At 58.5% G+C, this 228,818-nt stretch carries 213 protein-coding genes, 6 tRNA genes, 1 pseudogene and 2 riboswitches (2 of these 222 only partly in view); of the genes and pseudogenes, 93 read left to right on the top strand and 127 right to left on the bottom strand.

The annotated features are described in order from the left end of the window. A protein-coding gene (gene gcvT, locus NAT23_RS02175; protein ID WP_251925048.1) for a glycine cleavage system aminomethyltransferase GcvT crosses the window boundary here: on the bottom strand, nucleotides 1-220 show its start. The gene continues 890 nt to the left of window position 1, outside the view; 220 of the gene's 1,110 nt are visible here — the first part of the coding sequence; its start codon is at nucleotides 218-220; its stop codon lies off the left edge, out of view. A gap of 71 nt (nucleotides 221-291) precedes the next feature. Beyond that, on the bottom strand, nucleotides 292-1,656 hold the full coding sequence (locus tag NAT23_RS02170; protein WP_251925046.1) for an alanine/glycine:cation symporter family protein: 1,365 nt from the start codon (nucleotides 1,654-1,656) through the stop codon (nucleotides 292-294). A 246-nt stretch (nucleotides 1,657-1,902) separates the two neighbouring features. Here NAT23_RS02170 and gcvH point away from each other — a divergent pair, with 246 nt between their 5' ends. Continuing rightward, complete coding sequence (gcvH, locus tag NAT23_RS02165) at nucleotides 1,903-2,295, top strand: glycine cleavage system protein GcvH (RefSeq protein WP_251925044.1); 393 nt, start codon at nucleotides 1,903-1,905, stop codon at nucleotides 2,293-2,295. A gap of 91 nt (nucleotides 2,296-2,386) precedes the next feature. Further along, nucleotides 2,387-5,263 carry an aminomethyl-transferring glycine dehydrogenase gene (gene gcvP, locus NAT23_RS02160; RefSeq protein WP_251925041.1) on the top strand — a complete coding sequence of 959 codons (2,877 nt, stop codon included), beginning with the start codon at nucleotides 2,387-2,389 and terminating at the stop codon, nucleotides 5,261-5,263. A gap of 169 nt (nucleotides 5,264-5,432) precedes the next feature. On the opposite strand, the gene NAT23_RS02155 is transcribed toward gcvP, so the two are convergent. Further along, the gene (locus tag NAT23_RS02155) at nucleotides 5,433-6,359 is read right to left on the bottom strand and encodes a LysR family transcriptional regulator (RefSeq protein ID WP_251925039.1); all 927 of its coding nucleotides are present in this window, start codon (nucleotides 6,357-6,359) and stop codon (nucleotides 5,433-5,435) included. Nucleotides 6,360-6,541: 182 nt separating this feature from the next. Here NAT23_RS02155 and NAT23_RS02150 point away from each other — a divergent pair, with 182 nt between their 5' ends. Then, on the top strand, nucleotides 6,542-6,847 hold the full coding sequence (locus tag NAT23_RS02150; RefSeq protein WP_251925037.1) for a hypothetical protein: 306 nt from the start codon (nucleotides 6,542-6,544) through the stop codon (nucleotides 6,845-6,847). Next, complete coding sequence (gene ppnN / locus NAT23_RS02145; protein WP_251925035.1) at nucleotides 6,844-8,205, top strand: nucleotide 5'-monophosphate nucleosidase PpnN; 1,362 nt, start codon at nucleotides 6,844-6,846, stop codon at nucleotides 8,203-8,205. Before NAT23_RS02150 ends, ppnN begins: the two co-directional genes overlap by 4 nt. Nucleotides 8,206-8,311: 106 nt before the next feature. Here the strand turns inward: ppnN and NAT23_RS02140 are convergent, their stop codons facing one another. The 14 genes from NAT23_RS02140 to galE all read right to left on the bottom strand — a co-directional run bounded on the left by NAT23_RS02140 (nucleotide 8,312) and on the right by galE (nucleotide 21,727). After that, nucleotides 8,312-8,704 carry a hypothetical protein gene (locus tag NAT23_RS02140; RefSeq protein ID WP_251925033.1) on the bottom strand — a complete coding sequence of 131 codons (393 nt, stop codon included), beginning with the start codon at nucleotides 8,702-8,704 and terminating at the stop codon, nucleotides 8,312-8,314. Beyond that, nucleotides 8,701-9,150, bottom strand: a complete 450-nt coding sequence (locus NAT23_RS02135) for a flavodoxin domain-containing protein (RefSeq protein WP_251925031.1) — start codon at nucleotides 9,148-9,150, stop codon at nucleotides 8,701-8,703. The genes NAT23_RS02140 and NAT23_RS02135 overlap by 4 nt, the downstream gene beginning before the upstream one ends. Before the next feature lie 71 nt (nucleotides 9,151-9,221). Further along, nucleotides 9,222-9,533 (bottom strand): integration host factor subunit alpha, encoded by a 312-nt coding sequence (gene ihfA, locus NAT23_RS02130; RefSeq protein WP_251925029.1) that lies wholly within the window; start codon nucleotides 9,531-9,533, stop codon nucleotides 9,222-9,224. A gap of 19 nt (nucleotides 9,534-9,552) precedes the next feature. Then, nucleotides 9,553-11,925, bottom strand: coding sequence for a phenylalanine--tRNA ligase subunit beta (pheT, locus tag NAT23_RS02125; protein WP_251925026.1), 2,373 nt, complete (start codon nucleotides 11,923-11,925; stop codon nucleotides 9,553-9,555). A 21-nt stretch (nucleotides 11,926-11,946) separates the two neighbouring features. Beyond that, entirely contained in the window at nucleotides 11,947-12,966 is a 1,020-nt protein-coding gene (pheS, locus tag NAT23_RS02120; protein ID WP_251589953.1) for a phenylalanine--tRNA ligase subunit alpha, read from the bottom strand. A gap of 136 nt (nucleotides 12,967-13,102) precedes the next feature. After that, nucleotides 13,103-13,459, bottom strand: coding sequence for a 50S ribosomal protein L20 (gene rplT, locus NAT23_RS02115; protein WP_251589952.1), 357 nt, complete (start codon nucleotides 13,457-13,459; stop codon nucleotides 13,103-13,105). 30 nt (nucleotides 13,460-13,489) lie between these two features. Continuing rightward, a complete protein-coding gene (gene rpmI, locus NAT23_RS02110; RefSeq protein ID WP_251589951.1) occupies nucleotides 13,490-13,684 on the bottom strand; it encodes a 50S ribosomal protein L35 in 195 nt (64 codons plus the stop codon). A 71-nt stretch (nucleotides 13,685-13,755) separates the two neighbouring features. Next, nucleotides 13,756-14,355, bottom strand: coding sequence for a translation initiation factor IF-3 (gene infC, locus NAT23_RS02105; RefSeq protein ID WP_285835988.1), 600 nt, complete (start codon nucleotides 14,353-14,355; stop codon nucleotides 13,756-13,758). After that, nucleotides 14,315-16,225, bottom strand: a complete 1,911-nt coding sequence (gene thrS / locus NAT23_RS02100; protein WP_251925024.1) for a threonine--tRNA ligase — start codon at nucleotides 16,223-16,225, stop codon at nucleotides 14,315-14,317. The genes infC and thrS overlap by 41 nt, the downstream gene beginning before the upstream one ends. A gap of 217 nt (nucleotides 16,226-16,442) precedes the next feature. Further along, nucleotides 16,443-17,342 carry an OmpA family protein gene (locus NAT23_RS02095; RefSeq protein ID WP_251589948.1) on the bottom strand — a complete coding sequence of 300 codons (900 nt, stop codon included), beginning with the start codon at nucleotides 17,340-17,342 and terminating at the stop codon, nucleotides 16,443-16,445. Nucleotides 17,343-17,626: 284 nt separating this feature from the next. Beyond that, nucleotides 17,627-18,115, bottom strand: a complete 489-nt coding sequence (locus NAT23_RS02090; RefSeq protein ID WP_251925022.1) for a DUF2489 domain-containing protein — start codon at nucleotides 18,113-18,115, stop codon at nucleotides 17,627-17,629. Continuing rightward, nucleotides 18,112-19,263: a glycosyltransferase family 4 protein gene (locus NAT23_RS02085; protein WP_251925020.1), complete on the bottom strand. Its 1,152-nt coding sequence runs from the start codon at nucleotides 19,261-19,263 to the stop codon at nucleotides 18,112-18,114. Before NAT23_RS02085 ends, NAT23_RS02090 begins: the two co-directional genes overlap by 4 nt. 11 nt (nucleotides 19,264-19,274) lie before the next feature. Next, on the bottom strand, nucleotides 19,275-20,621 hold the full coding sequence (locus tag NAT23_RS02080) for a UDP-glucose dehydrogenase family protein (RefSeq protein WP_251925018.1): 1,347 nt from the start codon (nucleotides 20,619-20,621) through the stop codon (nucleotides 19,275-19,277). Nucleotides 20,622-20,707: 86 nt separating this feature from the next. Further along, nucleotides 20,708-21,727 (bottom strand): UDP-glucose 4-epimerase GalE, encoded by a 1,020-nt coding sequence (gene galE / locus NAT23_RS02075; protein ID WP_251925015.1) that lies wholly within the window; start codon nucleotides 21,725-21,727, stop codon nucleotides 20,708-20,710. Between the two features lie 164 nt (nucleotides 21,728-21,891). Between galE and NAT23_RS02070 the strand changes: the two genes are divergently transcribed. Next, a complete protein-coding gene (locus NAT23_RS02070; RefSeq protein ID WP_251925013.1) occupies nucleotides 21,892-23,328 on the top strand; it encodes an SLC13 family permease in 1,437 nt (478 codons plus the stop codon). A gap of 87 nt (nucleotides 23,329-23,415) precedes the next feature. On the opposite strand, the gene NAT23_RS02065 is transcribed toward NAT23_RS02070, so the two are convergent. Together NAT23_RS02065 and NAT23_RS14725 are read right to left on the bottom strand one after the other, a co-directional pair. Further along, the gene (locus tag NAT23_RS02065; RefSeq protein WP_251925011.1) at nucleotides 23,416-24,669 is read right to left on the bottom strand and encodes an O-antigen ligase family protein; all 1,254 of its coding nucleotides are present in this window, start codon (nucleotides 24,667-24,669) and stop codon (nucleotides 23,416-23,418) included. 302 nt (nucleotides 24,670-24,971) lie between these two features. Beyond that, nucleotides 24,972-26,780 carry a methyl-accepting chemotaxis protein gene (locus NAT23_RS14725; protein WP_286009898.1) on the bottom strand — a complete coding sequence of 603 codons (1,809 nt, stop codon included), beginning with the start codon at nucleotides 26,778-26,780 and terminating at the stop codon, nucleotides 24,972-24,974. 215 nt (nucleotides 26,781-26,995) lie between these two features. Between NAT23_RS14725 and guaD the strand changes: the two genes are divergently transcribed. Continuing rightward, nucleotides 26,996-28,312, top strand: coding sequence for a guanine deaminase (guaD, locus tag NAT23_RS02050; RefSeq protein ID WP_251925009.1), 1,317 nt, complete (start codon nucleotides 26,996-26,998; stop codon nucleotides 28,310-28,312). A gap of 76 nt (nucleotides 28,313-28,388) precedes the next feature. Here the strand turns inward: guaD and NAT23_RS02045 are convergent, their stop codons facing one another. The 4 genes from NAT23_RS02045 to NAT23_RS02030 form a co-directional block, all read right to left on the bottom strand. Then, nucleotides 28,389-29,846, bottom strand: a complete 1,458-nt coding sequence (locus tag NAT23_RS02045) for an NAD-dependent succinate-semialdehyde dehydrogenase (protein ID WP_251925007.1) — start codon at nucleotides 29,844-29,846, stop codon at nucleotides 28,389-28,391. A 43-nt stretch (nucleotides 29,847-29,889) separates the two neighbouring features. Further along, nucleotides 29,890-30,447: a GTP cyclohydrolase I FolE gene (folE, locus tag NAT23_RS02040; protein WP_251925005.1), complete on the bottom strand. Its 558-nt coding sequence runs from the start codon at nucleotides 30,445-30,447 to the stop codon at nucleotides 29,890-29,892. A 99-nt stretch (nucleotides 30,448-30,546) separates the two neighbouring features. Further along, nucleotides 30,547-31,683, bottom strand: coding sequence for a murein transglycosylase domain-containing protein (locus NAT23_RS02035; RefSeq protein ID WP_251925002.1), 1,137 nt, complete (start codon nucleotides 31,681-31,683; stop codon nucleotides 30,547-30,549). 22 nt (nucleotides 31,684-31,705) lie between these two features. Next, nucleotides 31,706-32,680 carry a serine/threonine protein kinase gene (locus NAT23_RS02030; protein ID WP_251925000.1) on the bottom strand — a complete coding sequence of 325 codons (975 nt, stop codon included), beginning with the start codon at nucleotides 32,678-32,680 and terminating at the stop codon, nucleotides 31,706-31,708. 840 nt (nucleotides 32,681-33,520) lie between these two features. Here NAT23_RS02030 and NAT23_RS02025 point away from each other — a divergent pair. From NAT23_RS02025 to NAT23_RS02015, 3 genes are all read left to right on the top strand, one after another. After that, nucleotides 33,521-33,605, top strand: a tRNA-Leu gene (locus tag NAT23_RS02025). 533 nt (nucleotides 33,606-34,138) lie between these two features. Beyond that, nucleotides 34,139-34,576 carry a hypothetical protein gene (locus tag NAT23_RS02020; RefSeq protein WP_251924999.1) on the top strand — a complete coding sequence of 146 codons (438 nt, stop codon included), beginning with the start codon at nucleotides 34,139-34,141 and terminating at the stop codon, nucleotides 34,574-34,576. A 273-nt stretch (nucleotides 34,577-34,849) separates the two neighbouring features. Beyond that, entirely contained in the window at nucleotides 34,850-35,182 is a 333-nt protein-coding gene (locus tag NAT23_RS02015) for a hypothetical protein (protein ID WP_251924997.1), read from the top strand. 290 nt (nucleotides 35,183-35,472) lie between these two features. On the opposite strand, the gene flhC is transcribed toward NAT23_RS02015, so the two are convergent. From flhC to NAT23_RS01990, 5 genes are all read right to left on the bottom strand, one after another. Beyond that, entirely contained in the window at nucleotides 35,473-36,036 is a 564-nt protein-coding gene (gene flhC, locus NAT23_RS02010) for a flagellar transcriptional regulator FlhC (RefSeq protein WP_251589930.1), read from the bottom strand. Then, nucleotides 36,029-36,376, bottom strand: coding sequence for a flagellar transcriptional regulator FlhD (gene flhD / locus NAT23_RS02005; RefSeq protein WP_251589929.1), 348 nt, complete (start codon nucleotides 36,374-36,376; stop codon nucleotides 36,029-36,031). Before flhD ends, flhC begins: the two co-directional genes overlap by 8 nt. A 476-nt stretch (nucleotides 36,377-36,852) precedes the next feature. Beyond that, nucleotides 36,853-37,206: a hypothetical protein gene (locus NAT23_RS02000; RefSeq protein WP_251924995.1), complete on the bottom strand. Its 354-nt coding sequence runs from the start codon at nucleotides 37,204-37,206 to the stop codon at nucleotides 36,853-36,855. A gap of 192 nt (nucleotides 37,207-37,398) precedes the next feature. Next, nucleotides 37,399-39,105, bottom strand: coding sequence for a potassium/proton antiporter (locus tag NAT23_RS01995; RefSeq protein ID WP_251924993.1), 1,707 nt, complete (start codon nucleotides 39,103-39,105; stop codon nucleotides 37,399-37,401). A gap of 27 nt (nucleotides 39,106-39,132) precedes the next feature. Beyond that, nucleotides 39,133-39,999 (bottom strand): hypothetical protein, encoded by an 867-nt coding sequence (locus NAT23_RS01990; protein WP_251924991.1) that lies wholly within the window; start codon nucleotides 39,997-39,999, stop codon nucleotides 39,133-39,135. 46 nt (nucleotides 40,000-40,045) lie between these two features. Beyond that, nucleotides 40,046-40,146: riboswitch (TPP riboswitch) on the top strand. Between the two features lie 20 nt (nucleotides 40,147-40,166). Here NAT23_RS01990 and NAT23_RS01985 point away from each other — a divergent pair. The 5 genes from NAT23_RS01985 (at nucleotide 40,167) to NAT23_RS01965 (ending at nucleotide 44,692) form a co-directional block, all read left to right on the top strand. Continuing rightward, on the top strand, nucleotides 40,167-40,904 hold the full coding sequence (locus tag NAT23_RS01985; RefSeq protein WP_251924989.1) for an ABC transporter ATP-binding protein: 738 nt from the start codon (nucleotides 40,167-40,169) through the stop codon (nucleotides 40,902-40,904). After that, complete coding sequence (locus NAT23_RS01980) at nucleotides 40,901-41,668, top strand: ABC transporter permease (RefSeq protein ID WP_251924987.1); 768 nt, start codon at nucleotides 40,901-40,903, stop codon at nucleotides 41,666-41,668. Before NAT23_RS01985 ends, NAT23_RS01980 begins: the two co-directional genes overlap by 4 nt. Before the next feature lie 49 nt (nucleotides 41,669-41,717). Further along, on the top strand, nucleotides 41,718-42,770 hold the full coding sequence (locus NAT23_RS01975) for an ABC transporter substrate-binding protein (RefSeq protein ID WP_251924985.1): 1,053 nt from the start codon (nucleotides 41,718-41,720) through the stop codon (nucleotides 42,768-42,770). A 156-nt stretch (nucleotides 42,771-42,926) separates the two neighbouring features. Then, nucleotides 42,927-43,400: a manganese-binding transcriptional regulator MntR gene (gene mntR / locus NAT23_RS01970; RefSeq protein WP_433962192.1), complete on the top strand. Its 474-nt coding sequence runs from the start codon at nucleotides 42,927-42,929 to the stop codon at nucleotides 43,398-43,400. A 26-nt stretch (nucleotides 43,401-43,426) separates the two neighbouring features. After that, nucleotides 43,427-44,692 (top strand): GIY-YIG nuclease family protein, encoded by a 1,266-nt coding sequence (locus NAT23_RS01965; protein WP_251924981.1) that lies wholly within the window; start codon nucleotides 43,427-43,429, stop codon nucleotides 44,690-44,692. Nucleotides 44,693-44,755: 63 nt separating this feature from the next. On the opposite strand, the gene NAT23_RS01960 is transcribed toward NAT23_RS01965, so the two are convergent. The 3 genes from NAT23_RS01960 to NAT23_RS01950 are packed head-to-tail and all read right to left on the bottom strand — an operon-like array spanning nucleotide 44,756 to nucleotide 47,137. Continuing rightward, a complete protein-coding gene (locus NAT23_RS01960; RefSeq protein ID WP_251924979.1) occupies nucleotides 44,756-45,532 on the bottom strand; it encodes an alpha/beta fold hydrolase in 777 nt (258 codons plus the stop codon). 9 nt (nucleotides 45,533-45,541) lie between these two features. Next, on the bottom strand, nucleotides 45,542-46,453 hold the full coding sequence (locus tag NAT23_RS01955; RefSeq protein WP_251924977.1) for a LysR family transcriptional regulator: 912 nt from the start codon (nucleotides 46,451-46,453) through the stop codon (nucleotides 45,542-45,544). 30 nt (nucleotides 46,454-46,483) lie between these two features. Then, nucleotides 46,484-47,137 (bottom strand): queuosine precursor transporter, encoded by a 654-nt coding sequence (locus NAT23_RS01950; RefSeq protein ID WP_251924975.1) that lies wholly within the window; start codon nucleotides 47,135-47,137, stop codon nucleotides 46,484-46,486. Nucleotides 47,138-47,344: 207 nt separating this feature from the next. On the opposite strand from NAT23_RS01950, the gene NAT23_RS01945 reads away from it, so the two are divergent. Then, a complete protein-coding gene (locus NAT23_RS01945; protein ID WP_251589914.1) occupies nucleotides 47,345-47,659 on the top strand; it encodes an ArsR/SmtB family transcription factor in 315 nt (104 codons plus the stop codon). A 94-nt stretch (nucleotides 47,660-47,753) separates the two neighbouring features. Here NAT23_RS01945 and sohB read toward each other — a convergent pair whose 3' ends face one another. Further along, nucleotides 47,754-48,806 carry a protease SohB gene (gene sohB, locus NAT23_RS01940; RefSeq protein WP_286009897.1) on the bottom strand — a complete coding sequence of 351 codons (1,053 nt, stop codon included), beginning with the start codon at nucleotides 48,804-48,806 and terminating at the stop codon, nucleotides 47,754-47,756. Nucleotides 48,807-48,890: 84 nt separating this feature from the next. Here sohB and NAT23_RS01935 point away from each other — a divergent pair, with 84 nt between their 5' ends. After that, nucleotides 48,891-49,217: an SCP2 sterol-binding domain-containing protein gene (locus tag NAT23_RS01935; RefSeq protein WP_251924972.1), complete on the top strand. Its 327-nt coding sequence runs from the start codon at nucleotides 48,891-48,893 to the stop codon at nucleotides 49,215-49,217. A gap of 10 nt (nucleotides 49,218-49,227) precedes the next feature. Here the strand turns inward: NAT23_RS01935 and nudC are convergent, their stop codons facing one another. Genes nudC through NAT23_RS01915 form a run of 4 tightly spaced genes read right to left on the bottom strand, consistent with a single transcriptional unit; the run spans nucleotide 49,228 to nucleotide 52,088 of the window. Further along, nucleotides 49,228-49,992, bottom strand: coding sequence for an NAD(+) diphosphatase (nudC, locus tag NAT23_RS01930; protein ID WP_251924970.1), 765 nt, complete (start codon nucleotides 49,990-49,992; stop codon nucleotides 49,228-49,230). A 3-nt stretch (nucleotides 49,993-49,995) separates the two neighbouring features. Continuing rightward, a complete protein-coding gene (dnaQ, locus tag NAT23_RS01925) occupies nucleotides 49,996-50,763 on the bottom strand; it encodes a DNA polymerase III subunit epsilon (protein WP_251924961.1) in 768 nt (255 codons plus the stop codon). 39 nt (nucleotides 50,764-50,802) lie between these two features. Then, nucleotides 50,803-51,255 carry a ribonuclease HI gene (gene rnhA, locus NAT23_RS01920; protein ID WP_251924959.1) on the bottom strand — a complete coding sequence of 151 codons (453 nt, stop codon included), beginning with the start codon at nucleotides 51,253-51,255 and terminating at the stop codon, nucleotides 50,803-50,805. A gap of 38 nt (nucleotides 51,256-51,293) precedes the next feature. Then, nucleotides 51,294-52,088, bottom strand: a complete 795-nt coding sequence (locus tag NAT23_RS01915; RefSeq protein ID WP_251924958.1) for a class I SAM-dependent methyltransferase — start codon at nucleotides 52,086-52,088, stop codon at nucleotides 51,294-51,296. 81 nt (nucleotides 52,089-52,169) lie between these two features. Between NAT23_RS01915 and gloB the strand changes: the two genes are divergently transcribed. Together gloB and NAT23_RS01905 are read left to right on the top strand one after the other, a co-directional pair. Beyond that, nucleotides 52,170-52,937 (top strand): hydroxyacylglutathione hydrolase, encoded by a 768-nt coding sequence (gloB, locus tag NAT23_RS01910; protein WP_251924955.1) that lies wholly within the window; start codon nucleotides 52,170-52,172, stop codon nucleotides 52,935-52,937. A 20-nt stretch (nucleotides 52,938-52,957) separates the two neighbouring features. Next, the gene (locus tag NAT23_RS01905; protein WP_251924953.1) at nucleotides 52,958-54,265 is read left to right on the top strand and encodes a LysM peptidoglycan-binding domain-containing protein; all 1,308 of its coding nucleotides are present in this window, start codon (nucleotides 52,958-52,960) and stop codon (nucleotides 54,263-54,265) included. A gap of 105 nt (nucleotides 54,266-54,370) precedes the next feature. Here the strand turns inward: NAT23_RS01905 and NAT23_RS01900 are convergent, their stop codons facing one another. The 3 genes from NAT23_RS01900 to NAT23_RS01890 are packed head-to-tail and all read right to left on the bottom strand — an operon-like array spanning nucleotide 54,371 to nucleotide 56,297. Continuing rightward, complete coding sequence (locus NAT23_RS01900; RefSeq protein WP_251924951.1) at nucleotides 54,371-55,159, bottom strand: amidohydrolase; 789 nt, start codon at nucleotides 55,157-55,159, stop codon at nucleotides 54,371-54,373. A gap of 47 nt (nucleotides 55,160-55,206) precedes the next feature. Continuing rightward, on the bottom strand, nucleotides 55,207-55,932 hold the full coding sequence (locus NAT23_RS01895; protein WP_251924949.1) for an LrgB family protein: 726 nt from the start codon (nucleotides 55,930-55,932) through the stop codon (nucleotides 55,207-55,209). Then, nucleotides 55,929-56,297 carry a CidA/LrgA family protein gene (locus NAT23_RS01890; protein WP_251924948.1) on the bottom strand — a complete coding sequence of 123 codons (369 nt, stop codon included), beginning with the start codon at nucleotides 56,295-56,297 and terminating at the stop codon, nucleotides 55,929-55,931. Before NAT23_RS01890 ends, NAT23_RS01895 begins: the two co-directional genes overlap by 4 nt. Before the next feature lie 138 nt (nucleotides 56,298-56,435). Here NAT23_RS01890 and NAT23_RS01885 point away from each other — a divergent pair. Further along, nucleotides 56,436-56,512 (top strand) — tRNA-Pro (locus NAT23_RS01885). A 161-nt stretch (nucleotides 56,513-56,673) separates the two neighbouring features. On the opposite strand, the gene NAT23_RS01880 is transcribed toward NAT23_RS01885, so the two are convergent. From NAT23_RS01880 to NAT23_RS01810, 15 genes are all read right to left on the bottom strand, one after another. Beyond that, nucleotides 56,674-57,435, bottom strand: a complete 762-nt coding sequence (locus tag NAT23_RS01880) for an ABC transporter ATP-binding protein (RefSeq protein WP_251924946.1) — start codon at nucleotides 57,433-57,435, stop codon at nucleotides 56,674-56,676. 44 nt (nucleotides 57,436-57,479) lie between these two features. Next, nucleotides 57,480-58,508: a FecCD family ABC transporter permease gene (locus tag NAT23_RS01875; RefSeq protein WP_251926200.1), complete on the bottom strand. Its 1,029-nt coding sequence runs from the start codon at nucleotides 58,506-58,508 to the stop codon at nucleotides 57,480-57,482. Beyond that, nucleotides 58,508-59,545 carry an ABC transporter substrate-binding protein gene (locus NAT23_RS01870; protein WP_251924945.1) on the bottom strand — a complete coding sequence of 346 codons (1,038 nt, stop codon included), beginning with the start codon at nucleotides 59,543-59,545 and terminating at the stop codon, nucleotides 58,508-58,510. The genes NAT23_RS01875 and NAT23_RS01870 overlap by 1 nt, the downstream gene beginning before the upstream one ends. A 166-nt stretch (nucleotides 59,546-59,711) precedes the next feature. Continuing rightward, entirely contained in the window at nucleotides 59,712-60,686 is a 975-nt protein-coding gene (gene lipA, locus NAT23_RS01865) for a lipoyl synthase (protein WP_251924943.1), read from the bottom strand. Next, nucleotides 60,683-61,378, bottom strand: a complete 696-nt coding sequence (gene lipB, locus NAT23_RS01860; RefSeq protein WP_251924941.1) for a lipoyl(octanoyl) transferase LipB — start codon at nucleotides 61,376-61,378, stop codon at nucleotides 60,683-60,685. Before lipB ends, lipA begins: the two co-directional genes overlap by 4 nt. Further along, nucleotides 61,375-61,650 carry an HP0495 family protein gene (locus NAT23_RS01855; RefSeq protein WP_251924939.1) on the bottom strand — a complete coding sequence of 92 codons (276 nt, stop codon included), beginning with the start codon at nucleotides 61,648-61,650 and terminating at the stop codon, nucleotides 61,375-61,377. The genes lipB and NAT23_RS01855 overlap by 4 nt, the downstream gene beginning before the upstream one ends. 121 nt (nucleotides 61,651-61,771) lie before the next feature. Next, nucleotides 61,772-62,932 carry a D-alanyl-D-alanine carboxypeptidase family protein gene (locus NAT23_RS01850; protein WP_251924937.1) on the bottom strand — a complete coding sequence of 387 codons (1,161 nt, stop codon included), beginning with the start codon at nucleotides 62,930-62,932 and terminating at the stop codon, nucleotides 61,772-61,774. A 79-nt stretch (nucleotides 62,933-63,011) separates the two neighbouring features. Then, a complete protein-coding gene (locus NAT23_RS01845) occupies nucleotides 63,012-63,887 on the bottom strand; it encodes a septal ring lytic transglycosylase RlpA family protein (protein ID WP_251924935.1) in 876 nt (291 codons plus the stop codon). A 1-nt stretch (nucleotide 63,888) separates the two neighbouring features. Beyond that, entirely contained in the window at nucleotides 63,889-64,920 is a 1,032-nt protein-coding gene (gene mltB / locus NAT23_RS01840; protein WP_251924933.1) for a lytic murein transglycosylase B, read from the bottom strand. 16 nt (nucleotides 64,921-64,936) lie between these two features. Continuing rightward, the gene (rodA, locus tag NAT23_RS01835; RefSeq protein WP_251924931.1) at nucleotides 64,937-66,055 is read right to left on the bottom strand and encodes a rod shape-determining protein RodA; all 1,119 of its coding nucleotides are present in this window, start codon (nucleotides 66,053-66,055) and stop codon (nucleotides 64,937-64,939) included. An 8-nt stretch (nucleotides 66,056-66,063) separates the two neighbouring features. Then, nucleotides 66,064-67,968 carry a penicillin-binding protein 2 gene (mrdA, locus tag NAT23_RS01830; protein ID WP_251924928.1) on the bottom strand — a complete coding sequence of 635 codons (1,905 nt, stop codon included), beginning with the start codon at nucleotides 67,966-67,968 and terminating at the stop codon, nucleotides 66,064-66,066. A 23-nt stretch (nucleotides 67,969-67,991) separates the two neighbouring features. Then, on the bottom strand, nucleotides 67,992-68,459 hold the full coding sequence (gene rlmH / locus NAT23_RS01825; RefSeq protein WP_251924927.1) for a 23S rRNA (pseudouridine(1915)-N(3))-methyltransferase RlmH: 468 nt from the start codon (nucleotides 68,457-68,459) through the stop codon (nucleotides 67,992-67,994). Further along, the gene (rsfS, locus tag NAT23_RS01820; RefSeq protein ID WP_251589885.1) at nucleotides 68,456-68,815 is read right to left on the bottom strand and encodes a ribosome silencing factor; all 360 of its coding nucleotides are present in this window, start codon (nucleotides 68,813-68,815) and stop codon (nucleotides 68,456-68,458) included. Before rsfS ends, rlmH begins: the two co-directional genes overlap by 4 nt. A 65-nt stretch (nucleotides 68,816-68,880) precedes the next feature. Continuing rightward, a complete protein-coding gene (gene nadD / locus NAT23_RS01815; RefSeq protein WP_251924925.1) occupies nucleotides 68,881-69,501 on the bottom strand; it encodes a nicotinate-nucleotide adenylyltransferase in 621 nt (206 codons plus the stop codon). A 10-nt stretch (nucleotides 69,502-69,511) separates the two neighbouring features. Further along, on the bottom strand, nucleotides 69,512-70,789 hold the full coding sequence (locus NAT23_RS01810; RefSeq protein ID WP_251924922.1) for a glutamate-5-semialdehyde dehydrogenase: 1,278 nt from the start codon (nucleotides 70,787-70,789) through the stop codon (nucleotides 69,512-69,514). Between the two features lie 136 nt (nucleotides 70,790-70,925). Here NAT23_RS01810 and NAT23_RS01805 point away from each other — a divergent pair, with 136 nt between their 5' ends. Further along, complete coding sequence (locus tag NAT23_RS01805; protein WP_251924921.1) at nucleotides 70,926-72,335, top strand: bifunctional DedA family/phosphatase PAP2 family protein; 1,410 nt, start codon at nucleotides 70,926-70,928, stop codon at nucleotides 72,333-72,335. Nucleotides 72,336-72,361: 26 nt separating this feature from the next. On the opposite strand, the gene mpl is transcribed toward NAT23_RS01805, so the two are convergent. After that, complete coding sequence (mpl, locus tag NAT23_RS01800) at nucleotides 72,362-73,738, bottom strand: UDP-N-acetylmuramate:L-alanyl-gamma-D-glutamyl-meso-diaminopimelate ligase (protein ID WP_251924919.1); 1,377 nt, start codon at nucleotides 73,736-73,738, stop codon at nucleotides 72,362-72,364. A 174-nt stretch (nucleotides 73,739-73,912) separates the two neighbouring features. On the opposite strand from mpl, the gene NAT23_RS01795 reads away from it, so the two are divergent. After that, entirely contained in the window at nucleotides 73,913-75,172 is a 1,260-nt protein-coding gene (locus NAT23_RS01795; RefSeq protein ID WP_251924916.1) for a 6-phosphofructokinase, read from the top strand. A 33-nt stretch (nucleotides 75,173-75,205) separates the two neighbouring features. Here NAT23_RS01795 and NAT23_RS01790 read toward each other — a convergent pair whose 3' ends face one another. Continuing rightward, nucleotides 75,206-76,942, bottom strand: coding sequence for a bifunctional protein-serine/threonine kinase/phosphatase (locus tag NAT23_RS01790; RefSeq protein WP_251924914.1), 1,737 nt, complete (start codon nucleotides 76,940-76,942; stop codon nucleotides 75,206-75,208). A 204-nt stretch (nucleotides 76,943-77,146) separates the two neighbouring features. On the opposite strand from NAT23_RS01790, the gene ppa reads away from it, so the two are divergent. The 8 genes from ppa to purH all read left to right on the top strand — a co-directional run bounded on the left by ppa (nucleotide 77,147) and on the right by purH (nucleotide 85,784). Beyond that, on the top strand, nucleotides 77,147-77,683 hold the full coding sequence (gene ppa / locus NAT23_RS01785) for an inorganic diphosphatase (protein WP_251924912.1): 537 nt from the start codon (nucleotides 77,147-77,149) through the stop codon (nucleotides 77,681-77,683). Between the two features lie 134 nt (nucleotides 77,684-77,817). Next, nucleotides 77,818-79,743, top strand: a complete 1,926-nt coding sequence (gene dsbD / locus NAT23_RS01780; protein ID WP_251924910.1) for a protein-disulfide reductase DsbD — start codon at nucleotides 77,818-77,820, stop codon at nucleotides 79,741-79,743. A 209-nt stretch (nucleotides 79,744-79,952) separates the two neighbouring features. Beyond that, complete coding sequence (gene accB, locus NAT23_RS01775; RefSeq protein WP_251924908.1) at nucleotides 79,953-80,423, top strand: acetyl-CoA carboxylase biotin carboxyl carrier protein; 471 nt, start codon at nucleotides 79,953-79,955, stop codon at nucleotides 80,421-80,423. Nucleotides 80,424-80,441: 18 nt separating this feature from the next. Further along, the gene (gene accC / locus NAT23_RS01770) at nucleotides 80,442-81,785 is read left to right on the top strand and encodes an acetyl-CoA carboxylase biotin carboxylase subunit (protein ID WP_251924905.1); all 1,344 of its coding nucleotides are present in this window, start codon (nucleotides 80,442-80,444) and stop codon (nucleotides 81,783-81,785) included. A 70-nt stretch (nucleotides 81,786-81,855) separates the two neighbouring features. Next, complete coding sequence (gene prmA, locus NAT23_RS01765; RefSeq protein ID WP_251924902.1) at nucleotides 81,856-82,776, top strand: 50S ribosomal protein L11 methyltransferase; 921 nt, start codon at nucleotides 81,856-81,858, stop codon at nucleotides 82,774-82,776. A gap of 105 nt (nucleotides 82,777-82,881) precedes the next feature. Further along, nucleotides 82,882-83,880: a tRNA dihydrouridine synthase DusB gene (dusB, locus tag NAT23_RS01760; protein WP_251924900.1), complete on the top strand. Its 999-nt coding sequence runs from the start codon at nucleotides 82,882-82,884 to the stop codon at nucleotides 83,878-83,880. Nucleotides 83,881-83,891: 11 nt separating this feature from the next. After that, complete coding sequence (gene fis / locus NAT23_RS01755; protein ID WP_251926199.1) at nucleotides 83,892-84,167, top strand: DNA-binding transcriptional regulator Fis; 276 nt, start codon at nucleotides 83,892-83,894, stop codon at nucleotides 84,165-84,167. Between the two features lie 42 nt (nucleotides 84,168-84,209). Next, the gene (gene purH, locus NAT23_RS01750) at nucleotides 84,210-85,784 is read left to right on the top strand and encodes a bifunctional phosphoribosylaminoimidazolecarboxamide formyltransferase/IMP cyclohydrolase (protein ID WP_251924898.1); all 1,575 of its coding nucleotides are present in this window, start codon (nucleotides 84,210-84,212) and stop codon (nucleotides 85,782-85,784) included. 500 nt (nucleotides 85,785-86,284) lie between these two features. Here the strand turns inward: purH and NAT23_RS01745 are convergent, their stop codons facing one another. Both NAT23_RS01745 and NAT23_RS01740 read right to left on the bottom strand, forming a co-directional pair. Beyond that, nucleotides 86,285-87,349 (bottom strand): acyltransferase family protein, encoded by a 1,065-nt coding sequence (locus NAT23_RS01745; RefSeq protein WP_251924896.1) that lies wholly within the window; start codon nucleotides 87,347-87,349, stop codon nucleotides 86,285-86,287. A gap of 525 nt (nucleotides 87,350-87,874) precedes the next feature. Then, the gene (locus NAT23_RS01740; protein ID WP_251924894.1) at nucleotides 87,875-88,879 is read right to left on the bottom strand and encodes an adenosine deaminase; all 1,005 of its coding nucleotides are present in this window, start codon (nucleotides 88,877-88,879) and stop codon (nucleotides 87,875-87,877) included. Nucleotides 88,880-89,089: 210 nt separating this feature from the next. Between NAT23_RS01740 and NAT23_RS01735 the strand changes: the two genes are divergently transcribed. From NAT23_RS01735 to putP, 7 genes are all read left to right on the top strand, one after another. Then, a complete protein-coding gene (locus tag NAT23_RS01735; protein ID WP_251924892.1) occupies nucleotides 89,090-90,082 on the top strand; it encodes a Bug family tripartite tricarboxylate transporter substrate binding protein in 993 nt (330 codons plus the stop codon). Further along, on the top strand, nucleotides 90,082-90,525 hold the full coding sequence (locus NAT23_RS01730; RefSeq protein ID WP_251924890.1) for a tripartite tricarboxylate transporter TctB family protein: 444 nt from the start codon (nucleotides 90,082-90,084) through the stop codon (nucleotides 90,523-90,525). The genes NAT23_RS01735 and NAT23_RS01730 overlap by 1 nt, the downstream gene beginning before the upstream one ends. After that, entirely contained in the window at nucleotides 90,525-92,030 is a 1,506-nt protein-coding gene (locus NAT23_RS01725) for a tripartite tricarboxylate transporter permease (protein WP_251924888.1), read from the top strand. The genes NAT23_RS01730 and NAT23_RS01725 overlap by 1 nt, the downstream gene beginning before the upstream one ends. Nucleotides 92,031-92,257: 227 nt before the next feature. After that, nucleotides 92,258-92,629, top strand: coding sequence for a hypothetical protein (locus NAT23_RS01720; protein ID WP_251924886.1), 372 nt, complete (start codon nucleotides 92,258-92,260; stop codon nucleotides 92,627-92,629). A 29-nt stretch (nucleotides 92,630-92,658) separates the two neighbouring features. Beyond that, the gene (locus NAT23_RS01715) at nucleotides 92,659-93,429 is read left to right on the top strand and encodes an AraC family transcriptional regulator (protein ID WP_251924884.1); all 771 of its coding nucleotides are present in this window, start codon (nucleotides 92,659-92,661) and stop codon (nucleotides 93,427-93,429) included. A 185-nt stretch (nucleotides 93,430-93,614) separates the two neighbouring features. Further along, the gene (gene putA, locus NAT23_RS01710) at nucleotides 93,615-96,803 is read left to right on the top strand and encodes a bifunctional proline dehydrogenase/L-glutamate gamma-semialdehyde dehydrogenase PutA (protein ID WP_251924882.1); all 3,189 of its coding nucleotides are present in this window, start codon (nucleotides 93,615-93,617) and stop codon (nucleotides 96,801-96,803) included. Nucleotides 96,804-96,885: 82 nt separating this feature from the next. Continuing rightward, complete coding sequence (gene putP, locus NAT23_RS01705) at nucleotides 96,886-98,367, top strand: sodium/proline symporter PutP (RefSeq protein ID WP_251924880.1); 1,482 nt, start codon at nucleotides 96,886-96,888, stop codon at nucleotides 98,365-98,367. Between the two features lie 197 nt (nucleotides 98,368-98,564). Here putP and NAT23_RS01700 read toward each other — a convergent pair whose 3' ends face one another. After that, complete coding sequence (locus NAT23_RS01700; RefSeq protein WP_251589854.1) at nucleotides 98,565-98,840, bottom strand: hypothetical protein; 276 nt, start codon at nucleotides 98,838-98,840, stop codon at nucleotides 98,565-98,567. Nucleotides 98,841-98,890: 50 nt separating this feature from the next. Continuing rightward, a complete protein-coding gene (locus NAT23_RS01695; RefSeq protein WP_251589853.1) occupies nucleotides 98,891-99,541 on the bottom strand; it encodes an MBL fold metallo-hydrolase in 651 nt (216 codons plus the stop codon). Between the two features lie 247 nt (nucleotides 99,542-99,788). Here NAT23_RS01695 and NAT23_RS01690 point away from each other — a divergent pair, with 247 nt between their 5' ends. The 3 genes from NAT23_RS01690 (at nucleotide 99,789) to NAT23_RS01680 (ending at nucleotide 102,776) form a co-directional block, all read left to right on the top strand. Then, nucleotides 99,789-100,271 (top strand): FKBP-type peptidyl-prolyl cis-trans isomerase, encoded by a 483-nt coding sequence (locus NAT23_RS01690; protein ID WP_286009895.1) that lies wholly within the window; start codon nucleotides 99,789-99,791, stop codon nucleotides 100,269-100,271. 97 nt (nucleotides 100,272-100,368) lie between these two features. Next, the gene (locus NAT23_RS01685) at nucleotides 100,369-101,757 is read left to right on the top strand and encodes a YcjX family GTP-binding protein (RefSeq protein ID WP_251589851.1); all 1,389 of its coding nucleotides are present in this window, start codon (nucleotides 100,369-100,371) and stop codon (nucleotides 101,755-101,757) included. After that, entirely contained in the window at nucleotides 101,754-102,776 is a 1,023-nt protein-coding gene (locus NAT23_RS01680; RefSeq protein WP_251924878.1) for a YcjF family protein, read from the top strand. Before NAT23_RS01685 ends, NAT23_RS01680 begins: the two co-directional genes overlap by 4 nt. Before the next feature lie 43 nt (nucleotides 102,777-102,819). Here the strand turns inward: NAT23_RS01680 and NAT23_RS01675 are convergent, their stop codons facing one another. From NAT23_RS01675 to nagA, 5 genes are all read right to left on the bottom strand, one after another. Then, nucleotides 102,820-103,602: an ABC transporter ATP-binding protein gene (locus tag NAT23_RS01675; RefSeq protein ID WP_251924876.1), complete on the bottom strand. Its 783-nt coding sequence runs from the start codon at nucleotides 103,600-103,602 to the stop codon at nucleotides 102,820-102,822. After that, nucleotides 103,599-104,675, bottom strand: coding sequence for a FecCD family ABC transporter permease (locus NAT23_RS01670; protein ID WP_251924873.1), 1,077 nt, complete (start codon nucleotides 104,673-104,675; stop codon nucleotides 103,599-103,601). The genes NAT23_RS01675 and NAT23_RS01670 overlap by 4 nt, the downstream gene beginning before the upstream one ends. Before the next feature lie 220 nt (nucleotides 104,676-104,895). Continuing rightward, on the bottom strand, nucleotides 104,896-105,693 hold the full coding sequence (locus NAT23_RS01665; RefSeq protein WP_251924871.1) for a Cof-type HAD-IIB family hydrolase: 798 nt from the start codon (nucleotides 105,691-105,693) through the stop codon (nucleotides 104,896-104,898). Continuing rightward, entirely contained in the window at nucleotides 105,690-106,583 is an 894-nt protein-coding gene (locus NAT23_RS01660) for a glucosamine kinase nucleotide-binding domain-containing protein (protein ID WP_251924868.1), read from the bottom strand. The genes NAT23_RS01665 and NAT23_RS01660 overlap by 4 nt, the downstream gene beginning before the upstream one ends. Next, the gene (gene nagA / locus NAT23_RS01655) at nucleotides 106,576-107,718 is read right to left on the bottom strand and encodes an N-acetylglucosamine-6-phosphate deacetylase (RefSeq protein ID WP_251924866.1); all 1,143 of its coding nucleotides are present in this window, start codon (nucleotides 107,716-107,718) and stop codon (nucleotides 106,576-106,578) included. Before nagA ends, NAT23_RS01660 begins: the two co-directional genes overlap by 8 nt. A 159-nt stretch (nucleotides 107,719-107,877) precedes the next feature. Here nagA and NAT23_RS01650 point away from each other — a divergent pair, with 159 nt between their 5' ends. From NAT23_RS01650 to gpgF, 6 genes are all read left to right on the top strand, one after another. Next, a complete protein-coding gene (locus NAT23_RS01650) occupies nucleotides 107,878-108,912 on the top strand; it encodes a CobW family GTP-binding protein (RefSeq protein WP_251924864.1) in 1,035 nt (344 codons plus the stop codon). Nucleotides 108,913-108,983: 71 nt separating this feature from the next. Then, nucleotides 108,984-109,616 carry an SDR family oxidoreductase gene (locus tag NAT23_RS01645; RefSeq protein WP_251924862.1) on the top strand — a complete coding sequence of 211 codons (633 nt, stop codon included), beginning with the start codon at nucleotides 108,984-108,986 and terminating at the stop codon, nucleotides 109,614-109,616. 86 nt (nucleotides 109,617-109,702) lie between these two features. Next, nucleotides 109,703-111,664, top strand: a complete 1,962-nt coding sequence (locus NAT23_RS01640; protein WP_251924860.1) for an exoribonuclease II — start codon at nucleotides 109,703-109,705, stop codon at nucleotides 111,662-111,664. A 75-nt stretch (nucleotides 111,665-111,739) separates the two neighbouring features. Further along, nucleotides 111,740-112,867, top strand: coding sequence for an N-acetylglucosaminyl phosphatidylglycerol synthase (gene gpgS / locus NAT23_RS01635; RefSeq protein WP_251924858.1), 1,128 nt, complete (start codon nucleotides 111,740-111,742; stop codon nucleotides 112,865-112,867). Next, nucleotides 112,860-113,639, top strand: a complete 780-nt coding sequence (gpgD, locus tag NAT23_RS01630; protein ID WP_251924856.1) for an N-acetylglucosaminyl phosphatidylglycerol deacetylase — start codon at nucleotides 112,860-112,862, stop codon at nucleotides 113,637-113,639. Before gpgS ends, gpgD begins: the two co-directional genes overlap by 8 nt. A 38-nt stretch (nucleotides 113,640-113,677) precedes the next feature. Then, nucleotides 113,678-114,700: a glucosaminyl phosphatidylglycerol flippase gene (gene gpgF / locus NAT23_RS01625; protein WP_251924854.1), complete on the top strand. Its 1,023-nt coding sequence runs from the start codon at nucleotides 113,678-113,680 to the stop codon at nucleotides 114,698-114,700. Between the two features lie 60 nt (nucleotides 114,701-114,760). Here gpgF and NAT23_RS01620 read toward each other — a convergent pair whose 3' ends face one another. The 3 genes from NAT23_RS01620 to NAT23_RS01610 all read right to left on the bottom strand — a co-directional run bounded on the left by NAT23_RS01620 (nucleotide 114,761) and on the right by NAT23_RS01610 (nucleotide 117,231). Beyond that, nucleotides 114,761-114,937, bottom strand: a complete 177-nt coding sequence (locus tag NAT23_RS01620; RefSeq protein WP_251589832.1) for a hypothetical protein — start codon at nucleotides 114,935-114,937, stop codon at nucleotides 114,761-114,763. Between the two features lie 66 nt (nucleotides 114,938-115,003). After that, entirely contained in the window at nucleotides 115,004-116,497 is a 1,494-nt protein-coding gene (locus tag NAT23_RS01615; protein ID WP_251924852.1) for a glycine betaine ABC transporter substrate-binding protein, read from the bottom strand. Continuing rightward, complete coding sequence (locus NAT23_RS01610) at nucleotides 116,494-117,231, bottom strand: ATP-binding cassette domain-containing protein (protein WP_251924849.1); 738 nt, start codon at nucleotides 117,229-117,231, stop codon at nucleotides 116,494-116,496. The genes NAT23_RS01615 and NAT23_RS01610 overlap by 4 nt, the downstream gene beginning before the upstream one ends. A gap of 623 nt (nucleotides 117,232-117,854) precedes the next feature. Between NAT23_RS01610 and NAT23_RS01605 the strand changes: the two genes are divergently transcribed. From NAT23_RS01605 to astE, 8 genes are all read left to right on the top strand, one after another. Beyond that, nucleotides 117,855-120,134, top strand: a complete 2,280-nt coding sequence (locus tag NAT23_RS01605) for a putative bifunctional diguanylate cyclase/phosphodiesterase (protein ID WP_251924848.1) — start codon at nucleotides 117,855-117,857, stop codon at nucleotides 120,132-120,134. A gap of 52 nt (nucleotides 120,135-120,186) precedes the next feature. Beyond that, a riboswitch (FMN riboswitch) is annotated at nucleotides 120,187-120,334 on the top strand. 79 nt (nucleotides 120,335-120,413) lie between these two features. Next, nucleotides 120,414-120,890: a 6,7-dimethyl-8-ribityllumazine synthase gene (locus tag NAT23_RS01600; RefSeq protein WP_251924845.1), complete on the top strand. Its 477-nt coding sequence runs from the start codon at nucleotides 120,414-120,416 to the stop codon at nucleotides 120,888-120,890. Between the two features lie 33 nt (nucleotides 120,891-120,923). Beyond that, nucleotides 120,924-121,382: an Lrp/AsnC family transcriptional regulator gene (locus tag NAT23_RS01595; protein ID WP_251924842.1), complete on the top strand. Its 459-nt coding sequence runs from the start codon at nucleotides 120,924-120,926 to the stop codon at nucleotides 121,380-121,382. Nucleotides 121,383-121,610: 228 nt separating this feature from the next. Continuing rightward, nucleotides 121,611-122,597 carry an arginine N-succinyltransferase gene (locus NAT23_RS01590; RefSeq protein WP_251924840.1) on the top strand — a complete coding sequence of 329 codons (987 nt, stop codon included), beginning with the start codon at nucleotides 121,611-121,613 and terminating at the stop codon, nucleotides 122,595-122,597. Nucleotides 122,598-122,607: 10 nt separating this feature from the next. Then, the gene (gene astA, locus NAT23_RS01585; protein ID WP_251924839.1) at nucleotides 122,608-123,651 is read left to right on the top strand and encodes an arginine N-succinyltransferase; all 1,044 of its coding nucleotides are present in this window, start codon (nucleotides 122,608-122,610) and stop codon (nucleotides 123,649-123,651) included. Then, nucleotides 123,648-125,108, top strand: a complete 1,461-nt coding sequence (gene astD, locus NAT23_RS01580) for a succinylglutamate-semialdehyde dehydrogenase (RefSeq protein WP_251924836.1) — start codon at nucleotides 123,648-123,650, stop codon at nucleotides 125,106-125,108. The genes astA and astD overlap by 4 nt, the downstream gene beginning before the upstream one ends. Beyond that, nucleotides 125,105-126,457, top strand: coding sequence for an N-succinylarginine dihydrolase (gene astB / locus NAT23_RS01575; protein WP_251924834.1), 1,353 nt, complete (start codon nucleotides 125,105-125,107; stop codon nucleotides 126,455-126,457). The genes astD and astB overlap by 4 nt, the downstream gene beginning before the upstream one ends. A 16-nt stretch (nucleotides 126,458-126,473) precedes the next feature. Continuing rightward, complete coding sequence (gene astE, locus NAT23_RS01570) at nucleotides 126,474-127,514, top strand: succinylglutamate desuccinylase (RefSeq protein ID WP_251924832.1); 1,041 nt, start codon at nucleotides 126,474-126,476, stop codon at nucleotides 127,512-127,514. A 97-nt stretch (nucleotides 127,515-127,611) separates the two neighbouring features. Here the strand turns inward: astE and grxD are convergent, their stop codons facing one another. Beyond that, on the bottom strand, nucleotides 127,612-127,962 hold the full coding sequence (grxD, locus tag NAT23_RS01565) for a Grx4 family monothiol glutaredoxin (protein ID WP_251589818.1): 351 nt from the start codon (nucleotides 127,960-127,962) through the stop codon (nucleotides 127,612-127,614). A 281-nt stretch (nucleotides 127,963-128,243) separates the two neighbouring features. Here grxD and argF point away from each other — a divergent pair, with 281 nt between their 5' ends. After that, nucleotides 128,244-129,164: an ornithine carbamoyltransferase gene (gene argF / locus NAT23_RS01560; RefSeq protein ID WP_251924831.1), complete on the top strand. Its 921-nt coding sequence runs from the start codon at nucleotides 128,244-128,246 to the stop codon at nucleotides 129,162-129,164. A 145-nt stretch (nucleotides 129,165-129,309) separates the two neighbouring features. Here argF and NAT23_RS01555 read toward each other — a convergent pair. After that, nucleotides 129,310-129,385 (bottom strand) — tRNA-Ala (locus NAT23_RS01555). Between the two features lie 173 nt (nucleotides 129,386-129,558). Between NAT23_RS01555 and uvrC the strand changes: the two genes are divergently transcribed. The 6 genes from uvrC (at nucleotide 129,559) to NAT23_RS01525 (ending at nucleotide 133,676) form a co-directional block, all read left to right on the top strand. Next, the gene (gene uvrC / locus NAT23_RS01550; protein WP_251924828.1) at nucleotides 129,559-131,376 is read left to right on the top strand and encodes an excinuclease ABC subunit UvrC; all 1,818 of its coding nucleotides are present in this window, start codon (nucleotides 129,559-129,561) and stop codon (nucleotides 131,374-131,376) included. Nucleotides 131,377-131,451: 75 nt separating this feature from the next. Beyond that, on the top strand, nucleotides 131,452-132,000 hold the full coding sequence (gene pgsA, locus NAT23_RS01545; protein ID WP_251924826.1) for a CDP-diacylglycerol--glycerol-3-phosphate 3-phosphatidyltransferase: 549 nt from the start codon (nucleotides 131,452-131,454) through the stop codon (nucleotides 131,998-132,000). 84 nt (nucleotides 132,001-132,084) lie between these two features. After that, nucleotides 132,085-132,159: transfer RNA gene (locus NAT23_RS01540), tRNA-Gly, on the top strand. A gap of 8 nt (nucleotides 132,160-132,167) precedes the next feature. Beyond that, nucleotides 132,168-132,241: transfer RNA gene (locus NAT23_RS01535), tRNA-Cys, on the top strand. A gap of 23 nt (nucleotides 132,242-132,264) precedes the next feature. After that, nucleotides 132,265-132,351 (top strand) — tRNA-Leu (locus NAT23_RS01530). A gap of 347 nt (nucleotides 132,352-132,698) precedes the next feature. Next, nucleotides 132,699-133,676 (top strand): calcium/sodium antiporter, encoded by a 978-nt coding sequence (locus NAT23_RS01525; RefSeq protein WP_251924824.1) that lies wholly within the window; start codon nucleotides 132,699-132,701, stop codon nucleotides 133,674-133,676. 48 nt (nucleotides 133,677-133,724) lie between these two features. On the opposite strand, the gene NAT23_RS01520 is transcribed toward NAT23_RS01525, so the two are convergent. Continuing rightward, nucleotides 133,725-133,934: a hypothetical protein gene (locus NAT23_RS01520; protein WP_251924822.1), complete on the bottom strand. Its 210-nt coding sequence runs from the start codon at nucleotides 133,932-133,934 to the stop codon at nucleotides 133,725-133,727. A 257-nt stretch (nucleotides 133,935-134,191) separates the two neighbouring features. Continuing rightward, nucleotides 134,192-134,452, bottom strand: a complete 261-nt coding sequence (locus tag NAT23_RS01515) for a hypothetical protein (RefSeq protein ID WP_251924820.1) — start codon at nucleotides 134,450-134,452, stop codon at nucleotides 134,192-134,194. A 230-nt stretch (nucleotides 134,453-134,682) separates the two neighbouring features. On the opposite strand from NAT23_RS01515, the gene NAT23_RS01510 reads away from it, so the two are divergent. Together NAT23_RS01510 and NAT23_RS01505 are read left to right on the top strand one after the other, a co-directional pair. Next, nucleotides 134,683-135,585, top strand: a complete 903-nt coding sequence (locus tag NAT23_RS01510) for a S66 peptidase family protein (RefSeq protein WP_251924818.1) — start codon at nucleotides 134,683-134,685, stop codon at nucleotides 135,583-135,585. 1 nt (nucleotide 135,586) lies between these two features. After that, nucleotides 135,587-136,720: an FUSC family protein gene (locus NAT23_RS01505; protein WP_251924816.1), complete on the top strand. Its 1,134-nt coding sequence runs from the start codon at nucleotides 135,587-135,589 to the stop codon at nucleotides 136,718-136,720. Here the strand turns inward: NAT23_RS01505 and NAT23_RS01500 are convergent. Together NAT23_RS01500 and NAT23_RS01495 are read right to left on the bottom strand one after the other, a co-directional pair. Further along, nucleotides 136,711-137,043, bottom strand: coding sequence for a hypothetical protein (locus NAT23_RS01500; RefSeq protein ID WP_251924814.1), 333 nt, complete (start codon nucleotides 137,041-137,043; stop codon nucleotides 136,711-136,713). The genes NAT23_RS01505 and NAT23_RS01500 overlap by 10 nt on opposite strands. 10 nt (nucleotides 137,044-137,053) lie before the next feature. Then, nucleotides 137,054-137,329 (bottom strand): FAD assembly factor SdhE, encoded by a 276-nt coding sequence (locus tag NAT23_RS01495; RefSeq protein WP_433962186.1) that lies wholly within the window; start codon nucleotides 137,327-137,329, stop codon nucleotides 137,054-137,056. 199 nt (nucleotides 137,330-137,528) lie between these two features. Here NAT23_RS01495 and NAT23_RS01490 point away from each other — a divergent pair, with 199 nt between their 5' ends. The 3 genes from NAT23_RS01490 to lapB are packed head-to-tail and all read left to right on the top strand — an operon-like array spanning nucleotide 137,529 to nucleotide 139,369. Continuing rightward, nucleotides 137,529-137,825, top strand: coding sequence for an integration host factor subunit beta (locus NAT23_RS01490; protein ID WP_251589798.1), 297 nt, complete (start codon nucleotides 137,529-137,531; stop codon nucleotides 137,823-137,825). Between the two features lie 51 nt (nucleotides 137,826-137,876). Then, the gene (locus tag NAT23_RS01485; RefSeq protein WP_251924810.1) at nucleotides 137,877-138,182 is read left to right on the top strand and encodes a lipopolysaccharide assembly protein LapA domain-containing protein; all 306 of its coding nucleotides are present in this window, start codon (nucleotides 137,877-137,879) and stop codon (nucleotides 138,180-138,182) included. Nucleotides 138,183-138,184: 2 nt separating this feature from the next. Then, on the top strand, nucleotides 138,185-139,369 hold the full coding sequence (gene lapB / locus NAT23_RS01480; protein ID WP_251924808.1) for a lipopolysaccharide assembly protein LapB: 1,185 nt from the start codon (nucleotides 138,185-138,187) through the stop codon (nucleotides 139,367-139,369). A 38-nt stretch (nucleotides 139,370-139,407) separates the two neighbouring features. Here the strand turns inward: lapB and pyrF are convergent, their stop codons facing one another. Next, entirely contained in the window at nucleotides 139,408-140,097 is a 690-nt protein-coding gene (gene pyrF / locus NAT23_RS01475; RefSeq protein WP_251924807.1) for an orotidine-5'-phosphate decarboxylase, read from the bottom strand. Between the two features lie 185 nt (nucleotides 140,098-140,282). On the opposite strand from pyrF, the gene NAT23_RS01470 reads away from it, so the two are divergent. From NAT23_RS01470 to NAT23_RS01435, 8 genes are all read left to right on the top strand, one after another. Next, nucleotides 140,283-140,564 (top strand): ComEA family DNA-binding protein, encoded by a 282-nt coding sequence (locus tag NAT23_RS01470; RefSeq protein ID WP_350028298.1) that lies wholly within the window; start codon nucleotides 140,283-140,285, stop codon nucleotides 140,562-140,564. Nucleotides 140,565-140,714: 150 nt separating this feature from the next. After that, a complete protein-coding gene (locus NAT23_RS01465; RefSeq protein ID WP_251924804.1) occupies nucleotides 140,715-141,206 on the top strand; it encodes an FxsA family protein in 492 nt (163 codons plus the stop codon). Between the two features lie 159 nt (nucleotides 141,207-141,365). Next, on the top strand, nucleotides 141,366-141,659 hold the full coding sequence (locus NAT23_RS01460; RefSeq protein WP_251589793.1) for a co-chaperone GroES: 294 nt from the start codon (nucleotides 141,366-141,368) through the stop codon (nucleotides 141,657-141,659). A 51-nt stretch (nucleotides 141,660-141,710) separates the two neighbouring features. Beyond that, entirely contained in the window at nucleotides 141,711-143,357 is a 1,647-nt protein-coding gene (groL, locus tag NAT23_RS01455) for a chaperonin GroEL (RefSeq protein ID WP_350028311.1), read from the top strand. A gap of 120 nt (nucleotides 143,358-143,477) precedes the next feature. Further along, entirely contained in the window at nucleotides 143,478-144,215 is a 738-nt protein-coding gene (locus NAT23_RS01450) for an RNA methyltransferase (RefSeq protein ID WP_251924800.1), read from the top strand. Nucleotides 144,216-144,304: 89 nt separating this feature from the next. Then, nucleotides 144,305-146,026, top strand: coding sequence for an ABC transporter ATP-binding protein/permease (locus tag NAT23_RS01445; RefSeq protein ID WP_251924798.1), 1,722 nt, complete (start codon nucleotides 144,305-144,307; stop codon nucleotides 146,024-146,026). 104 nt (nucleotides 146,027-146,130) lie between these two features. Beyond that, nucleotides 146,131-147,834 carry a proline--tRNA ligase gene (locus NAT23_RS01440; RefSeq protein ID WP_251924797.1) on the top strand — a complete coding sequence of 568 codons (1,704 nt, stop codon included), beginning with the start codon at nucleotides 146,131-146,133 and terminating at the stop codon, nucleotides 147,832-147,834. Next, on the top strand, nucleotides 147,773-148,387 hold the full coding sequence (locus NAT23_RS01435) for a lytic transglycosylase domain-containing protein (RefSeq protein WP_251924789.1): 615 nt from the start codon (nucleotides 147,773-147,775) through the stop codon (nucleotides 148,385-148,387). The genes NAT23_RS01440 and NAT23_RS01435 overlap by 62 nt, the downstream gene beginning before the upstream one ends. 20 nt (nucleotides 148,388-148,407) lie before the next feature. On the opposite strand, the gene NAT23_RS01430 is transcribed toward NAT23_RS01435, so the two are convergent. After that, nucleotides 148,408-148,914: an FKBP-type peptidyl-prolyl cis-trans isomerase gene (locus NAT23_RS01430; protein WP_251924787.1), complete on the bottom strand. Its 507-nt coding sequence runs from the start codon at nucleotides 148,912-148,914 to the stop codon at nucleotides 148,408-148,410. A gap of 271 nt (nucleotides 148,915-149,185) precedes the next feature. Here NAT23_RS01430 and NAT23_RS01425 point away from each other — a divergent pair, with 271 nt between their 5' ends. From NAT23_RS01425 to NAT23_RS01380, 10 genes are all read left to right on the top strand, one after another. Continuing rightward, nucleotides 149,186-150,409 (top strand): AmpG family muropeptide MFS transporter, encoded by a 1,224-nt coding sequence (locus NAT23_RS01425; RefSeq protein WP_251924784.1) that lies wholly within the window; start codon nucleotides 149,186-149,188, stop codon nucleotides 150,407-150,409. A 98-nt stretch (nucleotides 150,410-150,507) separates the two neighbouring features. After that, nucleotides 150,508-150,879 carry an STAS domain-containing protein gene (locus NAT23_RS01420; protein WP_251924782.1) on the top strand — a complete coding sequence of 124 codons (372 nt, stop codon included), beginning with the start codon at nucleotides 150,508-150,510 and terminating at the stop codon, nucleotides 150,877-150,879. Next, a complete protein-coding gene (locus NAT23_RS01415; protein ID WP_251924779.1) occupies nucleotides 150,876-152,009 on the top strand; it encodes a polysaccharide biosynthesis/export family protein in 1,134 nt (377 codons plus the stop codon). Before NAT23_RS01420 ends, NAT23_RS01415 begins: the two co-directional genes overlap by 4 nt. Before the next feature lie 21 nt (nucleotides 152,010-152,030). After that, nucleotides 152,031-153,464 carry a GumC family protein gene (locus tag NAT23_RS01410; protein WP_251924777.1) on the top strand — a complete coding sequence of 478 codons (1,434 nt, stop codon included), beginning with the start codon at nucleotides 152,031-152,033 and terminating at the stop codon, nucleotides 153,462-153,464. Then, nucleotides 153,419-154,672, top strand: coding sequence for an O-antigen ligase domain-containing protein (locus NAT23_RS01405; RefSeq protein WP_251924775.1), 1,254 nt, complete (start codon nucleotides 153,419-153,421; stop codon nucleotides 154,670-154,672). The genes NAT23_RS01410 and NAT23_RS01405 overlap by 46 nt, the downstream gene beginning before the upstream one ends. Further along, nucleotides 154,669-155,877, top strand: a complete 1,209-nt coding sequence (locus tag NAT23_RS01400; RefSeq protein WP_251924773.1) for a glycosyltransferase family 4 protein — start codon at nucleotides 154,669-154,671, stop codon at nucleotides 155,875-155,877. The genes NAT23_RS01405 and NAT23_RS01400 overlap by 4 nt, the downstream gene beginning before the upstream one ends. Nucleotides 155,878-155,884: 7 nt before the next feature. Next, complete coding sequence (locus NAT23_RS01395; protein WP_251924771.1) at nucleotides 155,885-157,171, top strand: oligosaccharide flippase family protein; 1,287 nt, start codon at nucleotides 155,885-155,887, stop codon at nucleotides 157,169-157,171. After that, entirely contained in the window at nucleotides 157,168-158,196 is a 1,029-nt protein-coding gene (locus NAT23_RS01390) for a glycosyltransferase family 2 protein (protein WP_251924769.1), read from the top strand. Before NAT23_RS01395 ends, NAT23_RS01390 begins: the two co-directional genes overlap by 4 nt. Further along, the gene (locus NAT23_RS01385; RefSeq protein WP_251924766.1) at nucleotides 158,196-159,680 is read left to right on the top strand and encodes a WecB/TagA/CpsF family glycosyltransferase; all 1,485 of its coding nucleotides are present in this window, start codon (nucleotides 158,196-158,198) and stop codon (nucleotides 159,678-159,680) included. The genes NAT23_RS01390 and NAT23_RS01385 overlap by 1 nt, the downstream gene beginning before the upstream one ends. A gap of 11 nt (nucleotides 159,681-159,691) precedes the next feature. Next, the gene (locus NAT23_RS01380) at nucleotides 159,692-160,879 is read left to right on the top strand and encodes a glycosyltransferase family protein (RefSeq protein ID WP_251924764.1); all 1,188 of its coding nucleotides are present in this window, start codon (nucleotides 159,692-159,694) and stop codon (nucleotides 160,877-160,879) included. Here NAT23_RS01380 and NAT23_RS01375 read toward each other — a convergent pair. Next, nucleotides 160,876-162,693, bottom strand: a complete 1,818-nt coding sequence (locus NAT23_RS01375) for an SEC-C domain-containing protein (RefSeq protein WP_251924762.1) — start codon at nucleotides 162,691-162,693, stop codon at nucleotides 160,876-160,878. The two genes, NAT23_RS01380 and NAT23_RS01375, sit on opposite strands and share 4 nt — an antisense overlap. A gap of 169 nt (nucleotides 162,694-162,862) precedes the next feature. On the opposite strand from NAT23_RS01375, the gene NAT23_RS01370 reads away from it, so the two are divergent. Further along, complete coding sequence (locus tag NAT23_RS01370) at nucleotides 162,863-164,764, top strand: hypothetical protein (protein WP_251924760.1); 1,902 nt, start codon at nucleotides 162,863-162,865, stop codon at nucleotides 164,762-164,764. A gap of 149 nt (nucleotides 164,765-164,913) precedes the next feature. Then, entirely contained in the window at nucleotides 164,914-166,839 is a 1,926-nt protein-coding gene (locus tag NAT23_RS01365) for a DNA topoisomerase III (RefSeq protein ID WP_251924758.1), read from the top strand. Between the two features lie 78 nt (nucleotides 166,840-166,917). On the opposite strand, the gene NAT23_RS01360 is transcribed toward NAT23_RS01365, so the two are convergent. The 12 genes from NAT23_RS01360 to lepA all read right to left on the bottom strand — a co-directional run bounded on the left by NAT23_RS01360 (nucleotide 166,918) and on the right by lepA (nucleotide 181,813). After that, complete coding sequence (locus tag NAT23_RS01360; RefSeq protein WP_251589753.1) at nucleotides 166,918-167,547, bottom strand: superoxide dismutase; 630 nt, start codon at nucleotides 167,545-167,547, stop codon at nucleotides 166,918-166,920. Between the two features lie 173 nt (nucleotides 167,548-167,720). After that, complete coding sequence (gene ppc, locus NAT23_RS01355; protein ID WP_251924756.1) at nucleotides 167,721-170,372, bottom strand: phosphoenolpyruvate carboxylase; 2,652 nt, start codon at nucleotides 170,370-170,372, stop codon at nucleotides 167,721-167,723. Nucleotides 170,373-170,510: 138 nt separating this feature from the next. After that, nucleotides 170,511-171,332 (bottom strand): nucleoside triphosphate pyrophosphohydrolase, encoded by an 822-nt coding sequence (gene mazG, locus NAT23_RS01350; protein ID WP_251924754.1) that lies wholly within the window; start codon nucleotides 171,330-171,332, stop codon nucleotides 170,511-170,513. Continuing rightward, the gene (relA, locus tag NAT23_RS01345) at nucleotides 171,329-173,602 is read right to left on the bottom strand and encodes a GTP diphosphokinase (RefSeq protein ID WP_251924752.1); all 2,274 of its coding nucleotides are present in this window, start codon (nucleotides 173,600-173,602) and stop codon (nucleotides 171,329-171,331) included. Before relA ends, mazG begins: the two co-directional genes overlap by 4 nt. Nucleotides 173,603-173,675: 73 nt before the next feature. After that, nucleotides 173,676-175,040 (bottom strand): 23S rRNA (uracil(1939)-C(5))-methyltransferase RlmD, encoded by a 1,365-nt coding sequence (gene rlmD, locus NAT23_RS01340; protein WP_251924750.1) that lies wholly within the window; start codon nucleotides 175,038-175,040, stop codon nucleotides 173,676-173,678. A 3-nt stretch (nucleotides 175,041-175,043) separates the two neighbouring features. Further along, nucleotides 175,044-175,943, bottom strand: a complete 900-nt coding sequence (gene cysM, locus NAT23_RS01335) for a cysteine synthase CysM (RefSeq protein WP_251924748.1) — start codon at nucleotides 175,941-175,943, stop codon at nucleotides 175,044-175,046. Between the two features lie 50 nt (nucleotides 175,944-175,993). Further along, the gene (gene pdxJ, locus NAT23_RS01330) at nucleotides 175,994-176,800 is read right to left on the bottom strand and encodes a pyridoxine 5'-phosphate synthase (RefSeq protein WP_251924745.1); all 807 of its coding nucleotides are present in this window, start codon (nucleotides 176,798-176,800) and stop codon (nucleotides 175,994-175,996) included. Nucleotides 176,801-176,832: 32 nt separating this feature from the next. Next, a complete protein-coding gene (gene recO, locus NAT23_RS01325) occupies nucleotides 176,833-177,528 on the bottom strand; it encodes a DNA repair protein RecO (RefSeq protein WP_251924743.1) in 696 nt (231 codons plus the stop codon). 4 nt (nucleotides 177,529-177,532) lie between these two features. Then, complete coding sequence (gene era / locus NAT23_RS01320; protein WP_251924742.1) at nucleotides 177,533-178,459, bottom strand: GTPase Era; 927 nt, start codon at nucleotides 178,457-178,459, stop codon at nucleotides 177,533-177,535. Further along, complete coding sequence (rnc, locus tag NAT23_RS01315; protein ID WP_251924741.1) at nucleotides 178,456-179,151, bottom strand: ribonuclease III; 696 nt, start codon at nucleotides 179,149-179,151, stop codon at nucleotides 178,456-178,458. The genes era and rnc overlap by 4 nt, the downstream gene beginning before the upstream one ends. A 71-nt stretch (nucleotides 179,152-179,222) precedes the next feature. After that, a complete protein-coding gene (gene lepB / locus NAT23_RS01310) occupies nucleotides 179,223-179,981 on the bottom strand; it encodes a signal peptidase I (protein ID WP_251924740.1) in 759 nt (252 codons plus the stop codon). A gap of 14 nt (nucleotides 179,982-179,995) precedes the next feature. After that, on the bottom strand, nucleotides 179,996-181,813 hold the full coding sequence (lepA, locus tag NAT23_RS01305) for a translation elongation factor 4 (RefSeq protein WP_251924739.1): 1,818 nt from the start codon (nucleotides 181,811-181,813) through the stop codon (nucleotides 179,996-179,998). Between the two features lie 328 nt (nucleotides 181,814-182,141). Here lepA and NAT23_RS01300 point away from each other — a divergent pair, with 328 nt between their 5' ends. Beyond that, nucleotides 182,142-182,330, top strand: coding sequence for a hypothetical protein (locus NAT23_RS01300; RefSeq protein WP_251589730.1), 189 nt, complete (start codon nucleotides 182,142-182,144; stop codon nucleotides 182,328-182,330). A gap of 57 nt (nucleotides 182,331-182,387) precedes the next feature. Here NAT23_RS01300 and NAT23_RS01295 read toward each other — a convergent pair whose 3' ends face one another. The 3 genes from NAT23_RS01295 to rpoE all read right to left on the bottom strand — a co-directional run bounded on the left by NAT23_RS01295 (nucleotide 182,388) and on the right by rpoE (nucleotide 185,360). After that, nucleotides 182,388-183,809, bottom strand: a complete 1,422-nt coding sequence (locus NAT23_RS01295; RefSeq protein ID WP_251924738.1) for a DegQ family serine endoprotease — start codon at nucleotides 183,807-183,809, stop codon at nucleotides 182,388-182,390. Between the two features lie 188 nt (nucleotides 183,810-183,997). Beyond that, nucleotides 183,998-184,672 carry a sigma-E factor negative regulatory protein gene (locus tag NAT23_RS01290; RefSeq protein WP_251924737.1) on the bottom strand — a complete coding sequence of 225 codons (675 nt, stop codon included), beginning with the start codon at nucleotides 184,670-184,672 and terminating at the stop codon, nucleotides 183,998-184,000. A 94-nt stretch (nucleotides 184,673-184,766) separates the two neighbouring features. Next, on the bottom strand, nucleotides 184,767-185,360 hold the full coding sequence (gene rpoE / locus NAT23_RS01285; protein ID WP_251589725.1) for an RNA polymerase sigma factor RpoE: 594 nt from the start codon (nucleotides 185,358-185,360) through the stop codon (nucleotides 184,767-184,769). Between the two features lie 296 nt (nucleotides 185,361-185,656). On the opposite strand from rpoE, the gene NAT23_RS01280 reads away from it, so the two are divergent. Then, nucleotides 185,657-186,733, top strand: a complete 1,077-nt coding sequence (locus tag NAT23_RS01280; protein ID WP_251924736.1) for a 3-deoxy-7-phosphoheptulonate synthase — start codon at nucleotides 185,657-185,659, stop codon at nucleotides 186,731-186,733. 62 nt (nucleotides 186,734-186,795) lie between these two features. Here the strand turns inward: NAT23_RS01280 and dinG are convergent, their stop codons facing one another. After that, nucleotides 186,796-188,922, bottom strand: coding sequence for an ATP-dependent DNA helicase DinG (gene dinG / locus NAT23_RS01275; RefSeq protein WP_251924735.1), 2,127 nt, complete (start codon nucleotides 188,920-188,922; stop codon nucleotides 186,796-186,798). 1,035 nt (nucleotides 188,923-189,957) lie between these two features. After that, nucleotides 189,958-191,244, bottom strand: a pseudogene (locus tag NAT23_RS01270) (DEAD/DEAH box helicase); the annotation flags it as partial. Nucleotides 191,245-191,511: 267 nt separating this feature from the next. On the opposite strand from NAT23_RS01270, the gene NAT23_RS01265 reads away from it, so the two are divergent. Continuing rightward, the gene (locus NAT23_RS01265) at nucleotides 191,512-191,796 is read left to right on the top strand and encodes a hypothetical protein (protein WP_251924734.1); all 285 of its coding nucleotides are present in this window, start codon (nucleotides 191,512-191,514) and stop codon (nucleotides 191,794-191,796) included. A 2-nt stretch (nucleotides 191,797-191,798) separates the two neighbouring features. Beyond that, a complete protein-coding gene (gene xthA, locus NAT23_RS01260; protein WP_251924733.1) occupies nucleotides 191,799-192,635 on the top strand; it encodes an exodeoxyribonuclease III in 837 nt (278 codons plus the stop codon). A 30-nt stretch (nucleotides 192,636-192,665) separates the two neighbouring features. Here xthA and NAT23_RS01255 read toward each other — a convergent pair whose 3' ends face one another. The 8 genes from NAT23_RS01255 to NAT23_RS01220 form a co-directional block, all read right to left on the bottom strand. Then, on the bottom strand, nucleotides 192,666-193,877 hold the full coding sequence (locus tag NAT23_RS01255) for a tetratricopeptide repeat protein (RefSeq protein WP_251924732.1): 1,212 nt from the start codon (nucleotides 193,875-193,877) through the stop codon (nucleotides 192,666-192,668). Nucleotides 193,878-193,879: 2 nt separating this feature from the next. Continuing rightward, nucleotides 193,880-194,611: an energy transducer TonB gene (locus NAT23_RS01250; protein WP_251924731.1), complete on the bottom strand. Its 732-nt coding sequence runs from the start codon at nucleotides 194,609-194,611 to the stop codon at nucleotides 193,880-193,882. Next, nucleotides 194,608-195,018, bottom strand: coding sequence for an ExbD/TolR family protein (locus tag NAT23_RS01245; RefSeq protein WP_251924730.1), 411 nt, complete (start codon nucleotides 195,016-195,018; stop codon nucleotides 194,608-194,610). The genes NAT23_RS01250 and NAT23_RS01245 overlap by 4 nt, the downstream gene beginning before the upstream one ends. After that, the gene (locus tag NAT23_RS01240; RefSeq protein WP_251924729.1) at nucleotides 195,011-195,547 is read right to left on the bottom strand and encodes a MotA/TolQ/ExbB proton channel family protein; all 537 of its coding nucleotides are present in this window, start codon (nucleotides 195,545-195,547) and stop codon (nucleotides 195,011-195,013) included. The genes NAT23_RS01245 and NAT23_RS01240 overlap by 8 nt, the downstream gene beginning before the upstream one ends. Next, a complete protein-coding gene (locus NAT23_RS01235; protein ID WP_251924728.1) occupies nucleotides 195,531-196,886 on the bottom strand; it encodes a MotA/TolQ/ExbB proton channel family protein in 1,356 nt (451 codons plus the stop codon). The genes NAT23_RS01240 and NAT23_RS01235 overlap by 17 nt, the downstream gene beginning before the upstream one ends. Then, the gene (locus NAT23_RS01230) at nucleotides 196,883-197,725 is read right to left on the bottom strand and encodes a DUF3450 domain-containing protein (RefSeq protein WP_251924727.1); all 843 of its coding nucleotides are present in this window, start codon (nucleotides 197,723-197,725) and stop codon (nucleotides 196,883-196,885) included. Before NAT23_RS01230 ends, NAT23_RS01235 begins: the two co-directional genes overlap by 4 nt. Before the next feature lie 217 nt (nucleotides 197,726-197,942). After that, entirely contained in the window at nucleotides 197,943-198,869 is a 927-nt protein-coding gene (locus tag NAT23_RS01225; protein WP_251924726.1) for an electron transfer flavoprotein subunit alpha/FixB family protein, read from the bottom strand. Continuing rightward, the gene (locus NAT23_RS01220) at nucleotides 198,869-199,618 is read right to left on the bottom strand and encodes an electron transfer flavoprotein subunit beta/FixA family protein (protein WP_251924725.1); all 750 of its coding nucleotides are present in this window, start codon (nucleotides 199,616-199,618) and stop codon (nucleotides 198,869-198,871) included. The genes NAT23_RS01225 and NAT23_RS01220 overlap by 1 nt, the downstream gene beginning before the upstream one ends. Before the next feature lie 358 nt (nucleotides 199,619-199,976). On the opposite strand from NAT23_RS01220, the gene NAT23_RS01215 reads away from it, so the two are divergent. Continuing rightward, on the top strand, nucleotides 199,977-201,629 hold the full coding sequence (locus NAT23_RS01215) for an electron transfer flavoprotein-ubiquinone oxidoreductase (RefSeq protein ID WP_350028297.1): 1,653 nt from the start codon (nucleotides 199,977-199,979) through the stop codon (nucleotides 201,627-201,629). A gap of 24 nt (nucleotides 201,630-201,653) precedes the next feature. Here the strand turns inward: NAT23_RS01215 and NAT23_RS01210 are convergent, their stop codons facing one another. The 15 genes from NAT23_RS01210 to NAT23_RS01140 form a co-directional block, all read right to left on the bottom strand. After that, nucleotides 201,654-203,864: an ATP-dependent helicase gene (locus NAT23_RS01210; protein WP_251924724.1), complete on the bottom strand. Its 2,211-nt coding sequence runs from the start codon at nucleotides 203,862-203,864 to the stop codon at nucleotides 201,654-201,656. After that, nucleotides 203,861-204,400 (bottom strand): DUF1285 domain-containing protein, encoded by a 540-nt coding sequence (locus NAT23_RS01205; protein WP_251924723.1) that lies wholly within the window; start codon nucleotides 204,398-204,400, stop codon nucleotides 203,861-203,863. The genes NAT23_RS01210 and NAT23_RS01205 overlap by 4 nt, the downstream gene beginning before the upstream one ends. Before the next feature lie 11 nt (nucleotides 204,401-204,411). Then, the gene (locus NAT23_RS01200; protein ID WP_251924722.1) at nucleotides 204,412-205,287 is read right to left on the bottom strand and encodes a TatD family hydrolase; all 876 of its coding nucleotides are present in this window, start codon (nucleotides 205,285-205,287) and stop codon (nucleotides 204,412-204,414) included. A 90-nt stretch (nucleotides 205,288-205,377) separates the two neighbouring features. After that, nucleotides 205,378-205,716 (bottom strand): PilZ domain-containing protein, encoded by a 339-nt coding sequence (locus NAT23_RS01195; protein ID WP_251924721.1) that lies wholly within the window; start codon nucleotides 205,714-205,716, stop codon nucleotides 205,378-205,380. 30 nt (nucleotides 205,717-205,746) lie between these two features. Next, nucleotides 205,747-206,739: a DNA polymerase III subunit delta' gene (locus NAT23_RS01190; protein WP_251924720.1), complete on the bottom strand. Its 993-nt coding sequence runs from the start codon at nucleotides 206,737-206,739 to the stop codon at nucleotides 205,747-205,749. Continuing rightward, on the bottom strand, nucleotides 206,730-207,374 hold the full coding sequence (tmk, locus tag NAT23_RS01185) for a dTMP kinase (protein WP_251924719.1): 645 nt from the start codon (nucleotides 207,372-207,374) through the stop codon (nucleotides 206,730-206,732). The genes NAT23_RS01190 and tmk overlap by 10 nt, the downstream gene beginning before the upstream one ends. Before the next feature lie 13 nt (nucleotides 207,375-207,387). Continuing rightward, the gene (gene mltG, locus NAT23_RS01180) at nucleotides 207,388-208,392 is read right to left on the bottom strand and encodes an endolytic transglycosylase MltG (RefSeq protein WP_251924718.1); all 1,005 of its coding nucleotides are present in this window, start codon (nucleotides 208,390-208,392) and stop codon (nucleotides 207,388-207,390) included. Nucleotides 208,393-208,426: 34 nt separating this feature from the next. Beyond that, a complete protein-coding gene (pabC, locus tag NAT23_RS01175; RefSeq protein WP_251924717.1) occupies nucleotides 208,427-209,230 on the bottom strand; it encodes an aminodeoxychorismate lyase in 804 nt (267 codons plus the stop codon). A 2-nt stretch (nucleotides 209,231-209,232) separates the two neighbouring features. After that, nucleotides 209,233-210,465, bottom strand: coding sequence for a beta-ketoacyl-ACP synthase II (gene fabF, locus NAT23_RS01170; RefSeq protein WP_251924716.1), 1,233 nt, complete (start codon nucleotides 210,463-210,465; stop codon nucleotides 209,233-209,235). A 238-nt stretch (nucleotides 210,466-210,703) separates the two neighbouring features. Beyond that, nucleotides 210,704-210,937, bottom strand: a complete 234-nt coding sequence (gene acpP / locus NAT23_RS01165; RefSeq protein ID WP_250937436.1) for an acyl carrier protein — start codon at nucleotides 210,935-210,937, stop codon at nucleotides 210,704-210,706. A gap of 95 nt (nucleotides 210,938-211,032) precedes the next feature. Next, nucleotides 211,033-211,776, bottom strand: coding sequence for a 3-oxoacyl-ACP reductase FabG (gene fabG, locus NAT23_RS01160; protein WP_251589697.1), 744 nt, complete (start codon nucleotides 211,774-211,776; stop codon nucleotides 211,033-211,035). An 11-nt stretch (nucleotides 211,777-211,787) separates the two neighbouring features. Next, complete coding sequence (gene fabD / locus NAT23_RS01155; RefSeq protein WP_251924715.1) at nucleotides 211,788-212,744, bottom strand: ACP S-malonyltransferase; 957 nt, start codon at nucleotides 212,742-212,744, stop codon at nucleotides 211,788-211,790. 141 nt (nucleotides 212,745-212,885) lie between these two features. Continuing rightward, nucleotides 212,886-213,902, bottom strand: a complete 1,017-nt coding sequence (plsX, locus tag NAT23_RS01150; RefSeq protein WP_251924714.1) for a phosphate acyltransferase PlsX — start codon at nucleotides 213,900-213,902, stop codon at nucleotides 212,886-212,888. Nucleotides 213,903-213,925: 23 nt separating this feature from the next. Further along, entirely contained in the window at nucleotides 213,926-214,099 is a 174-nt protein-coding gene (gene rpmF, locus NAT23_RS01145; protein WP_251589694.1) for a 50S ribosomal protein L32, read from the bottom strand. Between the two features lie 27 nt (nucleotides 214,100-214,126). After that, nucleotides 214,127-214,417 carry a YceD family protein gene (locus tag NAT23_RS01140; RefSeq protein ID WP_251589693.1) on the bottom strand — a complete coding sequence of 97 codons (291 nt, stop codon included), beginning with the start codon at nucleotides 214,415-214,417 and terminating at the stop codon, nucleotides 214,127-214,129. Nucleotides 214,418-214,456: 39 nt separating this feature from the next. Between NAT23_RS01140 and NAT23_RS01135 the strand changes: the two genes are divergently transcribed. Together NAT23_RS01135 and NAT23_RS01130 are read left to right on the top strand one after the other, a co-directional pair. After that, nucleotides 214,457-214,651 carry a hypothetical protein gene (locus tag NAT23_RS01135; RefSeq protein WP_251924713.1) on the top strand — a complete coding sequence of 65 codons (195 nt, stop codon included), beginning with the start codon at nucleotides 214,457-214,459 and terminating at the stop codon, nucleotides 214,649-214,651. Nucleotides 214,652-214,759: 108 nt separating this feature from the next. After that, the gene (locus tag NAT23_RS01130; protein WP_286009893.1) at nucleotides 214,760-215,362 is read left to right on the top strand and encodes a Maf family protein; all 603 of its coding nucleotides are present in this window, start codon (nucleotides 214,760-214,762) and stop codon (nucleotides 215,360-215,362) included. Here NAT23_RS01130 and sppA read toward each other — a convergent pair. From sppA to NAT23_RS01115, 3 genes are read right to left on the bottom strand one after another with little or no spacing between them, the layout of a single operon-like run. Further along, nucleotides 215,347-216,435: a signal peptide peptidase SppA gene (sppA, locus tag NAT23_RS01125; protein ID WP_251924712.1), complete on the bottom strand. Its 1,089-nt coding sequence runs from the start codon at nucleotides 216,433-216,435 to the stop codon at nucleotides 215,347-215,349. The two genes, NAT23_RS01130 and sppA, sit on opposite strands and share 16 nt — an antisense overlap. A gap of 28 nt (nucleotides 216,436-216,463) precedes the next feature. Further along, nucleotides 216,464-217,123 (bottom strand): HAD-IA family hydrolase, encoded by a 660-nt coding sequence (locus tag NAT23_RS01120; RefSeq protein WP_251924711.1) that lies wholly within the window; start codon nucleotides 217,121-217,123, stop codon nucleotides 216,464-216,466. Between the two features lie 23 nt (nucleotides 217,124-217,146). After that, nucleotides 217,147-218,094 carry an RluA family pseudouridine synthase gene (locus NAT23_RS01115; protein WP_251924710.1) on the bottom strand — a complete coding sequence of 316 codons (948 nt, stop codon included), beginning with the start codon at nucleotides 218,092-218,094 and terminating at the stop codon, nucleotides 217,147-217,149. Nucleotides 218,095-218,726: 632 nt separating this feature from the next. Here NAT23_RS01115 and rne point away from each other — a divergent pair. Then, entirely contained in the window at nucleotides 218,727-221,744 is a 3,018-nt protein-coding gene (gene rne / locus NAT23_RS01110; RefSeq protein ID WP_251924709.1) for a ribonuclease E, read from the top strand. A 99-nt stretch (nucleotides 221,745-221,843) separates the two neighbouring features. Here the strand turns inward: rne and murB are convergent, their stop codons facing one another. The 7 genes from murB to NAT23_RS01075 form a co-directional block, all read right to left on the bottom strand. Beyond that, complete coding sequence (gene murB, locus NAT23_RS01105) at nucleotides 221,844-222,869, bottom strand: UDP-N-acetylmuramate dehydrogenase (RefSeq protein WP_251924708.1); 1,026 nt, start codon at nucleotides 222,867-222,869, stop codon at nucleotides 221,844-221,846. Further along, nucleotides 222,857-223,348, bottom strand: coding sequence for a low molecular weight protein-tyrosine-phosphatase (locus NAT23_RS01100; RefSeq protein ID WP_251924707.1), 492 nt, complete (start codon nucleotides 223,346-223,348; stop codon nucleotides 222,857-222,859). The genes murB and NAT23_RS01100 overlap by 13 nt, the downstream gene beginning before the upstream one ends. 1 nt (nucleotide 223,349) lies before the next feature. Then, complete coding sequence (gene kdsB, locus NAT23_RS01095; RefSeq protein WP_251924706.1) at nucleotides 223,350-224,114, bottom strand: 3-deoxy-manno-octulosonate cytidylyltransferase; 765 nt, start codon at nucleotides 224,112-224,114, stop codon at nucleotides 223,350-223,352. Continuing rightward, nucleotides 224,111-224,302, bottom strand: coding sequence for a Trm112 family protein (locus NAT23_RS01090; RefSeq protein ID WP_251589675.1), 192 nt, complete (start codon nucleotides 224,300-224,302; stop codon nucleotides 224,111-224,113). The genes kdsB and NAT23_RS01090 overlap by 4 nt, the downstream gene beginning before the upstream one ends. A 15-nt stretch (nucleotides 224,303-224,317) precedes the next feature. After that, nucleotides 224,318-225,301 (bottom strand): tetraacyldisaccharide 4'-kinase, encoded by a 984-nt coding sequence (lpxK, locus tag NAT23_RS01085; RefSeq protein ID WP_251924705.1) that lies wholly within the window; start codon nucleotides 225,299-225,301, stop codon nucleotides 224,318-224,320. A gap of 15 nt (nucleotides 225,302-225,316) precedes the next feature. Beyond that, complete coding sequence (gene msbA / locus NAT23_RS01080) at nucleotides 225,317-227,053, bottom strand: lipid A export permease/ATP-binding protein MsbA (RefSeq protein ID WP_251924704.1); 1,737 nt, start codon at nucleotides 227,051-227,053, stop codon at nucleotides 225,317-225,319. A 70-nt stretch (nucleotides 227,054-227,123) separates the two neighbouring features. Beyond that, nucleotides 227,124-228,818, bottom strand: partial view of a DNA internalization-related competence protein ComEC/Rec2 gene (locus NAT23_RS01075; protein WP_251924703.1) — the 3' portion only. Its footprint extends 600 nt past the window's final position; only the last 1,695 of its 2,295 coding nucleotides appear in the window; the start codon falls outside the window, past its right edge — the gene reads right to left on this strand; it ends in the stop codon at nucleotides 227,124-227,126.

Raw genomic sequence — 228,818 nt, 5'->3', positions numbered from 1 at the left:
ATACAAGCGTCTCGAGCGCCTCGGCGCAGCCCTCGCCGGTGAGCACGACCTGGCCCATGTGAGACACATCGAACACGCCACATGCGCTGCGAGTGTGCTCATGCTCGCGCTTAACCCCCATGGCGTACTGAACCGGCATTTCGTACCCGGCAAAATCGGTGAACTTTGCACCTGAGCGTGCGTGAAGCTCGTGAAGAGGCGTTTGGTGTAGGGAAGTCATCCAGATGTCCTTGAGCGTGAAAAGCCACCTGCCGAAACAGGTGGCGATTGAGTATCAGCCGCTGTTTTGAATCAGCCGTTATTCTTGAAGTAATCCCTGGTCAAGCGGAAGACGACCGGAGACAGCAACAGCAATGCAATCAGGTTGGGAATCGCCATCAAAGCATTGAAGGTGTCCGCCAGCAACCAGATGAAATCCAGGTGAGCCATGGCGCCGATGGGAAGTGCGATCACGAAAATGACCCGAAAAACGATGCAGGCGCGCTCCCCAAACAGATACTGGAAGCAGCGCTCTCCGTAATAGGACCACCCGAGAATCGTCGTGAACGCAAACACGGCAAGCGCCAGGGCAACGATGTAATCACCCGGCCCCGGGAGCGCGTGACGAAACGCCATCGAGGTCAGCGCCGCCCCGCTTTCACCGGTCAGCCATTGGCCAGAGGTAATGATCGCAAGGGCCGTGATGGTGCACACCACAATGGTGTCGATAAAGGTGCCAAGCATGGCCACCAGTCCCTGACGTACCGGGTCACGTGTCTTGGCCGCGGCGTGAGCGATCGGCGCGCTACCCAGACCGGCCTCGTTCGAGAATACGCCACGAGCCACCCCGAACCGGATCGCCTGAACGACCGCTGCCCCTGCAAACCCGCCGGCGGCAGAAATCGGGGTAAAGGCGTGAGAAATGATCAGACTAAGCGCCGGAATCACCTCGTTGGCGTTGATGACAAGAATCACCAGACCGGCCACGAAGTAGAACACCGCCATGAGCGGGACCAACCGACCGGCAACCGTCGAAATACGCTTGAGCCCGCCAAGAATCACCGCGCCGGCCAACACCATGATCACAAGCCCAGTCAGCCAGCTCGGAATACCGAACGACGCGTTCAACGCATCCGCCACGGAATTGGCCTGTACGGTATTGCCGATACCGAAAGACGCAATGGTTCCGAAAATGGCGAACAGAACCGCAAGCACCGGGGCCAGAGCAGACACGATCGGACCTGAATCCGCCAGCCCGTTCTTGATGTAATACATCGGTCCGCCCACGTAGTTGCCGTTACGGTCAGTCTCTCGAAACTTCACGGCGCAGACCGCCTCACTGTACTTGGTAGCCATCCCCACCAGCGCGGTTACCCACATCCAGAACACGGCGCCTGGCCCTCCAAGGGCGATCGCGGTGGCAACCCCTGCAATATTGCCGGTACCGATGGTCGCCGACAGCGACGTCATCAAGGCGTTGAACGGGGAAATTTCACCCTCATCGGAGGAATCGGCGCGCCCGCCCCATAAAAGCCTGATGCCCGTTCCGAGCTTTCGGACGGGCATCAGTTTAAGTCCCACCTGCAGGAAGATACCTACCCCCAAAAGAAGCAACAGCATCAATGGCCCCCATACCACGCCATTGATGGAATTTACGATTGCAGTGACCTGCTCCATGCCTGTCTCCTATTATTGTTGTCGGGGGAAATTCCCTCATGTCTTGCGTCACCGGATCAATCAATGCAGCCGGTGGACGCCTACTTTAGTTTATCCCCGCGTCGGGATAAAACGACGTGCTGGCGCGGTCAAGATCGCCATCGCGATTTACCTGCCGCGAACGGCGCACTCTATAGGCCCGACTTGTTGAATCAGGCATAATGCGCCGACTGCCCTTAAACGAACGACGACTTCACAGGAAAAACAATGAGCCAGATCCCTGAAAACCTCAAATACAGCGACAGCCACGAGTGGATCCTTGACCACAACGACGGCACGGTCACGCTCGGCATTACCGATCATGCTCAGGACGCGTTGGGTGATGTCGTCTTCGTCGAACTGCCGGAGCTTGGTCAGGCGCTGGTCTCGGGCGAAGAATTCGGTGTAATCGAGTCGGTCAAGGCCGCCTCCGATCTCTACGCCCCGCTTTCTGGTGAAGTCGTTGCCATCAATGAAAGCCTCGAGGACGCCCCTGAAAGCATCAACGAAAGCCCCTATGAGGATGCCTGGTTGATCAAGGTGCAGCTCGAAGACCCAAGCGAACTTGAAAAGCTTCTCGATGCAACGGCCTACCAGCAGCTGCTCGAGCAGGAAGGCTGACAGACATCTGCCCCGATCGCGCCACGGTGGTTTTTGAAGTGACCGTGGCGCATCCTTATCTCTTCGGTTTCCACCTGATACAGGCACCTGCATGACGTTCGACGCTCGCCCGCTTCAAGACCTCGTCCAATCCGATGCATTTCTGAGCCGGCACAACGGACCGGACACCAATGCCTTGACTCATATGCTTGGCGACATGGGGTGGGATACGGTCAACCACCTTATCGAGGCCACCATCCCGGCAGACATTCGCCTGGATAAACCGCTTTCGTTGGCGCCGCCGACCAGCGAGGCCGAAGCGCTGACGCGGCTGCGAGCCATCGCGTCGCAAAATACCGTAGCCACCTGCTATCTCGGCCAGGGGTACTACCCCACCCACACGCCGTCACCGATCCTGCGCAACGTGCTTGAAAACCCGGGCTGGTACACCGCCTACACGCCCTATCAGCCCGAGATATCCCAGGGCCGGCTGGAAGCGTTGCTCAATTTTCAGCAGATGATCATCGATCTGACCGGCATGCCGGTGGCAAATGCATCGCTGCTCGATGAGGGAACGGCCGCGGCCGAGGCCATGGCGCTTTGTCGTCGAGCCAATCGCAAGAACAAGAGCAACCGCTTCTTCATTGCAGACGACGTCTTCGCGCAAACGCGAGACGTGGTGGAAACCCGTGCCCATTACATGGGCATCGAGCTGGTCACGGGCCCGGCCGAAACGCTGGGCGAGTACGACGTCTTCGGAGCGCTGGTGCAGTATTGTGGCGAAAACGGGCACATTCATGAGCTTGCCCCGCTCATCGACACGGCCCATAACGGCAACGCCATGATGGCCGTTGCAGCCGACCCGCTGAGCCTTGCCCTTCTCGAAGCACCGGGCCAGTTCGGCGCCGACATCGTCTTTGGAAGCGCCCAGCGCTTTGGTGTCCCGATGGGGTATGGCGGCCCTCATGCCGCATTCTTTGCCGCAAGCGATGCGCTTAAACGCGCCATCCCCGGGCGGATCATTGGCGTCTCCAAGGACAGCCGCGACCAGGTGGCGCTGCGCATGGCCATGCAGACGCGCGAGCAGCACATCCGTCGAGAGAAAGCGACGTCCAACATCTGCACCGCCCAGGCACTGCTGGCCAATATGGCAAGCTTCTATGCGGTCTATCACGGCAAGGACGGGCTGATTACCATCGCCTCTCGCGTCCACCGCTTGACGACCCTCCTGGCACAGGCGCTGCGTGAGGCGGGCATCTTCCTTCGTAATGAGCGCTACTTCGATACGTTGACGCTCGATGATTACGCCCACGCTGAGCTCAAGACTCGGGCGGAAGAACTTGGCATCAACCTTCGCTATCGACCCGATGGCGGAGTCGGAATCAGCCTGAACGAAACCACCACGCTTGCAGATCTTGACCGCCTGTGTGAGGTACTGATTCCGAAAAACCTAGAGACGAGCTGGTCCTCGCTCGATCAACGCATTATCAAGCAAAACATCTCCGGCATTCCGGAATCGCTCGAGCGTACCTCTGATTTTCTGACACACACCGTGTTCACTCGCTATCGCAGCGAAACCGAGCTCATGCGTTACATGAAGCGGCTCGAGAACAAGGATCTCTCGTTGGTGCACTCGATGATCCCGCTCGGCTCCTGCACCATGAAACTGAACGCCGCCAGCGAAATGATTCCGATCAGCTGGCCTGAATTTGCCAACATGCACCCGTTCGCGCCGTCCGAGCAGACCCAAGGCTACGCAGCGCTGATCACCGAGCTTTCAGACTATCTTGCCGAGATCACCGGCTACGACAGTGTCTCGATGCAGCCCAACTCAGGCGCTCAGGGTGAATACGCCGGATTGATCGCCATTCGCGGCTATCAGAAGGCCAACGGTCAGGCACACAGAAACATCTGTTTGATTCCAAGCTCCGCCCACGGCACCAACCCGGCCTCTGCCACCATGGCCGATATGCAAGTGGTGGTCGTTGAGTGCGACAGCCAAGGCAACATCGATCTCGACGATCTCGCGTCCAAAGCGTCCAAGCACAGCGATAACCTCTCCGCCATCATGTTGACCTACCCGTCGACGCACGGTGTGTTCGAAGCAGGCGTACGCAAAGCCTGTGAGATCGTTCATGAGCACGGTGGACAGGTATACATCGACGGCGCCAACATGAACGCTCAGGTCGGCCTGTGTCGCCCTGGCGACTATGGCGGTGACGTCTCGCACTTGAATCTGCACAAGACCTTCTGTATTCCCCACGGCGGTGGCGGGCCGGGCATGGGCCCGATCGGCGTCAAGGCGCATCTGGCGGCGTATCTGCCTGGGCATCGCAGCACCAGCACCAATGACGTAACCGGTGCGGTCGCCTCAGCGCCGTTCGGCAGCGCCTCGATTCTGCCGATCTCATGGATGTACATCACCATGATGGGCGAAAAGGGCCTGACACGCGCCTCAGAGCTTGCCATTGTCAATGCCAACTACATCGCCCACCGGCTTTCATCGCACTACACGATTCTCTACAAGGGCACCCAGGGCAACGTTGCCCACGAATGCATTCTTGACCTTCGCCGTCTCAAGGCGGAAGCCGGCATCAGCGAGGAAGACATCGCCAAGCGGCTGATCGACTACGGCTTCCATGCACCGACCATGTCGTTCCCGGTGGCGGGTACGCTGATGGTCGAGCCAACTGAATCCGAGTCGCTCAAAGAGCTGGACCGCTTCTGTGATGCCATGATCGGCATTCGCAAGGAAATTGATCGTATCGCCTCAGGCGAATGGCCGGCCGAAGACAATCCGCTGGTCAACGCACCACACACACATCGAGACAGCCTGGCCGAATGGCAGCGCCCCTACAGCCTCACGACAGCGCTCTACCCGTCCGGCGACATCGACAGCAAGTACTGGCCAAGCGTCAATCGGGTCGACAATGTCCACGGTGACCGAAACCTGGTGTGCAGCTGTCCATCCATCGAGCACTATCGATAAAACACCATCGATAAGGGCCTCTGCTGCGGCTTACGAGCGGTGTATCGTGAGCCGCCATAAGAAACGCCCACCGAGCGCTCGGTGGGCGTTTCTTATGGCGCTTTTTATCGCTGCTTTACCTTATAAGGGGTGAAAGACGTAAACACGTCATGTCATGGCCTTTAACGCCTTACTCCTCGAGCACATCGGTCGAGGGCTCTTCGCTGTAGCCATAAAGTACGGTACGACGCTGCTCACGAAAGTCACTCAACAGCTGATCGTAGCGTTTGGCAAGCTCCGCGTCCTGACGCGTCACGATATAAAATGGCTCGTAGGCAGGCGTACTCAGAGGCACCTCGATCACCTGACGCTGCCAGGGTGAGGTCTCGAGCACGGCCCGCGAAACCACCGTAAATCCGAGCCCCCTGGCCACGGCGTCGAGTACAACCCCCACATCGTTGGTGTAGCCCTTGAGCGGGAAATGACTCATCGAACGAAATTCCCCACTGAAATTCGCTCTCAAAAGCTGGCTTGCGTTATTGATGCCGTCGGAATAGTTGATGAATCCGAGCGCCATCAGCTCACCCAGGCCGTTGCCTCGAAAATCGGCCGGTGCAACCAGACACAGCGGCTCATGATGCCAAAGCGTATAGGAAAGCTCCGAGCGTTTGATCGGGTCAGACACAAGTCCGAGGTCATAGCGCCCCGCCGCCACATCCTGGACGATGTCCTGGTTGAAGGCGAAGTTGTAATTGAAGGTCAGCCCACTGTGGACCTGCTGATAACCAAGCACGAAGGGGTAGAACATCAGCCCAATGCTTGATGGGCTCGCGATTCGACATTCACCGCTGTGCAGGGAATCATCGTCAAGCGAATGCCGGAAATGCTCATGCTCTGCAAAGAGCTTGATGGCGTAATCGTAGGCACGCCGGCCGGCGTCGGTCAGCGTGAACCGCCGCCCGTGCCGTCGAAGCAGGGTCTTGTCTAGGTAATTCTCGAGCTTTCGAATGTGCTGACTGACACCAGGCTGGGTCATCTCCAGCTTGCGTGCCGTATGCGTGAAGCTGCCGGTCTCGACCAGGGTGATAAAGGTCCGAAAATACTGGGCGTTAAACATGAGGGATAGAAAAACTCACTGGGACTTTGAAACGCGGTGGGGAAAACGCTGCAGCACGCGGCAAGGCTCAACATCGTGCGCGGGCGATAATACCAGAACCAAGTCGGTTGCGCAGCGCTGAGCGCGACCGGAAATCCGTGTTAGCATCCGGTCACGATTCAACCTACGAGATCTCTGAACTCATGCCGGATTTGTTCTTGAAACGCGGTGAAGCCATCAAGGCTCGCCTTTTGGAAATGGAAAGCCAGGCCAGTGAAGAGGACCTGTTTGAACTGGGCTACCTCATCCCTCAGGTCGAACTGGTGTTGGAGATGGCCGACTACGACCCGGCCGACGTTACCGCCGATGACTTCGACGCCACCTATGAGCACTGGTTGAGCATGGCGTTCGATCAGGACGCCATGAACGACGCCGACCGCGACCGCATCCACACACTTTGGGAAGACGCCCGTCAGACCGCTTCAGCCTTACAGGAAAGCCATCAATGACCGATACCGTTTCGACCATCATCTCCCCCGAAGGCAGCCTCGAGGTGCTGTCACAGCAGGAAGTGAACCGCCTGAGAGACACATCCACCGGCGGCGTTCATGACATCCTGCGTCGCTGCGCGCTGGCGATTCTGAACTACGGCGCCTTGACCGATGACAGCCGAAGTGTGCTGGAAACCTACCATGACTTCGACATCGAAGTACTTCAGCAGGATCGCGGCGTGCGCCTGAAGCTGACCAACGCCCCCGCGCATGCGTTTGTCGATGGCCGCATGATTCGAGGCATTCGCGAACTGCTTTCCTCGGTACTGCGTGACATCGTCTACGTCAGTAACGAAATTCAGGATCAGCCCAAATTCGACCTGAACTCCACAGACGGTGTGACCAACGCGGTGTTTCATATTCTACGAAACGCAGGCGTGCTCGCACCCTCAAACGACCCCAGCCTGGTCGTATGCTGGGGCGGCCACTCCATCGGGCGCGTCGAGTATGACTACAGCAAGTCGGTCGGCTACCACCTGGGGCTTCGGGATTTGGACATCTGCACCGGCTGTGGCCCGGGCGCTATGAAAGGCCCAATGAAAGGCGCAAACGTTGCGCACGCCAAGCAGCGTCGCAAACATGGGCGCTATCTTGGCATTTCGGAGCCCGGCATTATCGCGGCAGAATCGCCGAACCCGATCGTGAATCAGCTGATCATCATGCCGGACATCGAAAAGCGCCTCGAGGCGTTCGTTCGCATGGGCCACGGCATTATCGTCTTCCCGGGCGGCGTCGGTACTGCCGAAGAGATCCTTTATCTGCTTGGCATTTTGCTTGATCCCAAGAACAAGGACATTCCATTCCCGGTCATCTTTACCGGCCCGAGCAGCAGCGAGGAGTATTTCCGCAAGATCGATGATTTCATCACCTACACGCTCGGCGAAGAAGCTCGAAAACTCTACAAGATCATCATCGATGACCCGGCGGAAGTGGCACGCACCATGCGCGCAGGCGTTGATGACGTCACCGAGTTTCGACGCAACCAGCAGGACGCGTTCTACTTCAACTGGCGCTTGAGTATCCCGGAAGATTTTCAGGCCCCGTTCGAACCGACCCATGCGGCCATGGCCGCGCTCGCCCTGCACAAGGAACAGCCGACCCACGCACTCGCAGCGAACCTGCGGCGCGCCTTCTCAGGCATCGTTGCGGGCAATGTGAAGGAAAACGGGATTAGAGCCATTGAAGAACATGGCCCGTTCAAACTGAACGCTGAACCGGCACTGATGGCGCGACTCGATGAGCTGCTTACGTCCTTTGTCGAACAGGGTCGCATGAAGCTGCCCGGCAGCGAATACGTACCCTGCTACACCCTGTAGAACTTACGTTAAAGACGTCAAAAGGGCCTTGCCGCACACGGCAAGGCCCTTCTTTGAAGGTCGTTTTTAAAAAAAGAGCCTGCCTCACTCTCAAACACTTTTGCCCTTACGTCTCACGGCGCCGCTTTAAAAGACCGTAAATGATCTGTACCACCAATGCGATGATACCGGCCTTGGGCAACCAGGCAAGCGCGGTAGGCACATGATGGGTATCAAATAGTCCGGGCAGTAACCCAAGCGCTTCTCCCAAGAATCCTATGACGTAAATCACCAGAAAAAGTCCAACCCATCCCAAAAACCGGATCAGCACGTCACAGGGAGCAACCCGCTCCTTTTTCTGACGCAACAGCGCCGCAATCACTACTGCTATGGCCCCACCGCTAAGCAAAATCTCTCGCGTATCGTCGCGCAACCACCAGTAATACGGAATGGCTACCAGCATCGTTACCGCAAGCCCCCACATGGTCGAGAGCCTTGCGGCAGCGATATCGGTGTTCAAAGCATTTCGATCCATTGCTCGACCCAGGGCAAGGCCGCGTCGTCGGCCATGAAGGTTTCCATCGCATCGATTTCAAGACGTTCCCCCTGACGCCGAGCACCGCACTCGCTCAAAAGCGCATCAAGCGCGCGCCCGGCACCACAGAAGGTATCACCGTAGGAACTGTCTCCCAGCGCGATCATTCCGTAACGAAGGTTTGAAAGATCAGGGTGGCGATCGTTTAATGCCGCCGCAAACGGCACCAGCCCCCCCGGGTAATCCCCGCTGCCGGTGGTCGAGATACAAAACAGCGTAAGCTCGGCCGCCTTGGTCGTCACATCGTCAATTGAGGGCGACTCGAGGATGCTGACGTCGTAACCGGCCTGTTCGAATACAGGCTGAACCTGCTCGGCGACATCCAGGGCGCCGCCATACACCGTTGCAACCACGATATTCAAGGTTGGCACGATTTTTCTCCTACAACATGCATTCATGAAAAAGGCGCCAAAAGGCGCCTTTCACACAGAACAGGCATGGCTCATACCTGATCATCGTTATTGCCACTATAAGTTTCCACACGGCTTTTGAGCTTCTGGCCCGGACGAAAGGTCACCACTCGACGCGCCGAGATGGGAATTTCTTCCCCGGTCTTCGGGTTGCGCCCCGGTCGCTCGCTCTTGTCGCGCAGATCGAAGTTGCCGAACCCCGACAGCTTGACCTGTTCGTTTTCCCGCAGACACCCGCGAATTTCGTCGAAGAAGGATTCGACCATGTCCTTGGCGTCACGCTTTGAAAGCCCAAGCTCTGTATGCAGGTGCTCGGCCAGTTCGGCCTTGGTTAACGCACTCATTGCCGTGTTTCTCCTTATTTTAGCGTCTAAGGCTTGCCTCGAACCGATCTTCAAGCGTTTCGACTATGGCCGAAACCCACTGGCTCACCTCATCATCGTTGAGAGTGCGTGATGGGTGTTGCCAGGTCAAGCCGATCGCCAAGCTCTTGTTGCCCGGTTCAACGCCCTTGCCCTGATAAACATCGAACAGGCGCCAATCGACCAGCCATTCACCGGCAACCGTCGCAATGGCGTCGGTTATATCAGAGAGCACCACCCGCTCATCGACGACAATGGCAAGATCACGCCGAACTTCAGGATAGCGCGACAGCGGCTCGAAACTCGGAACATGACGCATGGTGACACTAGAATAGTCCAGCTCGAACACGAAGACATTGCTCTTGAGACCAAGGGCTTGCGTGATCGAGGGATGCAGTGCCCCAACCCAGCCAATCGGTGTCTCGCCATCAAGGATTTGAGCCGATTGCCCCGGGTGAAGCGTGCTGTGCTCGCACTGGACGAAACGCCATTGACGCTCGCCACCGAGCGCCATGATGGCTTCGACGTCGGCCTTTATGTCGAAAAAATCCACCTCGCCCGAACGGTTGAACCAGTCTTCCGGATGGCGGCTGCCATAGATGAGCCCACCCAGGCGCTTATCCTGAGACAGCGCATCGAGTGACCCGTTAAACACTTGCCCTATTTCGAAAAGCCGTACACGCGACTGCTGTCGATTCAGATTGTGCTGCAGCGTTTTGATCAAGCCAGGCCACAGTGTGCTGCGCATCACTGCCATGTCACTTGAGATCGGATTCAAAAGCTCTGGCGAGACTGCATCCGGATGAAACTGATGCTGAAGCTCTGACGAAATGAAGCTGTAGGTAATCGCTTCCTGATAGCCAAGATCGACCAATCGGTCTCTAAGCGTACGATCGGAGATGATGGCCTCGTTTCGCACAACCGGCGCCATATCCATCGCAGGATGACGAACAGGCATGTTGTTGTAGCCGTAGACGCGGGCGAGTTCCTCGATCAAGTCGGCATCAATCGAGATATCGAAGCGCCAGCTGGGTACGTCAACGCGCCACTGCGCATTCCCTTCAGCGTGAACCGTCATACCAAGCCGGGTCAGGATATCCACGACCTCCCATTCCGGCAAAGCAACGCCGAGAGTGCGTTCGATACGTTCGGCACTCAGTTCTATAACGCGAGCCGTTTCATCGCGGCCACCGGCGCTCACGATCGGCCCTGCCTGACCACCGGCGTATTGAACGAGCAAACTTGAAGCGCGCATCATGGCTTGCTCGGTCTGGCCCGGATCAACCCCACGCTCGAACCGGTGCGATGCATCGGTGTGAAGACCATAAGAGCGTGCGCGCCCGGCGATGGCCAGTGGTGTGAAAAATGCGGCCTCAAGCAGTACCGAGGCAGTGTTTTCAGTAACACCGGAAGAAGCGCCGCCCATAATACCGGCGATGGCCAGCGGCCCACTGTCATCGGCAATGATCAATGTGTCGTCTCGCAGGTCGACCTTTTGCCCGCCCAACAGCTCAAGCGATTCACCTGCCTGGGCACGGCGAATCTGGATTCCCCCCGAAATTGCCTCAAAATCGAAGGCATGCAGAGGCTGTCCCAGCTCGAGCAACACATAGTTTGTAACATCGACCACGATATCGATCGACCGAAGGCCTGCACGGCGAAGGCGCTCCTGCATCCAAAGCGGTGTTGGCGCCGAAACATCGACCCCCTTGACGATTCGACTCAGATAGTGAGGGCAGAGATCAGTCGCGGCGAGCTCGACCGTCGGGCGCTCGTCCAGTGTAGTGGGCGCATCCGCCATTTCCGGGGCAGTCACGCCAAGCCGATTAAGCACACCTACTTCACGAGCAATACCACGAACGCTTAAGCAGTCACCACGGTTCGGCGTCAGGTCGACCTCAATCACCGAATCATCAAGCTCGAGCCATGTGCGAAAATCCTCTCCGACCGGCGCTGTCTCCGGCAGGACGAGAATGCCATCAGAACTCCCTTCCTCAAGACCGAGCTCGGAGGCTGCACAAACCATGCCGCGGGATTCAACGCCGCGCAGTTTGGCTTTCTTGATCTTGAAATCGCCAGGCAGAACGGCACCGACGGTTGCAAATGCGATCCGCTGACCCGATGCGATATTGCGAGCACCACAGACGACCTGGACGCGCTCACTGCCGGTATCAACTTGACAGACGTTCAGCTTGTCGGCATCCGGGTGGGGGCTAACCTCAACAACATGGGCAACGACCACGCCGCTGAAGGCAGGACATGCCGGCTCAATGCCATCCACTTCAAGCCCTGCCATGGTGATCTGGTCGGCAAGCGCCTGGGTATCAAGGGCTGGCGACACCCATTCGCGCAGCCATTTTTCAGAAACTTTCATAGAGACTCACTCGCCTGCCTTTTACTGAAACTGCCGCAAGAACCGCAGATCGTTTTCGAAAAATAGTCGAAGGTCATTGACCCCATAACGCAACATCGCAAGGCGTTCGGCGCCCATGCCAAATGCGAACCCACTGAAACGAGAGGCATCAACGCCTGCGTGACGAAATACTTCCGGATGCACCATGCCGCAGCCCATGACCTCAAGCCAGCCGGTGTGAGAGCACACACGACACCCATCACCCAGACACATCACGCACTGAACATCGACTTCTGCAGAGGGCTCTGTGAAGGGGAAATAGGAAGGACGGAACCGCACATCAAGCTCATCCTTTTCAAAAAACGCACGCAAAAATGCCTCGACCGTACCCTTTAAGTCGGCAAAGCTTACATTCTCGTCGACCAAGAGACCTTCAACCTGGTGAAACATCGGGCTGTGGGTCAGATCAGAATCGCAGCGATAGACGCGACCGGGACATACGATACGGACCGGGGGCTCCTGGGAAGCCATGGTGCGAATCTGGACAGGCGACGTATGCGTTCTTAAAAGCCGCGAGGCATCAAAGTAGAACGTATCGTGCATGGCGCGCGCGGGGTGGTGCGAGGGAATATTGAGTGCTTCGAAGTTATGGAAATCGTCTTCGATTTCAGGGCCCTCCGCCACGCTATAACCAATATGCGTGAACAGATTCTCAATGCGCTCGAGCGTCTTGGTTACAGGGTGCAAGCCACCCTGAGGCCCGGACCGGCCGGGTAAGGTCACATCCACACGCTCGGACGCGAGCCGTTCGTTCAAAGCAGCACTTTCCAACGTCTGCTTTTTTTCATCGATACGCGTAGAAAGCGTTTGCTTGGCCTTATTGATTGCTTCGCCAGCTTTTGGCCGGTCTTCAGCAGGCAATTTGCCAAGCGTTTTGAGCTGAGCTGTCAACTCGCCCTTTTTCCCCAAATAGTGAACGCGTAACGCATCAAGGGATTGAACGTCTCCCGCCTCCTCAATCGCGCGCTCAGCTTCGGTGACCAATGAGGAAAGTTGATCCATCCTGTGCTCCACTGACCAATGGCTGGTCTCACCTGGTTCGATTGCAAAACACAGGCAGACCGACAAAAAATAAGGGAAGAGCGGCATGCTCTTCCCTTACGAAGTGGCTACAAGCTCCGGAAAGGAGCAAGTATCCTTACGATTGAGCAGCCTTGGCTTTCTCTACAATCGCACCAAATGCAGCTTTTTCATGTACTGCAAGATCAGCAAGAACCTTACGGTCGATCTCGATGCCGCTCTTCTTGAGGCCGGCAACAAACTTGCTGTACGACATGCCATGAATACGAGCAGCCGCATTGATACGAGTGATCCAGAGGGCGCGGAACTGACGCTTACGCTGACGACGGTCGCGGTATGCGTACTGACCGGCCTTGATGACGGCCTGCTTGGCTACACGAAATGTACGCGAACGCGCACCATAGTAGCCTTTGGCTTGCTTCAAAATCTTATTGTGACGGCGGCGTGCAACGACGCCACGTTTAACGCGGGGCATAACGCTCTCCTGAAAGGATTAAAAGTCGGATTAAAGGTTCGGCAACATGCGGATGATCAGGGGACGATCGGAATCGTGAACCTGCTTCATACCGCGCAGCTGACGCTTACGCTTAGTCGACTTTTTGGTCAGGATGTGGCTACGGAAAGACTGCTTGTGCTTGAAGCCATTAGCAGATTTCTTGAAGCGCTTGGCAGCGCCCCGGTTAGTCTTGATCTTAGGCATGAGAACTCCAACTTTTTTAAGAAAATCCAAGGCCGGTGCGCTTCAAGCGCACCCGTTTAACTGCCATCGGATCACTTCTTCTTGGGCGCCAGCATCATTATCATTTGCCGGCCTTCCATTTTCGGACGGGATTCGACTACAGCCAGCTCTTCAAGATCGCTCTCGATTCGCTCCATCAGCTTACGGCCGATGTCTTGGTGCGCCATTTCCCGACCGCGAAAGCGCAAGGTAACTTTGCCCTTGTCGCCATCTTCTAGAAAGCGAATCAGGTTTCGTAACTTAACCTGATAATCGCCTTCATCCGTTCCAGGACGGAATTTAACTTCCTTGATCTGAATCTGCTTCTGTTTCTTTTTCTGGGCAGATTTCTGCTTTTTCTGCTCAAAAAGAAACTTGCCGTAATCCATGATCTTACAAACGATCGGATCGCCGCTGGATATCTGAACAAGATCCATACCGGCTTCAGTGGCTTTTGCCAGGGCGTCGTCTAATGTGACAACACCAAGCTGCTCACCTTCGGCATCAATGAGGCGAACCTCATCTGCGCGAATTCGATCATTGATTGGGGGCCGCTTCTCTTGAGCGCGCCCACGTTGATTATTCCGCTTAATCGCTACGTCTCCGTTAGTTTTAAGAAAAAGACTGCTTGCGTGTACTTTCCAGTGTAGCAAGAAGTTCCGAAACGGAAAGCACGCCCAAATCTTCTCCGGTGCGTGTTCGCACTGCGACCTTTCCATTCTCGGCTTCCTTATCTCCGATTACCAGCAGATAAGGAACTTTCGTTAACGTATGTTCGCGGATTTTAAAACCTATCTTCTCATTTCTCAAGTCAGACTTGACACGAACACCGGCAGATTGTAATTGATCCACCACCTGATTGACATAGTTCGCCTGCGCATCGGTGATACACATGGCAACTGCCTGTACAGGCGCCAACCATGCTGGCAGATTTCCAGCATAGTGTTCAACGAGAATACCGATAAAACGCTCCATTGAACCAACGATGGCACGATGCAGCATCACCGGTGCATAACGATTTCCATCCTCTGCCACATACTGCGCACCCAGACGGGTCGGCATCATGAAATCGACCTGCATGGTTCCGACCTGCCACTCACGACCCAGGCAATCTTTCATGTGGTATTCGATCTTGGGCCCGTAAAATGCACCTTCACCCGGCAGCTCCGTCCATTCAACGTCGCACGCGGATAATGCATTTCTGAGCGCCGCCTCAGCCTGGTCCCATACGTCGTCATCGCCCAGGCGTTTTTCAGGCCGCAGCGCGATCTTGACTTCGATATCGTCGAAACCGAAATCTTTGTAGACACTCAGCGCCTGCCTGTGGAATGCGGTAACTTCAGGCTCGATCTGAGCCTCGGTACAAAAGACGTGGCCATCGTCCTGGGTGAAGCCTCGCACACGCATGATGCCGTGCAGCGCGCCAGAAGGCTCATTACGATGACACCCACCGAATTCACCGAAGCGAATCGGTAGATCCCGGTAGCTTTTAAGCCCCTGATTGAAAAGCTGCACATGGCCCGGGCAGTTCATCGGCTTCAGTGCGAATTCACGTTTTTCCGATTCGGTGAAAAACATGTTTTCGGAATAGTTATCCCAGTGACCCGATTTCTTCCAGAGCGAGACATCCATCACCTGTGGGCAGCGCACTTCCTGATAGCCGCCCTGCTTATAGACATCCCGCAGATACTGCTCGATTACTTGCCATAATGACCAACCATTGGGGTGCCAGAACACCATGCCTGGCGCTTCTTCTTGAAGATGAAAAAGGTCCATGCGCTTGGCAAGTTTTCTATGATCGCGCTTCTCTGCCTCTTCCAGGCGGGTCAGGTATGCCTTTAGCTGCTTCTTGTCGCCCCAGGCCGTACCGTAAATACGCGTAAGCATCTGGTTTGAAGCGTCACCTCGCCAGTACGCTCCGGCAAGCTTGAGTAACTTGAACGATTTCAAATGGCGGGTATTGGGCACATGAGGCCCGCGGCACATATCGATGTATTCCTGATGATGATACAGGCGAACTGTTTCACCCTGGCCGATGCCATCGATGATTTCCTGCTTATAAGGCTCGTCGCGCTCGACAAACACTTCGTGAGCGTGCTGGCTGCTCACATACTCTCGAACAACGTCGTACTCGGTATCGATCAGCGTCTTCATCCGCTTTTCAATCTCACCGAGATCTTCTGATGATATGGACTCACCAAAATCGATATCGTAATAGAAGCCATCGTCAATCACTGGACCGATCGCCATCTTGGCGTTGGGATACAGTTGCTTGACCGCATGCCCTAAAAGGTGAGCACACGTATGCCGAATGATTTCAAGGCCTTCCTGATTCTTTGCGGTAATAATCGAAACATTGGCGTCTTGTTCGATAACATCGCTTGCGTCAACAAGTGTTCCGTCGATCCGACCGGCAACAGCCGCTTTTGCAAGGCCGGCACCAATCGAGGCGGCGACGTCCATGACTGTAACTGGCCCATCGAATTCTTTCTTGGCGCCATCAGGAAGCGTAATAACTGGCATTTAAAATCCTTATATTCAGTGGTGACCCCTACCAAGGATCACTTGAATCAGTGCTTGTGTTTCCGCGATCAAGGCAAGAGCCCGCCATACACAGCGGTAAGTAGTACCTTGATGCCTATTGAGAAGGACGTACTCTATCAATGCTTTTTCTTAAACGTCCACTCAAAAATAAAAAAGCCCCGATAGACGGGGCTTTCTCGATCACAAAACTAAATACTTAGTTAAGTTGACCGGCATCACCGAGGGGACGCAGCTCGACACGACGGTTCTGAGCACGACCTTCTGCAGTGTTATTGGTTGCAACGAAGTTGCTTTCGCCCAGACCTTTGGTCTCGAGACGGCTGCTGTCAACGCCCTGGCTTACCAAATAGCTCTTGACGGAGTCAGCACGACGCTGAGAAAGATCTTTGTTGTAAGAGTCAGAGCCGACGGAGTCGGTATACCCTTCAACACGGACGCGAACGCTGTCGTTGGCATTCAGCTTCTCGGCAACGCCGTCGAGGATCTGTTCGGCACTGGAAGTCAGCTGAGCAGAATCGAACTTGAAGTTGACGTCATTGAGAACAACGTTTGCCGGGCAGCCAAGCGCATTGACTTTGGTGCCAGCTGGCGTGTTCGGGCACTGGTCCTGATAGTCAGGCACGCCATCGCCATCAGAGTCCAGCGGGCAACCTTTGGCGTCTACGCTAACACCGGCCGGAGTTCCCGGGCACTGATCCTGATAATCAGGCACGCCGTCGCTGTCGGAATCAAGCGGGCAGCCTTTGGCATCTACCGCTACGCCAGCAGGTGTGCCCGGGCACTCGTCACGATCGTCCGGCACGCCATCGTTGTCGGAATCCATGACTGTCGGCTCGTTGTTAGAGCACAACAGAGCACCAGTGGTTGCGCCTGCAACGCCGCCGATGGCACCACCGGTTTCTTCGTCATCATCGCCGCTTACGCTATAGCCGATACCACCACCGATCAGACCGCCGGCAAGACCGCAGACGAACGGAGTAGAGTACCAGGGCTGGTCGGATGAGCTGGAAGATGTCGCACCGCCCGAACTTGCACAGCCGGAAAGGCCGACAACAAGCGCCGAACCGAGCAGTAAGCCAGTCGCTGATTTATTCATTTAAAAACTCCTTCTTAGTACAACCTAGGCTAGCTTCATGTTAGCCGTGTTTTATGATGAAAGCAGGCGAGTTCGGCGCTCGGGGGTAAGCAATCCAACACCGCTCTCTCCGCCCCCACCTACCCCGTCAGAGTAGTCCACCTCTGGTAGGGATTACAAAGTGCCCCAACGCCTGACATGATGCAATAGTCGAACAGCGTTTTCAATCAAACTGTTCAAGAAGATAGCCTATAACATAAAGCAATAAAAGCCCGTGCACCCGGCTTAAAGTACATGATGTTTCTTCAATGGGCTTCATGTGCCATAACGGCACCGGCATGTCCCGCACTTAAGGTTTGTATATCAAACGCGGCAGCTCGAATATCGTTGCGATACTCACCGGCAAGCTCGAGCCGCTCCTTGTCTTCCTTCATTCGCTCCCGCGGCGTCAATTCCTGACGAGCGTCGTGCGTATGAAACCGCTGGGCCTTTTCACGGATATTCAAAAGCGGTTTCAGGGCGGGCCGCTCGAATAAGCCTGCATCGTAAATGTCCAAAATGACACAGCAACGCAAGACCCCTTCGATCAGGTCGACCTGATCGGCGATGACAGCCTGGGACAACACGTCGAGGTTGGCAAGGCACTGCTGCTTGGCCCGATCATGCTCGGCTTGGGCTTGTTTCTGGCGCCTACCCACTTCACCCCAGAGTTTTTTAGCGTACAAAGCGAGACCCAGCACGACGCCCACACCAATTATCAGCGCAAGAATCAAAACTGTGGAGGAGAGGTTCATTTAGAGCATGCCCCATGTGTAGAAGACAGAGCCTGAAAGGAGGTCATCAACTTCCGAGACTGTTTTTCATGCGCGAAATTCGTTGCAAGTTTCGCCATATCGTTTCCGATCTGCTGACGTTGAGTCGCAGATTGCAGAAAACCGTCAAGCTGGTCTGACCACCTGGTTTGATCATCCGGATCAATAACCAACTGCGGCCAGCGAGCGGCAATCAATTCGGCGCTGCCAACGTACTTTGAAAGGATTACAGGAGTACCACACGCCATTGCCTCAAGCGCAACGCGCCCGAATTCCTCTATATGAGCGGGCAACACGAAAACATCAAGCGCGCCATAAAGCGCTTGAACATCATCAATGGTCGTTTGCCAATATACGCGATCACCAATGCCAAGCGCAGAGGCCTGCTCCTTGAATGGTGTAGCGTCGTCTTTACCAACAACAAGAAAGCGCAGGTTATCGTGGCGCTTATCAAGCGTCGCAGCCAACTCGATAAACCCTTTGACGTTACGCTTGGCAAAATTTCCAGACGTTACCAGACCGATCAAGCACTCACCCTGGTTACAGCCGAAGCGCGCCCTCATTTCATCACGACGAAGACGGGCATTTTGGGGATTGAAGCGCGTAGCGTCATAGCCAGGATAACTTATTTCAATCCGCTCATCGCTGATGCCATAACGAGCCTTGAGGTCCTCTCCCATAAGACGGGAATTTACCGCCACCTTTTTAAAAAGTTGCCGGGTCAATACATGATCATGTATTGCCGCGACCTCATGGCGCGTGGGCAAGGAAGTGCCGTAAATCCGCTCGCTCGCCAGATGAACACAGTTGTGTAAATACACTATGTCGGGCGTTTCTACATCGCCGTGGCTTACCAGCAAGGCAGGAGAATGCTTTTTGACCCAGCGCTGGACACAGCGATTGAACCAGAAGCGTCGAATCGCACCCTTAAACGGAAAACGCCAGCAACGCACCCATTGTACGCCACTGGCATTAATCAATTCTGGCCGAGCCCGCTCGGCCAGAATCACGACTCGATACCCCAGTTCATGCAGTGCATGAGCCTGCTCGAAAGCGTTACGACTCGCTCCCGTGTTTTTTTCCACTTGCCGGATAGCAATCGCGGCAAGCGGTTTTTGAGATACCGTCATGGAACAAATGATTACTCGTTGGACATGGTAAGGGATTCACCACGGCCGATAGCGTAATACATAAGCCCGGCTTCGTGCACGGCGCTCGGTTCATACAGGTTACGGCCATCGATCAGCACCGGCAGGGAAAGCTGTTCCTTGAGCCATTTGAAGTCGAGCGTACGGAACTCTTTCCATTCGGTAACGATCACGAGCGCATCCGCACCGCGAACGGCCTGAATCCGATCCGCCACCAGCACGAGGTCATCACGCTCACCGTAGATACGGCGGCATTCTTTCATCGCTTCGGGGTCGTAGGCCTGAACCTTGCCCCCCGCGTCCCAGATCGCTTCCATCAGGGTGCGGCTCGGGGCTTCGCGCATGTCATCGGTGTTGGGTTTGAATGCCAGACCCCATACTGCAATGGTCTTGCCGGCGAGATCGCCATCAAACGCTGCGGACAGCTTACGGAACAACGTTGTTTTCTGACGGTAGTTGACCGTTTCGACAGCGTTTAGCAGTTCGGCTTCATAACCAACCTGAGACGCCGTGCGGGCCAGAGCCTGAACGTCTTTGGGGAAACAGGAACCGCCGTAACCACACCCCGGATAAATGAAGTGATATCCGATACGCGGGTCACTGCCGATACCACGACGTACGGCTTCGATGTCAGCACCCAGACGCTCAGCCAGATTGGCGATTTCGTTCATGAAACTTATCTTGGTTGCAAGCATGGCGTTCGCAGCATACTTGGTCAGCTCAGCGGCACGGATGTCCATGAACATCAGCTTGTCATGATTACGGTTATAAGGGCCGTAGCATTCACGCATCAGCTCCTTGACCTTGTCAGACTCGGTACCCACAACGATTCGCGCACCACGGGTGAAATCGTCGATGGCCGCCCCTTCCTTCAAGAATTCAGGGTTGGAGCAAACGTCGAAATCGATCTTGGAACCACGCGCATCCAGCGCCTTGGAGAGCGCCTGATGAACACGGTCAGCCGTGCCGACAGGTACTGTCGACTTATCGATAACGACGCGATAGTCGGTCATGTACTCACCGATCGTATTGGCAACCGCCAGAACATATTTAAGATCGGCGCTGCCATCTTCGTCCGGCGGCGTACCAACGGCGATGAACTGAAGCACACCGTGCTCAACAGCGGTTTTGGCATCCGTTGTGAAGCGCAGGCGACCCGCGGATACGTTGCGCTCGACCATCGGCGTCAGACCGGGCTCGAAAATCGGAATTTCGCCCTGCTCAAGTCGCGCGATCTTGTCGGCGTCCACGTCCATGCACATTACATCATGACCGACGTCTGCAAGGCAGGTGCCTGTCACGAGGCCGACGTATCCGGTACCAAAGACTGTAATTTTCAATGTATCTTCCTTTAAAACAACGATCCAAGACGAGCAGAGTCAAACGCCTGCTCATAGTTCTACGTTACAAGCGATTGCCCACGCGGTCAGTTAGAGTCCGACCCGTATCCGTGGGGATTATTATATTGCCAACGCCAGGTGTCGGCCATCATGGCCTCGATGCCCTTTTTCGCAGTCCAGCCAAGTTCGGTTTCGGCATACGCCGGATCAGCGTAACACTGAGCAATATCACCCGGACGACGAGGCTCGAGTTTATAAGGCACCTCGATCTCACTGGCCTTTTCGAAGGCCTTGACCACATCGAGAACGCTGTAGCCTTGACCGGTGCCCAAGTTGAAGGTGAATACCCCTTCGTTGCTTCCCAGATATTCGAGCGCCTTGAGATGGCCATCGGCCAAATCGACCACGTGGATATAGTCACGTACGCCCGTACCGTCGTGAGTCGCATAGTCACTTCCGAACACGGAAAGTCGCTCACGACGCCCTACGGCAACCTGACTGATAAAGGGAACAAGATTGTTGGGAATACCCTGCGGGTCTTCTCCGATCTGGCCACTTTCATGTGCACCAACCGGATTGAAATAACGCAGCAGGCAGACACGCCAGCTCGGATCGGCAACGGCGAGATCACGAAGAATCTCCTCAACCATCAATTTGGAACGTCCATATGGATTGGTAGCCGCCGTAGGAAAGTTTTCATTGATCGGTACGGTTTCCGGGTCGCCATAAACCGTTGCCGATGAGCTGAACACGATGCTCTTGACGCCCGCTCGCGCCATGGCACGACACAGCACAAGCGTGCCGTTGACGTTGTTATCGTAATACTTGATCGGTTTTTCAACGCTCTCACCTACGGCCTTGAGCCCCGCGAAATGAACAACCGACGTAATCTCATGCTGCTCGAAAATGCGATCAAGAAGCGCTTCGTTGCGAATGTCGCCTTCCATGAACGGCACGTCGCGCCCGACCAGATTGGCCACGCGTGACAACGCTTCTTCACTCGAGTTGGACAAATTATCCAACACCAGTACCTCATGCCCTGCATCCATCAGAGCAACAACCGTGTGCGAGCCGATGTAGCCCGCGCCTCCGGTCACTAGAATCATCGCACTTCTCCTATGAGCAACAGTGAAAACAGATACGGCCACCCGAGCGTAGCCGCCTTTTTATGCGGCCAATGAAAACACATTATACGAAGGGCTTATATGCCAAAGTGTTTCAGCGCGAAAAGATGCGCTGGCATATTACCGTTTTTTAAAAAGGACTCGATATGAGCACCCAGGAAACGTCAACCATGGCGCCACGCATCGGGTTAGTATTAGGCCTGATCTTTGCCATCAGCGTCTTGATCATTCCCGCTCCCAGCGATATTCCCCCTTCAGCCTGGCATTGTATCGGCCTTGCCCTGCTTATGGCGACGTGGTGGTCAACAGAAGCCATCCCGATCCCCGTGACCTCGCTCCTTCCGATCATATTGATCCCGGCCATGGGTATCGGTGACGTCAAGACCGCCACCGCTCCCTACGCCAATCCAATCATCTTTCTTTTTCTAGGCGGCTTTCTTTTAGGGTTGGCCATGCAGTACTGGAATCTACACAAGCGCCTGGCGCTTAAGATTCTATTGATGGTCGGTCAGTCACCGAAACGGCAGGTGGCCGGATTCATGCTGGCCACAGGCTTTATCAGCATGTGGGTTTCCAATACCGCGACGGCGATCATGATGTTGCCCATCGGCATGTCGGTGATCACCACGCTGACTGAGAAAAACACAGTCACCGACAATCGTTACGCCACGTCGCTTTTGCTGGCTATCGCCTATGCCGCAAGCATTGGCGGCGTCGCCACCCTGATCGGCACCCCGCCAAACGCACTGCTGGCAGGCTATCTTTCAAACGATCAGTCCATCGACATCGGTTTCGGTCAATGGATGGTGGTCGGACTACCGATTGCTTTGGTGATGATGCTTTTTGCCTGGTTCTGGCTTACGCGCGGACTCGGTAACGTTGAAAACGCCGACAGCAACGCGCTCTTTCGAGAAAAGCTCGATGAACTGGGCCCCATGAGCCACGCTGAAAAACGGGTCGCGATTGCCTTTGCACTGGCGGCCGGATTCTGGGTTTTCCGCCCGCTCTTGAATACCTACGGCTTACCCTGGCTTTCTGATACCGGTATCGCAATGATCATTGGGGTCGGGCTATTTCTGACTCCCTCGGGTCAGGAAGGTCAATCCAGGCTCATGAGCTGGGATAATGCAAGTGATCTGCCCTGGGGGGTTTTACTGCTGTTCGGCGGCGGGCTTTCACTTGCTGGCGCCGTCAAAAGTTCCGGGCTTGCCACCTGGATCGCCGAACACTTGGCTATATTCGGCAACCTGCCTTTACTGTTGCTGATCATGATCGTCGTCATGGTCATCATCTTCTTGACCGAAGTTACCTCAAACACGGCAACAGCCGCCGCGTTCTTGCCGCTTTTGGGCGCGCTTGCCGTATCGCTTGATCAATCACTGCTTTTGATCACCGTACCTGCAGCGCTTGCCGCCAGTTTCGCCTTCATGATGCCAGTTGCGACCCCACCAAACGCCATCGTATTTGCAACCGGAAAAATGAAGATAAAGTCCATGATTTCAGCAGGGTTTGCACTGAATATTGCCGGAATCTTCATCGTCACTCTGCTCAGCTATTTCCTGATTTTACTGGCATGGCAATAACCGCGTAACCACGCTCAAAAAAAGGGGCCAAAAGGCCCCTTTTTACTTAAAAACATGATTAGCTTAAACACGTGGGTGCTAGCTACTTCAGGCAGAAGTTTTCTCGCTCTCAAGGTTTCTTACCACACCCCAAAAATACATGATGCCTAATGAAAACAGCATAACGCCCGAGTTATGAGAAAACATGGACTGAGTCAGCGCAAAATCCATATAACACGCTGGAATCAAACCACCAGCCATGGCGTAGCACCGAATATTCCAATTTGATGGGTACGCACGAATCTTTTGATTAAAAAGACGCAACGGCACGATATAAAGAATCATAAGCAGGATAAACCCAATCGTTCCATATTCGCTCAGGTTAGTTAGATACTCATTATGAGCGTGCCCATAATGAACAGCTGCTTGATCAATGATCCCCTCGTCCGCCAGCACCTGTTTCTTGGCCTGAATGTCAAACTCACCAACCCCGAGAATGGGGGATTCTTTATAAAGATGAAGGGCTGCTTTCCACATTTCAAAGCGAAGCCCAACCGAGGTTCGAACACTTCCATCAGGCTCAACATAGTTTTCAATGTCTGATACGGCCTGGCCAATCCGATGAGATACGCCGGTCTGAGGTATCGCAATTACAGCCACCATTGTAGCCAAAAAAAATGCCGCGGCCTGCTTTACAAGCCGAACACCGATGACGTCGCGACTTTGCCAGAAGAGGTAGACAAGGCCGACAGGAATGGCCAGCCACCCTCCCCGCGAGCCCGACAAAATAGACACCAACAGCCCCGAAACACCTGCCAGAAACATTAAAACAGCATACGTATACTGTTTTTTGCCAATATAGAAAATGAATCCGGCAAAGCAGATCATGCCCAGCAGCACGCCGAAGTTTCCAAACATGATCGGATGCTGAAAGCCGTTAGCCCGAGCCTTGTCATCGATAAAGTGCTGATAGATTGCGACACCTACGCCCGAATACGTGCCAGCTGCGGCACCGAGCCATAACAAATGCCCTTTAAGAGCCACCGAACGGAGAAACAGGAAAATCAAGCAGACCAGAATGAACCTCGACGGCTTATCCAGCCCACTCCATTCAAACACGTGGTACGCTCGAAAAAACAAGAAACTAAGGCCATACAGAATAAACACCAGCAGCAGTTGCTTGTCCTCATGAGCGAGGTGCTGGCCGCGGTATACCCTGAACGCCCCCAACCCCAAAAAACTCCCCAGCAGCACTATTACAGCGCCGTAGCTATATCCGCCATCGATCGACAGCGTCAACGCAAGAGTTAAAAACATGCCCACTTGAGCAAAAAAGCTTAAAAAATGGCTGTTGCCTTTCATCGTTTTGGCGCCTTACCCACCGGATCATTGCCGGTGCATACTACCATCAGCATTAAACCCTCGCTGCTTTAAAAGCCCAAGATTTAAAGCCTTTATCATGAGAAAGCTGAGCATGGGAACCACCTAAACATAACTCCTAGTCGGCCTGAAACGCTCAAGCAAAGAATGTCCTGACTCATCGCGAGGAGAAATACCTTGAATGTGTCCGTTAAACGCAAAAAGGCCGTGTAGGGACCTTGGCACTCCATACACGGCAAGCGGGGAACCGATTAACCTCTTATTAACGACTCATTTCTTAACGATCAAAACGTTTCCCAATCATCATCACCACCCGCACTCGTCATGGCCGGTGCTTTTTTGGGGCCAGTGGACCGAGACGATGCAGGAGATGCTTTCGCTTTAGTGGGTGGCGCCTTTTGGGTACTGGCGGCATGGCCTGTTTTTCGAGCACTCATCGAGGGGGCTTGCGGCGCAAGCCGAGCATCGAGGCGCTGGTTTGCACCGGACGCACTGAGCTTGAAGAAACCGACCTCACGGCGTAGCTGATCAGCTTGCTCTTCAAGCGTACGGCTGGAGGCCGCCGCTTCTTCGACCAGCGCGGCATTCTGTTGCGTTCCCTGATCCATTTGAGAAACAGCCTGGTTGACCTGATCGATACCGGTCGACTGCTCCTGACTCGCATTGGAAATCTCGGCCACAATGTTGCTAACCTTTTTAACGCTTTCCACAATTTCGGTCAGTGTTTGACCGGAAAGCGTAACAAGCTGAGAGCCGGACTCCACTTTATGAACACTTTCCTCGACGAGGCCCGTAATTTCCTTGGCGGCCTTGGCGCTGCGTTGGGCAAGGTTGCGCACCTCGGAGGCAACCACAGCGAAGCCGCGCCCCTGCTCACCGGCACGCGCAGCCTCGACGGCTGCGTTCAAGGCAAGAAGATTGGTTTGAAACGCAATTTCATCAATCATTCCGACAATATCGGCGATCTTTTTACTCGACGCATTGATTTCGCTCATGGCCCGAACGGCCCGCTCTACTACTTCGCCCCCTTCTTGGGCTTGAGCACTCACCCCTGAGGCCAACTCATTGGCCTGAATCGCGTTTTCAGCGTTCTGGCGCACCGTCGAGGTCATTTGTTCCATGGACGCCGCGGTCTGTTCAAGGCTTGCCGCTTGCTCTTGTGTTCGACGGCTCAGATCATCATTGCCGGATGCGATTTCCCGGGCAGCCGAACTGACAGATTCGGAATTATCGTGCACTCGAGTTACCACAGAGGCCAGGCGCTGCTGCATTGCATTCAGCCCTCGCAGCATGTCGCCAAATTCATCGGTACGCTGCGTATCGATTGCATTATCAAGGCGCCCTTCCGCAATCGAGCCGGTAAGCTCTTGAGCGCGAGATAGCGGAGTAATGATGGAGCGAAGCGTCCAATAACCAACCGCGGCCGTAGAAATGCCCGCCAGAATCATCGCGAGCCAGATCAACCACTGTTCGGTTTGAGCGCGACTGGCCGCGGCTTCATAGAATGTTCTTGATTGCGTTTTTTGAAGGTCCAACAATTCGTCGCTGATGCCTCGGGTTGCCACGAACGCATCCCTGACCTCACTAACATAGGCATCGCGGGCGCGATCATAGTCGCCCCCCTTAATCGCCTGAAGCATGCGCGCCATGCCCGCTTCCATCTGGTCATAGGAATTGATGAACCGAATGGCCGTTTGACGCTCTTCTTCGGAGGAAATCATCGCAGGGTAATACGCAGCAAGGCTTGTGCTGAGCATCTCTTGTGGTTCCCCGATATTTCTCAAAACTTTGGCGGTCTCTTGGTCATCTCGAAGCGTTGTCGTACTCAGCGCTTGCCCACGTATTTCAGAAAGCTCGCTTTTAATGTTCCCAACCATCTGAGTTGAAAGCAGGTTTTGTTCATATACACGCTTCAAGTCCGTACTGGCTTCTTGAATGCCATAGGCTCCGAACGCACCGATACCTACAACCACCACCACCCCGCTACCGAATGCGCCGATGAGTCGGTAACGAACGCTTGCCAATCGATCAAGAATCGCCATGTTAGATTTCCCATCACCAAGAACGTTTATTAAACGCTTAAAGCCATCCAAGACTCGGCACCTAGCCGCTCACTTAAGCTTTATCGACAACAAGGTCTGGAAATGAAGAGTGAATGTAATGAAAAACGCATATGAAAAAACACGCCCAATGCTAGTGGGATAGACGCCCGGAAAAAGTTAGGCGCTTGGTGAAAGCCGGGTTGAACCCTAGACCGATAGGCATGACACTGCTCTGATTGCCGATACGTAGACCACCGACCAATGTTATGAACCACCAGCCAACACTTGCCCTTCGTGGCCCACTGCTAAGTTTTTCCGCCGATCCCGGAGTCGACGTCATCCCAAAAGACGACAGTGTTGTCTATCTTGAGGACGGTCTGTTATGGATCGAGCGAGGTCACATAAAACATGTTGGTGAGGCCGGTGCGCTTCTCTCTCACCTACCGGCCGATACAGCGCTTCATCACTACCCTGATAAGCTCATCATGCCGGGCTTTATCGATCCTCATGTGCATTTCAGCCAACTTGACATCATCGCATCGTTCGGTAAACAGCTGCTTGACTGGCTAAATGATTACACGTTTCCCGAAGAAGCCCGGTTTGCTGATCCTGCGTATGCCGAAGCACTGGCCGATGCATTTATTTCAGAAATGCTGAGATACGGGACTACCACAGCTCTAGCGTTTTGTACCAGCCACCCGAACTCGGTCGACGCTTTGTTCAAGGCGGCCTCTGCGCGCGGATGCCGAATGCTTGGTGGTAAGGTCATGATGGATCGACATGCACCTGCCGCGCTGACCGACACGCCAGAACGTGCAGAGCATGAAAGTCGCGCTCTGATCGAGCGCTGGCATGGCCAGGGGCGCCTTGAGTACGCCATCACACCGCGATTTGCGCCGACCTCCTCGCCGGAGCAGATGCACGTGGCCGGCACCCTTTCAAGGGACTATCCGGATCTCATCGTTCAAACGCACCTGAGCGAAAATACCCATGAAATTGCCTGGGTCAGCGATCTTTACCCAAGCGCACGGGATTATCTGGATGTTTACGACCGTGCAGGGCTGCTTAGAGATCGCTCCATTTTCGCTCACGCCATTCACATCGACGACAGTGTTCGTCAGCGTCTTCATAGTGCAGGCGGCCGGATTGCATTCTGTCCGACCTCCAATCTCTTTTTGGGCAGCGGGCTTTTTGATTTTAACGCGGCACGTGAGAGCAAGGTAACGCTTGGAATTGCAAGCGACATTGGCGCAGGTACCAGCCTGTCTCAATTACATACCTTGGCGGCAGCCTATCAGGTGTGTCAGCTTCAGGGAGTGTCCTATACCCCATGGCAAGGGTTTTATCAGGTAACGCATGGCAATGCGGCAATGCTGTCGCTTGATGACTGCATTGGGCAACTAAAACCTGGTTTTGAGGCCGATATCGTCATCCTCGACCCGAAGGGATCACCGGCACTTGCTCGCAAGGCAAGCCAAGCAACCACGTTATTTGAAATGCTGTTCAACTTGATGATACTGGGCGATGACCGCGCCATTCACGCCACTTATGTTCAGGGCAGAAAAATGGAGCTCGCGCCTTAATACAACGAAACGCCCCCCAAAGCGCACCATAAAAAAACCGGTCAAAGACCGGTTTTTTTAGCGCAAGACATAAAACTTAACTGATATTCAAGCAGAGATACTTGGTTTCAAGGTATTCATCAAGCCCATACTTGGACCCTTCTCGACCAAGCCCAGAGGCCTTGACGCCCCCAAACGGAGCAGCGGCATTGGAAATCAGGCCCTCATTGATGCCCACCATTCCATACTCGAGCTTTTCTGCCACCCGCCAGATACGACCGATGTCTCTGCTGTAGAAATAGGCAGCCAAGCCAAACTCGGTATCGTTTGCCATCTCAAGTGCCTCGCGCTCACTGTCGAAACCAAACACAGCGGCCAATGGTCCGAAGGTTTCTTCATGAGCGACCTTCATATCCTGAGTCGCGCCGCTGACCAATGTCGGTAGGTAAAAGCGCCCGCCTTTTGCGTGGCGCTGACCACCCAACAGAAGCTCTGCACCCTTGTCGACCGCGTCCTCAACATGTTCAGCCATCTTGCTCACCGCATCGTCATCGATCATCGGCCCGACAGTCACCCCGCTCTCAAACCCGTCACCGACCGCCAAATCGCTGTTCATGGCCGCCGCGAGCTTTTCACTGAAGGCATTGATGATGCTGTTTTGCACTAGAAACCGATTGGTGCAGACACAGGTTTGGCCGGCATTTCGAAACTTGGACGCCAACGCCCCTTGAACGGCTGCGTCCAGATCCGCATCCTCGAACACGATAAATGGCGCGTTGCCGCCCAATTCAAGCGAGATCTTTTGAATATTCTGCGCGGCATTGGCCATCAACGTACGGCCCACCTCGGTAGATCCTGTAAAAGTGATCTTTCGAACCTTGGGCGACTCCGTCAGTGCGCCCGCGATTTCCGATGCACTGCCTGGGAGAACATTGAAAACCCCCTTAGGCACGCCCGCACGCTCGGCAAGTACGGCAAGAGCCGTCGCGGAAAGCGGGGTCTGGCTTGCCGGCTTGACCACGATCGAGCACCCTGCAGCCAGCGCTGCCCCCGCCTTGCGTGTAATCATCGAGGAGGGGAAATTCCATGGAGTAATTGCCCCAACGACACCCACTGGCTGCTTGAGTACAACGATACGCTGGCCTGACTTGGCACCAGGAATGGTATCGCCATAGACCCTTCGAGCTTCTTCAGCGTACCAGCGCAAAAAGCTGGCCGCATAAGCGATCTCACCTTCGGCTTCCTTTACAGGCTTGCCCTGTTCAAACGTCATTAATCGCCCAAGATCAGCCTGATGCTCCATCATCAACTCATACCAGCGATAGAGGATATCGGCTCGTTCGAGTGCGGTTCGCTCAGACCAAGCTTCAAAAGCCGCATACGCAGCGTCGATGGCACGATCGGTCTCCTTGCGTCCCATTTTGGGCACTCGAGCGATAACCTCGCCGGTCGAGGGATTATCAATTTCGATCTGTTCACCGCTGTCGGCTGCGACCCAACTGCCATCAATAAAGGCAAACGGGCGAAACAATCCATTGTCTTGCAGCATAGTCATGGCGCTTCCATCCTGATCTCGGGTAATGCATTTAAAGGTACGGTTATTGATGACGTACCAGAGATAAAAATTCCTGCCGGGTTTCAATGTTACGACGGAACGAGCCAAGCATGACCGACGTGCTCATGCTCGAATTCTGTTTCTCGACCCCTCGCATCATCATGCACATGTGTTTCGCCTCGATAATGACCCCAACGCCCTTGGCGCCGGTCACCTGCCTGACGGCTTCAGCAATCTGACGTGTCAGGTTTTCCTGAATCTGCAGTCGGCGCGCATACATATCGACAATGCGAGCGAATTTCGAAAGCCCCAGCACCTTGCCATCCGGCAGATAACCGATGTGGCATTTACCTATGAACGGTAGCATATGATGCTCACACATCGAGTACAGCTCGATGTCCTTGACCAGGACGATCTCATCGGTGTCTGACGTAAATACCGCGTTATTAACCAGGGTTTCCAACGACTCATTATAGCCACGCGTTAAAAACTGCATGGCCTTGGCTGCGCGAGTGGGGGTATCACGTAACCCTTCTCGATCCGGGTCTTCGCCCAGACCCTTGATGATTTCCTGAAAGTGGTGGGAGAGCTCGTCACACATGGGCTGATTCAATCTCTTCGAAAGACAGGTTGGCCGCGGGCGCGGCGAAAGGCGCCTATGGTATCGCACCCTCATGCATTTCGCAGTTCGAGTTTAGCTCTAGACCAATGGCTTGAAGCGTTGATGGGCTTTTCCCACCTTCAAGACATATCGACGTGTTTCTCCGGCAGGGTGCCGTGTGCGCAGATGTTGATAGACAGCCTGTGCGCTGAGCGCGTTGATGCGCGCAAGAGCGCTCGAGCGCCCGCCACCGAATGCCTTGAATACGTTGCCGGCACCGCCGTTATAGGCTGCAATTACGCACCACCGGCGGCTTTTAGGATTGCGAATGCCTTTCAAATAAACCGTATCTAAAAGTGCCAGGTAGGCCGTTCCCGCATCGATGTTTTTTCGAGGATCGAATAAAAAGGTTTTCGAAGGCATACCGGTGCGCTTATAGACGCGATGAAACACGTCCTTGCCGGCCGTACGAGGAACGATTTGCATAAGCCCGAATGCGGGAATATGACTTACGGCGTAGGGATTAAAACTCGACTCGGTTGAGATAATGGCCATGATAAGAGCCGGATCTACCTTATGGTGTCGACTTGCCTTTTCGACCGAGGGCATGAATTGCTTGGCTCGAACGCCTAGATGGTTTTTAGATAACGGTATATTTACCTTAAGTACTTTTTTACCGTTCGCCTGTCGCTCGGTTTCAACCCTGTGCGTTGCAAGCCACTTAGCGTAGCGATCGGTCCGCCAGGCAAAACGTACGTTGCGCCCCTCCTGATCGACAACCTGACCCTTCAAAAGCCCCTGGATACCATCACGTTTTTTTCGACTCAATTGCCCCTGATCCACACTCGGATCATCGACTGGTGTCGAAAGCGTTCGCTTGATCAACTCAACAAGTGCGTCGGTTGATGCGTGCGTGTCAAGCGTTTCAATGATCACGGCGCCGTGCTCGAAATCGATTTCGGCTCGACTGCGGTAAGCCTGATCATAGGCAACCAGCCGCTTGGGTTGCGAAAGCTTTACCTCAGACCAATAGGCGCCCGCTTTGGATCGAACCGCCTCAAAGAGCGCGTCATAATCCGACAGAGATGTCTGAGCCTGACCACCCCACTCATCAAGAGTGGCCATTGCATCATTGAACTGCCGTTCGAGTGCCGGAAATTTTGCAAGCCACGTCGCGGACTCTTCTGACGTATCCGCTTTGCTCTCTCTCCAAGGCATCAGGGCAAGCGCCGTCATTCCAAGCAGAGCTTGCCGACGGTCAAGCGAGCCAGAGCGGATCGGATAAGGCATGACGCTGCTGTTCCAAGGCTTTCAGATGGTCGTCCCAATACGCTTCATTGCCCACCCAGTTAAAGGCCGCCGGAAAGGCCGGGTCGCTCCAGCGCTCTACAATCCAGGCGGCGTGGCGCACCATTCGTACCGCACGCAACCGCTCGACCCAATCAAGCTCGCGCCGATCAAAATCGAGGTGTTGCTCATACCCTTCTAATAGTTCAGAGAGCTGACCTTGAGCCTCTGACGCCTCTTTGGCCGTCAGCATCAGCCATAGATCCGTGATGGCCGGGCCGGTCCGAGCGTCATCAAAATCCACCAGGCCAAACTCATCCTCACGCCCGAGAATATTGCCGATATGACAGTCACCGTGCACCGGGAACATCGTCAATGATTCAAGCGGCCAAGACCGGGCCTGGCTGATCAATTCCGTAGTTAGTTTCTCGTAGACCTGCGCTTGCCGATGACTGAGAAATCCGCTTTCAAGAACCACGCTCGCCGCGTGCTCAAGCAGAGACAATGGCGCCCAAACCGGCCGCTCACTAAATGAGTACCCTCTGGAGGCATGGTGAAGTTTCCCGACAAGCTCACCCAGCGCAAATAGGTGATTTGGATTATCAAGCTCCGGGGCCTGACCGGGCAGCGCATTGAATATGGCGTAGTCGAAGTCTTCGTATCGATGAAGCACCTGACCGTTCGAAGCTTGCCAGGGGGTACCAACAGGCACCCCGCTTTGAGCCAGAAACTCGATAAACTGAAGCTCTTCGGCGCGTTGCGCGCTTGTCCAGCGGTCAGGACGATAGACCTTCAGTATAAATCGCCGGCGGTTTTCATCTTGAAAGTCGAACACGCGATTTTCGTAACTGTTGAGTGCGAAGGGGTCGCGATCAACCATGAACCCGAGTGTTTCAATCATGTCGATTGCACGTTCGGGGGAAAGGGTTTCAAAAGGATGTGTCATGGGGGCTCCCTGGATTGGCCTGCATGTTATCAAACTCACCTCCTTTCGGGGTTCGGGCAATCACAAGTGCTTTTACGCTGGTAGCCGTTTCCTGAAAACACGGAGTTGATAGCGCGGTCAGCGTCGCTCCAGTCGTCATCACATCATCGAAAATTACGATGTTTTGGCCTACGGCCGGTTCATCGAGTGTAAAAACGCGGGAGGAAAGTTGAAGACGCTGATGACGCGTTAATGTGCGCTGGGCAGGCGCCGAATGGGACTTAATGGCTCTCAGTAAGGGCCACCCCATCTTCCTGGAAAGCTTATTGGCAAGCCATGCAACAGGATCAAAACCACGCGCTCTTTGACGTGTGGGATGCGACGGCACTGGCAATAAGCGATTTTTAACGCCTAGGGAATGAAAGGATGCATGCTCAAGCAGTAACTGCAACAAAATGCGCCCCGCTCGAAAGTCGTGATGGTATTTAAAACGCGTGATGAGCCAGGCAAGGTCACCGCCATACTCAAACGGCGCGGTAACGCAAAAGGGTGTAACGGCTTTGACCAGGCATTGACCGCAATACTCTGTACCCAGTTCTGATAAGGGCAATGCACACTGGCTGCACGCGTGTCGATTAAAAGGAAGTGCGTCGTAACACATACGACACAGGCTTTGCCCTTTCATGGCAGAACACTGGCATCGCACGCATCTTATGTTGCACCAATTCAAGAAGACAGACATTACTCTCAATCTTTTGCCGACTAGATTCGCTTTAACGGCGGGAAAATTTATAGTTTAAGCAATGAAAACCAAGTGCTTGCATAGGCATACAAAATCGGTAGAATGCACATCGTCTTACCGCGGGAGTGGTGGAATTGGTAGACACGCTGGATTTAGGTTCCAGTGCCGCAAGGCGTGAGAGTTCGAGTCTCTCCTTCCGCACCATAGACATTCATTACCCTTCCTCGATATTCTTTCAAGCCCAGTAGCGGTGTCCCTCAGAAAGAATATGATGTATATTCTTACATAATCGTCCTCCCCCTTTTTTAGGTTTTCCGCGCTGTATGCTTGTCTATAAATGGCATACACGAACAGGAACGGCATACATCAAGCGATTACAAGCCAAGCACGCTGACGCATTTCCTCTTGAAGAATGAACCCTCTGGTGTTTATAACACTTCGTCCTCGCGCAAATTTGATCCAAAACCGTTTGAGGTCTTCATGCGCTCCGCTCTTGAGCCTCTAGATACAGTGCGACTTTTTATCGGACTCTTTCGAACTTTATCTCAGCGCCCGAACTAACGTGTCAGCTAAGCGCCTGCACTGACAAGCTGTAGGTGTAACGGTTCTTGTAACACTGCCCTTCCAGTGCTAAGCGCATCTAACACTTCCATGATGCCCCTTGCCAATCGGCATTTATCAAACGCGAGGTGACGCATGGACTATTCACGTATGCAGGCGCAATCAACGGCACTCATATGCCTCAATATACGGATCGAATCGGGGCTTTTGGGGCATCGATCATGTGGATGACGGGTAACGGAAATGAAGATGCAGAAGAAATGCAGTTTCGGCTAGCCCAAGTTGGCCTGCCTCAATCATCGAACTGGGTAACCGGCATGGCCGTTTCCGGCCGAACTGTCGAAGGTTACGTCAGCAAGTTAGACGACATGCTTGCCCCCATGAACGGCGCCAAAAAAGGGTTGGTCTTGGTTCACGGCCCTGGTAATTCAGTGAGTGAAAACGAGCCATACTCAGGAGCACGCGAGAAAATTAATCAAGGCATGCGAACCGTCTTGAAAGGAATCGAAGATAAGGGGCTGATACCGATTTACCTGGATTGTTTTATAGGCGTTCAGAATCGTCCAAACCTCGTGAAACCGCAGCATATAATCGAGAAATTTGCTGGCCATTGATCAAAGAGTTTTCTCCCTTGATTTGGGATTGGCAAAACGACCGACCCGCCTGGGATTTCTATGCGCTCACACGAATGCTGTCGCCCTGACTTCAAGATGACAATGTTCACCCCTCGATACCAATGAGGCGTGCAATCCGTACTTGGTGGGCAATGAAAATTGGGGAACTTATGCATTCGAGACCGCCAGCCAAAGCATCTGATTTCAAAGGGGAAAAAAATAATACTTTCCTTTAGCCCAGATCAAAAAAAGGCATTTACTGGCATCAACGCCATGATTGCAGGCAACGAGTCTGCCACGACGAACGGAAAGAATGGCGCCGCAGGTTGTTCTCGGATATTTACAACCGATGGCCATCCTCTGAATGGCATTTGGGCAACATCGATGGGGTATAGCGGCCATACCAACAAAGGCAGAAAGATCGAGTCAAACACTGAACAAGCCAGCATATTAAACCCGGCACTCGTTCAGGACGGATTGTACTCTGGCCACAATGAAGTGTTCGAAGCGCTGACCATCTACGGCTTGCCACAAGGCCTTTGTGGTACGCTAACCCTTATTGCAAGTAGAGCAGCAAACGACAGCATTCGAAAGGGAGATTTCTAGATTCAAGACCACGACTACGATAAACACAGTGTCGATGCAGCGCTTGATCCGCCCGAAGCCGTCAAAATGAGGTTTGAAGTAACAGGCGATAAATTGACGCTCTTGGGGCAAAAAGCTACTGGAAGCACCTTTTGCTATCTAAGTGGAGTGCAGCTCGAATTTAGCATTTGATGTACCAAATTCTGTTAATTAGTAAAAAAAGCCCTGTTGGAATATCCAACAGGGCTAACACAGCAAGGAATTTAGGTATGAATAATTCGACAACACCACAGTACTTACATGCATGTCCTTTATTGGTCGACTCCCTCTTGTTGCTGAAGACGTTTTTTCTCGGCAGCTTTCCTGGTTTTACCTGCACGAGACGGCGGCTGGCAGATCCCGCACACGAAGTTGTGTTCAATACTGTGCGCATGAGTCACGAATTTGCCGTCACAACGAGTGCATCGTGTTAATTGTAGAAGATCACTTTCGAAAAACCGGATCAGCGTCCAGGCACGGGTCAAACCCAGAACCGCTTCATCCTCTTCGAGCAATGACACTTGCTCCAGATACAGCTTATAACTCTTGATTAATGCATTAAGTCTGTCGCAATCGCCGTTTTCTTTAACGTATTGGTAGATATTGTAAAAGAGCGATGAATGAATGTTTGGCGACCATGTCACAAACCAATCTGCGGAAAACGGAAGCATGCCCTTGGGTGGAGATACGCCTCTAATTTCCTTGTACAATTTAATCAGGCGTCCTCGGCTCAGGTCGGTTTCCGACTCGAGAACCTGCAAGCGCGCGCCCAGCTCAATAAGTTCTATCGCGGTTTGTACCTGCTTGACTTCCCCTAGGACACTTTTCTCAGCCACGGCGCTTTCCTCCGCTCAGCACTTTCTCTGAAGCATCAGAGCGGCCTGCCAGCAAAATGGCTTCATGAGTCCGTTGAAGGTCATTTGTACGACCCTCGCCGGTCAGAGTGGTTAACGCTTCGGTGCTATCAAGTGCGAAATGACAAAGCAGCTGGCTAGAACTTGCAAGCTTTGCAAGCTCCGACACTGGAAGGTCGCTCAGCTTTTTCGCCATTTCGGGTTCAAGCTTGAGTCGAAACATGGCTTGATCACGGTCTTCGTTCAAAAGTCGCTGAACCAAAAGAAGATATGAAAGATTAACGTTACGAATATCTTCAAGCAGGCTAGAAGTCGGATTCATGATGATTTCCTCGAGTGTCGCCGTTAATGTATTTTTTTGTAATCTAATTCGCTAGATTTTCGCTGCAATGAAATCTTTTGTTACTTTGTGAGCACAGGTTACACATAGCACTAAAAGATTACAAACCTTTCTCCCTCCTTATCCGTCTTTTTTGTGAAAAAAATAGCTACCATAGACCTAAAAAAGATTGAATATAACTATAACCTTTTAGAAACAGCATCTTGAAGATAACCTTTCAACTCGAGACCTCATACATAAGATTAGTCTAAATATCGATGTAGCACAAAGATATTAACTAGACTAATACTTAAGAAGATGGATAATTACACTACCGATGAAGCCACTTGAATTCACCTGAGGCTTGTATTCACATGGTCGACATGTTCTGTTACCTAAAACACACAAACGCAGCGCAAAGAAAATAAAAAAAGCGCTTTAGTAAGCGCTTTAAAGGAGCCAGAGGAAATTCGAGGAAGCTATACCGAGGCCGATAGGGCATGCTCGGAATCCCATCGCACGTAAGCTGAATAGGCGTTGGAAAGGAAGAGTAGAATGTGTGAAAGCGTATTAGCGTTCTTGACCGTCAGGTCGTGGCAGAGGTTGTTAATATAGGCTTGCTCCGTCAAGCGCCCGCATTCAAGATCCGGCGCTATAAACGGGTAAACCATAAAGCGCACCAACACCTGATAATGATGCTTCATGTTGCCCTGCCACTTCAGCAGTTCGAAGAGCTCATCTGAAGAGGCACCGCCTGTCATTCCTTCGGCAACTAGACGCTCTGTTTCAAGCGTTGCCGTCCTGTATTTTCCCAAAAGCTCGATTAATGTCATGGCCGACTCCTGTCTATGTACTGCTTATGGTTCTAAGTCTACTCGCGCAGGCATAAACGCATAGGTTGAAAAAAGGAAGTTTACGAAGCTAATTAGCCAGCGAACTACAAAAAAAACCAAAAAGATACCCTATGTTACACAATAATTACGGCGCGATCACGCTTTATACGCATGCCAAAAAAGGATGATTTTTCACTGCAACCTAAGCCCGACTTTCGTAACTGCATTACCATCCACCTCATGCACCACCCAGTGAATGCCATGCCAGTCCACATCGTCACCAACAACCGGGTACCCACCCACACGACGTGCAATGAACGCTCCTAACGTTGACTCCTGCTCTCCAAGGCTCAATGTCAGACCATACGCACCGGCAATATCTTTCATCGGAGCATCACCTTCCATGATGAATGCGCCATAAAAATCTCTTGCAAGCTTGAGGCGTGCTTCGCCATCAAACATTTTATTGAGCGAAGAAACGTCTTCCGATCGTCCAATGGCACATACAAGATCGTTTTTTTCCAGCCGAGTACTGCCTTTCGGATGAATCATGGCATTACTTCGGAATACGGCCGCGAGCGACGTGCCGGAAGGAAACTTCAAGTAGCGCAGTGGCACGTCTTCCACACCACGGTTATCGATCTTGTACATCAACATCTCATAATCGTTTTCGGGAAAGACCCCCAGGGCCTTGCGACGAGACGGCGCCGATTTTGGCGGTACGATGACACGCATCCATTTTGCCATTGGCCCGATGCTCATGCCCTGGACCACCAACGACATGAGCACTACGACAAAGGCGACATTAAAATAGAGTGAGGCGTCTTCAACGCCACTGATCACCGGCAGGATCGCTAGCACGATCGGAACCGCGCCTCGTAGACCGACCCAGGAAATAAAAAACACTTCTCGCCAACGAAATCGAAAGAAAGGTTTCAGGCTTAGAATGACCGCGATCGGTCGCGCGCCAAAGATAAGCAGCACTGATACCGCGACCGAGGGCCAGAAATATGCCATAAGCTGGGTCGGGGTCACCAATAGACCGAGCACAAGAAACAAAACAATGAGACTGAGCCAGGCAAGCCCATCGTTGAACGGCACGATGTGCTCAATATGACGACCCTTAATGTTGCCAATCATCAAGCCCGCCAGGTAAATCGCCAGGAAACCACTGCCGTCAGTAAGGTTTGTCACGGCAAAGATTGCCAGTGCAAGCGCAAGTGTCAAAAGTGCGTATAAGCCAGAGGCAAGATCAAGCCATTTAAGTAAACGCCCGACACACCATCCGCCGCCAAGCCCAAACACCAACCCCCAGCCAAATTGTTGAACGAACAACAATAGACTGTCAGACACACCACTCACCTGGCCTGTCAGTGTCTGAGAGAAAGCCAGTGTCAGAAAAATGGCCATGGGGTCGTTGGTCCCCGATTCGATCTCAAGCGTTGCCCCGACGCGCTCATTGAGTGTGACGCCTTGACCCTTGAGCATCGAAAAAACGGCCGCCGCATCGGTCGAGCCAACGATAGAGCCCACCAACAGCCCTTGAATCCACGACAGGTCCAGAAGCCAGACCGCAGCAACCCCTACCAGACCGCTGGTAATGAACACGCCAAGCGTTGCCAGCGACAACGCAGGCTTCAATCCGACACGAAACGTCGACATCCGAGTTTGAAGACCGCCATCAAGCAGTATCATGGCAAGCGCCAACTGCCCAATAACGTACGCCTGTGAATAATCATCGAAATTGATACCCAGTAGGCCGTCTTCTCCTGCCATCATGCCGATGAATAAAAAAAGCAGCAGCAACGGCATGCCCACGCGCGCCGAAATTCGGCTCGCCAAGATGCTAAAGGCAACCAGTAACCCGGCAACCAGATAAATACTATTCAAATCACCCAAGGGGCATCCCCATATTCGATGAGTGGTTCAGAAATCCAGCCAGTTCGGCAGATCAATTACACATTGCCAATCATGTTCCCCAGTACTATTCATTGCCCATAACGCCGACCGACACCAGGCGCGCTGACATGGCGTCAACGAGTATACAGTTCGAAAATGCGCATTGAAGCGTGCATGCACCGAGGGTGACGAACACGCGAACACAAGCTCGATCATGGCCAGCGCAAACTCCAGAGGCGCAATCACACAGGCTTCCCAATCGACGCACCAAAGGCGCTCCGGCGTGTGAATGAACTGATCGCGGCGCGCATCGACCAGACAATATACGGCACCGGGCGTTTCCCCAAGCTCGGCACTGTCCGGCAACTGAGCAACGCTTGACGCCGGAACGTGTTCGTGGACATATGCGGTAAGCGCTTGAGGCCACGTCAATAACGGCCGCCGACACTCAGGCCTGGTTATACTGCCATACTCAAAGCGATTTAAGCCGTCGAATTGGGCCTGCGTTTTCAGCCATTCTCCAAGCCAGGCAGCCACTTGCGGAGCATCCGGTTCGCACCCATCGACCCAGGGCAGCGCCCAGACCGGGCGATGCTCAACTAGCCCTTTATAGTAAAGCTCGAGAAACCCGGAATGCGTTCGCGTAAGTCGCTCTCGAAGCTCAGGCATACAAGACGCGTCTTCCCATCGATCATGGCCAAAGAGTGTCGCCATCCCTTTCCAAAAGGGGTCTTCCACGGGCGATGTGCGTGCCACTTTGATCAACTGATTTGACATTGGCGCGCGCCATAACCAGTTCGCACTGTCACAAAACAGCAGTGGCAAAGGCGTCAGGGGCGCTTCAAGAAGCAACCGTTCAAGCTCAGCCGTCAGGCGCTCGGGAGGGAGATGCATTTTACCTCACATGCTAGCCAGCAATACGATGGACACGTTAGAGTACCAGAAAGGATTGGGGTGCCTTACGGCTGAGAGTGCACAGCGCACAACCCATCGAACCTGATCCGGATCATACCGGCGGAGGGATATCCCATGTATCTATTCATGCCAATTGGCTGTGCACCGTGACATCGACTCCTCTAGGGCTCACCGTTGAGGAGGCCAGCCTTGCCTACCAGGGCACCCCCCTTTTCAGAGACCTTTCTCTGAAGCTTGCCCCGAGCAGCTGGTGCTGTCTATTGGGTCGAAGCGGGTGTGGTAAAAGCTCGCTGCTTCGACTGGTCGCTGGCTTGAATGGCTCCAAGGACACGCAGGTGCGCCTGAGTGACCATGCAGGCCACGCACTCCCCGCTCAAGCGTTCGCCTGGATGGCTCAGCAGGACGCGCTCTTTCCCTGGCTCAGCGTGGTCGAGAACCTGCTGCTCGGAGACCGCCTTCAAGGTCGACCAAAAAATTCAGCCCGGCGAGCCGAAGCCATCGCATTGTTGGAAACCCTGAATCTGGCGGATAAAGCCGAAGCGCGCCCCTATACCCTCTCCGGCGGCCAGCGCCAACGCGTTGCACTGGCTCGAACCTTGATGCGCCCATCACCAATCGTTTTGATGGATGAGCCCTTCTCGGCCGTCGATGCCATTACCCGTTACGACCTGCACGAACTGGCCACGTCGCTTTTGTCGGATCGCACCGTTTTGATGGTAACCCACGACCCCGGTGAAGCCCTGCATTTAAGCGACCGCATTCTCGTGTTGAGCCCATCAGGGCGACTGGCCCCTTTCGACTGCGGTGGCCCGCCCAAGGCGCTCTCGCTTTCACAGCGAGCAGACGCTGAAAAAGAGCTCATCACCCTTTTAGGTCATCAATGAAAGACACTCGTTCACTGTCAAATGCAGCGTTTGCCCTACTGGCCGTACTGCTCTTGATATCAGGCTGGCAACTCATCGTCAGTATCACCGGTGTGCCTCGCTATATCCTTCCAAGCCCTGAGGCCGTCCTTGCCGCACTTGTCCGTTACTCATCGCTATTGTGGTCGCATGGACTCACCACCGGACTTGAAGTCGTGCTCGGATTCATCAGCGGAACGCTTTTGGGCATTACCACCGCACTAACGCTTGCCGCCTGGTACCCCGTGCGTCGACTGGTGCTGCCGCTACTGCTGGCCTCTCAGACCATTCCAATCTTTGCAATTGCGCCGATTTTGATGCTCTGGCTGGGTTATGGGCTTGCCTCGAAAGTAGTTATGGCCACACTCATCATCTATTTCCCGATCGCATCAACCTGCTACGACGGCCTTCGTCAGACGCCCTCTGCCTGGACGGATCTCGGCCAAACACTCGGCGCATCGAACGCCCAGCAGCTCTTTCGGATTCGCTTCCCGGCTGCCCTGCCATCACTCTGCTCAGGGCTTCGAATGGCCGCAACCGCGGCTCCCATCGGGGCGGTTATCGGCGAATGGGTCGGTTCAAGCCATGGGTTGGGCTACTTGATGCTTCAAGCCAACGGGCGCATGCAAACGGATCTTATGTTCGCCGCCCTATTCATTTTGATTGTCATTGCCGTTCTGCTTTACCAAGGCGTCGATTGGCTCTGTCGCTGGCTGGTGCCCTGGCAGAGCCTCAGTGAGCAATAAGGCACGCATACGACACACGTTCACCACACCCGATAAAGAGATGTGCACCATGTCTATAAAACGTCCGTTTTCCCGAAGAGCCTGGCTCAAGCATGCCTCGGCCCTGAGCGCGGCTACGCTGCTGCCAAGTGCGGTGCTTACCAACTCGGCGCGTGCCGAGACGTCTCAAAGCCCTAGCGCCCAGGCTCACGGCAATGACACTCAGGCTCGCTCAACCCCAGTATCATTGACCGTCATGCTCGACTGGTACGCCAACCCAAGTCACGGCCCATTGATCATTGCCAAACAAAAGGGGCTTTTCGACGCACACGGCATTGACCTCACCATTCAGGCGCCGACAGACCCATCAGCCCCCCCAAAACTGGTGGCCGCTGGCAAGATCGATCTTGCCCTGAGCTATCAGCCCCAGCTTCATCTGCATGCAGCCAGTGGATTGCCCCTGACGCGCATTGGCACCTTGATCGATACCCCCCTGAACGTACTGGTAGTCCGCAAGGACAGCGGCATAGAAAGCCTTTCAGATCTTAAAGGCAAGCGCATTGGCTATTCGGTCGGCGGTGTCGAGCGGGTTCTACTTGATGGCATGCTCAGGGACAGCGGCTTGAGCGAAGCCGATGTCGATCTCGTCAACGTCAATTTTTCTCTGACACCTGCACTGATCAGCGGGAAGGTGGACGCCGTCACGGGCGCGTTTCGAAATTTCGAACTGGCCCAGATGCGTCAGGAAGGCGTTGAAGGCCGACCCTTCTTTATAGAAGAGCACGGCATTCCAGCCTATGAAGAGCTGATTTTCATCGCAGAGCGCCATCAAATGGCTTCACGAAAGGAAGCCTACGCCCGATTCATGGCCGCCCTCGAGCAAGCCGCGCTATGGATCGTCAATCACCCACAAGAGGGCTGGGAAACGTTCAAGCAGTATGATCCGGTACTTGATAACCCGGTCAATCAAAGCGCCTGGTTCGATAGCATCGTTCGGTTTGCGTTAAGGCCCGCGGCGCTTGATACGGGGCGCTACCGCCGTTTTGATCGCTTCCTGCATGACAGTGGTGTCATCGCTCAATCCAATGACATTGGCTCACTTGCAATCGACATCAACGCCTGAGTTCAGTAGTCGAGGTGCATGCACGCGATGCAGTGCGCCTCTTAGGCGATTCAATACCGTCGTGGTACTATATGACTCAAAGTGGTGTGTCGACTGAATAACGTCGATGTTCGGCAGCCGTGCGCCCCGCCCGTTACCGAATGACCGCTTTATGTTATCTTACGTGCCATAGCGAGTGATAAAGAGAGACTCATGACTGCAACCCCACATCACGAGCATTTCGAGCGCGTTCGGCAGGATCATCAACGTGAACTCGTCGAAGACTATGTGGAAGAGATCGCCCATCTCCACCAGCATCTAGGTGAAGCTCGAGCCAGCGATCTCGCAGAGCGCTTTGGCGTGAGCCCTGCGGCGGTATCAAAAGTGGTTACTCGCTTGAAGCGCGACGGGTTGGTCAATGCACGCCCCTACCGTGGTATTTTCCTGACCGAACAGGGTGAGAACCTGGCACTCAAGGTCGCCAAGCGCCACGAAGTCGTGTTGAACACGCTGCTCGCACTCGGTGTGCCAGATGCCGTCGCTCGCGCCGATTCCGAAGGCATCGAACACCACTGCAGTGACGAAACCGTCGAGGCCATGCGCCGATTTATCCAGCGCTATCACGCCGACCTCGAAACGACCTCCCGCTAGACGTCAAGGGGCACAAAACGCCCAACATGACCGATACTCCTTCACCGGGCGCCGAACCTCAGACCACCTTTATTTACTTCGAGACGTCGGGCCCCCGACCGTCTCGAGACCGCATCACCCTGCTCTGCGCCCAGACGCATTCGAGCTCAGGTACCTTTTTCTGGCAACAACACGTGCCCAAGGGCCACGAACAAGGCGCCGTGAACGACCTGATTGCCTGGTGTGCGTCATCGAGGCTGGTTGTTCTCGACGCGCGACTATGGCTTGCCTTTTTGAAACGTGCCGCCCCCCACGCGATGCCGACTGCTCGCCATACCATCGGCGTAAAGCGGCTTTATTCCGCACTTGGGCTCGACAGCGAACCGCTTTCAATCCTTGAGTGCGCAGCCGATCTACAAAAGGCTTGGCAGGCCCTGGTCGACCGCGTGGGTCAGGTCGAGGTCGATCAACAGATCGAGATGCAGTGGCGCTCCCGAAGCCTGCCGGCGCATGTATCACCGAACGAGTGGCAACGCATTCCCCACCATCCAGGGGTGTACCTGTTTTACGGGCACAACGACATACTGCTCTATATTGGCAAGAGCGTCGATCTGAAAACACGCATCGCGAGTCATTTCACCGGCGCATTGCAGGACGACCGCACACTCAAGATGACCCAGCAGATCGAGCGCATCGAGTATCGATTGACGGGTGGGGACTTCAGCGCCCAGCTCATCGAGAGCACATTGATCAAGGCACGCGCGCCTTTGTTCAATCGGAAGCTTAGACGCGCGAAGACACTTTTCAGTTGGCACTGGGACATAGGGCAAACGCGACCAGTCTTGACCACGGAGCGCCATACAGACAGCGACGGCGCGTATTACGGGCTTTTTCGTCGAAAACGCGACGCCATTGACGCCATGACGACGCTGACCCGAGACAATGCCCTGTGCCCCAAGCTCATGGGGTTGGAGTCGGCCAAGGGTCGATGCTTTGCCCATCAGATCGGTCGATGCCGAGGTGCCTGCCAGGGCATCGAGCCTCTAGGGGATCATGACGCACGGGCCGAAACCGCGCTGGAGGCCTGGCGCGTTACCGCATGGCCCTGGGAGGGCCCGGTGGCCATTTTTGAAGGCGATGACACGCAACGAGGCCACGTGTTCGATCACTGGTGCTACCTGGGCCAGCTCGGAGAGAACACGAATGTGAAAAGCGCACCGTTCGATGTCGACATCTATCACCTTCTCAACCGATACCTTATGAAACCGGCGCTTAGGCAGACTCTCACTCTCGTTCCGCTGGACGAACTCTGATCAATACGTGCGCTCCCTATCAAAAACGCACCAGGTCAAAAATGGCTCAGGTCATAAGGCAATTTAAGTCAAAAAACGTACAACATGCTCACGAAACGCCTTGGGCGCCTCGGCGTGAACCCAATGACCGACGCCCTCCAGCGTTTCAATCGTTAGATCCGTGAACAAAGAACGTGCTGCCTCGATGCCTTCCTCGTCAACGTACGATGACGCCCCGCCTCTGAGAAACAGCGTGGGTTTTTCGAACGTTTTGGAGCCCCCCGGTGCGGCGATGATCGAGTCATAATCGGCCTCGATTTCATCAAGCCCGACGCGCCAGACAAACTCGCCTTCGGCGCGCGTGAGGTTTGTCGCCAAAAACTGACGCGTGGCGACGCTCTCGATCACGTCTTTCATGACCGCATCGGCTTGGGAGCGGCTTTTGGGTCGCGCGGATTCGACAGCCCGCATGGCCTTGAAGATATCGTCGTGACCGTGCTGGTAGGCCACTGGCGCCACATCGGCTACGACCAAGCGTTCCACGCACTCGGGATCGCGCCTTGCAAGCGTCATGGCAACCTTCCCCCCCATGGAGTGCCCGATCAGACAGCACCGCGTGATGCCGTGCGTCTTGAGCCCCGCCATCACGTCATCGGCCATGGCGTCATAATTCATGCCCGTAACATGAGGTGAGCGCCCGTGATTTCTAAGATCAAAAGCAACCACTCGGGTGTGGGCACTCCACTCCTTGATGTAGGAGCGCCAGTTATCTGCGCTGCCCATTAATCCGTGAAGGATAACAACCGGCAAGAACCCGCCCGATGCCTCTCCGCTGTCCAGTGACGCCAATGTCACGCTCATGATTACTCCTTACACCGAACGCGCGGCTCGGGTCATATCGTCAAGATGGACCTTGAAGGCTTGCCAGACCGGGCTTCGATAGCGGCTGGCATGCCAGACCATGTAAAAGTGGCGCTTGAGTGACAACCCCTCAAGGTTCAGCTCGACCAGACTGCCCGACGCCAACTCCTCCTCCACCGCAAGCTCTGACAGACACCCAAGCCCCAGCCCTGCACGTACGGCCTGCTTGATGGCTTCGTGCTGACCAAGCTCCAGTCGGATATTCAACCGCTCGAGACGTTCATGAATGGCCGCCTCGAAAACAGCGCGCGTGCCCGACCCCTCCTCGCGCAACACCCAATCGGCCTTGGCAAGCTCCTGCTCGGTCACCGTCCCTTGAAGGGCCAGCGGATGCGTAGGCGCTGCAACAATGACCAGGCGATCTTCCTGCCACGGCACGCTGATCAACTCTCGCTGATTACAGATTCCCTCGATCAGTCCTAGGTCAGCCTCGAACTTGCGCACGCTTTCAATAACATCGAACGTATTGCGCAGCTTTAAGTCCAGCCGAACGTCTGGGTAGCGCGCAGTAAATTCGCCGATAATGCGCGGCATGAGATAACTCCCGACGGTGGCGCTGGCCGAGAGTCGCAGCTCACCGCTCAGGGGCCCATCCGGCTCCTGTGCTTCGCTTTCAAACTGATCGACTTCATCGAGCAGCCGCTCAGCGCGGGCAAGAAGCCGCTGTCCGACAGCGTTCAACTCGAGCCGGCGACCCAGCCGTTCGGCCACACTCACACCAAGCTGGCGTTCAAATTCGGTCAAGGCCTGGCTGGTCGCCGACTGAGATAACCCAAGCTTTCGAGCCGCAGCGCTCACAGACCCCGACCGTGCAACGGCCACGAATACACTGAGCTGACGGAGGGTGATACGACTGGTCATCAAAACATCCTTGAAGTGCGCGACGGCGCATCAGTGGCTGGACAACGACACAGTATACGTACTGATCCGACGTTTAAGCACACTGACACCGAGGCCATAGAGCGGCAAAAATATAAAGGCGCTTGCCGTGAGCTTGATCAGGTAATCCACCCAAGCGATCTCGACCCAATGAGCGGCCATGAACGTATTGGAGCTTGCGTAAAACGCAATGGCAAAAAACGTAAATGTATCGAGCAAATTTCCAAAAATCGTCGAAAGCACCGGCGCTCCCGCCCCGTATCCGCGTTTACGAAGGCGTGCGAAACAAATGACATCACATAGCTGTCCTGCCACGTAGGCACCGAAACTTGCCAGAGCCACTCGCGCACCGATCGGGTCCAAAAGCGTATTTAGCGAAAACAGTGGCCCTTCGTGGTTGAGCATGAGCGAAGCAAGGTAAGAAAGTGCAAGCGCGGGCAGCATTGCCATAAAGACCACGTTTCTGGCCGAGCTTTGGCCAACCAGCCGTACGGTCAGATCCGTCAACACGAAAATAAGCGGAAAACTGAACGCTCCCCAAGTGGTGTGCCATCCAAACAAGGTTAAGGGATATTGTACCAATATATTACTGATACAAATTATCGTGAGGTGCGCAAGAACCAGTCTGGCTTCGAGGGGGGTCGTTGAATGACGGCCAAATACCATTGAAAAATGCCTTTTTAACTAAGGGGGTAAGGGAACCCCTTGAACGGAAACCGATTTTAACCAGAGACGTGAACGTTGTCCAAAATCTCCATCGCAGGTGAAAACGTTGATAGCGATGAAAAAACGTTTAATTCGGCATTTGTACAATGAGGGGTATTTAAATGATTATTCCCTTAATCATTTTTCCTAAACACTTGAGGATGTCTTATGGGCCTTTTTGATACCGCACACACCAACAGCACCGAGTCCGAAATGGTTATTCTTGAAGCTACTCCAATACTCAAGGCCATGGCCAACGAAAACCGTCTGCGCATCCTGTGTCTCCTGCAGGAAGGCGAGCAATCGGTTTCAGAACTGAATGCAAAACTTGAGCTCAGTCAGTCCGCGCTTTCCCAGCACCTGGCAGTACTTCGCCGTGAAGGCCTGGTGAGCACACGTCGCGCCTCACAGACCATCTACTATTCGCTCAAAGGTGAGCACGCCAAGGCCGTACTGAAAACGCTCGGCACCCTTCAGGGCTAATCGCTATACACACCGTCTCGGCGTCCTGTCGAGCACAAAAAAGCCGGCATTTGCCGGCTTTTTTCATGAGGAACACACCACCTTATTAGGACGACTAATAACGCTGCCACTCCTGCTCCATCACCTGCTTGATTCGAGCATCCACTCCGCGCTCGACCAGCGACTGAACGCGCCCGCCCAGACGAGAAAGCGGCGACTGTTTCTCGACCAGTGTGATCTCGAGCACCTTGAATGACGCCGACTTCGATTCGATGTACTCATCGCTTGTCGTCACCTGATCGATCAACCCCTTGTCGAGCGCCTGCTGGCCGTACCAGATTTCGCCATCGGCCACTTGTTCGATGTCCAGTTCAGGGCGGCGCGCACTGACGTGGGACTTGAACAGCTGGTGAGTACTTTTCAAATCCTCCAGAAACTTCTGGCGGCCTTCTTCAGTATTTTCACCAAGGAGTGTCAGCGTTCGCTTATGACGGCCCGCCGTCAGAACCTCGACATCCACATCGTTTTTCTTGAGAAACCGATGAAAATTGGGTACCTGCGCGACGACGCCAATCGAACCAATCACCGCAAAGGGCGCAGCTACCACATGATCGGCGCAGCAGGCCATCATGTAACCGCCACTGGCCGCAACTTTATCCACGCACACGCTCAAGCGAGCGCCGCCCTGCTTGAGCCGCTCGATCTGGGAAGCAGCCAGCCCATAGGCATGCACCAGCCCCCCTCCTGACTCGAGCCGAACGACCACCTCATCGCCTTTTTTCAAAAGCGGCAACAGCGCTGTTATCTCCTGGCTGAACGACGGCTCCCGTGAGGCGCGTATGTCACCGTTAAAATCGAGCACCCAGAGCGTTGGCGTCGAAGGAACATCCTTATCCTGTTTGTGCACCTTCTTGGCAGACTTCAAGGCTTTTTTATCCGCCTTGGCGCGGGCTTTCTTGAACTGCTGGCGTGCACTTTTTTCCTGCTGAGCAGCCTCCAGTTGTTCGCGATACTGGCGATAATACTCCTGACGATCGCGAATTCGGAGGTGCTGACGCGTTGTTGAACCACCACGGGCCTTGGCGATGATGACGATGAGTGCCCCGAAGGCAATAACAAACGTCGCCACCTTGGCGAAAAAAAGCCCGAATTCGAATAACCAATCCATGATTGTTCCTATGCTGAATACTCGGCCACCGCCCTGCGCCCATCACGGGCCCGTTTGACGGCAGAAACGTTAGAGGATACACACATGTCAACACTGGTCGAAAGCATCAAGGCCAAGCTGCATCAGCATTTCAACCCCAAAGCCGCACGCAACATCCATAATGTCTTCATGTTCGAACTCAGCGACGGCGACACCTACACGCTGACCGTTGATGACGGCACCATGCAGTTCCATGAGGGCTCACACCCTACCCCCGACATCGTTTTCATGACCGACCGGGACACACTCAAAAAGATTTTCAACGGGGAAGCCAGCGGCGCAACCGCCATGATGATGGGCGACATCAAGGTCAAGGGCGATTGGATCGTGGCCACCCGCTTAAAGCGTCTGTTTCCACACATGCAGGCCTGATCGAGCAGTCTCACCGACCTTCAATGAAATTATCGATCAGCGCTCTCGCAATCGAAAATGAGGGCGGAAGTCCCGGCAGCTGGTCTGGGTAGAACCAGTCCGCTGCCTCGATCTCGACACCATCAATGGTAATCTCCTCGCTCAGTGCCTCACCATAAAACCCCATCATCAGCGAATGGGGAAACGGCCAGGACTGACTGCCGAAATACTCGACCTCACCGACACGAACGCCTACTTCCTCCATTACCTCACGGCGCACCGCGGCCTCGACCGTCTCACCCGGCTCGATGAAGCCTGCAAGCGTACTGAATCGGCCGACGGAAAATCGGGGGCTTCTTGCCAGCAGAAGCGCATCGCCACGCGTGATCAACGTAATGATGCATGGCGAGATTCGGGGGAAGCTTGCGAACCTGCACGACGGGCAGACCATGGCGAACTCAAACGGCTTGCGGCGCATTTCATGACCGCAGCGGCCACAAAAGCGATGATCCCGCTGCCAGCTCGCCACTTGGAGTGCTGTCGATAACAGTTCAGTCTGTGCACCATCGAGCTGGGAAAACCAGCCGCGGGCGCCGGGCCACTCCTCGGTGTTTTCAGGCTCGAACACAACTGCCACGGGGTGCGTTCGAAACCATCCGAGCGCGACGGCATGATCCGGCCAACGTCGGTCGAGGGCGAGTACCCCGTCGTCTCCAGGGCAGACCCCAACCCCGTTCATTCGAATCAGCGCCCCTTTTCGTGTGCGATCAAGCCCTACCAGAGACCGTTCGAACATGGCTCAATCACGCTCCGTTTGACTAACGGTCAATGTGTCCCAAAAGCAGCTGCCGGCTTTGCTTCGAATGTTGTCGAGTTTTTGCCGATGCGCCTGCCACTCGGCGTCGGTCGGTGCAACGACTCGAAGCGCTTGCCGGTCGGCCTGAATCGAAATCGAGGCATGATCATCGGCCAGGCGCTGATTCTCCTGAGTCTGTTGATGGTCTGAGTCACCGAGCACCAACGCGGTTTGGCCGCCGGTCATGGCAAGATAGACGTCGGCCAGGATTTCAGCGTCCAGCAGGGCGCCATGAAGCTCACGATGGCTATTGTTCACATCATAACGCTTGCACAGGGCATCGAGGTTGTTTCGCTGCCCTGGATGGCGGTCGCGCGCCATCTTCAGCGTATCGAGCACACTGCAGTGCGACTTGATCGGCCCAAGAACCGGCGAACCGCGTTCCTTGTTGAGCATGTCGAATTCAAAATCGAGAAATCCGACATCGAAGGCCGCGTTATGAATAATCAGCTCTGCGCCCTGAATGAAGGTCCAGAACTCGTCGGCCACCTCGCGAAAGGTGGGCTCATTGGCCACCTTTGCGTTATCTATGCCATGAATGGCCACGACCTCGTCATCGATATGACGCTCAGGATTGATGTATTGATGGTAAACACGCCCGGTAAACCGGCGATTGACCACTTCGACCGCACCAATTTCAACCAGCCGATGCCCTTCTTTGGGGTCGATACCAGTGGTTTCGGTATCAAGCACTATACTTCTGCCCGCCATTACAGACCTACCTGAGTAACTGTTTGATTAAAGCGTGCGTCACGAACTCGCTTTCGCCTCGTCCATGGCCTCATTCGCCAATTGATCGGCGCGCTCATTGCCTGGGTGGCCATTGTGTCCCTTGACCCAATGCCACTCGACATTATGACGCTCACATTCCTCGAGCAACGCCTTCCAAAGATCGTCGTTCTTGACCGGCTGCTTGGACGCGGTTTTCCAGCCTTTCTTGATCCAGCCCTGAATCCACTCCGTCATGCCCTTTCGAACGTATTGTGAATCGGTCCAGAGATCCACGGTGCAGGGCACGGTCAGCGCCTTCAGCGCTTGAATCGCTGCCATCAGTTCCATGCGATTGTTGGTCGTGGCCGGATCCCCGCCTTTAAGGCACTTCTCATGGCCGCCGGATTGGAGCACTGCTCCCCAACCGCCCGGACCCGGGTTTCCACGACAGCCTCCATCGGTATAGATCGTCACACTCGGTCGTTCACGCACATCGGAACCTGTCTAGCATACATGGGCGGTCGAGTTTATCACTGACCGCTCTTTTTCGCCCGAGGCGGGCCAGGCTCAACCCCATCACAGGCAATGCCGGCGCGGTTGGTGAACGACGCCGGTAACCATTTCCCGAGCGCCTGACGCACCGGGATCGGCTGCACGGGCACCCCCTTGCGTGAGGCTTCGATGACAAACGAATCGGCGCCAAGCGGCATGTTGTAACGTCGCCCGAGCGTTTCGAAACGGCCCTCCTTGCGAAACGCAGAAGGGAAATTGCAGTAATGCACGCCGACCACCTTGAAGTCCACGAACGCAAGCCAGTCGCCAAGCTGTTGAGCTGTACGCCAGACGGTACGCGACTCACGCCGAAGTGCACTTAAATAGCGACCACTAAAGCGTGACGCGCCAAGCGGGTTCCAGGCCACAACGAACAGACGCCCCTTGTCGGAGGTAACGCGGGCCGCCTCCTTTAACACCTGGTGTGGCGACGACATGCTCTCAAGCATGTGGTGAAGCACCACCGCATCCATGCTCGCATCCGGCAGTGGCAACGCGGTCGGAAAACACACGAGCGAACTGGGTTTGGCCACGTGTTCGACACTCGGCGCCCAGTAGATGCGCTTGCCCACGGGCGCGGCATCGAGAAAGGCATCGACGCTTGAGAGCTCAAGGCCAAATCGACCGCGCGCCTGCTCCAGTCGTGGCCCGAGTACAGCGCGCTCGTTACGCAAAAGACGTTGACCACCAGGCTCGGCCCAGAACGCCTCATTGCGCGCGTACCACTCGGCCCAAGGCCCGGAGGGGCGCATCAGGTGCTCGAGATTTGACATATGCCACACTCCCACGCAAGGTTTACGCCGTTCAAAGGCAAGACCATCCCCGTTTATCGCGTAACTTATATCGAGGTCTTCATGTTGACCGTGAAACCCCTTCCTGCGTTTCAAGACAACTATATATGGATTCTACAGCAGGACAATGACCCCCAGATTGCCGTCGTTGACCCGGGCGACGCCGCGCCTGTCATCGACTACATCGAGCGCAACGAGCGTGTACTGACAACGATTCTGGTGACGCATCACCATAAGGATCATACCGGCGGTTTGAAAACACTCGCCGAGCGCTTCAACCCACGCATCATTGGCCCGGCCAACTCAGTCATCGACGAAGTGACCGACCCGGTCAGTGACGGCGATACCGTGCGCGTCATGGGCCGGGCCTTCGAAGTGCTTGCCACTCCGGGCCATACGCTCGATCACGTGAGCTTTCTCGCCGCTGGCACCCCGAGCCTGCTGTTTTGCGGTGACACGCTGTTCTGCGCCGGGTGCGGCCGCTTGTTCGAGGGCACCTCAAAGCAGATGTTCTCCTCGCTCAAACGCCTGAGCAGTCTCGGCGACGACACGCTGGTCTTTGCAGGTCATGAATACACCCAGGCCAACGTGGCGTTTGCCCGCGCGGCAGATCCCGACAACACGGCGCTCGAGGCGTTCGAAAAAGCGTGCGAGCGCGAACGTTCGCTCGGCCGGCCGACCCTGCCAAGTACCATCGGTCGTGAAAAAACGCTCAATCCATTTCTGCGCACCGACCGCCCTGACATTCAAGCGACAGCGTCGACCCACGGCGCAGCCGATGACGCTTTGAGCACCTTTACCACGCTCCGGTCATGGAAGGACCGCTTTTAATCCTCAGGATATTCCCTTCGATGATCACTAAATTTGTCATACGCACTACCTCAGGCCTTGCCGGCTCGCTGGCCATGGCCTCGTTACTCTTGTCACCGCCAAGCCTTGCAGCGCCGGCCACCGCGGCCAGTACCGACAACGGGTTCTACACAGAGCTTGTACTGGATGAAAAGCCCTTCAACGATCTCTGGCAACGGCTTCGTGGCGGCTTTCGGCTGAACCATGATACCGACAACCCCCGCGTGCAGGCCTGGATCACCTGGTATCAGACCCACCCTCAGCACCTGCGTGGTGTCGTCGAACACGCGCGCCCCTGGCTTCGCTTCGTGACCCGACAGGTCGAGCACCGACACATCCCGAGCGAAATTGCCCTGCTGCCCTTCGTCGAGAGCGGCTACAATCCGACCGCCCGCCACCCTTACAGCGGCGCAACCGGAATGTGGCAGTTCATGCCGGTCACCGGCGATGAGATGGGGCTGGATCGCACCTGGTGGTACGACGGCCGCAAGGACGTCATTTCCGCCACCACCGCAGCGCTGACCTACCTCGACACCATGAGAAACCGCTGGTACAGCGGCGACTGGTCGCTGGCCCTTGCCGCCTATAATGCCGGCCCCGGCACGGTCAATCGCGCCCAGGCGCGTTCGGCCACGCAAGGTGAGCCGACCGATTACTGGCATTTGACACTGCCCAGCGAAACCATGGACTACGTGCCCAAGCTCCTGGCGCTTTCAGCGATCGTTGCCGATCCGCAAAAATTCGGGCTGGACCTGCCAAGTGTCCCGGATCACAAGGCGATCGCCGAGGTCGAGACCAACGGCCAGCTGGATCTCGAGCTCGCCGCCCGCCTTGCAAACACAAGCATTGAAGAAATACGGGCGTTGAATCCGGGGTATCGCCGCTGGGCCACTCGACCGGCTGGCAATGGGCCGCTTTTGATTCCCGCAAAAAGCAAGCAGCGCTTTGAGCGCGCGCTCGCATCGCTCCCGGCCAGTGAGCGCACGGTATGGTCGTCCTACACCGTCAAGTCAGGCGATGCGCTGTCGGTGATCGCCCAGCGCTATGGCACACCGGTAAGCGTCATCAAGGCGCGCAATCAACTGAGCGGAAACCGGTTACGGGCCGGCCAGACACTGCTGGTGCCCGGAAGTACCGATCAGATGCTTGCAAGCAGCACCGCTCAAAGCGCCACGGTGACCGTGCGCTCGGGTGACTCTCTAAGCGCTATTGCCGCAAGAAACGGGCTATCCACGCGCCGCCTTGCGCGCCTCAACGACTTAAAGACCGACAGCCCAATCCACCCAGGGCAACGCCTGCACCTGCAATAGGTTAGTTACATCTGCCTAGTTGAACGAAGGGCCGCCCGCGGGCGGCCCTTTCAATATTCACTCTCGACGTTCGCTCTCGACGTTCGCTCTCGATGTTTGCGCAGTTCACGAGCCGATATGAAGCTCGAACGCATCGGCGTCCTGCCAGGCTGGGAAAGTATCGCGAAAGCGGTCGAGCTCCGCTTTATCAAGACGTACCGTTTTAATGAAGGGCTGCCCCTCGGGCTCGTCCAACAGCGGTGTCCCCTTGAAATCGATGGCCATCGAATCACCACTGTACGCAAGCCCCTTGGCATCCTCCCCCACTCGATTGACGCCGATGACGTAGCTCAGATTTTCGATCGCACGCGCCATGAGCAGCGTCCGCCACGCCATGCGGCGAGGCGCCGGCCAATTCGCGATGCACAGGAGCGCGTCATAGCGAAGCGTGGTATTGCGATGCCATACGGGAAACCTCAGGTCGTAGCACACACTCAGCATCAGCTTGATGCCATTGCGCTCGACGATGACAGGCTTGGCGCCCACGCCGTAACGCTCATGCTCGCCGGCCATTCGAAAGAGATGACGCTTGTCGTAGTGAACGACCTCGCCTTCCGGGGTGACCCAGAGCATTCGGTTATAGCACTCCCCATCGTCCTCGATCGCAACGCTTCCGGTCATGACCGAGCCGGTGTTGCGAGCCATGTCGATCATCCAGGCCAACGTCTCGCTCGAGGCCATGGGCTCCGCCATTTCTCGGGAGTTCATCGTGAAGCCGGTGGCGAACATCTCCGGCAACACGATCACGTCGGTCGGCGCCAGGGGCTCGAGCAGACGCTCGAGCTCGGCCCGGTTTCTTTCGGGCTGCTCCCAATGAAGGTCGGGCTGAACCAGGGTGATATCGAGCGTACTCATGCAGTGTTCTCCATCAAGCGTTGAATGCGTGTGCCGGCAACAGCGATCTAACCACCTAACCACATCACCAATACCGGCAGCAAAAAGGCGGTGACAAGACCCGTCAGCCCCATCGACAGCCCCGCAAAAGCGCCGGCAACCGGCCCGAGCGTCGAAAAACTCTGTGCGGTTCCAAACCCATGCGCAGAAAGCCCCATGGTGAACCCTTGCACGGCAGGGTCGTCAATGCGCAACAGCTTGAACAAAAGCGGCCCCGTCGTTGCACCAACGGCGCCCGTCAACATCACGAACCCAACGGCCAGAGACGGGATACCACCCAGCTCATCGGCCACGCCCATGGCGATCGGCGTTGTGACCGACCGAGGCGCCAGCGTCATCAAGAGCTCATGAGACGCCCCCATCGCGTAGGCGATGCCAAGCGTCGTGACCGCGGCGACCAGAATGCCGATCACACAGGCACTCATGATCGGAAACAGCATTTGGCGCACCTTGCCCAGATGGTCGTACAGCGGAATGGCCAAAGCGACGGTCGCAGGCCCCAGAAGAAAGTGAATGAACTGCGCGCCATCGAAGTAACGCGCGTAGGACGTCCCTGTGCCGAGCAACGTCAAAACGATCAGCGTCGTGGCAACGATCACCGGATGAAACAGCGCGAACCCTCGGAAAAAACGGTGCAGCGTCACACCAACCATGTACGCCACAAACGTCAGCAAGAGATTAAGGAGCGGCTCAGAGGTCAGATAGACCCAAAGCTGATCGATCGCTGGCGTCATGAGCAATCAGCCTCGTTTTGGCCGCGCTTTCGCGTCAGCGCCTTGAGCACCAGAGCAGTCACGATCTGGGTCAGCACGATCGAGCCGACCAGCGTGACCGCAATCGTCAGCAGGTTCTGGCCAAGCGTTGCGAAGTACACCATGATGCCGACCCCTGCCGGCACATATAAAAGAGTCAGGTACTTTAAAAGCCCCTCGGATACAAAGCGCACGCCGTCTGGCACGCGCCCTCTCACCATCAGGGCGATAAGCATCACGATCATGCCCGCTACGGGCCCTGGAATCGGCAGATGCCCCGCCTTGACGATCAACTCACCCAGAAGCTGGCACGCCAGCAACCCCACAAACCCAATCAATACCGCCATTTATCCCTCGATCCATTGACCCACGCATCACCTCATTTTCGGCCATCCCTTGATCAATAAACAATAAAAAGTCTTCTCTTTCCTTTTTCTAAACAGTGGTGTAGGATACGCAGCGTTCTGAAGGCAAGCCTTCGGAGCCGGAGCGTGGCGCAGCTTGGTAGCGCGCTGCAATGGGGTTGCAGAGGTCGCAGGTTCGAATCCTGTCGCTCCGACCAGATACAACTAAAAACGCCGCTAACGGGTCATGCCGAGCGGCGTTTTTAGTGTTTCATTCGTACCAATCCGCCGCTTCGTACCCCCACTTGGCATGGCCGGGTCACCAAACGCAGTCACCCCATCGATTCAGTTCGATCAGCGCGGTCCGTCGCTCCAGCCGCTAGACGAGATAGTGAACCTGAGCCTTTCCGTGGTGAGGCGATCGCTCAACCGCCGCGTCGACGCCATAGATTCGCCAGATCAAGGCGGGCGTCAATACGTCCTCGGGCGCCCCCTGCGCGACCAGCTGTCCCTCGCTCAAAACCACCAGTCGGTCACAGAACATCGCGGCCAAATTCAAATCATGCAAGGCAATGATGTTCGACGTGGCCAGAGCCCGCACTCGCGTCAAGAGATCGAGCTGATGCTGAATGTCCAGGTGATTGGTCGGCTCATCCAGCAATAGCACGCCAGGCTGCTGCGCCATCGCGCGTGCCAGCTGAGTGCGCTGGCGTTCGCCACCGGAGAGCGTATGCCAGCGACGGTGTCTCAGTACAACCAGCCCCGCCTGAACTAGCGCCTGCTCGACGTGCTCAACATCGCTTCGGGTCCAGCCCTGCAGAGGCCCTCTGTGAGGAATTCGACCCAGCCTGACCACCTCTTCGACTCTCAGATCAGCGTCGGTGGTCGAGTGCTGCGCCACCAATGCAACCTTTTGCGCCACTTGGCGTCGTGACAACCCGTCAATGGGCTCATGATCGAGATACACACGCCCGCCGCTTGGTCGACGAAGCCCTGCCATCAAATGCAGAAGCGATGACTTACCTGACCCGTTGGGGCCAATCAGCCCAAGCGTTTCGCCCGGCCCGACAGCGAGCGTGACGCCATCGACAATACGTTGGTGCTGCCGTGTCCAGCTGAGCTCACGCCCCTCGATATTCATTCCTCGGTCCTTTCATTCCTCGGTTCTTTCATTCCTCGGTTCTTTCATTCCTCGGTTCTTACGCGGTAGAGAATGAGCGCAAAGGCCGGCGCCCCAAAAAGCGCCGTTACCACGCCGATGGGCAGCGTCTGCTGGGCAACGATGACACGAGACACGATATCGGACAGCACCATGAAATTGGCCCCGATCAAGGCCGTGGCGGGCAAGAGCCGCACATGCCCCGGCCCGATCAGAAAGCGCGCGGCGTGTGGGATAACCAGTCCGACGAAGCCCACTGCACCGACGATACTGACAAGCGTTGCCGTGATGAGTGCGGTCAGTATTAAAAGCACCGCTCGCACGCCCCGCACCGATACACCGAGCGAGGCGGCGGCGTCTTCACCGAACGCAAAGGCGTCCATCGTCCGGGCAAAATAAAAACACAGTACGAAGCCCACACTGACCACGACAGCGGCGAGTTCGACATCGGACCACCGCACGCCACCAAGGCTCCCCAACAGCCAGAACATGATGCTTCGTGACTGCTCGGCGTTGGCCGACGTACTTACAAGCCACGCCGTTATCGCATTGAAAAGCTGCGCGGCAGCGACGCCTGCCAGAATCACACGCGTAACGCCCCGTCTAACGCCAGACGCCAGAAACATCACTATCGCAAACGCCATTAACGCCCCAAGAAACGCACCGGCCGACACACCAATGGCGCCTCCGCCAACCCCAACAAGCATCACCGAAACCGCTCCGGTCGAGGCACCCGCCGACACACCGAGCACGTAAGGCTCGGCCAGGGCATTTCGAAGCAAGGCCTGCAATACCACCCCGCACAGCGCAAGTCCCGCTCCGCTGAACGCCGCAATCAGCGCGCGGCTCATGCGGTATTGCCAGATGATGCCCTGCTGAATTGGATCAAGTGATACATCACTGACGCCGAGCCCATGAGCAATGCTTTGAAGAGTAATCACAAAGGGAATGCGCATTTCGCCGATGGACGCCGCCAGCACGATGTTGACACCCAGTAACAGCGAAGCCGCCAGGAATATGGCCCAGAGCGTGAGCGCGGATTTAGGAGGGAACATCACTCAGCGACGCGGGCAGTATCGAGGTGCTCGGCGATTGTCTCCATGGCATCGAGCACATGCAACGACGGGTTAAGGCCCTGAGCGTCTACCGTGATGATACGCCCGTGCCTGACAGCACTAAGCTCACGTGCTACCGGATCCGATTCCAAAAAAGCGCGTTTCTTGGCGGCATCATCGGCGGCAAAATTGCGCCGGTCCATCGAGGCAATCACGATAATGTCAGGGTTCAGGTCGGCGATCCTCTCCCAGCTGACCGCAGGCCACTCCTGATCGCTTTCAATCACGTTCTTGAGACCCAGCGCCCGGGAAATGGCTTCAGGCGCGCCATAGCTGCCACCGACCCAGGCATCGCCCCGAAGGCGCGTACTCGAAAACCAATACATGACCGTCGGGTGCTTGTGGGTATGTGGGCGAAGGTGTTGAGCCGCGGCAAGACGGGCATCCAATCGCTCGATCAGCGCCTGCCCTTGCGGAATCACATCCAGTATTCGAGCAAGCTGGCTTATTTCGTCACGGATCATTGCCATGGTAAACGGGCGTTTTCGCGCCCCATCGCTGTTGGACGACTCGGTAATCTGCTTGCCAAGACAATCGCTTGGCGAGACCCAGGTCGCGATTCCGAGCTGCTCGAACTGCTCGCGTGTGGCCACCTCACCCCGCTGACCGAGATGGTAGGTGAATTGAGCGGCTACCAGATCCGGGCGCAGTTGAGTGACCGATTCGAAGCTCGGCACACTGCGACTAAGTACCGGCACTGTTTCGCTGACCGCTTGAAGGTCTCCACTCACCGGCCCCAGCCAGACCGAGGTGCCTTTGATGCGATCCGCCACGCCAAGCGCCATCAACAGCTCGCTCTCAAGCTGCCCAAGCGTCACGATGCGCTTTGGAGGTGCCGTAAAGGTCTGCTCATGGCCGCAGTTATCGATCGTCAGCGGGTATCGAGTGTGCTCACGCTCGGCGCCATGAACGCCCACGCCAAGCAAAAGGGCGGAGATCATCAGGGCGGTATTCAAAAACGGCCGGAGCGGCATCATGGGACAGGCATTCCTTGAGCGTGGGTCAAGGGAAGGCATTCTATAGAAAACGACTCGATGAGCGGTAATCGTATCCGTTGAAAATTGCGCGTGCGCGCCATGAGCCGCGCTCATGAAAAACCCGCCATGGCGGCGGGTTCCTGTCATACACGGTCGAGGTGACGAGTTACTTCACTGTTTCGCCGTGCGCCTGTTTGTCGGCGTGATAGCTCGAGCGAACCAGCGGCCCGGAGGCCACGTGGACAAAGCCCAGCTCGCGCCCTTTTTCGGCGAACCAGTCAAACGTATCCGGATGCACCCAACGATCCACCGGCAGGTGGTTGCGCGAGGGCTGCATGTACTGGCCAAGGGTCAGCATGTCGACGTTGTGCGCACGAAGGTCTTTCATGACCTCGACCACCTGTTCGTCCGTTTCACCCACACCCAGCATCAGGCCGGATTTGGTCAGCACTTCCGGCCGCGTCTCCTTGTAGCGCTTTAGAAGATCCAGCGACCACTGATAGTCGGCACCCGGGCGCACCTTGCGATAAAGCGACGGCACGGTCTCGAGGTTGTGGTTGAAGACGTCGGGCGGCTCTTGTCGCATGGTATCGATGGCGACATCCATACGACCGCGGAAATCCGGCACCAGCACTTCGATCTCGATGTTGGGGCTGGACGCACGAATCTCGCGAATGCAGTTGTTGAAATGCTGAGCGCCGCCGTCACGAAGGTCGTCACGGTCGACCGAGGTAATCACGACATACTTGAGGCGCATCTCGGCGATGGCGTCGGCAAGCTCGCGCGGCTCATCTTCATTGAGCGCGTTGGGGCGACCGTGGGCCACATCGCAGAACGGGCAGCGCCGCGTGCAGATGTCGCCCATGATCATGAACGTGGCTGTCCCGCCGTTGAAGCACTCGCCCAGGTTCGGGCAGGACGCTTCCTCGCATACCGTATGGAGCTTGTGCTTTCGAAGCGTTTCCTTGATGCGTGTCACTTCCTGAGAGACGGGCATGCGTACGCGCAGCCAGTCCGGCTTCTTGGGCAGGGTTTCGGTCGGAATGACCTTGACCGGAATGCGTGACACCTTGTCTGCGCCGCGCAGTTTTACACCACGTTCCACTCGGCGCTTTTGGGAGGAAGCATGTGTTTCAGTCATTTAAGCGATCCTACATCGGAAGAAGTGTCAGTCAGGGACGCGGGCAACCCCGACTCTTTAAACCAGGCGGCGTGATTCAGGTGACGTGTGAGATGTGAAACAACGCGCTCGCGCTCATGGGCTGGATCCATGCACGTGGCAAGCTCGGTGGAAAGATCCGTCATCGTAAGGCCTGCGTATCCGCAGGGGTTGATGTACCCAAACGGCGATAGATCCATCGATACGTTGTAGGCCACGCCATGGTAGCTGGCCCCCTTTCGCACTCTCAAGCCAAGCGAGGCAATCTTGCGCGCCTCGACATAAACACCCGGCGCATCCGGTCGAGCATGGGCGTTAAGTCCATGATCCAACAAGCTGTCAATGATGGTGTTTTCGAGCGCGCTGACCATATCGCGCACGCCAAGCCCGCGCCGGCGCAGATTGATAAGCGGATAGATCACCAGTTGACCGGGGCCGTGGTAGGTGACCTGCCCGCCTCGGTCGGTCTGAACGATTGGGATATTGGACGTCTTGAGCACGTGCTCGGCCTTGCCCGCCTGGCCTTGCGTGAACACGGGCGGATGCTCGACGACCCAGAGTTCATCCGGGTCGTCTTCCGTGCGCTCATCGGTGAAAGTCTTCATGGCGCGCCATGCGGTTTCATAAGGCACGACACCGAGCTCAAACACCCGAATGGGGTTGGTCTTGGTCAAAGCACCATCCGCACGAGCTGGTGGCCGCTCAACGCCTGATAGACCACGGAAACGTGCTCGGCGCTTTCGGCCCGAAAACGCACTCGAACGGATTTGTAGTTCCCGCTGGTGCTTTTTTGAGACGTAACGTTGCTCGAATCGAAGCTCTTCGGGCAATGGCGCTCTAAAATCGCGACCACATCGCGCTCGAGCTGATCCACATTATCGCCCACCACGCGAAGCCCGTAGTCGCGTGGATATTCGATCTCCGGCGTGTTATCGGTCGAAGACATGACCTGTTCTCCATGTCAAAACAATTGCCGGATATTCTACGCAAAAAAAGGCGATCCGTCAGCCGGATCGCCTTTTCAGCCCGTACGCATGAGCCCATTGTGGCTCAAAACAGCTTAGGCTCTAGAACAGATCCATCACGAAATGAACAACCTTGTCCCAGATGCGCTTGAAGAAGCTGCCCTCGTCGATCGCCTCGAGCGCCACCAGCGGCTCGGTATGAATCACGCTGCCGTTTTGGACAATGTCGACGGTTCCAATCTTTTGATCTTTCTTGATCGGCGCATTGAGCTCTTGGTCGACATTGATCCGAGCGGTCAGGTTGGTGTCGCCTTGACGGCCGAGCGTGATGAAGACGTCATGATTAACGCCCGCTGACAGCTCGTTGCTCTTACCGCCCCAGACACGAACGGTCTTAAGCTCGGCGCCTTTGTCATACACCTTCTGGGATTTGAAGTAACGGAATCCGTAGCTTAAAAGCTTTTGCGATTCCTGGGCACGGGCGTTTTCTGAATTGGTGCCCATGACCACAGAAATAAGCCGTGTGCCATTTTCAACGCCTGAGGACACTAGGCAAAAGCCCGCTGCTTCGGTGTGGCCGGTCTTCAGACCATCCACGCGGGAATCACGCCATAACAGCAGGTTGCGATTGGGCTGACGGATGCCATTCCAGGTGAAGTACTTCTCGGAATAGAGCTTATAGTGGTCCGGGAAGTCCTCGACGATATGGCGTGCGATGGTCGCCAGATCATGGGCGCTCGAATAGTGCTCATCGTCCGGGAGCCCGGTCGGGTTCATGAAATGCGTGTTCTTTAGCCCCATGCGGCTTGCAAACTGGTTCATGAGGTCGGCAAAGGACGACTCGCTGCCGGCAATGTGCTCCGCCATGGCAACCGTTGCGTCATTGCCCGACTGCACCACGATGCCCTGCATCAGCTCATTGACCGGCACATAGGAGCCGACCTTGACGAACATCCGCGAGCCACCCGTGCGCCAGGCATTTTCACTGATGCGCACCTTGTCATCCGGCGACAGTCCACCACTGTCGATCTCGTACTCGGAGATGTAGGCCGTCATCATCTTGGTAAGACTTGCAGGCGGCAGGCGCATGTCTGCATCGTGCTGCACCAGAAGCTTGCCCGTCTTTGCGTCCATCAACACCCAGGATTTGGCATTGAGCTCGGGCGGGGCCGGCACGAAACTCGACACGTTCGGCTGCGGGCCAGGCTTCGGCGCCGGGTCGGCGGCAAGCGTCGGGCCGGCAGCGACGAGCGCCATGCTCATCGAGACCGCCAGGGAACAGCGGCGAAGAAGGGACAAGGGAGTTGCAGAAAAAATCATAGGGCTTCTCTCGTTTAGCCTGCTATTCGGTGGAAGGAGTAACCGTAAACGCTTGATCGTAACCTGCGCGCTTGAGTGTCGATTTGGTCGACTCCACCATGATTGGATCCGTCAGTGGACCGACCTGAACCTTGTAGGCGCCGGGCGCGGCGATAATGCGTACCGGATGACCGACCCGCGCCTCGAGCGTGCTTTTGAGCCGCTCAGCCGCCGAACGCTCGCCAAGCGCTGCCACCTGAATGAAGCGCCCTGGCCCGGTCGACTGCCCCGAGCTAGCCGTTGGGGCTGATGAAGCAGGCGCATTCACAGTCTTTATGGCCTCAGTCGGCGCAGGCGCCTGGCGGGGTTTCCAGGTCTTGGGATCGATGGCCTCGACCCGCACACGACCCGTTCCCTGCTTCAGGATATCAAGGCGGTAAGCTGCGGCGTAGGACAGATCAATCAGGCGGTCGTCATGAAACGGGCCGCGGTCGTTGACCTTGACGATGACGCTTCGGCCATTGTCGAGGTTGGTGACCCGTGCATAGGTCGGCAGCGGCAGGGTCTTGTGCGCCGCGCTCATCGTGTACATATCGTAAAGCTCGCCACTGGCCGTGGCGTAGCCCTGAAATTTCGTACCATAAAAGGAGGCGAGCCCAGTAGCGGCGTACCCTTTGCTGGTGTCGAGCACGTGGTAGGTCTTGCCCCAGACGGAATACGTCGAGCGGTTGCCGCTTCGAGACCTCGGCTCATCCTTTGGTACCGCATCCACGATGTGAGACATGTCGGGCATCCCCTCTGGATACCCGTCATTGCTTTGACTGTAGCGCCCACCGCCGGATGAGCCGCTTCCTCCACCGGTCGCGGCACACCCGGAAAGCACGACAGCAAACGCCACTATCCAGCACAACTTCGACACACTAGGACTCCTGTGCCAGAGCTGCCTTGATCTGCTCGGCAAGGGTTGCCACGGCCATGCCATACATATGGCTGTGGTTGTACCGAGTGATCACATAGAAGTTGTGCATGCCGAGCACATACCGGTAATGGCCATCTTCGAAATCGAGCGCCATTGGAAGCACCTTGGCATCGCTTGGCAGGTTGCCCGCCGCAGTGACACCGGCGCTTTCAAGTGCCTGGATCGAAGTGTTGAGCCCACCATTTCGCACGTTGTTGAAGTCGATATTGTCGGGCTTGTCGGCCGGACCATTCGCCTCAACGTAGATTGGTGCCCCCTTTCGCCAATGATGCTTGGCAAAATAGTTGCCTACACTCCCAATGGCGTCCTCGGGCTCATCCCACAGGTCCTTGATGCCATCACCGTTGAAGTCCACCGCATAGGCCTGATAGCTGCTTGGCATGAACTGGGGATAGCCCATGGCGCCTGCGTAGGAGCCTTTCATTTCAGCCGGATCCAACCCTTGCGCTAGCGTGATCTGCAGGTAGGAAATCAATTCCTTGCGAAAGAACGTGGCGCGCTTGGGGTAATCGAAGGCGAGCGTCGACAGCGCATCGAGCACTCGGTAAGAGCCCTTGTTGCCACCGTAGTTGGTCTCGACACCAATGATCGCCGCAATGATTTCAGGCGGCACACCGTATTCACGCTCAGCCTTATCCATCGCCTCGCGGTGAGTACGGATGAACTCGGCGCCAAGACGCGCACGCTTTGGCTGGATGAAGATGTTGCGATATTCGTCCCAGCGTAAATGACGCTCCGCAGGCCGGTTCATCGCATTGATGATACTTTGCTGATGACTCGCCTTGGCCATGATGGCGTTTAGGGTCGAGCGGGTATACCCCTGTTGAGTCAGTTCGTCGACCATCTTTCGAACGTCTGCGTTGTCGGCCGGATTGAACTCACCGGCTGCCGTGGCAAGCGATGCATTCGTGCCAAGCGCGCCAAGCACACACGCGATCGCCAGCTTCTTTCCGATAACACCCCGTAGTGTCATGCACCACTCCCTGTATTCACGACGTGGACTTGCGGTGGGTATAAATGCTCATCAGGATACCGAAGCCGGCCATCAAGGTCACGCTGGCTGTGCCCCCATAACTGACCAGCGGCAACGGCACGCCGACCACCGGCAGCAGTCCACTGACCATCCCGATATTGACGAACACATAGACAAAAAATGTAAGTATCAAGCTACCGGCCAACAACCGACCAAAGGTATCAGCGCCCTTGTTGGCCATATAAAGCCCTCGGGCGATGATCAGCAGATAGCACAATAAAAGCAATAGCATACCCATTAGACCGAACTCTTCACCAAGCACTGCGACGATGAAATCGGTATGACGCTCGGGCAGAAATTCAAGCTGTGACTGCGTGCCGTCCATCCACCCCTTGCCGGTAAGCCCCCCCGAGCCGATCGCGGTCTTTGACTGGATGATGTTCCAGCCTGCACCGAGTGGGTCACTTTCCGGGTTCAAAAAGGTCAGTACGCGCTGTTTCTGATAGCCGTGCATGTTGAGCCAGAGAAGCGGCAAGGCCGCCAGGGCCAGCACGAAAAAGAAGCCCACTAGCCGCCAGGAAAGCCCTGCCAAAAGCACCACGAATATCGCCGATGACGCCACCAGAAGCGACGTCCCGAGATCCGGCTGCTTGGCAATCAACGCCACCGGAAGCCCCATCAGCAGCAGACACACACCAAGGTCGGTCCAGTTCGGCGGTAAGTCACGCTTGGACAGATACGCAGCGATGATCATCGGCATCACGATCTTCATGAGCTCGGAGGGCTGAAATCGGATCACCCCCGGAATTTCGAGCCAGCGCGTGGCGCCCATGGCGTGTGAGCCAATGACATCGACCGCCACCAGCATCGCGATGATCAAAAGATACAGCACTGGTACCATGCGCATCAGAAAATGAGGCGGGCACTGCGCCACGATGGCCATCACGGCGAATGCGGCGAGAAACCGCATCGACTGGGCTTCAACCAGATACCTAGACTCACCCCCGGCACTATAGAGTACGACCAGCCCACTGCCGACCAGCACCAAAAGCAACAGCGAAAGCCAGGGATCGATGCGCCAGCGCCGCCAGTTGAAAGCGACCCGGCGCCGACGCGCGGACGTATGTTCCTGCATGACAACTCCTAGTGATCGGAGGCCCCACGAGCCAGTTCATCCAGCCGAGGCGTTTCGCTGCCGGCCTTGTCGAGCCGCGGCAATAACCATTCATCCAGCATCTTGCGCCCGATGGGGGCCGCCAGGTGATCACCGCCACCGTTTTCAATGATCAACGCAATCGCGATCTGCGGGTTGTCAACCGGTGCGAAGGCAATGAACAGCGCGTGATCACGCAGTCGCTCACGAAGCTCCGAGGCGTTGTACTTCTGGTTCTGACCGAGCGTGAACACCTGAGCGGTTCCGGTCTTGCCGGCCATAGTGTATTGAAGCCCTTTTTGAAGCGATCGCGCTGTCCCCTCGCCGCTTTGAATCACATCTTCAAGCCCCTGGTCGACCAGATTCCACCAGTTGCTGTTCTTGAGTTTGATATCTGGGGGCGTCTTCGGAAACGGAGGCGTCACCGGCGTATCGCCAATCTCCTTGGCCAAATGCGGTCGAATCCACTTGCCCTTGTTCGCAAGCACCGACGCCGCGGTCGCCATTTGAAGCGGCGTTGCAAGCCAGTAGCCCTGCCCGATACCGACAGAAAGCGTTTCGCCGGGGTACCAAGGCTTACCAAAACGCCCCCGCTTCCACTCCTTGGAGGGCATGATGCCGCTTTGGGCGCCCCAAACATCAAGGCTGTGTGCCTCTCCGTAACCGAAGCGGTGCATGAACTCTGATAGGCGGGAAATACCGAGGCGGTGGGCCACCGTATAGAAATAAGTGTCGTTGGACACGCGAATGGCGCGACGCATGTCCACACGACCATGGCCCCATCTAAGCCAGTTGCGATAACGCCGTGAATCGTTGGGGAGCTTATAGTAGCCAGGGTCATAGACCGTGGTCTGAGGCGTAATCACGCCGTTTTCGAGCCCTGCCAGTGACATGTAGGGCTTGACGGTCGAGGCCGGGGGGTACTGGCCCCGCACGGCGCGGTTATAGAGCGGCAGATCCAGATCGTCCTGGAGCGCCCGATAGCTTTTGCTGCCGATGCCGGTCACAAACTGATTGGTGTCATACCCAGGCGTCGATACCATCGCGAGAATACCGCCGGTCTGCGGGTTGATCGCAACGATCGCACCGCGCTTGCCGGTTAGAAGTTTGTACCCCAACGCCTGAAGGTCGCTGTCGATGGTAAGCGTGAGGTTCTTGCCGGATTCCGGCGGCGTGCGGTCAAGCTCACGAAGTGCCCGCCCCCGGGCGTTGGTTTCGACGGTGCGATACCCCACCTTGCCATGAAGTTCATCTTCGTAAAAACGCTCGACGCCGAGCTTGCCGACAAAGTGGGTGCCGGCGTAGTTACTGCTGTCCAGACGCTCAAGATCGCTTTCGCTGATGCGGCCGACATACCCCAGCACATGCGACATCGCAACGCTTTCAGGGTAGTAACGAAGAAGCTGCGCCTCGACACTTACGCCGGGCAAACGGTAGCGATTGACCGCAAGGCTTGCGATCTGAGCCTCGCTCAAATCGCTCATCAGAAGTGCCGGCTGATACGGCCGTTGACGTTGGCGCGAGCGCTTCTTGAAGGTGTCGATCTTGTCGTCGCTGAGCCCGAGGATGTCGACCAAAAGGTCGAGCGTCTGATCGAGATCATCGGCGCGCTCACGCACGATCGTGAGATTATAGGTAGGCCGGTTTTCCGCCAGCACCTTGTGATTTCGATCAAAGATCAGCCCACGGTTCGGCGGCAGGGGCTCGACCCGCATGCGGTTGCTGTCCGAGCGGGTAATAAATACGTCATGCTTGATCACTTGCAGATACACCAGCCGCCCGACCAGCGTGGACAGCATGATGAGAACAACGACCATGGCGACGATTGACCGACGCCTGAATAGACCGAGTTCTTCCTGAGTGTTGTTGAGTGTCGCCCTTCGGCGTGAACGCATGTCGATTCTTACTTCAGGTCAGATCAGCGGTGATAAGGATGCCCCGCCAGCAGACTCCAGGCGCGATACAGTTGCTCGGCCAGCACGATCCGGACCAGCGGGTGCGGAAGCGTCAATGCCGACAGCGACCAGCGCTGTTCGGCGCGGGCGCTGACACGCGGGTCGAGCCCATCCGGTCCGCCGACCATCAGGGCAACGTCACGCCCCTCTTGCCGCCATTCGCCGAGCCGGTTCGACAGGGTTTCGGTGCTCCAGGCGCGCCCGGTCACCTCGAGTGTGACCACCAGATCTTGCTCGCGGAGCTTGCTCAGCATGCGATCCCCTTCTTGGGCAATCGCCTTATCGGTCACACTGTTTTTCGAACGTGTGCCCGGCGCGATTTCGACAAACTCCACCGGCATCTCGCGCGGCATGCGTTTGACATACTCACAAACGCCTTGTTCCACCCACCCCGGCATTTTGGTGCCGACCGCGAGTATTCGAAGCTTCACGAACGGGCCTTGCCATCGCGTTCCAGGTCGGTCGGCAGGTCGCTCCAGAGGCGCTCTAGATCATAAAGCTCACGAGTCGCCGGCGTCATAATGTGTACGACCACATCGCCAAGGTCGACCAGCACCCACTCACTGCCCTGTTTGCCTTCAACGCCGATGGGCTGTATGCCCTGTTCCTTAACGTCCTTGACAACCCCGTTGGCCAACGCACTGATGTGGCGACTCGAGGTTCCGCTGGCAACGACCATCACGTCGGTCACGCTGGTCAACTTGGCAACATCCATGGTGACTACATCCTGCGCCTTGGTGTCTTCTAGCGCATTTACAACCAGTGTCTTCAGGGCTTCGGTTTGCATAGTGTCCTGTCAGTTCGATGAAAAAGCGGCATTGTACTGGGCCGATCAACTTTCGCCAGTATTAATTAAAGGTACAGCCCGTGGCGTTCCACGTAATGTCGAACCACCTCGGGCACCAGATACCGAATATCCTGACCGCGACTGAGTCGTGTGCGAATATCGGTCGAGGAAATAGCCATGGGCGAGGCGAGGCTCAATGCAAGCCAACGCCCGCTTGGCCCGGACAGTGCCTCGGCCGAATGAGCTCGGCGCGCGGCAAGAAAATCACTGAGCCCGGCCGGCACATCAAGGCCATGATCCGGGCGGGCGATCACCACCACATGGGCAAGCTCAAACAGCGCTTCGGGGGCGCGCCAGCGGTCAAGCTTGGAAAACGCATCCTCGCCGATCGCCATGATCAACTGGTCATCTTCACCCAGCTCATCGCGAAACGACTTGAGCGTATCGAGTGAAAACGAGGGCCCATCACGACGAAGCTCTCGATCATCGGCAATCACCCCAGGCACGCCCTCAAGGGCCAGTGACAGCATTTCAAGGCGCTGATGCGCGGGCGTTTGTGGTTCATCCCGGTGGGGCGGCACGTGACACGGCACCATGCGCACCTCATCAAGCCCAAGTGTTTCCTTTAGCTCGATGGCACTTCGCAGGTGCGCCAGATGCACCGGGTTGAAGGTTCCTCCAAGCATGGCCCAGCGTTTAACCACGAAGCTGGCCCTGCCCGAGCACGATGTACTTCTGGGTGGTGAGCCCTTCAAGGCCCACAGGCCCACGGGCGTGCAGTTTATCGGTGGAAATACCGATTTCGGCGCCGAGCCCGTATTCAGCGCCGTCGGCAAAGCAGGTCGGCGCGTTGAGCATGACCGAGCTCGAATCAACGTCTGACATGAACCGCTCGCTATTGGAGAGGTGCTCGGTCACGATCGCGTCGCTGTGGTGCGAGCCGTAGTGATTGATGTGTGTCATCGCCTCATCGAGCGAGGCGACCGTCTTGATCGAAAGTGTCGGACCGAGGTATTCAGTCGCCCAGTCTTCATCATCGGCAGGGGCCATCTCGACGACCTCACGTGTAGCGGGGCAGCCTTTCAGTTCAACGCCGTACGCTTCAAGGCGTGCGCACAGTGACGGCAGCACCTGAGCAGCGACCGACTCATGCACCAAAAGGGTTTCCATCGCGCCGCAGATGCCGTACCGGAAACACTTGGCATTGAACGCGATATCCTCCGCGATGGAGAGGTCCGCGAACGCATCGATATACACGTGGCACAGGCCTTCCAGATGCTTGAGCACCGGCACCGTGGCGTCACGGGAAATGCGCTCGATCAGCGACTTGCCACCGCGCGGAATGATCAGATCAACGTGTTCACTGTCTTGAATAAGAGCACCCACGGCGGCTCGATCGGTGGTCTCGACCACGCTGATGCAGTGCGCAGGGAGCCCTGCCGCCTCGAGGCCACGTACGACGCACCGCGCGATCGCTGCATTGGAGGCACTGGCCTCAGAGCCACCGCGCAGGATCGCAGCATTGCCGGCCTTCAGGCACAGCGCCGCGGCATCGATGGTCACGTTCGGCCGCGACTCATAAATGATGCCGATGACGCCGATCGGGGTACGACGCTTGCCGATGCGAAGCCCATTGGCCTGCGCTTTCAATTGATCGATGGTGCCGACAGGGTCCGGCAGGGACACGACCGTTTCAAGCCCCTTGATCATGCTGTCGATGCGCGCATCGGTCAGGGCCAACCGGTCGATCAGGGCCTCGCTGAGCCCATTGGCGCGCGCACGCGTCAAATCTTCGTCGTTGGCTACCTTGAGCGCCTCGCGTTCAGCTTCAAGCGCCTGCGCCATGGCCAGCAATGCCTGGTTCTTGATCGCGGTTGGCGCACTGCGCAGGACTTGGCTAGCCTCTCGGGCAGTACGGCCCAAGCGGCGAATATAATCGTTCACGGAAGCGGTATCAGCCACAGTCTGCGTCATGAAGCACCTTCACCGATGTTTTTGAATAATTGAAAACCCACTATAAGGCAGCGCCTTGTACAAGTAAAAATGACAATACGCAGGGTTGCCTATGGCAGAATGGCCACCTCTGCCAAACGTTTGGATACGCAATCACATGGATGTCATGAACTGGCTCGAGCCTCTGGCCCGAGACCCACTTCTGTTGTTTGCCGCGCTGGGGCTGGTGGCACTACTGGAATCGCTTGCCCTGGTCGGGCTTGCCTTCCCCGGCGTGGTCGTCATTGCCGCGCTCGCCTCACTGGCCGGCCACGACTCGATGTCGGTCCCCCTTGCCCTGGCCTTTGCCGCCGCAGGCGCCGTGCTCGGGGATGCGATCAGCTTCTGGCTCGGCCACCGCTATCGCCACCGGGTCGCCTCGGTATGGCCGCTGAGTCGTTATCCTGAGGCACTGGAAAAAGGGCAACGATTTTTCGAGCGCTACGGCGCCACCTCCGTCGTGCTCGGCCGCTTCATCGGCCCGCTTCGCCCGGTTATCCCGCTTATTGCCGGCATGTGCAACATGCCCTCGACCCGATTTTTTGTGGTCAACGTCGCCTCGGCGCTTGCCTGGGCGCCCGTCTACGTGTTGCCGGGGTATTATCTGGGTCGAACCTGGAAGGCGTTTCTTGGCCCATATCAGGAGAGTTTCGGCTGGCTTCTTGCCCTTGGCGGCGTCTTGATTTTTCTGGCGTGGATGTTTACCTGGGGCCGCCAGCACGCAGAGCGCATGGGCGCGCTCTACCGGCTTGCGCTGACAGGCGCCAGGCGCTCGAAATGGGGCCGGCGCACCTGGCTTTCATTTCGAATGAACGTCCCCGGCGGCGCGCCTCCCATACCGTCTCTGACGCTTTTTCTTGCCTCAGCGACAGGCTTTGGCGTACTTGCAGTGATTGTCGCGCATCATCCGGCGCCGTTCGCGCTCGATCACAACGCCAACGCGTTTTTCAAATCGCTCGATGTGCCGCTGGCATCTCAACTGGCGCTGGTGCTTGCAAAAGTCGGCGACAAACTCGGCATCGTCATTTTGCTAGCCCCCTGGACACTGTGGCTCATCTGGCAGCGCTATGGCACGGCCCTGCTCCATTGGGCGCTCGCCATCGGCGGCATTGGGCTTGCCAATATCCTGTTCAAGGCCTGGGTCGGTAGACCTCGCCCGATGACACCGGACTACCTGGAGGGCTCATTTTCATTTCCGAGCGCGCACACCTCGGGCGCGGTGGTCGTTTACGGCCTGGCAGCGGCCTTCATGGCAGACGGCGTTAAAAGCCCGGCACGGCGCCACTGGATCTACTGCGGTGCAACGCTTTTGATCGCGCTGATGGCGTGGTCACGCCTGATGATGGGGGTTCATTGGGTCAGCGACCTACTCGGCGGCACCCTGCTCGGATTCGCGATGTGCGCGGTCGTGCGCATCAGCTACCACCGGTTTGCCTACCGGCCAATCACCCAACTGCCCTGGAAGGCGCTGGGGGCAGCCACCGTACTTCTGATGGCCACCCGTGTACTGTTCTTCCCGCCGGTCTAGGGTACCTTCCCGCCGGTCAAAATCAGTCAATCGATGTGTGAGCGTGTCGCGAGGGCCTTGAGAAGGCGCTCGTGCACGCCTTCGAACCCGCCGTTGCTCATAACAACGATCATATCGCCGGCCTCGACGGTCTCGCAGACACGCTCGACCAGTGCGTCGATATCGCGGTGCACTTCTGCCGGGCGCTCAGCCGTATCGAGAAGATGCTCAAGCGACCAGTCCAGTGTCGGCGGCTGATACCACCAGACGCCGTCAGCGGATACGACGCTTTCATTCAACCGCGCTTTCATGGTGCCCAGACGCATGGTGTTCGAGCGTGGCTCGATCACGGCCCAAAGTCGCCCACCTCGTTCATCGCTCTGGGATTTAAGCCCGTCGAGCGTGGCCGCAATGGCCGTCGGGTGATGGGCGAAATCGTCGATGACCATGACACCCCGCACCTCACCGCGCACCTCCTGTCGCCGCTTGGGCGATTTGAACGCGTGCAGCGCCTTGACGCCGCGACTGACTGGCACACCGACCGCGTGTGCGGCCGCAAGCGCCGCCAGTGCGTTCTGAGCGTTGTGCGCACCGGAAAGCGTCCACTCAAGCTCAAACGAGGCCCCGGCGTGATAAAGCGTCAGCGAGCGCCCGCCACGGGCAATCGATACCTGCCAGTCGCTGCCGGCGCTTCCGAAACGCTCGATGGGCGTCCACGCCCCAAGCGCCAATACTCGGTCGAGTGCTGGTGTGTCGTCGGCAACGACCAGGCGACCCTTCCCGGGAACAGTGCGCACAAAATGGTGAAACTGACGCTCGATTGCGGCGAGGTCTGGAAAGATGTCGGCGTGATCGAACTCGAGGTTATTGAGCACCGCCACATCGGGACGGTAATGCACGAACTTGGAGCGCTTATCGAAAAACGCCGTGTCGTATTCGTCGGCCTCGACCACGAACATCGGTTTATCCCCGCCCGCAAGGCGCGCAGAAAGGCCGAAATTATCCGGCACGCCGCCGATCAGAAAGCCAGGGGCCAGCCCTTCATGCTCAAGGATCCAGGCCAGCATGCTGCTGGTCGTGGTCTTGCCGTGCGTGCCCGCCACCGCAAGCACCGTATGGCCGGGCAGCACATGACGCGCAAGCCATTCAGGCCCTGAGGTATAGGGAAGCTTGCGATCGAGCACCGCCTCGACCTCGGGGTTGCCCCGAGAGAGCGCGTTGCCGATGATCACCAGATCCGGCGTCGGATCGAGATGGGCTGGATCAAAGCCATCGAGCAACTCGATGCCCTGCGCCTCGAGCTGGGTACTCATGGGCGGATAGACCTTGGCGTCACTGCCGGTAACCCGGTCGCCCCGGGCCTTGGCCAGAAGCGCAAGGCTTCCCATAAAGGTGCCGCAAATACCTAGAATATGAACATGCATGATTTATGACTCATCGATAAAGCCGGATCAGACTAGCATGGGGATCGATAAGTCGTCAGTCTCAGTCTCGCGGCTGTCATCGCTTTCGACTAAGATGGCGGCCGCACCCGACGGCCGACAGCGATGCCCGCGGGATGAGAGAGAGCAGAACACATAAAACAGCAGGATGCTTCCATGACCAGATACAATGCCTTTTATGCGCAGTCCGGTGGCGTTTCATCAGTAATCAACGCCAGCGCATGTGGCGTGATCGAAACGTGCCGCAAACACAGTGACAAGATCGGCACGCTATACGCCGGGCGCAATGGCATCATCGGCGCCTTGACGGAGAATCTGATTGACGTCGGCGAAGAAAGCGATGAATCGATTGCCGCCCTTCGTCATACGCCAGGCGGTGCATTCGGCTCCTGCCGCTACAAACTCAAGGACATCGACACCCATCGCGTCCAGTACGAGCGCCTGATCGAAGTCTTTAAAGCCCACAACATCCGTTACTTCTTCTATAACGGCGGCGGCGACAGCGCAGATACCTGTCTGAAAGTCTCCCAGCTCTCAGAGCGCATGGGCTATCCGCTTCAGGCCATTCACGTTCCAAAGACCATCGATAACGACCTGCCGCTGACCGATTGCTCGCCGGGCTTTGGCTCGGTCGCCAAATACATCGCCACCTCGGTACGAGAAGCCGCGCTTGACGTTTTGTCCATGTGCGCTACCTCCACCAAGGTGTTCGTCATGGAAGCGATGGGCCGCCACGCCGGCTGGATCGCGGCGTCCGGCGCCCTAGGCGGTGGCGAAGGCGGTGCACCGCCACACATGGTGCTGTTTCCCGAGATCGCGTTTGATCGCCGCCGGGTCATGCGCAAGGTCGACGAAACCGTCAAGCAGTATGGCTACTGCGTGATCGTGGTCTCCGAAGGCGTTCGTTACGAAGACGGCACCTTCCTGGCCGACGCAGGCAACACCGACGCCTTCGGCCACCGCCAGCTCGGCGGCGTCGCTCCGACGCTTGCGGGCATGATCAAGCAGGATCTGGGCTACAAGTACCACTGGTCCGTGCCTGACTACCTTCAGCGTTCGGCGCGCCATCTGGCGTCCAAGGTCGATGTCGAACAGGCCTACGCCGTCGGCGTACGCGCTGTCGAGTGCGCGATCGAAGGCAAGAACGCCGTAATGCCGGCTATCCGTCGCGACAATCAGTCACCGTTTGAATGGTCGATCTTCGACGCACCGCTGTCCGAGGTCGCCAATCAGGAAAAATTCATGCCGGAAGAGTACATCCGTGAAGACGGCTTCGGCATTACGCAAGCCTGCCGCGACTACCTGGAGCCCCTGATTCAGGGTGAAGACGAGCCGCCCTACGTCAACGGCCTGCCGGATTACGCCCAGCTCAAGCTGGTCGGCGTTCCTCAGAAACTGGCGCCGTTCTCTCTGTAAACAGCGTATGTGCGCCAGGGCGATGCCCTGGCGCTATAACCAGAAACTCGCGATCAGCGCAATGATCAAAAGACCGGTCAGCCATTTCCAGCGCCGAGCCGGGTCTCCAAGCGAGGCAGGGTCCACATCCAACGAGTCCTCCTCCACGGGGCCATGCATGGCCTGACGTGTCAGCTTGAGCCCGTAAACCAGCTCCGACAAGCGCCGAAACCGCAACGGTTTCTTCGGCATCAAGGCCCGTTCGAGCGTTTCGTCGAGCACCGGTGGCAGCACTGATCCAGACGTACTCAATGGGGTATATACCATTGCCTCCAGGTCAGTTTCGCGTTTGACAGACAGCACACGCTCCCCATAGGGCAGATGCCCTGCAATCATCCAGTAGATCACCGAGGCCAGTGAGTACTGATCACTGCGCCGGCTGATATTGCCATCGAGCGCATACTCAGGCGCGCTGTGCGGCGTGAGACCGACCTCCCGGACCAGCTCCCGCGCGGTTTCCTGACTGTCCTGCTCGAGGAAATGACAGGTCCCGAAGTCAATCAGAATCACCTGATCATGTTGATCGAGCATGATGTTGCTGGGGCAGATCCGCTGGTGAAGTACGTTCTTGCGATTAAGCGCATGAACGGCCTTGCAAAGCTGCTGGGCGATGTCGAGGCGCTGGGCAAGCGTGGCGTTTGGATGACGCTCGAGCCAGGTGCTCAGCCGCTCTCCTTCCACGTTTTCCATCAGGTAGTAGAGATAGCGCCGCGGGCGCTTTTGAGCGACCGATTTGACGATAAACGGCGAGTTGATTCGTTCGGCCACCCACTGCTGAAGCATGAAGTGCTTCAGATACGTGTCCTTGAGGGCAAGTTCGGGGCTGGGCGTTTTCATGATCAGATGCTGACCGCTGTCAATATCTCGAACCCGATAGACGCGCGCCTTGCCCCGTGGCGATAACCCTTCGAGCACCTCGAACCCTTCGAAACGATCACCATCATTCAACTCCGGCGGAATCGGCAGCTTGCCATAATGCAGATTGGGCGCCTCGACTCGCTCTTCGGGCAGCTGGTCGACCCGCACCATCTGAAAGCAGAAGGAATGACCGTCATAGCCGCGCTCGCTTGCCCGCTCGGCAGCGGCTTTCGCCAAATACCGACACGCCTCGTCAAGCGAGTGCGCATGCCGTCGAATTTCACTGACGTAATCCGACGGCAACAGCGTTCCGCGCACGGCCTGAGTGGTGAACAGGAAAATATCGCCCTGCTTGAGGGGCAGCGTCAGATAATCGATATCAACGCTTGCGTCCATGCCGAGTGCGCGGGAAGGATAAAGGTAGCCGCCGATGTCGGTGACGTGATCGCGGGAAATCTGCTCGAACTCGGCGCCACGCAGCCGAAACACCAGCGTGTCACCGGCATGAAACAGATGGGCCTGGCGCTCCTTGAGCACCAGCGCCGACAATGAACTGACATACCCACCGCCCTTGACGAAGCGGCTTTGGCTGAAGCACCACCCGTTAAGAGCGCGCAATACCCGGGTCGCAGCGGTTTTTACATCCCAGTGTTCAGGCGTCGAGTAATAATCGGCAAGAAACCCGCGAATCGATAGATCCCCGGCCTGACGCGCAATGGCGTTTTTCGAGGTGGAATCGGCAATGAGCGCACAAGCGCCCTGAGACACCAAGGTGTCATCGACGGGCACCTGAACCGCCATCGAGGAGCGATGGTGGCGCTTGTCGGTCGCCACGAAGGCCTGGCCGTAACTCAGTTGGATGGCGTGCTCCATAAAGCGTCTCACGGTGCGTACAGCTTGAAGTTGTTGTTATGGTAAAGCATTCGGGCGGGCGCGTTGAGTCGCCGTTTGATGCAATGCACAAAATTGTGCCAAAGCGTAACAATCCTTGCAGCCTATTGGTAATCGGGATGGGCAATTCGTATAATTCCTTCTACTTTAACGCTGTATTCTATTGACCAGACCAAGGACTCACCCATGAGTTTCGACAAGATTCCGGCCGGGAAAGACCTTCCGAACGACATTTACGTAGCGATCGAGATTCCCGCCAATCACGCGCCCATCAAGTACGAAATTGACAAGGAAATGGACGCGCTGCTCGTCGACCGTTTCATGGCGACCCCCATGTTCTACCCGGCCAACTACGGCTTTATCCCCAACACTCTGGCCGATGACGGCGACCCCCTCGACGCGCTCGTCGTCACGCCGTATCCGGTCCAGCCAGGCTCTGTCATCCGCGCTCGCCCGGTCGGCGTACTCAACATGACCGACGAAGCCGGCGAAGATGCCAAGCTTGTCTGTGTCCCGCATGAAAAACTGAGCGCTCTTTATGACGACGTTCATGAAATAACCGACCTGCCCGAGCTTCTCCGCCAGCAGATCGCCCATTTCTTCGAGAACTACAAGGATCTCGAGAAAGGCAAGTGGGTCAAGGTCGAGTCCTGGGACAACGCCGACGCGGCCAAGAAAGCCATCGAAAAATCCGTCGCCGCGTACCAGAACGACGCACGCTGAGCGCTTAAACGCCTATTCAGCTGTACGTTCCAACAGGGCCACCTTTCGAGGTGGCCCTGTCGATTGTGAACGTTTTTTCCAAACCGTTGCCTCATTCACGCCAAGTCGCCGCTTTTTCCCACCGAGGACGTTAGATGCTTGCTCGCCTTCTTTCCTGCATGGCCCTTCTGTGTCTACTCGGAGTGTCGTCTCAGGCCAGAAGCGACTGGTTCAGCGATAACGACACCTCGGCACCGCTCAGCGAGCATCAGTTTCTTCCGGTTGATCGCGCCTTCCCCTACACTAGCTGGGTCGACGACGGCAGACTTTACGTCCGCTTCGATAACGCCGACGGTTACTACCTTTATAAACGCCAATTTTCACTTGAAAGCACCACCAAAGGCGTCACTCTTGGGCCTCTGACGCTCCCGCCGGGCACCCCAAAACACGATGACTATCTGGGCGACATCGTGGCCTATTACGGGCAAACAACCCTATCGGCGCCACTTCAAACAGCGCGCAATGACCTCGAAACCGTTCAGGCAACGCTCGGCTTTCAGGGCTGCGCTGACAAGGGCCTTTGCTATCCGCCGGAAAGTCGCACCCTATCGGCAGCATCAGAAACACACAAAGCGCCCCCGGCGGCCACGGGCCCATCGTCGCAACGTACCGATCAAACGCTCAGTACTGACATCGCTCAAAGCACTGGCATTTCTCAAAGCACTGAGCCGGCCAATTCCAGCGCTCAGGCGCGAGAATCGATGCCAAGCACTTCGCCAGCGCTTACGCCCAAGAGTCCGACCGCGTTTTCGTGGTGGCAACTCGGCCTGTACGTTCTGGCAGGCCTGGGGCTGACCTTTACCCCGTGCGTATTGCCGATGCTTCCCATCCTCTCTTCACTGATCGCGGGCCAACACGCCACACGCCGCCGGGCATTTACACTGTCGTGCAGCTATGTGCTGGGCATGGTCGGCGCCTACACCCTTTTTGGCAGTCTGATCGGCCTTTTCGGGGCGCAGCTCAATCTGCAGGCGAAGCTTCAATCGCCGTGGGTGCTTGGCGGGTTTTCACTGCTGTTCATCGTATTTGCGCTGTGGCTTTTTGACCGGATTCATCTGCCAAGCGGTGGCGCACTGCAACAGCGCCTGAGCCGCCTGCAGGACCGGCTTCACGGGCATGGCACTCTGGGCCTCCTAGGCGCAGGGGCGCTATCAACACTGATCGTTTCACCGTGCATTTCCGCACCACTGGCCGGCATCCTTCTTTATCTGTCGACCACCGGTGACGTCATCAAGGGCGCGCTCGCGCTTGCTGCGCTCGGGCTCGGCATGGGCGCGCCGCTTATCCTGATCACAACGCTCGGCGTTCGCCTGCTTCCTAAAAGCGGCCCGTGGATGACCAGTATCAAATACGCGTTTGGTGTCTTGATGCTCGCGATGAGCCTGTGGCTTTCCATGCGCTGGCTACCGCCCACACTCAGCCTGGCACTGTGGGGGCTCTTGGCACTCGGTATCGGACTGGCCCTTGCGGTGGGGGCTTTGAACGCAGTACTGCTCTTCAAAAAGCCTCTTCGAACCCTGCCGCTTTTGATCGCACTCCCGCTCACGCTGTATGGCACGGCGGCGCTTGTTGGTGCGCTGGGCGGCGGACAAGCGATTCTTTCGCCGCTGTCGCACTACAGCGGCGAACATCGCGCATCAATCGATGCAACCGAGCCCGAGTTCACCACGGTCACATCGCTCGATGCGCTTGAGCGCGCCGTTGAACGTGCCCGGCAACAGGAGCGCCCGGTGATGGTTGATGTCTACGCTGACTGGTGCATCAGCTGCCTCGAGATGGAGCGCACGCTATTCAAGGCCCCAGACATCAGAACCCATCTCGATCGGATGGCGCTGATCAAGCTCGACGTTACAAGGACCACACCACAGACGCGAAACGCCCTTGAGGCACTGGCCCTTTTCGGGCCGCCGAGCCTTCTCTTTTACAGCGATTCGAAAGAGCTAAAAGCGCAGCGTCTGGTGGGTGAGCCCACGCATGCCGAACTGCTCGACGTTCTACGCGTCGTTGCCCCGAAAACGTGAACCAAACGGTGTTTACTAACCTTTTGTGCCAGACTGGACACACTCTCGTTTTTTCTGCAAAATCCGCCAACAACTGCTTTGCACGTTATCTTGCATGATCATGATGTGATCGTGTCGAAACAGGATAAGGTTAACAGCGCATCGCACCTCATCATGTCATCGGTCGATTCATGCGGCCATTCACGTCTTAAACAGCCAGGATATGCTCTATGGACATTCGCAAGGTCAAGAAACTGATCGAACTTCTGGAAGAATCCAACATCAGTGAAATCGAGATTCAGGAAGGCGAGGAGTCCGTTCGTATCAGTCGAAACATGGGCAATGCACCGCAATACGGCGCGCCCATGGCCGGCGGATATTACCCCCAGCAGGCGCCCGCCCCTCAACAGGCGCAACAGCCTCAGGCCGTGGCGACCGAAGAGCCAAGCGCACCGGCACAGCCTGCAGGCCATGAGCTGCTTTCGCCCATGGTCGGTACCTTCTATCGCTCCCCCGCCCCGGGCGCCAAGCCGTTCGTCGAGATCGGTCACAGCGTCAAGAAAGGCGACGTCATCTGCATCGTCGAGGCCATGAAGATGATGAACCAGATCGAGGCCGACAAAGACGGCACCATCGAGGCCATTCTTGTGGAAGACGGCGAGCCGGTCGAATTCGATCAGCCATTGATCATCATTTCCTAAGACGGCATAGGGTCCATCATGTTGGAAAAGGTACTGATCGCCAATCGAGGCGAAGTCGCACTGCGCATCCTCCGCGCGTGCAAGGAACTTGGCATCAAAACGGTCGCCGTCCATTCCAAGGCCGATCGCGACCTGATCCATGTTCGTCTGGCCGATGAGGCTGTCTGCATCGGCCCGGCCCCTTCGGGAGCGTCGTATCTGAACATTCCCGCGCTGATTTCCGCTGCGGAAGTGACCGATTCGACCGCCATTCATCCGGGCTACGGATTTCTGTCCGAAAACGCCAACTTTGCCGAACAGGTCGAGCGCTCCGGCTTCGTCTTTGTCGGTCCGTCCGCAAGCGTCATCCGCCTGATGGGTGACAAGGTCTCGGCGATCGAGGCCATGAAAAAAGCCGGCGTACCCACGGTACCAGGCTCCGATGGCCCGCTGTCTGACAACGACGAGGAAGTACTCGAAACAGCGCGTCGTATCGGTTACCCGATCATGATCAAGGCGGCTGCCGGCGGCGGCGGTCGTGGCATGCGTGTTGTTCACAAGGAAAGTCAGCTGCTGTCCTCGGTCAGCGTCACCAAGAGCGAGGCCAACGCGGCCTTCGGCAGTGGCGTGGTCTACATGGAGAAGTACCTGGAGAAACCGCGTCACGTTGAGGTTCAGGTGCTGGCCGACGGCCAGGGCAACGCCATTCACCTGTTCGACCGTGACTGCTCGCTGCAGCGCCGCCACCAGAAAGTCCTGGAGGAAGCGCCCGCGCCCCACATCGATCCAGCCGCCCGAGAGAAAGTGCTCAAGGCCTGCACCGATGCCTGCGTTGAACTCAACTACCGCGGCGCCGGCACGTTCGAGTTCCTGTACGAGGACGGCGAGTTCTATTTCATCGAAATGAACACCCGCGTCCAGGTCGAGCATCCGGTCACCGAAATGGTCACGGGCGTCGACATCGTCAAGGAACAGCTTAAGATCGCCTCGGGACAGAAGCTCTCGATCACGCAGGACGAGGTCAAGTGCGACGGCCATGCGTTTGAGTGCCGCATCAACGCAGAAGACGCACGCACGTTCATGCCCTCCCCCGGCAAGGTCACCTTCTACCACGCCCCCGGCGGGCTCGGCGTGCGCATGGACTCGCATCTCTATACCGGTTACACGGTTCCGCCGCACTACGACTCCCTGATCGGCAAGCTGATCACCTGGGGCGAGCACCGTGAAAGTGCATTGACGCGCATGAAGAACGCGCTCGATGAGCTGCTGGTCGAAGGCATCAAGACCAACATCGATCTGCAAAAGGATCTGGTTCGCGACGGCGCATTCCAGCAAGGTGGCGTCAACATCCACTATCTCGAAAAGAAACTGGGCCTGAGCTAACGCCGGCACCAGTGGATCATGAGGGCGATTGCATCGCCCTTTTTTTGTTTGAGCACTCAGGATTTGCCCCATGCCCTGGCTACAACTCAAAGCCCATATCCCCCCCGAACACGCGGAACCGCTCGAAGAGCTGCTTCTCGCAGAAGGCGCCAACGCCATCACACTCGAGGACGCCGAGGACACGCCGGTGTTCGAGCCCGAGCGAGGCTCGACGCCGCTCTGGAACCAGACCGTACTGACCGGTCTCTATGATGATCTCGAAGGCGCCGACGCCATGCTCGCCCGTGTGGCCGCCGGCTGGTCCATCGCCCAGCCCGGCGAACCCTGCCCGGTCATTACCTATGAAATCCTCGATGATCAGGACTGGAACCGGGCCTGGATGGACAACTTCCATCCGATGCAGATGGGCAGCCGGCTCTGGATTGTCCCAAGCTGGCACGAGGCCCCGGACCCCGAGGCCGTCAACCTTCTGCTGGACCCAGGCCTTGCCTTTGGCACCGGAACCCACCCGACCACGGCGCTGTGTATGCGCTGGCTCGATAGTCTTGCCACCCAGAATCGTCTAGCGAATCAGCATGTACTCGACGTCGGCTGTGGCTCAGGCATTCTGGCGATTGCAGCCCTGAAACTCGGCGCAGCTCATGCGGTAGGTACCGACATCGATCCCCAGGCCCTTCAGGCCAGCCGCGACAATGCGCAGCGCAATCAAATCGAGGACGACCGGTTCGAACTTCACTACCCCGAACACGCCCCGTCTGCGCACTACCCGATCGTGATCGCCAACATTCTGGCCGCGCCGCTGATCGAGCTCGCCCCCCAGATTGCCGGCAGCGTCGCCCCGGGCGGACTGATTGCCTTGTCAGGCATTCTTGCGCACCAGGCCGACAGCGTCATGAGCGCCTATGAAGCGCAAGGGCTGATCATGAACTCACCGGCTGAAGAAGACGGCTGGGTTCGGCTGGACGGGTTTCGCTCCGAGCACACCGCCTGAACGAAACACATGCATTTTCCCTTCAATATGGCGCCAGCGCTCGGTATCATAGAGCGCTTTCTGTGACCGTCCATTACACCACCTAGACAGGCTATGTGATCTTCGATGCTTCGAATTGGTCCGTACACCCTTGATAATCGCGTGGTTCTCGCCCCGATGGCCGGCGTGACCGACCGCCCCTTTCGAACGCTGTGCTATCGGCTCGGCGCCGGCATGACCGTGTCGGAAATGGTTACTGCCGACAAGCGGCTCTGGCACACCCCGAAATCACGGTTGCGTCTGGATCATAGCGGTGAACACGGCTTGAAAAGCGTACAGATCGCGGGCGGCGACCCGGACATGCTGGCCGACGCCGCGCGAGCCAACGCCGACCACGGCGCTGAGCTCATCGACATCAACATGGGCTGCCCGGCCAAGAAAGTCTGCAACAAGGCCGCAGGCTCGGCGCTGATGCGCAATGAGGCACTGGTCGAGCGAATTCTAGAGGCCGTGGTCAACGCCGTCTCCATCCCGGTCACACTCAAGATGCGAACCGGATGGTCAGAGGATAACCGCAATGCGGTGCGCATCGCCCGCATGGCCGAGCAAGCAGGCATTCAAGCGCTGGCCGTGCATGGCCGCACCCGCACGCAACGCTATGAAGGCGCTGCCGAGTACGCAACCATTGCCGCGGTCAAACAGGCGGTGTCGATCCCGGTGATCGCCAATGGCGACATCGACTCACCGGAGAAGGCCGTACAGGTTCTTGAAAACACCGGCGCCGACGGGCTCATGATCGGTCGGCCGGCTCAGGGCAACCCCTGGATCTTTCGCGACATCGTCCATTATCTGAACCATGGCGAACGGCTGCCGCCGGTCACTCGAGAAGAACGCGCCCTCATCATGCATGAGCATCTCGATGCGCTCTACGCCCATTACGGCGAGCATATGGGCACGCGCATCGCCCGCAAACACGTTGGCTGGTATCTGGCCGCACACGCAAGCATGGATGCCAAGAAAGCGTTCAATACGCTTGAGAGCCCGTCTGATCAGCACGCGTTCGTGGACGACGTCCTGAGCCACCCCCTCCCTCACACCCTGCCGGATGGAACCGTTGCCGCATGAACAGCAGACCGATGATTGTCACTACCATGAATGACGCATCTCCGGCCGAGGCGCCCACGTCTCAAACACTCAGAGAAGCCGTGGAAACATCGATGGCGCGCTATTTCGAGCACCTTGACGGCGGCAACGTCACCGACCTTTACGCCATGGTGATGGCTGAAGTCGAAGCGCCGCTGCTCCAGGCCGTCATGGTGCACACCCAGGGCAACCAGACAGTGGCGTCTCAGGTACTCGGTTTGAACCGGGGAACGCTGCGCAAGAAACTGAAACAGTACGATCTTCTATAACGCGTTCCTAACGCCTCACACACTCTATCGAGCTGAATCATCATGGCTGAACACGCAACTCCAGTCCGCCGCGCCCTTTTAAGCGTCTCCGACAAGACCGACCTCGTTCCGTTCGCACGCGCCCTTGAAGAGCGTGGCGTCGAGCTTCTTTCCACCGGCGGCACCTACCGTCTTCTGAAAAGCGAGGGCATCGCGGTCACCGAGGTGTCTGAACACACCGGGTTTCCGGAAATCATGGATGGCCGAGTCAAGACGCTACACCCTCGCATCCACGGAGGTATTCTGGGCCGTCGCGGACAGGACGATGCTGTCATGGCCGAGCATGATATCGCGCCGATCGATCTGGTAGTGGTCAACCTGTACCCGTTCGCGGCAACCGTTGCCAAGGACGACTGCACCCTTGAAGACGCCATCGAGAACATCGACATCGGCGGCCCGACCATGGTGCGCTCCTGCGCCAAGAACCACGCCTACACCACCATCGTGGTCAATCACGGCGATTATGACGCGGTTTTAAAGGCACTTGGCGAGCACGATGGGGAAGTCCCGAAACCGCTGCGCTACGCACTCGCGGTCAAGGCCTTCGAGCATACGGCAGGCTACGATTCAGCGATTGCGACGTATCTGAGCCGCCAACAGGAAAGTGACGGATTCCCCGCGACCTGGAGCACGCAGTATCTTAAGAAACAGTCCATGCGTTATGGCGAAAACCCCCATCAAAGTGCGGCGTTTTACGTCGAAGCCGAGGCAAGCGAGCCGAGCGTATCCACCGCCGAGCAGCTTCAGGGCAAGGCCCTTTCCTACAATAACGTGGCAGACACCGATGCCGCGCTTGAGTGCGTCAAGGCGCTTGATGACATCGCCTGCGTGATCGTCAAGCACGCCAATCCCTGCGGTGTGGCCACCAGCAAGGAAAGCCAGCTCGAGGCCTATGAGCGCGCCTTCCAGACCGACAGTGAATCCGCGTTCGGCGGCATCATCGCCTTCAACCGCCCACTGGATGCGGAAACGGCACGCGCCATCATCGACCGGCAGTTCGTTGAAGTCATCATCGCGCCAAGCGTCGAGGAACAGGCTCGACCAATTCTTGCCGCCAAGACCAACGTGCGTGTGCTCGAATGTGGCCAGTGGGATGGCGCCGAAGTGACCCCGGATTGGGATCTGAAGCGTGTCAAGGGCGGCCTTCTGGTTCAAAGCCGTGATCAAGGCATGGTTGGCGTGGATGACCTCAAGGTCGTGACCGAGCGCACGCCAAGCGATCAGGAAATCAATGACCTCCTTTTTGCCTGGAAAGTGGCCAAGTTCGTCAAATCGAACGCCATCGTGTATGCGAAAGCCGAGCAGACCGTTGGCATTGGCGCAGGCCAGATGAGCCGGGTCAACTCTGCGCGCATCGCAGGCATCAAGGCCGAACACGCAGGCTTTGATGTCGCGGGCTCGGTCATGGCCTCCGATGCGTTCTTCCCGTTTCGTGACGGCATCGATAACGCCGCCAAGGCAGGCATCAAGGCCGTTATCCAGCCAGGTGGCTCGATGCGTGACCAGGAAGTCATTGACGCTGCCAACGAAGCGGGCATTGCCATGATCTTTACCGGCATGCGCCACTTCCGTCACTGACCGCAGTATGGACGCCACAAAAAAAGCAGCCCAAGGGCTGCTTTTTTAATACCAAACGCCTTCTTAAATGACGTTATAAAGTGGGTCTTCTAGTCCGCTTTATTTCAAAACGTTTGCAGTATTTCTACTTACCTTTCTAATACGGCCATAAAATAACATATTGCTACATAAATTACGCCTTCTTGGGCATCTTTGCACAGACATTAGTTGTATCCTTCCCTACCATTAGCGGCGAAGCGCAGTTAGGGCTTCACCATAACTCCACCAACGCACAAGGAACATGACGTGTTCAAGATCATCACTTCTATCGTTGTAACTGTAACTGTCAGCGCAGGCGCCTACGCTTACTCACAGACCACCTCTTACACTTCTACCAGTGTATTCAGCGGTGACTCTGTACCGGCTGCCATCTGCAACTGATAGCCAGTCAGTATGAAAAAGCTGCCCTCGGGCAGCTTTTTTTATGTCTTTTATTTGGAATTTCTTATCGAGACAAGCTCTCATACAGGCCGTGCACGTCGAAGCGTCAGGGTCGGCACATCGAAAAGAAGCTTGCCGGCACCGATATTGAGTAACCGGTAGAGCATCAAACAGGCTGCGATGTTTAAAACGACCGCAACGGGCGGTGCAAGCGCTGCCACAACTTCGGCGTTCAACTGATAGGCGCCAAGCGCAAATACGAACTGGCAGGTGATCAGAATCGTGATCTTGTGCATGACGTAGATTGGCAGTGTTTTTTGGCCCAGCGTCTTGAGCGTTTTAAGGCTGAAGCGCGTTGATGCCCAGCAGCAGGCGTCCATTCCCGCAAGCACCATGAAGACCGCCAGGAGCGTTCGCCCACCCGGTGCGTAGAACCAGTCGTTCAGGATTTCGATCGGCAAGATGATCAGCGTCATGGTGGTGGTCAGCATGAACCGCTTGGGCTTGAACGTGGAAAACGCCTCGAAAAAACGCTGCTTGTAAAAACAGCCTGCGGCAAAGAAGAAGGCGTTTTCGACGATGCCACGAATGCCCCAGTTATCGATCAAGACAATCGAGAAAATCGACAATAAAAACGTGACAGGCACGACAAGCGCCGCCCAGCGATTAAGCGCCTTGAACACCACGAAATAGGCCGCAAGCGCATAGAGGTACCAGACGCCGTTGGTGCCAAACAGCACCGTTTCGATCTGCTCATCAAGCGTTAACGGCAGTGTGCCGGCGTTCGGCACATACTCGGGGTTGGCAAACTGGACCAGCAGAAACGCGGAAACCGTTCTAAGAATCACCCACAGCACATAAAGCCACAGCATCATCGCAAGCCGAGGCTTGAGAGTAATCCGCCAGGGGCGGCTTACGATCGCGGAGTGCGCCAAAAGCCCTGAAATCAGAAAGAACAGCGGCATCCTCAAGGGCTTTAATGCGACCATCAATTTAAACCACAGGGTGTGGGCGAGCGTGTCCTGAAAAGGCGAGGCGTCCATCATGAAATAGACGGCGTGATAAAACACGACCAGAACGATACAGGCGCCTTTGGCCGCATCGATCCAATCGATGCGTGAATTGGGTTGGCTTGATGTCGTCATTATTGAAGCTCCGATGTAATCGGCGCCGATAGTTAGTGAATTGGAACGTATTGTCGAGATCGAATAACCAAACTACTACCAAATAAATATAAATTAACATTGGATCAGTCAACTTTGGCCTATCACATACTTATTACCATTTTTTTATCCAATTTATTTATTTACGGCGCTTCAACATGTTCAGTCCAGTCAACCACGTACAAACTTTATTAGTCTACTAAACATTATAAATAAATCGATAAATCCGCATTAGCGGTATAGCGATGACGCATCAAAACGTAGAACTCGTTCAGCCATACCCCAACACGGGCTTTTGTAACAAGGCCAAAAAAAACCTAAGCGTAAAGCATGAGGTTTACCGGCCAAGCACTCAAAGCCTTCGACGGCGCAATGCCCACTTGCCCATTGCCAACATCGCATCGTCTTTAAGCGACAGGCCCCACTATCAAAAAAGGCCATGCAGTCGCATGGCCTTTTCTTCTATCCATGACCCGGCACCTTGAAGTTTGCCGGGTCTGTCTAAAGCTAGGACTGCTCGAAGTACGTCTCGATGCGCTGGCGCAACGCGGCCCGTCGGGTGTCATTCACGAACGCTGCCTCTACTGCGTTCAGACTCAGGGTATGCCAGGTGTCTCTGGAAAAATCAAAGGCGGCCTGCACCGCAAGGAAGTTGGCGTTCATGTACCCGCCGAAATAGGCCGGATCATCGGAATGCAGGGTGACGCAAAGCCCGTGTTCGATCAGCGCCGGCAACGGGTGTGCTGACATGTCCGGCACCGTTTTCAAGTACACGTTCGACAGTGGACACACCGTCAACGGAATACGCCGTTCAACGAGCGTTTTTGCAAGCTCGGGATCCTCCAGGCTTCGAATCCCGTGATCGATGCGCTCGGCCTTGAGCACCTCGAGCGCCCCCTTGATGTACTCGGCCGGCCCCTCTTCCCCGGCGTGCACGACAACATGAAAGCCGTCGCTTCGGGCACGCTCGAAGACACGCTCGAACTTCTCGGGCGGATTACCCACCTCGGCCGAATCAAGGCCCACGCCGATGAAGTGCTCGCGGTACGGAAGCGCCGCTTCGTAGGTTTCGAGTGCATGCTCTTCGGACATGTCACGCAAAAAGCTCAGGATCAACCCACTGGTGATGCCGTAGGTCGCTTCCGCCTCATCAAGTGCTCGTGTGATGCCTGCCACCTGGGTCGAGATACTGACGCCTCGCGCCAGATGCGCCTGGGGGTCGAAGAAAAGCTCGGTATGCATTACCGCGTTGTCATGGCAGCGCTTCAGATAGGCCGCCGTCAGGTCAAAAAAGTCCTGCTCGGTGTAAAGCACGTTCATGCCCTGATAGTACAAATTCAAGAAGGACTGTAGATCCTCGAACTCGTACGCCTGTCTGACCTGCTCGACCGAATCGAACGGCAGGGTCACGTCATTGCGACGCGCCAGCTCGAACATCAGCTCAGGCTCGAGCGTGCCCTCGATGTGCAAATGCAGTTCGATCTTTGGAAGTGATTCAAGAAAGGCGTTCACGGGGGGTCTCCACATACATCATAAGAAGCGCGCCATTGTCCCATGTTTTACGTCGAAATGCCTGACCAGGACAGCATCCACGCCGTTTCGCGATTAGACGAAAGCCGTCTGTACAGGCAGCAGAGGTCACGATTAGATTCTACTTGAAAGAACAATATTCTACCTTACAGAACTGTAAGGTTACGACCTGCCCGCTGGGAGATATCTACAATGACAAGATACATTCGCTCGACGCTTGCTCTTACTGCCGCATCGGCGCTTGCCGTAACCGCACCTACCGCTCTGGCTTTTGAACCCCAGGGCAAGGTGGACTGCATCGCACCTTCTGATCCGGGCGGCGGCTGGGATTTCACCTGCCGTAGCGTCGGTCGCCTTCTCGAGCAACAGGACAAGGTCTCGGGCAACGTACAGACCACCAACATGGCCGGTGCCGGCGGTGGGGTTGCCTTCGCGCATACCGTCAGCAAGCGCCGTCAGGATGAGAGCCTGATCGTTGCGGCGAGTACCGCCACCACCACACGCCTTGCCCAGAAACAGTTTCCCGGCATGAATGTGGACATGGTCAAGTGGGTCGCAGCGCTGGGCGCGGATTACGGCATCATCGCCGTACGCAAGGACTCGCCCTACAACTCGCTGCCGGAGCTGATGGACGCGGTCAAGAAAGACCCCCGGGCGATTTCCTTTGCCGGCGGCAGTGCGACCGGTGGCTGGGATCACCTGAAAGTGCTCCAGACCGCCGAAGCGGCCGGCGTGGATAAACTCAAGAAGATCAAATACCTCTCCTACAACAACGGCGGTGAGGCCATTACCCAGATTCTCGGCGGCCATATCACGGCGTTTACCGGAGATATCTCCGAGTCGGTTGGCTTCGTCGAGTCAGGCGATCTAAAAGTCCTGGCTGTACTGTCTGACAAGCGCCTGCCGGAGCCGCTGGAGGACATCCCGACCGCCGAGGAACAGGGCATCGATTCGGTCGGTGCCAACTGGCGCGGGTTCTACATGCCGGGCCAGGTTTCCGACGATGCCTATCAGTGGTGGGTCCAGACGCTTGATCAGCTCTATACCACTGACGCCTGGCAAAAGGTGATGAAACAAAATGGCTTGATGCCCTTCCACATGTCCGGTGATGAGTTCACCGCGTATGTAAAAGAGCAGATCGCAGACATCGCCAAACTCTCCAAAGACATCGGAATGACCAAGTGATGCACATCAACGACCGACTGTTCGGCGTCGTGTTTCTCCTGCTGGCCGTGGCATACGGCTGGCAGGCCCAGCAGTTCCCCGAACCGCTGGGCGGCAGTGAAAGCATCGGCCCGTCGACCTTTCCAACGCTGCTTGCGGTCGTACTCGGCCTTGGCAGTCTCTACATGATGGTTCGCCCCGACCCGGACAGCGGTTGGCCGGTCGGCAAGACGTTGTTCGAGCTTATTAACGTTGTGGCCATTCTGGTGGTTTACATTCTTCTGCTCGAATTGGTGGGCTTCATCATCATGACCACCCTTGCCGTCGGGGAGCTGAGCTGGCGCATGAACGCCCCACCGCTCAAGGCGTTTCTTACTGGATTAATCAGCGCCATCGTTGCGTTCGTCCTGTTCAATTACGGCCTCGAGCTGACCTTGCCTAACGGCCTTCTGGAGCTGGGTTAATGGATACCATCAATTACCTGTTGCAGGGGTTTGAGGTCGCCCTCACCCCTCAGAATCTGCTGCTGGCGTTGATCGGCTCGTTTCTGGGCACGTTGATCGGCGCACTGCCCGGCCTTGGCCCGGCCAACGGCGTGGCGATTTTGATCCCGCTGGCCTTCACGCTTGGCCTGCCGCCGGAATCGGCGCTGATCATGCTGACCGCGGTCTACGCAGGCGCCATGTACGGCGGCCGCATTTCCTCGATTCTCTTGAACATCCCAGGCGATGAGCCGGCGATGATGACCTGTCTCGACGGCTATCCGATGGCCAAGCAGGGCAAGGCCGCCGAAGCACTCACCATCTCGGCGGTGGCCTCGTTCATCGGAAGCGTGGTGGCCACCATCGGCCTTATCCTTCTGGCGCCCCTGCTTGCGAATTTCGCCCTGAGCTTTGGCTCTGCCGAGTACTTCGCCCTGTTCGTGCTGGCGTTTGCAACACTTGGCGGCATCACTGGAAAGAATCCGATCAAGACGCTGGTCGCCGCCGCCATCGGTCTGATGATGTCGACCATCGGCATCGACATTTCGACCGGCCAACCCCGCTATACTTTCGGCATGCTCGAATTGTTCGAGGGCATCGATTTCATCATCGCCATCGTCGGCCTGTTCGCCATTTCCGAGCTGATGTTCTTCATCGAACGGGACATGGGCGACGGCGACAGCATGGTCAAGATGAACAAGCTCAAGATCAACGTCAAAGAGCTGATCGCAGTGCTGCCGACCAGTCTTCGCGGCGGCGTGGTGGGCTTTATTTCGGGCGTATTGCCGGGCGCGGGCGCCTCGCTTGGCAGCTTTTTGAGCTATACGGTCGAAAAGCGCATTCTCGGTCGCAAGAACGACTTCGGTAATGGGGATCCCAAGGGTGTGGCCGCACCGGAAGCCGGCAACAATGGCGCCGCCAGCGGTGCACTGGTGCCGATGCTGACGCTTGGTATTCCCGGAAGTGGCACGACCGCAGTACTTCTGGCCATGCTGGTGTCGTTGAACATCACGCCGGGGCCGATGATGTTCCAACAGCACGCCGACATTGTCTGGGGCGTTATCGCGGCCCTGCTGCTCGGTAACGTGCTGCTGCTTTTATTGAACATCCCCATGGTCGGCATCTTCGTCAAACTATTGTCCGTACCGCCCAAGTATTTGATGCCGATCGTTACGCTGGTAGCCATCGTCGGTATCTATTCGATCAGCCACTCGGCGTTCGATCTGTACTTCATGGTGGCCTTTGGCGTGCTGGGCTACGTCTTTCGCAAGATCGACATTCCATTGGTGCCGATCATTCTCGGCCTGCTGCTCGGGCCGGAAATGGAAAAGAACCTGCGCCACGCCATGATGCTGTCCGACGGGGACTGGACCGTGCTTTGGAGCAGTGGCCTGTCGATCGGCATCTGGGCTATTGCCATTGCCGGCCTGGTCCTTCCGTATCTGCTCGGACCGCTTCTTCGCCGCAAGATGCACAAACCGTCCTGATGGACCCCACGCGCGCCCGCCCGGGCGCGCGTTCGCAGCAACTGCAACGCCCCTCACTTCTGTCCGCTGCGCCTTTTTCCATCCGCTCCCTCCTTTTTCCTGTTCGTTGCGCCTTTTTCCTGTTTGCTGGCGCTCGCCCCATTCGTTGATCAACACTCTGAATGTCGTGTCGTCGTCGCCCACCTGCGCGTGATAAAATGTTTCTTTTATGACGCTCGGATGCCCCGATGGCCATCTACCTTTTGACCTTTATCGTGTGTCTTACGATCTCGAGCTTCATGGTCGTTGCCCTGGTATTGACGCGACGCACCTCTCGTTATCGCACCGACCCGGAGCAGCTGCTGTCGCTGATCGACTCGGCGCTTGCCTGCACCCTGAGCGAGAATGAGTGGAACGCCGTGATCGGGTATCCCATCCGCCACGACCCCTACCTTGAAAGCCTGCGACGCCGCTGCCAGGCGATCATGGACAATCACGGTCAGCCGTGGCTGGTCGAGCGCAATGGGCGTCTGTTTTCGACTCAGGGCATGAGCGAACTCGAGGCGATTCGGGTCCACCTCAACGCGCGCTTGACGCTTCGCAGATCAAACGCCGCTTGAAGCTGCCCTCACGTCAGGAGTCATCGGTCATGTCGTCCAATAGCCTGATACGCATTGCCCCTCTGGCTACGGTCAGCCAGCACCACGCCCACGCGCATTATCAGATCGTGATTGGTTTGTCCGGCCGGGCCGCGTTCGATATCGATGGCCGCGGTGGAGAAGTCGGCGCCTTCCAGGGCTGTCTGGTTCCGGCAAGTCGCACCCACGCTTTTGCAGGCCTTGGCGATAACAGCCAGCTCATCCTTGACCTTCCCGAACATGCGCCGGCGCTCTCCGGGCACTATCGCGCGCACCTCAAGCTGTTCGATGCGCCCTGCTATTTCGAGCTCGATGACGCTCTAACGCATTACCTTGCCTTCATGGTGCGCGAACTCGACCAGCACGCCAGCCGCGCCGACAGCGATCTTCTGGCCTCGACGCTGCTCAGCAGCATCTACCACCGCCAATTTCCGAACGGGCTCACCCAAAGCGGCCGGCTTGATCTCGGCGCCATCGACGACTACATCGAGCGGCACATGATGGATGGCGTGGCAGTGGGGGCGCTTGCCCGACTGAGTTTTCTGAGCCCGGCGCATTTCAGTGCGCTCTTTCGGGAGCAGACAGGTCTGTCGCCCTACCAATACATCATGAAAAAGCGCCTCGAACAGGCGCGCGTCATATTAAGAACCACCTCGAACTCGCTGACCCAGGTCGCCGAACGCTGCGGTTTTGCCAACCAGAGCGCCCTGTCCCACGCCTTTAAACGCCATATCGGTCACACCCCGACCCGAGAACGCGGCCAAAGCGCTCGCGCAAGATGACAAAACGACTCATCTTCCGCGCTTTTGACACGCATGACATGAAAATTGACAAGACGCTGTAACCTGCCTGTCCTTAAAGTCATGCCGGGCGCTTTCTTATCCCGATCCGGGAACAACACCAACAAATCACTTTGGCATCCTCCATGCCCGAGTACAGCGCTCATTTGGCCTCGAGAGGAACGCATATGCTATCGACCGATCAAATGCTCGCCCCGTCCACCTGGCAGCATCCCCTGAAACGACTGTTCGATCGGATCAGCGATCACTACATCGTTGACGAAGACACCTACGTCGAAGCACTGGCTCATCTGATTCACGGCTCCGATGCCGACATTGAGCGCATCGGCGACAAGACCGCGGAACTGGTTCGGGAAGTCCGCGCCATGGACACCTCGGTCGATTCGATCGACGAGCTTTTGCAGCAATACAGCCTCGACACCCAAGAAGGCGTGTTGCTGATGTGTCTGGCAGAAGCCCTGCTGCGCATCCCTGACCCGGCAACCGCCGACGCCCTGATCGACGACAAGCTGGGCGTGGCCGACTGGAAGGCGCACCTCGGCAAGAGCGAATCCTGGTTCGTCAACGCCTCGACCTGGGGCCTTTTGACCACCGGGCGTGTACTGAAGCTCGATCAGCCCAGAGACGGCCAACCCGCCAGCTTCATCAACAAGCTCGTGAACCGCATGGGCGAGCCTGTCATTCGCCAGGCGATGATGCAGGCGATGAAGGTGATGGGACGCCAGTTCGTCTTGGGGCGTGATATCGATGAGGCGTTGAAGCGCTCGAAGCCACTGTTCAAGAAAGGCTACACCTACTCCTACGACATGCTCGGCGAAGCGGCACTGACCCGCGCCGACGCCAAGCGCTATTTCGATGACTACGCCAAGGCAATCGACGCCGTCGGCGGCACCGTCAAGCAGCTCGGCAAGAAATCGCCGTCGCCGTCGGTCTCGATCAAGCTGTCGGCCCTGCACCCGCGCTACGAGTTCGGCCACCGCAGTCAGGTGCTCGAGGAACTGGTCGCAACCGTTAGAGAACTGGTCACCATGGCGCGCGAGCGCGATGTTGCCATCACCATCGATGCCGAGGAAGTCGACCGGCTCGAGCTTTCGCTTGAAGTCTTCAAGGCCGTCTATGAAAGCGACGCCGCCAGGGGCTGGGGCAAGTTCGGGCTCGTGGTTCAAGCCTACTCCAAGCGCGCACTGCCCGTACTTCACTGGCTGAACAAGCTTGCCGATCAGGGCGATCTGATTCCGATTCGCCTGGTCAAGGGCGCCTACTGGGATACCGAGATCAAAGAAGCCCAGCAGATTGGCATCGACGGCTACCCCGTCTTCACACGCAAGGCGTGCAGCGACGTATCCTATCTGGCCTGTGCGGCGTTTTTGCTGTCCGACAACACCTGTGATCGCATCTTCCCGCAGTTCGCGACCCACAACGCGCACACCATCAGCGCCGTACTGGACATCGCCGAGCGCTCAAGCCGCCCGTTCGAGTTTCAGCGTCTGCACGGCATGGGTGAGGCTCTGTACGACGCCGCGCTCAAGCGCGCCCCCGAGGGCACGTATTGCCGCATCTACGCCCCGGTCGGTGCCCACAAGGATCTCCTGCCGTACCTGGTTCGCCGCCTGCTTGAAAACGGCGCGAACTCATCGTTCGTGCACCAGCTGGTTGATCCCAAGGTGCCGGTCGAGACGCTTTGCGTGCACCCGATCGAAACGCTTTCCCACTACGATACCTACGCCAACCAGCGCATTCCGCTGCCGCCGGCAATCTATGGCCCTGAGCGCAAGAACTCGAAGGGCGTGAACCTCAACATCAATAGCCAGTACCGGCCGCTGATGGATGAGATGGCGCGTTTCATGGAGACGCCGTACCACTATCGCCCCTTGCTCGGCTTCGATGTGAGTGAGGACCGCGACCAGGTCAAGACCGTGTGCTCCCCGTATGATCGCCGTCAAACCGTAGGCACCATCCAGTGGACCACCGCCGAGCAGGCCGAAAAGGCCGTCGAGGCTGCCTGGAAAGCCTTCCCCGAGTGGGACGCCACACCCGTTGAAGAGCGAAGCCAGATTCTTGAGCGCTTTGCCGACAAGCTCGAAGCGAACATGGGCGAGCTGATGGCACTGTGTACCCGAGAAGGCGGCAAGCTGCTGACCGATGGCGTGGACGAGATTCGCGAGGCGGTCGATTTCTGCCGCTACTACGCCAAACGCGCCCGCGAAATCTTCGGCGCACCGACGGTACTGCCGGGGCCGACCGGTGAATCCAACGAACTTTTCATGATGGGTCGTGGCGTATTCGCAACCATCAGCCCGTGGAACTTCCCGGTTGCCATCTTCTGTGGCCAGACGGTCGCGGCGGCCGTTGCCGGCAACACGGTGCTTGCCAAGCCCGCCGAACAGACGTCGCTGATCGCCAGCCGCGTGATCGAGCTTCTTTATGAAGCCGGCATGCCACGGGACGTCGTTCAGTTGCTGCCAGGCGATGGCCCGACGGTCGGTGCGGTGCTTTCAGGCGACGCCCGAATCACCGGTGTCGCGTTCACCGGCTCGACCCAGACCGCACAGCTGATCAACCGCTCGCTTGCTGGCCGTGAAAACGCCGCACTGCCGACGCTGATTGCCGAAACCGGCGGACTGAATGCCATGATCGTCGATTCGACCGCCCTGCCCGAGCAGGTCGTGTCAGACGTCGTCGCCTCCGGCTTCCAAAGCGCTGGCCAGCGCTGTTCGGCGCTTCGCGTGCTCTATATCCAGGAAGACGTGGCCGAGCGCGTGATCGAAACCCTCAAGGGCGCCATGGCAGAGCTCAGCGTCGGGCACCCCGGCAAGCTCTCGACCGACGTTGGCCCGGTGATTGACGACGACGCTCGCGCCGATCTTCAGGCACACATCGACAAGCTCAAGGGCGAAGGCCGCTTGATCGCCGAAACGCCAATGGACGCCGAGGCGACCGGGCATGGTTCCTTCATTACACCCACGGCGTTCAAGATCGATGGCATGGATGCGCTGGAGACCGAACAGTTCGGGCCCATCCTGCACATCGTCACCTTCAAGGCAAGCGAGGTTGATGAGGTCATCAATACCATTAACGCCAAGGGGTATGGGCTGACCTTCGGCGTGCACAGCCGTAACGAGAGCTTCACCCGGTATGTGGCCGAGCGCGTTCGTGTTGGCAATGTCTACGTCAATCGCAATATCATTGGTGCTGTCGTCGGAGTCCAACCATTTGGCGGACAAGGTTTTTCCGGAACGGGGCCCAAGGCCGGCGGGCCACATTACCTGCTGCGTTTCGCAACGGAAAAGACACGTACGATCAATACGGCAGCGCTTGGAGGCAATGCGTCTCTGCTTGCGCTTGGCGACGAGTAGCGCGAACGGCCTGTAACTCCTGGCCTACGGTGGGCGTGGCCATTGCCACGCCCCGGACAACAACAACCCAGGGATAATGACCATGGTTGAAAACAACATCACGATCGGCATCACGTTTGCCATCTATCTTTTAATGATGCTGGGAATCGGGGTTCTGGCCTACAAGCGCACCAGCAACCTCTCGGACTACATCCTCGGTGGTCGCTCACTCGGTCCGTGGACCTCGGCCATCTCCGCCGGCGCGTCTGACATGTCCGGCTGGCTGCTGCTGGGTCTCCCCGGCGCCGCCTACATCAGCGGGCTTTCCGCCAGCTGGATTGCGGTTGGCCTTCTGGCCGGCACCTGGCTCAACTGGCTACTGGTAGCACGGCGGCTTCGCGTGTACAGCTTCATTGCCAGCGACTCGCTGACACTTCCAGAGTTCTTCGAGCGGCGCTTTCGCGATCACAGCCATATGCTGCGCGTCATCTCGGCCATCTTCATCCTGATCTTCTTCCTGTTCTACACAAGCTCAGGGCTGGTCGCCGGTGGCAAGCTGTTCAATACCGTCTTCGGTATCGATTATTTCTGGGCCGTGACCTTCGGCACCATCGCCATCATTTCCTACACCTTCTTCGGCGGCTTTCTGGCGGTCTCATGGACTGACCTGATTCAGGGCCTAATGATGGCTGTAGCACTGGTGATCGTGCCGATCGTTGCCGTGTTCGACATGGGCGGTCTCAGCAACTCGATTGCCCGCATCAACGCCGAGAACCCGATGCTGCTCGAATGGTTCCGAGACGCTGCCACCGGTGAAAACCTGACCTGGATCGCCATCGTCTCGTCGCTGGCCTGGGGCCTTGGCTATTTCGGTCAGCCGCATATTCTTGCGCGCTTTTCAGCCATCCGAAGCCCAAGCGACGTTCCGGCCGCGCGCCGCATCGCGGTCATCTGGTCGATGCTTGGCCTGATCGCAGCGGTGTGCATCGGTCTGCTGGGCCTTGTGTATGTGCCGAAGGATCTGGCCGATGGCGAGAAGATTTTCATGATCATGGTGAACTTCATCTTCCATCCAGCCGTAGCCGGCGTACTTCTGGCCGCGATTCTGGCCGCGGTCATGTCCACCGCCGATTCTCAGCTGCTGGTGTCGTCTTCAGCGCTTGCCGATGACTTCTACAAGGCCCTGTTTCGCAAAAACGCCACTCAAAAAGAGCTTGTGTGGGTCGGTCGCGTCTCGGTGCTCGGCATTGCCCTGCTTGCATACCTTCTGGCGCTCAACCCGGATTCAAGCGTTCTGACCCTGGTATCCTACGCTTGGGCCGGATTTGGTGCGGCCTTTGGCCCGGCCTTGATCCTGTCGCTGTTCTGGAAGCGCATGACACGCTGGGGCGCGCTTGCCGGTATCGTTGTGGGCGGCGTGACTGTACTGGTCTGGGCGGAACTGTCCGGCGGTATCTTCGACCTTTATGAGATCGTACCGGGCGTTATCCTGTCCTACATCGCGATCGGACTGGTGTCGATGATGACCAAGGCGCCGTCTCAGGAAATTCAGGACGAGTTCGATAGCGTGGTGGCCGAGCGGTAAGCGGCGCCACAGTGCTCTTGGCCCGCCTCTGGCGGGCTTTTTTTATGCGCACCGCTCTCTTTATGCCCAAGCGTTACCACCTTATTGCCCGTGTTCACGGCTTTTGGTTCGCTAAATCCCTGGCTCGCCAGACCCTCTGAATCAGACATAAAAAAACCCCGGCCTGGCCGGGGTTTTTTGTGTGTTTCAAGCATCAATCAATGAATCTTTTTGACCGCCCAGCCCATCACTGCCTTGGCGGCAAATCCGATGAGAGCAAGAAGAATCAGGGTCAGAAACATCGAAATCGGCTTGACGATGAAGGTTGCAACCAGCACCCCGGCCACACCGCTCCAGACGTAGCGATCGTAGTCATCGACGTGCAGGGCATCCGGCACCCATTTCTGTACGAATTGACCGAACGAACCATCCCACGCCTTGTTGGCGAAGAAGGCCACCAGGCCGCAAACAACGATCCAAATCAAAGCTACCATCATTTCTCTCCATCACTGTCAGGGTCGTGCGGGAACAGTCTAACAGACACTCACGCAATTACGTGATCGCCAACGAAGGGATTGTTCGATCGTTCCTGCCCAATGGTCGAGGCCTCGCCATGGCCCGGCACGAAGCGCATGTCATTGCCAAGTGACCAAAGCGTCGTCTTGATCGAGTGAACAAGTGTGTCGAAGTCGCCGCCGGGCAGATCCGTTCGCCCGATGGAGCCCTTGAACAGGACATCGCCGGTCTGGGAAAGCCCTGCGTCGTGATCGACGAAAATAACGTGGCCCGGCGCATGCCCCGGACAGTGATAAACCGCCAGCTCACGCGCCCCCAGCCCCACTCGGTCGCCGTGGACAAGCCACTGATCGATGACCGGCGTTCGTGGTGGGGTAAGCCCGAACATCGAGGCCTGCTGTGAAAGCGCCGCAATCAGTGGCTCATCGGCCTGATGCGGGCCAATTACCGGCACCTCGAAGCGCTCGGCAATATCCATCACGCCGCCGACATGGTCCAGATGGGCATGCGTCAGCAGAATCTTGGTCGGCCGAACGCCCAGCCGCTCGACCGCCGCGATGATTCTATCGGCGTCACCGCCGGGGTCGACGATGGCCGCCTCAAGGGTATCGGTGCAGTACAGTACGGTGCAGTTCTGGGCAAAGGGCGTCACGGGCACGCAGAGGTAATCAAGGCTCATAAAAGGTATCCAAGGACGGTGTTCAAGCGGCAAGCCTAGCCTTGAGACAGGGCACGGTGCAATTTAAGGCGTTTTACGTGCTTTTTTTTCAAAAAAATTCGCCCCTCTCCCTTGAAAGCGGATCAGGCCATCACAACGTAGTGATCATGGACGGGATATCTCCCGAGAGATTGATTGAGATGTTACGAAGTACTTAACGTCTGACCCGAACTTTTCGACATGCACTGACCGACCTTAGGATCCAATTATGGAAATCGCACAAAACACTGTCGTCGCCTTTCATTACACGCTCAAAAACGATTCGGGCGAAGTCCTCGACAGCTCCGAAGGCCGTGAGCCGCTGACATACCTTCACGGTGCGGGCAACATCGTACCGGGCCTTGAAAAGGAAATGGCCGGCAAGACCGAAGGCGAAAAATTCGAAGTACGCGTTGATTCCACTGAAGGCTACGGCGAAGTTCAGCCGGCGCTGGTTCAGGAAGTTCCGCGTGATGCGTTCCAGGGCGTCGACAACGTCGAGCCGGGCATGCAGTTCCAGGCACAGACTGAAGGCGGCCCGCTGCTGGTTACCGTCAAGGATGTCCAGGGCGACACCGTCACTGTCGACGGCAACCACCCGCTCGCAGGCGAAGCACTGAACTTCGACGTAAGCATTCAGGAAGTTCGCGAAGCGAGCGCTGAAGAAGTTGAGCACGGCCACGTGCACGGCGAAGACGGCCACGAGCACTGATCGTCTCATTCGCTTTAAGCGAGTCTTTAAAAGCAGCGCATCTTGCGCTGCTTTTTTGTAGGCTGAACAAAAAGATTCAGGGGGTGGAGTAGCCTTCATGGCGTGGACGTTACCCAGACACATTCGAGATGTCGCCGAGCGCGGGCTCGACCGTCAGGTTCGACTGGCGGTGACCGGACTGTCTCGAGCCGGTAAGACGGCCTTTCTGACTTCGCTGATCAATCAGCTCCGCCACGCAGGCCTCGATGCCCAACTGCATCTGATCAAGGCCTCACGGGAAGGCCGGCTGCTCGGCGCCAAACGCGAGCTTCAGCCGGATCTTTCCCTTGCCCGCTTTCCCTACGACGAGGCTTTATCGAGTCTTGGCGAGACGCCACCACGCTGGCCGACGCCCACCCGTGGCATGAGCGAGCTGAGACTGTCGATTCGCTACAAGAGCGAGCGCCCGAGCAAGCGTCTTCTAGGTGAAACCTCGACGCTGACGCTGGATCTGATCGACTACCCAGGTGAGTGGCTGCTTGATCTTCCGATGCTCAGGCAGAGCTTTCTTGACTGGTCACAGACCATGAATGCGCTATTGACCCCATCGCGCCGAACGCACATGGCCGAGTGGCTCGAGGCTCAATCGGACCTGTCACCGGACCAGCCGGCCGATGAACAGCAGCTCGCGGATCTAAGCGCCCACTACACCGAAGGCCTTCATCGCGTACGCAATAACGGGGGCTATTTTATTCAGCCCGGCCGGTTTCTTTTGCCGGGCGAACTCGCAGGCGCACCGGTTCTGCAGTTTTTCCCCTTGCTCAGCTGCGCCGACTGGTCCGATGAGGCGCTTGAGGCGTTGCCGCCCGAAAGCCTTTACAAGACCTTGAAGGCCCGGTTCGATCACTATCTGAAAACGGTCATCACCCCGTTTTATCGCCAGCACTTTCAACGCTTCGACCGACAGGTGGTCCTCGTTGATGTGTTGACGGCACTGAACAGTGGCCCGGAGGCGTTCGATGAACTTCGAACCACGATGGAAGCCCTGATGCAAAGCTTCAGCTATGGGCGCGCGGGCCTGATCAATCGCCTGTTCGCCCCGCGCATCGACAAGCTTGCCATCGCCGCCACCAAGGCCGATCACGTCACCCCCGATCAGCACGCCGCGCTGGTCGAGCTTCTGACCCAGCTCATGAACGAGCCCTTGAACGACCTTCGTTTCGGTGACATCGAGAGCAAGGCCTTCGCACTGGCCTCCATTGCCGCCACCGAGGCGCGCCGTCTCGAAGAACACGACGCGCAGGCCCTGAGCGGCACGACACTTGAAGGCGAACACGTGCTGATGTTTCCAGGCGAAGTGCCTTCGAAACTTCCGGACGCAGCGTTCTGGGCCCGGCAGGGCTTTCAGTTCACCGGGTTTCGCCCGCGTCCGCATACCGAGGGCCCGTTGCCCCATCTGAGAATGGATGCCCTGCTGGATTGGCTTCTAGGAGACAAGTGGCAATGACCGACCCTAAACCACCTCGCCGCTTCGAAGTACCCACCGAATCCGTCAAGACGGCGCCACAGCCCATCCCGTCGCTTGCCACTGCCCAGCATTTTCCGCTGGAAAGCGTCGGCGCCCGGGTCGAGGAGACACCTGAATCCGACACCCGCGCCGAGCGCGCCGTCGACGATGCCCTTAGCCCGCCCAGAAAACGCCGCTGGGGCCTGCTGACGCTATTGAGTGCCAGTCTCGTTATTGGCGGGGTACAGTGCGGCGTGCAGGTGTATGAGGCCGTGATTCAAAACGATCCATTCAGCGGGCTCTGGGCCGCACTGGGTGTATTTGGGGCAGGCCTTCTTGCCCGAAGCGGCGGAAAGGAACTGCTGCGGCTCAAACGGCTTCGCCGCCACGCCAAGGTGCGCAAGCGGCTCGAAAATACTCCACTCGATCAGCCTCTTCTTACCGATACCGCGCGTCACATGCGTGTGTCAAAGGATGACCCGCACTGGCGCTCCTATCAGAATGCGGTCAATGCGCATCACGACGGCGACGATATCCGCACGCTTTTCTCGCATCACCTGCTGGGGCCGAGAGACCGGGCCGCGTCTCAGCTGATCACGCGGATGTCGAGCGAGACCGCCGCCATGGTTGCCATCAGCCCGATCACCCTGCTGGATATGGGGCTGGTCGCCTGGCGCAACATGCGAATGATCGACCGACTGGCCGACATTTATGGGCTCGAACTTGGCTACGCCAGCCGCCTGCGCCTGTACCGGCACGTACTGGCCAATCTGGCATTTGCCGGGGCTTCGGAAATCGCGGTGGACATGGGCAGTGAACTGCTTGGCATGAATCTGGCTGAAAAACTCTCAAGTCGCGCAGCACAGGGGCTTGGAAGCGGGCTCATGACCGCACGACTGGGGCTTCGCGCTCAGCGTTTGCTCAGGCCGTTGCCCTTTACCCGCCAGGAACAGCCAACGCTTGGGCACGTACGAAAGGCCCTGTGGCAGCAGCTCAAGCGCACCGATGAGCGCCGCTGACGCTCGATGTGTTAGCTTCGGAGCACGTTGACCGGATAGTGCGTCAGCCCCGGCGCACGTTGACCGGATAGATGGCGGTGTAGGCGCCGTCATCAACTGACAACGTCCGGCAGGTCACGCCATAGACCTCCGATAACCGCTCAGGGGTCATGATCTCCGCCGTCGCGCCATGGTAGCGCCGCGTACCATTGACCAGCATTAACGCGTCATCGGCGTAGCGCGTGGCAAGGTTCATGTCGTGCAGAATCGAGAGGGTCACGATGCCCTTCTCCCGGGTGTATCGGTGCACCGCCTCGAGCATCGTCAGCTGATTGGCAAGATCAAGCGCCGAGGTCGGCTCATCGAGCAGCAATAGCCGTGGCTTTTTCACCAGCGCCAGCGCCAGTGCGATCATCTGCCGCTCACCACCGGACAGCGCCTGCGGTACGGCGTCGGCGAAACGCTCGAGCCCGAGCCGAGACAGCACCTCCATCGCGGCGTCCTGATTGCCACTGCCGGTGCGCCAGGACACCCGATGGCTGTTCTGGGCAAGCAGCAGCAGCTCAAAGACGCTCAGACGCACGTTCAGCGCGGTCATGTCCTGTGCCACGTAACCAATGCGCTTGGCCGCCTCGACCTTTGTCAGCCGATCAAGGCGCTCACCGTCGACGTCAACCGTCCCCGAATAAGGCAACAATCCGCACAGCGCTCGCATCAGCGTTGTCTTGCCGGCCCCGTTGGGCCCGAGAATCGACAGTGAACAGCCGTCATCGACCGAGAAGGACACGTGATCGACAATGCGCTTGCCGCTGCGATCAATGCAGAGTTCAGATACCGTGACGCTCATCGGACAGACAACCTCTGATCACGCATGATCAAGACAATGAAAAATGGCAGGCCAATCAGTGAGGTCATCATACCGATCGGCAGCGCCACACCGGGGATGATCAACTTGCTGGCAAGCGAGGCAAGCGTCATGAAAATGACGCCACAGGCAAGCGTCACCCCGACCATGAAGCGCTGGTCCTCGCCCACCAACATGCGGGCGACGTGCGGCGCCACCAGCCCAACAAACCCGATGATGCCGACAACCGAGGTGACGGCGCCGGCGAGCACCGCCGCAAGCGCCAGCATGAGGATGCGAAGCCTGCGCACATTAAGCCCGAATACGGCCGCCTCATCGCCAAAGCTTCGAAGGGCGGTCAACGCCCAGGTTCGCGTGAACACAAGCACCAGCGCCACCACCATGACCGCGGCACACAGCTGAATCTGTGTCCAGGAGGCGCGCATCAGTGACCCCATCTGCCAAAACACCATGCTTTGAAGCTGGTCGGCACTTGCCAGGTACTGAACGAGCCCCAGCAGCGCGCTGAATACGAAATGAAGCGCAATACCCAGTAACGTGATGGTCTGAAGCCCCATGCGTCGCCCGGCAAGCATCAAAATCAGACCCACCGTCAACAGCGAGAAGAAAAACGCGTTGGTCGCAACAATCAGGCTCTGATTCAAAAATGGCAGCGCCGAGAGCACTGACGTATTAAAGGCAAGCGCCAGCGACGCGCCGAAGCCGGCGGCCGACGACACCCCAAGCGTCAGGGGTTCGGCGAGGGGATTGTTCAACACGGTCTGCATCAAGAGCCCGGAAAGCGCCAGTCCCATGCCGGTCAGCACGGCCATCAGGGTCATTGGCATGCGAAGCTGCCAGATGATCACTCGGGTGCTTGCCGAGACCTCATCAGGTCGAAAGAGTCCGTTGAGCACCTCAGACAGCGACAGCGTCCCCGAGCCCACCATGATATCCGCAATAAGGGCCACGAACGCCAGCACGATCAAAAGCACTAGCAAAAGCGTGCGTCGGCCGATGCTGGCGCTGTAGCGTTCAGCCTGAACGGCACGGGTTTGGGTTATAAAAGAAGCCATGTCACTCCACGGTTGGTTCGGGCACACCTCGAAAAGGGCCTGGCCCAGTGTCAAACGACACCGGCCGGCGTTTCATAGCCGCGCGGCAAGCGGCCGACATGGACTTCGCAGCGGCCCCGCTTCGATGCGGCCGCCCCGAAAATCAGGCGCTGAAGTATAAACATTCTTCTTTACATCCGACAATCGCGCGCCTTTTCGGCCCGCCCGGCCCTACTTCGACTTAAAGCAGCCGCGCCTTCAAGGTGCGCGCCACGGCGGCGTCGCTGTGATCGCCGATGACGGTCACGTCAGGAAGCGCCGTGAAGAGATGCGGATGCGCATTGGACACCAGGTGCGCCTGGCCGGCCACCGACAGCATCTCGTAATCGTTGAGATTATCACCAAAGGCCAGGCACGCCGACGCCGGCAGTGACAGACGCTCAAGCAGCGCCTCCAGTGCCGAGCCCTTGGTGGCTCCTTTCGCCATGACCTCAAGCGAATTGGGCAGCGAATAGGTGATATGCACCTGGCCTTCAAAGCGGGCGCGCAGCTCGGTTTCAAGCGCAGCCAGAAGGCGCGGCTCACCGATGAAAAAGACCTTGCCGACGTGCTGCCCCTCGAGGGCGGCCAGGTCGCCCACGCGATAGGAAAACCCCGTGCTTTCGTGAAAGGCCAGAAGATTGGGTGACTCGGCGTCGATCCACCAGTGATCGGCGGTATATACATTGACTCGGACATCGCTCGGGACATCCAGCTCACTGATCAGGGCGCTCGCCAGAGCGGCATCGAGCGGACGCTCGAACACCAGCTGATCATCCGGCGCGTGCAAATAGGCGCCATTGGTACTGATGATGTGTGCCGAGACGCCCAATTGGCGCCGCACCTCTCGGATGTCCTCGACGTGGCGCCCCGAGGCGATGGCCAGATGATGGCCTTTTGCCTCGAGCGCCTGAAAGGTCTCGACCGTCAGCGGGTCCAGCGCATGTTGGCTATCAAGCAGGGTATTATCGAGGTCGGTGACGATTAACTGTGGCGTCATGACAGGCCTTTATGAGTCGGTGTAAGTAGCGTGGGATCATGCAGTAGCGCCAGCGCGCCGTCGAGGGCGTCGCCCTGAGCGTCAACCCGCCGCGCGCGATAGCGCTCAGGCAACCACTCGGACAGCGGGCCACCAAGCCCTCCGGACAACGCCAGCGGCAATCGGCCCTCGGGGTCGAGTGCCTCGATCATCTCGGCCATTTCCCGGCCCGCCCAACTCAGAAGCTCACGGGCTTTAGGATGAGTCGAGTGCGCAAGCACAATCGGTGCAAGCCGCGCGAACGCATTGGCGTCCATTGCACTCAAGCGAGCCACCAGCGCTTCGATGTCCGTAACCTTGAGCGCTTGCGCCAGCGCCTCTGAAAAGGCATCCGGCACGCAGCGCCCATCAAAGGCCTTTTGGAGATGGCGCGAGGCGTGAAGGCCAAGCCAGGCCCCACTGGCTTCATCGCCGACCGGAAACCCGAAGCCGCCCACCAGCGACACCTCTCGCGCCGCATTCACGGCAGCGCCGATACTGCCTGTGCCGAGCGCCAGAAGAACGCCTGCGCGGCGTTGATGGGCACCGACCAGCGCCGTCGTAACGTCGCTTTCAAGCACCAGCGTATGACACACCGGCAGCGCGCTTTTGAACACGCGGCGCCATTCGGGCTGATTAAGCCCGGCAAGCCCGATGGCAAGCGCGGTGGTCGACCAGTCAATTGAGACGCCGAGCGCAGCGCCTGCGCGGTGAATCAGCGGCTCGATCACGCCCCAGGCGTTCGAGGCCCCGCGCGAGAGCGCCGAGGGGCCACCCTCGAGCTCAATGAAGGTGCCGGTCGACGCGCGTGCGCGAAGGCGCGTCCCGCTGCCCCCACCGTCAATAGCCACCCAAAGAATCGGTTCAGTCATGGTCGGCCTCGACGCGCTGTCCACCGATCCAGACGCCCTGGAGGGTTCCGTCTCGATCGAGTGCGAGTACATCGGCGCGACGGCCCGGCGCCAGCACACCGCGATCAGAAAGCCCCAGATACTCCGCCGGCCAGGTCGACAGCCGGTGTACGGCCTGCGCCAACGTGTCTCCGAGCATCATGAAGTTCTTAAGCGCCTGATTCATGGTCAGCGCGCTGCCGGCAAGCGTGCCATCCTCGAGCCGCACGCTGTCGCCCTGCTTGAACACGCGCTGGGCCCCCAGCCGGTACTCGCCTTCAGGCATACCGGCGGCAGCGGTTGCATCGGTGATGCCGTAAAGCCTTGGAATCGCCCGCATGGCCGCATGCATCGCGCCAGCTTCAACGTGCACAAGATCCGGGATGATTTCACAAAACGTCGCATGCGCAAGCGCAGCCCCGACGATGCCGGCATTGCGGTGCCCAAGCGGCGTCATGGCATTATAAAGGTGGGTAAATCCGCTGGCGCCTCGCGAGAGTGCTGTGCAGCCGTCCTCGAACGTGCCGCAGGTGTGGCCGATTTGTACTCGAACCTGCCGGGCAGTGGCGTGCGTGATCAGCGCGTCGTGCCCCTCGATGTCAGGCGCCAGCGTCATGACACGAATCGGTGCCCGTGCAAGAAGCGTGTCGAACTGCGCCGGCGTACCAGGGCAGGCATAAGGGGGCTGGGCGCCGAGCCTGTCGGGATGAATGAACGGACCTTCCAGATGCACGCCCAAGAGCCGCGCCTCGTCAGGTGCCTGATGGCTCATCGCCTCGGCAATGGCGTCAAGCGCCGCCTCGATATCCGCCATCGGCGCGGTCATGGTCGTGGCAAGCAGGCTAGTGGTACCGAATCGGGCGTGTGTCGACGCCATGACATGCGCCGCCTTCCCCGCCTCCATCGCATCGCTGCCGCCCCCGCCGTGGACGTGCAGATCAATGAAACCGGGCACAAGATAAGGGTCGTCTGCGCCTGGAGGCGTCGCTTTATCGGTCGGCGTCACCGCCGCTATCGTACCCTCCGAGATCTCAAGCATGCCCCATTGCCATCCGGTCGGGGTCAGAATGTGTCCTGTCAGCGTCATGTCGTTCAAGGCCCTCAAGGTCAATGCCATGTTCGAACATAAAAAAATGGTCGATGCGGTCGCGTACTGTACGCGGTTCATTTTCAAGGCGCACGTAAAGTGTCAACGCCGACAATATAACGGTATAAAAACAACAAAGGCGATCATGGCAAACTACCGACTCACTCATCGAGCGGCCACGAGATCGATATGCCTTCACACACCACCCTGCCCGTCATCGTCGTGAGCGGGTTTCTCGGCAGCGGCAAGACCACCCTGATCAACCGCTGGGTACAGGAACCCGGCATGGCGCGCACACTGGTCATCATCAACGAGTTTGGCGATATCGACCTCGATCATCCCTTGCGCGCTCACGCCCGAGGTGAGGACACGCCAACCACGCTGACCCTGACGGGCGGTTGCATCTGCTGCACGCTCGAAAAGGACCTGCTTCACACCTTGAAAGATGCGCTGTGGCGCTTCGCCCGCGAGGGTACGCCGCAGTTCGACCGCATTCTCATCGAGACCACCGGGGTTGCCAACCCGGCACCGATCGTTCATACGCTGGCAAGCGATGCTCGGCTTGCCAGAAAGCTGCACTTCGAAGGCACCCTCGTAACCGTTGATGGCGCACACGCGGCGCGCTCACTGAGCGCCTACCCGGACGCCAGCGCACAGCTTGCAAGCGCCGATCTGGTGCTCACGACCAAGGCTGACGTGATCACCGCCTCCGAACAGAACGCCCTTGCACGCCTGGTGCGCGCCCATTCACCCCACGCACCGATGCTCGACGCACGCGACACTGAGGGCGCGACGGTGCTCGAGCGCCTGACGCAAGCCGTCAAGGTCGAGGCGCCCTTGACCTTCACCGTACCCGGTACGATGTCACAGCCCAGCTCACTGCTGACCCCGAGCATGGCACCGGCGCACACCGAACGCTTTGAAGTTCACCGCATTCACATCGAGCAGGCCGAGCACCTGAGTGCCGAGTCGCTCGAGCAGGCCATCGACGAGCTGACTAATGATGCCGGTGAGGAGATCGTTCGCTTCAAGGCGCGCCTGAAGAGCCGGACCGGGCGCTGCGTCTATAGCCAGGGCCTGCATCACAGCCGTGCACCGACGCGAACCACCTCGACGGAAAGCGCAGGTGACGAGGGGCTTGAGCTCCTCTTGATCGCACACCGCCCTGCGTCGCCGACGCTCAAAAGCGCCCTGATGCGCCTGGCCAAACGCCTTGAGGGTTGAACTCGGCCTTGAATGAAGCCATGTACATTCAAAGAAATCATGTTACCGGTATAACGCCCAAGGGAGGCCCCATGACCACATTGATCGTTGGCGCGCATGGCAAGATCGGCCAGCGCCTTTGCCAGCTGGCCGTGAACGCCGGCCAGCCCATCAGGGCGCTGGTGCGAAACGAAGAACAGCAAAAGCATCTTGAGGCCCTGGGCGTCGAGACCGTGCTTGGCGATCTTGAAGGTTCGCTCGAGCACGCGTTCAAGGGCTGCGATGAGCTTGTCTTTACCGCCGGCTCCGGCCCCGATACCGGCCTCGACAAGACGCTGATGATCGATCTCAACGGTGCCTACCGCTGCGCGGAGCTTGCAGAAGCCTTCGGCTTCAAGCGCGTCATCATGGTCAGCACCCGCCATACCGACCCACTTGATGGGCCCGAGGCGCTCAAACCCTATCTCTCGGCCAAAAAGGCCGCCGACTACCGCATCGCGCAAAGCCCGGTGCCCCATGTCATCGTGCGTCCGGGCAAGCTGACCGATGAATCCGGAAGCAATCATTTCAGCCAATTTACCGACGGCGCCAATAACGGTGAGGTCTCGCGCGATAACGTGGCTCAGGTGGTGTGTGAACTCATGCGCGATCCCACACTTTTTGAACTCGAGTTCGATCTGCTTGACGGCGAACAGGACTGGTCGTCGTTCAAAAGTGCGCTCTGAGCCGCCAGATCACTGAAAATCCCTTTCCCCATCAAGGGCGACCCCTTATAGTGGGGCGCCCTGACCCGCCAGACACGATTGACACTATGCTGCAAAACAACTCGTTGCTTGCTCAACTCAAGCAAGACATCCGAAGCCAGACTCCGCGCGTTACTGGCACGATCAAGGCCACTGACAAAAGCTATGGCTTCATGGACGGCGATGATGGCAACAGCTATTTCATTCCGCCGCCCCACATGAAAAACGTGATCCATGGTGATCGCGTCGAAGCGGCGCTTCATACCGAAAACGAACGCCAGAGCGTGGAGCCGGAAGTTCTGCTCGAGCCCGGCCTATCCCGTTTCATCGGTCGCGTTAAAAAGCGCGAGGGTCGCGTGTCGGTCGTGCCGGATCACCCCTCGATTCGAAACACCCTGAGCGCACGCCTTGCAAAGCAGGTCGATGACAGCACGATCAATGACGGCGACTGGGTCGAGGCAAAGCTTTTGCGTCACCCGCTAAAACCGGATGATCGCAGCTTCTACGTTCAGGTCGAGGCGTTGATCGCGCCGTCCGATGCCGCCGATGTGCCCTGGCGTGTCACGCTTGCCCGTCACGCACTGGAGCAGGCCTCGCCGAGCGACAAGAGCGAGTGGCCGCTGCTTGAAGACAGCCTTGCGCGGGAAGACCTGACCGACCGGCCGTTTTTCACCATCGACAGCGCCTCTACCCAGGACATGGACGATGCCCTGTGCATTCGCGAACGTGACGAAGGCGGCTGGGTACTGACGGTTGCCATCGCTGATCCGACCGCCTACGTTCAAGCTGGCGACAGTGTCGATCTCGAAGCGCGTCAACGCGCATTCACGGTCTATCTGCCGGGTCAGAACGTCACCATGCTGCCGGAAACGCTGGCCAACGACCTGTGCTCGCTGAAGGAAGATCAGGTGCGTCCGGCGCTTGCCTGCGACATCACCGTCGCCGCCGACGGTAGCATCGAGGGCCACCGTTTTTTTGCCGCCCATGTGACCTCCAAGGCCAAGCTCAGCTACGACAACGTGTCCAACTGGCTCGAAGGCACCGAGGGCGCCACCTGGACACCGGATTTCGATCATGGTGAATCCCAGCTCAAGGCGCTCGAAGCGCTGACCCATGCCCGCTATCAATGGCGCCTGGCCAATGCCCTGGTGTTCGCGGACCGTCCGGATTATGCGTTCGAGCTCGACGAGGTCGGCAACGTGCTGGCCATTCACGCCGAGCCTCGCCGTATCGCCATGCGGATGATCGAAGAATCGATGATTCTTGCCAACATCTGCTGCGCCAAGCATCTGGCCGAGCATGTAGGTCACGGCATCTATAACGTTCATACAGGCGTTGCGCCTGAAAAACGCGACCAGGCGGTCGAGTTTCTGGCAACCCAGGGCGTGGAAGCGACGCCTGACCAGCTTGGCGAACTCGAGCGATTTACCGCCCTTCGCCGTTCGATTGAAGCCAAGGGCGATGCCTGGCTCGACGCGCGTCTGCGCCGCTTCCAGGGCTACGTCACCATCACGGCGACACCCGGCCCCCATTTCGGCATGGGCCTTGATGCTTACGCGACCTGGACCTCGCCGATTCGAAAGTACGGCGACATGATCAACCATCGCCTGCTCAAGCAAACGCTCGCTCAGGGCGAAACAGCGCTGCCGGCCGCGGAAACCGAAACCGAGACCGAACACCTGACCGAGCGTCGCCGGCTGAACCGCATGGCCGAACGCGACGTCAAGGATTGGCTCTATGTGCGTTTTCTGCGCGAGGCGGCCGAGACCAACCAGCCCTTCGATGCCGAGATCATGGACATCAAACGGGGCGGCATGCGCGTCCGGCTTCTCGACAACGGCGCCACGGTGTTCATGCCAAGCTCGACGCTTCACAGCGACAAGACGGCTGTGGCCATCGATGACAAGGACGGTATCGTTCGTATCAGTGACGCCGTTGCCTACCGACTCGGTGATGCGGTTCGCATCGAACTCAGCGAAGCACGTGAAGACACGCGCTCGTTGATCGGTCGCCCCGCCGCCGCCCAGTAAGCCAAAGCCCGCGTTCGCGGGCCTTGCCTGTTTCACACTCGGCCCGGCGATGGGCCCGACGGAGGTATCGGCACCGTGCACATTGCCGATGTTACGATGTTCTATGCGCCTTCAAGTGGAGGCGTTCGCACCTATATCGATGCCAAGCGCCGTCGCCTGCCTAAGCCTGGGCAGACGCGGCATAGCGTATTCATTCCCGGTACCGAGCACCGCGAGATCGACACCCATCTCTATACCGTGCCGGCGCCGCCGCTGCCCTTCAGTACCGGCTATCGCTTTCCCCTGCGCCGTCACCACTGGTGTCAGGCGCTAGAGCGGCATCGGCCGGACATCATCGAAGCCGGCGACCCGTACGTCACCGGCTGGGCTGTGCGTGACAGCGCCCGGCGCCTTGATGTGCCGGTGGTCGGTTTTTACCACTCCGATTTACCGGTGCTCCTTGGCAAGCGGTTCGGCGCCTCTGTCGAGCGCCTGACCCAGCGCTACGTCAAACGGCTTTATGGGCATTATCAGCGTGTGCTCGCACCGAGTGCCCTGATGGCAAACAAGCTCGAACAGGCAGGCGTACGCCACGTAAGTGTTCAGCCGCTCGGGGTCGATCTCACGACATTTCGTCCGGAACTTGACGACAGCGCACGCGTCAAACGGGAGCTCGGCCTTGATGACGAGACGCGACTTCTGATGTTTGCCGGGCGAGGCTCACCCGAAAAGAACATGCCGATCCTTCTGGAGACCGCCCGTCAACTCGGCGATGGCTATCACCTGCTGTTGGTCGGCTCCAACCTTCCAACGCAGCTGCCCGAGAACGTCAGCTGTACCGACCACTTCTGCACGCCCGATGAGGTCGCCCGGTATATGGCCTCAAGCGATGCCCTGTTGCACGCCGGCACGCAGGAGACCTTTGGATTGATCGTATTGGAAGCCATGGCCTGCGGCACGCCGGTGGTGGCCGTACGCGCAGGCGCGTTGCCGGAAAACGTACCGGAAACCTGTGGGCGCCTGTGCCGCCCGGACGACCCCGCGGCAATGGCCGATGCGGTGCGCTCCCTGTTTGAAAGCGATCAAGACGTGCTTTCTCGACACGCGCGCCAGTTTGTCGAGCGCCGCCACGACTGGGACATCATCGTCGAGCGGCTGCGCGGCCATTATCAGGAACTGCTGACGGGGGCCCCGGCCTCCGAACTGGAAATCGAACATGGCTGAACTTATTCATTCGGGCCGGGACATGCTGGTCGCCCTGCATGATATCGCCCCGCAAACCTGGCAGGACTACCGCCCGTTCGTCGAGGCAGTTGATCGCATGTCGGTCTCGGTTCCGATGACCTGGCTGGTTGTGCCTGAATTTCATCACGGCAAGTCAACCTTCGATGATCCAGCGTTCATGTCGCTTCTGGAATCGCGCCTTGCCAAGGGCGATGAGCTGGTGCTTCACGGCTATTACCACTGTGATGATGGCCCCGCACCCCGCACGCCGAAGGACTACTTCATGCGCCGGCTGTACACCGTCGAAGGCGAGTTCTACGGCCTGGCCGAGCGCGAGGCCACCGAGCGCCTGCACGCCGGCATGGCGCTGTTTGAACGCCAGGGCTGGCCGCTCAAGGGCTTCGTCGCCCCGGCCTGGCTCATGAGCGAGGGCACGCGCTCGGCGCTTCGTACCAGCGGGCTTGATTACACCACCGACCCGAAAACCATCTACAGCCTGCCCGAGTTCGAGGCCCATTCGGCCCCGACCCTGGTCTGGAGCGCCCGCAGTGCCTGGCGTCGCAAGATGTCGTATCTGGTCAACGAACGCGCCAAGCACAAGCATCGTGAGGCTCAGGTCGTAAGGCTCGGGCTGCACCCGGTGGATATGCGCTATTCGGTCGCGTTCGATTACTGGATCAAGGCGATCGAAGACATGCTGGACGAGGGCCGGACGCCGCGCACCAAACATCAATGGCTTTGCGCCGGCCAGCCCCATCGGGCCAGCGCCTGATGCACACCCCTTCTATTTAATCTGCATCGGATGCGGTTATGACACGAACGCTTTGGCTTCTAGGCGCAGGCCTTCTGGCCATATTGCTGGTTCCCCTGTTTCTTGGCGGAAGCGGGCTCTTCGCCCAATTGCAGGATTTTCCGTTGACGCTGTTGTTGACCATGCTTGGCATGATCGTCGTCTGCTGGAACCTGAACGCACTGAAGCTTCGAATCCTTTTGAAAGGGCGAGCGACCGATTTTGGCCACGTGCGGGCCTTCGGCGTCGTGATGGCAAGCGAGTTCGCCATCTGCGCAACCCCCGGCGGCACTGGCGGCCCGCTGACGTTGATCTCACTTTTGACTCGTCACGGCCTGCGCCCGGCCCAGACCACGGCGGTATTCGCCGTCGATCAGTTGATCGACCTTCTGTTCTTTCTGTCTTCCTTGATCGCGCTGTCGATCTACATCCTGATCAAGGCAGTGGATCTGCAGGTAGGCTGGCTTCTGGGCGTGCCGATTCTTTTGCTGACGGTCGGACTTAGCCTTCTTTTTCTGATTGCGCGCTACCACGACCGCGCCATCCGGTTCGTCGCCCAGTGCCTGGTGCGCTTTCGCATCAAACCGGAGCGGCGTCAGCGCTTGAACCGTCGCCTGCTGATCTTTCGGGATTCGCTTCGAGAAACCCTCAAGATGCCGCGCATGCTACTGGTCAGCGCCTTTGTAGTGAGTGTCGCGCACTGGCTGGTACGCTACAGCATTCTCTATTTCACGGTGATCGGCCTTGGCAAGCATCTGGACTGGACCTGGACATTTCTGGTGCAGATGCTGTCAATGGCGGCCGGTCAGCTAACGCTGCTGCCAGGCGGTGCCGGCGGCACCGAACTGAGTTCATCGGCCCTGCTCGCCCCGATTCTTGGCCAGAGCACCACTGCGGCCGCCATCCTGATCTGGCGGGGCATTACGTACTACTTCTATCTGATCGCAGGCGCCCCCATCTTCCTGATGCTGGCCGGCCGCCCCCTGCTCAAGCGCATTCTGCGGGGAAAGACGTCCAAGGATGACTTTCAGGAGCTAAACTGAAAAACGCCGCGACGCGGCGTTTACCCAACTTTCAGATACCTCGACTCGAAACCCCTTGATTCAGTTGCACGAGGACGGCGACTCGGGCCCCGGCACGCACGGCGCAGCCGCAGTTTGAGAGCCTTCATTGTCCACCTTGGGCGGGTCGAGCTTGACCGTATAGTCGCTGCCGCCCCCGCCTGCGCAGCCCGTTAATGCAAGAACGAGCGCCGCGACTGCCAGTGTGTAAGGGTTCATCGCCTTCCTCCTATTTGATTGTTTTCATTACCCAGCATGAAGCCTTCCAGTGTAGCGCCTATGCCGCTAGGCGCCTGTACGGGGGTCAGTGTGTCCGCGCATGTGCGCCGGAATCGCGACACGCTCGATCAGCTCGAACACAAGCTCGGTCACGATCGCAAGCAGCGCCGCCGGGATGGCCCCGTAAAGCACCAATTCGTAGTCGTTGAGTGACAGTCCCGTCACGATCGGATCCCCCAGCCCACCGGCGCCAATGAACGCGGCAAGCGTTGCCGTCCCGATATTGATGACGGCGGCGGTCTTGAGTCCGGTCAGAAGGTTTGGCGCCGCCAGCGGGAGCACGACGTAGCGAAGCTGCTGCCGGCGCGTGAGCCCCATCCCGCGGGCCACCTTCTTGAGCAGCGGATCAACGGTGACCAGGGCGGTGATCGCTGCGCGCACGATTGGCAGCAGTGAATACAGAAACAGCGCAATGATGGCCGGTACCACCCCGATGCCGAAGACCGGCACCATCAGCGCCAACAGCGCAATGGAGGGGATGGTCTGTAAAAGGCCCGTGGTATAGAGAACGCCACGGGCCAGGCGCGGCGTTCGGTAGACCGCAAGCGACAGCGGAAGCCCGACCAGCGCCGCCAGCACCAGCGCAGTCACGGTCAGCTCAAGATGGCGAATCAGATCACTACCAAGGCGCTCGAACCGGGAGATGTGCTCCGGGCCACTGCCCTGGTCGACCAGACCCTGATCAGCCAGAAATTCGTGCGCCACCTGGGCGAAGCTTGCCCCGTCACTCGAGACCTTGGCGTTGAGCGTCTGCATGGCCTCATCGCTTAACCGGCCTTCGAGCCTTGAGAGCGCATCGATGGCCCTTGGCGGTAAATCCTCTCGCACGAAAGGCACCGCCAGATACGCTGGAAAATAGTGCTTGTCGTCTTCAAGCAGGATCAGATCAAAGCGCTTCAGATCGCCGTCGGTCGAGTAGGCGTCGGTCATGTCGATCCGGCCGTTGTTGATGGCCTGATAGGCGATGCCATGCTCGAGCCCGGAGGGCGTTTGAGGAAGCTCATAGGACGCCTTCAGGCCACGCCAGCCATCGTCTCGCTCAATGAACTCATGCGTAAGGCCAAGTCTCAACTCTGGCGCGTCCGTCATGTCGCCCAGGGTTTCAAGCCCCAGTTCGGCGGCCTTTTCCCGTTTGATGGCAAGCGCGTAGGTGTTGTTGAATCCAAGCGGCGGCAGAATGCGAAGCCCTCGACTGCGCGCCTCGTCCTTGAGCGCCGATAGATCGGCTTCTGGCGTCTTAAAAATGGCCTGAGCGATCGTTCCAGTGTATTCGGGGTACACATCCACCTGCCCTTCGGCAAGGGCCTGGTAGGTCACGATTGTTTGACCAAGTCCGAATCGACGCTCGACGTCGAACCCGGCCTGCTCGAGCGTCTGCGCAAACAGCTCACCCAGTAGGTGGCCTTCCCTGTCGGCCTTGCTACCAACCGTCAACTCGGAGGCCATGGCCGGAAGGCTCAGAACGAGCATGAGCACGGCGATAAGACCACGTCGGATCATGCGTCCACCTCCATCAGCCGCTTGACCTGATCGCCGGCCGGACGCGCAGCGATGCCATCAGGGGCGCCCGTTTGCAGAATCTCACCGGGGCCCATCACCACCAGATGATCGGCAAGCTTCATGGCCTCACGCATGTCATGGGTCACCATCACGACCGTGCGCGGCTCGTCACGCTGAAGCGTTTGAAAACGTGCGTGCACGTCCACCCGCGTGATCGGGTCGACCGCTGAAAACGCCTCATCCAGCAAGAGGATCGGCGGATTCAACATCATGGCCCGGCAAAGCCCCACCCGCTGAGCCTGCCCGCCGGAAATCTGATGCGGATACCGCGTGGCAAGCGCCGGGTCGAGCGCCATCAACGCCATCAGCGTTTCAAGGCGCTCGGTACGCTCGGCCTCGCTCCAGCCGGCCAGGCGCGCCAAAAGGGTGATGTTACGCTCAACGGTCATATGCGGCATGAGTCCGATCTGCTGTACGGCGTAGCCCATGCCACGGCGCGTCTCAGGCAGACGCGTGTAGTCAAGCGGTTCACCAAAGATTCGGACCTGACCGGCATCCGGTTGCAGCAAGCCGTTCATCAGGTTTAAAAGTGAGGATTTTCCGCAACCGCTGGCACCGACCAGCGCGGTAATCTGTCGGACCGGGAGCTTGAGATGCAAGTTCTTGAACAGAACCTGCTGCTCGAACGCACACTCGATGTTTGAGCAGGTGATTGCCGGGGCGTCGCCATCCATAGCGTGTGTCCTTTGTTGGTTCTTCGATATGACAGGTCGGGCGTCGATAGGACAGACAAGTCTGGCACAGACATAAAAAAACGCCCCATAGGGGCGTTCGGTTCAGCAATTGCCTTTCTTGGCCTGGCCGGGCGGACAGAACCCTCCCTGCCCGTGATGGCCACCGTGGCCATCATCAATAACGACCGGCGGTTCAGCCGAAATGCGGGCCGGGTGATAGCTGCATGCCGAAACCATCAAGGCAGCCAACACAACAAACAAACAGCGCGGTAGCGACATTAACCTCTCCCCATCTAACGGATTCATTTAAAGCATTTAGAGCGACCAACGCATCACACTGGTGCATCTTGCGCGCTTGAAGGTGCACCGTGCGCCCTTTAAAACGACACGCGGGCGTACTGCGTTTCGCCTGCCCTGCGCCTCATCTGGCGTCGTTCACTACGCTCTTTGCATGGAATGAAAATTCCATGGTGACTTACAGGCACTCATGGTGCATGCAAGACGTGCGCTTGCGACATCAAGCGTCTGGAACAAAAGAGTTATCGGCCATCGCTTCAATTTATTGCATACACCGACGATAAGATACCTATACCATCCAAGGACCGCGCCGCGCAGACTTATACATGGATACTCTGGCCCACTCAATTCCCCCGACGCCCGCCGATTACAAAGCGCGGTTTCTGATCGCGGCGCAGCGTGATTACACCCGAGGCTCGACCCTCTTTTCAGCCGCAGCCCAGGTATTTTGCGCGCTGATCATGCTGTTCGTTCCCGGAGTCAACGGCGAGACCGGCTTACTCCCGCTGTGGGCGGCAGCAATCTGCACGCTCTCAATCACCCTGTTGCTGCTTCAACGCCGATGGCAGAACTGGGACCATAAACTGTTTGAGCGCGCCTTTTTCATCTATAGCCTGCTTCTGGCCGCGTGCTGGGCAGCACTACCGGTCGTCACGTTTCCCGGCACATCACCGGACCTTCAGGTGTTTATAAGCCTTGCCATTGCAGGCGTCATCGGCGCAGGAAGCTTTACCCGGGCCGCCTATCCAAAAGTGTTCGCCACCTGGATTGCGGTGATCTGCACCGGCTGCGCTATTGCCATCAGCATGATGCCCGAGAAGCTTCTATGGCACTTTCTGTTGATCGTTTGCTGTTACTGTCTGGTGATCTCCGTCATCAGTTACAAGCTCTTCAAGACCCTTCAAGCCCGGAGCCACAGCGAGGCTGAACTTGCCCATCGCAACGAGTTCATGGGGGTCTTGCTCAATGAGCTGGAACACTCTTTAAGCGATTGGCTGTGGGAAACCGATGCCCGTTTCACCCTGACCCACATTTCGCCCCGCCTCATGCGAGTGACTCGGATGAACGAGCAGGAGTTGGCGGCGCGCCCGGTCACCGAACTGGTGCGGGAGTTTGCCTGCAACGAAAGCTATCAGGAACTTACCGAGTGCGTTCGGGCACGCAAGCCCTTCAGCCGTGTGGTCGTTCGCTTTGATTTGAAAGGCTCGAGTCACTGGTGGGAAATTACCGGTAAGCCAAGCTTTGATGATTCGGGGCGCTTCATCGGGTACCGAGGCGTCTGCAGCGACGTTACCGCACGTCAGCGAGCAAGTCTCGGCATGGCGTATCTGGCCGAGCATGACAGCCTGACCGGCCTCAAGAACCGTAGCTGGTTTTTGCAGTACCTTCAGGTGCAAACGCAAAAGGATGCCCAGGCCCCCCCGCCGAAACGCCTTGCACTGATGATTGTCGACATCGACAACTTCAAACCGATCAACGACCACTACGGTCACAGCTTTGGTGACAAGTTTCTGGTGCGCTTCTCAGAGCGCCTTCAAAGCGCGCTCGGCGGCTGGACAAGCCACGCGGTTCGCCTGGGCGGCGATGAATTTGCCATTATCCTCCACGTTACCGACCTGGAGGAGGCCAGGGCGTTTTCCCAGACGCTGTTCACGCAATTTCTTACGCCGCTTTCCGTCTACCAGCATGCCATCAAGGCTCAGTTTTCAATCGGCCTGGCCCTTTTGCCACGTGGTGAACACACGACGCCTCAACATCTGATCCTCAACGCCGACATCGCGATGTATGAGGCCAAGCGCCTCGGGGGGCAAACGCTTGTTAATTTCGACCAGGCCCTCGGCGAGCGAATTTCCGAGCGTCAGACACTCATTCACGATCTGAAGGCCGCCCTTGACACCGATCAGCTCTCGCTTTATCTGCAGCCGATCGTCGAGGCCAGCAAGCAAAGCATTGATCACTACGAAGCCCTGCTGCGCTGGAAGCACCCCTCCCGGGGAATGATCGGGCCCGACATATTCATTCCGCTGGCCGAGGAGACCGGCCTGATTCATCCGCTGGGCAACTTCGTGATCAAACAGGCCTGCACCCTACTTGCAGCGCTTCCCGAGACCCAGGGGCTTGCGATCAACCTGTCGGCTCATCAATTGGTCGACCCGGCGCTCTATTCGAATGTCACCGAAGCCTTGCTTGAAGCCAACGTCTCTCCAAGCCGTCTAACGCTTGAGGTCACGGAAAGCGCACTCATGCAAAATGCCACCGAGGCCAAGATTCTACTCGAGCGCTTTCATGCACTCGGTGTATCGCTTGCGCTCGATGACTTCGGCACCGGGTACTCCTCGCTGGCCTACTTGAACCTGTTTCCGTTCGATACGCTCAAGATCGACCGTTCGTTCGTCAAACAGCTTGGAAGCGTCAAGGACAGTCAGCCGATCATCTCGACCATCATTTTGCTTGCCCGTGAACTCGACCTGAGGGTGACCGCCGAGGGGGTCGAAACCGAGGCGCAGGCCATCCTTCTCAACGAACTCGGTTGCCATGCGCTGCAGGGGTATTATTTCGGCCGCCCCAGCCCACTCGAAGACCTGGCCTTGCCGCTGACACACTGATGGTTTTCAACGCGGCCAAGGCCCGCTATTATCGACTCGCCCCCCAAGGGGCATTCGTTCTCAGGGCGGGGTGCAAGTCCCCACCGGCGGTGGTTCGGCACAGTGTGCCGACAAGCCCGCGAGCGCCTGCATCGACAGGGTCAGCAGATCCGGTGAGACTCCGGAGCCGACGGTGATAGTCCGGATGAAAGAGAATGAGATTTCAGCCTGCGCCCATGGCGTTGCCTGCATTCCATGCTCATGCCCTGATTCTGGTGACACGACCTAGAGATAAAAGCCATGAATCAGCTCTCACCTTCAAGTTACGCAACCAATGCCCGTATCGGCTTCATTCAGGCCGACTGGCACAGCGATATTGTTTCCAAGGCACGCCATGGCTTCGGCCAGGCCCTCGAGGCGCTGGGCCTCGATGAACAGCAGATCATCGATGTCACGGTTCCGGGCGTGCTTGAGATTCCACTTCAGGCGCGCCTCATGGCCGAACAGGATCAGTGCGATCTGATCGTTGCAGCCGGGTTCATCGTCGATGGTGGCATTTATCGCCACGACTTCGTCTCAAGCACAGTGATCGATGCCCTGATGCGCGTTCAGCTCGATAGCCTCGTACCTGTGCTTTCCGTGGTGCTCACGCCGCACAATTTCCAGGAAAGCGAGGCGCATGAGGCGTTTTTCCGCGAGCACTTTGTCGCCAAGGGTCAGGAAGCGGCCAACGCCTGCCGCATGACACTTGACAACATGGCAACGCTCAAGCGTTGAGTAACCGGCCCGGTGCGCAGCACCGGGCTGTCCATGCCCATGCTCGACCGCATCGATCTCGCCATTCTCGACATCCTGAAACGCGATGGCCGCATCAGTTTTCAGGCGCTGTCCGAGCGCGTTCATCTAACGCCGCGGCCCTGTCAGGCTCGGGTTCGAAAACTTGAGCGCATGGGTGTCATTCGGGGGTACTGCGCGCTCGTCGATGATTCAGCCGCACGTCCAGGACTCTCCCTTCTGGTCCTGGTCGCGCTGTCGAGTCTGGGCGGCCGCCAGGCTCAACGGCGTTTCGAGGCATTGATGCAAAACTGCGACGAAGTCATCGAGTGCCGCCTGATCAGCGGCGCATTCGATTACAGCCTTCGCATGCAGTGCTCTGATATGGAACACTACCGCCAGCTGACCGAAACGTGGCTGAACCATGCCGAGTTCGAGATCGACAAGCTGGTCAGTAACCCAGAGCTCAGCGTACTCAAACACCCCTACGCCTAAACGCGTGCGCGCGTTAACGTCGCATCTCTCACGCTTCACCTCTAGCGCTTCGCCTCTCACACCACATCGATACCTCAAACAGCCGATTACGCTGTTCATCCCCCCACATACCGCTTAAAAAAGCGCGCCCTCGCTATAAAACGACCGGGATAACACGCGCGAAGCATCGACAATAGTCAGACCACGTCGTCTACAGTCAGAGATGACCCTCTCGTTTCGGAGCGCGCCATGCCCCTTGTTGTTCGCACCGCTACCCTTCTTGATCGCCCCAGACTCGATGCGCTGCGCTCGCGACTGCACCCCTGGTGGCCACAGGACACCCTTGATGACGCGCTGTGTCAGCTTGCCGCCCCCTGCGCTGATGCGCGTGAGACACCAAACCCAGGTCACGCGGTCATCCTGATGATTGAAAACACCCACGGCGACATTGTGGCCTTCGCGGCATTGGCCCTCGGCGCCGCCGAAGGAACGCCGCCGTTTTTCAGTTTTCACCGCGACCGAATCACCAGCCATTCCCACGCGCTAGACGTGCACCGCCCCCTTGAGACCCTTGGCATCACCAACGCGTTAACCCATCACGTTCGCCTCGGCCCGGTTGGCTTGTTCGATACTGGCCATTTTGAAACGACCAAACTGCTCGCGGCGGGCTGTCTCGGGTATTTATTGACCGCCAATCACGTGCGCGCCCCGATTCTATGCGAACTGCCGGGCACGTCCGACGCGTACGGTGAAAGCCCCTTCTGGCACGGCGTCGGCGGGCGCTTTTTCGGCGTAAGCCACGCTCGAGCCGAGGCGCTATGGCAAGCCCGCCAGCGCGATTTCCTGGCTGACATGCTGCCGCTTTATCCGCTGTACGTGCCTCTTCTGCCTGAAGCAACTCAGGCTGCGCTCGGCGTCGAACACGAGACGCTGACGCCCTGGCGCCAGGCGCTTGAGGCGCTCGGATTCGTCGAAAGCGAGTATCTGGACATTTTCCACGGTGGACCAACCCTCATCGCCACCGCCGATCATCTCAGCGCTCGAACGCGCCGCACCCAAGCCACAACGTCCCCGCCACCGGGAAGTCTTTGGGTCAGACCGCCCAGCGCAACAACCCCCTTTGAAGCCGGGTTGCTCGACACCGACCAGGATACTGCGTTCGAGCCTGACGCCCTCATTCAGTACTTTGAGGCGCCGTACCCCACCAGCGCCTCGTCTGCCGGAGATTGCCGATGAGAGTTCACCGATGAGAGTTCGCCCGGTCCGTACGACCGATCTCGATGATTTGATTCGCCTGTCGGCCAAGGCCGGCAAGGGGCTGACCTCCCTGCCCTCGGATCGAGCGCGACTTGCTGCGCGTATCGATCACGCCGAGCGCACGTTCAAGGGCCATAACGTCTATGGCGAAGGGGATTTTCTGTTTGTCCTCGAAACCGATGACAACCAGGTGATCGGTATGTGCGGTCTGATGGACGCTGTCGGCATTCAGGCGCCCTGGTACAACTATCGAGTCAGCCTGTCGGTGGCCTCGAGCGACACCCTGGGCGTCATCAAGCACCAGGAAATCCTGATGCGCTCCAATGACCTGACAGGAAAATCCGAGCTGTGCTCGCTGTTTCTCGACCCAGACTTTCGCGGCGGTCAGGCCGGGCGGCTACTGTCCAAATCCCGGCTTTTGTTCGTGGCGCATCACCCCGAGCGGTTTGGTGACTCACTGGTCGCCGAGCTACGAGGCGTCAGCGACGACACCGGCCGTTCCCCGTTCTGGGAGAGTCTGGGACGCCACTTCTTCGACATGACCTTCAGTGACGCCGACTGGCTGACCGGCACCGGCAATAAGCGCTTCATCGCAGAGCTCATGCCGCGCTACCCCATATACACCACCTACCTAAGCGACGAAGCGCGCGCAGCGATCGCACAGGTCCACCCGGATACCCAGAGCGCACGGCGACTGTTGGAGCAGGAAGGGTTTCACTACAACCATCACATTGACATCTTCGATGCCGGCCCCGCGCTCGAGTGCCCGCTTGACCGACTGCGCCTGGTTAACGACCGCGTGTCGGTGACCCTGGCTACGCTTGAAGGCAGCGTCAAAAGCACGCTTGCCGAACCCTTTCTGGTACTTGCCGGCGAGCTGGATCACTGCCGTATGACGACGGCGTTGGCTTACATGAAAGACGAGACCCTTTTCGTCGACGATGACACCTTGCGTCGGCTCGAATGCCTGACCGGGGCAACGGTCAGCGCCGCCCCCCTTGCCGCCACACGCCAACACAGGAGCGTTTCATGAACTCACTTTTCATCAATGGCCAGTGGCTTGCAGGCCACGGGCCGGAACTTGTGTCCACCAACCCCTCAAAAGGCTGCCTCGTGTGGCAAGGAACGAGCGCGGACAGTCGCGATGTCGACCGCGCGTTCGACGCCGCACGCGCCGCGTTCCCGACCTGGGCGCGCCAATCGCTTGAACATCGTCAGGCCATTGTCGAGCGCTTTGCACGCGAGCTCGAGGCCCACAAGGAGACGCTTGCGCACCTGATCGGCTCGGAAACCGGTAAGCCGCTGTGGGAAAGCGCGACCGAGGTCCAGGCGATGATCAACAAGATCGCTATCTCGATCGACAGTCAGGTTCAGCGCACCGGCGACCATCGACGCGAGCAGAACGGTGCCACCAGTGCATTGACCCACCGCCCTCACGGCGTAATGGCGGTATTCGGGCCCTATAACTTTCCCGGCCACCTGCCCAACGGCCACATCGTCCCGGCGCTTCTGGCCGGCAACACAGTGGTCTTCAAACCCAGCGAACAGACCCCGGCGGTCGCTGAAAAGACCGCCGAACTGTGGCAGGCCGCGGGGCTTCCCGATGGCGTCTTGAATCTGGTACAGGGTGCCCGCGACGCCGGTCAGGCCGTGGCCAGCCATCCCCAGCTCGATGGCCTGTTGTTCACCGGCTCCAGCGCCACTGGCAAGGCACTGCACCAGCAGTTCAGCGGCCAGCCCGGCAAGCTGCTGGCGCTCGAGATGGGCGGTAACAACCCTCTCGTGGTCGAGGAAGTGGCCGATCAGGAAGGCGCGCTGTTCACCATTTTACAGTCCGCGTTTCTGTCCGCCGGTCAGCGCTGCACCTGTGCACGCCGCCTGTTCGTGCCCGAAGGCGCATGGGGTGATGCACTTCTTGATGCGCTGGTCGAGCGCACTCGCGCGCTGAAGGTTGGCCATTTCGACGATGACCCGGCGCCCTTCATGGGCAGCGTTATTTCACCGAGCGCCGCCCAGGCGCTGATCCAGGCCCAGGCGCGCCTACTCGAGCAAGGTGCTAAAGCACTGCTTACGTTGACCCAGCCGTCACCCGAGAGTGCGCTGGTCACCCCGGGCATCATCGATGTGAGTGCCATAGAGCCGCCCGACGAAGAGTGGTTCGGGCCCTTGCTGCAGGTAATGCGCTACGGTCAGTTCGACGATGCGCTCGTACGAGCCAACGCCACCCGGTTCGGCCTATCGGCGGGGCTGATCTCAGACGAGCCCGCGCAGTTCGAGCGCTTTCGTATTGAAAGCCGCGCCGGCATCGTCAACTGGAACACGCCACTGACCGGCGCGGCCAGTACGGCGCCGTTCGGCGGCATCGGCGATTCCGGCAACCACCGCGCCAGCGCCTGGTACGCCGCCGATTACTGCGCCTACCCGGTGGCCTCGATGGAAAAACCGACCGCCACCGCGCCGGATAAACTGCCACCGGGGATGATGCCATGACGCTTGAAACCAATTTCGACGGCCTGGTCGGCCCGACGCACCACTACGGTGCTCTCGCGGCGGGCAACCGGGCAAGCCAGCGCCACGGACACCGGCCGTCCAACCCAAAAGCTGCGGCGCTTCAAGGCATTGCCAAGATGCGCGCATTGCTGGATCTGGGCTATAGCCAGGGCGTGATCCCCCCTCAGGAGCGCCCGCATTTACCCACGCTCAGGCGTCTTGGCTTCACAGGCGATGATCGAGCCATACTCGCGCGGGTTGCCAAAGAGGCCCCGGCGCTTTTGAGCCAGGTCAGCTCTTCTGCCAGCATGTGGGTCGCCAACGCCGCCACTGTCAGCCCATCCGCGGACACCTGCGATGGCCGCGTGCATTTCACGCCAGCCAACCTGAATGCGAGCCTTCATCGAAGCCTCGAGCACCCCACCACCGCACGAGCACTCAGCGCGATCTTCAAGGATCCGACGCACTTCGCGCATCATCCAGCGCTTCCAGACGTGGCGACGTTCGGTGACGAGGGCGCGGCCAATCACACGCGCCTGTGCGCTGATTACGATCAGCCAGGCATCGGGTTCTTCGTCTATGGCCGCGAGGCGCTCTCACCAAATGCGCCCAGGCCGCGTCGCTATCCGGCCAGGCAAACCCTCGAGGCAAGCCAGGCGGTGGCTCGCCAGCATGGCCTGAGCGCTGGACGCGTGGTCTTTGCCCAGCAGACTCCGGACGCCATTGATGCCGGTGTCTTCCATAACGACGTGATCGCCGTTGGCAATCAGCGCGTGCTGTTCTACCACCAGCGCGCCTTCCTGGAGTCAGACCGCGTGCTGAGCGCGCTTGATAGTGCACTTGAACGCCTGGGTACCGAGCTGGTTCCGATCGAAGTGCCCAGTCATCGTGTAAGCCTCGAGGACGCCGTTGCAAGCTATCTGTTCAACAGCCAGCTTCTGGACGCCGGCAATGATCGGATGCGTCTGATCGTGCCTCAGGAATGCTTGAGCACCCCAAGCGTTCACGCGTTTCTGGATGAGCTGCTTAAAGGCAATGGGCCGATCAGCGACGTTCAAGCCTTCGACTTGAAGCAGAGCATGCAAAACGGCGGCGGCCCGGCGTGTCTGCGCCTTCGAGTCGCGCTCACCGAACGCGAACGCGCCGCGGTGGCTCCCGGCGCCCTGATGACCCACGAGCGCCTGGACTGCCTGACAGCATGGGTCGAGCGCCATTACCGCGACCGGCTCAGCGCCGAGGATCTGTTTGATCCGAGCCTGCTCGAGGAGGTGCACACGGCATTGGATGAACTGACGCACCTGCTCGGGCTGGGCGCGCTCTACGATTTCCAGCGGCAGGGAGAGATCTGATGGGAGGAAAGATCCGATGAGAGTGCAGGAACTGGGCGCGCTTTTAGACCTGACCCGCGCCAACAAAGTGCCGCGAGCCCATCACGAACGAACCGCGCACGAAACCGTGCTTGATTGGCTGGATGATGGGTTGCTGCGCGTCACTCCGGCCACCGTCGATGAGTCAGCGCCAGCGCTGGTACTTTCAGCCGGCATTCACGGCAACGAGACCGCGCCAATGGAGCTGCTCGACCGACTGCTTAGGGCCATCGCCGAAGATAAGCTGATTCCGGCCGGGCCGATTCTGATCGTACTGGGTAACCCCGAGGCCATTCGACACGGCACGCGCTATGTAGAGGTCGATCTCAACCGCCAGTTCAATGCAACACACCAAGGCCCTCTCGCCGAACATCGCCGGGCCAAGGTGATCGAACAGACAGTCGAGGCGTTTTATTCCGACCACGAGCAACACCGGCGGCGCTATCACATCGACATGCACACCGCGATTCGCGCATCGCACCTGATCAAATTTGCGCTGGTGCCCGGCACCCCGGAACACCCCCGCGATTCACAGATGCTTGAGCTGTTGGCGTGCACCGACATCGAGGCGGTAGTGGAGCAATCAAGGCTTGGCATCACTTTCAGTAACTTCACCTATGGTCAGCTCAATGCGCATGCGGTCACGCTCGAGCTTGGCAAGGCGCGCCCCTTCGGTCAGAACCAGAACGTCGACGTCAGTGCACTCGAGCGCACGCTGACCACGCTGATCGAGACTGGATGGCTTGATACCGACATGCCCCGCCGCCCGCTTCGCTGCTTTGGAGTGAGCTTTGAGATTCTGAAACAAAGCGAGGCGTTCGTGCTGCACGTCAACGACGATCAGCCCAACTTCGTCGAGTACGCAAAAGGCGCATGCCTGGCCGAGGACGGCGATACGCGCTGGGTCACAGGCTCGGAGCGCAACTGGCTGATCTTTCCCAACCCAAATGTTGCGCTTGGGTTAAGGGCAGGCATTGTGCTGCACGAGCGCCCCGCCTTCACATCAGGCGACACGTTTGGCCACTCTCAAACTACATGATTTGGCCATGTAGGCGTCTGAAACAGACTCGCTCCCACGCGCTAATGCATAAAAAAACCCGCCGAAGGCGGGCTTTTCAGACAGCGGGCCGTCACGCTTATTCGGCGTCAGATTCTGACTGCGCGTTGCGCTTGCTGGCTGCCTTGTTGATCACGTCCTGAAGCTCACCGTTTTGATACATCTCGACGATGATGTCGCAGCCACCGACCAGCTCATGGTCGACCCAAAGCTGCGGGAATGTCGGCCAGTTGGCGTATTTCGGAAGCTCTGCCCGAATATCGGGGTTGTCCAGAATGTTGACGAACGCAAACTGCTCGCCACAGCCCATCAGGGCCTGAACGGCCTGCGCCGAGAAACCGCACTGCGGCAGCTGGGGCGTGCCTTTCATGTAAAGCAGAATGCTGTTTTCTTCGATCTGCTGCTTAATCGTATCAAGCGTCGCGCTCATGGTGTTTCCTCGAGTAATTGCGTCACGAAAGTCGCTTTCGTGAGTGGGCGAATACGGTCATTCTACGCATGGCTGGCCAAAAAATCAGGGGGGCTTGGCCGCCGATTATGGTCTAGATGGGGGCATAATTGCGTCAGACAAGGACAGACGCTAGGATGTAGCGTTTTCCGAATCAAGGCGGCCCTGCCGGGCCGCGCCAGAGAGGCGCTGCGTTGCAACGTAGCGCTTTTTTCATTGCTGGTCTCGCCAATGTGATAACAAAGGGAAACAGGAGCGCCATCATGGCCGTACGACACTTTCTTACGTTGCTGGATTTTACCCCCGCTGAACTCGATCACCTGATCGACCGTGCCATTACGCTCAAGACCCGCCTGAAGGCCGACGGCCCGACGTACACACCGTTCAACAACCGCACGCTTGCGATGATTTTCGAGAAATCATCGACCCGTACCCGTGTCTCGTTTGAAAGTGGCATGGCGCAGTTCGGTGGGCACGCCCTGTTTCTGTCCAATCGCGACACCCAGCTCGGCCGCGGCGAACCGGTGCCGGACACGGCTCGCGTTCTCTCGGAAATGGTTGATCTGGTCATGATTCGAACCTTCGAACACCAAAAACTCGTCGAGTTCGCCAATTACAGTCAGGTGCCGGTGATCAACGCGCTGTCCGATGACTACCATCCCTGTCAGCTGCTCGCGGACATGCAGACCTGGAAGGAATGCCGCGGGCCGATGAAAGGCAAGACCGCCGTATGGGTCGGCGATGGCAACAATATGTGCCACTCCTGGATCAATGCGGCACGTCAGTTCGATTTCAACCTGATCATCGCCTGCCCTGAAGGCTTTGACCCGGATGAATCGATCATGGCGGCTGCAGGCGACCGGGTGCGCATCGAGCGTGACCCGATGGCCGCCGTCAAGGGCGCACACTTGATCACCACCGACGTCTGGGCCTCAATGGGTCAGGAAGAAGAGCAGGCCACCCGTGAAGCGGCCTTCAAGAGCTTCCAGGTAACCGAAGCAATGCTGGACGCCGCCGACGCGGGTGTACTGTTTCTTCATTGCCTGCCGGCACATCGCGGCGAAGAGATCAGCGAGACGCTGCTTGATGACCCCCGCGCCTCCGTCTGGCAGGAGGCCGGCAACCGTCTCCACGCTCAAAAGGCGTTGATGGAGTTTCTGGTGCTCGGCCAGGTCAACGATTGATAAAAAAGCCCGCAAACGCGGGCTTTTTTAAAAGACGGCATCGGCACCACACAAGGGCTCGATAGAAGCGCGGATGACAGATGGGCTTTTCGATAGGCATAAAAAAACCGCCGACTCTCTATTAGACAGTCGGCGGTTTGATATTTGGTGGAGCCTATCGGGATCGAACCGATGACCTCGACGCTGCCAGCGTCGCGCTCTCCCAGCTGAGCTAAGGCCCCTTTCAACGAGTGCAAACTTTACGGGGATCGAGCAGGTTCGTCAAGTACCAACAATAAATCTTTCAATTACTTGGCTTGAGTTTTCAAGCAATCAGCGCCATTACTAAGCTAATGGCGCTTAGATTTTTTAGATCCCCATCGCTTTCGGGACACTCATCGCTTTTAGGACACCCATGGCCTTTGACGCAAAGACCTTTTTAAAAACCGTTTCGGAAGCCCCGGGCGTGTACCGCATGTTCGACGAGGACAGCAACGTGCTTTATGTCGGCAAGGCCAAACGGCTCAAGGCCCGGCTTTCTAGTTATTTCAGAAACCGCGGTCTCAATGCAAAGACTCAGGCACTGGTCGCCCGTATCGCCGATATTCAGGTCACGATCACCCGAAGCGAGACCGAGGCCCTGATTCTCGAACAGACGCTGATCAAATCCTACCGCCCGCCGTACAACATTCTGATGCGCGACGACAAGTCGTACCCCTACGTCTTTGTCAGCGACCGGCATGCTTACCCGGCGCTTGAGTTCAAACGTGTACGAAGCCGAGGCAACGACGGACGCTATTTCGGCCCCTACCCGAGTTCAGGTGCGGTTCGTGAAAGCCTCAACCTGATGCAGAAAATCTTTCGTATTCGAAACTGCGAGGACAGCGTCTTTTCAAACCGAAGCCGCCCGTGCCTGCAATATCAGATCGGCCGCTGCACCGCGCCCTGCGTTGATTACATCAGCAAGGAGGACTATCAACGTGACGTCGAGCATGCGGTGATGTGTCTTTCCGGCAAAAGCGAGCAGGTGACCCGCCAGCTCGAACAGGACATGGAGACCGCGAGCCAGGCACTCGAGTTTGAAAAGGCGGCGTTTCTGCGCGATCAAATCGGTGATCTTCGCAGTATGCAAAGCCAGCAGTCGGTCGAAACCGACAGTGGGCATGCCGACATCTTTGCACTCGCCGAGCGGCCGGGCGGCAGTAGCATCAGCGTACTGGCGGTGCGGGATGGCCGTATGCTCGGCGCACGCCACTTCATGCCCAAAAACGAACTCGGCCTCAGTGGCGGCGAGCTGCTCGAGAGCTTCGTCAGTCAGTACTATCTGGGCCAGAGCCATGAGCTTCCTCAGGAAGTGCTGGTCACGCACGCCTTACCCGGTCAACAAGTCCTGGAGCAGGCGTTCAGTGAACAGGCCGAGCGCCGTGTTCGCTTGACCGATCAGGTCCGCGGCTACCGCGCCCAGTGGCTGACGCTTGCCCGCACCAACGCGGAACAGCACCTCACCACACAGCTCAGTGGCCAACAGCAGATGGACCGTCGCTTCGAGGATCTTCGGAACGTGCTGGGACTCAAGGTGGCGCCAAGCCGGTTGGAATGCTTCGACATCAGTCATAGCCATGGCGAGGCAACGGTTGCTTCGTGCGTGGTGTTTGAAACTAATGGGCCGGTCAAGTCGGATTATCGTCGATTCAATATCGAAGACATCGAGGCCGGCGACGACTATGGCGCCATGAAGCAGGCACTGACCCGCCGCTACAAGCGCATCCAGAACAAGGAGGCCAAAAAGCCCGATATTCTGGTTGTCGATGGGGGCAAGGGCCAGCTCAACATGGCTCGAGAAGTCTTCGAGGAACTCGGCGTTACCGGCGTGATTCTCATCGGTGTAGCCAAGGGCACAACGCGCAAACCCGGTCTTGAGACGCTCTTTATCGAAACCATCGATCAAAGCGTCGTGCTCGACAGCACCCAGCCGGCCCTTCATCTGATCCAGCACATTCGAGACGAATCGCACCGATTTGCCATCACGGGCCACCGCCAGCGCCGTGACAAGACGCGAAGAACCTCAAGTCTCGAGGAAATTGCAGGCGTCGGCCCAAAGCGTCGACGCGAGCTTTTGAAGTTCTTCGGCGGGCTCCAGGGCGTGCGCCAGGCCACGCGAGACGAACTGATTCGGGTGCCCGGCATCAATGCGCAGCTGGCCGAACAGATTTATCTGGCACTTCATGGCTGAGAAGATGCATCTGGCGCGATACACTAGGGTCGGCGCTCACCCAACTCAGCCATTCGTTAAGGACAAACGTGCTCCATGAATATACCCAACATCCTGACCATGATCCGGATCGTGTGTATCCCGCTTCTGGTCGTGATCTTTTATCTTCCGGTTAACTGGGCTCACTGGGCCGCCGGTCTGATTTTCGCAGCCGCAGGCATCACAGACTGGTTTGATGGCTATCTGGCCAGAAAACTCGACCAGAGCACGCCCTTCGGCGCCTTTCTGGACCCGGTGGCCGACAAGCTGATGGTGGCGGTTGCACTCGGCCTTTTGATCGAGGTTTACAACACGCCGTTGATGACACTGCCGGCGCTGGTGATTATCGGCCGTGAAATCGTCATTTCGGCGCTTCGAGAATGGATGGCAGAGATTGGCAAGCGCAAGAGCGTTGCGGTGTCCTACATCGGCAAGCTCAAGACCACACTTCAGATGATCGCCATTTTTGCGCTGCTTGCCTTTGCACCGGAAAGTGCACTCGGTCTTGTAGGCGTCGTCCTGCTCTATTTGGCGGCGATTCTTACGCTTTGGTCAATGTGGAAGTACCTCAAGGCGGCCTGGCCTGAGATGAGTCAATCGCTGTAAGCGTAAACCATCGCTTTTACGCGGCTTTTTTACGACAGGGTTTGACACGGGGCGATCCGTACGTATAATACCTCCCCGAGTTGAGCGGGAATAGCTCAGTGGTAGAGCATCGCCTTGCCAAGGCGAGGGTCGGGAGTTCGAATCTCCTTTCCCGCTCCAACTTAAGAGGCTGGATGGCAGAGTGGTCATGCAGCGGACTGCAACTCCGTGTACGCCGGTTCGATTCCGACTCCAGCCTCCATTTCCGAACAAAGACGCGCATCCGCCCGGATGGCGGAATAGGTAGACGCAAGGGACTTAAAATCCCTCGCCCGTTAGGGCGTGCCGGTTCGATTCCGGCTCCGGGCACCATGTCCCCTTCTTCCTGACTGCGTCACCCTCTTGACAGCATTTTTCTTTTAGATCCCCCCCCTTTATATCCATCGCTTTTGCAACTAACACTGGTCCCGATCATTTACCGGGCCTGATCATTATTGCGATCCAACGCGTTTAAATCGACAGTTCAGCACTTCCTGACCGCCAATCCGTATAGCCCACTTGATCGATTGAAAACGAAAAATCGACGTCAAGCTCGTCAATGAGTAATCACCGTATTGCCCCTTGAATCGGGCCAAACCAATAACTGCGCAAGAGTGCGAATCGCTCGATTCCTCGCTACCCTGCAGTCATTCCCAATACGATAGAGCTTAGGAGTGACCATGCTGCTTGCCTTACTGGCCGTTATCGGCGGTCTGATCCTGCTGATCTGGAGTGCCGACCGTTTTGTGGACGGCGCCGCGGCAACCGCGCGTTATGCCGGCATGCCGCCACTTTTGATCGGCATGGTGGTCATCGGCTTTGGCACGTCTGCCCCGGAAATGGTCGTTTCAGCCTCGGCCGCGATTGATGGCAACCCGGGTCTAGCCCTGGGTAATGCGCTTGGTTCGAATATTGCCAATATTGGCCTGATTCTTGGACTCACGGCGCTTATCGCGCCCATCGCGGTCGACTCCGCCATCGTACGCAGAGAGCTGCCGCTGCTTTTAGGCGCAAGTGCTCTGGCCGGGCTATTGCTTTGGGATCACGCGCTCGGGCGCACAGAGGCATTCATCCTGCTTCTGGCACTTGTCGCACTGCTTGGCTGGTCGATAAGAACCGCTCTCAAGACGCGCACGACCACGGACCCACTGGCGGCCGATTCCGCCGCTCACACCGAAAAGACGTCCTCACTTGGGCGGGCAATCACCTGGCTTATTATTGGGCTGGTGCTTTTGATCGTGAGCTCTCGACTGTTGGTATGGGGCGCGGTCTTGATCGCTCAAAGCCTTGGCATCAGCGACCTGGTCATCGGGCTGACCGTTGTGGCGATCGGCACATCACTGCCTGAACTTGCCGCGTCGATCATTGCCGCACGCAAGGGCGAAAGCAGCCTCGCTATCGGAAACGTTGTAGGCTCGAACCTTTTCAACATTCTGGCCGTCGTCGGCATCGCAGGCGCCATATCGCCCATGCAGGCATTGGCCCACGAAGTGATCGCAAGGGATTGGAGCATCATGATGGCTTTGACCGTCGCGCTGCTCGTCATGGGCCTGGGAGTTCGGCGACCAGGGAAGATCAACCGTGTGGAAGGGGGTGTACTGCTTGCAACATTTTTCGCCTACACCGGCTGGCTGGTAACTACCGTCATCGGCACCTGATGCACACAGTGTCTCAATGAACCCCGTACTCAGCGCGACTGATCCACGTCAGGGCAAATCGTTTTCATCAAGACCAAGACTATGGCAAAGCGCCCGCACCAGCTTCTGTTTCAAGGTACTGACAATGCGCCTGAACCAGCGCCTTGCCTTGCCAAAAAAGCGCGGCCGACGTACGCCATGCAACTCATGGCTACTGACACCTTGAAACGTCTGGCCGACACGCTGATTGAGCTCGACAGCATCACGTGACTCGTTCATGGCGCTTATGCTCTCTCTTTTATCTGCCTCTGGGCGCGAAGAGCCACCGAGGACCCGGTGCTCCTTGACGCAGACATTGTGAAGGAGATAAGCCGAAGTTATTTTCGGAAAAAAAGAGGATTGCCCAGCCTTCTCAGGGCTTCAATGCATATACGACAAGCGCTTCATGGCGCCATAAATACGGCGGCGCGCGGCGTCGACATATACGATCATACGCACCTTGTCATAAACAACCGATGTGCCCGGCGCCTTTTGGGTCAGCGTATAACGCGAGCGCTGCCCGCTCCACTTACATCACTGACCTCGCGTGAGACGGCCACCCACTGGTCCTTCATGATGACGCCAGACGCGCACTTCTTGCACAACACATACCGCCCACCGTGCTCGAGCGGCGCGATTGCGAACTTGAAAAAGTGACTCCAGTCAAAATGAGATTCGATGCGCCCTTCACAACTGCGACATGACAGTTGAATCAAGCCATCGTGACGGCGGTAGGTATCGATCGAACGGATTGTCATGAGCTTCCCCCTTAGTCCGAGCGCTGGAACCAACTCCGCAACGCTTCATTGAATCTATGGCGAAAATCCTTGCGAAACAATCTCTTGAAATGATGTTTCAGTGACCGTTTAGTGACCCCTTGATGACATGGCATTTGCGCCTTGCCATGGGCGCTCTTTATAGTTGCACCACCATCGTTAATTGCGGGCCGTTTTCCGCATAAGGCACTGTTTTGCCCCTTGAACCTCCCTTGCCTGATTTTGATATCGACTGGCCCGACGCCACACGCGTTGCCCTTGTGGCCCCATCCGGGGCCCTGTCACCGACGCGGCTTGATCGCTGCATTCAAGCGCTCGAGGAACGCCACCGCGCCTTCTGGCTCGGTAAGCATGTAAGACGCAGGCATCGCGCGATGGCCGGCACGGTCGCTGAGCGGCTATCGGATCTGCATTACGCTTACAAGACCCCAGAAATCGACGCCCTGTGGGCACTTCGCGGTGGCTATGGCTGTGCTCAGCTCCTTGAGTCATTTGACTGGCAAGAGCTCTCTCATGCAAAGCCGCTGATCGGTTATTCGGATTTGACTGCCTGGCTTGAATACGCCCGCCGCCAGGGATTGCCGGGCATTCACGGGCCGGTTCTGACCGAATGGGCAATCGAGGGTGAAACGAGCGCCGAACAGATCGAGCGCCAACGCTCTCTGAGCTCGGTCACCGCACTTTTGGCTGGCACATGGCCTGAGTTTGACGTCACGCCAGTGAGCATTGATACGCCTATCGAAGGCGCGGTGATCGGGGGCAATCTAACGGTTCTTGCAAGTCTTTGCGGTACGCCATACGCGCTCTCACCACCGCCCGGAGCCATCCTGATTCTCGAGGATGTCGGCGAGCCGCTGTATCGACTCGAACGCAGCCTGTGTCAGTTGCTCGAGAGCCTCCCGAAAGGTAGCGCCAGCGCCGTCGGGCTGGGCGAGTTTGTTGGCTGCGGGGAGACAGACGCTATTATCGCCATGGCCCGGGAACACCTCGATGCCCACGCCATGGCACTTGCCACAAATCTTCCGATCGGGCACGGGCCACGCAATCTCGCCTGGCCCTATGGCGAGCGTGCGATTCTGGATAAGACCTCACTGCGCTTTTTAAAGGCGCGCTGACATGTTTCGTCTTCTCGACCCGTATCGAATTCATAGGCATCGAAAACAGATCCATGTACTGCGCTCGTCACTGGCCCTTGCGCTGACCTACACCATCATTACGGCTTTTGAGCTACCCCACAGCGCCTGGGCATTGGTCAGCACCCTTATGGTCATGGGCAATCTGCCCCATATTGGCGGCGTCCTCGATAAAGGCGCTCAGCGCCTGCTTGGCACCCTGCTGGGTGCGGTGCTCGGGCTTTTATTGCTGTGCATTCCCTCACCGCCCCCACTCTTGATTCCAGCGGCCACCCTCGCCGCCATTGCTCTGGCGATCCATGCAACCTTCAGTAGTCGCTTCGGATACAGCTCACTTATTTTCGGTATCACATTGGTCATGGTGGTCGGTGACGGCAATCACGACATCGCCATTGCCCTATGGCGTTCGTTCAATGTCTTGATCGGCACCCTGATTGGCATCACGGTCACGGCGGTATTTCTACCTCAGAAAGCAACCGATCAGATGCGCTTTCTTATCGCCGACAACCTCGACAAGCTGTCTCGTCTTTATCACGCCCATACCAATGACAAGCGTTACGACGACGATGACGTGCAGTACATGCTCAAAAAGATCACCTCACAGCTGGTCAAACAGCGCGGACTGATCGATGCCGTTCACCAGGAGGGGCGATTGAAACGCGGGGCGTTGAGCGAGATCCTCTCGCTTGAGCGCCGCATGATCTCAACGGTTGAACTGCTGCTCGAAACACATTGGGCAACCCGTGACGGTCACGACATCATCGAGCATCTGGAAGGACTTCGTGAGGAGCAGTATCTGCTTACAACGTCACTAAGTACGCTGGCCTATCAGGTCAAAACCGGCCAGAACATCGACCTGCGTGCAAAAGCGTTCAGCCTCGACACCCACGCCGAACGAGCCATGGGTGCACGCAGCCAATCAGGCCGCCCCTTGTTCAGCCCGGCGGGCTATTTATGGCTGAACCGTGAGCTTGGACGTCAGACGAATGCGATGGTGACGTTCTTATCCAATATGCAGCGCCTTCCCAGCCAGCGGCTTCAAAGGCGCGCCAAACGCCATTATCTATTGAGCGAGGAAAAGCCTCTTCCCTTGCCTGAGCGGGATAATCAGCGCTGAAACTCAGCCGAACATAAACGTCGAAAATGCCAAAGCGCGTGTGGCTCGGCGCTATCCGGCCACACCCAGTAAAGACGCCGTTCGACCTTGAGCCCGATCAGAGTGCGCCCCAGATATACGACCTGTACGCGGGCGGGTAACCACTCGGCCCGCTCATCCATCTGCTGCCATCGCGCATCCTTGACGTACGACAGTGGCGGTGGACAGCGGCGCGCCTCATGCGCTGCAATCAAGGCCATACACGGACCCAGAATGAACCCCGCCACGGGCGAGAAATAGGTCAGAAACAAGGTTGCCAGTGTCGTGACCAACAGCGCAAACAAGAGCGCGTGCCTAGAAGGGACGAACCTGACCGGTGCTAGCGTTTTCTGCGTCATCGATAATCAGCCCCACGATTTGGCGAAGCGATGCATCTTCGGGTTGCTCGCGACGCATCAGCCACATGAACAAGTCCTGATCTTCCTCGGCCAACAGCGCAACATACGCCTGCTGGTCAGCGTCATCGAGTGCATCGAAACGGCGTTCGAGAAACGGTACCAGCATGAGATCAAGCTCCCACATACCGCGGCGGGAATGCCAGTAAAGCCGTTTGCGCTGCGCGTCTTCCATGTTCATCGTCCTCGAAAGCCATACATTGAATTTAGGTCAGTATACCGTCATGCACCTAATCACGACATGAGCTTGAAAAGCATGCACGATTATGGATAACCTTCCAAAGCTAATTCGTTGTTTTGAAGGCGGTTAGCCGCTATGCTTTCGACACAATAAAAATGTGCCCAGCCAAGGAAGCGACTACGGAGTGGACGCGATGACCAAATCCGAGCTGATCGAACAGATTGCCGGTAGGCAGACCTCTCTCTCGTTAAGAGATGTTGAGTCAGCCGTGCGATTGATTCTTGATGATATTACCGACGAGCTCGCCGAAGGCGGTCGTGTCGAAATCCGGGGTTTCGGCAGTTTTTCACTGCACTACCGAGAGCCTCGCGTAGGACGCAACCCCAAGACCGGTGACCCGGTACCACTGACCGGGAAATACGTGCCTCACTTCAAACCGGGAAAAGAGCTGCGAGAACAGGTTGATGCCAGCCGCTCGCTCGGATACTGACAGCTTCCCCCGCGCCTGCTTGCGCGTGCCCACTATGACAAAGGACCTCTCATGCGCTGGATAAAAGGCGTCATCCTCGCAATCATTGCACTGATTGTCTTGATTTTCGGAATTCTGTTCGCGGTCAGAAACCAGGCAGCGATTCCGCTCGATATTATCTGGGCCAAACTTCCTCCGGCCTCGCTTTCGCTGTGGCTGCTCTCCACGCTGGTCGTCGGTGTTCTGCTCGGCATGCTTGCAATGACAGGGATGTATCTGCGACTTAGAACGGCGCTTGTGCGTGCACGTCATGACCAGCGAACCCAACAGAAAGAACTCAATCAGCTCAGAACCCGGGAGCTCAAGGAAGCCTCCTGACCATGTTCGATGCGGGTACGTTCTTACTGCTGGTCGCTGCGCTTGCCATCGGCTGGACATTGGGTCGCATCAAACGATCGACGCCACGCACCGCATCAGATACCAGGACACTTTCCAAGGATTATTTTGTCGGGCTGAACTACCTGCTTAACGAGCAGCCCGACAAGGCGATCGAGACCTTCTCGCACGCGCTCGAAGTCAACAGTGATACGATCGATACGCATATCGCACTCGGCAATGTCTTTCGCCTTCGCGGTGAAGCCGACCGCGCAGCCAAGATCCACCAAAACCTTCTGGCCCGCCCTGCACTTTCAGACCATCAAAGTGCGCAGGTTCAACTCGAATTGGCCCGAGACTTTTTTAGACTCGGTGTGCTGGATCGTTCGGAGCGCCTGCTGGTCTCGCTTCTCAAAACCGATACGTTCACGGATATAACCCAGGCATCCCGACGACTTTTGATCGATATTTTCGAGCGCGAGCGGGAATGGCAGGAAGCCCTCGATACCGCCCACCCCCTGCTCAAACAGGATAAAAAGCTTCGCCGCGACGCGTCCTACTGGCAGTGCGAGCTTGCCCAGAAAAGCATCGATCATGGTCAGCTTCCCCAGGCACGAAAGCAGCTAAGACAGGCACTATCGATCGATGCGAACTGCTTGAGGGCCAACTGGCTACTGGCCGATATCGAGCACATCAATGCGCGCTACGGGGATGAGCTTAAATACTTGAAGCGCATGCATACCCAAGACAGCCATATCGTGGGTCTGACGCTTCCACGTATTGTCGGTACGTATAACGCGCTGGATGATCACGATGGCCTGGTTCAGTACCTGAATGCCCTATTGCACCACCACCCCAATAGCTCCGCACTGATCGCCCTTGCCGAGCGCACGCGCACCGAACATGGCCCGGCCCGGGCGGCGGAGTTATTGAGCCAGCAGCTCAAACGCTCTCCGAGCCTCAAAGGGGTCGACTATCTGCTTGCACTGTACCTTGAAGGTGGCGGCGCCACCGACGCACTCGAGCAGCAGCTTGACCTTTTAAAACAGCATACCGAGCACCTTCTCAAGCTGCGCCCGGGGTTTCAGTGTGGCGAATGCGGGTTCAAATCCCGGCAGCATTACTGGCAGTGCCCACAGTGCCGACAGTGGGGTGCCATTTTGCCGATTACCGGCATCGAGGGCGAATAACCGCTGACCGAGGGCACACGAATAACCCTCAAAGGGTTTTATCCATGAAGCTCGTCAATGATGCGCTCCAGCGCGTATTGGGGCGCCTCTGCCTGAGTGACCGGTCGTCCGACCACCAAATGTGTACTTCCCGCATCAAGCGCCTGCTTTGGCGTCATTATGCGCGATTGATCGTTCTTCGCTGCAAAGGCAGGTCGAATGCCCGGCGTCACTCTCAAAAACGCATCGCTTGTTGCCTGTCGAATCATTGAAGCTTCGTGCGCTGAGCATACCACTCCATCAAGCCCAGCATTGAAGCTCATGGCTGCCAGTCGCGTAACATGCGCATCCAATGATCCACCAATCCCAATCTGGCTCAACTCCTGTTCCGACATACTGGTCAATACAGTAACGGCGATCAACTTGGTGTCATAACCACCAACGGTCAGCCGATTGGCCGCCGCCTCGAGCATCGCGGGCCCACCCTGGGCATGCACGTTTACCATCCAGACGCCCAGATCGGCCGAGGCTTCAACGGCCTGGGCAACGGTATGGGGAATATCGTGAAACTTGAGATCAAGAAACACCTCGAACCCCTTGGCATGCAGTGCGTTGACTACCGCCGGGCCCTCACGGGTAAAGAGTTCCTTGCCCACTTTCACACGACACTGTGTAGGGTCGAGCGTGTCGGCCAGCGCCAGCGCCTGAGCACAATCCATCTTGTCCAGCGCGATGATAAGAGGAGTCATCAGGGGTCCTATCGAATCGGAAAAACGTGAGTATACGAAATTAGGGTCCAAGCGGTCCAAAGCCGATAAGTGAGTACGTTTTACCCATCAAACAATCCAATAGATAAGAAAAATCTCACATTAAGATTAATTGGCATCACCTCATGTTACAGAGCTCAATCACCTTCTGACTCAGAGAGGCTTTCATGAAAAAACTCGTTGCCGCACTGATCACGACAGCGGCCCTATCGATGGCGCACACGCAAGCCTTTGCAAACGACGCCAATACTCAGATCGACATCAATACCGCAACGGTAGAGCAGCTTTCGGAACTCAAGGGCATTGGTGAGAAAAAAGCTGAAGCCATTGTCGCCTACCGAGAAGCGAATGGGCCTTTCGAGAATCTGGAGGGGTTAAGTGACGTCAAGGGCATCGGCGAGAGCCTGATCGAGAAAAACCGAACCCGTATGCATATTTCCTCCAACTAAGCCCGCTTTTATTCCTCTAAACACCGCATCGAAATCATGCCGAAAGGCATATCATGCGGCGCATTAAGAGTGCCCCCGATGTCGGGGCACTTGCATTTGTGTACACTCGCCATCATGACTCACCCTCTATCATGAAACCGGGGACCACTCATGCCCATACTGTTTATTCTCGCCCTGCTGCTGATCCTGGATTTCACAGCGCTTGTGATGCTTGGCCAGCAGCTGGGCTTTTTGTTGACCCTACTCTGGATCATTGGCTCCTTCGCAATCGGCACGCACCTTATCCGACGTGAAGGGCTGGCAACGCTTCGTGAAGCCCAGGAAAGCGTCATGGCAGGCCAGGCCGCACCGAGCGACACCTTCATCCAGGTGGCCGCCTACGTGTTTGCCGGGGTACTGCTCATTCTACCAGGGCCGCTCTCCGACATTGTCGGGCTTTTTATGCTGATGCCGTTCATGCGTCCCATGGTGTCTCGAAAGCTCAGGGAACGTCAGGGCGTTCACGGAGCAGGCCCCACCGCATCAGGCCAGACCTTCGACAGCTCAACACACCACACCCAGCGCCACGATGGGCACGGCGATCAATCCGGCACCACCATCGAAGGCGAATACGTGCCCAAGGATGATGACTCGCGTCGATAATTTTTTTGGCTTATCCCCTTGAAACTTCTCTTGGTGACCACATTAAGCAGTCACGACCCAGAAACACGAATTGGGGTCCTTGAAACTGCGAAGGCCATGGCCTTCCGAACCTTGAACATTCTCGTTTGAGTTCATGCAACCATCAGGAGAACGTGAGCAATGAACATTCGTCCCTTGCACGATCGCGTCGTAGTTCGCCGCGTCGAAGAAGAAGAAAAAACCGCCGGTGGCATCGTTTTGCCTGGTAATGCCAAAGAGAAGCCGACCCGTGGCGAAATCCTCGCTGTAGGTAATGGCCGCATCCTGGATAACGGTGACACGCGCCCGCTGGACGTCAAAGTCGGCGACACAGTGATCTTCAAGGACGGCTTCGGTATCGAAAAACAAAACATCGATGGCGAAGAAGTATTGATCATGAGCGAAAGCGACGTTCTTGGCGTACTCGAAAGCTGATCAAGAAACAGTCTTCATTACCAAATACATCATTTTTTCGAGGCAGAACTAATCATGGCTAAACAGATTCGTTTCTCTGACGACGCTCGCAAACGCATGGCGCGCGGGGTCAACACCCTCGCAGACGCGGTCAAGACGACACTGGGCCCGAAAGGCCGTAACGTCGTACTCGAGAAATCCTTCGGTGCACCGACAGTCACCAAGGACGGCGTTAGCGTCGCCAAAGAGATCGAGCTGAAAGACAAGTTCGAAAACATGGGCGCGCAGATGGTCAAGGAAGTTGCTTCCAAGACCTCCGACGCCGCCGGTGACGGCACCACAACAGCAACCGTTCTGGCACAGTCCATCGTCAATGAAGGCCTGAAAGGCGTCATTGCCGGCATGAACCCGATGGATCTCAAGCGTGGCATCGACCAAGCCGTTGCCGCCGCCGTCGAAGAAGTCAAGAAGCTGTCCGTCCCGTGCACTGACAACAAGGCCATTGCTCAGGTCGGTACAATTTCCGCCAACGGCGACAGCAACATCGGTCGCATCATCGCCGACGCGATGGAAAAAGTTGGCAAGGAAGGCGTCATTACTGTCGACGAAGGCCGTGGTTTCGAAGACGAGCTCGAAGTCGTCGAAGGCATGCAGTTCGACCGTGGCTACCTTTCGCCCTACTTCGTCACCAACCAGGAAACCATGGCGGTCGAACTTGAAGACCCGTTCATCCTGCTGGTCGACAAGAAGATTTCCAACATTCGTGAACTGCTGCCGACACTCGAAGCCGTTGCCAAGGCCGGCAAGCCGCTCATGATCGTTGCTGAAGACATTGAAGGTGAAGCGCTGGCGACTCTGGTCGTGAACAACATGCGCGGCATCGTCAAGGTTGCAGCCGTCAAGGCGCCGGGCTTCGGTGATCGCCGCAAGGCCATGCTTCAGGACATCGCGATCCTGACCGGTGGTACTGTCATCTCCGAAGAAGTCGGCATGACGCTTGAAGAGGCGACCCTTGATCACCTCGGTACCGCCAAGCGCGTCACCATGAGCAAGGAAAACACCACCCTCATCGATGGCGCTGGTGTTGAAGCCGACATCGAAGCACGTGTCAGCCAGATCCGTGCCCAGATCGAGGAAACCTCGTCCGACTACGACCGTGAAAAACTGCAGGAACGTGTGGCCAAGCTGGCCGGCGGTGTTGCCGTGATTCGCGTTGGTGCAGCCACCGAAGTCGAGATGAAAGAGAAGAAAGCACGCGTTGAAGACGCACTGCACTCCACACGCGCCGCCGTTGAAGAAGGCGTTGTCCCGGGTGGTGGTACTGCACTGATCCGCGCGCTGACCAACCTCGAAGGCCTTCGTGGCGAAAACGAAGATCAGACGCACGGTATCGTGATCGCGCTTCGCGCCATGGAATCACCGCTTCGTCAGATCGTCACCAACGCTGGTGAAGAAGCGTCCGTCATCGTCAACAACGTCAAGGCCGGCAGCGGCAACTATGGCTACAACGCTGCAACCGGTGAGTACGGCGACCTGTTCGACATGGGCGTACTCGATCCGGCCAAGGTTACCCGTACTGCACTGCAGTCTGCAGGCTCCATCGGTGGTCTGATGATCACTACCGAAGCCATGATCGCAGACGACCCTGATGAAAAAGACTCAGGCGGCGCCGACATGGGTGGCATGGGCGGAATGGGTGGCATGGGCGGTATGATGTAAGCCCCCCCTTCGCCATAGCACGATCAAGCCCCGCCACTGGCGGGGCTTTTTTATGCCGTGCCTTTTAAGCGATTGTGCTTTACGCTAGCCTGCGCACCAACCCCGCTTGATCGAGTCGCTATGCTCTCCAATATCAAAATTGTACTGGTCCAGACCTACCACCCAGGCAACATCGGCTCGGCCGCTCGAGCCATGAAAACCATGGGACTGAACCAACTCACGCTGGTCGCCCCACGAAGTTTTCCAGACGATGACGCATTTGCCATGGCTGCAGGCGCCACCGACCTTCTCGAGTGCGCCACCGTCGTCGAGCGCCTGGAAGACGCCGTCAGCGACTGCACCATGGTGATCGGCGCCAGCGCCCGGCTTCGAAGCTTTCCCCTGCCGCACTTCAGCGAACCGGACGATATGGCGCATCAGGTGCTGGATGAAGCCAGAAGCGGCAGTGTCGCGCTGGTGTTCGGTCGCGAGCGGTTTGGGCTGACCAATGACGAGATTCAGTGCTGCACCCATCAAATGACACTCCCGACCGCGCCCGACTATCCGGTTTTGAATCTCGCGCAAGCCGTTCAGATCTGCGCCCACGAAGTCTTTAATGCGTGGCGCAAGCTGCCGGAAAGCGACTATCGACTACAGGCGCCCCGGGAAGCTGAAAAACCGACGCAGGCCCAAATGCAGGCGTTTTTTCATCACCTAGAGCAACGCCTTGACGACGCTGGCTTTCACAACCAACCCCATGCTCGAACGTTTGATCGACTGCGGGCGGTATTTACCCGCGCCCAGCCCAGCAAAAAAGAACTGTCGATGCTTCGAGGCATGATCAATGCCTTACAATCGCCGACCGATGAGTCTTCCTAAGGGGAACCCGCGCGCCAAAACCCGGACTAATAGCCTGCCTGCTTGAATGACTGACAACCGCGCACCGATCGATGTGTTAAGGAACTCTCTTGTCTCGACTCTTGAATACCTCCCGCCATCGCCACTTTCTGGCCAAGGTCTGGGCACTGACCAAGCCTTACTGGACAACCTCTGAAGAACGCTGGTCGGCCTGGGCGCTTTTGATCACGATCATCTCGATGTCGCTTTTGATGGTCTATTTCACGGTGCTGCTCAATGAGTGGAACGGCAAGTTCTACAACGCCCTTCAGGAGCTCGATCTCGAGGCGTTCTGGTCGCTGATTGGCTACTTTTCGATCCTGGCCTCGGTCTATATTTTTTTCGCGGTACTGCAGTACTACCTCACGGCCTGGCTCAAGATTCGGTGGCGTCGCTGGTTGACCAACGTCTACTTCGACCGCTGGCTGGACAACAAAACCTATTATTTGATGGAGCTTCGCCACGACGAGTCGGATAACCCCGATCAGCGCATCTCGGAAGACATCGACCGGTTTACCGACAACACCTTAAGCCTGTCACTTGGTCTGCTGCGCTCACTTGTCTCGCTTGCAAGCTTCTCTGTCATCCTTTGGCACCTCTCCACCGCCGTAACGTTCAATCTCGGCGACACAGAAATCGCCATCCCGGGCTTCATGCTGTGGGCCGCGCTTTTATACGCGGTGATCGGCAGCGTTATCACTCACTACGTTGGCCGCCGCCTGATCTCTTTGAATTTCACTCAGCAGCGCTACGAGGCCAACTTTCGTTTCTCGATGGCAAGGCTTCGCGAAAATTCGGAGCGTATTGCGCTGTACGGGGGTGAAGAGACAGAAAAGCACTTTCTGCGTCAGCGGTTCACCATGGTCTGGCGCAACTTCATGAGCATCATGAACACGCAGAAATACCTGGTGGGCTTCACCTCAGCCTACAGCCAGGCAGCCATCATCTTTCCGATCCTGATCGCAGCACCGGCGTACTTCGGCGGTGCCATGCAGCTTGGTGGGTTGATGCGGGTCGTCAACGCCTTTGGCCGAGTGCAGGACGCGTTGAGCTGGTTTGTCGATAACTACGCAGCGCTTGCCGCCTGGCGCTCGGTCGTCGATCGCTTGACCACCATGAACGAGAACATGGCCCAACTGACGCCGCCCAATCTGCGGGAAAAACAGCACTTCGACACCAGCGCACACGCCATCGAGCTGAAAAACGTCACGCTCGGCCTGCCCGGTGGCCGGTCGCTGATCAACATCGATCACCTGCGGCTCGAACCCGGTCAGCACACGTTGATCACTGCCCCCTCCGGCACCGGCAAGAGTGTTCTTTTCCGAACACTTGCCGGCATCTGGCCCTGGTGGGAAGGCCAGATTGAGCGCAGTGAGCAACTGATGTTTCTGCCTCAAAGCCCCTATCTGCCGATCGGTACCCTGAGAGAGGCCTTGATCTACCCCAAACGCACCACCGATCAAACCGATCAGTCGCTGAAAGCGCTGCTCAAGGACTGCCGACTGGACGCACTTGCCGAGCGCCTGGATGATTACGATCACTGGGCCCAGCAGCTCTCGCCCGGCGAGCAGCAGCGGCTGGCGTTCGCGCGCGCCCTGCTCAAGGCGCCAGAATGGCTGTTTCTGGATGAGGCAACCTCGGCACTCGACATGGACACCGAGCGCGCGCTCTATGAGCTTCTGACTGAGCGGCTTCCAGACACTACCCGAGTGAGCATCGCTCACCGGGACAGCCTCGGCGCATTTCACGAACACACACTCAATCTTTCAGACTTCAAGACGCCCTCACCTTGAGGGCGTTGCCGGCAAGGCGGCAGGCGCTTTGCCGGAGTTCACGTTAGACCGTACAATCGGCCCCTACCTCTTCAGTTGCCCTTATAAAAAAGGAATGCGGCACGATGCGCGCCACCGATCTATTGATTTCAACGCTTAAAGAGACGCCGGCCGACGCCGAGATCATCAGCCACCAACTGATGCTGCGCGCCGGCATGATTCGCAGGCTAGCCTCCGGCCTTTACACCTGGCTGCCCCTTGGGATCAAAACCCTTCGAAAGGTCGAAGCGATCGTTCGGGAAGAGATGACCCAGGCCGGCGCTCAGGAAATACTGATGCCAGCCGTGCAACCGGGTGAGCTGTGGCAGGAATCCGGCCGCTGGGAGCAATACGGCCCGGAACTTCTACGGGTGCACGACCGCCACACGCGTGAATTCTGCATCGGCCCAACCCACGAAGAGGTCATTACCGACCTGGCCCGCCGTGAGCTGCGCTCCTACAAGCAACTGCCGGTCAATTTCTTCCAGATTCAAACCAAGTTTCGCGATGAAATCCGCCCGCGCTTTGGCGTGATGCGCTCGCGCGAATTCATCATGAAGGACGCCTACTCCTTCCATCTCGACCAGGCCTCGCTTGCCGAGACCTACCAGCGCATGTTCGACGCCTATGTGCGCGTCTTTACGCGCCTTGGCCTTGATTTTCGCGCGGTGATCGCCGACAACGGCTCCATCGGCGGTGAAGGCTCCCATGAGTTTCATGTGATTGCCGATTCCGGCGAAGACGCCATCGTGTTTTCGGCCAACTCAGACTACGCCGCCAACATGGAAAAGGCGTCCGCCGAGGCGCCCTCCGCCGAGCGCGCTGCGCCGACGGCACCGATGTCGCTGATCGATACACCGAACGCCAAGACCATCAAGGCGCTGGTCGACGAGCACGGTCTTGCGATCGAAAAGACCATCAAGACCTTGATCGTTCATGGCGAAGACGGCCTCGTCGCGCTTTTAGTGCGCGGGGATCACGAACTTAACGAAGTCAAGGCCGAGCATCTGCCTCAGGTGAAAGCGCCGCTGACCATGGCAAGCGATGAGGAAGTTCGAAACGCAGTAGGCGCCGGATTCGGCTCGATCGGCCCTGTAGGTCTCGACCTTCCCGCCGTTATAGACCGGGATGTGGCCGTCATGAGCGATTTTGCGGCCGGCGCGAACCAGGATGGCAAGCACTACGTCAACATCAACTGGGAGCGAGACCTGCCACTGCCCGAGGTTGCCGATATTCGCAACGTGGTCGCAGGTGACCCGGCCCCGGACGGCTCCGGCGCACTGTCGATCGCCCGCGGCATCGAGGTCGGCCATGTGTTCCAGCTCGGCTGCAAGTATTCCGAGGCCATGGGCGCGACCGTGCTCGATGAAAACGGCCAGGCCGTGCCCATGAGCATGGGCTGCTATGGCATCGGAGTCTCACGTATCGTGGCGGCTGCTATCGAGCAGAATCACGATGAGCAGGGCATTACCTGGCCGCAGGCACTCGCGCCGTTCGATGTCGCGCTGGTGCCGATGAATGCGCACAAGTCAGAGGCCGTTCGTGAGGCGTCGGAGGCGCTTTATCAGACGCTTTCAAGCGCCGGGTTCGACGTCCTGCTCGATGATCGTGACCTGCGCCCCGGCAACAAGTTTGCCGACCTCGAGCTTCTGGGCGTGCCACATCGGATTGTCATCGGTGATCGAGGGCTTAAAACGGGTGAGTACGAATACAAGGGACGACGAGACAGTGACGCTACGATGGTGGCGCAAGACGCGATCATCGAACACCTTCACACGGTGGGCCGTTAATTTCGGCCTAAGCGCCTGCGTATCACTTCTTGGTGCGGCCCCGGCAGGGGCTGCACTGACCGATGAATCCACCCTGCTCACCGCCCTCCCCACCGCCTCTACCAGCTACTTCGATACCGACCTTGACGCCCGCGTCTGGCAGCTCGACATGGATTTCAGGCTGAGCCATTACCTCTCGGATGCCACCTTTCGCCACGGCTTTTTGACGCTGATTATTCAGGAATCGAGCCGAGCTGGGCTATCGCCCGAGCTGGTGCTGTCGGTGATCGAGGTGGAAAGCCTTTTTGACCCCAGGGCGGTATCGCCGGCCGGCGCTGTCGGCCTCATGCAGGTCATGCCGTTCTGGAAAACGGTGTTTGACCGCCCTGGCGACGACTTGCTCGACCCTGCCACCAACTTGCGCTACGGCTGTGCGATTTTAGCGCACTACCTCAAACGAAGCGGAGGCGACATGACTCAGGCCCTGGCACGCTACAACGGAAGCCTTGGCCAGACGTGGTACCCAGAGCGCGTCATGCGCGCCTGGGATCAAAATTGGTGGGTCATGCGCTAACGTCTGAAAGGGTAAGAAGCTCAGAGCTTCTTATCCTCGACCTCCGAAGGCTGCACACTCGGGTCGAGCGGATGGCCCTTGGCAAGCTCGGCGCGAGTGGCCTCGCGCTGATCAAGCAGTTCGACGTAATAATTGAGTGTACGACCGGCCAGCGGATGATTGGCGTCCACGGTGACAACGCTTTCATCGATATCGACGACCGTGACGGTCCGCGCGCCATCAGGCCCGTTGGCCTCGAAGCGCATGCCCGGTGCCAGCTCGGCATTGCCAAATGCAGCGCGGTTGACAGACTGCATCAATGCTTCGTTGCGCTCGCCATAGGCGTTTGCAGGGTCGATGGTGATCTCGAACGTCTCGCCCGGCGTTCGCCCGTCGATCTCATGTTCGAGTGCCGTCATGATGTTGGCATGACCGTGGAGATAATAAAGCGGTTTGGCCCGCTTGAAGGAGTCATCGAGCACGCGGTGGCGCTCATCGCGCAAAACATAGTGAAACCCGACGACTTGATGCGATTCTATTGGGGTCATTCAAAACCTTCTTGCTGCCCTGGACGAAAAACTCTGCGCCTCATTTCGAGGAAAGCGGTGCAAAACGGCGCATCTTACTTTGTTACATGATGGCATGAGTCAAGTAACCTTTCGATGTTGAATGCGCTTTTTGGCCGTCTTTGACGGCGGTCAACGGCTTTTTTCGAGGCCGCGCGTTTCGAACGCCTTGCGAAGGGGCAATCGCCATGCGACCTTTGCACTGCATCGCGGCCACGGGTCGTTCATATCCAGGTAAGGAAGCAGGCTCACGGTGATCAGTACCTCCCGTCTTTCAATGATTCGTCGTCACGTCATCACCTTCTTGATGGGCTTTGCCTCCGGGTTGCCTCTGCTGTTGACCGGCAGTGTTCTACAGGCCTGGATGACCGACTCGGGCGTGTCGCTCGAAAACGTGGGGCTTCTGGCCCTGGTCGGGCTGCCGTATACCCTGAAGTTCGCCTGGGCGCCGCTGTTGGACCGCTTTCATCTGCCGTTTCTCGGGCGGCGACGCGGCTGGCTTTTGATCACCCAGGCACTGCTTGTTGGCATGCTGATCGTGATGGCACTGACTGATCCGTCCATTACGCCCTTGTTCATGGGGCTGGTCGCCCTCGGCGTCAGCTTCCTGAGCGCCACTCAGGACATCGTGATCGATGCCTACCGCCGTGAACACCTGCCGGACAACGAGCTGGGGCTCGGGTCAGGGTTTTACGTCTACGGCTATCGTGTCGGCATGCTGCTTGCCTCCGGCGGCGGATTGATGCTTGCCGATGTCATTGGCTTTACCCAAACCTACCTGCTCATGGCCGGCCTTCTCGGCGTGGCCATGCTGGTGACGCTCTGGGCGCCGGAGCCGGTACGAGTCGATATGGCGCCGCCTCGCAAGTTTCACCAGACCTTTCTGGACCCCATCGTCAACTTCATCAGTCGCCCGGGCGCCTTCGGTCTGTTGCTGTTCATTTTGCTGTACAAGCTTGGTGATTCAGTGGCGGGCAATCTGACCACGCCCTTTTACAAGGCGCTTGGGTTTACCAACGCCGAGATTGGCGCCACAGTCAAAATCTTCGGGCTGTGGCCACTTCTGGGCGGCATCTTTATCGGTGGGCTTCTGATCATGCGCTGGGGGATTTACCGCTCGCTGGTGATCTTCGGAATTCTGCAGATGCTCTCGACCGCCGGATTTGTGCTCCTGAATCACATGGGCCATCACCTCTACTGGCTCGCCGCAGTGGTCAGCTTCGAAAACGTGGCCGCCGGCATGGGAACTGCCGCCTTCACGGCGTTCATGGCGTCGCTGACCGACAAGCGCTTCACAGCCGGCCAATACGCCCTGTTGTCATCCGTCATGGGCCTGCCTCGCGTGGTCATCGCCGCCCCCAGTGGCTACCTGGCCGACAGCGTCGGCTGGGATGGCTTCTTTATCGTCTGCACGCTGGTTGCGCTTCCGGGGCTACTGCTGCTGCTTAGGCTCAAGCGGTATCTCGTAAGCGCCTAATTGGCGCTTATATAGAGCGCTTTTCTCCACAAGTGATTTCTTAACTATTTCCTTGTAGCGCCGTTAGTTACCTCATCAAACAGCATGAGGTCGTAACGATGCGCCATATTTTCGCTCTCGATGAAGCCCATATGCTGCTGATCCCCCCGGCGGACTTTACCGGGGAGGACGCTTACCAGTTCAAGGTGCTCATCAAGGACTATTTCGCAAGCTATCCGCTCGCTGACGGCGCCGACCTCTATTTCGATGTCCATCCGGTCACCCGGATCGATGCCCGCGGCCTGTCGGTCATGGCCTTTTTGCACACCGATATCGCCCACCGCCCGCTCAAGGTGATTGAACCGTCGAAAAACATGCTGCGACACCTTGAGTCGCTGCGCCTGTTCGAGCATTTCGACATTTACTTCGATCGCAAGTACGTCATGCCGGTCCTGCTAAGTGGCGCAGACGATCGCCGGTACGCGTCATGATCGCGCGCGTTGCATGTGGCTTGATGGGCATGGCCCTGTTGATTGTCAGCGGTTGTACCCCGATCTCGCACAACCGCGTACCGCCACAGGCCTACTGGCAGAATCAGCAGAATTGGGCAAACGCACTGCCTGCCGTCCCGGCCTATCCGGGCTACCTGAAAGAGCTTAACCGTCAGCAGCTCTCGCCGGGCGATCGCGTAAAAATCACGATTGCCGCCGGCGAGCACTTCAATGGGCTTTATGAAATCGATCATGACGGCACGCTGCGCATGCCCTGGATTACGCCAACCCAGGTCACTGGTCGTACCGTTGAGGATGTATCGAAAACCCTTGCCGCCAAGCTCGAGGACGAGGGCCTTTTCAGGCGCGGGCTTGCCTACGTAACGGTTCAGCTTCATAGCTGGGCGCCGATTAGCGTGCGCATCGAAGGGGCGGTTTTCAATCCCGGCCGCGTCGACATCAGCGCCCGCAGCGCCATCGACCGCAGCGAGCGTCAGGCTGTGGCCTCAGGAGAGGCAGGCTCCGGTCGGCGACTTTCGAACGCCATTGCCGCCGCCGGGGGCGTCAGGCCCGATGCTGACATCCACAGGGTCACCTTGATCCGAAACGAGGTTCACTTCGACATCGACCTCTCCGGGTTTCTGGATGGCACCACGGTGATCGACCCCTACCTTCAGGCAGGCGATCGCTTGATCATCGAAAGTTCCGGGTATTTTTCACCCGCCCTGATGCGTCCGCTGCCCATTACCCTGCCAGGCCTCAAGATCTATGCCTCGAACCTGACGCTTCCGGCCTCGCACAACGCAGGCTCCGCGCTCAACGAAGACGCCATGAGCTTTCCCTACGGCGCACGCTTTCTGCAGGCTGCGATTAAATCGAACTGTGTCGGGGGCACACAGGCAACCTCGGGCGGGCGGCACATCGTGTTGATCAGTACTGACCTGATCACCGGCAAACCGGTGGTCATCGAGCGCTCGGCCGGCGAACTGGTCAGAAACTCCAACGACACCGGCATCAACCCATGGCTGATGCCCGGCGACACTGTCAGCTGCTACGACTCGGGGGTGACAAATCTCAGAGACGTTGCCAAAACCATCACGGAACTGGTGCTGCCGTTTAGCCTGTTCTAGTCGGTTCGGGAACCCCTGCTGATGCGCCTACGTCTGCCTAAATTCACTCTGCATCGACGCCTGCTCGCCTGGGTCTGGCGCTGGGTGGCCTATGGCTCCAGCATGCGCCTGTCCAAACGGCTGGCCACCTATCTCATTTTGCTTGGAAGCATCTGGGGCGTGATCTGGGCGATCGCGATAACCCTGGTGTCGACCGCACCTACCGCCTACACCACCCGCTGGGTGGTGATTTTGCCCGGAACCGGCGCAGGTCTTGCGGTCAGTCTCGAAAGCATTGGGCAGGCCAGTGCTCAATCAAGCTCCCCCTATGGCAATACCTCGGTCGACCCCAAGGTCAACTACCAAGCCATCGCCACCAGTGATCCGGTGCTTTTAAAGGCCGCTGAAAAAAGCGCATCAAGCTACGACGATTTCGCCTCGCTCAAGATCAAGCTGGTCGACCAGACCGCATTGATGAACTTCAGTATCACCGCCCCAACAGCCGAGCAGGCGTATCAAAAAGCCATTTCCCACTATCAGTCCCTGCAAGAGGTGCTGGCGTTTTTGCGAAAGGACGAATTTGCCACCCGTGAGCAGTCAACGCGCCTGTCGGTCGATATCTATGAAAAGACACTCAAGCAAACCGAACGCAAGCTGCTCGAGTTCCAACGCCAATCGAAGATTGTCTCCGCCGACCAGTTTCAGTCGCTTCTTGTCTCGCTTAGCAATCTCAAGGAAAAAATCGACCAGACCAACGCGCAACTGGACGCGGCCAAGATCAAGCGCGACACCCTGATGGCACGCCTGGGCGTGAGCTCAACGCAGGCAGGCCAAGCGCTTGTGCTGCATCGGGACGCCGAATTCCAGGCTCTGATGCAGGAGCGCGCAACGCTTGGCTCCACCATTGCCGAGCAGCGCGGCAAATGGGGGGCGCGCCACCCGGAGGTCTTGACCAGCCAGGCCGGGCTCGACGCGCTTGATCGCGAAATGCTTACCCGAGCGCGACAGCTTCTGTCCTCGTCACTGACCCGCGCCGAATTCAAGACACTGAGCGGATTCGCCAGCCGGAGCACGCAAGAGGCCCTTATTCAACAGATCGTTTCGTTTGAAATCACCTATCGTGGCTTGAAAAGCGAGCTCGATAACTACCGCATTACCTATCAGGCCCGGGAGCGCACGCTTAACGAAACGGTCGAGGAAGCGGCGCGGCTTCAAGCCCTTCAGCGCGAGCAGCAGGTGGCGACAGCGGTCTACACCACCGCACTTGCCAAGATGGACATCGCCAAGATCGACCCGTTTACCAGCTACCCGATGCTTCAGATGCTCGCACCGCCACTGATGCCGGAGCAGCCCGATAAGCTCGGCAAGAAACTCACGCTCTTGGGTGCCGTTGGAGCCACGCTCTTCGCAACCATCGGTATGGTGCTGCTATGGATTCGAAAACCCTATCTCCGCAAACTCCAGAAGAGCGAATAGTCTGGCTCTCGATCACAGCGACCTATCCGATCTATGTGGTTGGAGGTCTTTATGTGCTGGCGCCGGTGCTTGCGTGGTCACTGCTTGGGTATTACGTGCTCCTGTGCATCAAGAAAGAGCGCACCTTTCCAAAACTGCCGTTCCCGATCTGGGCCTGGATTATCGGCATGATCGTGATGGAAGTAGCTCTGTTGATGGGCCACATGATCAACGACCTTGGCACCGGCAAGACCATCAAGTCTTCTATTGGCTGGGCCAAGGGCTGGGCGCTTCTGGCAGTCTTTCCAATTCTTGGCTGCCTGCCGATTCGTATCGAATTGATCGCCCGGGCCTGCATGAAGGTCTGTCTCTATACCATCCTGCTGCTGCCGGTCTTTGTCGGCGCCTGGGCTGCGGGCCTGCCTCAGACCCCTTACGTCTCGCCACTGAAAGCCATCGGCGGGCCGGGCCCGGAGTTCTTTGCGCTGTCGCTTTATGAGATCGACCCCGGCTCCGGCCTGCCCCGCTGGCGTCTTTTCACCCCGTGGGCGCCCGCGGTGGGCTTCGTTGCCAACATCTACTTCGTGTTCGCCCTGATCGAGCAGAACAAGCGCTGGAAGGCCATCGGCATGTTCGGAAGCGTTTTGATGATTCTGATGTCGGGCTCACGCATGGCCCTGGTCGCGATTGTCCTGATCGTGGGTGGGCAGTTTTTCCTGCAGCGGCTCAAAACACCAGGGCTCTGGTTCACCGCAAGCGGCGCCACGCTTGGCCTTGGCGTCATCGGGGAACAGCTCATGGAAGCGATCGACTCGTTCATCACCGGTTTTAAAAATTCCCGGGCGGATTCGACCCGCGTACGTGCGGCCCTTGGGCGCATCGCGGTACACCGCTGGAAAACCGAAAACCCGACCTGGGGCCACGGCATCGTCGAGCGCGGCCCCCACCTGGTCGAGTACATGCCGATCGGTTCACACCACAGCTGGTATGGGCTCTTGTTCGTCAAGGGCATTGTTGGCTTCTACGCCCTTGCCGCCCCCATGGCCATCAGCTTTCTTCACCTGCTTTTTCACGCGCCAAACTCATCCATCGCCCGCAGCGGACTGATCATGGTCGGTCTGCTGGTCGTCTATTCCTTTGGTGAGAACCTCGAGATTCTGGCGTACCTCATCTGGCCAGGGCTGATGCTGATCGGCAAGGCCCATCACGATGCGAGGCTCAAGCAATGAGCGATAAGCTGGCTGTTCTCTATATCATTCCACGCTATTGGCCGGCGGTTGGCGGCGCCGAGCTTCATACCCGCGAACTCTTGAAACACAGCGAGCAGATCGATGCGACGGTCGCCTGCATCGCCCAGGACAGCAACAGCCTGCTGGAAGTGGCAGTGACCGACGAAATCTCAGCCATCACCGACGAGGACGGCCCGGCCGTGGTTCGCCTTCGCGCCCATGGCAAAACACGTGCGCTCTTGAGCCGGCTCGGGGCCCTTGTCGGAACAACGCGCTGGGTGCGACCGCTTTATACGTACCTCCTTAAAAAGGCGTTGAGACCTCAGCTCGAGCGGCTGATCGAGCGCGCTGATGCAGTACACGTGATCTACAACGGCATGACCGGGCTTGCCGAGCTGGCCGAAGACATCGCTCGAGAGCGTCAGGTTCCGTTCATATTTACGCCGCTGTGCGGCGAGGTCGGCGTGGCATCGGCCTGGACAACGCCGCGCTTCAAGCGCCTTTATCGCCGCGCCCAGGGGGTCATCGGGCTGACTGCGTTCGAGCGCGACTGGCTGGTCAAACAAGGCGCGGCCTCGGAGCGCACCCATATCATTCCGGTCTCGACCCTACTTTCAAACACCTTTGATGCCGACGAATTTCGCCGAACCCATGACCTCGGAGAGGCACCTGTTCTGCTGTTTCTCGGCCGCCACGATCAGCTAAAAGGCGTTCACCTACTTCATAACGCACTCGGGCCCGTATGGGAGCGCGTACCTGAGCTTCACGTAGTGATGATGGGCCCGGAGGGCCATGTCCAGTTCGAACACGATCACAGCGACGACCCACGGCTCATTCGCATTTCCTCTCCCTCCCAGCACGACAAGGCCTCGGCGCTCGCGGCCTGCGACCTCCTGTGCGTCCCGTCACTGCATGAAGGGCTCGGTGTGGTGTTTCTGGAAGCGTGGTCGTTCGAAAAGCCGGTAATTGCGCTCGATCTTCCGGTCTTAAAAGAAGTGATTGGTCATAAAGAAGCCGGGCTGCTTGGCCGTTTAGATGGGAAGGACCTACATGAGAAAATTCTTTTACTACTGAACGATTCGACGCTTCGACACACACTGGGCCGCGAGGGCCACCGCCGGTTGACCACGCTCTATCATTGGCCGGCACTCACCCAGCGATTGGAAGCACTTTATACCCAACTGGTGTCATCCCGATCACGATGAGGTTGTCATGCCGAACACGCTGAAACCGAAAGCGCTCTTGAACCGGCTTCGTACCGAAAAGCCCTCGTTCGGCCGCAATATGCTCTGGATGGCATTGACTCAGGGCGTTCATCGCATCGCCCGACTCGGCGCGACGCTGATCGCGGCGCGCCTTCTGATGCCGGAAGCGTTCGGCATCGCCGCGATCGTTTTGACCGTGCATGAGCTTGTCAACGCCATCACCCATTCAGCGTTCGTGCCCGCACTGGTGCAGGCACGAGACGATGCCTTCGACATGCTTTGCAATCATGCTCACCGCCTGAACTGGCTGCTGTGCATTGCCTTGATGGGACTTCAGTGTGCCATCGGCTACGGCGTAAGCCTTGCCTATAACGACCCGGTCCTGTTCCCGGCCATCGCGGTGCTGTCACTGAGCTTTCTATGCCTGCCGCCAGCCACGATCCACGCCGCCAGGGTGTTACGCGAAAACCGGCTCAACGTGGTCGCCCGTGCCGAAATGGGCCAGAGCCTGGGCGAGGCGGTATTGATCATCGTGTTCGCAGTGGCCGGGTTTGGGTTCTGGGCGCTGGTTCTGCCCAAGCTCCTGACCGCCCCCTACTGGACCTATGTCTATCGCAAGGCAACAAGCTGGACACCTACGCCGCCAAACCACTGGCGTATTCCTCCGGCACTGACCCGATTTTCCGGCCCGATGATTGGCAATGAAGTGGTCTTTGCGTTCAGAAACCACATGGATTACCTGCTGATCGGTTTTTTCCTGAGCCTTGACGTTCTGGGGGTCTACTACTTTGCCTTCAACGCAGGGCTCGGGTTGAGCCTTGGCCTGCTGCGCGCCTATTCAACCGCCCTGTTTCCTCATCTTTGCGCCACCAGCGAAGCCCAAAAGGGCGACAACATGCTGCGTGGCATGCGCCTGTTCGCCCGCTTTGCGGTACCGGTCATTCTGGCTCAGTGCCTGTTGGCGCCCTGGTACGTTCCCATTCTCTTCGGCGAGCGCTGGGTCGAACTGGGCGCGCTGCCCATTCTGATCCTGATCTGTCTGTCGGCACTGCCACGCATCGTACTCGACACCTGCTCCCAGGGCCTTCGTGCGGCAGGCGTGCCGGGCATCGACCTTAAACTGCAGCTGTTGACCACGGTGCTGTTCGGCGTGGGCATGATGGCAGGCCTTCCCTGGGGCATTCAGGGCGTGGCCACCGGCATCTTGATCGGAACGACCCTTGCAGCACTGCCTGCCTACGCCCTGACGCACCGACGTCTCGCCCCCACAACGCCCGAGGTACTCTCACCATGACGCCCCTGTTTTCCGTAATCATGCCCATGTACAACGTCGAGGCGTTTATCGAGGATGCCATTGACAGCGTGCTTGCCCAGACCGTGACCGATTTCGAGCTTCTGATCGTTGACGATGTAGCCACCGATGGCAGCCGAGCCATATGCGAGCGCTATGACGACCCGCGGCTTCGTATACTGACCCACCCTGTCAATCGAGGCCTTGCCGGCGCTCGAAATACCGGCGTGCGCGCCGCACAGGGGGAGTACATTGCCTTTATCGATTCCGACGACATCTGGCTTCCGGGCAAGCTCGCCGCCCATCAACGCCACTTCGAAACCGCACCTCGTGTGGGCCTTTCCTTTTCACGCTCGGCCTTCATCGACGCCACCGGCGCACCCATGAATTACTATCAGATGCCCCGGCTGAGCGACATCGACCCCGAGTATCTTTTTTGCCGCAACCCGGTCGGTAATGGCTCGGCGCCGGTGATGCGCCGAGAAGCGCTTGAGGACATCGCCTTTATTGCCGACATCGCGGGCGAGGCAAACGCGGCGTGTTATTTTGACGAACAGCTAAGACGCAGCGAAGACATCGAGTGCTGGGTGCGACTGGCGCTCACGACCCATTGGGATATCGAAGGCCTCAATGCCCCGTTGACCCTATATCGACTCAACGCCGGCGGCCTCTCGGCCTCACTCGACCAGCAGTTCGCCTCCTGGGTCGAACTGGTTGAAAAGACCCGTGGTTACGCCCCGGGCTTCATTGCCCGCGCCGAAAAACGCGCAAGGGCCTACCAGCTTCGCTACCTCGCTCGCCAGGCCATCCGGCTGCGGGACGGGCGCTACGCCCTGAAGGCATTGTTCAGAGCAACGAAAAGCTGGCCGGGCATCTGGCTGGATGAGCCGGGGCGCACAGTCGCCACCACTGGTGCAGCCATTTTACTTGGCACCATCCCGACCCGAATTTATCTATTTTTCGAAGCCATCGCGCAGTCCATCATCGGCAGCGCCCAGCGCCGTCGCATTAACTCAGGGGATGTCTGATGGGGTCACACGCCTATAGCGTCGAACTGGAAAACGAGCAGGCACCACCACGCCCGACCGTCACCGTTCTCGGGCTGCCGTTTGTTAACATCAGCCGCGAGGAGGCGCTCGAGGCACTGTTTGATTACATGCGTGCCCCGCATACCAATGCAACGGTGCATTTCATCAATGCTCACTGCGCCAATGTGGCTCAAAACCACCCCCGCTATTATCAGGCGCTTTTGAACACCAACATGGTATTGCCGGATGGCAGCGGCGTAGCGATCGCGTGCAAGCGCGTAGGCGAATCGCTGGTCGCCAACTTGAATGGCACGGACCTGTTTCCGCTGATCTGTGAGCAGATGGCAGAGGAAGGGCTTCGGCTGTTCCTGCTTGGCGCAGCGCCGGGTGTGGCCGATACCATGGCGGATAAGCTCAAGCAGCGCTTTCCAAAGCTTGAGATTGTTGGCGTACAGCATGGCTTTTTCGGTACCACCGGCGTCGATCAGGTCATCGACAAGATCAATGAAGCGCGCCCCGACCTCCTGTGCGTTGCCATGGGCGTACCGCATCAGGAACTTTGGGTCGAACGCTATCGCCATCGGCTCAAGGTCAAACTGGCCATGGGCGTGGGTGGGTTATTCGATTTCAGCGCCGAGAAGGTCAGCCGCGCGCCGAAATGGCTGCGCTCGATCGGCATGGAATGGAGCTGGCGACTGATGCAGGAACCCAAGCGCATGTGGAAGCGCTACGTGGTCGGCAACCCGGTCTTTCTTTTGAACATCACACGACACGGCCAACGCCCCTGCCGACGTCTTCGAAGCTATCTGGAAGGTGACTATCCGACTTTTTATAAATGGCGCTCGTTTGCACGGCGCTGTTGGTGGCTATTCAGGCGCTGGTATGGCCCGAAGGCCCGGCGGCTTCTCGACATCGGTCTGTCGCTTTCGATTCTCGGTTTTGGCGGGCCTTTTCTGGTGCTGGTCATGCTCTGGATCAAGCTCGACTCCAAGGGCCCGATCTTTTTCAGCCAGACGCGGGTAGGTCAGTCCGGCAGCCTGTTCAAGATGTGGAAATTCCGCTCGATGTACATCGATGCCGAGGAGCGCCTGAGAGAACTTACCGAACGCAATGAGTCCTCGGGCAATGTGCTGTTCAAGATGAAAAAGGACCCCCGGATCACCACACCCGGGCGCATCATTCGAAAGCTGTCCATCGATGAGATACCGCAGCTCTGGAACGTCTTGAAGGGGGACATGGCGCTGGTCGGCCCGAGACCCGCGCTGCCTCGGGAAGTCTCGCTTTATGAGGCCCGCGCTCGAATGCGCCTTGATGCCCGGCCGGGATTGACCGGGCTCTGGCAGGTATCCGGCCGGTCGGACCTGTCGTTTGACGAACAGATCAACCTCGATCTGTTCTATCTGCACCGACAGGGCATTCGTGAAGACATCAAACTGCTTCTAAGAACCATACCCGCCGTCATCAAGGGGCGTGGGGCGTATTGAGGAGAACGTCGATGCAAGTGATCATTCTTGCCGATCGGATGGGCCAGGAAATGGCCCCGATGGATCAGCGCTACCCGCCCGCCCTGCTGCCCCTGGTCGGAAGAAGCGTGCTGGAGCGCAATCTGGACCTTCTGGCGGACACGCCCGACATTCAGGCGGCGTGCCTGCTGTACGGACGGTCATCAGAGTCGTTTCGCGCGATGTTCAATCGAAGCGACCGCTGGGGCATGCCGATCGAGCTTTATCCGGTCATTGGCGAGCGTGACCCGCGCGAACACCTACTGCGTCTGGGCGGCAACGTGATGTATCCCTGCCTTGTGGTACGCGGTGATATTCTGCTGCACCCCGACTGGATCAAGGCACCCGGCAAGGACGCGCCAGTCGTGGTCGCCCGGGGCCCGGAGGATCTCAACCTGATTCGCCTTCGCTGGAGCGAGCTTCGAGAGGAACGCACGTTGAGCCCGTGCCTACTCGCCTCGCTTTCGGATTATCACCAGTTGACGATGGATATCCTGCAGCGCCAGACGCCGGTGGCCCCGCATGGCACCGAGATTCTGGACAGGCTCTGGGGCTCGGCCGGCACGGCAACGCCAGACACGTCCGTACTTGAACAGGGATTCATGGGGGCGGTTGCCCACGTTGAGCGAGGGGCCTGGCTTACCGGCCACTGTAGCCTCGAAACCGGCTGCTATCTCGAGGAAGGCGCCGAACTCGAAAACATGGTCGTAATGCCCTACTCCCATGTAGGCGGCGTGCAGCGCCTTAAAAACGGCATCTATTACGAGGGGCAACTGCTCGACCCCAAACTCGGCTACTGGTTCAAGGACCGTCGTCAGGCCGGTACGCTGGTGCTTCGCGGCGTGGCCTTCAAACCGCAACACCGACCGGGCAAGAGCGAGCGCCTGCTCTCGGCACTGCTTTGGGTCATGGTGCTGCCGCTTGCCGGCAAGACGCGGGCACTGCGTGGGGAGCTTGCCAAGGTGGTGGGTCAGCAGCAGCGCCTGTTCGGCCCCAACATCGAACACACACCGGCCATTCTCGGCTACGCCGCTCGTGTGACCCGCGGCGTTTTCATCGGCCCAAAGCGATGCCTGCGCCCCGACATCGTGGCCGACTGCATCGATGCGATTCGCTTGACCGAATACCCCAAGCTTCGCCAGGTCCTGCTTCGAATGGTCTCGTTGAAGCGCGGTCACTAAAACCGCTTGAGTGCCCGCTTCAACCAGTCGATGGCACCTGGCGTTGCAAGCCATTGGCCACGCAACAGCACACGATACTGCCAGGCCTCGCCCCGAGAGCCTGGCGCAACCGAATGGGCTTCATTGTGCTCACGCTTGGGGTTGGCCCTGGCAAGAAGCGTCAGCATGTGTGGGTTGTGCTGATGAATGAGGGAAAGCGCGCCTTGCGCCTCCGCCATCCGTCCGAGCCGGTAGAACACCAGGGCGCGCCCGACCAGCAGACCAAGCCAATCTGACTGCTCGGGCAGGAGCGGGTCGACCAGTGACAGGGCCTTGTCGTCCTCGCCCTGACGCAGGTGCTGTTCGAGCAGAACCTCCCGAAGCCCCAGATCGTCCTGCTTGTCGAGGCTCAAAAGCCGCTCCGACAGTGCTTTTGAACGAAGCGGATCACCGCGCTCCATCCCCATGATCAGCCCAAGCCCGAGCTGGTAGATGATGTCATTGTCACCCTCTTCCCAGCTGAAGACGCCCTGCTCCTGCTCGATGCAGCCAAGCCATAGCTCGAACTGTTTGGCGATCGGTTCGAAAAAGGGCCGCATCATCCACGGCAGATTGCCAAACCGTACCGCCAGCGCCATGGTCAGCTCCTGCAAGATGGCAGGGGTTGCCAGCCAGTCTCGATGCTCGCACAGCCCATCGAGCCACTTGAGCGCATCGACCCACAGGTCGCTGCTGGCGCTCTTGCCGGGCTCGCCCACATCGTCGGCGGTAAAGTACTGGCGCCACTGCGTGTAATCCGCGGTGTGATCAGGCGTGGGCAAGTACATGAGCTTGCCGCATTCATTGCGGCTCAGCGGCAGCTCTTCGACCGGAGGGTATTCCATGAGGACCGTGGACAGCATGGCAAGCGGCTCGGCCAGCTCTTCCTCGGAGTAGATCATCTGCTCAGCGAGGGTGTCTGCCGGGGCATGCGCGAGCTGCTCCAGAAAGTCCAGATACTCCTCATCAAGCCCCGCCTGGCGTTTAAGACGACGCGCCCAGAAGCCTGCACGCTCGCCGGCTTCCTTGGGCTGGCCTTCATGCAGCAGGAGCATGGTTTCGATGTAGGCAAGTGACGGGGCGTCGGGAATCAGTTTGAGCGCCTTCAAAAACGCCTCTCGTGCCCCGTTCAGGTCGTCGCTGTCCATGAACGCAAGGCACACCCGCTCAAGCGCCGCGCCTTTCAGAAAATTCGGCCCCCGGTCGACGATATCATCAACAAATGCGTCCTTTTTGCGCGTAAATCCGCGCTCATGGTAGACATCGGTCAAAAGCTCAAAGGCAGACTCGGACGTTTCAGGCGTGGCTTCCCACTCATCGAGCTGGAAAAAGGCTTCGAGCAGGCGCTGGGCGCGGCCGAGCTGACCGGTTTCGACACTGATGATGGCCGCCTCGAGCAAGGCCTGGGTCGGTGCCTGAAGTGACAGAAGCGCACGACGAAGGCGCTCTCCCCGCCATTCCTGCAAGCTCAGCATCCACATCAAATGCGAGGGCACCGGCCCCGGCAGGGTCACCGCTCCGCAGCAGCGGTCAAACCGCTTGCCCGAATCGCACCAGCAGGGCTCATCCAGGGCGGGCGGCGCCAAGGGTTCGCAGGAAAAGCCGCACCGGACCAAGGGCGTCTGGTTCCAGAGAAGCGGCGTCAACGCCTGGGCAAGCGACACATCGTCACCTAAAAGCGTTGCGCCCTCGCGTCGGGCCCAGCGCGTAAGTTCGGGGTACTGCTCGTCTTGATGGATGACGGCCTGCGCTTTCGTGGCAAACCCAAGCAACTGATCAACCCAATTCGCCAACATTCAAAGTGTTCCCTGCGCCATCATGTATTTATGCCACATCCCACGCCAAAGATTTCTACCCGAACAGGATACGCAAGCCGCTTTGTGACCGCCAGACGAAGGCGGTACTATAGCCACTCGGCCCGCCAAGTCAGCGGCCGATGACCCATCCTGTCGCTTAAGGTTTCTTGTGCTGCCTCTTCCCATACTCAAACGCCGCGCAGACGAAAAACGCACCTCAACAGTCAGCCTCGAGCGTGAAGGCCGTGATGAAATCCGGCGAATCACTCAGGCGGTCGAGAAGGTGCCGTGGTCGATCAGCCTGATGCAGATCCTCTGGACCGCCGGACCCGTCACTCTGATTGGTGCCTGGGGCGGCTACCTCATGGGGTATGGCAAGGCACCGACCATGGAAAACTACGTGTTTTTCATCTCCTACACGGTCATTACGGGTGTGGCCGGGGTACTGGCCAATCTGGTGCATCATTTGACCCGAGGGCGTCAGTACGAGCGTACCGAAGCCAAGATTTCGCGCGTCATCGACACGCTTCCGGATCTGATTCTCACCACCCGCAACCTGATCGTTGAAAGTCTGGAAGGCGATGCCCGACGGCGTGAAGCCGCTGCCATGCTGCTCAGAAAGCAGGACCTATCCCCCGAGGGGGTCGAACTGGCCGTTCAGGAGCTTTTAAACGATGCGGATTCGGCGCGAATCATAGCACGGATCGACATCTATCGCCGGGTCGGGCTATACGCCCGTATCCGGGATTTGAACAGCCTCTACAGCGACACGCTGGAGCCTCAGTTCACAGACCTTGCCGACGTTGCGCCGGAAGCCATCGGCCTTCTGCGGGACCGTTTCTACGGCATCGCCCCCAACCTTCATCATGGCGTGCCGCGCGATGACAACTTTCTCGAGCGAATTCTCGCCGCCAGCGAGCAGGACAACGACCTGCTGATGACGCTTCAGGACGTGGAGGAACTATTGATTCTCGCGTTCGAGCTGATCAGCGGGCGCGAGATCACCATGCTGACGTTCGAGTACCGCGGTCAATGGCACCTGGCGCGGGCGCTCGATCAGCTCGAAGACGCGCGCGCCCGCTATCGCATCGCACAGGCCACCGGGCTTTCACGCGTGAAGGCGCTGACGGTCTATCTCGCCGAACAGTCGGACACCCTGGTTGAGGACGCCGCGTCAGGCCTTCGCGCCGAAGTCCTCCTGGCCCGCTCTCGTGAGGCAATGGATGCGCTGGCCGATCAGATCGTACGCGACGCCGCCGAGCTCGAGCGCGCCTTCGACAGCCAGCTCCGTGCCCGCCTTCGACAGCAATCGGACATCCTGACCAACGCCTTGAAGCTCTTCAAGAGTGTCCAGGAGGCTTATGAAAACGCCGGCCGCAGCCACGCACAGCTGCTGCGTCTGTCGACCCGCTGGGAGGAAATGCATTCAAGCGAGAAGCAGACCCAGAAACTTCGAACCGGGCGCGGACGGCGAGGCCTTCGCGTTCGCGAAAAACGCATCGCACTCGACGATGCGGCCAAGGCTGACGTCTGCCGGGCGCTGTCGAAACTGATGCAGGGCGTCAATATTCGCCACTGGGGGCACCCCCGCCACACACCCTTGAGCCACGAAACGCTGCTCAATCACGGCTCGGACACGCTGAAACGGTTCGCCATCGATGTGGCCCTGACCCTCGAGCCGCATATCCACCTCTCTCGCCCCGAAGTGCAACGTGCGATCAACGCGACCAACGCCGCCTACTTCGGCCAGCTTGAACCCAACATGTCGGCACCGGCCAAGGCCGCGATCGGCGCGGCCATGGTCAAGAGCATTGAGCCAGATCTATCGCGCTCTGCCGAATCCCTGGCTCTGGCACTGGTGCGCCACTACGGCGTACCGCTGGACGATTCGGCCGCAGAGTTTCTGGTCACGCATTACAAGGCGCGTGAAGCGACACTCAGCATGATTGCCGGCTATCACAGCGCCGATTACAGCCCGGTGAGCCTTCTGACCCATCGCCCGCCGGTGACCGGCAAGCGCCCTCAGAAGTGGTATCGTGCGCTGGTTCGAGCGCGTCGAGCGCTGGGCTAGCCCCCGGACCAGCAGTGTTCTAAATCGAAAGTGTTCTAAATCGATAGTGCCCTGAATCGACAGTGCTTTGAATCGACAGTGCTCTGGATCGACAGCCCCTCTGACCGTGGTTACCATAGCACTGTATAAAACCACATGGATTTGATGTTTTGCGTCTGATCATCGCCGAAAAACCAAGTGTGGGCCGCGCGGTCGCAGAGGTCCTGCCGAAACCGCACCAGAAAGGCGACGGGTTCATCCGTACCGCTAAGGGCGACGTGGTGACCTGGTGTATCGGCCACCTGCTCGAGCAGGCCGAGCCCGAGGCCTATGACCCCGCCTACAAGAGCTGGAAGCGCGCGCATCTTCCGATCGTACCGGACGAGTGGAAGCAACAGATCAAGTCAAAAACCCGCCAGCAGTTCACCACGGTCAAGAAGCTGATCAGGGAGGCCGATCAGCTTGTCAACATGGGCGACCCCGACCGGGTCGGCCAGATTCTGGTCGATGAGGTGATCAATCATTCAGGCATCAGCAAGGCCAAGCGCGCCGCCACCCTTCGCTGCCTGGTCAATGACATGAACCCGGCCGCGATCAAGAAGGCCCTAGATGATCTTCGCCCCAACAGCGATTTCATTCCGCTTGCCACCTCGGCGCTGGCGCGGGCACGGGCCGATTGGCTCTACGGCATCAACATGACCCGCCTGTGCACCCTGCTCGGTCAAAACGCAGGCTACAACGGTGTGCTGTCGATCGGGCGGGTACAAACGCCGGTGCTTGGCCTTGTGGTTCATCGTGATGAAGCCATCGAACAGTTCGTACCCAAGCCGTTTTACGAGGTTGTTGCCACGCTTGTCACCGCAGCCGGTGACACCTTCAGCGCCAAGTGGGTCCCGAGCGACGCCTGTGCGCCGTATATGGACGACGAGGGTCGGGTGCTTTCAAGAAAGCTTGCCGACACCGTCGTGGGAAAAGTAACCGGCAAACCCGGCCACGTTCGAAACGTCGAGCGCACAGTCAAAAAGCAGGCCGCGCCGCTGCCCTATAATCTGTCCACGCTTCAGATCGACGCCTCGAAACGCTTCAACCTGAACGCCCAGAAAACGCTGGATGTCTGCCAGCAGCTCTATGAGCGCCACACCCTGATTACCTACCCGCGCTCGGACTGCCGGTATCTGCCGAAGGGGCACTACGGTGACCGGCGAACGGTCACTCAGGCCATCGCCAAAACCAGCGACGCGCTTCGCGACCCGGCTCAACAGGCGAATCTTGATCTCAAAAGCAAGGCCTGGAACGACGCCAAGGTGGGCGCACACCACGCCATTATCCCGACATCCAAGGCCCTGGCGGCCGACCGGCTGACCCAAGACGAAAAGAACATCTACGATCTTGTGGCCAGGCAATACCTGATGCAGTTCTATCCAGCGTTCGAGTACGCCGAGCATCAGATCGACAGTCAGGTTGAAGGTGGGCTGTTCGTTGCAAAACAGACATCGGTTCTGAGGGAGGGCTGGAAAATCCTGTTGCCTCCCCGAAAAGGCACCAAGGCGTCCGAGTTTTCATCGACGCCCCTGCCCGAGGTCAACGTTGGCGACGCTCTCACCTGCCGCGAGGCCCGGGTGGATGACAAGGAAACCAGCCCACCGAAACGGTTTACCGATGCAAGCCTTCTATCGGCCATGACCGGTATCGCGCGTTTTGTCTCAGACCCCGACGTCAAGAAAGTTCTCAAGGACACCGATGGCCTCGGCACGGAAGCCACCCGTGCCGGCATCATCGAGCTACTGTTCAAGCGGCAGTTTCTGGTTAAAAGCGGCAAGGAGATCAAGGCAACCGACATTGGACGCCAACTCGTGAAAAGCCTGCCTAAACGAATGGTTGTGCCTGACATGACCGCACATTGGGAATCCCAGCTCGAGGCCATCAGCGACAAACGCATGCGTTACGCGCAGTTCATGCAGCCGCTCACCCATGAACTCAAAACGCTGATTTCAGAGGTCGAGCGCAGTGATTTCTCTGCGCTTCGAGGCAAGGGAAGCAAGGGCGGCAAGGGAAGGAAGACAGCGCGCCGGTCACGCTCGACAAAAAAAACGTGAGCCATTCGCTCAAGATGAACAGCATCTGCGCACAAAAAAACCCGGCCTAGGCCGGGTTTTTCAAACGATCAGGGCTGGTTATTTAGCCGCCTGATAGCGCTTTTCGACTTCGTCCCAGTTGACGAGGTTCCAGAACGCCTTGATGTAGTCCGGGCGACGGTTCTGGAAGTTCAGATAGTACGCATGCTCCCAGACGTCCAAGCCGAGAATCGGCGTAGCGGAGGCACCACCGAAGGATTCCGGCATCAGGGCGCTGTCCTGGTTGGCCGTCGAGGTGACGATCAGCTTGCCGTCTTTGACTGCAAGCCAGGCCCAACCGGAACCGAAACGGCCTTTCGCCGCGGTTTCGAACTGTTCCTTGAACGCATCGACGCTGCCGAAGGTTTCCTTGATCGCGTCTGCCACGTCGCCCTTGGGCTCACCGCCACCTTCAGGAGACAGAACAGTCCAGAACAGGCTGTGGTTGGCGTGACCGCCAGCATTATTGCGCACGGCAGTGCGCTGGGCTTCCGGGACCTGATCGATTTTCTGAACAAGTTCCTCGGCTGACAGCTGGCCAAGCTCTTCCGGGAGTTTTTCCAACGCGCCATTGGCATTGGTCACGTAGGTGTTGTGGTGCTTGGTGTGGTGAATTTCCATGGTCATCGCGTCGAAATGCGGCTCGAGCGCGTTGTACGCATACGGAAGTTCAGGAAGCTGATAAGCCATTGGAAGGACTCCTTTTACGACAGCTTTCGGTTTTACGGGAAGGCACCTTCATGTGCCCGCTCTAAAACCACGATCGGCAGCGGCAAGATTGCCACTGCCACATGTTGTTCTACCCCACAACATTAGGTGCCATGAGACGCATTTCAAGGGCGGGCTTCTAAAAAAATTTTGCGTTAGCCTGTATTTCGAAGCCCGGCGGCGATTCCAGCCATGCTGACCATCAGCGCCCTGGAAAGCTCCGAGGAAATCGCGCCGTCGGCGTTGCGATTTCGCTGCAAAAGCTCGGCCTGAACCCCATGGAGCGGATCAAGGTAGGGATTTCGCACCTCGATCGCCTGACGAATCAGCGGCGCATGCTCAAGAAGCTGATCCTGCTCGCGAATCTCGAGCAGCACATCGACAAGCTCGGTAAAGCGCGTTCGAAGCTTCTCGCCCAGCGCACGAAGCGGCGGCTCATCCACCAGACGCTGTTCGTAGTAGGCGGTGATGTCAACGTCGGCCTTGGCCAGAAGCATTTCAAGCATGTCGACGTAGGTACCGAAAAATGGCCACTGCTCCATCATTTCGCGCAGCACGCCAAGACCCTCGGCGCTGTCGGCGCGCTGCCGGAAGGCCTCACCGCTACCAAGCCAAGCCGGCAGCATCAGCCGCGTCTGTGTCCAGGCAAAGATCCAGGGAATCGCTCTGAGCGTTTCGACCCCGCCGTCCTGTCGGCGCTTGGCCGGGCGCGAGCCGAGCGGCAGGCGCGACAGCGCGGTTTCAGGCGTGACCGCGCGAAAATACGGTACGAAGTTCGGATCCTCACGCACCACGCTTCGATATACCTCGTGCGCACAGCGCGCCAGTGTATCCATCTCATCGCGCCAATGCTGCTTGGGCTTGGGCGGCGGCAGAAGCGAGGCCTCGAGTACCGCGCAGGCGTAGATTTCCATCGACCGCACGGCAATGCCGGGCTGGCCGAACTTGAAACGGATCATCTCGCCCTGCTCGGTGACGCGCAGACTGCCATTGACCGAGCCGGGGGGCTGCGAAAGAATCGCGGCGTGCGCCGGGCCGCCACCGCGCCCGACCGTGCCGCCGCGCCCGTGAAAGAGCGTCAGCGAGACGCCCTGCGCCTTGCAGGCCTCGACCAGCGTCTCCTGAGCGCGGTACTGCGCCCAGGCCGCCGCCAGTTGGCCGGCGTCCTTGGCCGAGTCGGAGTAGCCAATCATTACTTCCTGACGGTCGTCGATTACCGCGCGGTACGCCTCAAACCCAAGCAGGGTGTCGACCACTGAACTTGCGCGATCAAGATCATCAAGGGTTTCAAACAGCGGTGAAATCGGAAGCTTTACGCTGCCCCCGTACTCCTTCATCAACAGCGCCACCGCCAGCACGTCGGAAGGCTGGCCTGCCATCGAAATCACGTAGGAACCAAGCGCCTCCTTCGGTTCCGAGGCCACCACCTCGAACGTATCGAGCACTTCCCGCGTTGGCTCGGAGCACTGCCAGTGCGGTGGCACCAGCGGCCGCTTGGAGGTGAGTTCCTCGAGCAGAAACCGCTGACGCTGGGCCTCGTCCCAATCAAGATAATGCCCAAGGCCCAGATGCTCGGTCAGCTCATCGAGCGCTTCCGAATGGCGCGAGGATTCCTGACGCACATCGAGTTTGGTAAGCGTCACACCGAAACACGCCACTCGGCGCAGTGTGTCCAGCAGCGCGCCGTTGGCGATGGTGTGAAGACCGCAGTCACACAGGGAGCGGTAGCACAGAAGAAGCGGTGCGAAGAGCTGTTCGCGCGTCTCGATGACAGCCACCGACGGCGTGAATGGCTTGCCGTCAAGGCGCGCCTTGGCCCAGTCACGGGTTTCTTCCACGCGGTGCAGCAACCGTCTCAAGAGCTCCCGGTAAGGTTCGGCCACATCGCCGGTTTCCGCGCGAAGCGCAGAGGTGGCCTTCCACATCGAGAGCTCACGCTTGAGCTGAAGGAGATCCCGCGCGTAGAGATCCGCCGCCATCCACCGTCCGAGCAACAGCACTTCCCGGGTCACACTGGCGGTCACATTCGGGTTGCCATCGCGGTCACCGCCCATCCAGGAGGCAAACCGCAGCGGCGAGGCGTCAAGCGGCAGCCGCTCACCGGCAAGCTCGAGCAGTCGATTGTCCAGATCACGGTAGAACTCGGGCACCGCCTGCCACAGCGAATTCTCGATGACGGCAAAGCCCCAGCGCGCTTCATCGACCGGTGTCGGGCGTTCCTTGCGAATCTCGTCGGTGTGCCAGGCCTGACTTACCAGCTCGGTCAGACGACTGCTGACCCGCGTTTCAAGCTCGGGATGATCAGTTGCCTGCTCGAGAAGCGTCAGGCATTCATCAATGGCGTCGTATTTCTGGATTAGCGTGCGCCGTACGACCTCGGTCGGGTGCGCCGTTAGAACGAGCTCGACCCGCATCTCCTCGAATGCCCGAATGATGGCCTGAGCGTCGTGACCCTTTTGATGAATGCGCTCCAGAAGCTCACCCATCTCAGGCTGGCTGCCGGGACGATAATCCTCGACCCGGCGCGCTCGCGTGCGGTAGTGCTGCTCGGCGAGGTTGGCAAGGTTCAAAAACTGGTTGAACGCGCGGGTGACGGGCAACAATTCACTTTCGGGGAGCCGGCGCAGATAATCGATCAGTTCCTTGCGCTCATCACTGCCCTCTCGCCGCCCGTCCTTCGCCAGCGCGCGAATGCGTTCGATCTTGGCCAGGAAATCCTTGCCCATGTCCGAGGCGATGGTCTGTCCCAGGTTGTCGCCGAGAATACGAACGTTTTCTCTCAAGGACTCGTGCAAGTCATCGCTCATGGTGATCCCCCTTAGTGTATTGACGGTGCTGCGCTAGCAGCTTAGCCGAGAAACCCGGTTCAATGCTGTCACCCACGCATAAAAAATGCGACCTAGGTCGCATTTTAAAGACATCGGCTCAGCCGTGAGGCACTCGCGTCAACGCTCCTGACGCTTGGCCGCTTGCCAGTGCGCTTCCATTGTGTCGAGCGACGCTGATTCAAGCGCACCGCCCTCATCGCCGATTGCGCGTTCCACGTGGCGAAACCGGCGTTCGAACTTGACGTTGGTGCGCCTAAGCGCCTGTTCCGGATCGATCCCCTGCTTGCGGGCAAGGTTCACGACCGAAAACAGCACATCGCCCAGTTCGTCCTCACAGGCATCAGCCTGGCCCTCGGCCATGGCCTGCTCAAGTTCTGCAAGCTCTTCATGCACCTTGGCAAGCGCGCCCCGGGCGTCCGGCCAATCGAACCCGCCTCGCGCGGCGCGCTTTGAAAGCTTGCCCGCCCGGGTCAGAGCCGGAAGCCCGACCGGCACGTCATCAAGCAGCGAGGATGCATCCCGCGTTTCGCGCTCGTAAGCCTTGATCGCTTCCCAGCGGGCGTTGATCGACGCCTCATGCTGAGCGTTACCGTCGTTCTTTTCGCCGTAGAGCGTGCCATCGAGAAACACGTGCGGGTGGCGACGCACCATCTTACGCACCAACGTATCGATCACATCATCAAGATCGAACCTGGCGTCCTCATCGGCAATCTGGGCGTAGAACACCACCTGAAACAGTACATCGCCAAGCTCACCCGGCAGCTCATCGAAGGCCTTGCGCTCGATGGCGTCGGCCACTTCGTACGCCTCTTCGATCGTATGCGGCACGATCGTTTCGAAGCGCTGCTTGAGGTCCCACGGGCACCCCTGCTCCGGGTCGCGAAGCGTGGCCATCAAATAGCGCAGATCGCTCAATGTGTACGGGGTCGCCTCGGTCATGGTTCGCCTCGCTCTGAGGGGCCGCCCTGACGCAGCCGCTTGATGTCGGTCACATTGGAGAGTTGCTGAATACGGCTGAACAGACGCCCCAGCGCTTCGATGCTAGACACTTCGAGCGTGATATTGAGCGTGGCCATATGCTCCTGCGTATTGGTGCGGGTATTGACCGAGAGCACGTTGACCTTCTCGCCAGTCAACACGGTAGTGACGTCACGAAGCAGGCCGTTTCGATCCCAGGCCTGAATTTCGATGTCGACCGGGTACTGCGCGATCTGGCGATCGCCCCACTCGACCTCGACGATGCGCTGGGGCTCATCGCTTTTGAGCTGCAACAGATTGGGGCAATCCTGACGGTGAATGGTCACACCCCGGCCCTGGGTGATGAACCCAACAATCTGATCCCCGGGAACCGGATGGCAGCAGTTGGCCATCTGCGTCTTGAGATTGCCGACCCCGAGCACCGTAATGCTGTCACTGTCCGGCGTCACGCCCTTGCGAGGACGAGTCAGTAGCCGGTCGAGCTGCTCCTGGTCGGAGTCGTCTTCACCGAACAGGTTCTGTGCCTGGGAAAGCACCTGACCGATGCGAAGATCGCCCGCACCAATCGCTGCGTACATGTCATCGACGGCGTTGTAATTGACCGCCTTGGCAAGCCTTACGCGGTCAAGGTTATCCAGATCGAGCCGCTTGAACTCTTTTTCAAGCAGTGAGCGTCCCTCTTCCAGATTCTGCGCGCGGTCCTGCTCCTTGAACCGCGACTGAATCTTGGCACGTGCACGTGAAGTCCGAACGAAGCCCAGGCTCGGATTGAGCCAGTCGCGGCTCGGCCCACCCCGCGTCGCAGTCAGGATCTCGACCTGTTGCCCGGTCTTTAGAAGATACGTCAGCGGAACGATCCGTCCGTTGACCTTCGCCCCCCGGCACAGGTGGCCGACTTCGGTATGAACGCGGTAGGCGAAATCGATCGGGGTGGCCTTGCTCGGCAAGTCGATGACGTGGCCCTCGGGGGTGAACACATAGATGCGGTCCGGGGCCACATCGGAGCGAAGCCCCTGACTGATGTCGCCGAGCTCACCAAGCTCTTCCTGCCACTCGAGCACTTGCCGGAGCCAGGCGATTTTTTCTTCATAGCCGCGGCTCTTGGAGTCGACATCGGTGCCTTTGTATTTCCAGTGGGCGCAGACCCCGAGTTCGGCCTCCTCATGCATGTCGAAGGTACGCACCTGGATTTCAAGCACCTTGTTTTCAGGCCCGATGACCGCGGTATGCAGCGACTGATAACCGTTTTTCTTGGGGTTGGCGATGTAGTCGTCGAATTCGTTGGGGACGTGGTGCCATTTTGAATGCACCAACCCAAGCAGCGTGTAGCAGTCGGCCACTTTCGGCACCAGAATACGGACAGCACGCACGTCATAGACTTCTGAGAAATCAATGCGCTTACGCTTCATCTTTCGCCAGATCGAATAGATGTGCTTGGCGCGCCCGGAAATATCGTAGGGCACGATGCCCTGCTCAGTGAGCATGGTCTCGAGCATCGAGATCACTTCCGAGATATAGCGGTCGCGGTCAAGGCGCTTTTCGGAAAGCTGCTTGGCAATCGATTTGTAATCCGTTTCGTGCAGATAACGAAACGACAGATCCTCGAGCTCCCACTTGAGCTGTCCGACGCCGAGCCGATGGGCCAGCGGCGCGTAGATATCGAATACCTCACGGGCCACGCGCAGGCAGCGCTCGCGCGAGCTGTTGCGGACCTCGCGCAGCATGCAGGTTCGCTCCACGATCTTGATCAGTGCCACCCGCACGTCATCGATCATGGTCACCAGCATCTTGCGCAGGTTGTCCTGCTGGTTGTGCTGGTCGAGCCCGTGGGCAGGCGCCTGGAGCTGGCTGATGGCGGCCATTTTCAGTACGCCATCCACCAGAAGACCAACTTCGGAGCCAAACTCCTTGGTAACGGCCTCGACCGTGGTCAGGGATTCACGCACACAGCGGTAAAGCACGGCCGCAATCAGCGCCGACTCATCGAGCTTGAGCTCGGCAACGATGCTTGCCATCTCGAGTCCGATATGGAGACTTGCCCCCGGGTCGCGCCAGGCACTTTCCGAATGACGTGCCTCCGCCTCGACCGCCAGGCGCTCGGCAAGCCGGCAGGCCCGGGCAAACCGATCGGGCTCCTTGAGCGGCACCTGAGCGGCAAACGCCTCAAGCCACGCGGTGACATCGATTCGCCCGTCGGCGCTGAGCGGCTGAGACTCTCGTACTTTTACCATGGCCTATCCCCCATCTGGGGTCTCCCGTAAGACTTCGTTCTTGATCGCTTATTATATTAGTTTTATCTGCAACTTACCGCTCCAGCAACACCATCGTTTCAAGATGGGCCGTCTGGGGAAACATATCCGCGACCGTCAGTTCGACCACTCGGTATCCACCCTCGCACAGATGCGCGACGTCGCGCGCAAGTGTCGCCGGATCGCAAGCGATGTAAACGATGCGGTCGGGCCCCTGTTCGGCAAGCTGTCGGGCAATGGCTTCTGCCCCGGCGCGAGGGGGGTCGAGCACGACCAGATCAGCCGAGGCAAGCGTCTTGGCTCGAAGGGCCCGGCTGAGATCTGCCACGTGCCCTTCAATGTGCGAATCAAGACCGTTGACACGGGCATTATCGAGCAGCCGAGTCACCATGCTCTGTTGGCCTTCGAACGCATGAACCCGCGCCCCCAATCGAGCCAGCGGCAGGCTGAAATTACCGATGCCCGCGAACAGATCAACCACAATCGATTGCGCCAGAGGACCGCACCAGTCAACCAGACGGTCTACCATCTGTTGATTGACGGACATGTTGACCTGAACGAAATCGCCGCTACCAAACGCAAGGCTCACCGGGTCTAGCCCATCAAGTGTCAGCGTATAGCCGTGTTCGGCCTCACCGTTGATGCACTCAACGCTCGGCGTATCACGGCCGACCACCACGCTGAGACTGATGCCTTCTGCACAGGCAAACGCGTTTAGGTGCTCGAGATCCTCGGGCACACGTTTCATCAATCGAACGCTGACCTCGACGCCCTGATCAGAATCGTTGAGCTGAATGTGGCCAACATGGCGCGGGTGTTCGAGCTGCGTTATGCACTCGCGCAGGGGCGAAATCAATGCCTCGAGCGCGGGCACCAGCACCGGGCACTCAGTGATCGCAAACAGACGGTCACTGCCGCGCCGGCGGTACCCAAGGAGCACCTCGCCGTCTCGGTTGACCCGAACGCCCAGACGCGCCCGGCGGCGATACCCGGCTTCGGCGCCGGCAATCAGCAAGGGCTCAGGGGCATCGATGCGCTGTTGCTCGAAGTGCGCCCTAAGGGTCTTGAGCTTGTGGCGGCGCTGGGTCTCGATTGCGGCGTGCTGGAGATCACAGCCCCCGCATATGCCAAAATGAACACACATGGGCTCGACCCGCTCGAGCGAAGCCGCAAGAATCTCTTTCGGATGCGCTTCATCGAAGCGGCGGTGACTGGTGTGCACGGCAAACACGACGCGCTCGCCGGGAAGCGTTCGTTCGACAAAAACCGCCTTGCCATCCTGGCTGCGAGTAACGCCACGGCCTTCATACGACAGCCGCTCGATCACACCCTCGGTCTCGCCCTGCTCGTGTGCCGAGCGCGACTCGAGCACTCGTCGCGTTGCGGAACGCGACGCTCGTTTCTGGCCCAAACGTGCCACGGCTTACTCCTGCCCCGGTGCGAAAAGACCGGTCGAGAGATAGCGGTCACCCCGGTCACACACAATAAACACGATGACGGCGTTCTCGAGCGTCTCGGCAAGCTGAAGCGCACCAGCCAGCGCACCGCCGGAGGAGACCCCCGCCAGAATACCCTCTTCCCGGGCCAGTCGACGCATGTTGTCTTCGGCCGCGCCCTGGGTAATGTCGAGAATACGATCAACCCGAAAGTCTTCGAAAATGCTCGGACGGTACGCTTCCGGCCAGCGTCGAATTCCCGCAATGCTTGCGCCATCGGCCGGCTGAAGGCCCACAATCTCGATGTTCGGATTCTGCTCTTTCAGGTACCTGGAGGTCCCCATGATGGTACCGGTGGTGCCCATCGAGCTGATGAAATGGGTGATCTCGCCGTTGGTCTGGCTCCAAAGCTCGGGCCCGGTGGTCTGATAGTGCGCCAGGGGATTGTCGGTGTTGGCAAACTGATTAAGCGGTTTGCCCTTGCCTTCGGCAATCATCCGCTCGGCCACGTCCCGCGCGCCTTCCATACCCTCGTCCTTGGTCACCTCGATCAGCTGGGCACCGTAGGCGGCCATCGCCTGCTTGCGCTCGCTGCTGGCGTTCTCCGGCATGATGAGGACCATCCGATAGCCCTTGATCGCCGCGGCCATGGCCAGGGCAATACCGGTGTTGCCGGAGGTCGCCTCGATCAACGTATCGCCCGGGGCAATCTCCCCGCGGCGCTCGGCCTGGGTCAGCATCGACACTGCCGGACGGTCCTTGACCGAGCCTGCCGGGTTATTGCCCTCAAGCTTTGCAAGCAGCGTGTTGTTACGCCCTGCCGTGATTCGTCGCAGTGCCACAAGCGGCGTGTGGCCGATCGTATCTTCCAGTGTCTTGTACGCCATCACATCCTCATCGTCACCAAACCCGTCTCACGCGGGTGTCGGTCTTAATCTTAGTCGTGGTCGCAGCCACAGTCGTCGTCATGATCGTGATGGTTATGCTCATCGAGCGCCATCATCAATCCGTTTTCCTGACCGCTGATCACCAGCCGTTTCATCTCCGCCACGGCCTCCTTAAGGCCGACGAACATGGCCCGAGCCATCACGGCGTGGCCGATATTGAGCTCGTTAATGCCGGTGATCGCGGCGATGGCCTCGACGTTATGATAGTTGAGCCCGTGGCCTGCATTGACGATCAACCCAAGCTCGCTGGCCATTTCCGCCGCGGCGGTGATGCGTGCGTGTTCGCGACGCGCATTCTCGCCAACCGCATCGGCGTAGCCGCCAGTGTGCAGCTCGATGGCAGGCGCTCCGGCCTCAAAGGCCTTTTGAATCTGATTGGGCTCGGGGTCGATGAACAGGGACACTTCGACGCCCACCGCGCTCAGCCGGCGACAAGCGGATGCGATCGACTCGAACTGACCGATAACGTCGAGCCCGCCTTCCGTGGTCAGCTCTTCGCGCTTTTCGGGCACGAGGCAGACGTGGCGAGGCGCGAGCGCCTCGGCAAAGGCGATCATGTCCTCGGTAACCGCCATCTCGAGGTTCATGCGGGTGGCGATCACCTCCGAGATCAGGCGAACGTCGCGCTCCTGAATGTGGCGACGGTCTTCGCGAAGGTGCAACGTGATGCCATCAGCCCCGGCTTCCTCGGCCAGAAGCGCGGCCTGCACCGGATCCGGATAACGTGTGCCACGCGCCTGACGAAGCGTTGCAACATGATCGATATTGATCCCAAGCTGGATGCGAGGTGGGTGCATGCGAAGGTCCTTCCAGTGGTGGAAACGGGAATTTAGTCAGTGGTGCGATTGAGCCGGTGAATCAGCTCTCTTGAACGAAGCGGCTTTGCGCCCAGAAGCGGCGCGAGGGCAGTACGAGCGAGATACTTGGTAGTGCGCGCATGACCGGGCGCCCCCCAGTCATCGCGTGCCAGCGCGTTCAGGGAACGCCCATCGATGCCCTCGCCGGGCGCCACCGGGTAGAAGCGGCGCGTTGAACTGTCGTAAAGATAGTGCATCTTGGGCTCGAGCGGCGCCTCGTTCTGGGTCGTGAAAACGGGCTCGGCGTCGAGCGCCTCGAGCAAGGCATGCTCGAAGCGCCTGAGCGCGCCTTGGCGCTTTGCGGGGCTTGGAAGGTCGTTAAGCAGCACACTGTACCCTGCAAAGACCGTCGGCACGGCACCTTCAAGCGGCAGGCATCGGGTCAGAAGCTCATTGGCGTAGATGCCGCAGACCAGCGATTCACCGGCAAGCATCGGCCCGGGCCCGCCGGATTCGTACTGCTTGAGGGTCTTGAGCTCGCGCTCGCCGCTCCAGGTAATGTGAAGCGGCGTGAAGGGCTGAAGCCTCGAACGCGCCTTGCTGCTTGGGCGCATGATGCCCCGCGCCACGGCCCGGATGCGGCCGTGCTCCATCGTAACGAGATCCACCAGCGCACTGGTTTCCCGGTACGGGCGTCGATGGAGCAGGTAGGCCGGCTGAAGCTGCATCGCGTCAGTCCAGGTGGTAGCCCAGGCTTTTCAGTGCCCGTTCATCGTCGGACCAGCCGCGCTTGACCTTGACCCAGAGCTTGAGCATGACCTTGGAATCGAACATCTTTTCCATATCAAGGCGCGCCTCGCGACCGATCTGCTTGATGCGCTCGCCCTTCTCACCGATCAGAATCTTTTTCTGACCGTCCCGCTCCACCAGCATCAGGGCGCTGATGTGGATAATGTTGGGCTCGCTTCGAAACTCTTCGATCTCGACGGTCATCTGATACGGCAGCTCATCGCCAAGCTGGCGCATGACCTTTTCACGCACAAGCTCGGCGGCGATAAAGCGCGAGCTCTTGTCGGTAATCTGATCTTCAGGGAAAAAGTGCTCGCTTTCAGGCAGATAGCTTGCCACTTCCTGCTCGAGCTGGTCGACCTGAGTGCCGTGCTTGGCCGATATCGGGAGGATCGCCGCGAACTCGCGCTTCGCCTTCAACGTCTCGATCCAGGGCAGCAGCGCACTCTTGTCATTGAGCCAGTCGACCTTGTTGATCACGACAATCACCGGCGCCTTGACGTTCTCAAGCCGTGAGAGCACCACATCGTCTTCATCGGTCCACTTGGTTCGATCGACGATGAAGACCACGCAGTCCACATCCCGAAGCGCCTGGGTGGCGGCCTGGTTCATGAACTGGTTAATGGCGCGATTACGGTCCTTGTGCATCACGTGCATGCCGGGCGTGTCGATGTAGACGGCCTGGCGTTCGCCTTCGGTCTTGACGCCGAGCACCTGATGGCGCGTCGTTTGCGGACGACGAGAGGTGATCGAAATCTTTTGTCCGAGAATCCGGTTCATCAGCGTGGATTTGCCGACGTTGGGTCGGCCGACAATCGCGACAAAACCGCAGCGCACGGCCTCACCTGTGTCGATGGGTTCGTCGTTCATACCCGGGTCCCTTTAGTCATGGCTTCCAGTTGTTTGAGGGCAGACTCGGCGGCCTGCTGTTCGGCGTAGCGTCGGCTTGCGCCTTCCCCTTGAGTGGGGGTCGAAAAAAGATCGATGTGGCAGGCGACCTTGAACGTCTGTGCGTGCGCCTCGCCTTCCACCGACAGGACTTCATAGCGCGGCAGTGCGTACTGCCGGGACTGCAGGTATTCCTGGAGTCGAGTCTTGGGGTCTTTCTGGGTGTCTTTCAGATCGAGCTTTTGAAGACGGCTTTCATACCAGTCCAGCACGCGCTCATTGACATGGGTCATGCCGCCATCCAGATAGATCGCCCCGATCACGGCCTCCATTGCATCTGCAAGGATCGACTCGCGTCGATGGCCGCCGCTTTTCATTTCGCCGGTGCCAAGGCGCAGAAACTCGCCCAGCTTGAACTCGCGCGCAAGCTCGGCCAGGGTCTGGCCCTTGACCATCCGCGCACGCAGTCTGGACAGCTGCCCTTCACGCGCCTCCGGAAAGCGGCGATAGAGCGCCTCACCCACAATGAAATTGACAATCGAATCACCGAGAAACTCGAGGCGCTCATTATTGTCACCGCCATAACTTCGATGCGTCATTGCAAGTTCCAGCCATGTCACGTCATTGAACTCGTAACCGATGCGCTGGCTTAACGCCTGTAAAGAACTGCTCACGATCGTCCTGTTTTTATCCATTTGATACGAATACGTACCCGGCGAACGAAAGCCGCCGGATCACCGTGTGCTCAGTGTAGAAGACGAGCTTTTGTAAAGTCCGGCAGACCGTCGGGCCAGTGCATCCACACGGCGAAGGCCTTGCCTACGATATTTTCTTCCGGCACGAAGCCCCAGTAACGGCTGTCATTGGAGTGGTCGCGGTTGTCACCCATCATGAAGTAGTGCCCCGGCGGCACCTCGATGGTACCAACCTGCGGGCCGGGGTCGGCCGGGTTGTTGTAGATGCGGTGCGAGACATCGCCAAGCTGCTCCTCAAGGAGTTTCTCACCCGCGTTATCCGGCGCATCGGCCTCAAGCAGCGACTTGGGAACCGGCTCGCCGTTAACAAAGAGCTGCTTGTTTTCATAGCGGATGGTATCGCCCGGCAGGCCAATCACACGCTTTATGAAATCGACGTTCGGATCACCCGGGAATCGAAAGACCATGATGTCACCACGCTCGGGCTCGGACACATCCAGAATCTTGGTGTTCACAACGGGCAGTCTCAATCCGTAGGTAAACTTGTTGACCACGATGTAATCGCCGATCTTGAGCGTCGGGCGCATCGAGCCGGACGGAATCTGAAACGGCTCGACGATAAAAGAGCGCACGATCAAGACGATCAACAGGACCGGAAAGAACGACTTCGAATAGTCGACGTACCAAGGGTCTTTCCCCGCTTGGCCACCCTCCACTGGCGTTCGGCGCTTTCGGAGCACCAGCTTGTCAAGCAACCAGACCACACCCGTGACAACAACCGCAATTACCAGCAGCAGGGAAAAACTCATGCTTTCATCCTTGGTCAATCATTGACTTTGAGTACGGCCAGGAAGGCGTCCTGAGGGATTTCGACCTTACCGACCTGCTTCATCCGTTTTTTCCCCTGCTTCTGCTTTTCAAGCAGCTTTTTCTTTCGAGTCACGTCGCCGCCATAGCACTTGGCGGTTACGTTCTTGCGAAGCGCCTTCACGGTCGAGCGCGCGACCACGTGCCCGCCGATTGCCGCCTGTACGGCCACGTCGAACATCTGACGCGGAATAAGCTCTTTCATCTTGTCGACCAGTATCCGGCCACGCGAATGCGCGTGATCGCGGTGAATGATCAACGCCAGGGCATCGACCCGGTCGCCGTTGATCATGATGTCGAGCCGCACAAGCTTCGCCGGATCGAACCGCTCGAAGCTGTAATCGAGCGAGGCGTAGCCCTTGGAAATCGACTTGAGCCGGTCAAAGAAATCCATCACGACCTCGGCCATTGGCAGCTCATAGACCAGCTGCATCTGATTACCGAGCACCTGCATGTCAAGCTGTACACCGCGACGATTGACACATTCGGAGATCACGTTGCCCACGAACTCCTGTGGCACCAGGATGTTGGCACGCACGATCGGCTCGCGCATTTCCTGCACGTTGGCCAGATCCGGAAGTTTCGAGGGGTTCGCGATATAAACCACGTCCCCGTTATCCATCAACAGCTCATAGATAACCGTCGGCGCCGTGGTCAGCAGATCGAGGTTGTACTCACGCTCGAGCCGCTCCTGGATGATTTCCATGTGCAGCGTGCCGAGAAAGCCGACGCGAAAGCCAAACCCGAGGGCGTCCGAGTTTTCGGGCACGTAGTCGAGCGAGGCGTCGTTGAGCGCCAGCTTTTCAAGCGCGTCACGAAAATCCTCGTAATCGTCGGAGCTCACCGGGAACATGCCGGCATACACCTGCGGCTTCACTTTCTGAAAGCCCGGCAGACGCTCGACGTGCTTGGTCTTGGTGTGGGTGATGGTATCGCCCACCGGCGCCCCGTGGATGTCCTTGATGCCTGCAATCACGAAGCCGACTTCACCGGCGCGCAGCATACCGGTGCTGTGCTGCTTGGGCGTAAAGATGCCGATGTCGGTCACCTCCCAGTCCCGGCCGGTCGACTTCATTTGGATCTTGTCGCCCTTTTTGAGCGTGCCGTCAAACAGACGCACCAGTGATACGACGCCCTGATAGTTGTCGAACCAGGAATCGATGATCAGCGCCTGAAGGTCGCCGTCCCGGTCGCCCTTGGGGGGCGGAATATCACGCACAAGGCGTTCGAGCAGCAGATCGATGTTCAGCCCGCTCTTGGCAGAAACGCGAACGGCGTCCTGCGCCTCGAGCCCGATGATTTCCTCGATCTCATGCGCGACCCGCTCGGGGTCTGCCTGAGGCAGGTCCATCTTGTTGAGCACCGGCAGGACTTCCAGATTCTGCTCGATGGCGGTGTAACAGTTGGCGACCGACTGCGCCTCGACCCCTTGACCGGCATCGACCACAAGAAGCGCTCCTTCGCAGGCATACAGCGAGCGAGAGACTTCGTAGGAAAAATCGACGTGGCCCGGCGTATCGATGAAGTTGAGCTGATAGGTCTCACCATCCTGGGCGTGGTAGTCGAGCGTGACCGACTGCGCCTTGATGGTGATGCCGCGTTCACGCTCGAGGTCCATCGAGTCAAGCACCTGCTCTTTCAGCTCCCGGTCGGTCAGTCCGCCGCAAACCTGAATGATCCGGTCGGCAAGCGTGGATTTGCCGTGGTCGATGTGAGCGATGATCGAGAAATTACGAATCTTGCTGAGATCGCGACGAGATGCGTCTTGCGCCATGAAACACTGTCCGCCTTTTTAGCCCTCACGCGCGTCGTGCTGCCGTGCAGGCTGATGATAAAAATTGTTGGGCATTGTACCGATATCGCCCGGCGAGTTACAGCGCAGGGATAAACTAAGGTCGACACCTGTCAAAGGCCCGGCTCGAGCTCGATACCGGCCCAACGCGCGCTACGGCACAGTCCCACGGGCCCGGGCGAGCCATCTGGCACAAAAGCGTATTGGGGAATTGAGTACCATGGACTCACTTGCTCGGCACCTTGCCGCCTTGCGTGACGCACCCCTGATCACGCCTATCAATTTGCACACGCCAAGAGATCGATTCGTTATGGAAAAGCCGTCCTCTGCCAATAACACCCAAAACGCCAGCACCGAACCCTGCGACGCCAACTTCCTGGCGTGGTGGAAATGGATGCAATCCGGCGACACCGCCTACCGCGCCCGGTTCGACGCCATGGTCGATTGGCACATCTCGTTCAAGCGTCAGCAGCGTGCCGGTCATCTCGACGCGGAATGATCATTGCACAGTGACATAAAAAAGCCCGCTTGACGCGGGCTTTTTTATGTCAGGACCTTACTGCTTGGGCAGGCGAATGGCGACGTAAAGCGGCTGACCTTCCCGACTGAGGCGAAGCGGCACTGCCTTGCCTTCCGGCAGACGCTTGATCGCCTTTCTGAGCGCGGCGACCGAGTCGATGGGCTCGCCATTGAGCGAGACGATAACATCGCCTGGCTGAACGCCGGCCTTGGCCGCACTACCACGCGCGTCGAGGTCTTCGACCACCACACCCTGATCGACGCCAAGCTGTTCCTTGAGCTGCGCATCCAGGGGCGATACCTGCATGCCAAGTGAGCGCTTGCCTTCGCGGTCGGACTGCCCCTGAGCATCGCCGCCCTGATCCGGCCAGTCCGCCACGGACGCCTTGAGCGTGCGCTGCTTGCCATCACGCAGAACCTTGAGAGTCAGCCCATCTCCCGGCGATAGATGCCCAACGATCCGTGGGAGCTTATCGGAGGAATCGATCGCCTCGCCATTGGCCGACAAAATGATGTCCCCGGCCTTGAGCCCGGCCTTCTGCGCCGGCCCATCCGGTGCAACATCCGCAACCAGAGCGCCACGCGCCTCGTCGAGCCCGAAGGAATCGGCCAGATCCTTCGACACTGGCTGAATGACAACACCGAGCCAGCCTCGATGCACTTCGCCATCCGTCTTGAGCTGGTCGGCGATGTCCATGGCCACATTGATCGGAATCGCGAACGAAAGCCCCATGAAGCCACCGCTTTGGGTATAGATCTGGGAGTTGATGCCGACCACTTTGCCCTCGAGGTCAAAGAGCGGCCCACCGGAGTTGCCCGGATTGATCGCCACATCGGTCTGGATGAACGGCACGTAGGTATCGTCGGGCAAGGTTCGGTCGATCGCGCTGACGATGCCGGAGGTCACCGAGTGGTCGAAGCCGAACGGTGAACCGATGGCGACCACCCATTGCCCCACTTCCAACGCATCGGAATCGCCAAGCTCGAGTGTCGGAAGATCATTGGCATCGACCTTGATCAAGGCCACGTCGGTCTTCTTGTCCTCACCGACCAGCGTGCCATCGAGCTCACGACGATCGTTCAACCGAACCTTGATCGAATCGGCGCCATCGACCACGTGAGCGTTGGTCAGGATGTAGCCATCCTTGCTGATGATGAACCCCGAACCGAGCGAGCTCAGCTCGCGGTTACCGCGAGGCTGCGGCCCCATGAGCCCTGGCGGAAACTGGTTGCCGAAAAAGTGACGAAAGATTTCCGGGATCTGCTGATTGTACGCAGCGCTTGAGCGGCTCATTTCGCGCGTGGTCGAGATATTGACAACCGCCGGGGCTGCGCTTTTGACAAGCCCAGTGAAATTGGGCAACTGCGCCTGAGGCGGTGCGGCAAGGGCCATTTGCGCCCCGAGGACCATTACGGCCGCCATCAGCCAGGTGTAAAAGCGTCGATAAACAGCGTCCATGAAACACTCCTGGAATCATCGTTTAATGGGTCATGGGTCGGGCGACATGTCGCTTGGGTGAGACGTCGAAACTTACAAGAAGTTCACTGGCCGTAACAACATAACTGAAACTTAAACAAACCCATCGCGCACAAAAAAACGCAGTGCCAGGCACTGCGTCGATGCGTTCGATCAAGGAGGGCGATCAGTTACTGCGCGGCGCGAAGCGGGGCCAGTTCGTTCATGCGATTAAGTTGGTCGCTGGGTATCGTCGAGAGATACTGCGCCCAGGCATCATCGCTGTCATTGGCGCTGCCTTCGGTCATCCAGGGCGTCGAGGCATTGACCCGAATCGGGCCACTCTTGGCCTCGGCACCGCTTTCAAAGATCGGCAGGCTAACCAGTGATACATTGGTTCTAAGCCGACTGGCGCCCTCGCCTCCCTGGACAGAGGCGTCCTGAAGGGCAAAATCGTTACTGCCCGGAAGCGACGTGCCGGAGCCAACGTCATCCCCACCTCTGAAGACCTGAACGCCGGTGATGACCATCAGGCTAACTGCTGCTGCAATCGCGGCACTGCCCATGAAGGAAAACGGCGCGTGGCGTCGGCCGGTACGCTCGGTCTTTGCTGTCTCGGTCTTTGCTGTCTCGGCCTGATCGACCATGGGCTCCTGCTCGATGCGCTGACGCACGGCGGCTGAAATATCCATCGAGACGTCGATATCACGTTCGCGCTTCATGATACTTCGCGCCACGTGGTATCGACGCCACTGATCGGCCATCTCATCGTTGCCCTCGAGCGACTTGAGCACGCGCGGCAAGGACAGCTCATCACCCTCGCCATCCATCACGGCCGATAGAGATTCGCGTTGATCCTGGTTCATTGCACCTCCCTCATACTGAACACGGTGTTTCGCTTCCCCCCATAGACCACAGTCGCGCCAGGAAGTTTTACGTTTCGCTTAAAAAAGATCATCGTTAATGCGCATCGTCCTTGCCGGTCATCAACGGCGCGATGCGCTGATCGACAAAATCACGGGCCCGAAAGATGCGCGAGCGAACCGTGCCGACCGGACACTGCATGATGCTCGCGATGTCCTCGTAGGACAGCCCCTCGAATTCTCTCAGCGTGATCGCGGTCTTTAGATCCTCCGGCAGGGCGTCAATAGCATCGAAAACGGCCTTTTCGAGTTGATCCCGGGCAAGAGCGGCCTCGGGAGTTTCCATGTCGGACAGCCGACCGCTTGCATCGACCACTTCAGCGTCCATGATGTCCAGATCACTGCCGGGGGGCCGTCGGCCCTTGGACACCAGATGATTCTTTGCCGTATTGATGGCGATTCGATAGATCCAGGTATAAAACGCGCTTTCGCTTCGAAATTTGCCAAGCGCTCTATACGCCTTGATGAACGCTTCCTGGGCGACGTCCTGAACCTCGGCCTGATCGTTCACATAGCGCCCGATCAGCCCGATGATCTTGTGCTGATATTTTCTGACCAGCAGATCGAACGCCGCGCTGTCCCCTTTTTGAGCTCGAGCGACCAGCTGCTGGTCGGTCACGTTATCCGTCATGGCATCGACCTGTATTCAAACGCGCATTCGGCCACGGCGGTGTTGCGACCGCTTGAGGTATCAAGACCCTGCGTGAAGGCTGTAAAGATAGTCATGTGCAAAAGGCTCAACCGCATGCCATTCGGCCTTATCCATTGAGAAGGCTGCTAGTGTTCCTGTTTATAGAAAGGCTATCAAGGCGTTAAAAAGGATTTTCAACGCCATGGGGTACGCTTTTCCGTCACTGACCCCATGTTACTATGACGTGCCAATCACTGCGTTGCATACGCTCTCAAATAACTCAGGTGTCGATCACCATGTCAGAACAACAGGTCAACAACCTCAACATCCTCTCACAAGACGTGCTTACCACGCCGTCAGAGCTTACCCGCGCCATTCCCTTGAGCGAGAGTGCCGAACGCACCGTGGTCGAAGGTCGACAGACCATCCAGCGCATTCTCGATGGCGAAGATCCTCGCCTGCTGGTCGTGGTCGGCCCCTGTTCGATTCACGACATCGATGCCGCAATGGACTACGCCAAAAAACTCAAGGCATTGCACGACCGCGTCAGCGACAGCATGTTTCTGGTGATGCGGGTCTACTTCGAAAAGCCGCGAACGACTACCGGCTGGAAGGGGCTGATCAACGACCCGCACATCGATGACTCCTTCGACATCGAAACCGGCCTCAAGATGGCACGCAAGCTTCTGGTCGACCTGACCGAGCTGGGCCTGCCGCTTGCCACCGAAGCGCTCGACCCGATTTCGCCGCAGTACCTGCAGGACTGCATCAGCTGGTCGGCCATCGGCGCGCGCACCACCGAATCCCAGACCCACCGTGAAATGGCGTCCGGCCTATCCGGCCCGGTCGGATTCAAAAATGGCACCGACGGCAGCCTGGATGTGGCCACCAACGCCTTGAAATCGGTCGCGAGCCCGCATAACTTCCTAGGCATCGACAAGGACGGCAAGGTCGCGATCACACGCACCCGCGGCAACCGGTACGGCCACATCGTCCTTCGTGGCGGCAACGGCAAGCCCAATTACGACAGCGTAAGCGTTGCCCTTGCCGAGCGTGAACTCGAAAAGGCCGGACTGAAAACCAACATCATGGTCGACTGCTCCCACGCCAATTCCAACAAGGACCCGGGCCTTCAGCCGCTGGTACTCGACAACGTCACCCAGCAGATTCTCGAAGGCAATCGCTCGATCATCGGTGTCATGGTTGAATCCCACATCAACTGGGGCAGCCAGAAGATTCCCGCAACTCTGAGCGATCTCGAGTACGGCGTTTCAATCACCGATGCCTGCATCGACTGGCCCACCACCGAGCAGACATTCATCGAGATGCACGAAAAGCTTGCGCCTGCGCTCAAGGCGCGACTGAACGGCTGACACAGGCCTACGAAGAAGACGTCACGGACGACGTCTTCTTCACCTCGATCATCTCCGCTCGATCACTCCTGCTCAATCACCCGCTCGAACGGCGGCAGCGCATCAAGCAGCGCCTTGCCGTAGCGCCGCGTCAACACCCGACGATCCAGCAGCGTAATCGTGCCCGAATCGCCTTCCTTTCGAATCAATCGCCCGGTGGCCTGAATCAGTTTGATCGACGCATCCGGCACCGAAATTCGCATGAACGGGTTACCGCCCTGAGACTCGATCCACTCGGCAAGCGTTGCCCCGACCGGATCATCCGGCACCGAAAACGGAAGCCGCGTAATCACCACGTGGGTTAAGTAATTTCCCGGCAGATCAATGCCTTCTGCAAAACTTGCCAAACCGAAGATCATACTGCCTTTGCCGCCATCGACCGCGGCTCGGTGGCGCTCGATCAGCTCCCGCTTCGGCAGCCGCGTTTGCGACAGCACGCGCGCCCCAACCGCCTCCGGCAGCGCATCCGAGACACTCTTGAGCTGCGCTCGCGACGAAAAGAGCACCAATAGCGCCTCATCGTCAGGGCGCTTACTCAAAAACGTAACGATCGCCTTGTCATGGGCCTCGCGATTGGATGGATCGACGGCCAGTTTCGGCACACACAGCCGACCCTTCGAATAATCGAGCGCGCTCGGCATGCACTGATAACGAAAACGGTTGGCAAGCCCCGCCTGCTCCTGAAGCCGGTCAAACCGACCAAGTGCGGTCAGCGTGGCCGAGGTCACGACTGCGCCAAAACATGCGCCCCACAAATGGCGTGCCAGCGTCTCCGCGGCACTGACCGGGCTTGCCGAAAACAAAAGTTCGCCGTCGCCCTGCTCCTGAAAAGCCTGGGTCAACCAGCGCGCCTGGGGCGGTTTGGTCGGATCGTCCTGCGCGGCATAGGCCTGCCACAAACCGTGACTTTCAAGGGCTCGGCCATGAAGCATCGACAGCATCGGCAGCCAGCGCTCGGCTTCATCACGCTCGATGCCGGTCGCCTTGTCCGGGTCGAGGCTGTCGCGCAGGATGTCGGTCATGCTCTCAAGCGCCCGACAAAGCGTGGCAAACGGGACAACCAACCGTTCGGCCTGCTCTCTGAGCGGCTGCGGCAACAGCCCTTTTTCGAATCGGTGATGACGGTCGCGCCCGCTGTCGTTGTCACCCTCGAACGCCGCGAACTGGCGCGTCACCTGTACCGCGTCACTGACACCGCTCTCAGCCTGAGAAAGCGCCTCAGACACCCCTTCGATCAGGCGCGCGAACGCAGCCTGATGTCCGAGCGCGGCCAGAAGTTCGGTCTGGGATTTCTTGAACTGCGCGAGCCAGCGAAGCGTTGCGTTGACGGGGACCCGTGAATGAAAGTGATCCAGCGCCTTGTCAGGCAGATGATGCCCTTCATCGAGCACATAGATGCACTCCTTGGGGGCTGGAAGGACCATGCCGCCGCCGAGCGACAGATCCGCCAACAGCAGATCGTGATTGGTCACGATGACATCCGCCTCGTCCTGACGGCGGCGCGCCTTGAAGAAGGGGCAGGCGCTGAAGTGGGGGCAGCGGCGGTTGGTGCACTGACGATGATCCATGGTCAACTGCTGCCAGTGCACCGCGTCGATGGATTCAGGCCAGCTGTCGCGGTCGCCACTCCACTCCCCGCTGCCAAGCGCCTCGGCAAGCTCTTCGGCAAGCGCCGTGACGCCTGGCTCGCTCGCAAACTGCTCAAAAAGCGCCAGATTGGCCTGGGGCTCCTTGCCATCGAGAATCTGCTCCAGGCGGGTCAGGCAGATATAGCGCCCGCGCCCCTTGGCAAGCGTGTAGTCGAAGGTGAGGTTGCTGTGCTTTTTCAAACGCGGCAGGTCCTGATGAAGCACCTGCTCCTGAAGCGCGACAGTTGCGGTCGAGATCACCAGACGCTTGCCGCGGGCTTTCGCAATCGGCAAGGCCGCCAGCAAATATGCCAGCGTCTTGCCGGTGCCGGTGCCGGCTTCAAGCACACACACATGCTCGTTGCCGACACGACGCCCTTCATCGTCCTGCTCGATGTCACCGAGCGTCCGGGCAATCTCCGCCATCATCAGACGCTGACCATAGCGGGGGGTCAGCGACAGCGACTCCACCACCTGACGATAGGCGCTCTGTATTTCGCTCTTGAGCGCCTCATCCAGCATGGCACCGCCTCATGGCTTGCTCTGAGACGAATCCGAGTCAGCGCTCGATGCCGGTTTTTCACGAAGCGGGTCACTTTGCTGCCATTCGGCAGCAGTATCCGACGCCGGCGCCTCGCCATCACCGCGCGTATCGGTCGAGGCCTCATCTGCGTGTGAAGGGCGCGCCGTTGACGACGTGTCTTCCGTGGATGCCGTGCCCGCCGCGTTTTCAGTGGCGTGCGTATCCTTGGCAACCGCTACCGGCGCATCCGCAGCAACCTTCTCGGTGCCCGGCGCCTCGATGCCCGGCGCCTCCGACTGAGCATGGCGTGCGCCGTCATCGGTCGCATCCGACACATTCGGCTGCGGCGTTGACGCAGGTTCTGACGCTACTGATGACGTGTACTCAGCGACGGCGTCAGAAGCAACATCACGCTTGGCGGGCGCACTGACTGCCTTATCGCCTGACGTGCTGTCGGGCTCAACCGCCGTGCTCACCGCTTGGTCGGCATCGCCGGCCGGGCTGGAGGCAGGAGCTGTCTCCGGCGCAGCCAGTGTATCCGCGCTCGCTTTAGGCTCACTGCCAAGCGATACGTCCGTGGCCATTGGCGCCTGGGCACGTTCGGCCGCATCAGTCGCAGGCTCTGGCGTCGCGTCCTGCTCCACGTTTTGTGCGCGCTTGCCTCGACCGCTTTTCGACCGCGGCTTGCGCGTATCGCGCGTGCCCGGTGCATCCCTGTCAGCGTCCGCTGTCTTGTCAGCGACCAGTGCCTTATCAGAGTCAGACTCTGACGCGCTGGCCGGGGCTGACGCCGAATCAGCGTTGTCGGCCGATTTGACGTTGCTGTCCTTGGGCGCGCGCTCTAAAGGCGCGTTTTGATCACACTCAGAAGCGTTAGGCGCGTCCGCGGGCTCAGCGTCAGCCCGAGTGCTTGCCGCATCGGGGCTGGATGCCGCCTTATCCTCGGAGCTACGTTCACTCAAGGCGCCAGCGGCCTCATTTTGACGAACACGCGCGTCATGCTGCTCAGCCGTTACCGCCGGCGTGCACAGGTGCTCCGGTGGCTGCACACAGGGAAGCGTATCCTTGATGTAGGCCTCGATATCGGGAAGCGCAAACCCGTCCTCTTCACCGACAAAGCTTACGGACACCCCTGAGGCGCCCGCGCGGCCGGTCCGGCCGATGCGGTGGACGTAGTCTTCCGGGTCTTCAGGCAGCGTGTAGTTGATGACGTGGCTGACGTCGTCGATGTGAATGCCACGGCCGGCAACGTCGGTTGCGACCAGAATATCGATCTCACCGTTTCGAAGCTGCTCAAGTGTCTTGATGCGCTTGGGCTGCGGCACTTCACCGGAAAGCATCGCGACCTTGACACCGGCTTTGCCGAGCTGGTCGTTGAGCGTTCGTACCAGATCGCGGCGGTTCGCGAACACGATGGCCTTGGTCACCTGTTCTTCACGAATCAGGTTGGTCAACACATTGAGTTTTTCCGTGTCGCTGACCAGGTAGACCCGCTGCTCGATGTTGTTGGCCGTCTGAGGGTCGGTTTCGATTTCGACGAACTCGGCCTCATGGGTCCACTGCGCCGCCAGGTTCATGATGTCCTGCGTGAACGTGGCTGAGTAAAGGAAGGTCTGACGCTCTTCCTTTTTCGGCGTCAGGCGGATAATGCGCTTGACGTCTGGAATGAAGCCCATCGACAGCATGCGGTCGGCTTCGTCGAGCACCAGCACTTCGACCTGGGACAGATCGAGGTCACGCTTTTGATGGAAATCAAGCAGTCGACCAGGCGTTGCGACCAGCACGTCGAGCTGGCGAGACAGCGCGTTCTTCTGCTTCTGATAGTCCATGCCGCCAACGGCGCTTGCGACTTTCAAGCGCGTGAAGCGCATCAGCGCCTTGGCGTCCTTCTCGATCTGAAGCGCGAGTTCGCGCGTCGGCGCAACGATCAAAGCACGCGGTGCGCCCTCTTTCTGACCGTCTGGCAGCTCTTCTTCGAGGAAGTAGGCCAGAATCGAAATCAGAAAGGCCGCCGTCTTGCCGGTGCCGGTCTGCGCCTTGCCAACGATGTCGCCACCGAGCAGCGTCTTTTGAAGCGACTCGAACTGAATCGGCGTGCAGTACTCGAATCCCTGCGCGTGAATGGCGCGCATCAATGGCAACGGCAGGTTGAAGTCATGAAAACGCCACTTGCCGGGCACCACAGGCACCTGGAACTGGGACAGATCCCAGCGTTGCTGACGGGCACCGTTGCCACGGCGGGATTTATTGTTGCGACGCCGACGCTTGGGCTGACGGTTCGCGTTATTGGTCGGTTGAGAGGTCTTATCCGACTCGCTCATAGATCATCATCACTTCGTTAGATAAGAAAAATCCGGCGCTGAACACATCCACCCCGGGGCGGTCATTGTGCCTCAAGGAAGCGGCGAACTGAAATGCTCCCTGCCAACACCGATGACGACTCAAAGACACGCATTGTATCAGGAGTTGTCGGTAGCGTCCGGTGCAATGACACACCGCTTGGCACACATGGGTCCTTCAGGGCGACGAAGCGGTGTCAGACTTGGTAAGATGGGCGGCAATTACTCACCAACATGTCGACCCACTCCATGACACGACACAAGAAGACCCGCTCCCTGGCCGACAAGGTCACCATTCGTACCGGCAAGCGCAAGGATTATCGCAAATGGCGTCGCGACAATCCCGACGAGGTTACCTCCTCGCGCCGTTACACCCAAAAGAAGAAGCGCCAGCGCAAGGCCCAGTCCGACAGCAAGCTTGAGCGTCAGGCCCGCGAGGGGTTCACCCTGCCGCTGCACTCGGCGCCGTCTCCGGACGAAACAAGCGCGCCTGATGCGTCTGCCGGTGACGAGACCACCAAGAGCGACGACTGACCATGAAGCTGATTTCCTTCAACATCAACGGCGTACGGGCGCGCCCGCATCAGCTGGCACAGCTCGTTGAAACTCATGCCCCGGATGTGATTGGCCTGCAGGAAACCAAGGTTCAAGACAGCGAGTTCCCACTCAGTGATCTCGAGGCGCTGGGCTATCACGTGCACTTCTTCGGTCAGAAGGGCCATTACGGCGTCGCGCTCATGACCAAGGCGGCGCCGCTGTCGGTGCATTACGGTTTTCCGGACACATTTGAAACCGACGTTGCCCCGCACGATGGCGACGCGCAGCGGCGCATGATCGGGGTCACACTTGAAAGCAGCAAAGGCCCCCTCACCGTGTGGAATGGCTACTTCCCACAAGGCGAAAACATCGAGCATCCCGTCAAGTTTCCCCACAAGCAGCGGTACTATTCCCAGCTGTTTGCGCTGCTGGAGCAGCAGCATGACGCCGGCGACAACGTGGTCGTCATGGGCGACTACAACGTGTCACCGCAGGACATCGATATCGGCATCGGCGAGGCCAACCGCAAGCGGTGGCTCAAGGAAGGAAAGACCAGCTTTCAGCCGGAAGAACGCTCTTGGATGAAGCGCCTCGAGGCGCTCGGCATGAGCGACAGCTACCGGCTGTGCCACCCGACATCGACAGACTACTTCAGCTGGTTCGACTACCGCTCGAAGGGCTTCGACCGGGACCCGAAACGCGGGCTTCGGATCGATCTGATCATGGTCAGTGAACCGCTCAAGAACGCCATCACCGGCGCTGGCATCGATTACGACTGTCGCGCGATGGAAAAGCCCTCCGACCACGCCCCGGTCTGGACCGAGCTGTCGCTTTAGGCGGCCATCACCACGTTTTGAAACGGCCTCTCACGAGGCCGTCAGCGCTTTATACCAGGCTTGGGCCTGCGTCCTGGTTTGCCCTTGCGCCGTGGCGATCGCCTGCTCGAGCGCCTGAGTGGCCTCGGCGTCCTTTTCGAGCGAAAACGCGGCCACACCCTGCAACAGCCAACTTCGCCCGGTGTCTTCAAGCCCTGCCTTGCGTGCGTTGGTCATCGCGGTAATGACCTGCGACCAGTCCCCCCAGCTGTAGGCGAGTTCGCCCAGGTCACGCCAGTCCTCGGGAGCCCCGGTGCGCTCGGCAAGCGCGGTCCAGCTCGCAAGGGCCTTGTCCCGTGCTCGAGCCGCCGTCCAGGCCTCGGCCAGTGTGCGACGCCGTGCGGTTGTCTCCTCGAGCGTGCCGGAAGACAGCCCTTTTTCAAGCCATTCAGCCGCCCGCGCGGGCGTGCCGGCGGCAAGATGGAGTGCAACAAGCCGATCGAGCGACTTCGCGCCTGACAGCACCCCCCGCTGCCAGCCCGCCTCCCATATGGCTGCGGCCTTGCCGGCCTCCCCGAGTCGTTGATAGAGCGCGACAGCCCGGAGTCGAAGGGCTCGATCGCCGGGATGGGCATCGAGTCGCTTAAGAAGCGGCGACAGCAGCGAGGCGTAATCTCCGCTGTGCTGGTGAATGGCATCGGCAAGTGATTGACGCTGTGGCGTCAGGTCGATGCCGGCCCGACGCGCGCGCTTGAGATAGCGCGCCGCACCGGGCCAGTCCCGGGCCTCGGCCGCAAGCTCGGTCAGCGTCCAGTAATCGTTGGCATCCGGACGCGCCTGAGCCGCCCACCGCTCGAACAGCGCCCGGCCCCGGCGGGTCTGGCCGGCCTCAAGCCGATAGCGCGCCTCTTCTCGAAGCCACTCGCGACGAAGCGACAGCGGCACCACGTCATCTGAATGAGCACGGGCAAAATACCGCGCGGCCTCACCCGGCTGGCCCTGATGAGCGTAGGCCCTGGCCATCAAGTGTTCATAAAGTGCCCTGGCCCAGCGATCGCTTTGGCTTCGGCCTTTGCCAAGCGCCTCGATCGACGCACCGGCCTTTTGAACCACTGCCGCCGGATTCGATGAAAGCGTGCTCGAAAGCGCGTCAATCCGGTCCACGGTAGACTGCGACAGCGCAGGCCCAGCGGCCTGCACGGCCATGCTTAAACTAAGACCCAGCGCGGCAAGCGCAATATGAAAAGAGCGTCGTTGGTTCATGGCTAGCCTCGCAGCTTGAATTCGATGCGCTGACGGGTCTGGCGCACTTGGGGCTGCGGCGGATAGCGCCACTGAGCCACCGCGTCCTTGGCCGCCTCATTGAACGTCGAGCCCGGGCGCGACTCGATCACGCGGATCGAGGCCTTATCGACCTGCCCGTTTCGCTGAATGACGTATTGAAGCTCAACAAACCCTTCGGTTCCCCGAAGCCGAGCCCTGCGCGGGTATTCAGGCAATACCTTGCGCGTCGGGTTGGGCGACCCGGAGCGCTCGGCGGTGGTTTCCTTCATCGAGCCGCCGCTGGCGCTCGAGGTGGTCTGAGTCTCGGTCGGCGCACTCTCGGACGGTTTTGCCGGCTGGGGTGTCGGCTTGGGCGCCGCCTTGGCAACCTCCAGCTGAGGCGTTGAGGTCTTGGCCGGCGCGACCTTGGGCGACACCGGCGGTGTCTTGGTCGGCGGAAGCGTTACCGGACTCTGGGCCGAGGCCGACGGCGCCGGCTGCGCCTCTGGCCTGGGCGGCGCGGCCGGCGGCGTGCTGGGACGCGCCGCCTCGGGCTTGGCGGTCTCACCTTTTGCCTTCTGCGCCTGAACCGCTTTGGTCATCGAAATCGAAAGCTTCTTCGGCGGTTCCTCAATGCGCTCCGGCGGCGCGACCATAAGCGCCAGCATATAAAAAAGCGCCAGCGCCAGCACCGCACCGAACGTCAGCCCCCCCAGGCGACGCAGATAGCTCATGGGCCGCTCCGGGTAGCCGCCACGGCCACGTTATCAACCCCCGCCTGGCGGATCGCGTCCATCGTTTCGACCAGAAGCCCGGTCTGCGAGCGGCGATCGGCCTGCACCACCACGTTGCCACTGCCCTGGCGCACGGCCTCGGCCACTTTCTGACCGACCTGATCGGGGCTGACCGTTTCGCCGTTGAGCCAAAGCGTGCCATTGGCAGTAATCGCGACCAGCACCTGCGCGCTTTGCTGAGACACGGCCCCCTTGGCTTCGGGCCGGTCGATCTCGACACCGCTTTCGCGCACGAAACTGGTCGTCACGATAAAAAAGATCAGCATGATGAAGACCACATCCAGCATCGGGGTCAGGTCGACCCCGGCCGTGGCGTCTTCTTGAAGTTGACGACGACGTCTACGCATTACCCTGCTCCTCCAGGGCGCGAGCCATGCGGTCATGCAGCCGCTGATCCTCACGCCGGACGATGTGTTCGAAATGACTGGCAAACAACAGCCCCACCACCGCCACTGCCATACCGGCAAGGGTCGGAAGCGTTGCGCGCGCGACACCATCGGACATGGCGCGGGACTGGCCGGTGCCGGCAAACGCAAGCGTGTCAAACACCTGAATCATGCCGGTCACCGTCCCCAAAAGCCCCAAAAGCGGGCAAAGCGCCACCAGTACCTTCACCCACGGCAATGTGCCCCGGAGTCTGCGTAGAAGCTCATCGCTCCAGTAGGCGCGAAGGGTGCGTGCGCTCCAGCTTGTGTGGTCGCGCCGGCGCTGCCAACGGTCCAGCAGCTGGCGCCGGTCGCGTCGGTACCCGAGCCGCCAGTAAAGCAGGCGCTCGACTGCAAGGCCGAAGAGCACCATGGCCACGAACAGGATCGCGACCAGCACCGGCCCGCCGGCATCGCTCAGGCGCTCGATCGGATCAAGCAGTTGGTACATGATCCTTGCCCTCGCCGCCTTCGAGCCGCTCGGCCAGATGGGCACTGGCCTGCCCTTCGAGCACGTTCAACAGTTTGCGGCTACGTGAGCTCAAGGCCGTATGCGCGAACAGCAAAGGAATCGCAACGATCAGGCCGATCACGGTCGTGATCAGCGCCTGCGAAATGCCGCCCGCCATCAGTTTGGGGTCACTGCTGCCAAATACCGTGATTGACTGGAACGTGCCGATCATGCCGGTCACGGTTCCCAGCAGTCCCATCAAGGGCGCAATGGCCGCAATCAGCTTGACCAGTGACTGGCCGCGCTCGATCACCGGCTGCTCGGCCAGGAGCAGCTCATCGAGTCGCGCCTCGAGCGCTTCGGGTTCGCTGCCGGGGTGAACGTTCTTGAACCGGGCCAGCACGCGGCCAAGCGGATTGTCAGTGCTGGGCGTGTTCAGTGATTTCACCTGAGCACGCACCTTTTGATAGATGCGCTGCAGATACGCCCACTGCGCGATCGCGACCAGAAGCCCCAACACACCAAGCCCGAGCGTGATGTAGCCAACCACCCCGCCCTGAGCCAGGCGATCGGTCAGACTTGGCTGATCCGCCAGCGCCTTGACGATCTCGCCATCGGAGACGTCCAGCGGCACGACGCCGCCTGAGTCAATGAAACGGGCCATCGCGTTCTTGACGTCACCAGGCGTTGCGGGTGCAAGCGTCAGCGGCTGGCCGGCCTTAGGAAGCCGCAAGAGGCCCTGATCGGTAAAGGCCATGACGTTACCAATGCGCGCGACAGGCGCCGGTGCGACCGTGCCGTCCTGCCCGGCCACCGGCTCTGAATCAACGCTTACCTGCCCGGTGGCCGCCAGGAGGCTTGCCAACTGATCGTTCAGGTTCGAGAGCGTATCCGCACCCGGCAACGCATCGTCGTCCAGCGGGCCAGGGACCGCGACACCCTTGAAGGCATGCGCCCAGCTCGCATCGAGTGACTGGTCGAGCTTGCCAAGCTGCGCGTTGAGCGTCGAGGTAATCGCGGTGACGTCACCGCCCTGCTGGCCTCGTCGGGTGCCTAGATCATCAAGCGCTTGTTGTTGCTCATCGAATCGGGCCTCGAGTCTGGACTGTTTGGCCTTGGCCTGAGTGAGCCGGTCAGAGGCCTTGTCAAGTTCGGCCTGAAGCGCGCTCTTGTCATTGGCAAGCTCGGTCAAGCGCGCCTGATCACGCGCCTCGGCCTTCTGCGCCTCGGCGGTGTACTGCTTGACCGCCTCATCAAGTGAGGTCGGCGCCGCAAGCGCATGCGACGCCCCAAGCACGGTCAGCGTGCCCAGAAGTAGCGCTTTTGCAGTACGCATCATTGGGCACCTCCCTGAGCATTGTCGTTGTCGTTGTCGATGGCGGCGGACGCGCCGCGTTGAGTGGCATCCAGCGACAGCGGCAATGCCAGAAGCTCGGGGGCCTGCTGATCATGCGCCATCTTGACCGCGTGACGCAGGGTCACGACCTGATCATGCTCGAGCGGCTGCCAGGCACCTTCACGCAAGACGGCGCCGCGTTTGCCGTCAAGACTCAGGTAGTAGTACCCCACCCGGCCGATGCGTACGAACTGAACCTGTGTCGTGACCCCACTATCGGCCTTTTCATCGAGAGACAACGCCCCCCGCCAGCTATCAAGCCCGTCGCCATAGCCAATCTCGGCGCGCCATACGCTAAGAATGCGCTTGAGCTTGTCGCTTGCGCTCATGTCGGATTGACCAAGCATGTGTTCAAGGCTGTCGATTCGGGCCAGCCGGTCGTCGCGACGGAAGGGAAGATCGGCCTCGACCAGTGCCCTGAGCCGCGACACCATCGCCTCCAGTTCGCTCGGAAGCGCCTGCTTCAGGCTGCCAGCCTGTTCAAGTGCTCGCGTTTGCGCCTTGATTCGCTGGGATTGATCGTCGACCTGGCGCTCGAGCGACTCGTTATACGTCGACAGACGCTTGGCGGATTGCTCGGTATCACGCAGCTTGATCAGGAGTTCCTTGGTTTCATCGTCGGCATCGTCAATCGCCGATTGAATGGCCTGCTGTGTCGCCTGATGTTCGGTGGTGGCGTCTCTGAGCGCAGACGGGGCGCCGATCGCCGGCAATGACAACAGCGCCACACCCAGCGCGCCCGTCATGGCCGCCAGCCGCCCGGTTGATATCCGACACTTCACTCGCATCTCCAGACTCATCGCATGAAAGGGTAATCATGGGTGCCTTGATACACCGCACCCGGTTAATTCGGCAAGGCGTACGCTAATACAAACAAGAACAATTATCAATTATACTTGCCATTGGATCAGTTTGCCTTGTCTGCTGTTCATGGGGTCTATAAACGCAAAAAAGGCATGGCGAAGCCATGCCTTTGATCGTGCCTTACGCAAGGGGACTTCAGAGCTTTTGGGCAAGCTCCGGCAGCACCTCGAACAGATCCCCGACCAGCCCGTAATCGGCAACCCTGAAGATGGGCGCTTCATCGTCGTTGTTGATGGCGACGATGACCCGCGAATCCTTCATGCCGGCCAGGTGCTGGATGGACCCTGAAATACCAACGGCGATGTAAAGCTCTGGCGCCACGATCTTGCCGGTCTGGCCGACCTGCATGTCGTTGGGCACGTAGCCTGCATCGACGGCGGCGCGAGAAGCGCCGATCGCGGCGCCCAGCTTGTCGGCGACCGCCTCGAGCAGCTTGAAGTTTTCACCGTTGCCCATGCCACGGCCACCGGAAACAACGACGCCGGCGCTGGTAAGCTCTGGCCGCTCGCCTTCCGGACGCGCTTCGCTGACAAAGCGTGAGGTGGTCGAGACTTCGACCACGGTCACCGGCTCGATCGACGCGGCGCTCTGCTGGCCAGCCGGCTCAAACGCCGTGGCCCGAAGGCTCACGATCTTGAGCGTATCAAGACTCTTGACGGTGGCAATGGCGCTGCCGGCGTAGATCGGGCGACGAAAGGTATCGCTTGATTCAATGGCGATGACATCGGTAAGCGGCGAGACGTCCTTGAGCGCGGCCACCCGTGGCAGGACGTTCTTGCCGGTGGTAGAGGCGCTTGCGAGCAGGTGCGTGTACTCACCAGAGAGCTCGACCAGAACCTTGGAAACGTTTTCGGCCAGCACGTGCTGATAGGCCTCGTTATCCGCAACAAGTACACGTGACACACCGTCGATTTCGGCAGCCTGACGCGCGGCGCCGTCGATCTGATGCCCCATCAGAACCACGTCGATCGGCTCACCAAGTGCCTTGGCGCCTGCAACCACGCGCGCCGTGGCCGGGTCGAGCGCACCGTCCTGGTGCTCTGCGAAAATAAGGGTTGCCATCAAATCACCTTCGCTTCGTTTTTCAGTTTATCCACCAGTTCATCGACACTGCCCACACGCACGCCTTCCTGACGTTCGGTGGGCAACTCGACCCGCACCAGCTCGACCCGGGGCGCGATATCCACGCCCAGATCAGCAACAGAGCGGGTGTCGACCGGTTTTTTCTTGGCCTTCATGATGTCGGGGAGCTTGGCGTAGCGCGGCTCGTTCAAACGAAGGTCGGTGGTAATCACCGCCGGCAGGTTCAGTGACAGTGTTTGCAGGCCGCCATCGATTTCACGCTCGACCGTTGCAGTATCGCCCTCGATCGCAACCTTGGACGCAAATGTCGCCTGAGCCCAGCCCATCAGCGCGGAAAGCATCTGGCCGGTCTGGTTGTTGTCGGTGTCGATGGACTGCTTGCCCATCAGGACAAGGCTCGGTTGCTCATCCTCGACCACCTTCTTGAGGAGCTTCGCCACACCCAACGACTCGACCACCTCATCGGTTTCAAGATGAATGGCCCGATCCGCCCCGAGCGCCAGCGCGGTGCGAAGCTGTTCCTGGGCGGCCTTTGGCCCGACCGTGACGGCCACAACCTCGGATACGATGCCGCGCTCTTTCAGCTGAACCGCTTCTTCGACCGCGATCTCGCAAAAGGGATTCATGGCCATTTTTACATTGGTCAGATCAACGTCTGAGTTGTCGGGCTTGACCCGAACCTTGACGTTGTAATCAATCACGCGTTTTACCGCGACGAGTACTTTCATGAGGTCCTCGTTTCTTTAAGTAGGCCGAAATGCCTTATAAGAAAAGCAGTTCCGGCGTGGCGTCTAAACCCGTAAAACATATGTCAGATCAAGGCGGTGGCACCGTCTGGATCCGTTCGAACGCGCGCCTGGCCTGTGCCGATACGGCCGGCCGAGATTCCCGCATTCGATAAAAAAATGCCACAATAGCGACAACTTACATCGCGCACGCATTCAGCGAAGACGCGGCGCTTGATGGAATGAGTCAGAGTGTAACACGGCTCAAAAAAGATGAAGCCGCTCCAGCTTATATGGAGATCAGGCTCAATGAATAAAAGAGCATGTTCGGACCGTCCCGAATGAGAGGAGATACCGTCTAGTGGATGATGAACGCGAGTACATGGATTTCGACGTGGTAATCGTTGGCGCCGGCCCGTCGGGGCTTGCCGCGGGCTGCCGATTGATGCAGCAGGCCAACGAGGCCGGCACGGAGCTCTCCGTCTGCGTTTTGGAAAAAGGGGCGGAAGTCGGTGCCCATATCCTGTCGGGCGCCGTGTTCGAGCCCCGCGCCCTGGATGAGCTGTTCCCGGACTGGGAGGCACGCAAGGCGCCTTTGACCACGCCGGTCAGCGCCGACGACATCTACCTGCTCCGCGATGAGGAAAATGCCACCCGCATTCCCCATCTTGCCGCGCCGAAAACGATGCTGAACGACGGCAACTACGTCATCAGCGCCGGCAATCTCTGCCGCTGGCTGGCCGAGCAGGCCGAAGAGCTCGGCGTCGATGTTTTCCCGGGTTTTGCCGCCCAAGAAGTGCTTTTCGGGGACGATGGTGAGGTTCAGGGCATTCTCACCGGTGACATGGGTGTCGGCCACGATGGCGAGCCCAAGGACACCTACATGCCCGGCATGGGCATTCGCGGCAAGTACACGCTTTTTGCCGAAGGCGCCCGTGGGCATCTGGGCAAGGCGCTGATCAAGCATTACGCGCTCGACGCCGACAGCGACCCGCAGCATTACGCCATTGGCATCAAGGAGCTTTGGGACGTACCGGCCGAGAACCATCAGCCCGGCCGTGTCGTTCACACCACCGGCTGGCCGACCGAGGGCCACGCCCACGGCGGTGGTTTTCTCTACCACGGCGACAATCAGCAGGTCATGGTCGGACTGATCCTCGATCTAAGCTATGAAAACCCGTGGGTGTCCCCGTTTGATGAAATGCAGCGGATGAAGCATCATCCCGTCGTCAGTGAGCATCTCAAAGGCGGTACCCGCGTGGCCTACGGCGCGCGCGCGATTGCCAAGGGCGGCCACAACTGCCTGCCGAAAATGACGTTCCCGGGCGGGCTTCTGATCGGCTGTGACGCCGGCACCCTGAACTTCGCAAAGATCAAGGGCCTGCACACCGCGATGAAATCCGGGATGCTTGCCGCCGAGAGCGTGTTCGAGGCCCTGGCCTCGGGCGATGAGGGCGGCAACACGTTAAGCGGCCACGCCGCGCGCTTCGAGCAGAGCTGGGTGTATGAAGAGCTTTATCAGGCGCGAAACTTCGGCCCGGCGATCCACAAGTTCGGCACCCTACTCGGTGGCGCCTGGAACACCCTGGATCAGGCAATCAAGGGCAAGCTTCCGACGCTTCATGACCGCACGGCCGACTACGCCAAGCTTGAAAACAAGGACCGCTTCGAGCCGATCGACTACCCGAAACCGGATGGCGTGCTGTCGTTCGACAAGGCCTCGTCGGTGTATCTGTCCAACACCAACCACGATGAAGACCAGCCGAGTCATCTAAGGCTTAAAGACCCAAGCGTTCCGATTCGGGTCAATCTGCCCATGTACGCCGAGCCCGCACAGCGCTACTGCCCGGCCGGGGTCTATGAAGTGGTCGAGGACCAGAGCGGTGCCCCCCAGTTCCAGATCAACTTCCAGAACTGCGTGCACTGCAAGACCTGCGACATCAAGGACCCGGAGCAGAACATCGTCTGGGTCGCCCCGGAAGGCGGCGGCGGCCCCAACTACCCCAACATGTAACCACCGGGCGCACTCGGGCGCTGCCTAGCGGCCAGACCGCAGCGGCGCCCGATCGGCCACCAGCTTTCGAGTGCCGGCCTTATCGAACCGCACGGTCAGAATCGTCCGTGCGCCCTCGCCTTCAATGGCCTCGATCGTTCCAGCGCCGAACACATCGTGAATGATTGCCTGTCCGGCGACCCAGTTCGTCGCCTGAGCGCCTGCAACGGACGATGAATCACCTCCCCCATAGGTCATCGGCTCAAACGCTACGGTGGAAGCACCCACCGCCTCGGCGTAACGGGCCGCGAGGGCCGGTTCACTGACCGCCACCGGCGTATCACCAACCTCACTGGCAAGGGCTTCTGCGATGCGGTTGGCGCATTCAGGCGCGCACTCGTCAACAAATCGGCTCAGCGTTTGCCCCGGCTCACATACAAGCGTCAACCGCGAGCGGGCCCGGGTAATGCCGACGTAGAAAAGGCGGCGCTCTTCAAGAAGCCTCGAGGGCGTCAGCGGGCTGTCACGGTGGTAGAACGGGAAGTCTTCCTCGTTGAGCCCGAACAGGATCACACGATCCCACTCGAGCCCCTTGGCGCCATGCACCGTCGAGACCACCACACCATCGTTTCGATCCTCGATCGGCGCCTTCAACATGTTGATAAAGCCAGCGGGGTCGCTTTCCATCACGCGGGCCTGTTCAAGCAGGACATCAAGCAGACGGCCATCCTCTTCCCCCTTGTCCGGCCGAGCCGCCGCGCGCTTTAACACCTCGTGCGCATTCAGGGTATCAATCACGTGAGACAGCACGGTTGCCGGCGTCCAGCGGCTGGCGTTTCGCGCCAGATCATCGATCAGCTGCCAGCGCTTCTTGAGCGTACGCTGCTGCGCGCGTGACAGGCCATTGAGCATCGGGTCGCCCCGTTCGAACCAGGCGTTTTGAAGCGCCAGCTGCCGGCACAGCACCTGCAACCGCTCGCGGGCGACAAAGGGCGTGGGTTGAGCAAACAGCAACAAAAGATGCTCGGGCTCATGAATCAGCCGAGGGCTGCGCGCAAGCTCCAGATACCCCGCCAACGCCTGCACCAGTGGCAGACGAAACACGAACCGCTCCTGACGCCCGACCTGAAACGGAATGCCGGCCCGCAGCAGTTGAAGCTGCACCGGCACGCTCAATGACCAGTGCCGCACCAGGACGGCGGTATTTGAAAGCTCTGATGCGTCCTTGAGCGTGGTTAGCGCCTGCTCAAGAGTCGAGACCCGCTCGAAGGTGCTGGACGGCGTGCTCGGGGCAGCGACGCATAAGGGGCGGTCCGTGCGCGGGTTGTGGCGAATCAGATGGTTGGCCATCAGCGCGATGCGATGGCCATGACGGAAGGTATGCGGCAGTGCGAACTGGGTGCTGTCACCGAAGGTGCGCGTGAAGGCCTCGCTCATCGCATCCGGCCGAGCACCCCGCCATTCATAAATGCACTGATCGGCGTCACCGACGGCCATGATCGACGCGTCGGGCCCGGCAATCTGGGCCAAAAGCTGAAGCTGGCCTTCGTTGATGTCCTGATACTCATCGACAATGATGTGCTCGACGAACCCCTGCACACGCTGGCGCAGGGCCGGGTCAGTCAGAAGCGCCTGATAGGGCCGAAACAGCAGATCGCTGTAGGTCATGAGCCCTTGAGCCTCCATGCTTTGCTGAAGCTCGGCGTAGGCCTCGATGTAATAGCGTGCCTCACGGCCATAGCCATCACGCTCGAACAACGCCTCAGGCGTTACCAGCTCAGCCTTAACCAGCTCGCAGAATTGACCGAACTCCTCGAGCCGCTCGGGCTCCAGCGCCCATTCAAGGCGCTCACGATCCTCCCCGATCACCGCACCCACGGCCTGTTTCAATAGCCGTTCACGCTGCCAGTCGGCCTGAATCAATTGCCGGGGCGCAAGCGCGCCCCAGCGGGTCAGCGTTTGAGTCAGCCGGTGGCCGATGGAATGGAAGGTTCGCACCTGAGGCATCGGATAGGCGCCAGCAAGCGTCTGTGACAGCTTTCTGGAAAAATCATCCTTGGCCTGCCGGTTGAACATCAGCACCATCACCCGCGGCGCAGCAACGCCTGCAGCAAGCAGGTGCTCGACCCGGGCAACCATGGTGGTGGTCTTGCCGGCGCCGGCCACAGCCGTGACCCGCGCGTGGCCGGTTCCATGCGCGATGACGCACTGCTGCTCACGTGTAAGTGCCCGTGCGGACGCGTGCTCCGAACTCATGAGGCCGACGTCATCCGCCCCAGTACGTGCCAGTGCCCCTGACTTTCGACACCGACCTCCAGCACACCGTCGCTTTCGCGCGTGTCACCGCTCTCGACCCAGCGGTAGAACACATTGCGATGAAGCCGCGCGGTCAGCCCGAAACGCACATTCACTCTTGGCGGCGTGTCGTCGCCATCGAGGCGCAGGGGATGTTCACCGTCAAGCGGGATGCGATCGCCAACATCACTGATCAGCACCCAGCCCGACTCGACCGGCTCAACGTCGATGATCACGAACGGGGTGTCCTCGACCTTGATGCGCAGCTTCTCAACAGGCGTGACCAGATAGTAGTGCCCATCGTCTTCACGACGCATTAGCGTTGCCAGAAGCCGCCGCAAGCGCTCACGGGTAATGAGCGCGCCTTCGTGCCACCACTGACCGTCATGGTCTATTTCAAGCGGCATATCACCACAAAACGGCGGATCCCAGGCCATTAATGGGGGAATGGAATCCGGCGGATGGCCGTCCAGGTGCGCGATGATTCGTTGCAACATATCGTGACGCCTCAGCCTCGAAAGGCCGCGTTGAGCTGACCCAGCTGGCTTTGAATGCGCTGCGGCATCTTGGGTGCCGCGCGTTTGAATAGATGATAGAAGTTGGCTGTGGTCTGCATGGCCACTTCATCGAGTGAAATGCCTCGAACATCTGCAATGGTGCGGGCCACCTCGACCACGTAGGCCGGCTCGTTGGTCTTCCCACGGTAAGGCACGGGCGCGAGATAGGGGCTGTCGGTTTCGATCAGGAGTCGATCGAGCGGCAAGACCCGCGCAAGCTCACGCACGTTTTCTGCCTGATTGAAGGTCACGATGCCGGAAAGCGAAATATAAAAGCCCATCGCGATGGCCCGACGCGCCATATCAAGATCATCGGTAAAGCAGTGCAGGACCCCGCCCACCGCAGGATCAATGTGACGCTCGAGCAGCTCAAGCGTCTCTTCCTTGGCCCCGCGCGTATGAATAATTACCGGCAGTTCGCTTTCACGTGCGACCTGCAGGTGACACGCAAAGCGTTCGCGCTGAATATCGACCGGCACCCGAGGCGGCTGGCCTCGGTGCTCGACGAAATCGAGCCCGATTTCTCCGACTGCGACCGGCTCGAAGGCGTCGATGGCGTCGATGAGCGCCTGGCGTTCAAGCTCCGTTTCCCGCGACTTGAGCGGATGCACCCCGAGCGCATAGATCACATCGTCATGCGCACGGCTGATGTCGATGGTTTTCTGGGCGTCGTCAGGGTCGGTGATGATGGCCAGGAACTGACTGACGCCGTCGGCGCGTGCGCGCGTAAGCAGCGCATCGATGCCGTCGTCGTTATCGGCAAGGCCCAGCATGTCCAGATGGCAATGGGAGTCGATCATCGGGATCGGGTTGGCTTGCGAAGTCATGCGTACTGCCTTTTCATTGATCGATAAAGGCGCCAGTTTAGCAGCTTGAAGACCATTCTCGCAGAGTTCGCGCGCGGGACCTGCCTTGAATCAGAGGGTATAGCTCATGTGAGGCTCGGCAAGCCGCTCACCGAGCAGCGCCTCGATCGTTGCACAGAGCCCGCTTTCACCGGGGTCGAAATGAACCCCGATGCCGGGCAGACGACGGCCGCTCATCCCTGCCGGAGAGACCCAGGCCACGCGGCCGGAGACCGGCATGAGGTCATTGCTTCCCGGCAGCGACAACAGCAGAAAAACGCGTTGGCCGAGCTCAAACCGGTCTCGGGTCGGCACGAACACTCCGCCGTATTCCAGAAACGGCATGTACGCCGACAAGAGCGTATCGAGATTATCAAAGCTTAGAGACAGCGCTTTATTGGTCGAACTCATGACACCTCCTTATCCGAGAACGCGACTGGGTCACGCGCGAAGCAGCGCCGCCCACCGAATCAGCCAGGCTTCGAACACCAGCTGCGCATTGGGGTTCCCGCCCTTCGCCACCAGCTGACGCTGCTCCCTGGCGTAATCAAGCAGACGAAACCAGTCCCGTACCCGGCCGTTCTTGATCGCTTGACGATATAACGGCAACAGGTCGCGATTGCGTACCCCCCGCTCATCGCCGGAAAGGCCAAGCCGGATCAAATCCTCGAGCCAGGTAATGCCATACCAAAGCGAAAGATCAAGTGTCTGGCGATCAAGCCGCGCCGCCTCAGAGACCGGGTCGGCGCCGCGAATCAGGCCGTCGAAGCTGTCCATCAGCTGCTGTCTGAGTTTTCGACGCTCGGGCTCGGCCAGACGCGCAGCCAGAAGCGGCACATCCCCGGCCACGTTCAGCCAGAATTCGGCGTCATCCGGGCTCATCTGGTGCGTCTCACCAAGCCACTGAAGGGCCACGTCATGACGCGGCAACGGCAGCGTCCACTGCTGACACCGGCTTCGAATGGTCGGCATGACCCGCGACACCACATCGGCCCCCAGCAGAAAGAGCGTACGCTCCCCCGGCTCTTCCAGACTTTTCAAAAGCGCATTGGCCGCCGCCGTATTCATTCGCTCTGCAGGCGAAAGATCGATGACGCGGTACCCGCCCTGCTGCGCGGTTTGCGAGACAAACGTACTGACATCCCGAATGGTATCGACACGAATCAAGCGTCCGGCGTCCTGTGGGTGCACATGAAGCACATCGGGGTGGTGTCCGGCGCGCCACATTCGACAATCATGGCATTCACCGCAGGCGTGAGCGGCGCCACGCGCATGCCGACACAGCACCCGCGCGGCAAACGCGCTGGCAAGCCGGGCCTTGCCGACGCCTTCCGGCCCGCTAAGCATAAGGGCGTGCGGCAGACGCTCACGCGTCAATAGACGTGTGAACTGCTCGAACAGGGGCGCCTGCCAGGGATAGGGCGTCAGTTCCATGCCGCCAGCAACCGCGTCAGTGCCTCATCGATGCTCCCCTGAACGTCCTCAAGGGGACGAGCGGCGTCAATCGTCTCGATGCGCTCCGGCGCGCGCTGAGCCGCGGCCAGGTACCCGGCTCGCACACGCTCGAAAAAGGCCGAGCGCTCCTGTTCGAAACGATCCGCCTGCCCGCCACGTGATGCCAAACGCTCGGCCGCAGCCGAGACCGGCATATCGAGCAGCAGCGTAAGATCAGGGCTCAGACCTTGTTGCACCAACGCTTCAAGGTGCTCAATGGCTTTTGTATCGCAGCCTCTGGCCGAGCCCTGATAGGCGTAGGTCGCGTCCGTGAAACGGTCACAGACCACGAACGCGCCGCGCGCAAGCGCCGGGCGAATCACCTGCTCGAGATGCTGGGCTCGCGCGGAGAAGACCAGCAGCAGCTCAGCCAGGTCGCTCAACGGCTCTTCGCTATCAGGCGCCAACAGTAAGCCACGAATCTGCTCGGCGCGAGGTGTCCCCCCGGGTTCACGGGTACGAACGACCTCGTGCCCCATCGATTCGAGGCGCTCGCACACGAACCGAACGTTGGTAGTCTTGCCCACCCCTTCCGACCCTTCAAGCGTAATGAAGGCGCCCCGGCGTACTGTCATCGCTGATGCCCTTTCATTTGTTGAGCAGATATTTTCTGACCGCACGATTGTGCTCGGCCAACGTATCGGAAAAATAATGCCGGCCTTCGCCCCGCGCCACGAAATAAAGCGCGGTACCCGGCGCCGGATGAACGGCGGCATCGATGGCCGCCTTGCCCGGCAACGCGATCGGCGTCGGCGGCAGGCCATGGATGACGTAGGTATTGTAGGCGGTGGCCGTTTCGAGATCGGCCCGGGTGATGTTGCCGTCATAGCTCTTGCCAAGGCCATAGATCACCGTGGGGTCGGTCTGAAGCCGCATGCCCTTTTCGAGCCGACGCACGAAGACACCGGCAATCTCTCGACGCTCTTCGGGCGCACCGGTCTCCTTTTCGATCAACGAGGCCAGAATCAGCGCCTGATAAGGCGACTCGAGCGGCAGGTTTTCGTCGCGCTCGGCCCAGGCCTGATCGAGCGTCGATGTCATGCGCTCGAACGCGGCGCGGTAGAGCCTTAGATCACTGGTGCCCTTGTGGTACTGATAGGTCGAGGGAAAGAAACGCCCTTCGGGGTCCATCCCTTCGTGGCCAAGCTTGGCCATCAAGGCCTCGTTGCTCAATTCCTTTGTCGAATGATCGAGCTTGTCGAGCGCATCGATGTGCGCACGCATGTTGGAAAACGTCCACCCCTCGGGCACGGTGAAGCGATACGTGACCACCTCATTGCTCGAGAGCCTTTCAAGCACCTCATAGCCGGTCATGCCCGGGTCGATTCGAAACTCGCCGGCTTTCAACTGCCTCAACCGTTCAGGCTCGAGCACACCCAGCACCTTATAGGGCCATTGTGCGTCGATGATGTGCTCGGACTGAAGGCGCGTAAGCACCTGGCGTGCCCCTTCCCCGCGCTCGACCTCAAAAACCGTCGACGACGATAGGGCGACAGGCGAAGTTAACGTGTGGCGCCAATAGGCATAGCCACCCCCCAACACCGCGCCGCACAGCAGCATCAGTACGACGATGAAGGTGATGATCCGTTTCACGACACGCTCTCCTTGAAACCTAGCTTCTTGAAACCTAGTCATACCCGAGCAGCGCATTGGCCTGCCGGGTCATGGTCTTGACGGGCTCGGTCAAGGCCCAGTGCGTCACCGGCGCGCCATCTGCGCTTACAAGCGAAGTCACCGGCCAGCAGCCCTGCACCGAATTGAAAACGATCATCGCCTGTACTGAAGGCAGATTTTGCGTCCTGAGCACCGCTTGAGTGAGTAGACCTCGCTCGATCAAGGCACGGCGAAGTGTGCCGCCTACCCCACAGCGGTCGAGTCTCGGCGTGAGCCACTGACGACCATCGAACCAGGCGACATTCATCGCGGTGGCCTCGATCACGTGACCGTCAAGGTCAGAGAGCACCCCTTCGGCAATTCCTGAGTCTGACCATTCCTGCCGCGCCAGCACGTTTTCGAGCCGACTCAGATGCTTGATGCCGGCAAGCTGGGGCTGAATGCTCAGTTTAAGCGCACACAGTCGCACCGTAACGCCTTGATGCTGGCGCGCTCGGTCGGGCTCAAAAGGGGAAAAATGATAGCTCCACGAGGGCAGGGCCTGCGCGGGCGGCGCGTAGCCGCGCCCACCGCTGCCTCGGGTGACGAGAAGCTTTAGCACACAAAGCCCAGCGCCTGCCCGGGCCAGAACAGCCTCGAGCTCGGATCGGCACGGAGGCGTGAAGCCAAGCCGTGCGGCCCCATCAGCCAGCCTTTCCATGTGCTCGTTCCAGAAAAGCGGCGAGCCGTTTCGCACGAGAATGGTCTCGAAAAGACCATCCCCGTACGCGAGGCCGCGATCGCTCATGGGAAAGGAATCGACCTGCTGGGTACTCATGATCAGATGCGACTGAACACCAGCGAACCGTTGGTTCCGCCGAACCCGAAGGAGTTGGTGAGGACGTTGTCGATATGCATGTCTCGTGCGGTGTTTGGCACGTAGTCAAGCACACAGCCTTCACCGGGTTCATCCAGATTGATGGTGGGCGGCGCCACCTGATCACGGATGGCAAGTACCGAAAAGATCGCCTCGACCGACCCGGCCGCACCCAGCAAATGGCCGATCATCGACTTGGTCGAACTGACGGCAACATTCTTGGAGGCCTCACCAAGCACCGCTTCAACCGCTTGACTCTCTGCCACATCGCCGGCCTGGGTCGAAGTTCCGTGGGCGTTAATGTACTGAATCTGCTCGGGGTTGAGCTCTGCGTCCCGAAGCGCCTGACGCATGGCCTGGCCCGCGCCGGTGCCATTGGGCGAGGTGATGTGGTGGGCATCATCGCTCATGCCGAAACCGGTAAGCTCGGCATAAATGGTGGCGCCTCGAGCCTTGGCGTGCTCGTACTCCTCGAGCACCATGACACCCGCGCCGTCAGAAAGCACGAAGCCATCCCGATCACGGTCCCACGGCCGGCTGGCCGCCTGCGGATTGTCATTACGAGTCGATAGCGCCCGAGCCGCCCCGAAACCACCAACACCGAGCGGCGTCGAGGCCATCTCGGCACCGCCGCAGATCATGACGTCGGCGTCGCCGTAGGCGATGGTGCGTGCGGAATATCCGATGTTGTGTGTACCGGTCGTGCAGGCCGTGGTGATGGCGATGTTTGGCCCCTTGAATCCGTATTGGATCGCCAGGTTGCCCGCAATCATGTTGATGATCGAGCCCGGCACGAAAAACGGTGAAATACGTCGCGCACCACCTTTGAGCATCGACTGGTGATTATTTTCGATCATCGGTAAACCACCGATACCGGAACCAATCGCCACGCCAATGCGCTCGGCGTTTTCTTCAGTGCATTCAAGACCTGCGTCCTGAATCGACTGAACGGCCGCTGCGATGCCGTACTGAATGAACAGATCCATCTTGCGGGCATCTTTGGGATTGAAGTAACGCCCAGGTTCGAAATTCTTGATCGCACCGCTGAACCGCGTATTGAAGTTCGAGGCGTCGAAGTGCTCGATCGGCCCGATCCCGCTTTTACCGGCTTTGATGTTGGCCCAGGTGTCGTCCACGCTATTGCCAACGGGGGTCAGCATGCCCAAGCCGGTCACCACGACTCTTCTGCGAGGCATTGATATTCCTCCAAACTACCTAGTGAATGCGGGTCATGGCCGCACTTAAAACGCCCTGCAGATCTATGGGTGCAGGCAACAAACCCCGCATTATACTGATAAACGCGCCACTTGGGATGGGTAAACGACGATAGAAGGCGTGTTCGCTCAATCGGTTGCCCATACAAGACGAAGCCGTTCTGTCTCCAGAACGGCTTCGTAACCGGCAGGCGTCGCGGGGACGCTCGACAACGCCTACTTACTGGTGGGCGTTGATGTAGTCGATTGCTTCCTGCACGGTGGTAATCTTTTCCGCTTCTTCATCTGGAATTTCGGTGTCGAATTCCTCTTCAAGCGCCATCACCAGCTCAACGGTGTCAAGAGAGTCCGCGCCAAGGTCTTCGGTGAAGGAAGAGCTGTTCTGGATCTCATCTTCCTTGACATTCAGGCGTTCCGCCACGACTTTCTTTACGCGCTCTTCGATGGTACTCATTATTTACTTACTCCTAGTAGGACGAATCCGCTAGCTCAAATCAGCGGGTAGTTTATAGGCCACTACCGGGGGACGCAACCGCGGCCCCGCAGCAATCAGCGCATGTTCATGCCGCCATTGACATGGATAGTTTCGCCAGTGATGTAACCTGCACCATCACTGGCCAGAAAACCAACGGCCGCCGCGATTTCTTCCGGCGTACCGAGGCGCGTCAGTGGCACCTGACCCAGAAGGGCCTCCCGGTGCTCTTCCGGCAACTTTTCTGTCATATCGGTTGCGATGAACCCCGGCGCAACACAATTGACGGTAATATTACGTGAAGCCACTTCGCGTGCCAATGAACGGGAGAACCCTTCCATTCCAGCCTTGGCCGCAGCGTAGTTGGTCTGACCAAGATTGCCCGATGACGCAACCACCGAACTTACGCTTATGATACGACCGAAGCGTGCCTTGGTCATCCCGCGCAGACACGCTTTAGAAACACGGTAGACGGATTTCAAATTGGTATCCAGTACCGAGTCCCACTCCCCTTCTTTCATCCGCATCAGCAGATTATCCTGGGTAATCCCCGCATTGTTAACCAATACGGTGGGCGCGCCAAATTCTTCGGCAATTGCCTTGAGTGCAGCATCGATGGATTCGGCGCTTGTCACATCAAGCGCAAGACCCCGCCCGTCAATGCCGTGAGCCTCAAGGTCAGCACCGATTCGCTCGGCACCGGACTCGGAGGTCGCTGTTCCGACAACGATCATTCCCTGCTTGCCCAATTCACGGGCGATGGCCTGACCGATTCCTCGACTGGCACCAGTCACCAGGGCCACTTTACGCATATCCGACATACATCATTCTCTCAATTGTCGCTGACACTTTCGCGCGCCATTTCAAGCGCATCAGCAAGGCTTTCAGGATCATTGATGGCCTGACCACGACTTTGGCGATTGATCCGCTTGCCAAGCCCGGTCAACACCTTACCAGGCCCGCATTCGATAAAGGTCGACGCACCGGCCTCACTCATGGCTGTTACGCAATCGACCCAACGTACCGGCCGATAGAGCTGCTGGACGAGATTTTCGGTAAGCGTTGCCACGTCCTGAGCGACCCGTGCATCAACATTCTGGTACACCTTATAGCGCGGCGATTTAATGTCCATCCCAGAAAGCTGGCGCTCGAGCGTTTTGGAGGCCGGCTCCATCAATGCACAGTGCGATGGCACCGACACTGGCAGAAGGATCGCCCGCTTGGCCCCGGCGTCCTGGCAGGCAGAGATTGCGCGTTCGACCGCTGCCTTGTCACCGGCGATAACAACCTGACCAGGCGCATTGTAATTGACGGCAGACACCACCTCGCCCTGGGCGGCATCAATACACGCCCGCTCAATCACGGCGTTATCAAGCCCGAGAATCGCAGCCATGGCACCACGCCCCTGAGGCACCGCCGCCTGCATGGCTTCACCGCGCGCGCGCACGAGACGCACGGCATCGGCAAACCCCAAAGCGCCTGCGCATACCAGTGCGCTGTACTCGCCCAGGCTGTGGCCGGCCATGACACCTGGACGCGGCCCTTCAAGCTCCTGCCAGACACGCCAGATGGCAACGCTTGTCGTCAATAGCGCCGGCTGCGTGCATGCCGTATCGTTCAACGATGCCTCGGGGCCTTCCTGAACCACGCTCCAGAGGTCATATCCCAGCGCAGAGGCACCCTCTTCGAAGGTTGTCCGTACGACGCTATAGCGCTCAGCCAGCTCGCGCAGCATTCCAACCTGCTGAGAGCCCTGTCCGGGAAAGACGAAGGCCAGAGTGTTGGTCATGATGATCACCTATTTATTCTCGTTACACACGTGAGCACCGAGCATGCTCTTTACAAAGCACGAAGCCTGCTTGGCAAAGAGCACGTTAAGTTCGCCGCGCATAATACGTTACCGGCGCGCGAATCAAAACCGTCGATGGTCTTATACATCCAATAATCGACTCGCAAGCCGCTGCGGAAGCTGCTCTTTTGCCTCGGAAAACGCCCGCTGCACAGCAAACGAAAAGCCCCGCGCATCAGCGCTGCCGTGGCTTTTGACCACCGTTTTGGCAAGCCCTAGAAAACTTGCGCCATTATAGCGCACGGGATCCAATTCATGATGAAACCGGGTCAGAGCCGGCCGCGCCATAAAGCTTACGATCCGCGTCCAAACCCCGTCCTCGAACCGGTGTTGAAGGCGCTTCCCAAGCATCCTTGCAAGCCCTTCACTGCTTTTTAGAACCGCATTACCTACATCACCGTCACAGACCACGACATCGACGTCGCCGGCAAACATTCCACCGCCTTCGACAAACCCCGTGTATTCAAATGACCGATAGGGCACGGCACTCAAACGGACATGGGCCTGACGAACACGATACGCCCCCTTGCTCGACTCCACCCCAACGTTCAAAAGCGCCACCCGAGGCCTTGCCATCCCGTCCACAACCGAGGCCATGGCGGCGCCCATATGCGCAAACTGCACCAGCATTTCGGGTGACGAGTCCACATTCGCGCCCAGGTCGAGCAGATAACAGCGTCCACCACCTTCGGTAGGAACAGCGCAACTGATCGCCGGACGCTCCAGGCCGGCACTCATGCCGATGTAGCGGCGCGCAAGCACCATGAGAGCACCCGTATTCCCCCCACTGATGGCCGCAGACACCTCGTCGCGAGCCAATGACATTAAACAGCGGTGAAGACTGGTCTCTTCGGGCGTTCTAAGAAGCTGGGAGGGTCTGTCAGCCTCATGAACCACCGCATCGGCGTGCGAGACCTGAAGGCGTGAGCGCGTAAAGCGCAGGGATCTGGGGAGAGCATCAATCTGTGCGTCAAGCACATGAGAGGGGCCGTGCAGCACGGCACTGTTGCCAGGCAATTGACTCAAGGCGTGAGCCACACCCTCAACAGTAGCGCGGGGACCTAAGTCCCCGCCCATGGCATCAACGGCAATACGCACGCGAACGCGCGTCTGCGAGATGCTTACTCGCTGGCTTCAACAACCTGGCGACCACGGTAGAAGCCATCCGGGGAAACGTGATGACGACGATGCGTATCACCGTTTTCGTTAACGGACAGCGTCGGAGCGCTCAGTGAGTCGTGCGAACGGCGCATGCCGCGCTTGGAACGGGTCTTGCTGCTTTTTTGAACTGCCATGACGGATCTCCAGTCGTGATAGCTAAATCAGTTTTTGTCCTTTAACGAGCCAAGCACGCTAAATGGATTCGTTTTGGTCTCTTCACCCTCTGCTACAGGGTCGCCACTTTGAAGCGCATCCTGACCGACCGGACACTCATCTTCATCGTGATACAGCACCTGCGGCAGCGTCAGTAACAGCTCATCTTCGACGAGCGGGAATAGATCGAGCTGCTCGTCTTCCACGAACACCGGCTCATAGCGCTTTTGCATCTGCGCAGCCAATGCATCGGAGCTTACCATTCCCAAGAGAAATGAGCTGTCGAGCGAAATTGACATCGGCTGAAGGCACCGTTGACATGGCATATCGACATCGGCATGCAAACGGCCTTCAATATAATGCTGGCGCTGCATATCGATCCCAAACACCAGCTCAACCTGGCACTCGCCCGTTTGCTGGCCGACAGCGTCGACAAGCCGAGCAAAGCGGTCAAGCGCAATAGCGCCACCCAGGACTTCACCCTGGGCAGCAAGCCGATAGGGCTCGACGGTATTTGGCAATCTAGTGGTTGACATAGGCGCGCAATAATAGGGATTGTCTTGTGTGCTGTCAAAACCTATTGCCGGCCTCGTTCATGACATGCTTATAAACGCACCACCCATCGACTCTCGGAAATCACGATGCTCGCACTGCCTCTTGTTCTGGCGTCACGCTCACCGGCCCGAAAGACGCTGCTGACTCGCCTGGGCCTGCCCTTCGACATTCTCTCACCCGACATCGATGAAACGCCCTTGCCCGGTGAATCGCCCGAGACGCTGGTCAGGCGCCTGGGCCAACAAAAGGCCGAGACGGTCGCAGGAATCCGCCCGGACCACCTGGTCATTGCAAGCGACCAGGTGGCACTGCATCAAAACGAGATACTCGGAAAGCCGGGCGATACTCAGCGCGCCTGCGCGCAGCTTGCCCGCTTTTCCGGACAAAGCGTTCTGTTTCTGACAAGCCTTGCACTTTATCACCCACATCATGGAATGCGCCTGCATGTCGAGCCTTATCGCGTGCACTTTCGCACGCTGACCCAGGACGAAATTTACGCATACATCGACAAGGAGCAGCCATTAGAGTGCGCGGGCAGCTTCAAGATGGAAGGGCTTGGCATCACGCTGTTCGAGCGCCTTGAGGGCGATGACCCCACCGCCCTCATTGGCCTGCCCCTTATTGCCTTGAGCCGCCTCCTGACCGAGCTTGACTGCCACCCGCTACTGAATACTCAGGGCAACTCGTAGCGAACAGGCGATGTACCGGAGTCAACGCCGACCCCAAGCCATTCGGCCGCGACCTGACCAAGCTTTCTGGACAAGCGCTCAAAGGGGTCTGGCTCCGGCGTATAATCCTTCGTTTCATCGGTTTCAAACCGTCCACGAATCAGGTGGTCGAACGTATCAACGCCATCGGTCAAGCCAAGCTCGACCGCCTGCTCACCGGTCCAGACAAGCCCTGAAAAGAGCTCGGGCTCGTTTTTCAGACGATCACCTCGTCCGACCTTGACGTCATTGATGAACTGCTGATGCGTAAGCGTCAGAATGCGCTGCCAGAACGCACGCTGCTCGGGTGTGACGTCCTGAAATGGATCAAGAAAATCCTTGTTTTCACCCGCTGTAAACACACGTCGTTCCACGCCGAGCTTCTGAATCGCATCCTTCAGGCCAAAGCCTGAATAGATCACCCCGATCGAGCCGACAAGGCTTGCAGGCGCTGCATAGATTTCATCGGCCGCGGCGGCGACGTAATAGGCACCGCTTGCGCCAATGTCCTCGATGACGGCGATAACCGGCGCATCGATCTGCCCCTTGATCCGCGTAATTTCCTGATAGATACGCTGTGACTGCACGGGCGAACCGCCAGGGCTATTGATTCGAAGGATCAGCGCCTTGGCGCGGTCATCCCGTGCGGCCTCCTGAAGCCCTTCAATGATCGTATCGGCGCTGGCTCGCCCCTTCGAGTCGATCACACCGTCAAGCGATACCACCGCCACGTGAGGCTTGGCCGCCCCCACGCTTACATCACTGCCGACGCGCGTCATCGCCTTGTAACCAAGCCCGATCAGTGACACGACAATCACCAAAAGCACCAGACGAAAGAAAATCTTCCACCGCCGGGCTCGGCGCTGTTCGGCCGTGACCTCACGCGCCCAGCGCGCCATCAATGTGCGCTCGTCCTCACGCTCATCAAGGCGCTTTTCAAGTCGTGCTACATCATCCCTTCGCGCCCACTCACTGCGCCCATCATTACTGCCTTGGTCATTCGGGTGGTCCTTGCCACCTTCTCGCCAGGGGTCATCCGGTCGCTCATCACTCATAAAGGCCACTCCTCATCGATCACGGGAATCACGATTCGAGTACCCAGCGCACCAGCGCCAGGAAGTCACACGTTTCAAGGACCGGGGTGTGCCTTAGAAGCTCGTCACGGTCATGCACCCCGTACGTCATCGCCACTCGATCCATGCCCAGGCGCTCGGCCATCTCGAGATCGAAGGTGGTATCGCCCACCATGAGCGCTCTGTCTGGCGAACACCCAAGCTCACTCAAGAGCTCTTCGAGCATTCTGGGGTCGGGCTTCGAGGCCGTCATATCGGCAGTTCGACTGGCCTCAAACCAATCACCACACTGATGATCCCTGAAAACACGATCAAGTCCCTTGCGGCTCTTCCCGGTCGCAACCGCGAGCTTGAGCGCCCCGTGAGCACGAAGGCGTGCAATGCCCTCGGGGACCCCCTCGAAGAACGACAGGGGCGCCTCATGGGTCTCGGCGTGCACGAAGTGATGGGAATAACGGGCTTGAATCCGCTCCCGGGTAGTGCCGTCCTGCTCCGGCCAGAGGGCCTGAATCGCCTCAGGCAGCCCAAGCCCGATAATGCGGCGTACCGCCTCGCCATTGGGCACGGGCACGGAAGCGTCCTGACCGGCATGCTGCATGCTGGCGACGATCCGGGCCGCTGAATCCATCAGCGTGCCATCCCAGTCGAAAATGATCAGGTCATACGTCATGTGGGCTCCAATCGAATCAAACATCAACCGCGGTGGCGTGCGTTTTCCAACACCTTGGCAAGGTCGGCACCCAGTGAGGCCGTGATCGTGATCGTGCGCCCCGTTTTCGGATCGGGAAAACCAAGCGTGTGGGCATGCAAAAACAGCCGCTGAAGCCCGACGCTTCGGGCAAGCGTTTCCCCGTTTCGCGAACCGTACTTGCTGTCCCCCAAAAGCGGGTGACCTACATGCTGGGCATGCACTCGAATCTGGTGGGTGCGCCCGGTCACCGGCTCGGCCTCGATCAGCGTCATCTCGGGAAATGTTTCCAATACGGCAATGCGCGTGCGGGAACGCTTGCCCTCCTTGTCAACACGAACGCGACGCTCACCGTTGCCCGCATCGAACCGGTCCAGTGGCGCACTGACCCAGTCGCGACGGGCAGGCCACCGCCCCTCCACCAGCGCCATGTAACGCTTGTCCATCTGCTTTTGCTTCATGGCCTCGTTCAATGAAAGAAGCGCCTCGCGCGATTTGGCCAGCAGCAGACAGCCTGACGTATCCCGGTCAAGCCGATGCACCAGCTCCAGAAAGCTTACGTCGGTTCGAATCTGTCGAAGCGCTTCAATAAGCCCGATTTTCACGCCGCTGCCACCATGCACGGCAAGCCCTGAGGGCTTGTTGATCACGAGCCATTGATCGGTTTCGGCCAATACCGAGGACGCCAGCACGTTTTTCAGATTGTCACTGACATCCTTGACCGCCTCCTCGGGCCTGAGCCTCAGCGGCGGCACACGGACGACGTCCCCGAGCTCAAGTCGACGATCTGCCTTCGCCCGCTTTTTATTGATGCGAACCTCACCCTTTCGAATAATGCGATACACCAATGAGCGCGGCGCGCCCTTGAGGCGCGTCATCAAAAAGTTGTCCAGCCGTTGGCCGGCATGGCCTTCGTCGATCTCGATCCACTGTACGTCATGCCCCTGCGACATCACTTATCCTCACTTGCCTCGGCCGAAACTCAAACGCGCATGGTAACGGATAATCGATCCGCAAGCGCGAATTGCTGGGGTGGAGGTTAACTGATATATTGCTAAACGCTTGGATGAGCCCGTTTTTTCGCTTGTCAACGCGCCTGCAACACGATATTTACGCAGGCTCAAGCAACGAATATCGACTGTATATAACCGTATTTTAAACGCCTGAATGTGAACCATTCACACCAGGAAGCAACTGACCTCCGTGTCGAAAAGACCGGCGTCGCCGAACCGACGAATGCCAGGTGTCTGGTGGTAGAAACAAGGGCCGGTAGATCAATACATCACCGCGACACGTCCTGATACCACCGCGTACTCAACATGATCACTCATGCACTGGGGATTTCCCAAAGGCATGAGGCGCCTTCTCGACATGCACTGAGCACAGCACAACGCTTGCCGGTTCGGCATCACCGATGCTTTGAGCCAATGCCGAGCCCCGCCCTCTCATGCGGGCACTACAATGACAATGGTCTTGAGGGTGGACGACACCCGACATAGTTTGTTGCCTTGGCCCCCGTCCTGATAACGGGGCTGGACACTGGTTCATGGCTGTCTTACGACGCGCTTTATTTGTGCGAGACAACATGAAACGAATGCTAATCAACGGCACCCAGCCAGAAGAACTGCGGGTTGCCATGGTGGACGGGCAACGCCTTTACGATCTGGACATCGAGTCCGGCGCCCGAGAACAGAAAAAAGCCAATATCTATCGCGGCAAGATCACCCGCGTCGAGCCAAGCCTTGAAGCGGCCTTTGTCGATTTCGGCGCCGAGCGCCACGGCTTTCTCCCCATGAAGGAAATCTCCCGCGAATACTTCGTCAAGGACGTCAATGGCCGTCCCAACATTCGGGAAGTCCTCAAGGAAGGCCAGGAAGTCATCGTTCAGGTCGACAAGGAAGAGCGCGGCAACAAGGGCGCGGCACTGACCACCTTTGTAAGCCTTGCCGGACGCTTTCTAGTCCTCATGCCCAATAACCCACGCGCCGGCGGCATCTCTCGCCGGATCGAGGGTGAGGAACGCGCTGAGCTCAAGGAAGCGATGAGCCAGCTCGACATGCCCGAGAAAATGGGTGTGATCGTCCGTACGGCCGGCATCGGCCGCTCGACCGAAGAGCTTCAATGGGACCTCCAGTACCTCGTGCAGGCGTGGGAAGCGATCACGACCGAGGCCAGCAAGCGCGCCGCACCGTTTCTGATCTACCGTGAATCCAACGTCATCATTCGCGCCATGCGCGACTATCTTCGCCAGGACATCGGTGAGGTACTGATCGACAGCCCGGCCATTCATCAGGAAGCGATGGCGTTCGTGCGCTCGGTCATGCCGACGTATGAAAACAAGATCAAGCTCTACACCGATGACGTGCCTCTTTTCTCGCGCTTTCAGATCGAGTCCCAGATCGAAACCGCCTATCAGCGCGACGTCAAACTGCCCTCGGGCGGCTCCATTGTCATCGACCACACGGAAGCCCTGGTGTCGATCGACATCAACTCCGCCCGTGCGACCAAGGGTGGCGACATCGAGGAAACCGCCCTTCAGACCAATCTGGAAGCGGCCGAGGAAATCGCCCGCCAGCTGCGTCTTCGTGACATCGGCGGCCTGATCGTTATCGACTTCATCGACATGTCTCCGGCCCGAAACCGCCGGGACGTAGAAAACCGCCTGCGCGACTCGGTCAAGCTCGACCGCGCCCGCGTTCAGACCGGCAGCATCTCACGCTTTGGCCTGATGGAAATGTCGCGCCAGCGCCTGCGCCCATCACTGGGTGAAACCAGTGGCGTGGTCTGCCCGCGCTGCGACGGTCAAGGCACCATTCGCGATGTGCGCTCCCTGTCGCTTTCCGTCATGCGCCTGATCGAAGAAGAGGCCATGAAAGAGCGCAGCTCACAGATTCGTGCGCTGTTGCCGGTACCGGTTGCAACCTATTTGCTCAACGAAAAGCGAAGCGTGCTGGCCGCCGTCGAAAGCCGTCAGAACGTTCGTGTCATGCTGCTGCCTCAGCCGGACATGGATACGCCGCACTTCGAGGTTCAGCGATTCAGAGATGACCAGGTCGATGAAAATGATCTGGGCAAATCGAGCTACGAGCTTTCCGCTGAATTCGAATATCAGCAGCACGATGAATCACTGGCCACCGACAAACCGGTTTCTCGCCCGGAGGCGGCCGTCAAGACCGTGGCTCATGCCCCTGCGCCTGACTCGCTCAAGCAACAGGATGAGGCCGCACCAGAGCCCCAGCCGGAAAGCGGCGGGTTTATGGGACGCCTCTTCCGTGGCGTAAGTCGCCTGCTGGGCAATGACACCGCAACAACAGAGACTCGTCGCCCCTCCAGCAGTGAAGCCTCGGCCAAGCCGGAGCGCTCGAGCACACAAGGCACCGAGCGCAGTCGCGGCCAGGAACAGGCCAGCAAGGAAAGATCGGACACATCGTCGAACACGCGAACGTCATCAAGCACTGCATCGAGTGGCGCCTCAGGCAGCGACCGTCGAGACAGCGGCAACCGCTCCAACAAGGGCAGAACCGAGCCCAAAGACACCGGGCGTAGCGAGAAAAACACCGCCGGCGAGTCGAAATCCAAGCGAGCGCCCTCGCGCAGTGATGAGTCGGACAGGCAAGGCAGCGCCTCCAACAAGGAAGGCGATACTGCGAGCAACGGCAAGCAGAACGAGAAAAAGTCCGCCAAGCCAGCGCCGCAAAAAGCCAGTAAATCCGAGGATAAATCCGGCAAGCCCGATACGGCGGCCGATAAATCCGAGCAGCCGTCTTCCGGCAAGGATGACAAGGCAAGCGTCAAGCCGAGCGAGAGCACCGCTGACACCACCTCAAAGCCTGAGCACAGCGCCAAGGACGAACAGCCTGCCAAGCCCAAGCGCACGCGCAATAACCCGCGTAAGCGGTCGCGCACTCATGCGCTGGACCCCAAGGCGGTAGAAGCCCAGAATGCGGCCGGCACCGCACCTGCTGATGCGACCCAGGCAACCACCTCTGCCGAGGAAAGCGTGGCAACTACGGCGACGGACACGTCAAAGAACGTAGATCAGGGCAAGGCGGATAATGCTCAGCAGGCCAAGCGCGATGGCAAATCCAACGCCTCGCCCAAGGCGACATCCAGCGCGGAGACGAGTACGTCTCAGCCCAAAGCATCAGCCGCCAAGGATTCGTCAAAAGACGCCGCACAGGACAAGGCTTCAACAGCCCCGTCTCGTGCTCCAAGCCTGTATCACAAGACTCCCGCGTCACACGCCTCATCAAACGGTGATGACTCAGACGCGCGTTCGACCAAGTCTGCAACCGAGGCTACGCCGAAGACCAAACCGACGCTGACCGACAGCGCCTCGGCCCCTCAGGCTGAAAAGGCTGAAAAGGCTGAAAAGGCTGAACCAGTGTCGACCCAGCCGGCCTCATCCAGCAAGCCCGTTGCCGACCAATCGCCGACTAAAGCTGCCGAAGCGTCAGCATCTGACGCCCAAAGCGCTGCAGCAACACAGTCGCCTGGCAAGCCTCAGCGGGCCTACAATGATCCGCGCGAGGTCAAAAAGCGTCGTCTGGAAGCACAAAAGCAGACTGCGCAGGCAGGTTCGGATCAAAAGTCCAACACTTGATGCCACACCAACCGGGGCAACCTTGCCCCGGTTAGATACAAGAACGCCCGGCCATGGCCGGGCGTTCTTGTATCCAATACCGTGTCGCACCGTCTCGCGCTACTCCCCCCAGAAACCGGGCTCGCGCTCAAGAGTCACATCGAAGCGGGTCTGAACCGCCTCACGAATACGGGTTTCCAGCGCGAGAATATCCTCTGCCCGGCCATGACCCTCGTTAACGATCACCAACGCCTGATGCTCATGCACGCCAACGCCCGAGGGGTCGCGCGCGCCCTTGAACCCACATTGATCGATCAGCCAGCCCGCCGCCAGCTTGATGAAACCGGGCTCAGCCACGGGGTACGTCGGCAGCGTTTGATGACTCGCTCGAAGATGCTTGGCAAGCGCCAGAGGCACAACCGGATTCTTGAAGTAGCTGCCGGCATTACCGATTTCAGCCGGGTCCGGCAATTTGGCCCGGCGCAACGCGCATACGCGCTCGGCAACCATCAAGGGCGTTAACACCTCAAGACCGGCAAGGGCGTCGAGCCCCTGATAGGCCAATTTGGGCGTTGGCCTGGAGGACAGCCGCAGTACGACACGCACGATAACGACCTGCTCGGACAGCGCCTGTTTAAAGATGCTGTCGCGGTAACCGAACATGCATTCCGACTGCGCTAGACGTCGGTACTGACCGCTCGCCCGCTCGACAACGTGCACCTCCTCGACCACATCGGAAAGCTCGACCCCGTAGGCGCCAATGTTTTGAATCGGTGCAGCACCGACCGTTCCCGGAATCAGCGCGAGGTTTTCGACCCCCCACCACCCACTGGATGCCAGCGCCATGACAAGCCCGTGCCAATCCGCGCCCGCCTCCACGTGATGGAGCCGCTCGATATCAGACACCCACTCGCCCCACCAGGCCCGGTTTCCGGTATAGCGAAGCACAAGCGATGACAGCGTGTTCGGCAGGATGACATTACTGCCGCCGCCAAGCACCTTGAGCGGCACACCCTCGGCCGAGGAAAACGCAAGCACCGCACGAAGCCCCTCGACCGAACCCACTTCGGCGCTAAAGCGCGCCGTGCAGGGCAAGTGAAACGTATTGGCGCCGCCAAGGTCGGCCCAATGTGTCAGCTGGACCATTGATGCTCGGCGACCCTCTCGTCGATAAACGCATCACAGGCGCGCTCGATGAGGTCATAAACGTGAGAAAAATCGTCACCGTTACCACGGTACGGGTCAGGAACGTCATCGCCAGGCGCCGGCGTGGTCCAGGAAAGAAGCTTTGCATAGCGCGCGGTCGCGTCCGCCGGACAACGGCGTGCCACATTGGCCAGATTGTCGTTGTCCATGACGAGGATCCAGTCGAAGTCCTCGAAATCGTTCGAACAAAGCTCGCGGGCGCGAAGGTGATCGATACTGATGCCTCGGCGCGTCGCTTCCTGGCGAGCCCTTGCATCCGGCGGTGAACCCGCGTGCCAGTCGCCGGTACCGCAGGAATCGATCTCAAAGCGCTCATCGAGCCCCCGAGCGGCGACCTTATCCCGGAAAATACCTTCTGCCGTGGGCGAACGGCAGATGTTTCCCAAACACACGAACAACACTCGAACGGTCTGACTCATGTCACACTCCCGGCTCATTGAAGCATTGGCGCACACGCACGAGATCAGCCTCGGTGTCCACGCCCGCTGGATACTCCTGATCGCACACGCTCACCTGGATGACGTGGCCCTCATAAAGCGCCCTGAGCTGCTCGAGCGATTCAAGCCTCTCAATCGGCGCCTCGGACCAGGTCACGTACTGACGCAAGAACCCGACCCGATAAGCGTAAAGGCCGATGTGTCTGAGCCAGCCTGACTGGAGCGTTTTGCCCGTCGCTGGCGGAAATCGATCACGGTCCCAGGGGATAGGCGCTCTTGAAAAATAAAGCGCCCGACCGGCCCGGTCGCAGACCACCTTTACGACACCTGGCAACAGCAGGGTATCGGTTGACGTGATCGGCTCGGCAAGCGTTGAAATCGATGCCTCGGACGTGTGCAGGGCCGTTGCGACCTGATCAATAAGCTCAGGCGGGATCATGGGCTCATCGCCTTGCACGTTCACCACACAGGCGGTGTCATCGAGCCCGAGTTGCTCGGCCACTTCTGCAAGACGCGAGGTGCCGTTCGGATGCGCTTGATCGGTCATGACCACCTCGGCACCGAAGGCCTGTGCGGCGCGTTGAATACGGACGTCATCGGTTGCAATCACGACCCGGGCGGCCTTGGAGGCACACGCCTGGCGCCAGACCCGCACGACCATCGGTTCACCGCCGATGTCTTCAAGCGGCTTGCCCGGCAAGCGCGTGGAGCCGAACCGAGCCGGAATGACGACAACAAAGGCACTCATGAGCGCTTCGCCATGACCTCGTCGGCGTCGAGCACGCGCGCTTCCTCGACAATCATCACGGGGATGCCGTCACGAACCGGGTACGCCAGACCGCTTTGACGGCACACAAGCTCATTGGCCGTCTTGTCGAACTCGAGCGCCTCTTGGCTCTGGGGACAGACCAGCATGGCCAGCAATTCTTTATCCATGGAATTCTCCTTGACTCAAAGTACCGAAAGACGTGTTCGAAGATAGTCGATCAATGCAGGTTCTGGGCGGGCCTCGACGTCAAGTGACCAGCAGCGCTCGTTGGCAAAGCCTCGGCACTTGACCGCGTCCTTGGCCGTCATGACCACCGGTCGATTATCGGCAAACTTCAGATCCTGCGGCGTGAAGCGATGGTGATCACCGTGGGGGTGGCGCTCGAACCCGACGCCAAGGGCGTCCAGCGTATTGAAAAATCGCTGAGGGTTGCCGATGCCGGCGGTGGCATGCACCGGGCCGGTAAAGGGTCGAGCCTCAATCGGGTAGCACACGCCATCGCTCAAGTGCCGCCACGCATTCGGGGTCAGCGTCATACCGAAGGTACTGGCGTCGGTCGGGCACGACAGATCGCCGTTGGTGATGACCGCATCGACGGAGGTGAGTCGGTCAAGCGGCTCTCGAAGCGGCCCGACCGGCAGACAGTGCCGGTTGCCGAAGCCCTTCTGACCATCGACCACCACCAGCTCGATGTCTCGGCCCAGATAGTGATGCTGTAACCCATCGTCAGACACCAGAATATCGCAGCCGGCCGCAATGAGCTTTCGCGCCGCCCGCGGGCGGTCGGGGTCAACAGCGACCGGCAGCCCGGTTTGCTGCGCAAGCATCACCGGCTCGTCCCCGGCCAGATCCGGCGAGGTAGTCTCATCGACGTAAAGCGGGTAGCGTGGCGCGTGACCGCCGTAGCCTCGAGAGATAATGCCCGGGCGCCAGCCCTGCTCCTGCAGCCAGCGCACAAGCCAGGCCACAAGCGGCGATTTCCCGGTGCCACCCACGGTGATGTTACCCACCACGATCACGGGCACCGACGCCTCCCAGGTCGCCTTCTGCCCCCGGGCAAACTGCCGATTGCGGCGAGCAACACCTGCCTTGTACATCAGTTCCAGAGGCCACAGGAGCTTGGGCCAGCGGGCGCCGTTGTACCATGCGCGTTCGAGTCGATTCATGGGGCCTGCCCTGCGTTAGGATTGCTGAAATTGAACACGGTGCAGCGCTGCATACGCCCCATCCCGGGCCAGAAGTTCTTCATGAGTGCCCGTTTCCACCATATGCCCGTTTTCCATCACCACGATCCGGTCGGCTCGCTCGATCGTGGATAGACGGTGAGCGATAACAAACGTCGTTCGATCCCGGCACACATCCTCGAGCGCCTTTTGAATATAGCGCTCCGATTCGGTATCAAGCGCCGAGGTCGCTTCATCAAGAATCAGAATCGGCGCGTCCTTGAAGATCGCCCGGGCGATCGCGAGCCGTTGACGTTGACCACCGGAGAGCATGACCCCATTGTCACCGATCAGGGTGTCGTAGCCGTTGGGCAGCCTCTCGATGAACTCATCGACGTACGCCGCCTTCGCTGCCGCCACGATGGATTCACGGCTCGCCTCGGGGTGGGCGTAGGCGATGTTTTCGGCAACGGTTGCGTTGAACAGCGTGACCTGCTGGGTGACCAGCGCCATCTGACGACGAAGGGCCTTGAGGTCCATCTCGCGAGTGTCCTGACCATCGATCAGGATGCGTCCGTCACTTGGGTCGTAGAAGCGGCTCAGCAGGCTGATGAGCGTTGATTTGCCGCTGCCCGAACGCCCTACCAGCGCGACCATTTCACCAGCGTTGATCTCAAGGTCGATGCCGTGAAGTACATTGCTCTCGCCTTCGCCATAGGCAAACCGCACGCCCTCGAAATGCACGGCGCCACGCACCCGGCCGGGGTCGACATCGCCGGTGTCCGGCTCGGGGGGATGATCGATGATCAAGAACAGCTCATGGGCCGCCGACAGCCCCTTCTGGATCATGCCATTGATCTCGGTCAGCGATTTGATCGGCTTGGCCATGAGCGATGCGGCCGTAATAAAGCCGACAAACTGACCGGCGTTCATGTTGCCCATGATGTCAGGGCGCAGGGCAAGCCAGACCAGCAGCGCCAGCGACACCGCCATCAGCGTCTGAATGACCGGTGCACTGATGGATTTGGTCAGGCCTTCCTTGAGGCTTTGCACCCGATTGTATTCGCTCGCGGCGTAGAAGCGCTCGTACTCGTACTGCTCGGCGCCGTGCATGCGAACGACGCGGTAACCGGTAATGCTTTCGGAGGCAACATGCGTCACATCGCCTACCGAGCGCTGAATCCGCCGGGCAAGCTTTCGAAACCGGCGACTGGCGTAGGCAACGACGCCTGCGATCAACGGCGTGACGGCGATAAAAACGAGCGTCAGCTTCCAGTTGGTCCAGAACAGATAGCAGGTCAGGCCAAGCACATAGAGCCCTTCCTGCACGATGACCGTCACCGCCTTGGTGACCGCGCCGGTGATCTGTTCGACGTGATAGGTCACACGAGAAAGCAGGTGCCCTCCCGAGTGCTGATCGAAAAACCGCCCGGGCAGATGCAGCATTCGCTTGAATACGTCCACACGCAAGGCGTGCACGGTATTGCGCGCCACCTTCTGCATGAAGTAACTGCCGAGAAACGTGCCCACTCCCCGCAGCCCGAACATCAGAATCACCATCAACGGCAGAAACTGACGAAATTCGGCGTCCGGATTCTGTATGCCGTTGGTCAAATACTCCATGACCTTGGCAAAGGCCGTGCTCGAGGCGGCGTAGATCGCATACCCAACGACCGCGATCGCGAAAAATCGCCAGTAGGGGCGCACGTACCGCATTAGCCGTTTGTACAAAGTCCAGCTACCGGTGTTGTTCACATCCACTCCAAAGACCATCCTTGCACCGACGAGAAACCGCGCGCCAACCTCATGCACGCGCTGCCTTCCACTACCGCGCGGATTCTACCCCAAGGCAGCCGGGTTCGATACCACGGGGCGTGCGCGAGCTTGCGCCTTTAAGCTCACCGTGGACGTAGTCAAAGCGAACGGCGCCATGGAGATCGCTGCGCCACTGACAGACGCCCAACGCCTTGAACGAGGCCACCACCTCCGGATGCGGGTGGCCATAGCGATTGGCCTTGCCCGCGCTGAAGACCACATGACGGGGTGAAAGCGCACGGATGACCGCCGGGTCAGACCCGGTTCGACTGCCATGATGACTTGCCACCATGACATCCACATCGCGAAGGGCATCGCCATAGCGCTCGAGAAGCTGTCGCTCTACCCCACGCCCGACATCCCCCATCAAAAGTATCTTGATGGCCTCGTGCTCGATCAGGAGCACACAAGAGCGGTCATTGCTCCCCTCGGGCAGGCGCGCGCCGGCCAGCGGCCACAGGAACGTGAACCGGGTTCCTGCGTGGGACCAGCCTCTCCCGGCGCGACAGCGCGCAGTTGCGACCGCGCCAGTCTCGGCCACAGGCCGCCAGATACGCGCCATCACCACCGCCTGCTCATGAAGCCAACCAAGGCCTCCGGAATGGTCGTTATCGCCATGGCTGACGACCACCTCGTCAAACGCGGGCGGCCGATCCCAAAGCGTCGAAATTGGCGCAAATCCGGAACGAAACCGAGCACCGGTGTCGTAGAGGACGCGATAGCCCGCCTGCTCGACCGACACGGCAAGCCCTTGTCCGACATCGTGCACCGTGACCCGAAACGACTGCGGGGTCGGATTCAGAAGCACCAGGACCACCGGGCAGAGCATCGCACACACGCACACGCCGCGCGTTCTCAGCCCAAGTCCCGGTAGCAAAAGACACAGGGCGGCCCCACTCACACCAAGCGCCCAAACCGATGTAACCGCCTCCGGAAGCGTCCAGACCGGCGCGAGACGAGCGGCCACTGCGGTGACCTCCCAGAACGCGGTGGACGCGGCGTAAAAAGGCAGCACGAAACCATCAATACCCGACAGCACACCGATCCAGGCCAGACACGCAAGCGGCATCATCACGACACTGACCCAGGGCACGGCAATCAAGTTCACTGCCAGTGAGATCGGTGCCCACTGTCCATGGGACAGACCCAGCATGGCCGCCATCGCAAGCGTCAGAAAAAGCTGCGTACGCACGAGAAACACCCACGGGCGAGGCCGTGGGCGGTCAAGCCACATCAGCAAGAGCCAAGCCACGGCACCGAACGACAACCAGAATCCGCTGCGCCCAGGTGCACTCGGGTCGATCAGAATCACCAGGACAAGCGCCAGCCACCAGCCTTGCCACGGACTTGGCGCCCGGTAGCCGCTTCGCACCCAAAGTGCGATCAACGCCATGATCGTTGCCCGACTCACCGCCGGTCCCCAACCCACAAGCGTTGCATAAAAAAGCGCCCCCACCCCGGCAAGAAACCAGGGCGCCCGGCGCGTTCGCCAATCAAGCGGACACAGCAGTTTTATAACGCGCCGGCTGACCCACCAAAGCCCCCCGACGATCAACCCCACATGCAGTCCGGACACCACAAACAGATGCGTCGTGCCGGTATCGCGAAGCTGTTCCCACTCATCGCGTGTCAGCGCCTTGCCCTGCCCAAGCGTCAGCGCATCGAGCCAGCGTCCACCCCGAGCGTCGAGATGTGAAAGCATTGA

The sequence above is a fragment of the Larsenimonas salina genome (assembly GCF_023736155.1).
Taxonomy (GTDB): domain Bacteria; phylum Pseudomonadota; class Gammaproteobacteria; order Pseudomonadales; family Halomonadaceae; genus Larsenimonas; species Larsenimonas salina.
Note: the sequence above shows the minus strand (reverse complement) of the source record. Positions and strands in the feature narration are given on the sequence as shown.

What these genes read in the sequence shown, in the direction of transcription:
- NAT23_RS02170 (WP_251925046.1), bottom strand. Translation starts at nt 1,656, where the DNA reads ATGGAGCAGGTCACTGCAATCGTAAATTCCATCAATGGCGTGGTATGG.
- gcvH (WP_251925044.1), top strand. Translation starts at nt 1,903, where the DNA reads ATGAGCCAGATCCCTGAAAACCTCAAATACAGCGACAGCCACGAGTGG.
- gcvP (WP_251925041.1), top strand. Translation starts at nt 2,387, where the DNA reads ATGACGTTCGACGCTCGCCCGCTTCAAGACCTCGTCCAATCCGATGCA.
- NAT23_RS02155 (WP_251925039.1), bottom strand. Translation starts at nt 6,359, where the DNA reads ATGTTTAACGCCCAGTATTTTCGGACCTTTATCACCCTGGTCGAGACC.
- NAT23_RS02150 (WP_251925037.1), top strand. Translation starts at nt 6,542, where the DNA reads ATGCCGGATTTGTTCTTGAAACGCGGTGAAGCCATCAAGGCTCGCCTT.
- ppnN (WP_251925035.1), top strand. Translation starts at nt 6,844, where the DNA reads ATGACCGATACCGTTTCGACCATCATCTCCCCCGAAGGCAGCCTCGAG.
- ihfA (WP_251925029.1), bottom strand. Translation starts at nt 9,533, where the DNA reads ATGAGTGCGTTAACCAAGGCCGAACTGGCCGAGCACCTGCATACAGAG.
- pheT (WP_251925026.1), bottom strand. Translation starts at nt 11,925, where the DNA reads ATGAAAGTTTCTGAAAAATGGCTGCGCGAATGGGTGTCGCCAGCCCTT.
- pheS (WP_251589953.1), bottom strand. Translation starts at nt 12,966, where the DNA reads ATGGATCAACTTTCCTCATTGGTCACCGAAGCTGAGCGCGCGATTGAG.
- rplT (WP_251589952.1), bottom strand. Translation starts at nt 13,459, where the DNA reads ATGCCCCGCGTTAAACGTGGCGTCGTTGCACGCCGCCGTCACAATAAG.
- rpmI (WP_251589951.1), bottom strand. Translation starts at nt 13,684, where the DNA reads ATGCCTAAGATCAAGACTAACCGGGGCGCTGCCAAGCGCTTCAAGAAA.
- thrS (WP_251925024.1), bottom strand. Translation starts at nt 16,225, where the DNA reads ATGCCAGTTATTACGCTTCCTGATGGCGCCAAGAAAGAATTCGATGGG.
- NAT23_RS02095 (WP_251589948.1), bottom strand. Translation starts at nt 17,342, where the DNA reads ATGAATAAATCAGCGACTGGCTTACTGCTCGGTTCGGCGCTTGTTGTC.
- NAT23_RS02090 (WP_251925022.1), bottom strand. Translation starts at nt 18,115, where the DNA reads ATGAACCTCTCCTCCACAGTTTTGATTCTTGCGCTGATAATTGGTGTG.
- NAT23_RS02085 (WP_251925020.1), bottom strand. Translation starts at nt 19,263, where the DNA reads ATGACGGTATCTCAAAAACCGCTTGCCGCGATTGCTATCCGGCAAGTG.
- galE (WP_251925015.1), bottom strand. Translation starts at nt 21,727, where the DNA reads ATGATTCTAGTGACCGGAGGCGCGGGCTACATCGGCTCGCACACGGTT.
- NAT23_RS02070 (WP_251925013.1), top strand. Translation starts at nt 21,892, where the DNA reads ATGAGCACCCAGGAAACGTCAACCATGGCGCCACGCATCGGGTTAGTA.
- NAT23_RS02065 (WP_251925011.1), bottom strand. Translation starts at nt 24,669, where the DNA reads ATGAAAGGCAACAGCCATTTTTTAAGCTTTTTTGCTCAAGTGGGCATG.
- guaD (WP_251925009.1), top strand. Translation starts at nt 26,996, where the DNA reads ATGAACCACCAGCCAACACTTGCCCTTCGTGGCCCACTGCTAAGTTTT.
- NAT23_RS02045 (WP_251925007.1), bottom strand. Translation starts at nt 29,846, where the DNA reads ATGACTATGCTGCAAGACAATGGATTGTTTCGCCCGTTTGCCTTTATT.
- folE (WP_251925005.1), bottom strand. Translation starts at nt 30,447, where the DNA reads ATGTGTGACGAGCTCTCCCACCACTTTCAGGAAATCATCAAGGGTCTG.
- NAT23_RS02035 (WP_251925002.1), bottom strand. Translation starts at nt 31,683, where the DNA reads ATGACGGCGCTTGCCCTGATGCCTTGGAGAGAGAGCAAAGCGGATACG.
- NAT23_RS02030 (WP_251925000.1), bottom strand. Translation starts at nt 32,680, where the DNA reads ATGACACATCCTTTTGAAACCCTTTCCCCCGAACGTGCAATCGACATG.
- NAT23_RS02020 (WP_251924999.1), top strand. Translation starts at nt 34,139, where the DNA reads ATGCCTCAATATACGGATCGAATCGGGGCTTTTGGGGCATCGATCATG.
- NAT23_RS02015 (WP_251924997.1), top strand. Translation starts at nt 34,850, where the DNA reads ATGATTGCAGGCAACGAGTCTGCCACGACGAACGGAAAGAATGGCGCC.
- flhD (WP_251589929.1), bottom strand. Translation starts at nt 36,376, where the DNA reads ATGAATCCGACTTCTAGCCTGCTTGAAGATATTCGTAACGTTAATCTT.
- NAT23_RS02000 (WP_251924995.1), bottom strand. Translation starts at nt 37,206, where the DNA reads ATGACATTAATCGAGCTTTTGGGAAAATACAGGACGGCAACGCTTGAA.
- NAT23_RS01990 (WP_251924991.1), bottom strand. Translation starts at nt 39,999, where the DNA reads ATGCATCTCCCTCCCGAGCGCCTGACGGCTGAGCTTGAACGGTTGCTT.
- NAT23_RS01980 (WP_251924987.1), top strand. Translation starts at nt 40,901, where the DNA reads ATGAAAGACACTCGTTCACTGTCAAATGCAGCGTTTGCCCTACTGGCC.
- NAT23_RS01975 (WP_251924985.1), top strand. Translation starts at nt 41,718, where the DNA reads ATGTCTATAAAACGTCCGTTTTCCCGAAGAGCCTGGCTCAAGCATGCC.
- NAT23_RS01965 (WP_251924981.1), top strand. Translation starts at nt 43,427, where the DNA reads ATGACCGATACTCCTTCACCGGGCGCCGAACCTCAGACCACCTTTATT.
- NAT23_RS01960 (WP_251924979.1), bottom strand. Translation starts at nt 45,532, where the DNA reads ATGAGCGTGACATTGGCGTCACTGGACAGCGGAGAGGCATCGGGCGGG.
- NAT23_RS01955 (WP_251924977.1), bottom strand. Translation starts at nt 46,453, where the DNA reads ATGACCAGTCGTATCACCCTCCGTCAGCTCAGTGTATTCGTGGCCGTT.
- NAT23_RS01950 (WP_251924975.1), bottom strand. Translation starts at nt 47,137, where the DNA reads ATGGTATTTGGCCGTCATTCAACGACCCCCCTCGAAGCCAGACTGGTT.
- NAT23_RS01945 (WP_251589914.1), top strand. Translation starts at nt 47,345, where the DNA reads ATGGGCCTTTTTGATACCGCACACACCAACAGCACCGAGTCCGAAATG.
- sohB (WP_286009897.1), bottom strand. Translation starts at nt 48,806, where the DNA reads ATGGATTGGTTATTCGAATTCGGGCTTTTTTTCGCCAAGGTGGCGACG.
- NAT23_RS01935 (WP_251924972.1), top strand. Translation starts at nt 48,891, where the DNA reads ATGTCAACACTGGTCGAAAGCATCAAGGCCAAGCTGCATCAGCATTTC.
- nudC (WP_251924970.1), bottom strand. Translation starts at nt 49,992, where the DNA reads ATGTTCGAACGGTCTCTGGTAGGGCTTGATCGCACACGAAAAGGGGCG.
- dnaQ (WP_251924961.1), bottom strand. Translation starts at nt 50,763, where the DNA reads ATGGCGGGCAGAAGTATAGTGCTTGATACCGAAACCACTGGTATCGAC.
- NAT23_RS01915 (WP_251924958.1), bottom strand. Translation starts at nt 52,088, where the DNA reads ATGTCAAATCTCGAGCACCTGATGCGCCCCTCCGGGCCTTGGGCCGAG.
- gloB (WP_251924955.1), top strand. Translation starts at nt 52,170, where the DNA reads ATGTTGACCGTGAAACCCCTTCCTGCGTTTCAAGACAACTATATATGG.
- NAT23_RS01905 (WP_251924953.1), top strand. Translation starts at nt 52,958, where the DNA reads ATGATCACTAAATTTGTCATACGCACTACCTCAGGCCTTGCCGGCTCG.
- NAT23_RS01900 (WP_251924951.1), bottom strand. Translation starts at nt 55,159, where the DNA reads ATGAGTACGCTCGATATCACCCTGGTTCAGCCCGACCTTCATTGGGAG.
- NAT23_RS01895 (WP_251924949.1), bottom strand. Translation starts at nt 55,932, where the DNA reads ATGACGCCAGCGATCGATCAGCTTTGGGTCTATCTGACCTCTGAGCCG.
- NAT23_RS01890 (WP_251924948.1), bottom strand. Translation starts at nt 56,297, where the DNA reads ATGGCGGTATTGATTGGGTTTGTGGGGTTGCTGGCGTGCCAGCTTCTG.
- NAT23_RS01880 (WP_251924946.1), bottom strand. Translation starts at nt 57,435, where the DNA reads ATGAATATCGAGGGGCGTGAGCTCAGCTGGACACGGCAGCACCAACGT.
- NAT23_RS01875 (WP_251926200.1), bottom strand. Translation starts at nt 58,508, where the DNA reads ATGTTCCCTCCTAAATCCGCGCTCACGCTCTGGGCCATATTCCTGGCG.
- NAT23_RS01870 (WP_251924945.1), bottom strand. Translation starts at nt 59,545, where the DNA reads ATGATGCCGCTCCGGCCGTTTTTGAATACCGCCCTGATGATCTCCGCC.
- lipA (WP_251924943.1), bottom strand. Translation starts at nt 60,686, where the DNA reads ATGACTGAAACACATGCTTCCTCCCAAAAGCGCCGAGTGGAACGTGGT.
- NAT23_RS01855 (WP_251924939.1), bottom strand. Translation starts at nt 61,650, where the DNA reads ATGTCTTCGACCGATAACACGCCGGAGATCGAATATCCACGCGACTAC.
- NAT23_RS01850 (WP_251924937.1), bottom strand. Translation starts at nt 62,932, where the DNA reads ATGAGCATGGCGCTCGTCGCTGCCGGCCCGACGCTTGCCGCCGACCCG.
- mltB (WP_251924933.1), bottom strand. Translation starts at nt 64,920, where the DNA reads ATGACACTACGGGGTGTTATCGGAAAGAAGCTGGCGATCGCGTGTGTG.
- rodA (WP_251924931.1), bottom strand. Translation starts at nt 66,055, where the DNA reads ATGCAGGAACATACGTCCGCGCGTCGGCGCCGGGTCGCTTTCAACTGG.
- mrdA (WP_251924928.1), bottom strand. Translation starts at nt 67,968, where the DNA reads ATGCGTTCACGCCGAAGGGCGACACTCAACAACACTCAGGAAGAACTC.
- rsfS (WP_251589885.1), bottom strand. Translation starts at nt 68,815, where the DNA reads ATGCAAACCGAAGCCCTGAAGACACTGGTTGTAAATGCGCTAGAAGAC.
- nadD (WP_251924925.1), bottom strand. Translation starts at nt 69,501, where the DNA reads ATGCTTGGAGGAACCTTCAACCCGGTGCATCTGGCGCACCTGCGAAGT.
- NAT23_RS01810 (WP_251924922.1), bottom strand. Translation starts at nt 70,789, where the DNA reads ATGACGCAGACTGTGGCTGATACCGCTTCCGTGAACGATTATATTCGC.
- NAT23_RS01805 (WP_251924921.1), top strand. Translation starts at nt 70,926, where the DNA reads ATGGATGTCATGAACTGGCTCGAGCCTCTGGCCCGAGACCCACTTCTG.
- mpl (WP_251924919.1), bottom strand. Translation starts at nt 73,738, where the DNA reads ATGCATGTTCATATTCTAGGTATTTGCGGCACCTTTATGGGAAGCCTT.
- NAT23_RS01795 (WP_251924916.1), top strand. Translation starts at nt 73,913, where the DNA reads ATGACCAGATACAATGCCTTTTATGCGCAGTCCGGTGGCGTTTCATCA.
- NAT23_RS01790 (WP_251924914.1), bottom strand. Translation starts at nt 76,942, where the DNA reads ATGGAGCACGCCATCCAACTGAGTTACGGCCAGGCCTTCGTGGCGACC.
- ppa (WP_251924912.1), top strand. Translation starts at nt 77,147, where the DNA reads ATGAGTTTCGACAAGATTCCGGCCGGGAAAGACCTTCCGAACGACATT.
- dsbD (WP_251924910.1), top strand. Translation starts at nt 77,818, where the DNA reads ATGCTTGCTCGCCTTCTTTCCTGCATGGCCCTTCTGTGTCTACTCGGA.
- accB (WP_251924908.1), top strand. Translation starts at nt 79,953, where the DNA reads ATGGACATTCGCAAGGTCAAGAAACTGATCGAACTTCTGGAAGAATCC.
- accC (WP_251924905.1), top strand. Translation starts at nt 80,442, where the DNA reads ATGTTGGAAAAGGTACTGATCGCCAATCGAGGCGAAGTCGCACTGCGC.
- prmA (WP_251924902.1), top strand. Translation starts at nt 81,856, where the DNA reads ATGCCCTGGCTACAACTCAAAGCCCATATCCCCCCCGAACACGCGGAA.
- dusB (WP_251924900.1), top strand. Translation starts at nt 82,882, where the DNA reads ATGCTTCGAATTGGTCCGTACACCCTTGATAATCGCGTGGTTCTCGCC.
- fis (WP_251926199.1), top strand. Translation starts at nt 83,892, where the DNA reads ATGATTGTCACTACCATGAATGACGCATCTCCGGCCGAGGCGCCCACG.
- purH (WP_251924898.1), top strand. Translation starts at nt 84,210, where the DNA reads ATGGCTGAACACGCAACTCCAGTCCGCCGCGCCCTTTTAAGCGTCTCC.
- NAT23_RS01745 (WP_251924896.1), bottom strand. Translation starts at nt 87,349, where the DNA reads ATGACGACATCAAGCCAACCCAATTCACGCATCGATTGGATCGATGCG.
- NAT23_RS01735 (WP_251924892.1), top strand. Translation starts at nt 89,090, where the DNA reads ATGACAAGATACATTCGCTCGACGCTTGCTCTTACTGCCGCATCGGCG.
- NAT23_RS01730 (WP_251924890.1), top strand. Translation starts at nt 90,082, where the DNA reads ATGCACATCAACGACCGACTGTTCGGCGTCGTGTTTCTCCTGCTGGCC.
- NAT23_RS01725 (WP_251924888.1), top strand. Translation starts at nt 90,525, where the DNA reads ATGGATACCATCAATTACCTGTTGCAGGGGTTTGAGGTCGCCCTCACC.
- NAT23_RS01720 (WP_251924886.1), top strand. Translation starts at nt 92,258, where the DNA reads ATGGCCATCTACCTTTTGACCTTTATCGTGTGTCTTACGATCTCGAGC.
- NAT23_RS01715 (WP_251924884.1), top strand. Translation starts at nt 92,659, where the DNA reads ATGTCGTCCAATAGCCTGATACGCATTGCCCCTCTGGCTACGGTCAGC.
- putA (WP_251924882.1), top strand. Translation starts at nt 93,615, where the DNA reads ATGCTATCGACCGATCAAATGCTCGCCCCGTCCACCTGGCAGCATCCC.
- putP (WP_251924880.1), top strand. Translation starts at nt 96,886, where the DNA reads ATGGTTGAAAACAACATCACGATCGGCATCACGTTTGCCATCTATCTT.
- NAT23_RS01700 (WP_251589854.1), bottom strand. Translation starts at nt 98,840, where the DNA reads ATGGTAGCTTTGATTTGGATCGTTGTTTGCGGCCTGGTGGCCTTCTTC.
- NAT23_RS01695 (WP_251589853.1), bottom strand. Translation starts at nt 99,541, where the DNA reads ATGAGCCTTGATTACCTCTGCGTGCCCGTGACGCCCTTTGCCCAGAAC.
- NAT23_RS01690 (WP_286009895.1), top strand. Translation starts at nt 99,789, where the DNA reads ATGGAAATCGCACAAAACACTGTCGTCGCCTTTCATTACACGCTCAAA.
- NAT23_RS01685 (WP_251589851.1), top strand. Translation starts at nt 100,369, where the DNA reads ATGGCGTGGACGTTACCCAGACACATTCGAGATGTCGCCGAGCGCGGG.
- NAT23_RS01680 (WP_251924878.1), top strand. Translation starts at nt 101,754, where the DNA reads ATGACCGACCCTAAACCACCTCGCCGCTTCGAAGTACCCACCGAATCC.
- NAT23_RS01675 (WP_251924876.1), bottom strand. Translation starts at nt 103,602, where the DNA reads ATGAGCGTCACGGTATCTGAACTCTGCATTGATCGCAGCGGCAAGCGC.
- NAT23_RS01670 (WP_251924873.1), bottom strand. Translation starts at nt 104,675, where the DNA reads ATGGCTTCTTTTATAACCCAAACCCGTGCCGTTCAGGCTGAACGCTAC.
- NAT23_RS01665 (WP_251924871.1), bottom strand. Translation starts at nt 105,693, where the DNA reads ATGACGCCACAGTTAATCGTCACCGACCTCGATAATACCCTGCTTGAT.
- NAT23_RS01660 (WP_251924868.1), bottom strand. Translation starts at nt 106,583, where the DNA reads ATGACTGAACCGATTCTTTGGGTGGCTATTGACGGTGGGGGCAGCGGG.
- nagA (WP_251924866.1), bottom strand. Translation starts at nt 107,718, where the DNA reads ATGGCATTGACCTTGAGGGCCTTGAACGACATGACGCTGACAGGACAC.
- NAT23_RS01650 (WP_251924864.1), top strand. Translation starts at nt 107,878, where the DNA reads ATGCCTTCACACACCACCCTGCCCGTCATCGTCGTGAGCGGGTTTCTC.
- NAT23_RS01645 (WP_251924862.1), top strand. Translation starts at nt 108,984, where the DNA reads ATGACCACATTGATCGTTGGCGCGCATGGCAAGATCGGCCAGCGCCTT.
- NAT23_RS01640 (WP_251924860.1), top strand. Translation starts at nt 109,703, where the DNA reads ATGCTGCAAAACAACTCGTTGCTTGCTCAACTCAAGCAAGACATCCGA.
- gpgD (WP_251924856.1), top strand. Translation starts at nt 112,860, where the DNA reads ATGGCTGAACTTATTCATTCGGGCCGGGACATGCTGGTCGCCCTGCAT.
- gpgF (WP_251924854.1), top strand. Translation starts at nt 113,678, where the DNA reads ATGACACGAACGCTTTGGCTTCTAGGCGCAGGCCTTCTGGCCATATTG.
- NAT23_RS01620 (WP_251589832.1), bottom strand. Translation starts at nt 114,937, where the DNA reads ATGAACCCTTACACACTGGCAGTCGCGGCGCTCGTTCTTGCATTAACG.
- NAT23_RS01615 (WP_251924852.1), bottom strand. Translation starts at nt 116,497, where the DNA reads ATGATCCGACGTGGTCTTATCGCCGTGCTCATGCTCGTTCTGAGCCTT.
- NAT23_RS01610 (WP_251924849.1), bottom strand. Translation starts at nt 117,231, where the DNA reads ATGGATGGCGACGCCCCGGCAATCACCTGCTCAAACATCGAGTGTGCG.
- NAT23_RS01605 (WP_251924848.1), top strand. Translation starts at nt 117,855, where the DNA reads ATGGATACTCTGGCCCACTCAATTCCCCCGACGCCCGCCGATTACAAA.
- NAT23_RS01600 (WP_251924845.1), top strand. Translation starts at nt 120,414, where the DNA reads ATGAATCAGCTCTCACCTTCAAGTTACGCAACCAATGCCCGTATCGGC.
- NAT23_RS01595 (WP_251924842.1), top strand. Translation starts at nt 120,924, where the DNA reads ATGCCCATGCTCGACCGCATCGATCTCGCCATTCTCGACATCCTGAAA.
- NAT23_RS01590 (WP_251924840.1), top strand. Translation starts at nt 121,611, where the DNA reads ATGCCCCTTGTTGTTCGCACCGCTACCCTTCTTGATCGCCCCAGACTC.
- astA (WP_251924839.1), top strand. Translation starts at nt 122,608, where the DNA reads ATGAGAGTTCGCCCGGTCCGTACGACCGATCTCGATGATTTGATTCGC.
- astD (WP_251924836.1), top strand. Translation starts at nt 123,648, where the DNA reads ATGAACTCACTTTTCATCAATGGCCAGTGGCTTGCAGGCCACGGGCCG.
- astB (WP_251924834.1), top strand. Translation starts at nt 125,105, where the DNA reads ATGACGCTTGAAACCAATTTCGACGGCCTGGTCGGCCCGACGCACCAC.
- astE (WP_251924832.1), top strand. Translation starts at nt 126,474, where the DNA reads ATGAGAGTGCAGGAACTGGGCGCGCTTTTAGACCTGACCCGCGCCAAC.
- grxD (WP_251589818.1), bottom strand. Translation starts at nt 127,962, where the DNA reads ATGAGCGCGACGCTTGATACGATTAAGCAGCAGATCGAAGAAAACAGC.
- argF (WP_251924831.1), top strand. Translation starts at nt 128,244, where the DNA reads ATGGCCGTACGACACTTTCTTACGTTGCTGGATTTTACCCCCGCTGAA.
- uvrC (WP_251924828.1), top strand. Translation starts at nt 129,559, where the DNA reads ATGGCCTTTGACGCAAAGACCTTTTTAAAAACCGTTTCGGAAGCCCCG.
- pgsA (WP_251924826.1), top strand. Translation starts at nt 131,452, where the DNA reads ATGAATATACCCAACATCCTGACCATGATCCGGATCGTGTGTATCCCG.
- NAT23_RS01525 (WP_251924824.1), top strand. Translation starts at nt 132,699, where the DNA reads ATGCTGCTTGCCTTACTGGCCGTTATCGGCGGTCTGATCCTGCTGATC.
- NAT23_RS01520 (WP_251924822.1), bottom strand. Translation starts at nt 133,934, where the DNA reads ATGAACGAGTCACGTGATGCTGTCGAGCTCAATCAGCGTGTCGGCCAG.
- NAT23_RS01515 (WP_251924820.1), bottom strand. Translation starts at nt 134,452, where the DNA reads ATGACAATCCGTTCGATCGATACCTACCGCCGTCACGATGGCTTGATT.
- NAT23_RS01505 (WP_251924816.1), top strand. Translation starts at nt 135,587, where the DNA reads ATGTTTCGTCTTCTCGACCCGTATCGAATTCATAGGCATCGAAAACAG.
- NAT23_RS01495 (WP_433962186.1), bottom strand. Translation starts at nt 137,329, where the DNA reads ATGGAAGACGCGCAGCGCAAACGGCTTTACTGGCATTCCCGCCGCGGT.
- NAT23_RS01490 (WP_251589798.1), top strand. Translation starts at nt 137,529, where the DNA reads ATGACCAAATCCGAGCTGATCGAACAGATTGCCGGTAGGCAGACCTCT.
- NAT23_RS01485 (WP_251924810.1), top strand. Translation starts at nt 137,877, where the DNA reads ATGCGCTGGATAAAAGGCGTCATCCTCGCAATCATTGCACTGATTGTC.
- lapB (WP_251924808.1), top strand. Translation starts at nt 138,185, where the DNA reads ATGTTCGATGCGGGTACGTTCTTACTGCTGGTCGCTGCGCTTGCCATC.
- pyrF (WP_251924807.1), bottom strand. Translation starts at nt 140,097, where the DNA reads ATGACTCCTCTTATCATCGCGCTGGACAAGATGGATTGTGCTCAGGCG.
- NAT23_RS01470 (WP_350028298.1), top strand. Translation starts at nt 140,283, where the DNA reads ATGAAAAAACTCGTTGCCGCACTGATCACGACAGCGGCCCTATCGATG.
- NAT23_RS01465 (WP_251924804.1), top strand. Translation starts at nt 140,715, where the DNA reads ATGCCCATACTGTTTATTCTCGCCCTGCTGCTGATCCTGGATTTCACA.
- NAT23_RS01460 (WP_251589793.1), top strand. Translation starts at nt 141,366, where the DNA reads ATGAACATTCGTCCCTTGCACGATCGCGTCGTAGTTCGCCGCGTCGAA.
- NAT23_RS01450 (WP_251924800.1), top strand. Translation starts at nt 143,478, where the DNA reads ATGCTCTCCAATATCAAAATTGTACTGGTCCAGACCTACCACCCAGGC.
- NAT23_RS01440 (WP_251924797.1), top strand. Translation starts at nt 146,131, where the DNA reads ATGCGCGCCACCGATCTATTGATTTCAACGCTTAAAGAGACGCCGGCC.
- NAT23_RS01430 (WP_251924787.1), bottom strand. Translation starts at nt 148,914, where the DNA reads ATGACCCCAATAGAATCGCATCAAGTCGTCGGGTTTCACTATGTTTTG.
- NAT23_RS01420 (WP_251924782.1), top strand. Translation starts at nt 150,508, where the DNA reads ATGCGCCATATTTTCGCTCTCGATGAAGCCCATATGCTGCTGATCCCC.
- NAT23_RS01415 (WP_251924779.1), top strand. Translation starts at nt 150,876, where the DNA reads ATGATCGCGCGCGTTGCATGTGGCTTGATGGGCATGGCCCTGTTGATT.
- NAT23_RS01410 (WP_251924777.1), top strand. Translation starts at nt 152,031, where the DNA reads ATGCGCCTACGTCTGCCTAAATTCACTCTGCATCGACGCCTGCTCGCC.
- NAT23_RS01405 (WP_251924775.1), top strand. Translation starts at nt 153,419, where the DNA reads ATGGATTCGAAAACCCTATCTCCGCAAACTCCAGAAGAGCGAATAGTC.
- NAT23_RS01400 (WP_251924773.1), top strand. Translation starts at nt 154,669, where the DNA reads ATGAGCGATAAGCTGGCTGTTCTCTATATCATTCCACGCTATTGGCCG.
- NAT23_RS01395 (WP_251924771.1), top strand. Translation starts at nt 155,885, where the DNA reads ATGCCGAACACGCTGAAACCGAAAGCGCTCTTGAACCGGCTTCGTACC.
- NAT23_RS01390 (WP_251924769.1), top strand. Translation starts at nt 157,168, where the DNA reads ATGACGCCCCTGTTTTCCGTAATCATGCCCATGTACAACGTCGAGGCG.
- NAT23_RS01385 (WP_251924766.1), top strand. Translation starts at nt 158,196, where the DNA reads ATGGGGTCACACGCCTATAGCGTCGAACTGGAAAACGAGCAGGCACCA.
- NAT23_RS01380 (WP_251924764.1), top strand. Translation starts at nt 159,692, where the DNA reads ATGCAAGTGATCATTCTTGCCGATCGGATGGGCCAGGAAATGGCCCCG.
- NAT23_RS01375 (WP_251924762.1), bottom strand. Translation starts at nt 162,693, where the DNA reads ATGTTGGCGAATTGGGTTGATCAGTTGCTTGGGTTTGCCACGAAAGCG.
- NAT23_RS01360 (WP_251589753.1), bottom strand. Translation starts at nt 167,547, where the DNA reads ATGGCTTATCAGCTTCCTGAACTTCCGTATGCGTACAACGCGCTCGAG.
- ppc (WP_251924756.1), bottom strand. Translation starts at nt 170,372, where the DNA reads ATGAGCGATGACTTGCACGAGTCCTTGAGAGAAAACGTTCGTATTCTC.
- mazG (WP_251924754.1), bottom strand. Translation starts at nt 171,332, where the DNA reads ATGACCGAGGCGACCCCGTACACATTGAGCGATCTGCGCTATTTGATG.
- relA (WP_251924752.1), bottom strand. Translation starts at nt 173,602, where the DNA reads ATGGTAAAAGTACGAGAGTCTCAGCCGCTCAGCGCCGACGGGCGAATC.
- cysM (WP_251924748.1), bottom strand. Translation starts at nt 175,943, where the DNA reads ATGGCGTACAAGACACTGGAAGATACGATCGGCCACACGCCGCTTGTG.
- pdxJ (WP_251924745.1), bottom strand. Translation starts at nt 176,800, where the DNA reads ATGCACCCACCTCGCATCCAGCTTGGGATCAATATCGATCATGTTGCA.
- recO (WP_251924743.1), bottom strand. Translation starts at nt 177,528, where the DNA reads ATGCAGCTTCAGCCGGCCTACCTGCTCCATCGACGCCCGTACCGGGAA.
- era (WP_251924742.1), bottom strand. Translation starts at nt 178,459, where the DNA reads ATGAACGACGAACCCATCGACACAGGTGAGGCCGTGCGCTGCGGTTTT.
- lepB (WP_251924740.1), bottom strand. Translation starts at nt 179,981, where the DNA reads ATGAGTTTTTCCCTGCTGCTGGTAATTGCGGTTGTTGTCACGGGTGTG.
- lepA (WP_251924739.1), bottom strand. Translation starts at nt 181,813, where the DNA reads ATGGCGCAAGACGCATCTCGTCGCGATCTCAGCAAGATTCGTAATTTC.
- NAT23_RS01300 (WP_251589730.1), top strand. Translation starts at nt 182,142, where the DNA reads ATGGAAAAGCCGTCCTCTGCCAATAACACCCAAAACGCCAGCACCGAA.
- NAT23_RS01295 (WP_251924738.1), bottom strand. Translation starts at nt 183,809, where the DNA reads ATGGACGCTGTTTATCGACGCTTTTACACCTGGCTGATGGCGGCCGTA.
- NAT23_RS01290 (WP_251924737.1), bottom strand. Translation starts at nt 184,672, where the DNA reads ATGAACCAGGATCAACGCGAATCTCTATCGGCCGTGATGGATGGCGAG.
- rpoE (WP_251589725.1), bottom strand. Translation starts at nt 185,360, where the DNA reads ATGACGGATAACGTGACCGACCAGCAGCTGGTCGCTCGAGCTCAAAAA.
- NAT23_RS01280 (WP_251924736.1), top strand. Translation starts at nt 185,657, where the DNA reads ATGTCAGAACAACAGGTCAACAACCTCAACATCCTCTCACAAGACGTG.
- dinG (WP_251924735.1), bottom strand. Translation starts at nt 188,922, where the DNA reads ATGCTGGATGAGGCGCTCAAGAGCGAAATACAGAGCGCCTATCGTCAG.
- NAT23_RS01265 (WP_251924734.1), top strand. Translation starts at nt 191,512, where the DNA reads ATGACACGACACAAGAAGACCCGCTCCCTGGCCGACAAGGTCACCATT.
- xthA (WP_251924733.1), top strand. Translation starts at nt 191,799, where the DNA reads ATGAAGCTGATTTCCTTCAACATCAACGGCGTACGGGCGCGCCCGCAT.
- NAT23_RS01255 (WP_251924732.1), bottom strand. Translation starts at nt 193,877, where the DNA reads ATGAACCAACGACGCTCTTTTCATATTGCGCTTGCCGCGCTGGGTCTT.
- NAT23_RS01250 (WP_251924731.1), bottom strand. Translation starts at nt 194,611, where the DNA reads ATGAGCTATCTGCGTCGCCTGGGGGGGCTGACGTTCGGTGCGGTGCTG.
- NAT23_RS01245 (WP_251924730.1), bottom strand. Translation starts at nt 195,018, where the DNA reads ATGCGTAGACGTCGTCGTCAACTTCAAGAAGACGCCACGGCCGGGGTC.
- NAT23_RS01240 (WP_251924729.1), bottom strand. Translation starts at nt 195,547, where the DNA reads ATGTACCAACTGCTTGATCCGATCGAGCGCCTGAGCGATGCCGGCGGG.
- NAT23_RS01235 (WP_251924728.1), bottom strand. Translation starts at nt 196,886, where the DNA reads ATGATGCGTACTGCAAAAGCGCTACTTCTGGGCACGCTGACCGTGCTT.
- NAT23_RS01225 (WP_251924726.1), bottom strand. Translation starts at nt 198,869, where the DNA reads ATGGCAACCCTTATTTTCGCAGAGCACCAGGACGGTGCGCTCGACCCG.
- NAT23_RS01220 (WP_251924725.1), bottom strand. Translation starts at nt 199,618, where the DNA reads ATGAAAGTACTCGTCGCGGTAAAACGCGTGATTGATTACAACGTCAAG.
- NAT23_RS01210 (WP_251924724.1), bottom strand. Translation starts at nt 203,864, where the DNA reads ATGAGTTCGGAGCACGCGTCCGCACGGGCACTTACACGTGAGCAGCAG.
- NAT23_RS01205 (WP_251924723.1), bottom strand. Translation starts at nt 204,400, where the DNA reads ATGTTGCAACGAATCATCGCGCACCTGGACGGCCATCCGCCGGATTCC.
- NAT23_RS01200 (WP_251924722.1), bottom strand. Translation starts at nt 205,287, where the DNA reads ATGACTTCGCAAGCCAACCCGATCCCGATGATCGACTCCCATTGCCAT.
- NAT23_RS01195 (WP_251924721.1), bottom strand. Translation starts at nt 205,716, where the DNA reads ATGAGTTCGACCAATAAAGCGCTGTCTCTAAGCTTTGATAATCTCGAT.
- NAT23_RS01190 (WP_251924720.1), bottom strand. Translation starts at nt 206,739, where the DNA reads ATGGAACTGACGCCCTATCCCTGGCAGGCGCCCCTGTTCGAGCAGTTC.
- tmk (WP_251924719.1), bottom strand. Translation starts at nt 207,374, where the DNA reads ATGACAGTACGCCGGGGCGCCTTCATTACGCTTGAAGGGTCGGAAGGG.
- pabC (WP_251924717.1), bottom strand. Translation starts at nt 209,230, where the DNA reads ATGAGTACCCAGCAGGTCGATTCCTTTCCCATGAGCGATCGCGGCCTC.
- fabF (WP_251924716.1), bottom strand. Translation starts at nt 210,465, where the DNA reads ATGCCTCGCAGAAGAGTCGTGGTGACCGGCTTGGGCATGCTGACCCCC.
- acpP (WP_250937436.1), bottom strand. Translation starts at nt 210,937, where the DNA reads ATGAGTACCATCGAAGAGCGCGTAAAGAAAGTCGTGGCGGAACGCCTG.
- fabG (WP_251589697.1), bottom strand. Translation starts at nt 211,776, where the DNA reads ATGTCGGATATGCGTAAAGTGGCCCTGGTGACTGGTGCCAGTCGAGGA.
- fabD (WP_251924715.1), bottom strand. Translation starts at nt 212,744, where the DNA reads ATGACCAACACTCTGGCCTTCGTCTTTCCCGGACAGGGCTCTCAGCAG.
- rpmF (WP_251589694.1), bottom strand. Translation starts at nt 214,099, where the DNA reads ATGGCAGTTCAAAAAAGCAGCAAGACCCGTTCCAAGCGCGGCATGCGC.
- NAT23_RS01140 (WP_251589693.1), bottom strand. Translation starts at nt 214,417, where the DNA reads ATGTCAATTTCGCTCGACAGCTCATTTCTCTTGGGAATGGTAAGCTCC.
- NAT23_RS01135 (WP_251924713.1), top strand. Translation starts at nt 214,457, where the DNA reads ATGCAAACGGCCTTCAATATAATGCTGGCGCTGCATATCGATCCCAAA.
- NAT23_RS01130 (WP_286009893.1), top strand. Translation starts at nt 214,760, where the DNA reads ATGCTCGCACTGCCTCTTGTTCTGGCGTCACGCTCACCGGCCCGAAAG.
- sppA (WP_251924712.1), bottom strand. Translation starts at nt 216,435, where the DNA reads ATGAGTGATGAGCGACCGGATGACCCCTGGCGAGAAGGTGGCAAGGAC.
- NAT23_RS01120 (WP_251924711.1), bottom strand. Translation starts at nt 217,123, where the DNA reads ATGACGTATGACCTGATCATTTTCGACTGGGATGGCACGCTGATGGAT.
- NAT23_RS01115 (WP_251924710.1), bottom strand. Translation starts at nt 218,094, where the DNA reads ATGTCGCAGGGGCATGACGTACAGTGGATCGAGATCGACGAAGGCCAT.
- rne (WP_251924709.1), top strand. Translation starts at nt 218,727, where the DNA reads ATGAAACGAATGCTAATCAACGGCACCCAGCCAGAAGAACTGCGGGTT.
- murB (WP_251924708.1), bottom strand. Translation starts at nt 222,869, where the DNA reads ATGGTCCAGCTGACACATTGGGCCGACCTTGGCGGCGCCAATACGTTT.
- NAT23_RS01100 (WP_251924707.1), bottom strand. Translation starts at nt 223,348, where the DNA reads ATGAGTCAGACCGTTCGAGTGTTGTTCGTGTGTTTGGGAAACATCTGC.
- kdsB (WP_251924706.1), bottom strand. Translation starts at nt 224,114, where the DNA reads ATGAGTGCCTTTGTTGTCGTCATTCCGGCTCGGTTCGGCTCCACGCGC.
- NAT23_RS01090 (WP_251589675.1), bottom strand. Translation starts at nt 224,302, where the DNA reads ATGGATAAAGAATTGCTGGCCATGCTGGTCTGTCCCCAGAGCCAAGAG.
- lpxK (WP_251924705.1), bottom strand. Translation starts at nt 225,301, where the DNA reads ATGAATCGACTCGAACGCGCATGGTACAACGGCGCCCGCTGGCCCAAG.